Raw genomic sequence first — 229,077 nt, 5'->3', positions numbered from 1 at the left:
CCCAGGCCGCGCGGCACGCTCGCGAGTACATCAGGATGACGGTGCCGTAGGTGCTGCCGTCGGGCCACTCCACCGGTTCCCAGTCGAGCTGCTTGGCGTCGGCGCGGCAGCCGTCGTCGTAGGGGTCGGTGCCGTCCCGCGCGGGCGCCGCCGCTGCGGCCGTCCCGCCGGGTGACTCGGCCGGCGCGCCCGTCGCGGCCCCCGACGCCGCCCCTGACCTCGCGCCGTGGTCCGTTCCGATGCCCGGCACGAGCACCGCCGCGGCCGCCGCCAGGCAGACGGCGAGCACGGCCGCGACGAGCCAGCCGGCCTTTCGCCGGCCCGGCGCGGACCGGGGGCCCGCCGCGCCGGCTCTCGGAGCGCCTTCCGCCCCTGCCTCCGGTGCGGACGCGGACGCCGCGGACGTGGACGTGGACGCGGACCCGACCCCGGCCCCGGCTGCCGCTGATGCCGCCTCAGTTCCCTCTGCGGCCGCCCCTGGTGTGGCCGCCGCTGGCGTGCCGGTCTCTGGCGTGCCGGTCTCTGCCGTGCCGGTCTCTGCCGTGCCGGTCTCCGGCGTGGCCGAATCGGGTGCGTCGCTCTCTGCGGCGCTCTCCGCGGCGCTCTCCTGGCCGTCCGCCAGCTCCCACAACTGCCTCCAGTGCGCCGGGTCACCGCCGCACGCCTGGACGAACGCCTCGGTGACCACCCAGCTCGGCGCGGTACGGCCGCTCTCGGCGGCGCTGAGGGCGGAGGGCGAGTATCCGGTGCGCTCGGCGAGCCGCCGCAACGTCATGCCGCTGCCGTCCCTGAGCTCCCGCAGCCGCCGCGCCAGGTGGGCACGCGGCCCGTCGCCGGCCACCGGTGCCCTCTTCCGTCCCGCCATGCCGTCCCCCTTCGACCCGCACGCGCCGGCGTGGTCTGAGATGTCCGGGCGTGTGCCTCACAGTGTCCTGACGTGCGGGCGTCAGGGTAAACGGGTCGTTCGGCCAGCCGGCAGGGGGCGTTCGGCGGTCGTCCGCGTGAGATCGCCGAGGGCTCTCTGGCCAGGCCCTGGAGTGGCTGAGGCAGAGGCCGCAGACGAGGTCGAGGGCCGGCCGGTCAGCCCTGCGGCGGTGGCAGGAGATCGGCGTGGTGGACCGTGTACCCGCCTCTGGTGACGGGGGCGTACGGGGCCGGGGCCATGCAGGTGCCGACCTCTGCCTCCGGGGTCTCGTCCGTGCCCTTGCCGGGCAACAGGTTCACACCGTTCCAGGAGAACCCGACGCGGTCCTTGCTCCTGCCCGCGTCCGCGCCGCCGTCGAGGACACTGAACCCGATCCGCTTACCGAGGTCGGGCGGACCGCCCGGGCTGACCTTGGTGATGACGGCTGTGAGGATCGCCGTGCGCGGCCCTGTGACCAGGCAGTCCACCTGCCCCTCCGAGGTGTAGGTGATGTCCCGCTCGGCTGAGTAGTGCGACACCTTGACGGTGCCGCGGGCGTCGGTGGGCAGGCCGGTGGGGGCGTCGGGCAGGGGCCTGCTGTAGGGGGCGGCGTGGGCGTCGAAGGTGAACGAGCGGATGTCGTTGTCCGTGACGTACGGGAGAACGAACTCCGCCGCGCCGGTCACACTCGCGTACCGCGGTCTGTCCTTCTGAGGGGCTGACGCGGCGGATCGACCGGCTGACGCGGCGGAGACCGAGGTCAGGGCGGCGCCCAGGACGATGGTGGTAACCAGCGCGGCGGTGGTGCGCAGAACCGTGGATGTCACCGTGCACTCCTGGGGATCGGGGAAGAGGTTGATGCGTTGTCTGGACGCATGACCCGATCCTGTACGGCCGGCGCCGTCAGCTCGTCGGCCGCGAGCCGCAAGTGGTGAGCTCTTCCTCCGTTCGCGGGGGGAGTTGGAGTCGTCCCCAGGTCTCACACCAGCGCGGCACTGGGCTTCGGCCGCTGGGCCTCGGCCACTGGGCTTCGGCCGCGCCGGTGTGAGCAGGGGGGTCGGTGGTCGCCGCGCGCGCCTACGCCCCGACGGTGGGGCCCTGGGGGTCGACGTCCGTGCTGCCGGCCTGGGGGTCGGCGCCGGTGGTGGCGGCTTGGGAGTCCGCGCCGGTGCTGCCGGCCTGGGAGTCCGCGCCGGCGGTGGCGGCCTCGGGTTCGGCGGTGTCCGCGGTGGCGCCCCCTGGGCCGGCACCACCCGTGCGAGGTACCCGGGCGCGCGGCATGAGCAGCAGCGCGGCCATGGCGGCGACGCAGCAGCCCAGGATGTACCAGCTGATGCCGATGCTGGAGTTGGTGTCCTCCAGGATGGCGGCGGCGATGAGCGGTGCGGGGCCGCCCGCGATGACGGAGGCCAGCTGGTAGCCGAGGCCGGCGCCGCTGTAGCGGAGGTTCGCGTCGAAGCCCTCGGCGATCAGCGCCGCCTGCGGCCCGTACTGCATGTCGTGGAAGAACAGCGAGAGGACGATGGCCAGCAGGACGAGCCCGGAGTTCTTGGTGTCGAGCAGCGAGAAGTAGGGGAACGCGAACGCCCCGACGCAGACGATGCCGATGCCGTACGTCAGCCGGCGGCCGATGAGGTCCGAGACGTACCCCCACAGCGGGACGGTGACCAGTCCGATCGCCGCCGCCACCATGGTGTCGTCGAGCAGGTCCTGGCGGGCCAGGCCGAGGTGCTCGGTGCCGTAGCTGAGGACGAACGTGATGAAGAGGTAGAACGGCGCCTGCTCGGAGAGCCGGACGAACGCGGAGGTCAGCACCTCGCGGGGCTGCTCGCGCAGCACCTTGATGACCGGCAGGCGCTCCACCGTGCGGGTCCGCTTGATCTCGTCGAAGACCGGGCTCTCCAGCACGCGCAGACGCACGTAGAGGCCGATCCCCACGAGGACGAGGCTGGCGAGGAAGGGAACCCGCCAGCCCCAGCTGTCGAAGTCCTCGCCGGCCGCGGAGTCCATCAGGTTGACCATGCCGGTGGAGGCGAGCAGGCCGAGCGGCACGCCGAGTTGCGGCCAGCTCGTCATGAAGCCGCGCCGGCGCGGCGAGCCCCACTCCATGGAGAGCAGCACGGAGCCGCCCCACTCGCCGCCCACGCCGATGCCCTGGACGATGCGGAGCAGCACGAGGAGGAGCGGGGCGGCGAAGCCGATCGACGCGTAGCCGGGGAGCACGCCCATGAGGGCGGTGCTCAGGCCCATCAGGAGCAGGGTGATCACCAGGGTCGCCTTGCGGCCGACGCGGTCACCGATGTGCCCGAAGATCGCCGCGCCCACGGGCCGGGCCGCGAACCCCACGGCCTGGGTGCCGAAGGAGGCGAGGGCGCCGACGTACGGGGAGGAGCCCGGGAAGAAGAGGTGCGGGAAGACGAGGGCGGCCGCCGTGCCGTAGAGGAAGAAGTCGTACCACTCGATGGCGGTTCCCACCGTGCTGGCGACCACCGCTCGGTAGCGCTGGCCGCGTAGCGACGGGTCGGAGAGGTTGGTTGGGGCGTGCGTGGTCATGACGGCTCCTCCGCTCAGCAGGCGGACCATTGATCCACAGACAGATGCCGAGAGGCTGATGGCGCGAAGGCCGGCTGTCAAGACAGTTCACACGACGGAGCGGATCCGGTGCCCGGGGCGGCCGTGGTTGCCGGGGTGCCCACGGCGCCCGGGGTGTCCGGGTGGCCACGTGCACGGGGTGTCCGGGTGGCCACGGTGCCCGAGGTGCCCGCAGCGCCCGTCGCCGCCCATCGCCGCCGATCGCACGTCCTGGCCCCTCTCGCCTTCCCTCGGACGGGGAAGGGGTTGCCGTCCGCCGGCCGGCGTCAGCCGCCGCAGCCGCAACCGGCGGCCACCGGCACGGCTTCGGCGCCGGAAACGGCCGCATCGCTCGGCGCATCGCTCGGCACGGTGCTGGAGCAGCAGGCATCTCCGCCCGGGACCGAACTCCTGCCGAGCTGGTCGGCATCGGCCTTGACGACGTAGACCTCCCAGGGCTCCTTGCCGGGTGCGTGCACCCAGACCTTGTCCTGGAGGGCGTAGCAGCACGAGGTGTCGTTCTCCTCGAACGTGGCGAGTCCGGCGTCCTTGAGCCGGTTGGTGGCCGCGTCGACCAGGTCGGTGGACTCGACCTCCACCCCGAGGTGGTCGAGACGGGTCTCCTGCCCCGGCTCGCCCTCGATCAGGACGAGCTTGAGCGGGGGGTCGGCGATGGCGAAGTTCGCGTATCCCTCGCGGCGCTTGGCCGGCTCGGTGCCGAACAACTTGGAGTAGAAGGTGATCGACGCCTCAAGATCACTGACGCGCAGCGCGAGCTGTGCACGCGACATGACGTGACTCCCGTCTGGTTGTATTGATGCCTGTCGATTCAACCTTGCGACCTGCATAGAAGGATGTCAACATAGAAGCATGTCGAATCAGGGACTCGTGGTGCTCGACCAGACCGGGGAGGCGGGCGCCTGCTGCCCGGCACTGCTGACCGCCCCTCTCGACGAGGGGCAGGCGGTGGAGCTGGCCAAGGTGTTCAAGGCGCTCGGTGACCCGGTACGGCTTCGGCTGCTGTCGATGATCGCCTCGCAGGCAGGCGGCGAGGTCTGCGTCTGCGACCTCACGGCCCCCTTCGACCTGTCGCAGCCGACGATCTCGCACCACCTCAAGCTGCTGCGGCAGGCAGGCCTGATCGACTGCGAGCGGCGCGGCACGTGGGTCTACTACTGGCTGCGGCCCGAGACGGTCGACAGGCTCGCCGGCTTCCTGACGCGCCCTGCCGGCGATCGCTGATCGGCCTCATCCAGGTCGCGCGGTACGCCCGCCGCTTCTTCACGCCACACACCGCGCCCCAGAAAGCCCCCGCGCATGCCTGACACCGCCTCCGGCACCACGGTGCCGTCCGTGCTGTTCGTCTGCGTCCACAACGCGGGCCGCTCCCAGATGGCCGCCGCGTTCCTCACCCACCTCGCGGGCGACCGCGTGCAGGTCCGCTCCGCCGGATCCACCCCCGCCGAAGCCGTGAACCCGTCCGTCGTGGCAGCCATGGCCGAGGTCGGCATCGACATCTCGGCAGAGGCACCGAAGGCGCTCACCACCGACGCCGTTCAGGCGTCCGACGTAGTGATCACGATGGGCTGCGGCGACGCCTGCCCCGTCTTCCCCGGCAAGCGCTACCTGGACTGGCAGCTCGACGACCCGGCAGGCCAGGACGTGGAGGCCGTCAGGCCCATCCGCGACGAGATCGGGAAGCGGATCCGCACCCTGATCGACGAGATCGCCCCTGCGGGGCGGGGCGACCGCTGACGTTCACAACGGCGTTGAGGCAGCGCCCCACCGGGGCTGTCGTCAGCCTTGATGCCTTGCAACGGTGACGCATAACGACCTCAGGGCAGGCCAGAGCCGTATGCTGCGGTCAGCGGAGGGCATCGATCGCCTTCACCACGAGGGCTCGTGCCTCTGCGCCGTACACCGCCATCCGGCGCAGGCGATCGAACGCCTTCAAGTACAGGGCGATCTCACTTGGCTGGGTGATGTTCACCTGTGCTGACAGCAGTTCCACGGACACGAACGTGTCGTCATAGACGTGGAAGACTTCCTGTGGCCACATGGGGCGCTCGCGAGTTGCCGCGGGGATGATGCCGAGAGACACCGATGGCAGCGCGCCAGCCGTCAGCAGGTAGCCAAGCTGTGCGGCCATCGCATCCGTATCACCGAGCTGGTAGTGGAGAGCAGCCTCCTCCATGAGGATCGCGAACCGGTGCCCAGGCTCGGTGATGACGCGCGACCGCTGGACACGGGCGATGGCCGCTTCGGCGCCGTCGTTCACCGGGATCTCCCGGAAGTCGCCGATGGAGGAGAGCAGCGCGGCTGCGTACCCCTCCGTCTGTAGAAGGCCCGGGACCAATGTGGGCGAGTAGACGCGGAACAACCTGGTCTCGCGGTAGAACTCCACCCAACTCTCTTGTAACTGCTTCAGCCCGGCCCGTACCTGGTGCCGCCACTCCTGATACATCGACTCAGCGTTGAGAGACTGCGCCACCAGGTCGGCTGTCTGGTCCGAGGTCCCGCACGCATCACACCAGCGGCCGATGTCCCTGGCAGAGGGGGCGGTGCGTGCGTTCTCTATCCGGGACGTCTTGGCGTGGTGCCAGCCGCACCGGTCGGCCAGCTCAACGACCGTGAGACCCGCCGCCTTGCGAAGGTCGCGAAGCCGCCGGGCGACGGACGCGCGCGCGGCTTGGGCGGACGAGGACGGAGAGATGGGCATGGCCGGCCGGTGCTCCTGCTCAGCGGATCGCGTACTGGTCGTGCGGTGTGGCACGCTGCCAGACCGCCTCGAAGGCTTCGCTGCACAGCTTGGCAGCAGCAGGGTCGTCTGTGATCTCCTCGCCGGTCCAGGACCCGTCACCGGCGAAGTGGTTCCAGTGGACCCACTGATCGTCGAACAGCCAGAAGTCGTTTCCGGGTAGAGCGAGGTTCGAAGCTTGGCGACGAGACAGCCAGCGGACCTGCTCACCGGCGGCCACGTTGGTGAACGTGCCGTCGTACAGGAACTTCGCGTACTCGCTGACGGGTTCGGACACGATGCGAGCCCTGTGCACGGTCGCGCCTCGGCTGATGGTCCCTTGGATGACATCGAGCCACGGACGCCACCAAGAGTCGCGATCTGCCGGGTCATGACGGAAGCCGGCACGCCACTCGGCAAACGGGCCCTCCTCATAGTCGACCGCGTAGGAATCTCGCATCTCCAGGTGGACAGCGGTCCGACAGTGGGCGATCAGGTCATCGAATGTCGGCACGCTCGACGACATCGCACGCCTCCCTGATCATGTGCACCATCCTGGCGGGGATCCGGACCACAGTCTCGCTCTCGGGGATGCCAACGGCGTGGCCGGGCGCCTCAAACGCCGCGCATTCCGCTTCAAGCTGAGGGCTCGGCTTCCAGCCCTGGAAGACGAGTTCCTGCTTTTCCTGGTCAACCCAGACGGTGGGGCTCTGCTTGTCCCCAGTATTCGGGTCGATTCCGATGAACAGTAACGACACAGTGGCCTCCAACGGCTAGATGTGCAGTTCTGTGCGTAACCGTCCTTCAAGCGAGTCAGCGGGTCAAGAGGCGAAAGTGGCCAGCCACCTGGCTAGACCTATCTAAATGCACACTTCTGCACATCACTCGCAGCAGTGCCTACCTCACTCATAACTTCGGTGGCCCAGCATGGAGCCCCGCGGCCGGCAGCCCGGGGTCACGGCCGACTGGCTGGAGTCGACATGGCCAACCTGGGCACCCCACGCGCGACACCCGATGATCCCCCGCCAGACCTTGTCTCGATGCGCACGGCGGCGGCCGAACTGCTTGACGAAGGCACGCCGCTGCCCCGGTTCGATGACCTCGACGAGACGACGGCCCGGCTGCGGGGCCATCTCCAGGTGCTGATCCGTCCGGTGGAGGACGCCGCCCGGGCTCTCCCGGAGCACGACGGTGGACGGATCCGCGCCCAGTTGTCGGTCGAGAGCGCCCGCGTGCGCCTGGCGACGTCACCGGGCACCGGACTCGTATCCGCGACCCGGCACGCCCAGAGCCTCGCCCGCGAGCTGACATGGCTGTGCGACCACTACGAGACGCTGACCGGTACCCCCACCGTGGAGCCGTCATGAGCGCGCCGCGCGAGCCGGTGTCCTGCGGGTGGCTCTCCGAGCCGGGAGACGAGGACGAGCCCGCGCATGCCGCTGCCTCGGACACGACCTGGTGCCACTGGCACAAAGGCGAGACGACCACCGGCCAGTTGATCACCGTGATCGAGCAGGCATCGGGGCCCGGCGCCGCCGTCTACGCCTGTGCCGAGTGCCGGGAGTGGTTCCGGTTGGAGCCTGCCTGATGCTGCCCTACCCGGTGGCCGACGGATCGGACCGTGCACAAGCACAGGCCCTCGTTCCCGGCTACCGGATCACGCAACGGATCCCCGGTCGGAACGGGGCACAGCTTCACACCACGAGAGAAAGGGAGAAGCAATGACAACGAGCACGGACCTATTAGCGGAGCACTCCACGACTCGGCTTCTTTGGCTGGACCTGACCCACAAGTGCCAACTCGAATGCACGCACTGCTACAACGCATCGGGGCCGGATGGGACCCACGGCACGATGACCCGAGACGACTGGACCAGGGTTCTGGATCAGGCCGCCTCCTGTGGCGTGCTCGATGTCCAGTTCATCGGTGGGGAACCGACCATGCACCCCCATGCGGCTGAGCTGGTCGACCACGCATTGGCCCTCGGCCTCGGGGTCGAGGTCTTCAGCAATTTGGTGCACGTCACGGCTGAGTGGTGGGGGCTGTTCCAACACGATGGCGTCACCGTCGCAACCTCCTACTACTCGGACCGGGCCGCCGAGCACAACGCAATGACACGCCGCCCGAGCCATGCCCGGACCCGGGCGAACATCGAAAAGGCCGTCCGGCTCGGCGTCCCACTCCGCGTCGGAATCGTCGCCGGTAGCGACGCCCAGCGCGTCGATGAGGCCCGTCGAGAGCTTGAGGCCCTGGGCGTCACGAGGATCAGAGGGGACCGCGTCCGCCCCTTCGGACGGGGTGCGGGGGTCCATGCTCCGGATCCGGCCGAGCTCTGTGGACAGTGTGGCGTAGGCACGGCTGCCGTCAGCCCTACCGGCGAGGTCTCCCCGTGCGTCTTCTCCGGCTGGATGGGTGTCGGGAACGTTCAGGACACCCCACTGGCCGGTATTCTCGGCGGCGCTGCCATGGCCGAGGCCAACATCTCTATTCGCAGCTCAATCCCCAACGGTGGCGGCGATGACGACGAGAACGGCGATCGCTGCGACCCCGGCTGCGACCCCAATGCGGAGTGCAGCCCGGGTTTCCCCAGCGGTGAATGCGATCCGAGGAGATGAAACTTCCGTGACATACGGCCCCGGAACTGAGTTTCACGCAATGATCCACCCGTATACCGGAGACACGACCGATATCCGGCCAACTGAACGCGGGAACATGTCGGATCTCACGGCGCTGGTCGAGTGTGAGAAAGGGCCCTTCTTCGTCAAGGCGATGCGCAACCGACCGGGCGGCCGCCGCGACTCCATCGTTCGGGAGAAACGGATCAACCCGTTCGTGCAGCCTGTGTCCCCGGCTCTGCGGTGGCATGCGGAGGACGAGGAGTGGATCGCTCTCGGATTCGACCTCGTTGACGCCAGACCGTCGAACTTCAAACCCGGCTCGCCCGATCTGCCGTCCGTCGTCGAACTACTCAACAGGGTCGGGGAACTGGACCTGCCTGACGTCGCGCGGGACTGGCCGGAGACCCGGTGGGACAGGTTCGCTTCCAACGAATCGGAAGCGGAGCTGTTTCAGGGGGATGCACTGCTCCACGCGGACATCAACCCGAGCAACCTGCTCGTCGGCGACCAGGAAGTGTGGGCCGTTGACTGGGCCTGGCCCACCCGTGGCGCGGCGTTCATCGACCCCGCCCAACTCATCGTGCAACTCATAGCGGCAGGGCACTGCGCCGAAGCTGCCGAATCATGGGCAGCCGAGTGCAAAGTGTGGGCCGACGCGGACCCGAAGGCCATCGACGCGTTCGCTACCGCCACCGTGCGCATGTGGCGCGCCATGGCCGACCGGCGACCCTCCGAACCATGGCTCGCTGCCGTGGCGGCGGCGGCTCAGGTATGGGCCGACCACCGAGCGGCGGTCCGGAGGCGAAGCGCGTCCACTGAGTGATCCACCGCCCCCAGGCCGGGCAGGATGGCGCCAGGCCGCGGGGCAAGTGCGAGGGCCGACTCTCCGGTGCCCCGGCTGCGGGACCCGGTCCGGAAGCTCCTGGTCGTTCGATGTGCCACTCGCGGAGAGACGGGACGCGGCGCGGAGCGGAAGCCCAGGCTGGGTGAGGTTCCGGCGAGACAGACCGCTGCCCACCGTGAACACCGGAACCGACTGGAGTGGGCGCTGAACAGCCCTGATCCGCACGTCGCGACAGATTGTCCGATTGAGGGTCTGCTGGATCTCCTGGGCGAACCCGAGCGCCAGCCTGCCAAGCTCAGAGATCAACCGTGCCGCCGATGGATACCCACAGGGCGTCAGCCTGGGCCGAGGAGAAGTCGCACCTCCGCGCCTGCTCCTCCAACTGCTCATACGTCAGGCCAAGCTCGCCTAACGCCCGCCGTGCCGCAGCCAGGAACTCTTCCTGAGACACGACGATCACGGTCTCGTCGTCGTGATCCGTTGACCACTGCTCGATCACTGTCACCGTCTGCCCCCAAGACGCCAACCAGCTAAGAAAATCCACTTCATAGGGCACACAGTGTGCCGAACAAACCGCGATCCGCACACGGAACGTACCTGGAACCGGCCACCGGCTACCCCCTGCTTCGCGTAACCGGCGCGCATGGGCAGCGACCCGGCCCCGGCCCCGCCCACCGGCGTGAGGGGCCGATCAGCTGACCCTGTTCACCAGGGACGCCAGCTCGTCGAGGTCGTGCAGCGTCTCGGGCTCCGGCTGCGTCGGCAGCAGGAAGCAGACCTCCTCGACCTGGGCTTCGGCATACTCGGCCAGCTTCGGCTCCTCGCGTCCGGCTCCGAAAATCGTGAACGGCACGTTCGCCCGGCCGTTGTCGGCCAACCACCGGCGTACCCGGCGCAGTTCCTCGACGGGAGTGGCCGCTTGGGGGAGCCAGCCGTCGCCGAGAGTGAGCAGGCGTTGCAGGGCTGCGCGGCTCTCGCCGCCGACGTAGAGCGGTGGGTGAGGCCGCTGTACCGGCTTGGGCCAGGACAGGGCCGGGCCGAAATCGATGAACCTGCCGTGGAACTCGGCCTCGTCCTCCGTCCAGATCCGCTTGAGCGCGGCCAGTTGCTCGTTCATCTTGGCGCCTCGGGTGGCCGGATCCGTGCCGTGGTCGCGCATCTCCTCACGGCTCCAGCCGCCCGCACCGACGCCCACCGCGAGCCGGCCGTCGGAGATGAGGTCCAGGCTGGCGATCTCCTTGGCCGTGTAGAACACATCCCGTTGCGGGAGCGGGAGGACGCCCGTGACGAGGGCGAGGTCACGCGTGACCGCCGCCACCGAGGACAGCGTGACGAAGGGGTCGAGGGTGCGCAGGTACGTACGGGGCAGGGTCCTGCCGAGGGGGCTGGAGGGGCCTGTGTAGAGAGCCGGTATGTGCGAGTGCTCGGGCACCATGAGGCAGGAGAACCCGCGCTCCTCCACCGCGGTGCCCAGCGCGGCCGGGCTGATGCCCTCGTCCGTGACGAACGCCGTGATACCGAATTTCATGGTGCGCCATCCTGCCGTCGGATCGTTGGCCGCCTTGATGTCTTCCTTGATGTCCTCCTTGATGTGTCCGTTGATGTGTTCCCCAGTTCACCGCGCACGCGCGGAGCCACCTCGGTGCCCAGGAGCTCGATGGACGAGAGCACGTCGCGGTGTGGCATGCCGCCGATGTCCATCTGGAGGAACTGGCGACGGTGGCCGAGGTGCCGGTGCAGGTCGACGATCCGCTCGGCGATCTCGTCGGGGGCGCCGGCGAAGACCATTCCGCCGGGCGAGTAGTTCGCCTCGACCTCCTCCCAGCGGTCCGGCAGGGAACGGCCGGCCATCGCGAACGACGCGACTTCGTGCTGGTGGTAGCGCCGTTTGGTGGCGAGTCCGGCGCGGCCGACGAAGCCGTGGCCGGCGACCGAGATCTCCAGTGCCCCCGGATCGACGCCGGCCTCGCGCGCGCTCCGTCTGTAGAGGTCGCCGAGCCGGCCCCAGTGGGCCGGGCTGCCGCTGAGGGCGCCGTAGGAGACCGGTAGACCGGCGGTGCCCGCGCGGACGGTGGAACCGGGGTTGCCTCCGGTGCCGAGCCAGATCTTGAGGGGCTCCTCGGGGCGGGGCACGACGGGCGCGTCCTCCAGCGGCGGCCTGAACGGGCTCTCCCAGCTCACCCGGTCGTGGGCGTTGATCTCCAGCAGCAGGCCGAGCTTGTCGGCGTAGAGGCGGTCGTAGTCGTCGAGGTCGTAGCCGAACAGCGGGAACGGCTCGGTGGAGGAACCGCGGCCGGCGATGATCTCCATCCGGCCGTCGCTGACGATCGCGGCGGTGGCCGCCTGCTGGTAGAGCCGTATCGGGTCGTCGGTCGAGAGCACGCTCACCGCCGTCGAGAGCGTGATCCTGGAGGTCATCGCCGCCGCCGCGTTGAGGAGCGAGGTCGGGGAGGACACCGGCACCTGCTGGTGGTGGTGCTCGCCGACTCCGAAGAAGTCGAGACCGACCTCCTCGGTGAGGCGAATCTGCTCCAGGATGTTGCGCACCGCCTGTGCTGTCGTGACGACGTTGCCCTCGGAGTCGCGTCCCGCGACACCGAAGCTGTAGACGCCGAGCTCGAACGTCATGCCGTCCTCACCTCCCGGCCGGCGCGCTGGGGCACAGCGGGTACGCCAACGGAGAGCCACACCTGGTCAAGGGGGGTGCGACGCGGGGACGGATCCGGGAACGAGTCCCGGTGGTGAAAGTGGCCATGTGCATGCTCTCTTGTGCGGTGCCTGTGCGCTGCCTGTGACGTGGGGTGTGCGGTGCCTGTGACGTGGGGTGTGCGGTGCCTGTGTGGCGCTCGTGCGTGCCGGCTGGCGCTACGGCGGGGGCCGGGTAGGGGCGCCGAGGTGAGGGACCCGGTCGCGCCGTGACGTACCGGTGGCAGCACGCCCGGTAAGCGGGTTCCCCGGAAGATCTCGTTATGCCTGGCATCTGGTGGTTACTGGTCGTTCCCCAGTACCCTTGTGGAACCGAGTACTCGGGTCAAGCAGGCACTTTTCCGTGACTCGGTTCACCGGAGGTAACCATGAGCGAGGCGTCCACGGCCTCCACCGCTTCTTCGTCCGCCCCGTTCGCCGGCCCTGACGCGTGCCGGGCGCGCGAGGTCCTGGATCTCGTCGGCAACAAGTGGTCCCTGGGCGTGGTCGACACGCTCGGCGCGGGTCCGAAGAGATTCGGGGAGCTCAAGCGCTCCGTCGCCGGTATCAGCCAGCGCATGCTCACCGTCACCCTGCGCGGGCTGGAGCGGGACGGGATCCTCAGCCGCACCGTGTACGCCGTCATGCCGCCCAACGTCACCTACGCGCTCACCCCCATGGGGAGGACGCTCCTGGAGGCGACGCGTCCGCTCGTCCACTGGAGCGTGAGGAACATCGCGGCGATCGACGCGGCGCGCACCGAGTTCGACACCCGGTCGGCCTCCCAGTAGGGAGCATCGTCCAGCGGCTCCCGCCGGCCAGGACGGTGTCTCACCTGGCGAGGCGGGTGCCGGTTCGGTTCGAGGAAGCGGTGCCGCCGGGCCACGACCCGCCCGGCGGCACCGTCACCTGACCCGCGCACCGCCGTCAGCGGCGGCCGCCGGCGAAGTAGTCCGGCTGCGTCTGGACGTTCAGCTCGTCCACGTGCACCCGCTGTGCCGGAGCCGTTCGGGCGTCGTCGAGTTTCAGGACGTCGAAGCCCTTCACGATGTCGTTGGAGTAGATGTAGCCGTTGTAGTAGTACGCCGACCACGCGCCGCCGAGCGTGAGGGCGTCCGTCGAGAGCGGGCCCCGCTCGAAGTAGCCGATCTCCCTCGGCTTGCTGGAGTCGGTGAAGTCCCAGACCGAGACGCCGCCCTGGTACCAGGCCTGCACCATGATGTCGCGGCCCTTGACCGGGATCAGCGAGCCGTTGTGCGCGACGCAGTTCTCGGTGTCCGCCTGGGGGCGGGGGATCTTGTAGTAGCTGCGGAAGACGAGCTTGCGCGCGTCGCCCTTGCCGACGATGTCGTAGATGCCGTCCGCACCGCGGTCCGGGCCGACCGCCGCGTTGCAGGTCGCCGCCGCGCCACCGCCCAGCTCGTCGGTGAACACCACCTTGTCGGCCTTCTGGTTGAAGGTCGCCGAGTGCCAGAACGAGAAGTTGACGTTGTCCTCGACCCGGTCGATCACCCTGGGCCGCGCCGGGTCCTTGATGTCGAACAGGATGCCGTCGCCCATGCAGGCCCCGGCCGCGAGGTCCTTGGAGGGCAGCGTCGTGATGTCGTGGCAGCCCGTGGTCCTGGAGACGCCCGGGTTGGTGGGGGCACCGGGGTTGCCGCCGTCCGGGAAGAGGACGGGGAAGTCGACGACCGCCGCCTGGGACGGTGCCTTGCGGGGCACCTTGACGACGGAGATCCCGTCGTGGGGCGGCCGGCAGTCGGGGAACGTGTCGCTGGGGCCGTACGAGGACACGTAGATGTAGACCTCGTCCCGCTCGGGGACCAGCGTGTGGGTGTGGGAGCCGCAGGACGTCTCGACGGCGGCGACGTACCGCGGATTGCGCTTGTCGCTGATGTCGAAGACCTTCATGCCCTCCCAGGAGGACTTCTGCGTCGCCGGCTGGGAGGTGCTGCTGCACGAGCTGTCGGTGCGCGACGAGTCCGTGGACAGGAACAGCAGGTCGCCCGAGACGGAGACGTCGTTCTGCGAGCCGGGGCAGAGCACCTGGGCGACGGTCTTCGGGGACTTCGGGTGGCTGATGTCGAAGATCCTGAAGCCGCTGTAGTTCCCGGCGAACGCGTACTTCCCCTGGAACGCCAGGTCGGTGTTGTAGTCGGTCAGCGCGTCCTTCGGGACGTTGACCAGGGGCGTGATGTTGGGGCTGTGCACGGCCTGGTCGACGCCCGGTATCTCGCCGCTCTCGACGGCCTTTTGGGCCTCGGCGGACTGCTCCGAGGAGACGTCCTGCCGGGTGGGGACGTCACCGGGGTCGGGTATGGCGAGTGCGGGCCCGGCCGCCAGCAGCGTCACCAGGAGTCCGGCGACGGCCGAGGCGGCTCCCAGGCGTCTGTGGCGCCTGCGAGTGGAGTGCGGGATCACTTTTGTCCTCCTTGTATCCGTTCAGGACTGAAGGGGGTCTTGTTTCCGGCAGTATCGTCCTTACATGTACATCTCAATAGATGGCATGAGAGCCACGTTGGAGGGCTTCGACCCGTCCGGCGGTGAACCGTCCTGCTCCGCCCCGCGCCACGCCACCCGTCCCAGGAGGCAGCCGTGATCCCAGGCAGACGTCCGCTCGCCACCGGTGCCGTTCTCGCCACCGCCCTCGCCGCCGCCCTGCTCCTCACCGCCGGCTGCGACTCGGGATCCGGCGGGGCCGGCACGCGCGGGCACGGCACGGGCGACGTCGTGGTGGCGCCGGGAAAGCCAGGCGAACCTGCGAGAACGCTCTCGCCCGAGGACGCGGCCAAGGCCGTCCCGGACGAGAAGCCCGACGCCGCCGACATCGCCTATGCGCAGATGATGATCACGCACCACGGCCAGGCACTGGAGATGACCCGCCTCGCGGAGACGCGCGCCCACGCGGACCCGGTCAAACGCATCGCCCGGCACATCTCCGCGACCCAGAAGCCCGAGATCGAGGCGATGCGGGGGTGGCTGGAAAGGAACGGTCTGGCCGGCGACGCGGGGCCCCATGCGCACATGCGCATGGCCGGCATGGCCACCGGCGAGCAGCTCGCCCGGCTCAAGGACGCCCGGGGTACGGCGTTCGACCGTCTCTTCCTCACGCTGATGATCACGCACCATCAGGGGGCGGTCACGATGGCCACCGACGTTCTGGCGCGCAGCACGAACACGCAGATCGGGGAGATGGCGACGGATCTGATCGCGCAGCAGACGCGTGAGGTGGACCTCATGCGCGCGATGTGACGCCCCCGCGGTGGGGTGCGGTCCCATCGCGCCGTTCCCCGCGCCCCTTCAAAGCGGGGCTACGCCCCGGCAGCGGCAGAGACCGGCCCATCAGGACCGTGACTACACGCGGGCATCGCTCCAATTGCTCGCGCAGTTCCCCGCGCCCCTGCGTGGGCCGGGGGGCCTGCACCGCGAAGGGTCCGGCTCTTGAGATCTCTTTGAGATCTGGCCGCTAGCCTCGCGCCCGCGAGCCATCTGAACCGTCCCCACAGCGCTCATGGAGGCCGCGTTGACGCGAGAACCGCTGGACTACCTCGTCATCGGAGCCGGTCCGGCCGGTGTGCAACTGGGTTACTACCTCAAGCGCGCCGGACACGACCACCTCGTCCTGGAGGCCGGCCCCACGCCGGGGACGTTCTACCGGAAGTTCCCGCGGCACCGGCAGATGATCTCGATCAACAAGCCCTACTCGGGCTGGGACGATCCGGACCTCAGACTCCGCGTGGACTGGAACTCGCTGCTCGACGACGAGACCGCCGGCACCCACGGCACCGCGGCGCGGTTCACCGAGTACACCGACCGGTACTTCCCGCACGCCGACGACTACATCCGGTACCTCACGGACTTCGCCGCCCACCACGACCTGCGCATCCGGTACGACACCGCCGTCGTGCGGGTGGCCCGGGACGGCGAGCGCGGCCTCTTCGAGGTGACCGACGAGCACGGCACCGTCCACCGGGCGCGGCGGGTGGTGGCCGCGATCGGGTTCGGGCGCGGCAACGTCCCGGACATCCCCGGTATCGAGACCGCCGAGACGTACCAGGACGTCTCCGTGGACCGCGACGACTTCACCAACCAGCGGGTGCTGATCATCGGCAAGGGGAACTCCGCGTTCGAGACCGCGGACCACCTCACCGAGCGCGCCGCCGTCATCCACATCGTGGGTCCCAGCTCCATCAAGTTCGCGTGGAAGACGCACTTCATCGGCCACCTGCGGGCGGTCAACAACAACTTCCTCGACACCTACCAGCTCAAGGCGCAGAACTCCGTGCTGGACGGCACCGTCGAGAGCATCGAGCGCCTGGGCGACGGCTATGCGGTGGCGGTGTCCTACGGCCGCCGCGACGAGGTCGCGCACTTCACCTACGACCGGGTGATCTGCTGTACCGGCTTCGCCATGGACGGCTCGATGTTCGCGCCGGAGTGCGCGCCGCAGCTCGCGATCCGGGACCGCTTCCCGGCCCTGACCTCCGCGTGGGAGTCGGTGAACGTGCCCGACCTCTACTTCGCCGGGACCCTCACCCAGGTCCGCGACTTCAAGAAGTACACCAGCGCCTTCATCCACGGATTCCGCTACGGGGTGCGGGCGCTCGGCCGGGTGCTGGAGCGGCGCTACGAGGGCGTCGAGTGGCCGCACCGCGTGGTCCCGGCCGACCCCGCCGTGCTGGCCCAGGCCATCCTGGACCGGCTGGCCACCACCTCGGCGCTGTGGCAGCAGTTCACGTTCCTGTGCGACCTGTTCGTCGTGGCCGGCGGCGAGGTGCGGCACTACGAGGAGATGCCGGTCGACTACCTGCACGACACCGAGTTCGGCGAGTCGGGCCTGTACTTCACCGTCACCCTGGAGTACGCCCCCGGCCACGACGAGCTCGACCCGTTCGACGTGCCCGCGGGCCGCGCCTGGGAGGACGAGCACAAGCACGACGACCGGTACCTGCATCCGGTGGTGCGCTGCTTCAACGGCGCCGAGGTGGTCCTCGAACACCGCGTCAAGGAGAACCTCGACAACGACTGGACCGATCCCGTGATCCACGTCAAACCGCTGGTGGACCACCTCGCCACCGCGTTGTCCGGGCCCGCACGCGCGGGCCGGTGAGGGAGCAGCCGTGGACGAGTCGGTGAAGGGAGCAGCCGTGGACGAGTCGCCGAGCACACGAGAGTTCCTGAGCACGCGGGAGTTCGAGCCCGTCGCGCGAGAACTGCTGGACCCGGTGCACTACGACTACTTCGCCGGGGGCGCCCAGGACGAGATCACGCTGCGCGCCAACGAGGCGGCGTTCGCGCGGTTGCGCCTGGTGCAGCGGATCCTGCGCGGCCGGTCCGCGCTGGACCTGACCACCACCCTGCTGGGCCACCGCACCACCGCGCCCATCATGCTCGCGCCGACCGCCTTCCACCGCCTCGCGCACCCCGACGCGGAACGGGCCACCGCGCGTGCCGCCGCCGCGGCCGGGATGATCATGATCGCGGCGATGCTGTCGACGGTGGCCATCGAGGACATGGCGGCGGAGGCCCGCAAGACCGCCGACGACCCGCACCTGTGGTTCCAGCTCTACATCCAGCGCGACATGGGGTTCACCAGGGCGCTGGTCGAGCGGGCCCAGGACGCCGGGTGCAGCGCGCTGGTCGTCACCGGCGACTCCCCGGCGCTCGGCCGCCACGTGCGCAACGACCGCAACGGCTTCCACGATCTGCCGCCGGGCATCCGGTGCGAGAACCTGCGGTCGTTGCGCGCGGACGAGCCCGGACACGTCCGGCAGGTCGACCTCTCCCCCGAACTCTCCTGGGACCACCTGGAGAAGCTGCGGGAGATGACCGACCTGCCCCTCGTCGTCAAGGGCGTGCTGCACCCGGAGGACGCCCGGATCGCCGCCGACCTGGGCATGGCCGCGATCGTGGTCTCCAACCACGGCGGGCGCCAGCTCGACACGGCGCCCGCCACCATCGCGCAACTGCCGCGCGTGGTCGAGGCGGTGGAGGGCCGGCTGCCGGTGCTGCTGGACGGCGGGGTGCGCAGGGGCACCGACGTCGCCAAGGCGCTGGCGCTGGGCGCGGCGGCGGTCGCCGTGGGGCGCCCCGTGGTGTGGGGCCTCACGGTCGGCGGCGAGGAGGGCGTGGCCCGGGTCCTGGCCATGCTCCGCGACGAGTTCGCGCACACCCTCACGCTGTGCGGCTGCGCCACCCCGGCCGAGCTCGGCCGGGACATGGTGGTCACCGAGGAGGCGGCGTGAGCGCGCGGCGTCAGGGCCGGTCGGCGGCGCGCAGGGCGGCGTTCGGCCTCGGCTCGCTGCTGGTGGTGGCCGGTGTCGCGCTGCACGTGCCGTCCTACCTGATGGCCCGCGACGACCACTACATGATGGCGGGCATGGCGATGGGCACCGCCATGACGACCGGCATGGTGCTCATCGTGGCCGGCCTGGTGGCCGCCGCGTGGGGCCTGCTGCCGACCCGCCCGGAGATCGCCGCACGCGCCGCGGCGGCCCCCGCGGCGCGGTACGCCGCCCTGGACACCGCCGAGTTCACCGGCGCCCACCGGACGCTGGTGACCGTGCTGACCGTCGCCCTCGTGGTGGACACCATGAAGCCCGCCTCGCTCGGCTTCGTCGTGCCCGGGATGCGCGAGGAGTACGCGCTCACCCCCGACCAGGCGTCCCTGCTGCCGCTGGTCGCGATCGCGGGCACGGTGGCCGGCTCGCTGCTGTGGGGCTGGCTGGCCGACATCTACGGCAGGCGCTCGACGGTGCTGATGTCGGCGCTGATGTACGTCGCCACGTCCATCTGCGGGTTCATGCCGTCGTTCGAGTGGAACCTCGTGATGTGCTGCCTGATGGGGATGGCGGCCGGCGGGATGCTGCCGACGGTGTACTCGCTGATGTCGGAGACGGTGCCCGCGCGCCGCCGGGGCTGGATCGTCGTCGCGCAGAGCGGCCTCAGCGCGGCGGTGGGCTACCTGCTGGCGAGCGGCTGCTCGACGCTGTTCGTGCCGGACTACAGCTGGCGGGTGCTGTGGCTGCTGGGGCTGCCGACCGGGCTCCTGCTGCTGGTGCTGCGGCGCTGGATCCCCGAGTCGCCGCGGTTCCTCATCGCGTCGGGGCGCGAGGACGAGGCGGCGGAGGTCATGGCGCGCTTCGGCATCCGCGCGGTGCCCGAGGCGGGCACCCCCGCCGCTCCCGCGGCCGTCCCGCAGCCGGCGCCGAACCGGATCACCCCGCTGGTGTCGCCGGCCTTCCGGCGGCAGACCGGGGTGATCATGCTGTTCGGCGTGAGCTGGGGGATGGTCAACTGGGGCTTCATCACCTTCCTGCCGAGCTTCCTCACGTCCGCCGGGGCCGGCACGAACGCCAGCTCGCTGCTGTTCACCTCGTCCGTGTTCGCGGTGCCCGCCGCGGTGCTGGCCGCGGTCCTGTACGCGCGCTGGAGCAGCAAGAAGGCCATGGTCTGCTACGCGCTGGCGACCGCGGCGGTGCTGGCCGGCTTCGCGGTGGCCCGGCCCGAGCGGTCCGGCCACGGCGGCGTCCTGCTGGTGCTCACGACGCTGCTGCTGAGCGCGGCGGGCGGCATGATCGCGCTGCTCGCGCCGTACGCGACGGAGGTGTACCCGACGGCGCTGCGGGCCACCGGAAGCGGCGTGGCAGCCGCCGGCAGCAAGGCGGGCGGGCTTTTCGGACCGATGCTGCTCAGCTCGGCACCGCGCATCGAGAGCCTCTCGCTGGTCTGCGCCCTGCCGGTGGTCGCCGCGGGCCTCGCGCTGTGGCGCTACGGCAGGGAGACCACCGGCAGGCCACTCGTCGAGAGCGCCACCGGCGCCGCCCCGGCCGGCCTGGCCGAGGCGCCCGCCGAGACCTGAGCACGGCACCCGCGGCAGACACCCACGCCGGCGATTCCGGCGGGAAGGCGAACGCTGACATGGCGAGCACGGACAGCACGCACGGCACGCACGGCACGGACAGCACGCAGACCACGCACGGCACGCGGACGCCACACGGCACGGCGGACCGCGCCCCCGGCGCCCCCGGGATCCACGGCACCCACGGCACCCACGGCTCGGGCGACACGGAGCTGCCGACCGCCGCGGACGACGGCGACCCCATGAACGCCGACGCGGAGCTGATGGCCGAGGCCCGGCTCCGCCGCCCCGATGCCGCGCCGGGAGACCGCTTCCTGGCCGCCTACCGGGCCCGCATGGGCTACAAGGCGGAGCCGCTGCACCCCCCGGCGGTGCACGGGGTGGAGGGCGCCGTCGACATCCACTGCCACGCCCACGAGGGCCAGCAGGACGCGCTCGCCGTGGCGAAGCTCGCCGCGGCCAGCGGCATGGGCGGGCTGCTCTTCAAGAGCACCATGGGCCTGCGCCGCACGGACGTCGCGGGCCCCGCCGGCGTGGTGCGCGAGGTGGACGACGCGCTGCGCCGCTGGTGCGACGGGACGGGCGTGGCGCCGGTCAGCCTGTGGGCGGGCTGGATCACCAGCTTCAGCAGGGGGCTGCCCAAACCGGAGGCCGCCCGGCAGCAGTTGGAGGACGGGGCCAAGGCGGTGTGGATGCCGGTCTTCCGCAGCGCGAACACCATGAGCAAGGTCGGCGGCATGCCGATCTGGTGGGGCGGCAGCACCGACCCGAACGAGTGGAGCGACCCTCTCCCGTGGCCGCAGGCCCTCAAGGTCGGCGAGTACACCCTGGACGGGCACGGGAAGCTGAAGCCCGAGTACCGCGAGGTCTTCCGCATGGTCGCGGACCACGACGTGATGGTCTCGTTCGGGCACGCCACGCACGACGAGATCTTCGCCATGGCCGACCTGGTGCGCGACCTGGGCATCACCAAGGCGGTGGTGGACCACCCCTTCAGCCCGTTCATCGACCTGTCGCTCGACCAGATGCGGGAGCTGACCTCCGCGGGGATCCACATGAACTTCACCTACGACGAGATCTCGCCGCTGCTCGGCGTGAACCCGGCCGACATGTGCGCCACGATCCAGGCGCTGGGCACCGGGCACGTGACGCTGTCCAGCGACGCCGGGGAACCGCTCTTCCCCAACACCGTCGAGGCCATGCGCCTGGTCATCGCCCACATGCGGGCGTTCGGGCTGACCGAGGAGCAGACCCGCGAGATCAGCGTGGTCAATCCCGGCAGGCTCATGGGCGTCGGCTGACCCCGGCCCGGGAGCACGGTACGGGCCGGGAGCCCCGGCCGCCCATCCCTGACCACCCTCCGCCCCTCCGATGCCTGGAGGCCCCTCTCCTGTCTGGAGGACAACCGCCGTGCCCTTCCTCCCCTCCCTGCCCGACAACGCCACGGTCATGGACGTGCTGCGCGCCTTCCCCGAGCCCGCCGGCCCCCTGGTCGACTACCAGCAGGTGGTCCTGCGCGGCCCCTCCCCGCTGAGCGTCGGCGAGCGCGAGCTGATCGCCGCCTACGTGTCGGGACTGAACGCCTGCCGCTACTGCCACGGCGTGCACGGCGCGGTCGCCGAGGCGTTCGGGATCGAGGAGGGCGTGCTGGCCGCCCTGCTGGCCGACGTCGCCTCGGCCCCGGTCGACGACCGGCTCAAGCCGCTCTTCGCGTACGTGCGCAAGCTCACCGAGACCCCCGGCCGGATGGCCGCGGCCGACGCCGAGGCGGTGTTCGCGGCCGGATGGGAGGAGAAGGCCCTCTACGACGCGGTGTCGGTGTGCGCCCTGTTCAACTTCATGAACCGCATCGTGGAGGGCTTCGGCATCACGGCCCCCGACTCGTACTTCGCCGTGGCCGCCCGCCGCCTCTCCTCGGACGACGGGTTCACCGCCTACCGGGGGCCTGTTCCGCGGGACCCGGAGTGACGCGGGGTCGGGCGGCGTGACGTCAGCCTGATGTCGGGCCCCGGGGTCACCAGTGCGGGGTCGGGGGCATGGTGGGGGTGACGGCACGGGTGCGGGCCACCAGGAGGGCCACGTCGTCCTCCTGCGGTGACTGTGTCGTCGTCCTGTCGATGACGCGGGAGCACAGCTCGTCGAGGTCGGCGGGCGGGTTCCGCAGCGCGGCGAGCAGCCGGTCGAGCCCCGCGTCGATGTCCATGTGCCGGGACTCCACGAGGCCGTCGGTGTAGAGGACGAGCAGCGAGTCCACCGGAAGCTCCAGCTCGACGGACTCGTACTCTCCGGAGTCGGTCCCGATCGGCGGGCCCACCGGCGTGTCGACGACCCTCGCCCGGCCGTCGGGCGTCACCAGCATCGGCGGCGGGTGGCCGGCGCGCGCCAGGGTGCACACGCCGGCGGCCGGGTCGTAGACGGCGTAGAGGCAGCTCGCGCCGGTGATCGACGGGTAGTCCCGGGACCAGGTGCCCGACTCCGCGAGCCGGGCGGTGACCTCGTTGAGGTGGCCGAGCAGCTTCGCCGGGGGCTCGTCCAGGACGGCGAGCGTGTGGACCGCGGTGCGCAGCCGGCCCATGGTGGCGGCGGCGTGGATGCCGTGTCCCACGACATCGCCGATGACCAGCGCGATCCGGCCCCCCGGCAGTTCGATGGCGTCCATCCAGTCCCCGCCGACCCCCTCGTGCCGGTCGGAGGGCAGGTAGCGGCTGGCCAGGTCCACCGCGGCTCCGCCCGACAGGTTCTCGGGGAGCAGGCTGCGTTGCAGGGCGAGGGCGGCGGTGCGCTCGCGGGTGTAGCGGCGGGCGTTGTCCAGGCTCAGTGATGCCTGGACGCAGAGTTCCTCGGCCAGCAGCAGGTCGTCCCGCGAGAAGGGGACGACGTTCTCGGAGCGGCCGAACACCACGAGGCCGAGGATGGTGCCGCGCGCCCTGAGCGGGATCATCATCATCGAGTGCGTGCCCGTCTCCCGGACGATCCGCTGGCGGCGGGGGTCGCGCTCCAGCCAGGTCCCGGGACCCGTCTCCAGGACCGGTTCCAGATAGGACCGGTCCTCGCGCAGCACCGTGAGGAACGGCGAGTTGGACGGCGCGTACACCACCTCGCCCACCGCGAAGGCGGCCTCGGGCGATCCCCGGCGTACGGTGGCCAGACCCGCGCGGCGGAAGACCGGGACCCCCTGCTTGGCCGTCGACATGCGCTCCAGGGGCTCCCCTCCGAGCGGCACGGCCTCGGCCAGGTCCACGGCGGTGAAGTCGGCGAGGACGGGCACGGTCATGTCCGCGAGCTCCTGGGCCGTCGTCATCACGTCGAGCGTCGTGCCGATCCGGTGGGCCGCTCTGCCGAGCAGCGCCAGCCGCTCGCGCTCCCAGCTCTGGGTGATGTCCAGGGAGACGCTGCACACGCCCAGCGTGGCCCCGTCCCGGGGCGCGAGGGGGTACATCGAGGAGGAGAAGACGACCTCCCTGCCGTCCTCCGGCGACACCCACCGCACCACGTGGTCGGCGACCGGCTCCCCCGACGACAGCACCTCCCGGTACACCGGCTCGGTGGTGGTCCGGTCGAAGCCGCGCAGGACCCGCAGCGTCGTGGACCCCTCGGAGCCCGGGCCGGAGAGCCCCGTCACCTCCATGGAGGCGCGGTTCGCCCACACCAGCCGCATGTCGGTGTCCCACACCGCCACCGCCAGCGGCGAACGGTCGAGGAGCGCCGACTCCCCCTCGCAGGCATCCTCGCCCTCCGGCATCCGCGTGACGGCGACGGCCCAGCAGCGCAGGCCGTCCGGACCGGTCAGCCCGACGATCTCCACCACCAGCCGCAGGACCCTGCCGTCACGGTGCGTGACCGCGACCTCCCCGCCCACGGCCTGCTCGTTGCCCCGGTGCCCCACGGCCCCCGCGGCCCTCGACCACGGCACCGGCTCGTCAGGATCGGCCAGCAGCGCCCGCGCGGGCCGGCCGAGCACGTCCTCCGCACGCAGGCCGAGCAGCCGCTCGCAGCCGCCGCCCCAGGCCAGCACGGTTCCGTCGGAGTCGAGCAGGGCCACGGCGGGTGCGGGAACGTCGGGCGCGCTGTGCGCGAACCCGCCGGGCGTCCGCCCCATACGGGTAGCGACTCCGAGCCTGCGCGCCATCCCGATACCTCCGTGACCTCCGTGGTCACCTCTCGCCGCCGGCAGAAGCCCCCAGGATCGCCCAGCCCTACCAGCCTAACGAACGCACCGCACCGACCAGGCGCGACGCGGAGTGAGGGGTCCTCCACCCGGAGTCCCGCGCGCGGCACGGGCCCGAGGTCCCGCCGTCCGGCCCCGCCGGCTGCCGCCCGCCGGGCCCGCCCGCGGCGGTGGGCGCGGCTTAGACCGAACGTGGCCTTCCGGCCCTCAGCCGGGCACGCCCCTCAGGGAGCGGGCGCCGGCGCGGCGCGGTCGAGGACGGCGGGGCCTGCGGCGCTCTCCCCTGAGGTCGTTCCAGGGGCCGATCCGGTGGCCGTCGCGGGAGCCGCTTCGGAGATCGTTCCGGCCCCCGCTTCGGAGGCCGTAGCGGGAGCCGGCACGGAGATCGCTCCGGAGGCCGCTGCGGAGGACGTCCCGGAAGCCGTGCCGGATGCCGTCCCGGAGGTCTGTCCGGCGCTCTCCGCCTCCTCTATGAGCTTGACGACCCGGCCGCCGCGGCCCGGGGCCATGTCGAGCCGGCCGAGGACCGCCGGCCTGGTGACGGTCGACAGCACGGTCCTGAAGAGCACCGAGGCCCGCTCCTCCAGGTCCGTCAGGCCGGACACCACCTGGGACATCAGCTGGAGGCCGGTGAAGGAGCCCACCAGCAGCTCGGCGATCTCCTCCACGTCGGCGTGCGGAAGGAGCTCTCCGTGGTCGCGCGCCAGCCGCAGATCGTGCGCCGCCGCCTTCGTCCACTCGGCGTGGGGCCGCCACTCCTGTGCCCCGGGCCACTTCTGTATGTCGACGGCCAGGCGCGCGCTGCCGCGCACCAGCGGGTCGCGGGGCATCAGATGGGCGAGAATCATTCCCCGATCGATGACCGCCTGGAGGAACAGCCCGGTGTCGGGGGGCTCGGGAACGCACTCCACCTGCGTGTTGAGGAGCCCCTGCGCCAGGTCCTCCTTCGAGGAGAAGTGGAAGTAGAGCGCTCCCTTGGTCACCCCCGCCCGGGTGAGGATGTCGGAGATCGTGGTGGCCTCGTATCCGAGGTCGCCGAAGACCTCCCCGGCCGCCCGGAGGATCTCCCTGCGAGTCAGCACCGCTCGTTCCTGGCGCGCCATGGCCACCCTCTCTGCATGCACACTGCGCCCGCGCTCGAACGACCCTTCGGCGGCATGGCGGGGGCCCGGCGGGATCGCCCGGCACGCGCCCGTGTGGGGACCGCGCCGGTCCGGCCCTCGTCATGATCTCTGTCGTGAGCGAGGCGGTTCGCCCGATCGGGCTCCGCGCCATTGTGCGCACACGGCGCGAACCGAAACCAGCACGGCAGTCTGTTAAACCCCGAGTTCAAGCCACCCGAGCCGTCAGGGGCTCCGATACGGTGCCGTCATCGGGTGCATACCTCCCGGTCAACAGCCGTATGACAGGGGGATGTTCACGCGTGGTCACCCCGATACAAACCGGGTCGACGGTTTTTCATTCTCACCCTCCGCGGCAACGTTCGAATAGCCGCGCCCCCCCGCGCGTCAGGCCGTCCCCTCGCGCTCCGGGCGCCCTGCATACGCCGAGCTCAGCAGCTCGACGGCGGCGTCGAGGAGGTGCCGCCGCTTCTCCTCCGGCTCCCCCTCCAGGTGCTGGAGGGCGAACGTGCCGAAGTGCAGGGTCAGCAGCGCGCTCACGCAGCGGATCTGCTCGGACAGCGGGGCGTCCGCGTCGCGCAGCAGCAGGGAGAGGGCCTCGGTGCGGTCGCTGAACTCCCGGCCGATCGCCAGCTCGCTCATGGTGGCCTGGTTCTGCTGGAGGATGCTGAATACGGGACCCGCCTCGCCGAAGATCGCGCTGTACCGGGTGAGCAGTTCCCGTCCGGTCCCCAGCGTGCGCGGCGCCTGACGGCCCCAGGCGATCAGCTCGTCCAGCTCCCGGCCCACCCCCTCCAGCAGGCTGACGAGGATGTCCTCCTTGGTCTTGAAGTGGTAGTAGAGGGATGCCTTCGTGAGCCCGACGCCGTCCGCGATCTCGCGCAGCGACGTCTTCTCGTACCCGCGCTCCTGGAAGATCCGCGACGCCACGTCCTGGATGCTCTGACGCCGGGTGCTCCCGCGACGCGTCCGCCGTACGCCTTCCACTGCCGGCACCTCCTCGGCCGAGACAACTCGGCCTGAAATATCCCCACTTGACGCTCCGACGAGTCGAAGCCTAGGTTAAACTACCGGCCGGCAGGTAGAATAACGAAGCATTCCTTGCGCATTCAGATATCGGGTGCCGGCCTTGGCTATATGAGGAGATGTCATGCCGGACAGCCCGCTCAACCTTGCCGTCATCATCGGAAGCGTCCGCGAGGGCCGCTTCGGCCCGACCGTGGCGAACTGGTTCGTGCGCCAGACCGAGGGCCACGAGAACATCGAGGTCGACCTGATCGACCTGGCCGACGGGCCGCTGGGCACCTCGGCCCCGGCCATGAACCCCGATGACCGGATGATGGACGGAATCAAGCAGCTCACCCCGCGCCTCGCGGCGGCCGACGCCTTCGTCGTGGTCACCCCGGAGTACAACCACAGCTACCCGGGTTCGCTCAAGAACGTTCTGGACTGGCACAACCTCCAGTTCCAGGCGAAGCCGGTGGCCTTCGTGTCGTACGGCGGCATCTCGGGCGGCCTGCGGGCGGTGGAGCACCTGCGCCAGGTCTTCGCCGAGCTGCACGCCGTCACCACGCGCGACACCGTGAGCTTCCACAACGCCGGCGCCCAGTTCGGCCCGGACGGAGAGCCCCTGGACCCGGAGGCGACCAGCGCCGCCGCCAAGGTGCTGCTGGACCAGATCACGTGGTGGGGGCAGGCCCTCAAGGAGGCCAGGGCGAAGGCGCCGTACGGCTCCTGACGGGCGCGGTGCACGGCCCTTCGCGGGGGACCCTGGGGAGGCCGGGAAGCCCGGGAAGCCTCCCTGGAGCCCCTAGGAGCGCCCGAGGGCCGTGCAGACGCATGCCTTGTTGCCGTCGGGGTCGGCGAGGACGGTGAACGACGGTGCCTCGGAGTCGTCGACCACGGTGCCCCCGGCGGCGACGGCGGCCGCGATGCGCTCGCCGGCCGCCTCGGGGGCCAGCCACAGGTCGACGTGCCAGCGCTGGCGCGGGGCCTCGTGGGCGCCGGTCTTCTGGAACCACACGTTCGGCACGCGGCTCGTCGGGTCGAGCACTTCCCAGGACCGGTGGGGCGCGCCCGAGGTGAGCAGCGCCGCCCAGAACGGGGCCACCGCCGCGCTGTCCGCGGTGTCGAGCGCGAGCTCCACCTGCGCCACCTCGCCGGGGGCGGGGGCCAGGCCCTGGTTCCGCGCGAGTTCGCTGACGGTACGGGCCATGTCGACGTCCTGCGCCGTGACCCACCGCCCGCCGTCCTTGGCGGCGGTGCTCAGCGCCACGTCGACGAACCCGCGCCCCATGCGGATCTCCGGGTCACGGCCGGCGGCGACGGCCGCCTGGGCGACCGCGGACACGAAGGCGGCCCCGCGGACGGTGTCCGCGACGCGGTAGCGGGCGGCGAGGGGCTGGCCGAGCTTGCGCCAGTCGCCGAGGCCGTCCGCGATCGCCGCGAGGATCTCCGGGGTGCTGAGCTTCTCCATGGCCCGATGGTCCCATCGGGCCCGTGAGGAGTCATCGCACGGGCCGAATTCGGGAGTCGTCTGGCGGGCCCGGTTCGGGAGTCGTCGCGCGAGTCCGTGCGGGCCCCGTTCGGGAGTCATCGCGCGGATCCGTTGGCCGCTCCCCGGCCCCCTTCGCCGCTACCCCGTCCGCCCGGAAAGCACCATGGGTGCCGGCCGCAGGCTGCGACCGGCACCCATGAGAGCGTTCTGGCGGGCGAAGAGGCCCTCCCGCCTTACGCCTGCGACTTCTTGCGGCGGGTCATGTAGACCGCGCCGCCGCCCGCGACGACCAGGACGGCCGCCGCACCGGCGATGTAGGGCGTGGCGGAGCTGCCACCGGTCTCGGCGAGGTCGTGGCCGCCGCCGCTCTGCGGCTCGGTGCCGCCGCCCGACGTCGAACCGCCGCTCGTGCCGCCGTCCGACGAACCGCCGGTCGAGGAGCCGCCGGTCGAGGAGCCGCCGTCGCCGGCCGGCTTCTCGCAGCTCGCCTTGGCCAGGGTGACCTCACCGGTGACCTGGGCGACGTTGAGCTTGCCGGGGTTGACGTCGACCTTCAGGTCCAGGGCGCTGGACGCGGCCGTGGTGGACGTCTTGACCGACTTGGCCAGGTCGAGGGTGACCTCGCCGATGCCGGGGACGGTCACCTTGCTGCTGCCGCCCGCGCGGATGGAGACCTTCTTGCCGAGGACGGTGACGTCGCCGACGAAGTTGGTGCCCGCGGTGGGGGCCGCGTCGGCGGCGCAGGTCGCCTTGGTGGTGACCTCGTCGACCTTCACGACACCGAGCACGCCCGGGACGAGCACGCTGGCGTTGACGACGTTCACGTAGCCCTCGGACTTCTCCTTGTCCGCGGTCGCCTTGGCGTTGGCGACGTCGGCACGGAGGACGCTGAAGGGCTTGCCGCTGTCGACACCGTCGAGCTTGGCGGTGAGCAGGGTCTTGTTCGCGTCGGCGGGGGCGTGCACCTCGTTGAGGGCCACCGACAGGGGGACGTCCGCCTTCTTGTTGGCGAGCGAGACGTCGAGGCCGGTCTTCAGGACGACCGCGTCGGCCGTCCCGGTGCCGTCGCTGGAGGCGGGGGCGGCGCCGGCCACTGACGCCGGCCCGAGGGCGAGCGCGCCCGCGGCGACGGCGACAGCGGCACCGATCACGGAGGCCCTGAACCGGGGGGCACGGGTGCTGAGGGTGTGCATGCTGTGCAAAATAGGAGAACCCCTTCTGACATAGAGCCGCCGGGTACCGTCAGCCGGGAAGAGCGCGATCGCCGGGGCCTTGACGCCGTCATATTTTCTCACTCGACGTCATCACTCCACTCCAGGTCGTTCTTTCACTCGAAAGAGTGGTTTCACGGACTGAAGTTGACGTGCTTTCTTGCACGGCGCGGGCGCATACGGTAATGGCCCGGTGGGGTTCAGGGGCAGGGCCCGTAGCGGAGGGCATGCCTGGAACCGCCGACGCGTGTGTCGTCGTGAGACGACGATACGGCAGCGTTTCGGCGGCGGTGGAGGTGGGGGGTCTTCGGGGGTCTTCGGGACACAGGGCGCGGCACGACCGCGAGCCCTTCCGGACCCGCGGTGCGCCTGCCCGCCCGTCCTGACCGGCCGGTGGGCCGGCCAGGACGGTGTGGCGGTGTCGCGGTGTCGCGGTTGTGATCGACCCGGTCGGACGGAGTCGAACCGATCAGACGAGGTCGTACCGGTCGAGGTCCATGACCTTGGCCCAGGCGGCGACGAAGTCGTTCACGAACTTCTCCTTCGCGTCGTCGCTCGCGTAGACCTCCGCGACGGCGCGCAGCTCGGAGTTCGAGCCGAAGACCAGGTCGGCACGCGTGCCGGTGTACCTGGGCTCGCCCGTGACGGCGTCGCGGGCCTCGAACATGTCCGCGTTCTCGGAGGTCGACTTCCAGACCGTGGCCATGTCGAGCAGGTTCACGAAGAAGTCGTTGGTCAGGACGCCCGGGGTGGCGGTGAGGACACCGTGCGCGGACTGCTGGGAGTTGGCGCCCAGGACGCGCAGGCCGCCGACGAGGACCGTCATCTCCGGGGTGCTCAGGGTCAGCAGGTTCGCCCGGTCGATCAGCAGGTACTCGGCCGGCAGGCGGGTGCCCTTGCCGACGTAGTTGCGGAACCCGTCCGCGGCCGGCTCCAGCGCGGCGAACGACTCCGCGTCGGTGTGCTCCTCGCCCGCGTCCACACGGCCCGGCGTGAAGGGGACCTCCACGTCGTGGCCGGCGTCCTTGGCGGCCTTCTCGACGGCCGCGGAGCCGCCGAGCACGATCAGGTCGGCCAGGGAGACCTTCTTGGCACCGGAGTTGAACTCCCGCTGGATGCCTTCGAGGGTGGTCAGCACCGTGCCGAGCTGCTCGGGGTCGTTGACCTCCCACTGGCGCTGCGGCTCCAGGCGGATGCGGGCGCCGTTGGCGCCGCCGCGCTTGTCGCTGCCGCGGAACGTCGAGGCCGACGCCCACGCGGTGGAGACGAGCTGCGAGACGGTGAGGCCCGAACCGAGGATCTTGGCCTTGAGGGCCGTGATGTCCGCGGCGTCGACGGCCTCGCCCTCGGCCTCGGGCAGCGGGTCCTGCCAGAGCAGGGTCTCCTGCGGGACCTCGGGGCCGAGGAGGAGCGACTTCGGTCCCATGTCGCGGTGGGTCAGCTTGTACCAGGCCCGCGCGAAGGCGTCCGCGAACTCCTCCGGGTTGGCGTGGAAGCGCCGCGAGATCTGCTCGTAGACCGGGTCGAAGCGGAGCGCCAGGTCCGTGGTGAGCATGTTCGGGGCGATCTTCTTCGTCGCGTCGTGGGCGTGCGGCACCGTGCCCTCGCCCGCGCCGTCCTTCGGCTTCCACTGGTTGGCGCCGGCGGGGCTCTTGGTCAGCTCCCACTCGTAGCCGAAGAGGTTGTCGAAGAAGCCGTTGCTCCACTGGGTGGGCGTGGAGGTCCAGGTGACCTCCAGGCCGGAGGTGATGGCGTCCGCGCCCTTGCCGGTGCCGTGGGCGTTCTGCCAGCCGAGGCCGAGGGCCTCGATGGGGGCGCCCTCGGGCTCCGGGCCGACGTTGCTGTCGGGGGCCGCGCCGTGGGTCTTGCCGAAGGTGTGGCCGCCGGCGATCAGGGCGACCGTCTCCTCGTCGTTCATCGCCATCCGGCGGAACGTCTCACGGATGTCGCGGGCCGCGGCCAGCGGGTCGGGGTTGCCGTTCGGGCCCTCGGGGTTGACGTAGATGAGGCCCATCTGGACGGCGCCGAGCGGCTCCTCCAGCTGGCGGTCGCCGGAGTAGCGCGCGTCGCCGAGCCAGGTGCTCTCGGGGCCCCAGTAGACGTCCTCCTCCGACTCCCAGACGTCCTCGCGGCCGCCGGCGAAGCCGAAGGTCTCAAGGCCCATCGTCTCCAGGGCGACGTTGCCGGTGAGGACCATGAGGTCGGCCCACGACAGGCTCTTGCCGTACTTCTTCTTGACCGGCCACAGCAGGCGGCGGGCCTTGTCGAGGTTGCCGTTGTCGGGCCAGCTGTTGAGCGGGGCGAAGCGCTGCTGGCCGGCACCGGCGCCGCCGCGGCCGTCGCTGATCCGGTAGGTGCCCGCGCTGTGCCAGGCCATCCGGATCATGAACGGGCCGTAGTTGCCGAAGTCGGCGGGCCACCAGTCCTGCGAGGTGGTCAGCACCTCCGCGATGTCCTGCTTCACGGTGGCCAGGTCGAGGGACTGGAACGCCTCGGCGTAGTCGAACTCCTCACCCATCGGGTTGGCCACCGGCGGGTTCTTGGCAAGGACCTTCAGGTTGAGACGCTCCGGCCACCACTGGCGGTTTCCACCGCCCTGGGTCGGGTGCGGGGCCCGATCGTGCGCTACGGGGCAGCCGCCTGCGGGCGCTTCGTTGTTCTCAGACATGCGAATCCTTCCGGACTTAACGGGTCACGCTGCTAGGAAACCGCGGGTGGTGGAACAGCCGGAACACGGGCCCCGGTGGACGGCCCCGGCGGTGGGTCGGGCCGCCGGCCGGTTCGAGGCGGGAGACGGGCTCGAGGGAGACAGGGTCCACGCGATCGCGCACGCCGCAGCGGGCCGTCCCCGGATCGGGGCGGCCGGCGTCCCGGACGCTTTCGGGTGGCACGGCGCGCGTGGCTGTCACCTGGAGGCCTGGACGGCGCAGTGCCACGGTGATGGGCCCGACACGTCACTGTCTCCTGCCATACTGGAGTCTTCCTGTCCCTTGGCTATCGCCGGAAGCGATCTTACAATGGACAGAGTCCAGGTCAAGAAGAGCGCAAAGCCATATCTGAATTGGAACCCGGACGTCCACAAGTAAACTTCGGGTGTCCCGCCGACCCTGAATAGGTGAACCGATATGAGTGACCTGCTGGAGCGACTGCGAGGGCGCGGCTGGCGGATGACCTCCCAGCGCCGCGTCGTCGCCGAGGTCCTCGACGGCGACCACGTGCACCTGACGGCCGACGAGGTGCACTCCCGGGCGGCGCGGCGACTCCCCGAGATCTCCCGGGCGACGGTCTACAACACCCTGGGCGAGCTGGTCCTGCTCGGCGAGGTCATAGAGGTCGCCACCGACGGCCGCGCCAAGCGCTACGACCCCAACGCGCACCACCCGCACCACCACCTGGTCTGCTCGAACTGCGGCACGGTCCGCGACGTCCACCCGGCCGGCGATCCCCTCGCGGACCTTCCCGCGCAGGAACGCTTCGGCTTCACGGTGTCCCAGGTCGAGGTCACCTACCGCGGGCTCTGCCCGTCCTGCTCGTAACGGGCCGTCCTGCGCGCAACGGGCCGCAGGGCCCGCGGCGGCCGGTAAGGGCGCGCGGGGCTCCGGCCCTCGGAACCGCCTCTAAGGGCGCGCGGGGCTCCGGCCCTCGGAACCACCTGTAAGGGCGCGTGGGCCCTGGCCCTCGGAACCGCCCGCTTCGGGGGTCCTCGGAACCCCCCGCTTCGGAGGGCCTCAGAACCGTCCGGTCCTCAGAACCGCCCCGGGTGTGCCGCCAGCCACTGCTCGGCAGCGTGCTGGAGTTCGGGGGCGGCGGCCGGGGCCTCGTCGGGGTGGCGCTCCGCCCAGCGCGTGACGTAGGGGCAGAGCGGGACCACGGCGTCGCCCTCGCGGGCCGCGATGCCGTACAGCTCGCGGACCAGGGAGCCGGCGATGCCCTTCCCCTCGTGGGCAGGTTCCACGATCGTGTGGACGGGGACGAGCGCACGCTCCGGCGGCTCCAGCGCGAAGTACGCGATGTGGCCCACCACTTCCCCGTCCTGGACCGCCTCCAGCCGCCCTGCGTCCCGGTCGTCGCGGATCTCGACGTCGCTCACGTGCGCACTCCTGATCCTGCCGTCGGTGGGGCGGGCCGCCACGGCCTGCGGTGGGTACTCCCGCCCGGGCCTGCCACCCTACTCGGCGGACGCCGCCGGGTCCGGCGGCTCGTCGAGCCCGGCCACCAGCGCGAGGCCCCGCTCGGCCCAGGCGACCTCCGTGCGGGCGCGCTCGATGAGCCCCTGGTAGGCGTGGACCTTGAAGGCAACGATCTTCTCGTGGTCCTCCCGGGCCGCGCCCGCCAGGCGGCGGCTCAGCAGCTCCGTGCGCCGCGCGCGCAACTGCTCGACGTGCCGCTCCCAGCGCTGCTGCTGCTCGTGGAAGTGGGCGCGGTGCGCCTCGAACTGCTCGCGTACGGTCTCCGGCTCGGCGTACTCGTAGTACGTGGCCTTCAGGTAGGCCACGTCCCTGACCCGCTGGGGCGCCTCGACCTGAGCCACCCAGCGCCGCAGCTCGGCGCCGCCCTCCTCCGTCAGCGCGTACGCCCGCTTCACGGCCTTCGCCTTCGGGCCGCGGGGCATCTCGCGGGCGGTCACGAGGCCAGCGCCCTCCAGGCGGCGCAGCTCCGTGTAGATCTGCGGGTGCGTCGCGTGCCAGACCCGGTCGGCCGACTGGTCGAACTGCTTCGTGAGCTCGTACCCCGTCATCGGGCCCGCGTCGAGCAGGGCGAGCAGGGCGTGGGGCAGGGACACCGGATCCCCCTCTTCGTCGTGTCTCGTGTCGACTCGCGCCGACTGGCGTCTCGGTGCTGTGGGTGCTGGTGGGTGCCGTGGGTGCGGACGGCCAATTTATGTAATGAGTTACGTAAGCATTGACACACATTTCGAGATCGGCCTAGCGTACCGCGCGCTGCCCCGTGTCCCTCGTCATCTCCCGTCGCCCCTCGTCATCCCTCGTCATCCCTCGTCCCCCCTCGCCAGATCGGTTGACGCGTGTGACCTCCCCTTCCCGCAACGGCCGTGCCGCCGTCGTCGCCCTGACCTACCTGGGCTTCGCCCTCCAGATGGTGCAGGTCGGCCTGCTGCCGCTGCTCCCCAAGATCGGCGCCGACGTGGGCGCCTCGCCCGCCGGAACGTCCTGGATCCTCACCTCGGGGCTGCTGTCGGGCGCCGTCTTCCTCGCCGTCCTCACCCGGCTCGGCGACCTCATCGGCAAACGCCCCGTCATCCTCCTGGCGATGAGCCTGGTCGTGGTCGGCTGCCTCATCGGCACCTTCGCCGAGAGCCTGCCCATGGTGCTGCTCGCCAGGGTCCTGATCGGCGCCCAGCTCCCCATGCTGGCGCTGCCCGTGGCCATCGCCAACGACACGATGGAACCCCGGCGGGCGCACGGCGCGATCAGCGCCATCCACGTGACCACCGGACTCGGCATCGCGGGGGGCCTGCTGCTCGGTGCCTTCGTCGGCTCGTCCTGGCACCTGTACTTCGCGGTCAGCGCCGTCGCCGCCCTGCTCGCGCTGGTGGCGACCGTCCTACTGGTGCACGACTCCCCGCAGCGCGCCACCGGCGGCCTCGACCTGCCGGGCGCCGCCCTGCTCACGCTGGCCCTGGTCGCCGTGCTGCTCGGGCTGAGCGAGGGCAAGCCGTGGGGCTGGGGCTCGGCACGGGTGCTGTCGCTGCTGGCGGGCGGGATCGTGCTGTTCGGCCTGTGGTGGCTGCGCGAGCGCACCGCGCGGACGCCGCTCATCAACGTCGGCTATCTGACCCAGGCGCGCATCGGCATCCCGTACGCCATGACCTTCCTGGTCGCGTTCGGCATCTACGGTTCGCTCTCCGCCGTGACGCGCCTCGCGCAGACGCCCACCGGGGCGGGCTTCGGCTTCGGGTGGAGCGAGCACACCACCGCGTGGTTCGCCGTGCCGCAGACCGTGGGTCCGGCGCTCGGCACCCTGGTGCTGCGCTGGGGGCGGCAGCGCGGCCTGGTGATGACCGCGGCCATCTCCTTCTGCCTCATCATCGTGGGCTTCGCGGGCTACGCGCTCGGCCACTCCACGCCGATCGCCGAGCTGGCCTCCCTCGCCCCGGACTCGATGGGCCTCGCCATCGCGCTGGCGGCCACGCAGCTGCTGGTGCTCAGCGTGGTGCCCGCCGAGGAGTCCGGCATCGCCCTGGGGCTCTCGGTCGTGATGTACGCGGTGGGGCAGTCGATGGGCAGCGCCGTCGTCGGTGCCTTCTTCGCGGGCCTCACCACGCCGGCCGGCCTGCCGGCCCTCAGCTCCTACCTCGCGTCCTTCGCGACGTGCGGTGCCGCGGCGGTCGTCGCGCTCCTGCTGTGCGTGCCGCTGGTACGCAGCCGGGCGGCGCTTTCGGCGCTCGCGCCGGCGGCCCAGGGGCCCGGGGCGCTGCGGTCTGCCCCGGCGGGCGCTGAGGGGGAGTCCGGGTGAGGACTCGCTCGTAGGGTGGTGGACGTCGGGCTACTGGACGTGGGGCTGCCAGGCTGCCGGGCTCAGGAAGTGCCGCCGAGCAGGCGTTGCATCGACTCCATGTCGGCCGCGAAGGTGTCGCGCCGTTCGTGGCTCCCGCAGCCGTGGACCAGGCGGGCGTAGTCGGACGCGGCGGACTCGATGCGCCGGCCGAGGGCGGAGGCCTCCCCGGCGGGCCCCGTGGCCGCCGCGGTCCCCGTGGCCTCCGAGCCGAAGTCGTCGGTGGCCGCGTAGACGCCGCGCGGGGAGACGATGGCGTGCAGGTAGGAGAACATCGGGCGCATCGCGTGTTCGAGGACGAGGGAGTGCCGCTCGGTGCCGCCGGTGGCCGCGATGAGCACCGGCATGTCCGACAGCGCCTCCTCCGGCAGGACGTCGAAGAACGACTTGAACAGACCGCTGTAGGAGGCGTTGAACGCGGGCGTGACCGCGATGACCCCGTCGGCGTCGGCGACCGTCTCGAAGGCCTCCTCCAGGGCCTTGGTCGGGAACCCGGTGAGCATCGCGTCCATGATCGCGCGTCCCAGCGGCCGTAGCTCGACGAAGGACGACTCGACGCTGTGGCCCAGCTCCCCGAGCCCCGCGCGCACAGCGGTTTCGAGGCGGTCGGCGAGGAGCCGCGTGGAGGACGGCTCGCGCAGGCCGCCGGTGATGACCGTCAGCTTCGTCATGGCGCCGGCGTTCCCCGTTCCTCTGATCCGTGTCCGTCTCCGTGTCCGTGTCCGTTCGCCTGGTTGTCGCCGCGGGCGGCGTCCGGTGTCTGCGCGGCCCCCGCTGTCTGCGCCGATTGCGTTGATTTCTGAGATTGCCGTGATTTCTGAGATTGCCGTGATTGCTGTGATTTCTGAGATTTCTGGGATTTCTGGGATCGCGCCCTCTGAGCCGCCTCGGCGCGCAGCGACGCGTGGGTGGGCGCGTCGGGCACCTCGTCCGGACGGCCGGCGGCGAACTCCCTGCGGAGCACCGGGACGACCTCCTCCCCGAGGAGGTCGAGCTGCTCCAGGACGGTCTTCAGCGGCAGCCCCGCGTGGTCGACGAGGAACAGCTGCCGCTGGTAGTCGCCGGCGTAGTCGCGGAACCCGAGCGTCTTCTCGATCACCTCGGCCGGGGATCCGACCGTCAGCGGGGTCAGCGAGGTGAACTCCTCCAGGGAGGGACCGTGCCCGTAGACGGGCGCCTCGTCGAAGTACGGCCGGAACTCGGCCACGGCGTCCTGGCTCCTGCGGCGCATGAAGACCTGGCCGCCCAGGCCGACGATGGCCTGCGCCGCCGTACCGTGGCCGTAGTGCTCGAACCGCCGGCGGTACAGCTCGACCATGCTCCGGGTGTGGGAGGCGGGCCAGAAGATGTGGTTGGCGAAGAACCCGTCGCCGTAGTACGCGGCCAGCTCGGCGACCTCGGGGCTGCGGATGGAGCCGTGCCAGACGAACGGCGGGACCCCGTCCAGCGGCCGGGGCACGAGGGTGAAGCCCTGCAACGGCGTGCGCAGCTTCCCCTCCCAGTCCACGGCCTCCTCGCGCCACAGCCGGCGCAGCAGCCCGTAGTGCTCGACGGTCAGCGGTATCGCGTCGCGGATGTCCTGGCCGAACCACGGGTAGACGGGGCCGGTGTTCCCGCGCCCCAGCATCACGTCGGTGCGCCCGCCGGACAGGTGCTGGAGCACGCTGAAGTCCTCGGCGATCTTCACGGGGTCGTTGGTGGTGATCAGCGTGGTCGAGGTGGACAGCACGATCCGCTCGGTCAGTGCGGCGACGTAGCCGAGCAGGGTGGTGGGGGACGAGGGCACGAACGGCGGGTTGTGGTGCTCGCCGGTCGCGAAGACGTCGAGGCCGACCTCCTCGGCCTTCCTGGCGATCGTGACCGTCGCCTGGATGCGCTCCGCGTCGGTGGGGCTCCGGCCGGTGGTCGGGTCCGGGGTCACATCGCCGACGGAGAAGATGCCGAACTGCGTGGCGGCCGTGCCGGCCGTGCCAGCCCCCGTCGCTCGCGTCGTACCTGGCTGCACGCGGCGGCGGGTACCCGGGAGCTTGGCCCCGAAACGGTGCGGCCCTGTCGGGCCGCGTATAGCCCTTCCCTAGCGGGGCCTGCGGCCCCCCGCCACCGCAGCAATGGGGCCTTGGAGCCTCGCTCCGGACCACCTCCCGGTGGGTGGTTGCTCGCGCAGTTCCCCGCGCCCCTCACCTGGGGCTTCGCCCCCACCGCCCCAATGGGGCCTGCTCCCCTCTCTCCGGACCATCCGCCCTGGACGGTTGCTCGCGCAGTTCCCCGCGCCCCTTGAGGGCGGATGGGTGCCCCTCGCAACCAACGGCGCCCACCAAGGGGCGCGGGGAACTGCGCGAAGAACCACGACGAACCCGCACCACCACACACCCAGAAACCACCCACCCCCAGGGGCGCGGGGAACTGCGCAAAACACCACGACGAACCCGCACCCCCGCATGCCGACAAACCACCCGCGACAAGGGGCGCGGGGAACTGCGCAGAAAGGCACGGCGTACCCGCACCCCCGCACACCGGGAACGCACCCCCGACGGTGAGCGCCGCACGGCACCCCGCGCCGCACGGCACCCCGCGCTGTACGGTGATCGTGCGGCCGGACCCACCAGCCCGCGGAGGATGTGACCGTGCCCCTAGACCGTCTCCCCGCCGCCCCACCCACCCCCCTCGGCCTGGGCCTGGCCGCGCTCGGCCGCCCCGCCTACATCACTCTCGGCCGCGGCGCGGACCTGCCGGCCGAGCGGACCGTCGGCACCATGGAGACCCGCGCCCACGAGGTGCTCGACGCGGCCTACGCGCACGGAGTGCGCTACTTCGACGTCGCCCGCTCCTACGGCAGGGCGGAGGAGTTCCTCGCCGACTGGCTGCGCGCCCGCCCGGAGATCCACGATGCCGTTCTCGGCAGCAAGTGGGGTTACCGGTACACGGCCGGCTGGCGGATCGACGCGGAGGTGCAGGAGGTCAAGGAGCACAGCAGGGCGATGTTCGACCGGCAGCTCGCCGAGACACGGGGCTTCCTCGGGGACCGTCTCGACCTGTACCAGGTCCACTCCGTGACCCCCGACAGCCCCGTCCTCACGGACCGCGCGCTCCAGGAGGGGCTGGCCGCCCTGGCCGCCGAAGGCGTCACCGTGGGCGTGACGACGAGCGGCGCCGAGCAGCCGGCGGCCATCCGCGCCGCGCTGGAGGTCACGGTGGCGGGCGTCCCGCTGTTCTCGACCGTCCAGGCCACGTACAACCTGCTGGAGCCCTCGGCGGGTCCCGCCCTCGCGGAGGCCCACGCCGCCGGACGCACCGTCATCGTCAAGGAGGCACTGGCCAACGGCCGCCTCGTGCACGAGGCGGCGGGCTCCCCTCTCGGCCGCCTCGCGGCACGCACCGGAACCGCCCCCGACGCCCTTGCCCTGGCGGCCGTGCTCCGCGAGCCGTGGACCGGCATCGTCCTCTCCGGCGCCGCCACCCCGGCCCAGCTGGACGGCAACGTCTCGGCGCTGACCGTCTCCCTCACCGCCGAGGACACCGGGGACGCCGACGACCTCGAAGAACTGTCGACGATGGCGGAGCCGGCCCCCGCGTACTGGCGCCACAGGGCGGGCCTGCCCTGGGCCTAGGGCCGCCTGCCGCGACCGGCACGCCCCGACCCGCCGTACGCCCTCATCTGTGCCGACGTGCCGACCGGGCCCGGTGCGGACGCCGCCGACACGGGTCACGCCCGCTCAACGGCGGCAGACCAGGATGCCGCCCTTGCAGGTGATCTCGAACGCCCCGGTCCGGGCGATGTGGTCAGCGAGGATGGCGCGAGCCCGTTCGATGGTCGCTTCGAAGGGCACGTCGTGCTGGTCCGCCCACGCCTGGTAGGAAGCCATATGCGCGATGACAGGCCGGGGGTCGCGGACCGTGATGGTGCCCGGCAGCGCGATCGTCCGCACTCGACCGAACTCCTCCCCGAGGAAGCCCGGGGCCTTCTCCAGGGAGAAGCGGGTGCTGAGCGAGATGCGCGCCGGGCCGTGTCCGGTACCGAGGACGTCGCCAGCGGCCCGCTGCCACAAGTCGTCGAGTTCGATCTTGTCGTGGTCGCTGTTGGTCGAGGCGATCACCAGCCCGTCGCGGGTCACGACGCGGGAGAGTTCCCTGATCGCCTGGGGAATGTCGCGGACGTGGTAGAGCATGTGCAGCACCAGGGCCGCATCGGCGCCCGCCGTTGCGAGCGGCAGGCGGGTGGCGTCCGCCACGGCTACAGGGCCGGGGACATCCGCGAGGATGCCGGGGGCGATGTCCAGTCCCAGCAGCGCCAGGTCCGGCCGGTCCTGGCGGAGCCGACGGATGAACGTGCCGTTGCCGCAGCCGACATCCACCACACATCCGCGTACCTCGGCCACCTGCCCGGCAACGATGCCGGGCAGGTCGTACCGGGGCGTCTGCCACCGGTAGAGCGACTGGCGTGCCGCGAGGTCACGGTCACTGTTGTACGCGCGCCCGGCGAGGCGGCTCCGGTCGGTGACGGCGGCATCGTGTGCAGCGGACGGTTCGGTCACGTCGACAGCTCCGTGGGTTGTGAGACGGGCGTGGCCGCGAGGACAGCCGTGTGCTGGAGTCGTTCGCACAGGTGCGCCGCTTGCGCGACCCCACCGTATGGGGATTCGGTCAGCTCCCGGCCCAGGGCGGTGAGCCGTCGCACGATACTGGCCGACATCCGCTCGGGCGGGGAGTCGAGAACGAAGCCGAGCATCGCCTCGGTGCCATCGAGGTCGCCCAGCAGCAGATGGCCACGGGCGAGGTCGACGTGGGCGGCGAACAGATCACCCACCGACTGATCATCGTCCTCCGAGCTGCGGTAGAGCCGGATCGCGGTGTCCGCACTGGTGATGGCCCGCTTGACGTGCTCCCGGTCGCTCAGGGCCAGGTAGGTCGTTCCGGCATAGGCGAACTGCTTGGCGGCGGGGAAGGCGAAGATGCCCGGCACCTCGTCGTGGCCGGGCATCGCCTCGCGGGAGCGCTCGGCGTCCGTCAAGGCAGCCACCGCACCCGCCCGGTCTCCTGCTAGGGCCAGCGTCCGCGCCTCCAGGCTCGCCAACCGGAGTCCGATACTGCCGCCTGCTCGGTGCCGGCGGCCCGCCCGTGCCAACCGGGCCGCCTGCTCATACCGTCCGGTCCAGTAGGCGATCAGAGACTCCACGGCCCGTACCCAGGCCAGCATCCCCTCGTGCGCGGCCGCCCCGGCACACGCCCGGGCGGTACGGGCATGGGTGGCTGCGGAATCGTAGTCGCCCAAGTCCAGGCAGACGTGGGCGGAGAGTCCGCACAATCGGGAGGCCGTGACATACAGATCGGCGGTCTGCCGGGGGTACTGCCGTCCACGTAGCAGCTCGAACACGCCGTCCCGCAACCGTTTGATCTCGACGTACAGCTCCAGCAGCGGATGGCTGACGTAGGCCCGGGCGAGCCGTGCGACATCAGCCTCCAACTGCTCGACGACGAACTCATCGGCATTGCGTTGCGCGATGAACCGGGCGAACTCGGCCGACACCACCGCGTCCGCCGACACGGCGCCCACCGCGGTGGGTGAACGCGCCGAAGACCGCGCGGACAGCTCTTGACCAACCCCTGCCGTGCCGTTGCCGCCCCGCCCACTCCTGCTGGCCGCGGCGGCCTGGTCGAGCACCGCGACATCGATGGCGAACACCTGCGCCAGGTACTTCCGCGTGTACGGGACCGGGATGCGGGCCTCTCGCTCATAGCGCCCGATCTCCTTGCCGGTCTTCGCGGCACGCCCCTCAAGGGCGTTGTACTCCTCGGCCACCCGTTGCTGAGTCCAGCCACGGGCTGTACGCAGCCCGACGAGCAACGCGCCGATTCCCGTATCCCCCATCCCTCTCCCCGTAGCACGCGAAGTCCGGCCCCCATAGTGGCCCCCGACATGGCCCCCAGGCTGGCTCCCGACCCGAACGAGCGACAGCGATTGGCTGAGGGGCATGCCCAACAGACCGGAAACCCTCGCACCGGACCACGCCTTCGACGGCACCATCGAGCACCGCGGGATGCTTCTCCCCCGGCGCCGGTCCACCCCAGCCGCCGCCCGTTCGTTCGTCGCCGAGACCCTCACCCGTTGGGGTCACACCGGACGCCTTGACGACATCCGGCTGTGCACCTCGGAACTCGCCACCAACGCCGTGCTGCATGGAGCTCCCGCAGGCCGACTGGTCCTGGTACGCGTCCTGCTCCACGACGCCCTCCTGCGAATCGACGTACAGGACAGCGGCGACGGCACGCCCAACAAGCAGCGGGTACCGGACACCGCCGACCACGGCCGCGGCCTGCTCCTCGTCTCTGCCATCGCCGACGACTGGGGGGTGGCGGCACGCCAGGGTCCCGGCAAGTGCGTCTGGGCTGTCTTCCACCACTGCGCGGCCGATCCGACTACACGGAGGGACATCCCATGACGACCCACCCCGTCTCGCCGAACACCGTCCTCGCCAACGCCCTCCTCCGGACCGAGGACGTCCTGGCCCCACGCATCCTGGCCACCCCGCCCGAACGACTCGTCCTGGTCGTCGGCACCCAGATCAACGGCGCCCCGCACATCGGCACCTCACTCGTGCACTCCCTGGCCTTCGCCATGGCCGCTCGCCTACGCGACCGCTTCGGCCTCCCCGCCGAGGTCCTCTTCAGCGCCCTCGACAACGCCCCGTACGAACTGGCCATCGACACTGCCAGCGGCCACCGCTACCAGCGCGCGTACGTCCATGCCCTCGGCCAGCAGGCCCTGGCCGACCTCGTCGCCGCTCTCTACGAGCCTCTTTTCAGCGCCCTCTCCGAATGCCTTGGCATCGCGTACCGCATCGAGACCTACAGCCGGCAGCAGGCCGGCGAGCACTTCCGCCGCACCTGGCTCCGACTCCTGCCCCGCCTCGACGCCGCCCGCTGGTGGCTCGCCCCCTCCACCGGCACCCCGCACGTACGCGTTCCCTGCCCATACTCCGGTTGCGGCTGGGCGGAGAAACACGCCGAACGCACTCGAGTCCGCCTCGCCGACCGCGAGACCGCGCAAGTGTCTGCCACCTGCCTGCACCATGGCCCCTACCAAGCCACCATCACAGCCGCCGACGGTGCCTATCTCGACCTGGCCACTCTGTACCGCAACCTCGTCAAGGAACTCGCCCTGACCAGTCCCCATGACACCCTCCATGTCATGGTGAAGGGCGGCGACTGGGTCTTCGGCTCGCTGCTGATCGATGACGCGCTCCAGGCCGTCGGCCTCACCCGCGCCCAGCTCCCCGCCCGCCTCTTCTGTCCCCAGGTCGTCACCGACACCGGTGCCAAACTGTCCAAATCCCTCATCCGCGAGGGCCGCGTCCACTTGCCCGAGGGCACCGCCAAGTGGATGCTCGACACCCGGGAGTGGCCCGGCACCATCGCCGAATACGCCGACCAGCTGGTAGCTGTGGCCCAGACGCTGTTGTCGGACCCCCGCCATTTCTTCCGCTCGTACTCGGCTGCCGAGATCGGCCGCATGATGACCGTACCCTCTCCCAGGAGCGTTTCTTCCCGATGACCGATGCCGGCGCCCGCGTGCGCGAGCTCAACCTCTACCGCCAGTACTTCGACCTCGTCGCCGCGGGCAGCAAGACCATCGAGGTGCGGGTGAGATACCCGCACCTCGCGGACCTCGCCGCAGGCGACACCATCCGCTTCCGGGTCAAAGGCACGGACGAGACCTGCGAGGTCGAGGTCACGCGGGTCACCGAGTACCGCGGCTTCGAGGATCTGCTCGACGGTGAGGGGCCGGCCAACGTCAACCCCACCGCGAACCGCGAACAGCAACTCGCGAACATCCGCGCCATCTATCCGCCGGAGAAGGAGGCCCTCGGCGCCCTCGCCATCGAAATCCGACTGCCCCGACTCGGCTTCTGACGCGAATACGCGGATCGTGGGAAGTGGAGTTCCGTCGACGGCCCTGTTTCGCGCCGCCGTAGGGGGGTTGTGGGGAACGACCGCGGCGGGGCAGGGCGCGTGCCAGGTGCCACCCGGTGTACGGGGACGGGGCCGAGGTGGGGACTCGCCTGGCCGCCGTGGGGTGGGCGCACCGGTCAGGCACGAGCAGGGACGCTCTCACCCCTCGACATGCCACCACGAGGCCGGGGCCGCCCACCAGGTGACTGGTCAGGGCGGCCCGTGCCGTCTGTGGTCCATTCAGGTGGCCCCTCGTGGACTTCTTGGCCCCTCGTGGATCCTTGTCAGTTCAGGAAGACGACGACGCCGTGACGCGACGTCGGACCGCGTACCAGCCGCCGACCAGCGCCGCCGCGATCACGGGCAGACACCACACCGTGGTCCGGGAGACCCCGCCGTCCAGCCACATCAGGACGACGACCGATCCGAGGAACAGGAGCGTCGCGATCTGCGTCCAAGGCGCCCAGGGCAGGTGGAAGTCGGGACGCGTGACCGTGCCGTCCTTGGAGCGCTGCCAGAAGAGCAGCGAGACCAGCATGATCATGACCCAGGTGCCCAGGATGCCGATGGAGGCGAAGTTGATCACGAGCTCGAAGGCGTCGCCCGGCATGACGTAGTTCAGGACCACACCGAGGATGCCGAAGCCGGCGGTCAGGAGGATGCCGCCGTAGGGGACGCCGCCCCGGTTCATCACGCCGGTGAACTTCGGTGCGGAGCCGGCGTGCGACATCGAGCGCAGGATGCGGCCGGTCGAGTACAGGCCCGAGTTGAGGCTCGACAGGGCGGCCGTGAGGACGACCAGGTTCATCACGCCTGCGGCGCCCGGGATGCCGATCTTGGAGTAGACGGTGACGAAGGGGCTCTCGCCGTCGGAGTAGGAGGTGTACGGCAGGAGGAGCGAGAGCAGGATGACCGAGCCGACGTAGAAGACGCCGACGCGCCACATGATGGAGTTGATGGCGCGCGGCATGATCTTCTCGGGGTTCTCCGTCTCGCCGGCCGCGACGCCGCACATCTCGACGCCCGCGTAGGCGAAGATCACACCCTGCATGAGCAGCAGCATCGGCCAGACACCGCCCGGGAAGATGCCGCCGTGGCCGGTGATGGTGTCCACGCCGGGGGCGTGGCCGCCGACGTCGTGCGAGGTGACGATGAGGAAGATGCCGATCCCCATGAAGACGACCAGGGCGGCCACCTTGATGATGGCGAACCAGAACTCCATCTCGCCGAAGTACTTCACGGATATGAGGTTCGCGGCGAGCACCACGGCGAGGGCGACGAGGGCGAGCACCCACTGCGGGATGCTGCTGAACATCGCCCAGTAGTGGGCGTAGGTCGCGGCGGCGGTGATGTCCGCCATGCCGGTGGTGGACCAGTTGAGGAAGTAGAGCCAGCCGGCGGCGTAGGCCCCTTTCTCCCCCATGAACTCGCGGGCGTACGAGACGAACGCTCCGGAGGTCGGCCGGTAGAGGACCAGCTCGCCGAGGGCGCGCACGACGAGGAAGGCGAAGACGCCGCAGACGGCGTAGGCGATGAACAGGGACGGGCCCACGGAGTTCAGCCGCCCGCCTGCTCCCAGGAACAGCCCCGTGCCGATCGCGCCGCCGACCGCGATCATGTTGATGTGCCGTGATTTGAGGTCTTTCTTGTACCCGTGGTCGCTGGTGTCCGCGGGGGGAAGGACCGGCCGGACCGCCTCGGAGACGCCGGCTTCGGTGGTGAGATCACTCATGAAGAAGATTCACCTTCATGGTAGGGGGACCCACTCCGGCCTCATTGCCGGAGTGGGAGGCTCCGATTCTGTCGACGCGATCCCGCGGGTGGATACAGATTTGAGGTAGATCAGAGGGAAGAAGAATTGCGAGTGAAAATTCGGATGCAAGGTGAAGATTCCCTGCACACCAGAGACCCGTACGGGCACGAACTCGTGAAGCCGATCCGCCCCAGCACCAGCCCATACGGCAGAAACCGCACGAGACCAACTGGGCTGCTCCCACTGGGGACAACTCGCCGATAATCGACAGTGAACGTTTTTTCACCACCGGAGAAGCCGGGAGAGGCGGAGCCGGAACCGTCCGCGGCATGAATGAGGCCGGGGTGGCCATTCCGTGCCTTTCCGGTGACTGATGTTGCAGTCGAAAAGCACGATAGGCGCGCGATCGGGGCGCCATTCCGGGCCGACCCGCACTCATGCAAATTCCTGGAACCTCAGAGAAACCTCAGAGAAACCTCAGAGGTACCTCAAATGTGCGGAACAATCGCGACCGGACAGGGCGCGTGCCGCAGCGCCGCCCGGTGCAGGGGGCCGAGGCGGCGTCCCGCATGGCCGCCGCGGCGGTGGGCGCCGACCACCAGCAGGGCTGCTCCGCCGGAGGCGGCGAGCAGGACGTCCGCGGCGCGTCCCTCGCCGAGGACGTGGGCCGCCTCGATGCCCGGTGCGGCTCCCCGCACGGTGGCCATCACCGCGTCCAGGCGCTCTCCGGCCTCCGCACGGCGCGCGTCCCTGATGGCGCCCGCCTGCTGTCCGGTGTGCGCGACGCCCTCCGCGAGGGGGGGGGCCGCCAGGCGTGCACCGCCCGCACGGCGCAGCCGCGCGCGACCGCCGACGCCAGCGCGAAGGCCGCCGCCGCGACCGCCTCGCCGTGCTCGCCGACGCCGAGGACGACCGGGCGGCCGGCGCCCGCGAGGGGCGGCACGTCGCGGACCACCACGACCGGGCACGGGGCCCTGCCCATCACCGGCAGGCTCACGGAACCCAGCAGCGCTCCGGCGACCGGCCCGAGCGCCCTGCTGCCCAGCACCAGCAGGGCCGCCGACTCGCCCTCGTCGAGCAGGGCGGGCACCGGATCGCGCAGCAGGACCTCTGTCACGACGGCCCCGGAGGGGCGACGGGACCGGGCCCGCACCCCCGCCTCCTGCGTGACGCGGTCCGCGAGCGGGCGCCCGGCGCTCTCGAAGTGCGCCCACACGGCCGCGTGCACGACGCGCAGCGGCAACCCGCGGGCCGCCGCCTCGTCGGCGGCCCAGTCGACCGCCGCGCACGCGGCCGGGGAACCGTCGGTCCCGACCACCACCGGCCTGTCGGACCGGTCAAGCCGGTCAGCCCTGCCAGGCTTGTCACCCATCCGCCCACCGGCCCGTCCGTCCCTCGCCGGCGACCGTCGCCCGCCGCGCGGCCAGGCGCCCGGCCCGGCAGAAGGCCCGGCGCACGGCCACTGCTGCGATCATCACCCCCACGCCCCGGCCGGGCGAGCCGGGCGGCCGTCCGAAGGGTGACGGTCCGGGGGGTTACGGTCCGGGGGGATGACGGTCCGGGGGGGGCGATGCGCGGGTGACGATCCGGGGGGGGGCGGTCCCTGGCCGGGTCCAGAGCCCTCAGGAGCCGGCCCCGCCCCCGTCCCGCTCGGACAGCGGAGTGTTGTACTGCCAGCCGCGCTCGGTGAGGACGACGCGGTAGCCGTCCGGGTCGGCGATGGTGACGCCGCCCAGGTCCCAGTAGGGGTTGTGCGAGGGCACCACGGTGCCGCCGTGCTCCGTCGCGCGTGCCACGGCCTCCTCGCGCACCGGCTCCGCCAGGTAGATCACCAGCAGGTCCTCGGGCGTGGGAGTGGGTGTGACGGTGTCGATCGTGCCGACGGTGAGTTCCAGGTGCCAGTTGCCTCCGGCCGGACCCACCATCAGCAGGTCGTGCGTGCCGTCCTCGGCCCGTCCCGCGACCCTGAACAGGACGCTCAGGCCCAGCCCCTGGACGTAGAAGCGCTCGGCGGCGGCCAGGTCCGCCGAGGGCCGGGCGATGCGGATGACGTGGCCCGCGTCGATCATGCTGCTTCTCTCCCTGTTCGTGGGTTCACCGGTTCCCCAACTGCCGACCGCCCGTCAGGCAGCCCCCTGCACCGCCTCCTCCCGTGCCTTCAGCGGAACGGTACGTGCCGCCGCACCCGCCACGACGAAGAACGCAGCCCACGCCAGCCACCCGGCCGTGCCGAGGCCGAGCGTGACGCTGATCAGCGTGGGACCGACGACGGTGGCGGCGCCGAAGCCCAGGTTGAACGTGGCCAGGTAGGTGGACCGGTGCTCCAGCGGCGTGTGCACCAGGGCGAGGCTCGTGGCGCCGGCCATCACGTAGATCTCCGCCGCCGTCATCAGCGCCGCCACCGGGAGCAGCGACAGCACGGCCACCCAGCCCGAGCCGACCGCGGACAGCGGTGCCAGGGCCGCGCCCGCCGCCGCCAGGAAGCCGCCCATCGTCATCATGCGCCGGGCGGTGCCCGGGGACTCCGAGCCGCGGCTCATCCGGGTCTGGAAGGCCACGATCAGGACGCTGTTGAGGACGTAGTTCATGGTCACGCACCACGCCGGGGCGTGCGTGCTCTGGGTGATCCACAGGGACATGCCCACCTCGAACAGGAGCGCGGACATCGTCAGCGCCCCGAAGAGGAGGGTGACCCCGAGGAACGCGCCGTTGCCGACGAGCCCCGGCCGGCCCGGCATCTTGGCGCGCCCGCGGTCGGTCGGCAGCGTCGTCGCCAGAACGGCGCAGACGGCGAAGAAGACCGCCGCCGCGCCCATGATCGCGCGGTACGCCCACACCTCGCCGAGCGCGATGGCGGCGCCCGCGGGCAGGGCGCCGATGGCCATCGCGGCGGTGCGCACGGAACGCATCCGGGCGAGCGGCACGACGGCCTCCTCCTGGCCGAGGCCCGTGATCAGCGCGGACTGCACGAGCGGGCCGATGCCGCGGTTGAGCAGCCCGCCGAACGCGGCGGCGAGCACGGCCGTCCACAGGTCCGCGGCCAGCGCGAGTCCCACGTACGACAGCGCGCGGGCGTAGAACAGGACGATCAGCGCGCGCCGGGGCCCCCGCCGGTCGGCGAACCGGCCGATCGGTATCGCGCCCACCACGGAGGCGACGCCGGCCACCCCCATCACGAGGCCGACGCTGTAGTTGGACATGCCGACGGCCTTGCTCAGGTAGACCGCCGAGAACGACAGGTACATCCCGAGGCCGAAGGCGTCCAGGAAGCCCATCGCGTAGATCCGCCGCCGGGGCGCCGCCGGGGAGGCGGGCGGTGACGGCTCGGCCCCGGTCCCGGTCCCGGTCCCGGCCTGTCGCTCAGTCATCGCCGGCCTCTCCCGCGGCACGTTCAGACATCGGTGGACTCCCCCGCGACACGTTCAGACATCGGCGGTCTCCCCCGCGACACGTTCAGACATCGGCGGTCTCCCCCGCGACACGTTCAGACATCGGCGGTCTCCCCCGCGACACGTTCAGACATCGGTGGACTCCCCCGCGACACGTTCAGACATCGGCGGTCTCTCCCACGGCCGGCTCACTCATCGGCGACCTCCGCCGCGGCTCGTTCGGGCCCCCGCGGGCCCCCGCGGGCAACTTGTCATCCGCCGCCTCCCCCACAACCGGCTCACTCATCGACGGCCTCCGCCACGGCGGCCTTCGGCGCCAGCTTGTCCGTCAGGACCAGGGCGTGGGCGCTGATCCGCACGTCGTCGCCGATGGTGATCGGGCCGAGTACGGACGCGCCGGTGCCGATCGTGACGCGGTTGCCGATCTTCGGGTGGCGCTGGGCGCGCGGCCCGCCGTCCTGCCACCAGCCGCGCGAGCCGAGGGTCACGCGGTGGTAGAGCGTCACGTCGTCGCCGATCACGCAGGACTCCCCGATCACCACGCCGAACCCGTGGTCGATGAAGGCGCGCCGCCCGAGGCGCGCCCCGGGATGGACCTCCATGCCGGAGACGATCCGGCCGACCCAGGTGATCACCCCGGGCCCGATGCGGTGCCCGCGCTCGTAGAGCCGGTGCGCCAACCGGTACAGCACGAGCCCCTGCCAGGGCGCGTGCAGCACCGCCTCCGCCACGCTGCCGCGGGACGGGTCGCGTTCCAGGACGGCGTTCAGGTCCTCCTTCACCAGGCGCAGCAGGCCCGACACCCGGCCGGTGCCGCCGCGCCCGGGGGCCGGCGAGTCGCAGCGGCAGACCGCGGGGCCGCCGTGGTCGTGCAGTGCGCTGCCGGTCAACGTCCGGGCCCCCCGTCGTCGGGCGGGTCCACGGGTTCGAGGGTGAAGGCGAGGAAGTCCTCCACGGCGGCGGCGGTGGCCCTGGCCTCGTCCACGGTGTCGCCGTGGACGGTGAACGACGCCAGGTGCTGGGTGTTCCTGCGTTCTGCCGTCTGGCCCGGTCTGAAGCGCAGCGAGAGCTGCTTCAGTTCGGGGAAGCGGTGCAGGGTCTCCTCCGCGGTCGCCTGCGAGGCGATCCGCCAGGTGCCCTCGGGGATCGGGATGAAACGGAACCACGCGACCCCGGTGAAGCGGGGCGGCGGGCCGGGGGGCAGCCCGAGGGCGACGCGGGCGATCTCCGCGGCGAAGGGGTAGTCCGCGGCGATCCGCAGCATGGGCGGGGTGGGGCCGCCCGCGCGGGCGTTGACCTCAAGGACCCGCGGGCCCTGCGGGGTGAGGGCGACCTCGGTGTGCACCGCGCCGCTGGTGAGCCCGACGGCCCGGATGGCACGCTCCGCGCAGTCCACGACGGCCGCGGCGCAGGTCCCGTCGAGGCGGCTGGGCACGACGAGGCCCTCCTCGACGTAGCCGTGGCGCAGCCGCAGCCGGTCGGAGACGGCCACGTGCTCGGCCCTGCCCTCGAAGAGCAGCGACTCGACGCTGACGTAGTCGGCGTAGGGCGACTCGCCGCTGCCCTCCACCGCCATGGCCTCCTCCAGCAGGAACGTGTCGTCCTGCTGGAGGAACGGGCCGCGCACGCTCCGGGCCTCGTGCAGGGCCTCGGCCAGCTCCTCGACGGTGGCCACGCGACGCACGTTCTGGCTGCCGGCGCCGAGGGACGGCTTGAAGACGGCCGGCAGGCCGATCGCCTCGACGGCGGCCGGGATGTCGTCCTCGCCGCGCAGCGCGGCGTGCCTCGGCGAGGGCACCCCGTGCGCGGCGAACGCGGCGCGTTGCGACGCCTTGGACTGGGCGATCGCGACGGACTCGGGGCTGTTGCCGGGCAGGCCGAGGCGGTGCGCGATCCGGGCGTGCGGCAGCAGCAGCACCTCCGAGTACGTCACCACGCCCTGCACGGGCAGCCGCTCGTGGAGTGCGACGCAGGCGTCCACGGCGCCGTCGAAGTCGGGCACCTCCAGGAACTCGCCGTCCGAGACGGCCTCCTGCTTGAACATCTCCCGCAACGGCGCCGGGTCGGCCCACGCCGTGACGAACAGGACGCTGACCCGGTCGGTGACGCCGCGCACGGCGCGCAGCGCCTCCGGGGGCCGCAGCCCTCCGACGCCGACGACGAGGACCAGGTGCCCCTGCGGATCCGAGGTGCCGTCCGTGCCGGGTGCCGCGTCAGGCATGGCGGCCCACCTCCTCCTGCCGCGTGCCGCTCTCGTCCCGCCGGGTGCCGTTCCCGTCCTGCTGGGCGTCGAGGCGGTTGATGCGGTACATCGTGCGCTGGAAGACCGCGTCGGCGGTCAGGGTCGGGAAGCGCTGCGGGGCGCCGTCGCGGATGCCGGGCAGCGTGAGCGGCGTCAGCACCGACCACGGGGTCGGGTGGCAGAACTGCACGATGGACAGGCGGCCCCCGGACTGCTGGGGGTCGGCGACGACGCGGTGCACCGCCGCGCGGGCCAGGCCGTCCGTGAGGCGTTCCAGCACCATGCCGACGTTGACGACGGCGTACCCCTCGGGAGCGTCCACGCTCAGCCACTCGCCGTCCTGGTGCAGCACCTGGAGGCCGGGCGCGGTGGCCCGGGGCAGCGCGGTGATCAGGTCGAAGTCCTTGTGCTCCACGGCCCAGATGTGCTGCTCGGACGGGGCGTTCTCCATGGGGATGTACCAGGCGGCGCGGTTGACGACCGGCCCGTCGTCGAGCATCTCGGCGAAGTACTCGGGGTGCACGTGGAGCGCCTCGCCGAGCACGCCGACGACGTGCACCTGGAAGGCCTTCATGCGGGTGTGCAGCTCGGTCAGCACCTTGCCGATGCCGGGCACGAGGTCGTCCGGCATCCGGGGGTCCGGGTACCGGGCGGGGTAGCGGACGCGCAGCGGGTGCGCGGCGGGCAGCGGCGCGCCCCAGTGGAAGAGCTCCTTCCAGTCCGGTGCCGTGCCCTTCTCGGCCGTCTCGACCAGCGGCGGCGTGTACCCGGACTGGCCGTTGCTGCCGGGCACCCGGCAGCGGAGCTTGTCCTCGGCGGGCAGCGTGAAGAACTCCTCCAGCAGGCCGTAGGCGTCGTCGAGGAGGCGTTCCGGGACGGTGTTGCGTACCAGGAAGAACCCGTCGCGCAGGGCCTGGAGCACGGCGCTGGTGCCGGCCTTGCCCTGGATGTCTATCTCCTGAAGCATGGGCTGCTGCTCACTCCTTACCGGGCCGGGCGGCGGCCTGCCGGGCGTTCGCGAACGACAGCAGGTCGGCCACGAGGGCGTCCATCCGGCTGCCTATGAACTCGCTGGGTCTGCCGTCGGTGTAGTCCGAGCCTGTGGTGGCGATGTGGCTGGGGGTGGCCCAGCCGCTGATGGCGCGCACGACGGTGCGCATCTGGTCGCAGGCGGTGCCGGCGCTGCGGGGGCCGCCGCCGTTGGCGAGGATCCCCACGGGCTTGCCGGCGAACGCGGTGCCGAGCAACTGGTCCAGGAAGTTCTTCAGCAGCCCGCTGTAGGAGCCGTGGTAGACGGGCGTCGCCAGGACGATGCCGTCGGCCTCGGCCACCCTCTCGCGCACCGCCGCCGTCTGCCCGCCCGGGTCGGGGTCGTCGTAGTCGGCCAGGTCGTGCGGCTCCCGGAACTCGGTGGCCAGGTCGATCAGGCGGAACTGCGCACCGGCCGCGCGCACCCGCTCGGCCACGCCTTCGAGCCCGGCGCGGGCGCCGGAGTTCTTGGAGGCGCTGCCGAGGATTCCGAGGATCAGCAAGGCTCCTGCCTTCCCTTGGTTCCGGTGGTCGGGTCCGCTGTGCCGGTGGTCCCCGTCGTCGGGTCCGGTGTGCCGGCCGGGTCGGACAGCGGCTTCATGACGATGCGGACGCCGCCCTCGGCCGCGGTGATGAGGCGGCCCACCTCGGCGGCGGAGGACTCCGCGAACACGTGGGTGCTCAGGCCCGTTCCCGAGAAGTTGGAACGGGGCACGGTGCCCCCGATCCCCGTCAGCAGCTCCCGGTGGTAGGCGCGGCCGGCCACGGCGGAGTCGTCGAACTCCGCCAGCACGCCGCCCGCCGAGTAGTGCACGACCCAGCCCGCGTGGGCGGCGACGGGTTCGCGCGCCAGCGTCCTGGGGTCCTCGCCCGCGTCGATGAGGACCTTGGCGTGCCGCAGGTCGATGCCCCGGGTCGCGACGAACGCGGGCACCACACCGGCGCCGCCGGGACGGCCCGCCACCTCGCAGAACACCAGCTCGTCGCCCTCCGCGAACGCCTCCAGGTGGAGGGTAGCGGAGCGCATCCGCCAGGCGCCGACGACACGTTCCAGCAGAGCGCCCGCCCGCTCCCGCAGCACGGGGTCGTCGACGGTCTCCGACGACAGCGGGCGGCCCCGGGTGAGCGCCAGGGTGTCGGTGCGGTAGAGGGAGACGTCCCACGCGACGACGGCGCCCTCGTGGACCAGCGCGTCGATGTGGCACATCGGTGCGGACACCCGGCGCTCCGCCAGGAAGCCGCCCGGCACGAAGCGCTCGTCGAGCCACCGCCGCAGCCCGGCGGGGTCGGCGCAGACCGACACGCCCTGCGAACCGGACAGTTCCCTGGGCTTGAGCACCACGGCACCGTACCGGTCGAGGAGTTGCCGCGCGTCGGCTTCCTCGTACACCACCCTGCCGTCGGCGTGCGGGATGCCGGCGCGGCGTGCGAGGCGCTTCATCTCGGCCTTGTCCACCAGGCTCCGGGTGAACGGGCTGGTGTCCCCGGGCAGCCCGAGGCTCTCGCGCAGCGCGGCGACGGGGGCGAGCAGCCGTTCCGAGGCGGCGGCGATGCGGTGCACCGGGTTGCTCCGGTGCAGGTGCCGCACGAGCCGCACCACCTCGGGCTCGTCGAAGACGTCGGTGCGCACGGCGAGGTCCGTGGGCGCGCTGCCCGGCCCGACGACCCGCGCCCCGCCGCTGAGGACGCTCACCCGGAAGCGCTCGGGCGGCAGCAGCGGCGAGCCGTCCTCCCGCGTCCAGGTGGCGGAGCCGATCCTGTCGACGATCACGACATGGGTGCGGTCCATCGGGGTGTGGCGGAACGTCAGGGACGCCTCCACCCGCCGGGCCGCCGCCTCGCAGGCCGCCGCGTCGGGGCCCGCCACGGCATAGCTGAGGCGGGCGGCCCGCTCGGGTCCCGCGTGCACGTCTCCGGCGGCCAGCGGGGCGTGCGCGTAGGCGACCTCGGGGTGGTCGCAGAGGTCGTCCGCGGTGCTGGCCGCCACCACGCGGAAGTCGCCGGGCGGGGCGGCCAGGACGCGCAGCAGGGCCGCGCGCCGGGCCGGCCCCGGTGACCGCACCGGGTTGCCGAGCGCGGCGGAGACCGCGCGGGCCACCGCGTCCCCGGCGTGCGCGGCGTCGTGCACCGCGCGGGTGGCCTCGTCGAGGCCGGGCGACACGGCGACGGGGACAGGGGCGGGGGCGGCCTCCTGAGAGCCGGGGATGTCGCCGGCCCCGGTGGCGAAGAAGCAGCGGACGGTGCCCGTGGTGACGCCCGCCGCGGTGACGGCGCGTTCGGCGGCGGCCCGCAGGCCCTCCCGCGCGGCGGCGGGCAGCGCGGAGGGGCACCGCAGGGTGCGGTGCCCGTCGGCGTCGCTGCCGAGGTCGTCGACGACGTCGAGGTGGTGGACGGTGCCGCCGGCGACCAGACAGAGCACGAGGTGGCCGGGACCGGGGGGTGCCGTGGCGGCTTCCCGGCCCGCCGTGGCGTGGACCGCCGCCGTGCCGGCCGGCGCGGAGGTCGTGGGAGCGGTGTGATCCGGGCCCGCGGCACCGCTCGCGTCCGCGGCGAGCCGGTCCCGCAGCGCCGCGAGGCCGGGTGCGAAGGCGACCACGGCCGCGACGGGGTGCTCCCGCCCCAGCTCGCGCAGCGCCTCCGCGGCGCCGGCGCCGCCGGGCGCGTGCCGCCACGCGCCCGCGTACCGGCGCTCCCAGCCGTCCCGCACGCCGGGCGGCGCCTGGTCGGCGCCGCACCAGAGCACGCTGACGTGGCCGGTGGCCGCTCCCGCGGCGGCGAGCACCCGGTCGGGGTGCGGCCCCCCGGCGCCGGCGTCGAGCAGCAGCACCACGTGCGGCCCGTACCGGTCCGTGCGGGCCGCGGGGTCGTCGGGGGCGGCCTCGGTCCGGGCGGACCCGGCGCCGGCCGGCTGCCCGGCGGGTGCGGGTGCCCCGGGCCCACCGGCTCCGTGCACCGCCCGCCCGCCGTGCGCCCCGTCCCCGTCCTCGCCGTGCGCCTCGTCGACCGCCAACCCCTCCTGGATACGGGCGAACGCCTCGTCCGCCGCGCGGGCCGCGGCCTCGCGGGTGAAGCCCTGGGCCAGGACGTAGCCGATCCTGTCGTGGTTCGCCCGCGCGGGCCGCACCCGGTCGCCCGGACGCACCGTGAGATGGCAGTCGGTGACCGCGTCCGGCAGGTCCGCGGGGACCCCGGCGGAGCGCACGGTGCCGTGGCGTGCGCTGGTGAGGTTCCGCAGGGCGACGTACGCGACGGGCTCCGCGGGCTCGTCCACCCTGTTCCCCGTGCACAGGGCGGCCAGGTCGAGCGGGAGCGAGCGGTCCAGCGCCAGGTTCATCTGGCGGGGGACCACGTAGCCCGGCGCGCGGCCGTTGACCTCGATCAGCTCGGGCCCGGTCGCGGTCAGCACCATCTCGATGTGCAGGGCGCTGTCGCGGATGCCCAGGGTGCGGACGATGTCGAAGGCGAACCGCCGGGCCGCGCCGCGCTGCTCGAACCTGGCTGGGAAGTAGCCGCCGAGCTCGACGGCGTTGTCCGCGCGGGACGGCAGCAGCTCGCCGAAGCCGAGCAGCATCGGCCGCCCGTGCTGCACCAGCAGTTGCGCGGCGACGGCGCGGCCGGCCACGTACTCCTCGACGAGCAGCCGCTTGACGTGCGCCCGCTGAAGGGCACCGGCGAGGACGCGGGCGGCCTGCTCCGCGTTCCAGACCACCGAGACGTCCACGGACATGCGGCCCGCGACGGGCTTGACGACGACGGGGTAGCCGATGGCGTCCGCGGCGCTCAGCCCCTCCTCGGGGGTGTGGACCGCTGCCCAGCGGAGCGACCCGAGGCCGGCCGCGGTGAGGCGCTCGCGCACCGCGGCCTTGTCGGTGAGCAGCCGCAGGGTGGCGACGGGCTCGTGCGGCAGGCCGAGGTCGCGGGCGAGGCACGCGGAGACGACGAGGTAGTGGTCGTGGACGCAGAGCACCCCGTCGGGCGGGTGGGGCCCGAGGCGGCCCCGGACGGCCGCCGCCAGGTCCTCGTTGTCGCGCATCCCGGGGATCTCGATGACGCGCGCCGCGAGCTTGTGCCGCTCGAAGCCCTGGGTGCCCGCGTAGTTCGCCAGGCTCTCGGTGAGGAAGGAGACCTCGTGCCCGGCCGCCACCAGGTCCTCGACGTAGTCGAAGCTGCGCGGCGCGCTGGCCTCCACCATCACGATATGCACGGCTCACCCCCCGAGGTCCGGGTGAAGGCGAGCGTCAGGTACTTCAGCCAGTGGCCCTCGTACTGGAAGTTGCGGTCGACCTCCTCGCTGCCGGAGAAGGCGAGGCCGCACGCCTCGAACAGCGCGGTGACCGCCTCCTCGGTCAGCCACCAGTTGTGGCGGCCGTCAGCGAGTTGCTTGGTGACCACGTCGCCGTCCGGACTGAGGAAGATGTTGACCGCCCAGACGCCGCCCGGGCGCAGCAGGCGCGCGCCGTGCCGCACCCAGGGCTCCCAGTCGTCGCGGCGCTGGTGGTGCAGGCAGCCGCCGTCCACGAGCAGGTCCATGGGCCCGTCGTGGAAGTCGAGGAAGTCGCCCTGCCGGAAGAGGAGCGAGCCGCGCTCGACGGCCGGCGGGTCCCACACGTCGAGCAGGTCGAGCCCGACGACGTCGGCGTCGAGGTCCTCGGCGAACTCGGCCGTCTGGTAGCCGCGCCCGCAGCCGATGTCCAGGACGCGCCGCCGCTTGCCGGGGGCGGCGGCGGGCGCCGACTCCACGATGAACTCGGTCACCCGGGACTTGACCCCGCCCTTGCTCCAGGAGTCGCGGCCCGAGGAGTACCACTGCTGGAAGGAGTCGGCCACCGTCTTCCGGTAGGACTCGTAGGCGTCGGGCCCGGCGGGTTCGCTGGGCTTGCCGGACTCGCTCGGCCTGCCGGGCTCGGTCGGCTTGCCGGACTCGCTCGGCCTTGCGGACTCGGTGGGCCCGTCGGGCTCCGTGGCTTCAGTGCTGTGCGAGGGCATCGGCCCACTCCTCCTTCGTTCCGCGGGAGGCGGCGACGGCCACCGCGCTGCGTCCTGCGCGCCCGCTGTCCACCACGTCGGACGCGGCCAGCCAGGCGCCCGCGCCGCTGCCGCAGACGGCGAGGCCGTGTTCCGACCTGAGCGCCCGCATGGCCTGCTGCGCGCGGGGCAGCGGGACGGTACGGAAGGTGAACTCCGCGTCCCACGGCGCCAGCAGCGGCTGCCGCAGGCCGTAGCCCAGGCCGCCGGTGCCCTTCATGCCGGGCTTGCCGGCCGGCGGCTTGAGGTCGCCGTACGGCCCCTCCTCGGGGAACACCGCGAGGACCTCGCAGTCGGGCCAGACGTCGCGCAGCGCCCAGGTGACGCCGAGCAGGGTGCCGCCGGTGCCGACGGACGACGCGAACGCCGCGGGTTCGGCGCCCGCCGCGGTGAGCTGGCGGACGATCTCGTGCCCGGTCAGCCGCCGGTGCATGGCCACGGCCTCGGCGGCGCAGTGCTGGAACAGCAGGTGGCGCCCCTCCTCCTCGGCCACCCGGACGGCCTTGTCCATGGCGCCGAGGAACCCGGTGCCGTCGTCGCCCTTGGAGACGGTGGCCCCGGCGCGGCGCAGCGCGTCGTTGACGCTGTCGGGCGAGAAGTGCCCGACCACGACGTGCAGGTCGAAGCCGAGCACCGCGCAGAACTCGGCGAGCGCGAACGCGAGGCTGCCGCTGGAGTACTCCACGAGCCGCAGGTCCTCCGCGCCGTACCGTGCGACGGCGCCGCACAGCAGCGCGTAGGCGGTGCGTGCCTTGACGCTCCCGGTGTCGTTGCCGGACTCCGCCTTGACCCACACGGTGCCGCGGCCCTGCGCGCTCGGCACGGGCACGAGCGGGGTGTCGCCGACGGCGGGCCGCAGCGCGGCCAGCTCCGGCAGGGCCGCGTGCGCCTTCTCCTCCAGTTCGGCGAAGGACAGCGAGGCGACGTCGTCCGGTGCGGGCGCGCGCCGGGACAGTGCCGCGGTGAGGGCGGGCGGCGCGGCGGGGGTGCCGGGGCCGGTCATGAGGGACGCTCGCTGGTCGCGAGGCGGAACCCCACCGGGTACAGCGGCCCGGGGAAGGCGCCGTGCCGGCGCCGGGTGCGGGCCAGGTCGCCGAAGCGCGAGAAGCTCCCGCCGCGCGCGACCCGGTAGCCGCCCATCGTCTCCACCAGGTGGTCGGCGACGAACGGCCCCGACGGGTAGGGGACGTAGTCGTCGGCGACGAACTCCTCGACGTTTCCGGCCATGTCATGGGCTCCGTACGGTGAGCGTCCGGCCGGGAAGGCGCCGACCGGGGACGTGGTGTGCACTCCGGACTCGCGGGTGTTGCAGGCGCCGGGGTCGAAGGTGTCGCCCCACGGGTAGGCGCGTCCGTCCCCGCCCTTGGCCGCGTGCTCCCACTCGGCCTCGGTGGGCAGCCGCCAGGGGTGCCCGGTCCGCTCGGTGAGCCACTGCGCGTACAGGTCGGCGTCGGCGGGCTGGATGCCCGCGACGGGGTGGTTGGCACGCTCCCAGGGGTAGGCGCCGAGGTACCAGGTGGTGGGGCGGGGCCCGTGCCCGGTGTCGGCGAGGAAGGCGCGGTACTCGGTGTTGGTGACGGGGTAGGTGCAGAGCCGGAAGTCGTCGAGGGTGACGGTGTGTTCCGGCGTCTCCTTCTCGATCCACTCCGCGACGACGCCGACGTGCTCCCAGTCCGCGACCACGGCGGCGACGTCCGCCGCCGCGAGCCCGAGGGTGACCTGCCCGCCGGGGACGTGGACGGTGGCGGGCACCGGGCGAAGCCGCGGGTCGCCGGTGAGCGCCAGCAGGGCGCCGGCGGCCAGCCGCTCGGGCAGCGCCGCGGCGGGGTCCTCGACGGTTCGCGCCAGCCGGGCCGGGTCCGCGGCGGCCTCACCGAGGAGGCGTCCGCGGTCTGCCTCGGGCAGGTGCACCAGCGCGGGCGAGGCCAGCTCCGCGTACTCCTTGAAGTGCGGTGACTCGGCGACCTCACTCAGCTTCATGCGTGCCCGCCCTTTCGGTGTCCAGCGTGTGGCCGCCGGACTCGGCCTTCGTCGACAGGTAGCGGATGTTCTCCGGGGTCATGTGGACGTGCGTGGGGATCACCTCCACGACCTCTATGCCGTGGGCCTGGAGCTGGCTGACCTTGTCGGGGTTGTTGGTCAGCAGCCTGATGCGGGTCTGCCCGAGCGCCTTCAGCATGGCGGCGGCCACGCCGTAGTCGCGCTCGTCGGAGCCGCGGCCCAGCATGCGGTTGGCCTCGAAGGTGTCGGCGCCCTGGTCCTGGAGGACGTAGGCGTCGAGCTTGTTGTAGAGGCCGATGCCGCGGCCTTCCTGGCGCAGGTAGAGGAGGGTGCCGCCCTCCTTGCCGATGAGTTCGAGGGCCTCGTCGAGCTGGGGGCCGCAGTCGCAGCGCTCGGAGCCGAAGAGGTCGCCGGTGAGGCACTCGCTGTGCAGGCGCACCAGCGGGGCGCGGCCCGCGGCGGGCGGCAGCGCGCACGCCACGTGCTCGCCGGGCTCGGGCAGGCCGCCGAAGGTGATCAGCTCGGCGCGGCGGCCGAGGACGCGGGCCATGGTGAAGGCGACGCGGGTGCGGACGGTCGCGGGGCTCTCGCCGACCTCGGAGGGCCGGGACGGTGTGACGGTCACTTGGCGGCTCCCGTCGTGGCGGTGGCATCCGCCGTGCCGGCGCCGGCCACGAGGTCCTGGATCCACCAGGAGCGGCCGACGTGCGGCAGCTCGTCTCCCGGGCGGTGCTCGACGAGGGTGATCCGGCCGTCCCAGCCGGCGACGGCCACCCGGGACCCGTCCACCTGGACCATGCACGACAGGCCCTGGCCGAACTCGTCCAGCACGTGCCCGGCCGCCAGCACGTCGCCGTCGGCGAAGTCCACGGGCCAGGCGTAGAGGGCGAAGTCGTAGGAGCCGGCCAGCACGAACGCCTCCTGTCCGGCGCCGAGCAGCGCCACGCACTTCACGGACTCGTCGGAGCCGAGCAGGGTCCGCACGGCGTCGGCGCGCAGGCCGCCGCCGGGTGCCCGCGAGAGCCTGCCCACCTTGACGGTGTGGTCGCGTGCCGCGCTCGCGGCGAGCGAGTCGCCGAGCGAGGCGACGGCGTTGACGAGGTTGCCGTGCTCCCAGAGCACGGTCCGCTCGTGGAGGCCGCCGGCGGCGACGGTGCGGTCGGTCGCGGCGGAGTAGAAGCCCGCATCAGCGGCCGGGGCCAGCGACTTGACCGAGCCGCCGTGCGCCTGGGTCCGCTCGCGCACGGCGAGGCCGTCCGGGTCGAGCGCGATGAGCTCGCCGTTGTAGGTGCCGGCGATCAGCCGGTCGCCGTCCAGACAGAGCGACGGTACGGGAGCGCCGAGCTGGTCGCTGACGAGGCGCCCGCCGTCGTGGCGCACCACGTGGCCGGAGTACGTGCCCGCGTAGACGACGCCGTCGTGCACGGCGAGGGAGAGGATCGGGCCGTCCGCGAGGTCGAGGAGGCGGTCCGCCGGGCCCCCGGCGGCGGTGAGCCGCAGGACGGCCACGGTGCCGGAGTCGCAGCCGACGAACAGCTCGTCGCCGGCGGCGGCCAGGGCGTTCGGGCCGTGCGTGGGCTCGCCCGGTGCGGCGAGCTCGTCCGCGGTGTCGAAGGCGAGGATGTGGGGACCGCTGTGGAAGCTGCCCGCGGCCACCAGCGGCCCGGCGGCGGCCACGGAACGCGGCCAGAGGCGGGCGTCGTCGACGCGGTGGAGGCGTTCGCCCCGGGTGGTGAAGAAGTGCAGCGAGCCGTCGTAGGCGCCGACCACGAAGCGGGTGTCGTCGGCGGACCAGCTCACGCACCGGGCGGCCGACGTGGACACCTGGACCGTGCGCAGCAGGTCGAGCTTGACGGTGAGCAGGTCCACGGAGCCGTCGTCGCGGGCGACGGCGAGGGTGTCGCCGCGGCCCGACCAGGCACACCCCTCGACGGAGGAGTCGTATCTGCGGAAGACCGGATCCCCGGAGGAGTCCGGGTCGTGGACCGCCACGAGGCCGTCCTCGCCGACGGTGGCGACGAGCCCGTCCTTGCTGACGGAGACCATCATGCAGTGCGCCTCGTGGGAGCCGACCTCCCCGAGGAAGCGGCTCTCGCGGGCCTCCCACAGGGTGGCCCGGCCGTCCTCGGAGACGCAGATCAGCCGGCGGCCGTCCGGCATCCACGCCACGGAGTTGATGTCGTCGGTGTGCCGGGCGAGCACGCTGACGATGGTGGCCGGGCCGTCGTCGGGGACGCTCCAGACCGTGACGGTCTTGTCCGCGGACGCGGTGGCGAGCAGGTCGGGCGCGGCCGGGTTCCAGGCCGACGCGTTGACGAGGCGGCGGTGCTTCAACCGCGCCGTGCGGGAGGGATGACGGGGATCCGAGGTGTCCCAGACGATGACGGTTCCGTCGTAGGAGCAGCTCGCGAGCCTCTTCGCGTCGTCGCGGAAACCGACATGGGTGATCGGTGCACTGTGACCGGAGGCGGTGTGGGGCATCGTTATCGGGCGCATCTGAGTGAACCCCTCAATGTCCTGGGAAGCGCCGGGGCGCAGATCGACTCGACGTTGGGTGCGTCGATTGGTCAGTCGATACGGTCGATTGTCAGTCGATTGATCTAGAAAATGCTGGGGGTGTTACGTATGCGTCTCATGTCATGCACGTAGACGGTGCTACTACGGCTCTGTAACTTCCCGTAGGCACAGCGGAATTGATCCTCTTGTGAGTGAGGTCACACCCTTGTGCTCCGGGGGCGCGTCGTATACAGGGGGACGCGTGGGGCCCCGTGGAAGCGACGGGACGGATATCCGTCCCCGACGGACATCCACCCGCAGGATCGGCCGTCCGCTACGATCAGGACATGTGCTGCTGTGCTCCCATGACCACGACCGCCGCTTAGCGGCGGTCCCGCGGTTTCCGTAACCGCGGCCATTGCCTGCCCCCCCGTGCGGGGCAGTGCGAGGACGTACCGCCGGATCAGTGTCCTGCCGGCAGTCACTCGTATTCCTGTGATGCCGGGCCATCCTGCCTGATCAGGGAAGTCATGTCTCAGTCACAGCATTTCGATGCCCAGCACCCGCATTCCGCCGGACCCGGCGCCACGCGGCACCCGCGTGCCGCCGCCACCCTGCTCCTGATGGTCGGGCTCCCCGGGGCCGGGAAGACCACCCGTGCCAAGGAGCTCGCCGCGACCCACCGGGCGCTGCGGCTGACCCCGGATCACTGGATGATCCCGCTGTTCGGCGATTCGATGGCCGACGGCAAGCGCTGGGTGCTCGAAGGGCGGCTCATCTCGGTCGCGCTACAGGCGCTGCGGCTGGGGACCAGCGTCGTACTCGACTTCGGGCTCTGGAGCCGCGACGAACGGTCGGCACTGCGCTGGCTGGCCGGCTCGGTCGGGGCGTCATGCCGGGTGGTCTACCTGCCCGTGGACAGGGACGTCCAGGTCGCCCGCATCGCGCACCGCCAGGAAACGACACCCCATCAGACGTTCCCGATGACCGAGGCCGACCTGGACGCCTGGCGGGAGCGGTTCGAGGTGCCCGACGCCGCCGAACTCGACGGCGGGGAGCTTCCCGCCCCGCCGGCGGGCTGGCCGGGCTGGCTGGAGTGGACGGTGGCCACCTGGCCCACGTGCACGGACATCTGACCCGGACGGCCCGCCGATCGGCCACCGGTCCTTCGGACAACAGGGCCGCTTCGCCCCCGGCCCACGTCCTACTCGTACATCACGTACTCCGGCTGCGGCCGCAGGGCCAGGACGTCCTTCGGGGACATCAGCCCCGTGCCGCCCCGCGTGTCCTCGTCGTAGAAGAGCTTGAAGCCGGTGTGCAGGCCGTCGGGCATGTTCCGCACCAGCCGGTGCCAGGTGGCGCGCTTCAGGCCCGGCGAACCTATGCCGTCCGCGCTCATGATCGGCACCACGCCGGGGTGGGGCCGCAGGGAACCCCTGTCGCCGACCACGGAGGTGGCCACCTCGTGGAAGACGAGGGGCTTCTCGGGGAGGTGGTGGTCGTCGATCAGGCCCGACAGGTAGTGCGCGACGGAGTTGAGCTCGCCGCCGTCGGTGTAGCCGTAGGTGTTGCCCGGCACCTGGCCGGGCCCCATCTCCCACTCCGGGTCGAGCGCCACGCCGACGTCGGGGTGCACGAGCCAGTCGTGCAGCGCCTTCACCTCGTCGAGGACGGAGGCCCGGCCCGGCTGGATGTTCAGCAGCAGCATCGCGCGGTGCTTGCGGGCGAGTTCGTGGAAGCGGCCTATGGTGTCGTCCGGCGTACGGGTCCGGTAGGTGCCGTCCGGGCCCGGGCTGGCGTCGGCGACGCACGCCAGCAGCTCGAACACCGGCAAGGCCGTGCGTCCGCCGCTGTAGGCGTGGGCCCGCTCCTCTATCTCGTCCGCCCGCTGCTCGGGGTCGCCCGTGCCGAGCCGGCCGAGGGCGGCGGCACCGGGCAGGCCGCAGTAGCCGAAGAGCCGGTGGGCGGGGAACAGCGTCCGGCCGCCGCGGGGCAGCTCGGGCGGTGGTTTCGGGGTCGGCGAGGGTGAGGGCGAGTGCGAGGGAGAGGGCGAACGACGCCCTGATGAGCTCGCCTTGGGGTCGGACGCGCCGTTCGCGACGCCCGTCTCGCCGCAGCCGGCGAGCAGGCCGACGGCGGCCAGTGCGCCCGGCACCGCGGCGGCGAGGATGCTCCGCCGGCTCGGCGCGGCGCCCGCGTCCCCCCGGGTTCGGTTTCGGTGGTCTTCCTGAAGTCCTGCGGGCCTGCTGGTCATCTGGTCCGCCACGTCGCCTCCATGCCCGTGGTCCGCGGGGGAGTCCGTGTCCCGTTGCGCTTCCGCGCCCCCGTTCCGGTTCCGTGCCGATGCGTCTGTCCCGTCATGCTCGCGCCAAACGCGGGTGCAGGCTACACACCTCGCTGTCCTGCGCTTTCGGCCGCGGTGGCACAGGGATCACCGCCTGCGGCCGATCGGTCCCGGATCCTCCGGATGCATGGTGGTCCGGACGCGGGGGCAGGCGACCGCCGCGTCCGGATGTTGTGGTCCTCCCCCGCCCGGAACGGTCAGCCGCCGCCCTGGAGGCGCCCGGTCAGCATCTGCTCGGCCCGCCGCACGCGGTCCCCGTCCTCGGCCTGGATGGACTGGAGGAACCCGGAGAGCTCGTCGTCACCGGCCTTGCGCGCGTCCTCGATGTACATCTCCAGCGTCGCCGACTCCTTCAGCGTGTGGTACAGCAGGCTGACCAGGTCGTACGTCCTGTGGGTCATCTGCGTCTCGGTGGTCATGGTCCACTCCCTCCGTCTCCTCGCTGGAGCCGTATCGAACGGTGCGATCGAACTTCCCCGCCCGCGTACCCGACCGCCCACCCCTGAATCAGGCGGCCAACGGTCAGCCCCAAAGGGGCGCGGGGTGGGGGCACCTCCCCCGCCCTCAAGGCAGTGGGGGAGCGACCAGCCGAAACGAACCGAACGTCGCAAACCAAGCCCGAGGGGCAGGACCCCTGGCCCGCCGCAGGCGAAGAAGCCGCCGCAGGCCAAGAGACGCTGCAAGCGAAGAGAGGCCACAAGCGAAAGGCCGCCGCAAGGCGAAGAGCCGCCGCAGGCGAAAGAACAGCGGGCGAAGGGCAAGGCAGCGGCCCACCGCAACCAGGCAGTCGGCGCCCCGGGCCCGAAAGGGCCCGTGGGCGCCCCGGGCCCAAAGGGGCTCCCTACCGCCGGTAGGCGGCCACCAGGAACATCCACACCTCGCTGACCGTGGGGAAGCACGCGACCGCGTGCCGAAGCCGCTTCAGCGGCACCTCTCCGGCCACCGCGACCGTCGCCGAGTGCAGCAGCTCGCTGACCCCGGGCCCCACGAACGTCACCCCGAGCAACACCTCCCGATCGGCGTCGACGACCATCCGGGCGTGCCCCTGGTACCCGTCGGCGTACAGGTTGGCCCCCTGGGCGGCGTTGAAGTCGAGGTCGACCGTCCTGACGCGGTGGCCCGCACGGGTCGCCTCCTGCTCCGTCAGCCCCACCGCACCCGCCTCGGGGTCGGTGAAGAAGACCTGCGGCACCGCGTGCTGGTCGGCGGTGGTGGCGTGGTCGCCCCACGCGGCGTCGTCCACCGGACGCCCCGCCGCACGCGCGCCGATCGCGTCGCCCGCCGTGCGGGCCTGGTACTTGCCCTGGTGGGTGAGGAGCGCGTGGTGGTTGACGTCGCCCACGGCGTAGAGCCAGCCGCCCTCGACGCCGTCCACCCGGCAGGTGGTGTCGACGTCCAGCCAGGAGCCGGGGGTGAGGCCGACCGTGTCGAGGCCTATGTCGTCGGTGAGCGGGGCGCGGCCGGTGGCGAAGAGCACCTCGTCGGCCTCCAGCTCGCCGCCGTCGTCCAGGGTGAGCGTGACGGGGCCCTTGGGCTCGGGCCGGCGCAGGGCACTGGCCTGCACTCCGATCCGCACGTCCACGCCCGCCTCGGTGAGGCCGCGCGCGACCATCTCCCCCGCGAAGGGCTCCATGCGGGGCAGCAGGGCGCGCCGGGCGAGGAGCGTGACGCGGGAGCCGAGCCCCTGCCAGAGGGTGGCCATCTCGACGCCGACCCCGCCGCCGCCGATGACGACGAGCCGGCCGGGCACGGTGCTGGAGTCGGTGCCGTGCCGGTTGGTCCACGCCCTGGCCTCGTCGACGCCGGGGATGTCGGGCAGCAGGGGCCGGCTGCCGGTGGCGATGCCTACGGCGTGCCGTGCGACGAGGGTCTGCCGGGTGCCGTCCGCGGTGGTGACGACGACCTGCCGGGGACCGTCGATCCGGCCGTGCCCGCGGAACAGGTCGACGCCGCCGGAGGTGAGGGAGGCGGCCTGCCCGGAGTCGTCCCAGCCGGTCACGTAGCGGTCGCGGCGGGCGAAGACGGCGGAGGTGTCGAGCGGGCCCGTGACGGCCTGCCGGGCGCCGTCCACGCGCCGGGCGTCGGCGACCGCGATGATCGGCCGCAGCAGCGCCTTGCTGGGTACGCAGGCCCAGTAGGAGCACTCGCCGCCCACCAGCTCGCGCTCCACGGCGGCCACGCTGAGGCCGGCGGCGCGTGCGCGGTCGGCGAGGTTCTGGCCGACCGGGCCCGTGCCCAGCACGACCACGTCGTAGGTGAGGGTTGCCTGGTTGTCTCGTGAGTCGGTCATCGTCTCTCGTATCGGAGTCGGGGCTGATAGCAGCGGGGCTGATGGTGCGGCCACTCGTCACAAGCCTGGAAAGAGCGCCCGCAGGTCGTCGACGGTGACCGGCCCCTCGGTGGTCACCGGGTCCGTGGGGCGGCCGCGGCCGTGCAGCAGGCGCAGCACCGCCTCGGCGGGACCGGCGAGCAGGCCGGTGGGGTCGACGGGTTCCACGGGGAAGAGGTGCAGTTCCTCGCCGATGTCGAGGAAGAGGGTGCGGCCGGTGTCGGTGAGCCGCACGCGGATCCGGTGCGGCGCGAGGCGCGCCCGGGTGTCCGCGTCGCAGTACCGTCCGGCCACGAGGTCGATCCGTTCCCACAGCAGGGCGGTCTCGGCCGGGGGCACGGTCGCCGACGCGTCCAGGGCCACCTCGATGTCCCAGGCGCGCAGGGCCTGCTCCGACAGCCGGTGGCCGAGGTAGCCGGCGACGTCGAGCAGGCCGGTCGGGTACGGCACCCGCGCCGTCCTCAGCTCCGCCTCGCCGAGGGAGCCCAGCAGCTCGCGGTGGCGCCGGTCCGCCTGGAGCCAGGCGTCACGCTGTGCCCAGGGGGACAGCGCGTCCCACCGCGCCCCCACCGCGAGCATGTCCCGCCGGTCGGGGCCGCGGGTGTCGCCGGCGAGGCCGCGTGCGACGAGGCCCGTGCAGACCTCGGTGCCGGAGCCCAGGTGGGACAGCACCCGGGCGATGCTCCAGCCCTCGGCGCCCGAGGGCGCGGCCAGCTCGGCGGGGCCGAGTGACGCGACGGTGCGCGCGAGCCGCAGAGAGGTGGCGCCCAGCGCCCGGAGCCGGCGGTTCGCCGGTGTCATGTGTCCTGGCCCTGGTGGGCCAGGTCCGCTGCGGTGAGGCCCTCCAGGGCCATGCCGAGCTGGGTGCCCTCGGCCATCCGGCGGCTGATCCGCTGCCGGAGGGTGATCGCCAGGTAGCGCGTCAGCAACCGCGGCCTGGCGGCCAGCTGCTCGGCGAGTTCCCGGGCCCGTGGCAGCACCTCGGCGAGCGGCAGCACCTCGGCGACGGCTCCCCAGCGCTCGGCCTGCTCGGCGGTGAACGAGCCCTGGGTGAGCGTCAGGTACCGGGTGCGGGCCGCCCCGATCGCCTCCTCCCAGGCGATCTGGACGCCGTCGCCGGGGACGATGCCGAACGTGAGGTGCGGGAAGTCGGAGAAGACGGCGGTGTCGGCGGCGACGACGATGTCCGCGAGCAGCGCGTACTCGCTGTGCACGGACGCGGGGCCGTTCACCGCGGCGATGATCGGCATCTCCAGGTCCACCAGGCGCTGCATCACGCGGCGGCCCTCGGCGATGGTGCGGTCCCACTCGGCGGGTTTGGTGATGTCGCCGAGGCTCGGGCCGTCGATGTCGGTCATGAAGCGGTCGCCGGTGCCGGTGAGCACCAGCACGCGGTTGTCCCGGTCGTCCCCGATCTCGAACAGGGCCCGGGGCAGGTCGGTGTGCAGCCGCCCGGTGAACGTCGCCGGGCCGCCGCCGGTGTGAAAGCGGACCGTGAGCACGCCCGCCTCGGAGCGCTCCATGGCGATGTTCTCGAAGGCGTGGAAATAGGCGGGTGCCTTTGCGGTGCTGGGCATCGTGACTCCTGGGGTTCGCCGGGGCCGTGCGGTGTCCGCAGGTCCCACGCAACCACCGCCGCGCGCCCGATGCAGCACCCGTCCCAGTCGCATCGCCTACAGCGGCCATGAGCCGTGCTTATGGCGCCGCCGCGAACCCCGCCGCGAGCCCTGACGGGGCGACGGCCACCGCACACCGCCATCGTCGAACGGATCACGCCACGCGCCGCCGGGAGATCAGGCCCGCGGCGGCCGTTCGGGTGAGAGGTCACCACGAATGGGCCCGGCCACGCGCCGCGTCACGTTCCGCATCCCGCGCCCCCGCGACCGGCCGCACCCCGCACCCCGTCGCCGGTCCCGGCCACCGCCCTCCGGGCCGTCACCGCCCCGCCGACCGTCACCGCCCCGACCGCAGCCACTCCCCGAACGCGGCCAGGCCCTCCTCCGGGTGGGCCCGTCCGACGCCGATGCGGAACCGGTCGGTGGGCGTCGGGGTGAGGTCGGAGCGGTAGACGCCCGCGGGCAGCAGCAGGACGCCGGCCTCCGCGACCAGGCGCGCGCAGAACTCCTCCACTCCCTCCGGGCCGAGGTAGCGGGGGAACGCCACGCAACCGCCGTCCGGCGCCCGCCACTCGAACAGGTCGGGGTGCTCCGCGAAGAACGCGTCGAAGAGGGGGAGGTTGCGGGCGATCAGCGCGCGGTTGCGCTCCAGGATCGCCGCCCGGGCCTCCAGCGCGATCCTGGCCAGGAACTCGCTGGGGGCGGCGTTGCAGATGGTGGTGTAGTGCTTGGCCCGTTCCAGCCGGGACAGCAGCTCCCGGTCGCGGCAGGCGATCCAGCCGATCCTGAGGCCCGGCAGGCCGAGCGCCTTGGACGTCACGTTCAGCGAGAGGGCGCGTTCGGACAGGTCCGCGGCCTGCGGCAGGGTGCGGTCCCGATCGCGCTCCAGGCCGCGGTAGACCTCGTCGCTGAACAGCCGGATCCCCCGCTCGTCGCAGAGCCGGGCCAGCGCGGCGAAGTCGGCGGCCCCGAGGACCTTGCCGGTGGGGTTGTGGGGGAAGTTCACCGACACCACGCGGGTGTTCGGGCGGAGTGCGGCACGCACCTCGTCGAGGTCCAGCGCCCAGTCGTCGCCCGGGTCGAGGGCGACGCCCGTGACCTCGCACAGCGAGCGCGGGACGGTCTCGGCGGCCTGGTAGTTGGGCGTGATGACGACCGCGTGGTCGCCGGCGTCCAGCAGCACCTGCATCGCCAGGTACAGGCCTTCCTCGGCGCCGGCGAAGCAGAGCACGTCGGCGGCGTCCGCCCGGTCGTACGTGGCGGCTATCGCCTCCCGCAGGTCCGGCGCGCCGAACGTCTCGGTGTAGCCCAGGGACAGGCTCTCGAACGCGGCGCGGTCCTCGTCGCCGGCGAGGTCGAGCAGCTCGCGCAGGGTCATGGTCTGCGCGTCCGAGGCGGTCATGTGGTACCGCGCGGTGAACTCCCAGCGGGAGAAGTAGCTCTCCAGGCGGAAGTCGGGCAGGCGTGTCACCGTGTGCGCTCCTTCGTGTCCGCCGCTCTGCGGGCGGATAGCAGGCCGTAGAGGGTGGACCGGGAGACCCGGAGGGCGGCGGCGACGGCGGGTGCCGCCCGGCGGACGGCGAACACCCCGGCCTCGTCGAGACGGCCGAGGACGGCCAGGCGGTCGGCGCGGGTCAGCCGCTCCACCGGGCGCCCGCACTCGCGCACGTACGCGCCGACGACCTGCTGGACACGCTCGTTCCAGTCCTGCTCGAACAGCGGCTCGGGCCGGCTCGCCACCGGGGCGGCGAACGCGGAGAGCACGGCCGCGGCCTGCTCAAGCGGCGTCCGGTCCAGGTTGACACAGAGCACCGCCGAGGGCGCGCCGTCGGCCGCCCGCAGCACCGCGCTCACCGACGTCAGGCGCCGGCCGTCGGCGAGCAGCTTCTCGTACGGCCCGAAGACGTCACGGGACGCCGGGTCGAGGGCGTCCAGCTCGCCCAGCAGCGACGGATCGCCCGGACCGCGCGCGGTCATCGGGTTCCAGATCGCGAGGACCCGGTCCGTGCCCGGGTCGTGGAGGACGACTTCGGCGTACGGGCTGAGCAGCAGCGCGACGGCCCGCCCCACGGGTGCCCACATCCGGACCCGGGGGTCGGCGCCCTCGCGGTCCTCGCCGCCACCGCCTCCGCCGCTCTCCCCCTCGCTCCCGTCGGGGTTCCGCTCCGCGCTCCTCATGACCTGGACCGTACGTCCATGTTGGATGAAACGTCCATCCGGGGTCAGGCAAACCGCACATGGGGGGGCGGCCGACCGGATCAGGCCACCGGGTGCACGTAGGGGAAGCCGGCGGTCGGGCGCACCGGGACCGCGGTCTGGTCGAGGCCGATGGTGCACGCCGTGTTGGTGGCGAGGGAGAACATCACCTCGGGTGCGTTGTCGGTGAGGGAGCGGCCGTTCCACCCGGCGAAGCCGAACTCGGCCGGGGTGCCGATGATGTACGGGAGCTGGTTGGGGCAGATCCGCTCGGCGACGGCGACGCCGTGCGCGCGCGGGTTCTGCGCGCTGCCGTGGGCGGCGACGACGGCTGCGACCATGTCGGCCACGGACTCGCCGTAGTGGTCCATGTCGTCGCCGGGCAGGGTGACGTTGAGCCGGTCGCCGAGGTCGTCGTCGTGCTGGGCGAAGAGCGGGTGGACCATCGGGATGCCGGCGCGGTTGACGGGGCGCCAGCCGCCGGCGTCGGTGGCGAGGCTGGCGAGGGCCCACACCTCGATGCGCAGCTCGTCCCCGGTGGCGTCGAGCAGCACGCGGTCGGGGATCTCCAGCACCGTCGCGTAGATCTCGTTGTCGGCGAACGCGTTCCGCGCGCGGGCCGGGTCCCAGCCGGACAGGTCCACCCGGGTGCCGTTCGCGAACGCCTCGCCGATGGCGCCCAGCACGGTGGGCTCGATCCAGAACGGGTCGTGCGCCCTGCCCGCCCACACCCGCAGGCCCCCCTCGCCGACCACGGGGGTGCCCGTGGCGCCCTTGACGAGCAGCGTGCCCTCGGCCGCGGGATCGGCGGCGTCGGCGCCGGTGAGCCGGTACAGGCGCACCTCCTGGCGGCCGGAGGCGTCCGGAGCGCCGTAGGCGAACCGGTAGGTCAGCTCCTCCACACCGTCGTCGTTGACGTCGATCCGGAACTCGTACCGCGCTTCCGGATGGAACCCCTTCGGGGCGTCCTCGCCGGCCGCGGACGGGCACACGTCCAGCACGAAGACGGTCCCGGTCTCGCCGCGGAAGACATACAGGTCCGTGATGTCCAGGCGAACGTCCTGGCGGGCGAGGGGCGAGTCGAGATGGTGTGACATGCGGAAAGTCAACCAGTATGTCCCGTCGCGCAGCCAGGGCACACGCCCCCGTGCCGCCGCGCTCACCCTTCCAGCCCCGGCGCCGCACGCCCGGTGGCACCGGGACGCGCCCGCCGGCGCCGTGCCGCGATCCCCTCCGAAGGTTCGTCCCGCACCTGGCTAACGAACCCTCACGTCACGCTATCCTCAGTGATGCACACCGGTTAGTGTGACGATGCGCACACACGGCGCAACCGGCTGCTGCGGCCCGTACGGGCGACCCGGAGGAAGTGCAGATCATGTACGGCATCGCCGGCGGGCGGAGGCCCGTCGCAAGCGAACCGAACTGGCTGCCGGGGTACAGCGGTTCGACCCCGTCGCGGGCCGGCGAGGACGCCATGGACCGCCGCGGAGCGCCCGCGTGCCGAGCGAGACCCAGGAGCCGGCCGGGCCCCGTCGAGGGCCGCGGCGACGCACCGGCGCCGAAGCCCGAGCCGAGACGCACGCCGATGCGGAAGCCGTGCCGAGCATGGAAGCGGAAGCCGGACCGGACGCCGGAGCGGAGCGCGGTACCCGCGCGGCAACCGTCGCCGGAACCGCCGGACCGCCCCACCGGGGCAGGCCCGGCCCTGGGCCGTGTCCGGCGGATCTTCGTGGGCCCGCGACGCCTGGTACCGCACCTCGCCGCGTTGTCGGAGTCATCCGAGTACGCCCAGTACGAGGACGATCCTCCGCCTTGCGATGCTCCCCCACAGCCTGAAAGGCGTGGGAGGTGCCCCCAGCACCAGACGCCGCAGGCTGATCCACGAAGATCCGCCGGACCCGACCTAGCCCCGTACGCGCCGCGCCGGGTCCACCGGCGCCGCATCCGGCGCCGTCCCCGCTCCTGAACCCCCACGCGCGGTCCCACCGCCGCGCCTGCCACATCTCCCCCTATGCCAGAGGATCCGATGACCTCCCTCATACAGGACGTGCTGCTGTGCGTACCCGCCGGCGGCATGGTCGCCGCCGGCACGGTCGCGGTGCGCTACTACCGCAAAGCGGCCGAACGCGGGCGCCGCCTGACGACACTCCACGCCTCCCTCGCCGACGCGGAGCGGCGCGCGGCCGAGGCCCGCAGGCAGGTGACCCTGCGGGACGAGGAGGCCGCGCACCTCGCCGAGGCCCGCCTGCCCGGCCTCGTGTACGCGTTGCAGCAGAGCATCGGCGACCTCGCCTCCTGCGGCGGCCCCCGCCACCAGATGCTCGCCGACACCGCCACCGGCAAGGCGTACCTGACCGTCCTCGAAGAGGTGAACTCCCTGACGGTCGCGGCCGCCGAGCGCGCGGAGGCGGCGTCCCGGGCCGCCGTGCAGGCCGTCACGCGCTCCGTCCAGGCGCTCGTCTACGAGCAGCAGGCGGCCATCACCAAGCTGCTCGACACCGAGCACGACGAGAGACTGCTGGAGCTGGTCCAGCCGATCGACCACACCGGCAACCAACTGGCCCGCCGCCTGCAGATCCTGGGCGTGCTCACCGACATGTGGCCCGGCCGGCAGCGCGACGACGTGCCGCTGCTGGACGCGGTGCGCGGCGGCGTCTCCCGGATCCGGGACTTCCAGCGGGTGAAGGTGCCCAGCGAGTCGCCGCACTGGGTCGCCAGCCGGTACGTCGAGCCGGTGGTGCTCGCTGTCGCCGAGCTGCTCGACAACGCCGCCCGGCACAGCGCCCCCACCACCCCGGTGGAGGTCAGCTTCCTGGAGGCGCACCACGGCGTCAGCATCGAGATCCACGACGCGGGCCCCGGCATGGCCCCCGAGGCCCGCGAGCTGGCCGGGCGCCGGCTCTCCGGGAAGGACCCGGTGATGCTCACCGAGCTGAAGGTGCCGCCGAGCTTCGGCCACCTCGGTGTCGGACGGCTCGCCGCCAAGTACGGCTTCCGCGTCTCGATCGACGAGGAGCACTCGGTGCACGGCGGCGTGCGCGCCGTGTTGCACCTGCCCCGCGCGCTGCTCACGACGCCCGGCTCCGGCGCCCGGCCCGAGGCCGAGCCCGCCGAACCGGCCGAGCCGGAGCGGAAGGCCCCGCAGGACGTCGTGGAGAGCAGCCCGGAGGCCCCGCCGGCCGCCGACGACTACCCGGTGGCGGACGACGGGCTGCCCCTGCGCCGCCGTTCCCGGAACCGCAAGCCCGTCCCCAGCCGTCCGGCGACCGTCCCGCCGACCCCAGGCTCCGGCCAGAACCTGGCGGCGTTCGTCCGCGCCACCGAGTCCGCCCGCACCACCCATGAGGAGACATCGTGACCAAGAACCCCGACGTGAGCTGGATCCTGGACGAACTGGTCAAGGCGCCGCACGCGCGGCACGCGGTGCTGCTGTCCGCCGACGGGCTGCAGCGGGCGGCGTCCTCGGAAGTGAAGCCGGACGTGGCCGACCGTGTCTCGGCGATCGCCTCGGGCATGCAGTCCCTCAGCCGCAACGGCGGCGACTTCGTCAGCGCGAAGCCGACGGCGTGGCAGCAGACGATGGTGCAGTTCCAGGACGGCTTCCTGTTCGTCATCGCCGCCGCCGACGGTGCCTACCTGGTGGCCTCCGCGGGACCCGACGTGGACGTCTCCGCGTTCTCCTACGACATGGCCAAGATGGTGGAGCGCCTCGGCGACGAGATGGCCGTGGCACCGCGTGAACCGCAAGCCGAGAGCGCATGAGTGCCGCACGGCGCGGGGGCGACCGGCTGGTGCGGACGTACGTGGTCACCGGCGGCAGGTCGCACGCCAGCCGCAACCACTTCGACCACGTCACGCTCGTCTCGCTGTCCGGCGCCGCCGCCCACCTCGGCCGCGCCCAGCTCACCCCCGAACACGTCCGGATCCTCGAAGTGCTGGCCGGCAGCGCCCAGTCGGTCGCCGAGCTGGCGGCACTGCTGTCGCTGCCGCTGAGCGTCATGCGCATCCTGCTGGCCGACCTGATGGACTCCGGGCACATCTCCACCGGGCCGCGCAGCACGCAGAGCCCTGAAACCGACCGCCGCACGCTGCTGGAGGATGTCCTTGCCGGCCTTCGCCGCCTCTGATGCCCCACCGATCCTGCGAGGCGACGAGCGGACCGCGAAGATCCTCGTCGCCGGCCACTTCGGTGCCGGGAAGACCACGCTGGTCCACTGCCTGTCGCAGATCGCGCCCGTCAGCACCGAGGAGGTGATGACGACCGCCGGCGCGGGGATCGACACCACCGACCTGCCGAACAAGGCGACCACCACGGTCGCCATGGACTTCGGCCGCCTCTCCCTGACGGACGACCTCGTCCTGTACCTGTTCGGCGCGCCGGGCCAGCCCCGCTTCTACCCCGTGCTCCAGGACCTGGCCGTGGGCGCGCTCGGCGCGCTGGTGCTCGCCGACACCAGACGCCTCGCCGAGACCTACCCGATCCTCCAGCTCGTCGAGGACCTGGGCCTGCCCTACACCGTCGCCATCAACCTCTTCGACGGCGCGCCCGTCGTCCCCGAGCAGCGCCTGCGGGAGGTCATGGACCTCGCGCCCGAGACGCCGCTGGTGACCTGCGACGCCCGGGACAAGGCCAGCTCGCGCGACGCGCTGATCGTCCTCATCAGCCATCTGCTCACCCTGACGCCGGAGCCGAGCCAGTGACCGCACCGACCGCACCGTTCACGCCTCCCGAGGCCGACGACCCGCTGCCGATCCACGGGGACGCCTTCAGCGCCGACCCGCACGCCACCTACGACCGGCTGCGCGCCCGCGGGCCGATCGCGCCGGTGGAGATCTCCCCCGGCGTCTACGGCTACCTGGCCGTCGGCTACCGGGCGGCCGTGTACCTGCTGCGGAACACGCCGGCCAGGTTCGCCAAGGACCCCGGCCAGTGGGAGGCGTTGAAGAAGGGCGAGGTGCCGGCGGACAGCCCGGCCGCGCTGATGATGCACCCGCGTGACAACGCGCTGTGGAAGGACGGCCCCGACCACGCCAGGCTGCGCAAGGCGATCACCACGAGCATGGCCCGCGTCGACACCCACGCGCTGGTCTCCTCGGTGAACGCCATCGCCGACCACCTCATCGACGTCTTCTCCACGGAGGGGAAGGCCGACCTGGTCGCGCAGTACGCCGAGCCGCTGGCGATGCTCACCGTGATCTACCTGTTCGGCTCGCCGCCGGAGCTCGGCGAGCAGATCGTGTACGCGGTGACGCGGCTGTTCGACGCGGGCGCCGACGCCGCGCAGGCCAACGCCGACCTGGAGAAGGCGTGCCTGGAGCTGACCCGGCTGAAGAGGGAGCGGCCGCGGCACGACGTCACCAGCCACCTGATCGAGGCGGGGCTCACCGACTCGGAGATGGCGCAGACGATCCTGCTGGTCTTCGGTGCCGCGGCGCCCCCCACCGCCAGCCACATCGGGCACGGCCTGCGGCGGGTGCTCACCGACGAGAGCTTCGCCGGCAGCGTGCACGACGGCGTCAGGCCGGTCTCGGACGCGCTGGAGGAGCTACTGTGGGAGAACCCGCCCATCCCCAACTACTCCCCCCTCTACGCGCTCGGCGAGCAGAGCTTCGAAGGCGTGCACCTGGCGCCGGGCTATCCGATCCTTGTCAGCTTCGCCGGCGCCAACGGCGATCCAGGGCTGAAGGTTCCGCCCGCCGCCCGGGCGGGCAATCGCGGCCATCTCGGCTTCTCGGCCGGAGTGCACGCCTGTCCGGCGCCCGACCTTGCACGTGTCATCGCGGAGACGGCGCTGGAGCGCGCCCTCGACCGGCTCCCCGGTCTCGACCTCGCCGTACCCGACAGTGAGCTGCGCAACAGGCCCGGCACCTTCCTCGCCGGGCTGACGGCGCTGCCCGTGATGTTCCACCCCGACACCAGAACGGCTATCGGAAGGTGAACCGTCATGACCGCCAACCCCCAGGTAACCGGATGTCCTTACGCACTTGACCCCTCAGCCGCCGATATCCATGCCGAGGCGTCCGCTCTGCGGGCCCTCGGCCCGGCGGCCCGTGTGACGCTCCCCGGCGGGATCGACGCATGGTCCGTGACCGACCCGCACCTGATACGCCGCCTGCTCGTCCACCCGCACATCTCGAAGGACGCGCACCAGCACTGGCCCGCCTACGTCCGCGGGGAGATACCCGCGGACTGGCCGCTGCGGATCTGGGTCGACGTCCGCAACGCCCTGACGGCCCACGGCGCCGAGCACCGCCGCCTGCGGCGCCCGCTGGCCGCGGCGTTCAGCACCCGCCGGGTGCGCGCGCTCGCGCCCCGCATCGAGGAGATCACCGCCGCTCTCCTCGACGAACTCGCCACCGCGGCCCCGGACGAGACCGTCGACCTGCGCGCCCGCTTCGCCTGGCGCCTGCCGCTCCTCGTCGTCAACAGCGTGCTGGGCGTGCCCGACCACCTGCACGACGCGTTCCGGGACGGCATCGGCGCCCTCTTCGCCACCGACCTCACGCCCGAGGAGGCGGCCGAGGCCCCGGTGCGGTTCTACGGGCTCTGCGGCGAGCTGATCGCCCACAAGCGGGAGAACCCGGGCGACGACGTGACGACCGCCCTCGTCGCCTCGCACGCCGAGGGCGAGCTGACGGACCAGGAGCTCGCCGACAGCCTGATGCTCCTCATCGGCGCCGGCCACGAGACCACGGTCAACCTCCTGGACCACTCGGTGGTCGACCTCCTCACCCACCCCGACCAGCTCGCCCTGGCCACCACCGGCCAGACGCCGTGGGAGCAGGTCGTCGAGGAGGCGCTGCGGCACGAGGCGCCGATCGCCACCATCCTCCTGCGGTTCGCCGTGCACGAGGTGGTGGACGATCCCACCGGCGTGGTCTTCGCCGAGGGCGACGCGATCGCCATCAACTATGCCGCCGCGGGCCGCGACCCGGGGGTGCACGGCGAGGACGCCGACCTGTTCGACATCGGCCGCGCGGCCTCCCACGAGCACCTGGCCTTCGGCCACGGCGTGCACCTGTGCGTGGGAGCCGAACTCGCCCGCATCGAGGTCTGCATCGCGCTGGCCGCGCTCTTCGCCCGCTTCCCCGGCCTGCGCCTGGCCGTCGACCCCGACCGGCTCCGGCCGCTGCCGAGCCTCATCTCCAACGGCCACCAGCAGCTTCCCGTCGTCCTCGGGGCGGCAGCAGCCGCCTGACGCCCACCGAAGGCCGCGGCCGGGCCTTGGGTCTTTCGATCGAGAGGCCCTCAGCCCGGACGGCCTGAACCGTGCCGCCCGGCCGCGCCCGCCGCCGGGCGGCACTTCTTCGCCACCCCAACTCCGTTGCCGTCAGGCGGGGTTGCGCGTTCGACGGCCGTCCTTCTACCGTTCCCGTGTACTGGGCCGCGGTTGAGGCCTGGGGCAGGTTCGACGCCGGTGGGGATCCGGGGCAGACCCGACGGCGGTGGGACCTGGGGGCAGCTTCGACGCCATCGTGGTCCGCACTTCCCACGATCCGGTGTGCACCGAGGGGCAGACGACTCCATGGCGGGCGAATCTCCATGCCGTCCGGCCGGGGCCGTTCCCGTCGCCTGCGCGCCCTCCCCCATGGAGGTCCCCAGAAATGCGCTTCCACCGCTATCGGCCCCGGGTGTGGGCAACCGCGGTCTTCGTGGCCGTGGCCGGCCTCCTGGCCGCCACCCCCGGCGCGGGGGCATTATCCGCCGGCGACCTGAGCGCCGCACCGCAGATCCGGGCCGGCGTCGAGGACGACGGCGCCGACTGCGCGGTCGCCACCCCCGGCACCGGGCCCTCGAACTCGAAGCTTCCCGACCCGTTCACCAGGCTCAACGGCACGCGCATCACCGCCAGGTCCGACTGGCGCTGCCGCCGCGAGGAGATCAAGAAGACGGCCGAGAAGTACGTCTACGGCGAGAAGCACGCCAAGCCGGCCTCCGTCACGGGCACGGTCTCCCGGACCGGCATCACCGTGAACGTCTCCGACCAGGGCAAGAGCGCCGGCTTCTCGGCGTCGGTGTCGCTGCCGAGCGGTTCCGGCCCCTTCCCGGCGGTCGTCGTCTTCGGCGGATTCGGCGCCGACACGGCCACCATCAGGGCCTCCGGCGCCGCCGTCATCAACTACGACCCGTACGCCGTCGGCAAGGAGGGCACGCCCCGGAACAACAAGCAGGGCGCCTACTACAGCATCTACGGCTCGTCGAGCAGCACGGGCCTGCTGATGGCCTGGGCCTGGGGCGTCAGCCGCATCATCGACGTCATCGAGCAGTCGGGCGGGAGCATCCTCCGCTCGGACGCGACCGGCGTGACGGGATGCTCCCGGTTCGGCAAGGGCGCCTTCGTCACCGGCGCGTTCGACCAGCGCATCGCCCTGACCATGCCCATCGAGTCGGGCACCGCCGGCGCCCCGATCTTCCGCGGGATCCCCGGGGAGAGCGGCTCCCAGCCGCTGAGCAGCGCCTACAGCGAGCAGCCGTGGTTCGGCGACGCCTTCAGCCCGTTCACGGGCAACCCGAACTCGCTGCCCGTGGACACCCACGAGATGGTCGGCATGATCGCGCCGCGGGGCCTGTTCATGATGGAGAACCCGCACGTGGACTGGCTGGGCGCCAGGTCCGGCAGCGTGGCGGCCCTGGGCGGGGCCGAGGTCTACAAGGCGCTCGGTGCCGGGAGCAACATCAGCTACTGGTCCGACGTCCAGGACGGCACGCACTGCGCCGTCAGGTCGGAGTGGAAGGCTCCGTTGCAGCAGAGCATCCAGAAGTTCCTGCTGGGCACGGGCAACCCGCCCAACGTCTTCCGGATCTCCGGCAGCAAGGCGGGCAACCTGTCGCAGTGGCGTGACTGGACGACTCCGACGCTGTCGTAGTCGCAGGGCCCGCCCGGTAGGCCGACTCGCCTCCCGGGCGGGCCGGCGTCAGCCCGCCGCCCCGCCGCCGTTCCGCTCGGCGAGGCAGCGGAGCGTCGTGAGCTGGCGCCGCATCATGAGCAGGTCGCCCCAGGCCATCGAGCGGATGTGGAGCGTCCCGAACGCTCCCGGCCGCCGGCCCACCACCATCTTCACCACGAGACGGGTGGTCCCCGGCGCCACCTCCAGCACCCGGTAGCTGAGCGCGAAGTCGCCGAAGGCCCGGCGCGCCCAGGGCACGTCCAGGATCATCGTCAGGTGGCCGTCCGGCTCGTAGTCGACCAGCTTGAAGATGGTCATGACCCGCTGGCCCACGTCGAGGCGGTCGGCGCCCTCGGTCAGCGTCCGCGGGCTCCTGCGGCCGAAGTTGTCCAGGTAGTCGTAGCTGTAGGGGGCGACCTTGAGCTGGCAGAGCCAGCGGAAGACGGTGCCGCGGTCCGCGCGCACGGTCACCGCCCGGAACCATTGCTCGGTGCGGCCCGGAAGCAGGTCGTCGCACGGGTACGCGGCTGCCTGCTCCTCCGGCAGCGCCCCCCAGATCGTCGGCACGGTCACGGCGGCTACCCCAGCGCCCGCTTCACGAAGTCCAGCACGCGCGAGCGGTACTCGTCCGGCGCCGACTTGATCCCCTGGAGGTGGTCCGTCCCCGGCAGCACGCAGACCTCGGCCTTCGGATACTCCGCCGCGACCGCGCGCACCCCCTCCAGCGGGATCACCCTGTCGTCCTCGCCGGCGACGAAGAGCAGCGGCGCCCGCAGGTACGCGTCCTCGGCGGGCGGGGGCCACTCGCCTTGCAGCATCGCCGTGCCGAGGAAGCCGAACACCCTGCTCAGCACGGACAGGGCGGGCTCGGTGCGCAGCGGCGCGGGAGCCGGAACCCCCTTCGCGTTCACGAAGTTGCGGAAGAGCGGCGGGATGCGCATGGCGGGGCCGCTGTCGCAGACGATGGCGTCCACGCGGCTCTCCGGGCGCTTCAGCACGAAGAGGGAGGGGAACGCGGAGAAGGAGAAGCCGAACACCGCGAACCGCGCGTCCGCGTACGGGCCGAGGGCCCGGACGTGCTCGACGACGAGGGCGACGTCGTCCGTGAAGCGCTCGGCCAGGCCCCAGAAGGCGCGGTCCGTGCTGCTCCTGCCATGGTTGCGGTGGTCGAACAGGGCGACCGTGTAGCCGGCGTCGTGCAGGAACTTCGCCTGGCCGAGCGTGGCGGACTTGCTCAGGCCGATGCCGTGGCCGACCACGACCACGCGGTCACTGTCGCCGGGGGCCAGCCAGACGTGCAGGCTGCGGCCCTTCCCGAAGGGGACCCATGCCTCCGTGACCGGGAGGTCGAAGTCGTCCGGGACGCGATGGTAGGGGCGGCGTGGGGGGTGGTAGATGAAGTAGGAGAGGAAGGCGCCGTAGAAGGGGACGAGGGGGACGGCGAGGACGGACAGGGTTCTCGTCAGCCACGAGGGGCGGCGCTTCTCGCGGCTCTGCGTGGGCGTCCGGCCGGTGGGCCGGTCCTCGGTCCCGCTCATCGGTTCTCCCCGTTCACTGCTGCCGGTCCCGGTCATTGTGCCCGCGCCTCCGGCCGCAGTGCGGTGCTTGTCAGCAAACTGCCAGGGGCGGCGGAGTTCGACAGTGCGGGTGCGTCGTGGTCTTTCTGCGCAGTTCCCCGCGCCCCTCATCAGGAACCGGCCCCTTGCGGTCGTTCGTTGACTACCTGTCCGTCGTGGTTCTTTGCGCAGTTCCCCGCGCCCCTTATCGGACCTGGCCCCTGCCATCATTCGTTGACTGCCGGCCCATCGTGGTTCTCTGCGTCCACCAGCCGCGCCCCGTAGGGGCGCGGGGAACTGCGCGAGCAACCCACCATCCGCAGGTGGTCCCAAGGCGGCGGAATCCGCCCCTTCGAGGGGTGGCGGACCGCAGGTCACGCGGCGGAGCCGCACATCGAGCACCGCCCCGCGTCAGCGGGAGAGCACCGCCACGCCCACGTTCCCCTCGCGGGCCGCCGTCACGATCACCACCGGGTCGGACAGGTCGGCCAGGGCGGCGGCCGTCTGGAGCATGGGTTCCAGGGAACCTGCTCCCGCCGCGACCCGCTCGGCGCGGTTTCCGAAAGCCCCCGCGACCGCCTGCCCGACCGGTGAGTCGTCGACGATCACGATGGTCCTGTGGTGGGGACGGCCGTCGGGGCTGAGCCGGGTGACCGTCGCCTCGATCCGGGCGCGGGCCCGGACCGCGCCGCCGGACGAGGACGCGGCCGCGGGCGGCACGAAGAACGTGCGGGCCCGGCAGCGCCCGTAACCGGACCCGCCGCGCGCCCTGACCGCCTCGGTCGGCTCCAGCACGAGGGCGACGGCGCCCCGTTCGGACGACTCGTGGCCGGCCTGCCCCTCGGGCAGCGCCTCCTCCGTCGCCCCGGCCAGCAGCCAGGACGCGCGGCCGGCCGTCACCGACCTGGTCCCCGCCTCCAGCGCCTCCATACCGGCGACCCGGGGCGAGGTGAAGGTGAGGTTGAACGCCTTGAGGGTGTGCTCGGTGGCCAGCCGGCTGCCGAACAGGTTGATCGAGAAGTAGGGCGCGGTGACCGGGCTGAGCCCGGCCGCGCTCTCCGTGAGGACGGTGCGGTCCATCGCGTCGTGCAGGGCCACCGCGGCGCTGTTGCAGCCGACGGCCGCGCCGCGCTGCTCCTCGTCGCCCGGGGTCCGCAGGTCGCCGGCGTCGGCGAGTGCCTGCCTGGTCGCGGCGAGGAAGTACTGCGTGGCGGTCGGCAGGTACTTGTAACCGCGCCGGCCGAGCCGCTCCCGGTGGTCGAACCAGCCGTCCGGCACCGGGCGGTCCGCCGCCGCACCGGTCTTCGGTTCGTCGCCCCAGGGCGTCACCACGCCGATCCCGGACACGGTCAGGTCGGCGCCGGGCGGCGGGCTGCCGGCGGTGGGGGCAGGGGCGTTCAGAGTGCGAACCGTCGTCATGCGCCGGCCTCCTGGAGTACGAGCGATACGTTGTTGCCGCCGAAGGCGTAGGCGTTGACCAGCGCGTACTTCCCGGCCAGCGGGGTGCTCACGGCCGGCAGGAAGACGTCGCAGTCCTCGTCCTGCTCCTGCTGCGCGGCGTTGGGCGGGACCGTCCCGCGGTGCAGGATGAGCGTCGCCGCCACCGTCGCGAGGGCCGCCGCGGCGCCGCCGGTGTGCCCGAGCAGCGCCTTGAGGCTGTAGAGGGGGATCCGTTCGGAGCGGGCGTCGAGCACCTGGTTCAGCACGCGGCTCTCCACGACGTCGTTCAGCTCGGTGCCCGTGCCGTGCGGGACGACGCAGCCGACCTGGTACGCCTCGGCGCCCGCCGCGTCCAGCGCCTGGAGCAGCGCCCGGCTGATCTGCTCGCCGGTCGGCTCGGGCGCCGTCGCGTGGTGGGCGTCGCAGCTCCAGCCGACGCCGGCGAGCGCGGCGTAGACGCGGGCGCCGCGCGCCGCCGCGTGCTCGGCGGACTCCAGGATCATGATCCCGGCGCCCTCGCCGAACAGCGTGCCCTTGCGGTGCCGGTCGAAGGGCCGGCACCGCTCGGGGTCGATCGCGCCCAGGCGGTTGAAGCAGGCGAGGGCGACCCGCGAGTAGCCCTCGGCGCCGCCCGCGATGACCACGTCCGCCTCGCCGGAGCGGATCAGGTCGGCGGCGGCCGAGAGCCCGAACCCGCTCGCCGCGCAGGCGTTGCTGACGCTGATGTTGGCCCCCTCCGCGCCGAACCTGGCGCCGAGGGCGGAGGCGACCGAGAAGACCGGGGACCAGTGGGCCTGGTCGGGGTGCCCGTCGGTGCGCCACCGCTCGTGCAGGCCCGAGTCGCCCATGCCGGTGCCGATCACCACGGCCGTGCGCTCCGGATCCCGGTCGCGCGCGTCCCCGAGTCCCGCGTCCGCCACGGCCTGGTCGGCGGCCTCGAAGGCGAGCAGGGAGGCGCGCCCCAGCGCCAGGTCCCCCTCCCGCTCGCCCTCCGGCAGCACCACCGAGCCGGGCACCTCGTACATCAGCGGCAGCTCCATCGCGGCGTGCGGGTCGGCGGCCACCGCCGGAGCGCTCCGCGCGGCGACGAGGCCGTCCCAGAAGGCACGCACACCGCTGCCCAGGTGGGAGACCACGCCGAGGCCGGTGATCACAACGTCGTTCATCGCGTCTCTTTCTCCGGGGTTCTCAGGGAGTTCGCGGGGGCGGGAGGGGGAGCCCTGGACCGGCTCAGCTCCCGGCGGGCCCCGGCTCGCCCTTCAGGGCGCCGATCACGTGGTCGTCGAAGCTGACCAGGCTCCAGTCGCTGCGGTCGTGGAAGACGGCGTAGCCGTGGGTGATGCGGCCGGTGGCGGTCTGCACGAGGCGCCCGTCGCGGACCACGTAGAAGTCGGTCCGCGCGGTGTACGTGAAGTCCTTGAAGACCTCCTCGACGGTGAAGACCGTGTACAGGTCCTCCTCCATCAGCGCCTCGTCGAGGACCTGCACCCGCGAGTGCGGCACGACGGGGATCCACTTGCGGTCGTCGAGCAGCGTCTTGATGGAGATGCCGCGGTCGGCGAGGAACAGGTCCACGACCTCCTCGACCTGGCGCAGGTAGCCCGACATCTGGAGGCGCTCGTTGAAGTGGCAGTACGGGTAGGGGATCCGCCACTTCCAGCCGAAGGCGTTCTCGCCCGCCAGCAGCTGCTGGAGGACCGGGTCGGCGCCGGTGGTGCCGCGTCCCGCGGACAGGGCGGTGGTGGCGGCCTCGGTGACCTGCCTGCCGTGCCACGGTCCCGCCTCCGCCGTCCCGCCCAGGCGGGGCGTGGCGAAGCGCGCCAGCTCGGCGGGGAACTCGACCGGCGGCAGGTAGGAGTCCGCGCGCAGCGACACCCTCACCTTGGAGGTGACGGCCTTCAGCTCCTCGCCGTCCCGCTCCACGTACAGTGTCACGGCGAGGGCGACCTGCCCGTCGGCGTCCTTCGTCCTCGGCACGACCACGGCACGGGCCAGGTCGTCCTGGTGGAAGGCGTGCAGGATCCGGGTGTCCAGGTCGACGATGTCCAGGCCGAGGCCGTGGTCCTCGAACAGCCTGCGCGAGGGCAGGCCCGCGGTGCGGAAGTGCTCCAGGACGGCCTCTTCGACGACGTAGTTGACGTGTTTGAAGCCGATCCACGTGTTGATGTTGGAGCCCTCGTAGCGGGGCCGCAGCGTCACCCGGGTCTCGGACTCCAGCAGTTCCTTGACCGCCTGGTCGGTGTCTGTGCTCATCGGGCGGTGACTCCTCTTTTCTCAGTTCGCTCGGTGCTACGTGTACGTGTGCGCGCGCCGGAGTGCGGCCGGGCCGCGGCGTGCGCCAGGAAGCCGTCGGTCAGTGCGGTGAAGCGGGCGGGCTGCTCGACCATGGCGAAGTGGCCGCAGTCCGGCAGCAGGTGGAGGTCGGCGTCGGGGAGCGCCTTGCTGAGGGCCTCGCTGTCGGTGGGGTGGGCGGCGAAGTCGCGCTCCCCGCCCACCACCAGGCAGGGGCCCAGCATCCGGTGCGTGCGCAGGTAGGGGGTGGCCAGGTAGGTGGAGAAGAAGTTCATCCAGCCGTGCGGGCCGATCCGCCCGCGGACCTTCAGCGCCATCTCGTGCTGGATGTCCCGCGGCAGCCGCCCTCCGGAGCGCACCCGCAGGCCCTCCGCGAGGATGGTGTCGAACTGGTTCAGGTAGTAGGCGATCGTGTCCCAGCCGAACTCCCCCGGGTCGGCGCGGTAGAACGGCGAGACGAGCACGACGCCGCGCAGCCCGTGCCGGGCGAACGCGTCCTCGTCGTCCGCGCCCGGCCCGCCGGCCGGTGCGTCGTACCCCCCGGCCGGTGTGCCGTACTCCCCGGCCGGTGCGTCCCGCTCCCCCGCCGGTGTCCCCTGCCCGTCGAGCAGTGCCAGCAGCGCGTTCGCCGCGAAGGAGTGGGCGACGACGACGTCCGGGCCGCCCGGCACCATCCGCAGCGCCTCGGCCGTCCAGCTCGCCGGCGACCTGCGGGTCCACTCGGCGGTGCCGTCGGCGCGCCAGGGCAGTTCGGCGGTCCACAGCTCGTGCCCGTGCGGGCCCGCCTGCTCCAGGTACGCGTCCCAGGTCCGGGCGCCGCCGGCGAGTCCGTGCATCAGCAGTACCCGCAGCGGGGAGTCCCCGGTGCCGGCCCTGCGCCGCTGCACGGTCACCGGTAACGCCTCGGCCGTCACGAGGCGCCCGCGGTGAGCACGAGGCCCGCGACCCCGTCGTCCTCGTCGGTCCCGGCCGTGACCAGGGCCGGCGCCCCGGCACCCGGGTCACGGGAGCCGAACCAGCCGACGGCCGCCGCGCACTGGAGCACGCCGTAGGCGCCGGATGCCCGGCCGAAGACGGTGCTGAGGTCGTTGCGGGGCACGCCGGCGGGCACGGCGGCGCTGCCCGGATGGCGCTCGGGCACGAACCAGACGCCGGGCTCCGCCCCCGGGATCGTCTCCAGGAGCCGGCCGAGGCATGCCTCGACCCCGTCCCGCCTGGTGTACGTGCCGAGCACCGCGGTCCCCCTGGCGCCGCGCGCGGTGGCCGCCGGGGAGCGCTCCAGGACCAGCGCCACGGCGCCGTCGAGGAGGTCCCCCGGGGCCCTGCCGAGCAGCCCGTCCACGTACGCGTTGCGGGACTCGACGCCGATCACGAGGGCGCGCTCGACCCGGCGGGCGGCGATCAGCGAGGCCCCCCAGTAGACCGCGTCCAGGCCGGAGGCGGCTCCGTTGCAGACCATCAGGTTGGGGCCGCGCAGGCCGTGGCGGATGGCGACGGTGGAGGCGACGACGTTGCTGGACGCGTTCGGCAGCCCCATCGGGCTGATGCCCTCGACGCCGTACTCCTTGATGCCGTCGGCGACCTCGCAGACGGTGTCGAGGTTGCCCAGGTTGGAGCTGGCCACCACGGCGACGGACCCGCCGGGCACCGCCAGGTCCGGCGTGAGGAGGCCAGCGTCCGCCAGGGCGTCCTGCGCTGCGCAGAGCGCGAGTTGCGTGGCGCGGTCCTTGTACCGCAGGCCGCGCTTTCCGATCAGCGCCGCGGGGTCCACCGACGCCTCGCCCGCGACGCTCCGAGTGCGCAGCAGGTCGCGCGGCTCGCTCACGCCGGGCAGCGCCGTGCCGACGCCGGTGACCAGGATCCTCGTAGCGGTCACCGTGCTGTCCTCTCCACGATGGCGACGGCGTTGACGCCGCCGAACCCGAACGCGTCCACCTGGGCGATGGCGAGCTCCGCGGTCGCCGCGGAGCCGCGCACGAAGCGGAACCCGGCCGCCTCGCTCACGGGCTCCCGCAGCCCGACGGTGGGCGGGATCCGTCCCGACTCCAGGGCCTTGAGGGCGACGATCAGGCTGAGCAGCCCGGAGCCGCCGGAGGTGTGGCCGGTCATCGCCTTCAGGGCGGTCATCAGCGGCGTGCCCGTGTCGGCGCCGAAGACCTGGCCGATCGCCGCGGCCTCCGCCTCGTCGTTCAGCAGGGTCCCGGTGCCGTGCAGCATCACCAGGTCGATGTCCCCGGGCTTCACGCCGGCCCGCTCGTGGGCGCCGCGGACCGCGCCGGCCACGCCCTCCGGATCGGGGGCCGTCACGTGGTAGGCGTCGCAGTCGACGTGCACGGCGCGGAGCAGGCCCCGCGGGACACCGGCGGCGCCCTCGCCCCGGCGCAGCACCACGGCCGCGGCGCCCTCGCCCATCAGCACGCCCTTGCGGTTCACGTCGAACGGGATGACGCGGTCCGGCGGTTCCATGTGGACGCGGTCGAGGAGGCCGTACATGCTCTCCGTGAGGGTGTCCACGCCGGCGACCACGACGGCGTCCGCCTGACCGGCCGCCAGCAGGTCCGAGCCCATGGCCAGCGCGTAGAGCGAGGCGGAGCAGGCGTTGGAGAGGGTGTACGTGCGGTGGGCGTTGAAGCGCCTGCGCAGCGCGGTGCCGAAGTGCAGCTCGGCCATGTCGAACCGCGCGCCGTCGCGCCAGCTCAGCTCGACGGAGCGCAGCTCGCGCAGGCCCGTGCCGACGAGCACGGGCACGTCGCGGAGGTCCTCGGCCAGCCCCGCGTCCTCGACCGCCTCCTCGACGGCCTTCAGCAGCCAGCGGGTGGCCCGGCCCGGCTCGTCGCCGCCCTCGTCGCCACGGTCGTCGATCTCGTACGCGTACTGGGCGCGGAACTTCCCGCGGTCGAACCCCCGCAGCTCGGCGCGGCCGGTGCGGCCCGCGCAGAGCGCCTCGAAGATGTCGTCCACGCAGCCGCCCACGCTGGCCACGGCTCCCATGCCGGTCACGTGGACGGGGGCTTCGGGCGCTTCGGGGACTTCTGGGGCTTCCGGGGCTTGGTCCTCGGCGGTGCGAGGCGGGAGGGCGGTCACGACGCGTCCGCCCGGCGCGCCTCGGGCGCCTCGTACCTGCCGAAGATGACCACGGAGTTGTTCCCCCCGAAGGCGAGGCCGTTGTTCTGCACGATCCGCAGGTCCGCCGGGATGGCCTCGTTGGGGACGCAGTCGACGTCGCACTCGGGGTCCGTCTGGACGTGGTTGATCGTCGGCGGGATGAACCCCTCGGTGAGGGCGAGCGAGCAGGCGATGGAGGCCAGCGCGCTCGCCGCGCCCATGCTGTGCCCGATCATGGACTTGATCGAGACGGTGCGGGGCGGCGCGTCGCCGAACACCTGCCGGATGGCGCGCGCCTCGGTCACGTCGTTGGCCTTGGTGCCGGTGCCGTGGGCGGAGATGAAGTCCACCTCCCCGGACTTGACCCCGGCGTTCTCCAGGGCGAGCCGCATGCACTGGGCGACGCTGTCCTGGTTGGGCGCGACCGGGTGGTACGCGTCGCAGTTCAGGCCGTAGCCCAGCACCTCCGCGTAGATGGCCGCGCCGCGGGAGCGCGCCGACTCCAGGCTCTCCAGGAGGAGCACCCCGGCGCCCTCGCCGGTGAGGATGCCCTTGCGGTCGACGTCGAAGGGCTGGCACCGCTCGGGCGCGATGGTGCCCAGGCGGTAGAAGCCGGTGAACGTCTTGCGGCACAGGGCGTCGGCCCCGCCGCACAGGGCGAAGTCCACCTCGCCCGTGCGGATCGCGTCGTATCCGTAGCCGATGGCGTAGTTGCCCGCGGCGCAGGCCGTCGGCAGCGTGACGGCCTCCACGCGGCTGAGCCGGAACTCGCGGGCGATGGCGGCGGACAGCCGGCCCGCGGGCACCCGGCCGGCGACCCCCGGGTCCATGTGCTCCGCGCCCTGGCGGACCTCGGTCTCCACCAGGTGGTCGAGGTCCCGGGACTCGCCGTCGGTCGTGCCGATCGAGACGAGGCTCTTGCCCGCACGGAGGTCGTCCTCGGGGAGGCCGGCGTCGGCCACCGCCATCCGTGCCGCGGCGACGGAGAACTGGCTCGCCCTTCCGAGCTCGTCGCCGCTGACCGAGCGGATCCACCGCTCCGGCTCGAAGTCGGTGATCTCGCATCCGTTGGCGTGCTCGTATCCGGTGGTGTCGAACGCGGTGATCGGCTTCGCCGCGCTGCGCCCGGACCGCAGCCCGGCCAGGAACTCGGCGGTGCCCATCCCGATGCTCGACACCGCGCCGAGGCCGGTGATGACGACCCGGTTCGCCGGTATCTCTGACATTTTCACCCCACTGTCTGGCGGACCGGCCACCCGGCCACCCTCGGACCCCCGCGCGGCGCCGTCCGGACCCCTCACGGGCTCCGAACGGGCGCCTGCGACTACCAGCCGGCCGACTCCGCGACGACCTCGTACACGCCCTTCAGATTCACCATGCGGGGCAGTTCGGACTGGTCGATGACGACGTTGAACTCCTTTTCGAGCGAGGCCAGGATCTCGATGGCGCGCAGCGAGTCGGCGTCGTGGTCCTCCTTGAAGAGGCTGGTCTCCGTGACCTCTTCGGGCTCGATCTCCAGGATGTCGCAGATAATCTCCTTGATGACGGCCTGGCGCTCCACCGTTGTCGCAGCCACAATCATTCTCGCTTTCCTTGAGGAGAGAATTCGGAAGTCCTCGGCAATGGCCGGGGAAACATGAGGTACGGTCATCAGCGCGGTGTCCGGGCAAAACTCACGGATTCCGCCGCACTGCCCACAAGCTATTCAAGGCGATCGCCGCCGCGCAACTGCCCGACAGCTAACTGCCAGGGCCTTTTACCGCTACCCGGTGCCGCACCCTGCTGGCAATGTGCTGCAAAAGCGCTGGTGGGCGGAGCGCGCCCGGCTCACTGCGGTGGATTGCCGTGTTTGCGGACGGGCAGATCGGCGTGCTTGGCGCTGAGCATGGCGAGGGAGTCGGCAAGCACCTGCCGGGTCTCGGCCGGATCGATGACATCGTCGACCAGGCCGCGCTCGGCGGCGTAGTAGGGGTGCATCAACTCCGCCTTGTATTCCTTGATCTTCTGTTCCCGCACCGCGTCGGGGTCGTCGGCGGCCGCGATCTCGCGGCGGAAGATGACGCCCGCGGCGCCCTCCGCGCCCATCACGGCGATCTCGTTGGCCGGCCAGGCGTACGACAGGTCGGCGCCGATGGAGCGGGAGTCCATCACGATGTAGGCGCCGCCGTACGCCTTGCGCAGGATCACCTGGATCCGCGGCACGGTGGCGTTGCAGTACGCGTACAGCAGCTTGGCGCCGTGCCGGATGATCCCGCCGTGCTCCTGGTCGACGCCGGGCAGGAACCCGGGCACGTCCAGCAGGGTGACCAGCGGGATGTTGAAGGCGTCGCACATCTGGACGAAGCGGGCCGCCTTCTCGGAGGCGCTGATGTCCAGGACGCCGGCGAGCGTGCGGGGCTGGTTGGCGACGATGCCGACGACCTGCCCGGCTATCCGGGCCAGGGTGCAGACGATGTTGCCGGCCCAGCCCTCGTGGACCTCCAGGTGCTCGCCGTGGTCGACGATCTCGGCGATGACCTCGCGCATGTCGTAGGGGCGGTTGCCGTCCACGGGCACGATGTCCCGCAGCGCCTCGCAGGTCCGGTCCGCCGGATCGTCCGGGGCCTCGGCGGGCGGTTGCTGCCGGTTGTTCGACGGCAGCAGCGAGACCAGGTAGCGGACCTCTTCGAGGCAGCTGCGCTCGTCGTCCCGGTCAGCTTTCCCTTGGCGTGTTGCGTCTCGGTGGCTTTTCCGCTCGGCCCGCTCCTGACCTGCTCCCGTAGTTCCCGGAATACCGCGAACGGCTCGGCGGCGACTCCGTTGTTCCGCAGGGCGCCCATGTGTTACGTCCCCTTACGATCGGTAGCTCGGTCAACCCTAATAACCGCCGCTCCGGTACGGGCCGGGGCTGTCAACAACATGCCGTGAATGGCAGCTACTTGTGATACCGGCCGGTCGCATCGCCCCGATTGCTCTACTGGAGTCCACCTCGTGCAGCCCGCACGGGAAATGATCCAGAAACCAGAAACCGGAAGAGGTCAGCGTGATCAAGACCAGCGGCGGGCCGACGGAGACTTCCACGCCGAAGCTCAGGGGACGGCCGGTCATCGGCAACACATGGGATTTCAAGCGGGATCGTCTCGAACTCTTTCAGCGTACCTTCGACACCTGCGGCGACCTCGGCATCTACTCGGTGGCGGGCCAGGACTTCCACTTCGCCAACTCCGTCGAGATGGTGCACGAGATCCTGGTGAGGAACGGGGGCCTGTTCGAGAAGACGGACCGTTTCCGGGCGTTCGCGCGACCGCTGCTCGGCGACGGCCTGCTGACCGCCGACAACCGGGACCACAAGCGGAACCGCAGGCTCATCCAGCCGCGGTTCCACTCGGCGGCGGTACGCACCTCGGCGGACGTCGCCGCGCGGGTCGCCGAGCGGGTGTCGGCGTCCTGGAGCGGGAACGGCGTGGTCGACGTGCGGCGCGAGATGGTCCGGGTGGTGCTCGGCATCGTCGGCCGCAACCTGTTCAGCCGGGACATCCTCGACGAGGCGGACGACCTCGGCAACGCGCTCACCGACGCCATCCACGGCTTCGACTCCCAGGCCAGCGCGATGATCCCGCTGACCATCGAGTGGCCCACCCCGGCCAACCTGCGCTACCGGCGTGCCATCGAGCGGCTGGAGAGCACCTTCTACGGCTTCCTGGCCGAGCGCCGCGCCATGGCCGACAAGCCCGACGACTGGCTGAACCTGCTGATGGAGTGCCGCTTCGAGGACGGCAGCCCGCTCACCGACAAGCAGATCCGGGACGAGGCACTGAACATGTTCATGCCCGGCCACGAGACCACCGCCACGGCCCTCACCTGGACCTTGCACCTGCTCGCGGAGCACCCCGCCGCGTACGAGAAGCTGCTGGCCGAGGTGGACGCGGTGCTCGGCGACCGGCTGCCGACCTCGGACGACCTGGCCCGGCTGCCCTACACGCTCCAGGTCTTCAAGGAGGCCATGCGCCTCTACCCGCCGGTCTACATGTTCTCGCGGCAGGCCACCGCGGACGTCGACGTGCTCGGCAACCGCATCCCGGCCGGCGCCGCGGTCATCTTCAGCCCCTACACGCTGCACCGCCGGGCGGACTACTTCCCCGACCCGGACCGCTTCGAGCCGGAGCGGTTCACCCCGGAGCGCGAGGCGAGGCTGCCCCGCCACGCCTACCTGCCGTTCGGCGCCGGGCACCGGGTGTGCATCGGCAACAACCACGCCGTGCTCAACGGCCACGTGGTCCTCGCCACGCTCGCCCGGCGGGTGCGGCTCGGCACCCTGCCCGGGACCGTGCCGGTCAAGGAGCCGATGGTGACCCTCCGCCCGCAGGGCGGCCTGCGGATGCACGTGAGCCCCCGCGAGCGGTCCGCGGCGCCGGCGGCGGACCACGCCCGGACCGCGGGGCAGGCGGCCGGAGCGCAGGCGGAGGCCCGCTGCCCGTACGGCCACGGCGGCGAAGCCGCCTAGGGTCCGGGCGGAAGCCGCCCGGGATCCGGGCGCCGGGGGACGGGGATCAGGCCGCCGCCTGATCCCCGCCGCCCGGCCGGGCCCCGTCAGCCGAGGGCCCGCTTGAGGAATTCGAGGACGATCCGCCGGTACTCCGGCTCCACCCGCAGCCCCGCCAGGTGCCCGCAGTTCGGCAGGACGTACGCCTCGGACCGCACGTAACCGGCGGCGAGCGTGTCGACGGACGGGGACGGGACCAGGCAGTCCTGCTCGCCGGTGAGGAACAGGATGGGCACGTCCGCGTAGCGGTCGCCGCCGGGCGGCGGCCAGGCGGCGTCGACCATGGCCGTCCCGAGGAAGGTGACGACGGACGTGATCACGCCGCGCGACGGCTGCTCCCGGAGCACCGGGGGGATGGACACCTGCCCCTTGTCGAGGAACCTCCGAAAGAGCGGGGAGATGTCGGCCCCGGGGCCGCTGTCGCAGATCACCGCGTCCACGAAGCGGTCGTCGTCCTGCGTGAGGGAGTACAGGACGGCGAAGCCGGAGAACGAGAACCCGTAGACCGCGAGGCGCGCGGAGGCGTACCCCCGCTCCGTGCGCAGGTACCTCACCACCGCCGTCACATCGTGGGTGAAGCGGTCGCTGAGGCGCCGGCAGGAGCCGTCGAAGCTGCTGCTGCCGTGGTTGCGGTGGTCGAACAGGCAGACGCTGTAGCCGGCCTCGTGCAGGAACTTCGCGTGGTCGAGGCTGGTGTCCTTGTTCATGCCGATCTCGTGCCCGACGACCACGAGATGGTCCAGGCGCCCGGGGCAGAGCCACGCGTGGACGAACTTGTGCCCGCCGACGGGGACCCGGAGCTCCACGCCCGGCAGCCCGACGTCACGCGGCTGCCTCAGCAGCGGCCTGCGCGGCGAGTGGAACACCCAGTACGCGAGGACGACCCCGTAGACCACCGAGATCGGCAGCGCCAGGACCGACAGCACCCGGACCAGGAGCGAGGCGGGCTCCCCGGTCGCCTCCTCGCCCCTGCGACCCCTCTCGACCCTCTCGCCCTCCTCACCCCCTCCTGCACCGGCGCCACGCATGTCTCGCCCTCCCCCTCCCCCTCCGCTGTCAGAACCGGGCCCGGAGCGCCGGAAAGATCCCCCGCTATCTCGCGCCCGGCGTCATCCGCATCCCCCCGCGTGCCCCTGGTCCCCGGCGCTCCAGGCGCTCCCGGCGCTCTCCCCGCCGGCGAGCACGGCGACCGGTCGCCGGTCCTCGCCGGCGGCCGTCCCCGCCTGGCGCCTGACCTTCTCCACGAACCCGGGCAGCCGGTCCACGCCCCAGAACTTGTCGAACCCCGAGACGAAGAACGGAACCCCGAAGACCCCGTCGTGGTACAGCTCCAGCAGGGCGTCCACGCCCGCGGCCCGCAGGTCAGGATCGTCGGCTGCCTCGGCGAGCCGGTCCCCGTCCAGGCCCGTCTCCGCGGCCAGCTCCCGCATCGTCCGCGGGTCGCAGATGTTCCGTCCCTCCTCCCACCGCGCCCGGTAGACGGCGGCGATGAACTCGGGCCCCCTGCCCTCCCGGACCGCGACCAGGTAGGCCAGGTGCGGGATCTCCCAGCAGGGGTCCCTGTCCACGGGCCAGCGGAAGGCCAGGTCCCGCTCGCGCGTGATCCTGCGGACGTCCTGGAGGACGTAGAGGTGCTTCTCCTTGGACATGGCCACGTACGCGAAGTGGCCGCCTGCCTCCGCGAGGCCCCGTTCGCTGCTCGCGTCCGGCTCCCAGAACGGCCGCCACTCGATCGCCCCGGCGACGTCCGGGTAGCGGTCCATCAGGTCCCGGTAGGCCACCCAGGAGTACGGGCTGCGGAACGAGAAGTAGAAGCGGCCGGTGGTGGAACGCCTCCGTTTCATGCTGATCCCCTGACTCAGATGACGATGCCGCCGTCGATCTGCAGGACGGCTCCGTTCACGTACCGGGCGGACGCCACGTACGACACCATGTCCGCGACCTCCTCCGGGCGCCCGAAGCGGCGCAGCGGAATGCGGCTCAGCGCCTGGTCGCGGACCTCCTCGGACAGGGCGCCGGTCATGTCCGTGTCGATGAAGCCGGGCGCGACGACGTTGGCGCGGATGCCGTACTGGCCGACCTCCTTGGCCAGGGCCCGGGTGAAGCCGATGATCCCGGACTTGGAGGCCGAGTAGTTGCTCTGCGTCGGGTTGCCGTAGACGCCGGCCACCGAGGCGATGTTGACGAGGCAGCCCGACTTGCGCTTCATCATGCTGAAGATGACGGACCGGCAGAGCCGGTAGGTCCCGCCGAGGTTGACGTCGACGACCTGGTCCCACTCCTCGTCCTGCATCAGCAGCAGGGGCTTGTCCCGGACGATGCCCGCCGAGGTGACGGCCACGTCGATGGGCCCGAGGGTGTCCTCGACGTGGGACACGAGCCCCTTGACCGAGGCCGCGTCGGCGACGTCCGCCTGCCTGCCGGCCACCCGCAGCCCCAGCTCGGCGGCCTCCTTCTCCAGCGTGTTCGCCGCTTCCGGGCTCGACTGGTAGCAGAACGCCACGTCGTAGCCGTCCTGGGCCAGGCGGAGCACGGTGGCGCGCCCGATGCCCCGCGAGCCGCCGGTGACCAGCGCCACGCGTTGTCCGCTGTGCGACATCTCTTCCCCTCTCTCCTTGCCGCGGATGGCGGGTGTCAGCCCGCGCTCATTGCCTGGACGGGGCCGCCCGCCGCGAGTTCCGACGCGGGGCGCGTGGCCATGACCACCCGGCCGATCTCGACGACGGTCCTGCCGTCGGCCAGCGTCTCGCCCTCGAAGATCACGGTGTCGGTGAGCGCCCTGATGAGCCGCACCCGGTGCTCCAGGACGTCGCCGGGGAGCACCTGGTCGTGGAAGCGGACCCCGGAGATGCCGCCGAAGAGCATCACCTGCCCGGACAGGACGTCGGGGTTCGGGGTGTCCCAGGCCGCCAGCACCCCGGCCGCCTGGCACCAGGACTCGACCAGCAGCACGGGCGGGTAGCCGTAGGCGTCCTCGGGCGCGCCGTCGGGCACGTCGCGGTACCAGGGCTCGTTGCAGGTGACCGCCTTGAGCGCGGTCAGCCGCTCCCCCGGCACGAGCTCGACCACGCGGTCGACCAGGAGCATCGGGAAGCGGTGCGGCAGTGTCGCCTTGATGGCGCTCGCGGTCATCATGTGGTCGGCTCCGTTTCGAAGCGAAGACGGACGTGCGCGGCCGGGCCGCGCTCGGTCGACGCCGTGGCGGTGCAGCGCCAGGACCCGGCCTGCCGCGACCACCTGAGCTCGGTGGTCAGCCGGTCGCCGGGGTACACGGGGCTGAGGAACCGCGTCGACTCGATGGCGGAGAGCCGCCAGGCGGCGCCCGCCACGGCGGGTGCCGTGGCCAGCGCGCTGCGGTGCACGCACTCGACGATGCACACGCCGGGGAAGATCGGGAAGCCGGGGTAGTGGCCGGGGAAGACCTGCTCGTCCACGTCGACGGTGACGACGGTCCTGGCGCCGTCCTCCGCGCGGTCAAGCACCCCCGGCGCCGCCCCGACCGGGCTGCACGGTGCGGCGGGCATCAGTTGACGCCCAGCTTGGCGGCGAGCAGCTCGTGGGCCCTGCGCAGGCAGGTGACCTCCTTGAGCTCCGACTCCTCCAGCTTGACGCCGTACTTCTTCTCCAGGACCACCATCACCTCCAGCGCCATCAGGGAGTCGACGCCCAGCGTCTCGACGAAGTGCGCGTCGTCGGTCAGCTCGGCCTCGTCGACGTCGAGGACGTCGGCGATCGTGCGGCGCAGTTCCTCGCGTTCCAGTACCACGGTCTCGGACATGTCGTGTCTCCTCGGTCTCTTGTGGGGGCCTCGGGTGGGAGGCCTCTTGTCGGACGTCTCTTCTCGGACGCCCTCTGTCGGACGTCTTCCGTCGGACGTCTTCCGTCGGACGCCACTTGTCGGAAAGGCGCCACTTTTCGGAAAGGGGCGGCACGGGGCCGGGCCGGCGGATCCGCGGGTCAGGGTCCGCGGATGCGCTCGATGAGGGTTTCCCGGTGCCCCGTGCCCGTCTCGGGTGGCGGCCCTCGGGCGGTCGTCGGCCGTCGCTCGGTCGTCGGCCGTCAGTCGGTCGTCGGCGGTCAGTCGGTCGTGTCGGGCCGTCAGGCGGTCATATCCGGCTCTCAGGCGGTCGTGTCGGGCCGTCAGGCCGTCATGCGGTACGCAGCAGTGCCGCGCCGATGACCCCGTCGCGGTCCACGGAGGTGACCAGCGCGACGCTTCCCGGCGCGCCGGTCCCCTGCTCCTCGGCGCGCGCCAGCACGGCGGCGATCTGGAACGCGGCGGAGGCGGCGCAGGTGTCGCCGATCAGCTCGGCGCACGGCACGGCGGCGGGTTCGTGCCCGGCGAGGGCGTCCCGCACCGCGAGCCGTTCCAGCAGGCCGCGGTGCTCCGCGGTCCCGGAGTACGCCACGCTCGCCACGTCCTGGGACGCGACCCCGCACCGCTGGAGCAGCCGGCGCACGCAGTCCGCGAGGACGGGGCGGATCTCGCCGGCCTCCCAGTGGAACCCGAACTCCAGGCCGAGCACTTCGGCCACGCCGGTCCGGCCGCCGCGGGCCGCGGCCTCGCCGGACTCCAGCAGGACGACGGCGGCGCCCTCACCGAGCGGTTCGGAGTCCTCCTCGCCGTCGCGGGAGTGCCAGTCGAGCCAGCTCCTGGCCGGCGAGAGCTCCTCGACGGCGCCGCACAGCATGGTCTGAACGCGCTTGGACTTCTGCAGGCGCAGCGCGTACTGGAGGGCGAGCAGCCCTGATGCGCGGCCTCCCGCGATGGTGGTGTTCGGGCCCTTCAGCCGGTGCCAGATGGCGCACTGGCCGGCGGCGCAGTTCATGACGGTGTTCGGGAACCGCGCCGGGTCGACGAAGAACGGCTTCTCGCCCACGAGCGAGTCGCGGGTGAAGTCCATGATGCTCTGGGCGCTTCCCGTGCTCGTGCCGAGGACCAGGCCGGTGTCCTCGCCGACGCCCTGGATGCGCTCCCCGCCGTCGCCGCCGAGCAGGCTCCGCACGGCGGTGACGGCGAGCCCGGTCGCGCGGTCCATCGACCGCGTTCCCTTGCGGCCCAGGACCTCCTTGATGGTGAAGCCGGGCACGAGGCACGCCTGCCCGGCGGGACCCGGCCATTCGCCGTCGAGCGCGGACACGGGGCGTCTCCCGGCGGACAGCCCGGCGGAGAAGTCCTCGCCGGACATCCCCATCGGGGATATGGCCGCCCAGGCGGAGATGACGGGTGCCTGGCTCGGCGTGGCGCTGCCCATGACGGGGCCTCCCCCTCGTGAAGCTGATTCGGTCGTCGGTACTCGGTCGCGGAGGCCGGTCACAGGTACAGCACCTCCGCGTACTGCGGCCACAGGAGCGCGGCACGGCTCCCGTCGATGAGCTCCGCGCCGGGCATCAGCCGGCTGCTGCCGGCGGGATCGAGCGCGGCGAGGTCGCGCGCGTCCACCCGCACGCCGACGCCCTCGTCGAGCAGGGTGGCCATCGAGCGGCGCGGATCGGGGAGCGTGTCGAGCTCGCCGCCGCCGACGCGGACCGCCGGCACCGGCGCCGCCTCGACGGCGTAGGTCACGGCGAGCCCGCGCAGCAGGAGGTCGAGGCCGCCGAGCTGGCGGTTGAGCTCGCGCACCAGGTAGAGGACGTCGGCGAACTGCGTCTCGATCGCGCCGCGGTAAGCCCGCTCGATGACGGCGAGGCGCCGGCCGGAGAGGTTCGGCATCGGATCGGGCATCGGATCGGGCATCCGGTCGGGCATCCGGTCGGGCATCAGATCACTCCCAAGAAGATGGTCTTGGTCGCGGCCGACACGTGATCCCCGAACTTGAACGGGGGGCGCCTTCTGACCTCGGGGATCTGCTCGGCGGTGCCCCGCTCCTCGCTGCAGAAGCGGCAGACGAACCAGCTCAGGCGGTCGGGGAACTCCTGGATCATGCCGCGGGCGACGGTCGCGGTGGACGGGTGGTCGCGCGCCCATTCGACGACGTTGCGCGGCTTGCTGCTGCCCAGTGACTCCTGGGTGAGCCCGGTGGCGTAGCCGCACGTCCAGACCTGGACCGTGCCGCCCCGCTCCAGCAGGGCCTGGGCGGTGCGCAGCGCCGTGCTGGCGGTGTCGCTGGTGTGCGGGGCGCCCATGAGGGCGAGCAGGACGTCGGAGGGTGGGACGACGAGTGCCATGTCAGTGCCACACCACCCTGACCGCCGGCTTCAGGATCTCGTCGGCGACCTCCGCCATGCCGACGAGCCGGCAGCCGGACGCGAGCGGGGCTCCGCCGAGGCCGCGGCGTCCGAGGGAGAACGCGTCGACCCAGAGCTGCCCGCCGCCGGCGAGGAGCCGTTCGGCCTCCGGCAGCGCGCCGGGCACGGCGGCGGTCACGCCGTCGTCGACGAGGAGCACCCGCACCTGCCGTCCCGCCTCGGCGAGCACGGCCGCGTCCTCGACGAACCGGGCGCAGGCGGGCCCGGCCCAGGGCCCCGAGGTCTCCACGAGGAGGTGCTCAGTCATGCGCGAGCACCCCTTTCCCGGGCTGCGAGGCCCCGTCCCCCCGTCGCGGGGCCTCGTGGAAGGCGTCCTTGAGGAACCGCAGCATCCGGTCCCGGTACTCGTCCTTGTCGAAGCGGATGCCGCTCATGTGCATGGCGTTGGGCGCTTCCCAGTACTCGGCGGAGGGGTACCGGCGGGCGACGCCGGCCACCTGCTCGGAGGCGACGACGTCGTCCTTCGCGCCGGATACGAACAGCAGCCGCGTCGTGACGCCGTCCAGCCGCGGCGGCCAGTCGCCGACCGCGAGCATGCGCATGCCGACGAACGCGAAGGCGCGGCGGTAGGTCCGGAAGCCGGCGCCCTGGCGCAGCGACCGGGGCAGGGTGCGGCGGGCCAGCTCGGCGAAGCTGCGGAAGCCGCCCGCGATGTCCTTCATCGGGCCGCTGTCGCACATCACGGCGCTGATCCCGGCATCCCGGTCGCGCAGCAGGTACAGCGACGGCCAGGTCGAGAAGGAGAAGCCGAGCACGGCGATGTGGCCCCGCCCGAGTTCGCCGTCGCCGCGGACGCCGCGCACGACGTCCCGCAGGTCGCTGGTGTGCCGGTCGGCGATGCGGGTGAGGGTGCGGCGCCGGCCGCTCTCCCCGTGGTTGCGCATGTCGTAGGCGACCACGTGGTAGCCGGCGCGGTGCAGCACCTCGATGTGCCCGATGGTGCTGGACCTGGTCCGGCTCATGCCGTGGCAGACCACCACGGTGTGGGGGCCCTCGCCCGGGACCACCCACGCCTTCAGGGAGAGCTTGTCCCTGGACGTGGTGATGCTCATGTGCCGCAGCGGGAGCCGCTTGTTCTCGGGCGTCCGGCCGCCGGGGGTCGTCCGCGGGTGGTAGACGCGGTACGCGCCCAGGGCCCCGAGGCAGGCGCCCGCGATGCTCAGGGCCGGGGCGCGGACGGCGGAGCCCACGGCCCGTATCGCCCGTTTCGCCCTGCCGTCCCGCTCGATCCTCTCCGTGGTCGTGTCCATCAGGCGGTCAGGACCTCGCCGCCGTCGACACCGATGACGTTGCCGGTGATCCAGGACGAGTCCGCCGCGGACAGCAGGGCCACCGCGTCGGCGACGTCCTCGGGCCGTGTCAGGCGCTTGTGCGGGTTGTTGGCGGCGGCCCGCTCGACGAGTTCCCCGTGCTCGGGGATGAGTTCGAGGGAGCGGGTGACGGTGACGCCGGCCCGCAGCGCGTTCACCGCGACGCCGTGCGGGGCGAGTTCCACGGCGAGCTGGCGCACGTGGGCTTCCAGCGCGCACTTGGCCGCGGACACGGCGCCGTAGTTCGAGGAGACCTTCACGTCGCCCGCGCTGGTCATGGCGTAGATCTTCGATCCGGCGCGGAGCAGCTTCGCGGCGTGCAGCTCCTGCGTCCAGTAGACGAGGGAGTGGGCCATGACGTCGAGGGTCATGTTCATCTGGCGGGGCATCATGCCCGGCTGGCCCTCGGCGGGCAGGAAGGGCACGAGCGTTCCGAACGCCAGCGAGTGGAGCAGCACGCGGATTCCGCGTTGGCCGGCCAGCTCGGCGATGCGGGGCACGAGGTCGGTGCGGGTGGTCTGGCTCGCGGCATTGGCGTTGAAGAAGTGGACCTGCACTCCGTGGGAGCGCAGCTCCTCGGCGGCCACGGCCGCCTTCTCCTGGCCCTGCGCGGTGTCGAAGTGGACGCCGATGACGTTGCCGCCCTCACGGGCCATCTTCTGGGCGACGGCCAGGCCCATCCCGCTGGAGACGCCGAGAACCAGGCTCCAGGAACCTTCTAGTGAGGTGGTCATTGGATATTCCTCAATCATCAGAATTCACCCGACATAATTCACGGCAGCCGACCCGTGGTGTGACGTCCGACCCGCGGCTAGAAGACTCGTCTCGCGCGGTTCCGAAGACCCGTCCGCGGCATTGCGGCCGACCGCGGCATTGCGGCCGACCGCGGCATTGCGGCCGACCGCGGCATTGCGGCCGACCGCGGTCTTACGTCGACCGGCGGTCCTACGGTCGGCCCGCGTTTTTGAAGACCGCACACCAGGGACGGCCATGAAGCTATTCGACCGTCATGACGGACCGCAAGGAACCGTCCACAACCTGACTCGCGGGCCGTGTCTGACGTCTTCCATCGGCGGGCGACGGCAGGTAATTGCAGGGATTTCCGGCTCGGTGCCGCATCGGTGCCGTATCCGGGGCGGCCGGGATTCATGAAGCTGCCAGGGTTCCGCGGCGGGCGGCCGAAATCGGCGGGAGAACGGGAACGGTCCGGCAGCGTCGTGCCGCGGACCGTCCATGGGCCGTACCGGGTCGTGCCGGTCCTGTCGGGTCATGCACGGTCGTGCCGGGTCATGCACGGTCGCACCCGGTCGTGCCGTGCGAGTGGCGCGGCCCGCCGCGGGCCGCGCCACTCGGGGGTCAGGGCTTGCGGTCGGCCGACTCGCCCTGCTTCGGGGCGGACTCGAACAGCCCCACCTCGGCGGCCCGGACACCGGCCTGGAACCGGGACTCCGCTTTGAGGATCTGGAGGATGTCGGCCACGTGGCGGCGGTAGGTGCGCACGGACAGGCCCATCTTCCGCGCCGCGACGTCGTCCTTGTAGCCCTTGCTCATCAGGGTCAGGGTCTCCTGGAGGACCCTGCGGCGCGATCCGCCCACGTGGGAGAGCGGGTCCGAGACCGGGCTCGCTTCGTCCCACGCGCCGCAGAGGATCTTCCGCATCACTCCGACGAGCCGGGACTCCTGGACCAGCATGACCCTGCCGCCGGTGGGAGCGCCGGTGATGTCCACGATCGCCGAGTCGTCGGCGACGACGAGTTCCTGGCTCATGGTCCGGGTGATCCGCACCTGGACCTTGGGCTGCAGTTCGCGCAGTAACTGCTTTCCGCTCTCGCTGCGGACGGCCTGCTGGGAGCAGAGCACCCGGACGAAGACCCCCTGGTCGACCAGTTGCATCAGGGCCCGGGACATGACCATCGAATGGGCACCGTAGACCACGTTTCCCAGGGACCAGAAGACCTCACGTTCGGCCTGCATGACGACCCGTGGCGTCCAGGTCGACATTCCGTCAGAACCGCTCGGGAGATCCGACAGCGCATCAGAGCGTATCCGGCACCGGTGCTGGAGCGCGGATTCCAGGAGTCTGATCGCGTTTCTCAGAGTCGCATCGAGTTCGTCGCCAGGACAGATCTCGCCACGCAGGGCTTCCAAGATGTTCGCACCGCCCTGCCTTTCCGCCAGGCCGCCCTCGGCTTCCTGCAGCCAGAAACCATTCACAGATTTTCCCCGTAACTCACCTGGAATATCCCGGCGCAGACGCATTCAGAAATCGATGCGCACGCGCCGCTACGCTCGCTCACACGCCGTCAAGACGCGAATGGCGCGAACAAGGCCACAGAAGCCGGACATGGCGAAACTGAATCAAACCCCAAGTCCCCCGTGTTGACCCGAGTCCGCGCTCAGCACATAACACCCCCTATTACCGAATGCTACATCGGCCACCGATCGCGACGGCCGAACAGCCCATGTCAGGAAACTGTCAATCCGGCGCGCCATTGAGCAGGATGACGGATCGCCGCGTAGCCAATGGAAGCGGGAATATAACCCGCAACCCGGGATCTCATAAGATCCACCGGGAATGTTCACAACACATCTATATGCGGACTTGACGATTTCGGGAGGCTCGGGGGCCGTCTCCCGGGGCCCGCCCCGGCCGACTCGCCCGGGAAATCCACGTAACCACAAGTAACCGGTCGGGCGGGCTACCGCAACCCCTCGGACCTTGGTTGAATAATCAATGTTCCAACGGGTGCCAAAATACGCCGGCTCTCCGGCCGGAGGGGTGAAACAGCCGCTTTCCCGCCCCCAACCGGAGCCCCGGGCATACGGCGGGGCGTCGCCCGGGTGCCCCGGGCCACGGCGGCCCGCCCGGCGCCGCGGGAAGAGCCGTCCCCGCAGGTGAAGCCCCTTCCAGCCGACGGGCCCTGACGGCCTCGGGGGCCGTGCGGCACCCCCGCTCGACGGCCGCGTGGCGCCCCCGGCAGGAACCTGTCACACCTCTCGCCACGCCGGAACTCCGCTCTCCCATGGGCGTTACCAATGGGTAGCCTTTCTCGGCGACGGCACCCGCCCGCCGTTGGGGGTTTGGGCGGCCCGCTTCAACCTTTAGGGAGATATTTTGGAGCATTACAAGTCGAACATACGCGATCTGGAGTTCAACCTGTTCGAGGTGCTCGGCCGCGAACGGCTCTACGGCACGGCCCCCTTCAAGGACATCGACACGGCCACGGCCCGCACCGTGCTCTCGGAGGTGGAGCGGCTCGCCGTTCACGAACTGTCCCCGTCCTCCATCACCGCGGACCGGAACCCTCCGGTCTTCCATCCGGAAACCTGCACCGCCGAGCTTCCCGGGGAATTCAAGAGGGCTTTCGCCTCCTTCATGGACGCGGAGTGGTGGCGGCTCGGCATGCCGGAGGCGCTGGGGGGCACCCCCTGCCCGCCGTCGCTGCACTGGGCCATGGCCGAGCTGGTGCTCGGCGCCAACCCGGCCATCTGGATGTACTCGGGCGTCGCGTACTTCGCCGCCGTCGTCGCCGAACTGGGCACGCCGGAGCAGCTGGCCATCGCGCGCAGCATGGTGGAGGGCCGGTGGGGCACGACCATGGTGCTGACGGAGCCCGACGCCGGCTCAGACGTGGGCGCCGGCCGCACGCGTGCCGTGCGGCAGGAGGACGGCTCCTGGCACATCGAGGGCGTCAAGCGGTTCATCACCAACGGCGAGCACGACCTCGCCGAGAACATCGTCCACTTCGTGCTCGCCCGCCCCGAGGGGCACGGCCCGGGCACCAAGGGGCTCAGCCTGTTCGTCGTGCCCAAGTTCGACTTCGACTGGGACACCGGCTCGCTGGGCGAGCGCAACGGCGTCCGCGCCACGAACGTCGAGCACAAGATGGGCCTGAAGGTCTCCACCACCTGCGAGCTGGCCTTCGGCGCGGACCGCCCGGCGAAGGGCTGGCTGCTCGGCGAGAAGCACGACGGCATCCGGCAGATGTTCCGGATCATCGAGTACGCGCGGATGATGGTCGGCACGAAGGCGATGTCCACGCTCTCCACGGGCTACCTCAACGCCCTCGCATACGCCAGGGAGCGCGTCCAGGGACCCGATCTCGCCGCCTTCACGGACAAGGCCGCCCCGCGCGTCCCCATCACCCACCACCCGGACGTGCGGGTCTCCCTGATGACGCAGAAGGCGTACGCCGAGGGCCTGCGCGCCCTGGTGCTGTACACCGCCGCGCTCCAGGACGACATCCGGGCCGCGGAGGACGCCGGCGAGGACGCGTCCGCCGCGCGGGGCCTCAACGACCTGCTCCTGCCACTCGTCAAGGGCCACGGCTCGGAGCGGTCGTACGAGCTGCTGGCGCGGTCCCTCCAGATCCTCGGGGGCTCCGGGTACCTCCAGGACTACCCGATCGAGCAGTACATCCGGGACGCCAAGATCGACACCCTCTACGAGGGGACGACCGGTATCCAGGGCATGGACTTCTTCTTCCGGAAGATCGTCCGTGACGGGGGCCGGGCCCTGACGGCGTTGAAGCAGGAGATCGGCGCCTTCCTCGGCGCCGCGCGGGGCGGCCCGGAGCTGGCGGCGGAGCGCGACCTGCTCGCCACGGCGCTCGCCGACGCCGAGGCCATGGCGGGGACGATGCTCACCCAGCTCACCGCCGCGCAGGAGGACCCCGCGAGCATCTACAAGGTGGGCCAGAACACCACCCGCCTGCTCCACACCAGCGGCGACCTGGTCATCGGCTACCTGCTGCTGCGGCACGCCGCGGTGGCCCTGGACAAGCTGCCGGGCGCGCACGAGAAGGACGTGCCCTTCTACCGCGGCAAGATCGCCGTGGCGCGGTTCTTCGCGCGGACGAGGCTGCCGCTGCTCACCGCGGAGCGCGCCGTCGCCGAGGGGGTCACCAACGACCTCATGGACCTGGAGGAGGCCGCGTTCTAGCCGTCGCGAGCGCCACTCGCCGGGGCCCGGTCCGGTCCGGCTCCGCCCGGCCTGGCGCGTTCAGGCCGAGGCGGTGCGGCGGTGGCGGTGCATCCGCGAGAAAGCCGCGGCCCGCGCAGAAGTGCTGCGCGCGGGCCGCGGCTCTCCCGCGGGTGAGGATGTCCGGACGGGGGGACGGCACCGGCACCGGCTCGGTGCCGCGCGGCCCCTACTCCCGTTCCAGCACGATCGTCCCGATGAAGTCCGCCACCGAGAGCCAGAAGCTCTTCGGGTCCCCGTACAGCTCGACGAGATCGGGCACCGTGAAGTTCTCCACGACCCGGAAGCTCTCGTCGGGCAGGAACGCGTCCAGCTCGTCGCGCCCGATGCCGAACGAGAACGGCTCGCCCCGCTTGGCCGCGAAGCGCCGTCCGCGCTGGGCGCCGGTGTGGTCGATCGTCCCGTCGATCACCCCCGGCACGACGTAGTCGAAGATCACCCTGCTGCCGGGGGCGCAGGCCCTGGACAGCTTCTCCAGGGTGTCCCGCACGGCGCTCCGCGGCAGGTAGTACGACACCCCGAGCCAGCTGACGAAGCTCGGCTCGGCGGGATCGAACCCCCGCGAGGTGAGGCGCTCCACCACGTCGTCGCCCGCGGCGAAGTCGCAGCCGATGTACTCGACCCTGGACCGCGGCCGGAGCTGCTTGCGCCGCATGATCTCCAGCTTGTTCTCCTGCGTGTCCGGCTTGTCGACCTCGTAGAAGACCACGTCGGCGTCGAACGCGCAGCGCAGGGCCGTCGAGTCGTAGCCGGCGCCGAGGATGACGACCTGCCGGCAGCCGCCGTCGACGGCGCGCTTCATGAGCTCGTCGCTGTGCCGGTAGCGCAGGATGATCTCCGCGGCCCAGCCCTCGAAGAGGGAGTTGTACAGGCGTGCCGCTGGCATGGCGGTGACGCTGCGCGCGAACAGGAACCGGTACAGCGGGTTCTGGATGAAGTGGTGGGCGTACGGGTCGTCCAGGAGCCGGTCGCCGGCGGGCCGCATGTGTTCCACGGACCGGACGGCAGCGCACATCTCGGCGGTCCCGCTGCTCTGCGCCTCGTTCTCACTCGCGCCCGGAACTGCGGTGCTGCTCACCGGGACCTTGGCATTCACGGGATCTCCTCAGTGCAATAGCGATATGCTGAAGCGATTTCGGTTTCGGGCGGCCGGGTGGATTCCGTGGGATCGCCGCCATTACGGGCACACCAGTTCAACGGGGACTCGCCGGACCGGTTTCCGTCTCACGGAGAGAATTGCCCCGGCGCCACCGCTTGCCGGGGCGTTCCCACTCTCAGCGGCAGTTCCGACTGCGAGTCTAGGGCGTTCCCTCCAGCCCCTCCGGGCTCAACCGCGATTTTTGCCCCGCATGACAGCAACCTGCCAGTAACTCCGGCTGGTTCCGGCCTGTATCGCACGGTCAGGGCGCCTCCGGGAAGCCCCGGAGGCGCCCCCATCAAGGGTCGGATGGTGCCGCTGTTCCTGTCGTGCCTTTCGGGACCGGAGTGATCCATGAACGCGTTCCCAGTGAGCGGACTCTTCAATTCCGATTGCCGTGTTGACATGCCCGGCGGCCGGTGACACGGCTTCGGGCACCCACACGTTCCCGAACGCACAGCTGTATACCCCTTGTTTATGAGGGCTTGCTACAACGGTCGAGGACGAAGTACCTCTGCGGCATCGGACAACGGTGGTGAGCATGGATGCCAGGAGCAACGGCCGAAGCCCGGGAAAGGCCTTAAGGGTCAGGAGCGCCCTGGGTGCCGCGTCCGCGGTGGCGGCCGCGGCGGGAATCGTGGGGGTCCTCGGAGCCGGGACAGCGGTCTCCGTTCCGGTCTCCCTCGACCTGAACTACACCTGCACGTACCCGGTGATCAACGATCACCCCTTGGGCGTGAAGATCAACACGAACCTGTCCAAGACCCACATCGTCGGCCGGCCCACCCCGGGCTACCCGATCAACGCGGTGGGAACGGTGGACGGGGGCACCACGCAGGCGCTCGGGCTGGTGAGCGTGAAGACCGTCGAGGGCACGGCGGACGCGAGGATCCACGTGGACGCGCCGGGGAGCGGCAGCAACCAGACCGTGTCCCTGAACGTGGCCAGGACCCCCGTCCCGGCGTCCGGCCCGTTCGACATCCGCACGAGCGGCATCGCGCCGTCCGTCACCTTCACCCGGCCGGGCAACGGGCGGATCATGGTCGACGACCTCACGCTGCACCTCATCGGGAGGAACGCGAACGGCGACCAGGTCAACCAGGGCAGTCTCAACGCCCCGTGCCGGCTGGACCCGGGACAGAACAACCAGCTCCTGTCGTTCGCCATCAAGGAGCCCCCGGCGCCGACGCATCCGACCGGCCCCACGACACCGGGTTCCGGCACCGCCCCCAGCGCCTCCGGGGCCGCGACGGGCAGCCCGTCCGGCTCGCTCCCGGGCACGTCGGCGTCCGCGAGTGCCGGCGCCGGCGCCCACGGCACCCACAGCACCCCGTCCCGGGCGCCCGGCGGCAGCACGGCATCGGCGGAACCGGAACCGGATCCCGCGGCGGGCGGCTCGGACCGGGCCCAGGCCAGCGGTGACGCGGTCGGCGGCTGGGACACCGCGGATCTGATCCTGGTGGTGGGAGGGGGCCTCGTCGCGGTCGCCGCGGCCCTCTACGCCGGCTCGCTGTTCCTGAAACGCCGGGGTGCCGGCGGTGGCTCCTGAGCTCTCCGCCAGGCCGTCGCGACAGCGGAGGCGCCCGGCCGGCAGCATCCACGCTGCCGGCCGCGCTCGTCACCCGCAGGGCGGCGTGAACGGCAGCTGGGGCACGTACTGCTTCCACTGCCGGGGCGTCAGGGGATTGGTGTACTTGCAGATCTGCCGGATGGCCTGATCGGCGCTCATCGACCACATCCACACCGTCCCGTCGTCACCGGCGCTGACGAGGGTCTGCTCGTCGGGGCTGAACGCCACCGCGTTCACGGGGCCGCTGTGGCCGGTCAGCGGTGGGTCGAGCGGGGTCGTGTCGGCCGGGTCGTCGAGGTCCCACAACCACACGTCGTGCGCACCGGCACTGGCCAGGGTGTGCCCGTCCGAACTGAACGCCACCGTGCGCACGGGGCCGTTGTTGCTGTTCAGGGGAGAGCCCAGCGCAGCGGCGTGGCGGGGATCCGCGACATCCCACAACCGCACCGTCCCGTCCGTGCCCGCGCTCGCCAGGGCGTGCCCGTCGGGGGCGAACGCCACCGCGTGCACGGGCCCGGTGCCGCTGTTCAGGGGGGAGCCCAGCGCAGCGGCGTGCCGGGGGTCGGCGACATCCCACAGCCGCACCGCGCCGAGCGTGTCCGCGCCGGCCAGGACGTGCCCGCTCGGGGCGAACGCCACCGCGTTCACGGGGTTGCCGTGGCCGGCCACGGGCCGGTCGAGCCGGGTGACGTGCCCGGGGTCGGTGACGTCCCACAACCGCACCGTCCCGTCGTCACCCGCACTGGCGAGGGTGTGCCCGTCCGGGCTGAACGCCACGGAGAGGACCGGGCCGGTGTGGCCGGTCAGCGTGCCCAGAGCGGTGGCGTGGGCGGGCCGGGTGACGTCCCACAACCGGACCGTGCCGTCCGATCCGGCGCTGGCGAGGACGTGCCCGTCCGGACTGAACGCCACCGCTTCGACGGGGTTGCTGTGACCCGTCAGGGGCCGCCCCGGCGACGGGTCATGGGCGCGATCGGCGAGGTTCCACAGCCGCACCGCCTGGTCCGCTCCGGCACTGGCCAGGGTGTGCCCGTCCGGGCTGAACGCCACCGCGTTCACGGCGTCGCCCCTGCCGCTCGTCAGGTCCGTCCCGAGGGGTGTGGAGCGGTTCCACAGCCGCACCGTGTGGTCCGCCCCGGCGGCGGCCAGGACGTGCCCGTCCGCGCTGAACGCCACAGAGAAGACCGGGCCGGTGCTGGTGCTCAGGGGCGACCCCAGCGGGACGGCGGTCGCGGGATGGGTGACGTCCCACAACCGCACCGTCCCGTCCTCACCCGCGCTGGCCAGCGTGTGCCGGCTCGGGCTGAACGCGAGCGAGTAGACGGTGCCGGTGTGGCCGGGCAGGGGCCGGCCCAGCGGGGCGGTGCGAGCGGGGTCGGTGACATCCCACAGCCGCACCGTGCCCTCCGCACCGGAGGTCGCCAGAACGTGCCCGTCCGCGCTGAACGCCACCGCCCAGACGGCGCCCGCGGAACGGGACGGGGCGGAGCCGAGCGGGGTGGCGCGGGAGGGATGGGTGAGATCCCACAGCCGCACCCGGCCGTCCGCTCCGGCGCCGGCCAGGAGATGCCCGTCGGGGCTGAACGCCACCGCGTTCACGACGCCGGTGTGGCCGGTCAGGGGCTTGCCCAGCGGGGCGGGGTAGGCGGGGTCGGTGAGGTTCCACAGGCGCACCGTGCCGTCCGACCCGGCGGCGGCCAGGGTCTGCCCGTCCGGGCTGAACGCCACCCAGCGGACGACACTGGTGTGTCCCGGCAGAGGCGAGCCGAGCGGGGTGGCGTGGGCGCGGTCGGCGAGGTCCCACAGCCGCACCTTGCCGTCCGTGCCGGCGCTGGCCAGGATGTGCCCGTCCGGGCTGAACGCCACCGAGTCGATGGCGCTGGAGCCTCTGAGGAGCGGTGCGCCCAGCGGCCTCGTGCGAGCCGGGTAGGGGACGTCCCACAGCCGCAGCGTGCCGTCGTAGCCCGCGCTGGCCAGGGTGTGCCCGTCCGGGCTGAGAGCCACGGTGTAGACGGGTCCCGTGTGCCCGGTCAGGGTGGTGGACAGCGGGTTGTTCGCGTCGGTGACCAGGTGGGTGTAGAGGCCTGATGTCTGCCTCATGCGGTACGCGGCGATGTCGAGCTGGGCCGCGAGCGAGGGCTGGTTGCCGCGGAGGGCCTCGGCCCTGGCGGTGAGCTGGCTGAAGATCGCCCTGTCGCGTTCCGTCTGCGCGGTGGTCCTCTGGTGCTGCGCGATGAAGGCGGCGGTACAGGCGGACAGGAAGAGGACGACCAGGGCGGCGATCACCGCGTTGCGGACGCCGAGGGCACGGCGCCGCCTGTGCACCGAGGCCGTGAGGAAGGCCGACGCGGTGGAGCTGAGGGCTCCCGAGGGTGCCGAACCGGCCCAGGCCTCGGCTGCCGCGAGCCGGCTGCCGCTGTGGAGCATGCCCGGGTCGCGGCCCGCGTGCTCCCAGTCAGCCGCGGCGGCTTCGAGCTCCTGGCGGACGAGGTTGCCGGGCCGGTCGGCCTCGATCCAGTCCCGCAGGCGTGGCCACGCGCGCAGCAGCACCTCGTGGGTGATCTCCACGCTGTCGCCTTCCCGGGTCAGCAGGCGGGCGCCGGTGAACGTCTCGACGACCGCCATGGCCGCGGCGGAATCCCCGCCGTGCCCCAGCAGGTCGCCGTACGGGACGCGCTGGCGGGTGTCCTCCCCGCCCGCGCCGATCTTGACCAGGCGGAGCAGCACGGCGCGGGCGGCCGCCCTGCCCGCCTCGTCGAGACGCGTGTAGTGCTCCTCGGCGGTGGTGCGCACGGCGCGGGCGATGCCGCCGGTGGCCTCGTACCCCTCCACCGTGAGGGCGCGGCCGTGCTGCTGCTGCCAGGTGGCCCGCAACGCGTGCGCCAGCAGGGGCAGTCGCCCTGCCTCGTATCCGGCCGGAACGGCGGTGGCGCCGTCGCCGGCCTCGCCGGAGTGCGCCGGTGCGCCGAGATCGCGCAGCAGCACCTCGACGAGACCCGGGTCGACTTCCAGGCCCACGTCCCTGGCCGGGAAGATGATCGCCTCCCGGACGCGGGTCGCGGACATGGACCCGACCAGCACCGGGCCGTCCTGGAGGACCGACCGGAGCCCCGGATACTCGGCACATCGGGTGTAGAAGTCCGACCTCAGCCCGTACACGACCAGCCCTGCCGGGCCCCTCCCCCCGGGCTCCGCCTCGGCGACGGCGCCCAGGACGGCGAGGAAGGCGGCGCGTTCACGCTCGTCGGTGCAGAGCGTGAACAGCTCTTCGAGCTGGTCGACGACGAGGATCCACCGCCGGTGCGCCGCGCCGGTCTGCCCGGCGCCGGACTGCCTGCCCAGTGCCTCGCGCAGCATCGAGACGGACTCCGCGGGCCCCTCGGCCAGGACGTCGGCCGCCTGCCGCGGGCTGGTTCCGGTGACCTCGGCCAGCCGGTCGGCCAGCTCCGTCAACGGGTGCTCGGTGGGGGTGAGCACGGCGCGCGGCCAGTCCCGCGATCCCTCGACGGGCAGCAGCCCGGCGGCGACGGCGGGCAGCAGGCCCGCTTCGAGGAGCGAGGACTTGCCGGCCCCGGACGGCGCTACCACCGCCAGCCCGCCACCGCCCCACAGGCGCCGGTCGAGCCCCACGAGCAGGTCGGAGACCAGTTCGTCCCGCCCGAAGAACCACCGGGCCTGGTCCGCGCCGAACGACGACAGGCCCGGATACGGGCAGTCCCCCGGCTCCCCACCGGACTTCGCACGGCGCACGGCCCGCACGCCGTCCAGGTAGTAGAAGTGCTGGTGCCGCTCGGAGACATGGAGGTCGCGGAGTGCCTGGTAGATCCTGGCGCGATCCGTGGCCTGGGCGTGGAGGCGGGTTCCCTCGGGGCGGTCGCCGCCTTCGTCGCCCACGCCGCGGGGTCCGCCCTCGGCGCCCTCGTCCTCGGGCGGTTCAGGGGTGCTCATGGGTGGGTGGCGTCCGTTCCGCGGCCGAGGGTGTGCACCACCAACGCTGCGTCCGCGGGCATGACGCGCCCGCTCGTCGCCGTGGCGCTCACGTCGGCCGTCATGGCGCTCGGCATTGCGGCCCCGGTCGCGGGCGCCGTCGGATCCATACCGTCCCCCTCAGCATGACCTGGTCTCCACCTACCCCGGAACGCCTTCGTGTTAGCCCTCGCCGGGGTGGAGTTCGGCGGGGGCGTGGCGGCGGGGAGTGCGACGGGGGGCACGCCGGGGGGGGTCGCGCTGGGGGTTCGCGCCGGGTTGGACTGGGTTGGACTGGGCTGGGTTGGGTCCCGGCGGTCGTCCGGTCTGTCCCCGGGTGTGGTCCGAGGTGCGGTCGCGGGCGCGGTTCCGGGTGTGGCCCCGGGTGCGGTTCACGGGTCGCAGCCGGGCTCGGGACCCTCGTAGCCCGCCATGGACGACTTGTCGATGCCCACCTCGCAGTCGATGGACGGGTCGAGCCTGTTGTCCTTCACGTGGGCGCCGGTCGCGTGGTTCTGGAGGCCGATGGCGTGGTCGGGGCCCGCCTCCCAGGTGTTGCCGGTGACGGTCAGGTGCTGCACGTCGTCGACCATCAGCGTCTGGGACGCCTGCTGCGTCTGGCAGTCGTTGTTCCGGAACGTCCAGTACTCCGAGACACCCTCGCCGCTGCCGTCGCCGGCCTCGGAGTCGGGGCCCTCGGCCATCAGGCACATGTTGTCGATCTTCCGGCAGGTGTTGCCGTCGATCACCACGTTCCGGCTCGCCACGTCCTCGTCGTCGGTGGTGAAGGTCTGCATGCAGTCGGCGTGCGCGCCGGTGCTGTTGTCGGTGCTGGAGATGGTGTTGTGCGCGACGGTGATGTCGTCGCCGAAGAAGCGCAGGCCGTCGCCGTCGCCGCCCTGCGGGGCCGTGACCGTGTTGTTCTGGACGGTGACGCCGTCGCCGTGGATCTCGATGCCCGGAGCGGACGGCCCCTCCATGGTGTAGCCGTCCACGATGACGTGGTCGGCGTCGATGTCGATGCCGCCGACCCGCTGCCCGTTGCCGGAGTAGGTGACGGGCTTGTCCGCGGTGCCGCCCTTGTCGATCTCCAGCCGGTGGCCACGGGAGAGGCCGTCGACGCAGACGACGTCGCCCGGCCTGACGGCGTCCAGCGCGGGCCGGCCGGTGACGTTCCGGTCCGTGACGTTCCGGGTGCAAGCGGGGGCGGCGCCGGGGTGGGCGCCTGGGGTGCGGGTGCGGGTGGGTTCGGCGTGGGTGGATGTCACGTGCGTGGATGCCGCGTGCGTGGATGTCACGTGCGTGGATGTCACGTGCGTGGATGCCGCGTGGGTGGATGCCGCGTGCGTGGCTGCCGCGTCCGACGGTGCGGCCATGAGTGCGGCGCCGGCCAGGGCGAGGGCCGCGGCGGTACCGCACAGGTTTCTGGTGAGTGACACGGTTGTTCCTCCTGGACGTCGGCCTGTACTTGCCGGTGCCTGGCACCGTTGGGGCCGGAAGCCAATCGGATTTCGCGGGGACGGCTCCCCGGCGGCGCCCCCCATGACGCGTTCGGCGTACGGCGCGTTGGTGCGTTCGGGGTGCGCGCGGAGGCCGGCGGTGTGGCGCCGGGGGTGCCCGGCGGGGCGGTCGTACCGTGGGCGCGCGCCGGTGGTGGGCCGGAAGGGCGCCCGGGGCTCCGAGCGTTCGGGGTCGCTCGGCCCCGGTCCGCCCGTACCGGTTCCGCCGGCCCGTCCGTAGCGGCTCTCAGCGAAGGGGCAGCGCATGGAACGCGACCCGGTTCCGGACCGCGCCCCCGCCGCGCCGGAGGCTCACGTGCCCGTGCCGGACGCCCACCCCTCCGTGGCGAGCGACCCCCGCCGCCGGCTGCCCCGCACGGACGTGCTGCTCGCCGATCCCCGGCTGGCCGCCGCGGTCGAACGGCTCGGGCGGGGGCTGGTGAAGGCGGTGCTGGCCGGGGTGCAGGAGCGGGCGCGTGCCGGGGAGGTGCCCGTCTCGGGGATCGTCGAACGTGCCGTGGCCGCGCTGCCCGCCACCGCGTCCGCGCTCCGGCCGGTCGTCAACGCGACCGGGGTGCTGCTCCACACCAACCTCGGCCGTGCCCCGCTCTCGGCCGCCGCCCGTGACGCGCTGCTCTCCGCGGCCGGCACCACGGACGTCGAACTCGACCTCGGTACGGGGCTACGGGCGCGGCGCGGCCGTTCCGCGATCGAGGCGCTGATGGAGCGGGTGCCGGCCGCGGAGGGCGCCCATGTGGTGGGCAACGGGGCGGCGGCCCTGGCGCTCGCGGCGACCGCGCTGGCCCGCGGCAGGCAGATCGTGGTCAGCCGGGGCGAACTGGTGGAGATCGGGGACGGTTTCCGGCTGCCCGACCTGCTGGAGTCCACCGGGGCACGGCTCCGCGAGGTCGGCACGACCAACCGCACCGCGTTCGCCGACTACGCCTCGGCCGTGGGACCGGAGACCGGGTTCGTGCTCAAGGTGCACCCGTCCAACTTCCGCGTCACCGGCTTCACCAGCGAGGTCGGGGTGGCCGACCTGGCCCGGCTGGGCGTTCCGGTCGTCGCGGACATCGGCTCCGGGCTGCTCGCCCCCGACCCCCTCCTGCCGGACGAGCCCGACGCGGCGACCTGGCTGCGCGCGGGCGCCGACCTCGTGACCGCCAGCGGTGACAAGCTGCTGGGCGGCCCGCAGTGCGGGCTCCTGCTCGGCCGCGGGGAGCTGGTGCGGCGGCTGGCCCGGCACCCGCTGGCCCGGGCCCTGCGCGTGGACAAGCTGACCCTCGCCGCCCTGGAGGCCACCCTGCGCGGCCCCGCCACCCCCGTCCACGCGGCGCTCCACGCCGGCCCCGGACGGCTCCGGGCACGCGCCGAACACCTGGCGGCCCGGCTGCGCGCGGCCGGAGTGGACAGCCGGGCGGTGGACAGCGAGGCGGTGATCGGTGGCGGCGGCGCCCCGGGGGTGACGCTGCCCAGCGCCGCCGTCTCCCTGCCCGCGTCCTGCGCGGCGCCCCTGCGGCGGGGGGTGCCCGCGGTCCTGGGGAGGGTGGAGCAGGGTCGGTGCCTGCTGGACCTGCGGGCGGTTCCGGAGGACGCTGACGTGGCACTGGCCGCCGCCGTCCGGAACGCGTGCGCCCCGGCGGCGGGCGGGACGGGTATCGGGACCGGGACCGGGCGGCACACGGTGACCCGGCAGGACGCGGTGACCGGACGGGACACGGCGACCGGGCAGGACCCCGTGGGCGCGACCCCACCCGACCGGACGGCCACCGCCCCTGCCGCCGTCACCACCCCCACCCCCGCCGCCCCCACCACCCCCGGCAGGTGAACCGTGCACGTCTTCGCCACCGCCGGACACGTCGACCACGGCAAGTCAGCCCTGCTGCGGGCCCTGACCGGGATGGAACCGGACCGGTGGGCGGAGGAGCGGCGCCGGGGCATGACGCTGGACCTGGGGTTCGTGTGGACGCGGCTGCCCGGCGCCGGGGAGACCGCGTTCGTCGACGTGCCGGGGCACGAGCGGCTGGTGGCGAACATGCTGGCGGGCGTGGGGCCGGTCCCCGCCGTGCTGTTCGTGGTCGCCGCGGACCAGGGCTGGCAGCCGCAGTCGGAGGAGCACCTGGCGGTCCTGGACGCGCTCGGCGCCCGGCACGGGCTGCTCGCCGTCTCGCGCTGCGACCTCGCCGATCCGGCGGCGGCGCGCAAGGAGGCGCTGGACCGGATCGCCGAGTCGTCGCTGGGCGAGGTGGCGTCCGTGGCCGTGAGCCCAATGAGCGGTGAGGGCCTCGACGAGTTGCGCGGGGCGCTGGTCCGCACCGCGAGCGCGCTGCCCGCGCCGGATCCGGAGGCGGACGTACGGCTCTGGATCGACCGTGCCTTCACGGTGCGCGGCCGGGGCACCGTCGTCACGGGGACCCTCGGCGCGGGCACGCTCCGGGTGGGCGACCAGTTGGTGGGCGTGGACGGCAGGCGGCCGTTGCGGGTGCGGGGCCTTGAGGCGCTCAAGGAGCCCAGGACCGAGGTGCCGGCGGTGGCCCGGGTCGCGGTCAACGTGCACGGCGCGGACGCCGCGGCACTGCGCCGCGGGGACGCGCTGCTCACGCCGGGGCGCTGGCTCGGCGCGGACACCGTGGACGTCCGGCTGACCGGCGCCCCGGCCCGCGACCTGCCCCGGCACCTGACGCTGCACGCCGGTTCCGCGGCGGTGCCGGTGACGGTCCGTCCGCTGGGCGGGGACACGGCCCGCCTGCGGCTGGCCACGGCGCTGCCGCTCAGGATCGGCGACCGGGCGCTGCTGCGGGACCCGGGCAGGCACCGCGTCCCGGCCGGGGTGACCGTCCTCGACGTCCGCCCGCCCGCGCTCGCCCGGCGGGGCGCCGCGGCGCAGCGGGCCCGGGACCTGCGGGCGGTCGCCGGCGCTCCGGACGGTGCCGCGGAGCTGCGCCGGCGCGGCCTGGTGCACCGCGTGGAACTACTCGCGATGGGGGCGAGCCCGCCTTCGGAGCCGGTGGCCGGCGAGTGGCTGGCGGACCCGGCCCACTGGTCCGCCCTGCGCGACCGGCTCCGCCGCGCGGTCGAGGAACACGCCGTCCGGCACCCGCTGGAGCCCGGCCTGCCGCTGGAGACGGCCCGTCAGACGCTGGACCTGCCCGAACGCCGCCTGGTCGAGGCACTGCTGGCGGCCGGCCCCGGCCTGCGGCAGCGCGACGGCCGCGTCTACGGCAGCCGGGCACGCCCCGCGCTGCCCCCCGAGGCGGAATCCGCCGTCGCGGCGGTCCGCACGGACCTGGCCCGCGCCCCCTTCCGCGCACCGGAGGCCGACCGCCTCGCCGGGCTGGGCCTCACCCCCCGCCTGCTGGCCGCGGCCGCCGCGGCGGGCTCCCTGCTGAGGATCGCGGACGGCATCGTCCTCCTGCCCGGCGCGGACGCCGAGGCCGCCACGATCCTCGCCGGCCTCCCCCAGCCGTTCTCGGCGAGCGAGGCCCGCCGCGCCCTGGACACCACCCGCCGCGTCGCCATCCCGCTGCTGGAGCACCTGGACCGGCGGGGGTGGACGGTCCGGGTGGAGGGGGCGTTGCGGCGGTGCGGGGCGGGGCCGGGGGGCCAGGTGCCGGGGGCGGTGGACTCGGTGGACGGCGGGAGCGATGGGGCGAGTCCGGGGGGAGGTTGCCGGTAGCCCGGTTCGATAGCGCGGTTCGATACCCCGGCCCCGGCGCGTACGTTGGCGCCATCGAGCGGGACCGCTTCCCGGTGGTGGCCACACACCTGACCGCGCGTACCGATCTCGTCCGTGCCGTGGGCGGCTGGCCCGCGCTGCCCGCCATGGAGACCATCGGGCTCGTGCTCACCCGCGCGTCCGTGGCCCCGGGACGCATGCTGGGCACGCCGGGAGGCGTGTACCGCAAGCACCCCCTGCAGACGACGGCGCAGCCCGACTACCGTCGCGAGGAGGAGTTCGCGACGCTGCGAGCGGCCATACTGACCCGTCTGGACGCCCTGCGCACCACCAGGCAGCGCTGGTCGCCGCACGCGCCCCCGGTGGCCGGCACGGCGCCGGCACGGTCGCCGAGGAGGCAGGGATGAAGCGCATCATCGCCCGGCTGTGGTGGATGATCCGTCCGGTGCAGTGGCGGCTGCTGTGGCTGACCCACGCGACGTTCATGGTGGGCGTGACCGGACTCGTCCGCGACGATCAGGGCCGCGTGCTGCTGCTGCGCCACCGCCTGTGGCCCGAGGGCCGCCAGTGGGGCCTGCCGAGCGGCTACGCGATCAGGGGCGAGGAGTTCTCGGCGACCGTCGCCCGGGAGGTGCGCGAGGAGACCGGCCTGGAGGTCGAGGCCGGCCGGCTGCTGTACCTCAGGAGCGGCTTCCGGCTGCGCGTCGAAGTCGCCTACGAGGCCCGGTTCCTCGGCGGCGACCTGGCGATCGACCCGTTCGAGATCCTGGAGGCCCGATGGTTCTCCCCCGCGGAACTCCCCGACGAGATGCAGGAGTCGCACCGGCTCCTCATCCGTGAGGAGACCGCCAACGACTGATGGGGCCGACCGGGCCGGTCCAGGACTTCACGGCGGGAACGAGCACCCGGACGGGCGGAGGTGGACGGTCCGGTCGGACGAGGCACGTGGACGGGGCGTTGCGGCAGTTCGCGACCGGCTTGAGGCGAGCTTCGCTGGGAACATGGTCCCGCAAGCGTTGACGAGTGCCGTCCGCTCCGCTACCCGCCTGGTCATCGCCCGCCGCCGGGCCGTCGGCGAGCGCATCCGCGCGGTACGCCTTCACTCGAACCCCACCCAGGAGCGCCTGGCCGAGCTGGCCGACCTTGACCGGCAGGCGTCAATAGGATCGAGCAGAGCCACGCCAGCCCCCTACTCGCCGGTCTCGTCCCCATCGCGGCGCCACTTGGCGTCCCGCTCGCCGCCCTCGTGGCGCGAGGGAAGGCGGCGCCCGGCTGTCAGACGCGTGCCTCGACCAGCAGCGTGCCCGTGCGCCGCTTCCCGAGCGGGGGCGGCAGGACCTGCGCGGCCACCTTGGTGAATCCGCTCTCGTAGAGCAGATGCGTCCACACAGTGGGCTCGTAGTCCCAGCGCCTCACGACGAACGGGTCTTCATCGTCCGCGTGGGGGATGTACGAGGCCTGGCAGCCGTAGCAGCCCTCCACGGGTGGCCGCTGCGAGAAGGCGAGGACACCGCCGGGCCGCAGTCGCGAGCGGATCACGGCGAGCAGGGTGGCAGGCTCGGTGAACCACATGGCGCCGTACACGGAGTAGACGGCGTCGAAGTCAGGGCCCGGCTCCTCCAGGTAGTCCAGGGCGTTGGCCTGGTGCAGGGTGAGCCGGCCGAGGTGGCCCCAGCGGGTTCGGGCGGCGTCGAGTTGGCGCGGTGAGATGTCGACGCCCGCAGTGTGGTGGCCGACGGTGGCCAGGTGCGCGGCATTGCCCCCCTTGCCGCAGCCGAGATCCAGCACGCTCCCACGGTCGGGGAGCGCGAGGAGTTCGGCGCCGGGCCCGTGGTCCGCGTGCTGTGTCCAGTTGAACCAGGTTGTCTCGCCGCGGCCGTTCACGGGCCGGCGCTCGGGTCGCTGTCCGGCGTAGGCGTCCCAGGCGAGGGTGTCTGTCACAGGTGCTCCGCTCGTTGGCCAGCCGCCCGGCCCCGGGGCCGGGCGGCTGGAGTCTCGCACGGTGGCGTTACTTCTTGCCCTTGCCGGAGTTCGGACTGTCACTGCACCCGGCGTGGCATTGGCTGCAATCCGCCAGTTCGGGCCACAGCTCGGTGTCGACCGTGTACCCGGCCGCGGTGATGGCGATCAGGGTCCGGCCGCGGGCCTCAGCGGGACCGCCGGGAATCTCCTTCGGCTCGTCGGTGGGAACGTGGTGGATGAAGCGTCCGGCGACACGCTGGCAGAAGTCGGCGTGGTCGACGGTGTGCAGGATGAAGGTGTGCCATCCGACGTCCACCAGCTTGCTGGGGGCGAGGGACTGGCCTGGCGCGTGTCCGGAGGCGGCGAGGAACGCGGCTGTCTGTGCGACGATGCGGCGGGCCATGGGCGTGTCGATGTCGGGGTGATCGGTGGTGATGCGCCGGGTGAGGCGCTCGACCACCTCAGGGGAGGGCAGGTCGGCCGGGTCGGCCGTCTGCACAGGATGTTCCATGGCGATGGTCACGGTGTCCTCCTGTCGTGGTGTTGTGGCCCCGTGAGCCGGGGCCGCCCGCAGGTGCAACGCGCCTGCGCGGTGCTGCGCCTGCGGGAGTCGTGGGGTTCCGGGCCCCGACTCGGGGGGTTGGCCGGGGCCCGTGGCTGCTGCCGGGGCCGGCAGCCGAGGGAGCCGGGCAGGGCGGTCTCAGGCGGGTTTCAGCCGGAGCCGCTGGCGGCAGGCCTCGCAGGCATAGAGGGCGGCACCGGGCCCGGACGCCTGCTCGATCACGTCGATGAACACGCCAGTGGTCGTGTCGCCCTTGTGCCAGTGGCACCAGGTCGTGTCCGCGGCGGGAGGGCGTGTGGGCTGACCCTCGTGCATGTCAGGCCCCCGCCAGGTGATGGGTGGCGAGCGGCCGTTGCGGGGCGATGATCTGCCCATCGGGCAGCAGTTCGCCGGTGTCGAAGAGCAGGACTCCGTTGCACAGGAGGCTCCAGCTCTGCTCGGGGTGGTGAGCCACCGGGTGGGCGGCCTCCCGGTCCGCGGCGCCCGCAGGCGGGCACGGCGGCAGGTGCGCGCAGGTCGTCGGCATCATGGCTTCCTCGGGCTACGGGGTGAGCAGAGCGCGGGCGAGTTGGAGCACGGCCCACGCGCCGACGGCGACTGATCAGAACCTGGGCGATGCCCAAGCTGGTGCGCTGCACCAACTCCTCGTCGGTGCGGTACAGCAGACGGACGGGGTGGTGAACCGCAGCGGATTCGAGCCGCCGCGTCCAGGTCCGGCGCCGCGGCTTCGCGTGCACGCTCACCGCGCCCATGCTGCGCGGCCACCGCCGGCACCAGGCCGCTCATGCCGGCATGCGGCGCCACGACGCCCTCCACGGTGCCCGCGCCGATCATGTCGAGGGCCCGCTGCCAACCGAGGCGCAGGGAGCGGTGCAGGACCGGGTCCTCGTCGTGCAGCTCGGCCAAGCGAGGGACCACCCAGTTTCGGGCGGTCGCGTAACGGCGTAGGGCGTCCATCGTCTGGGCGGGCCGTGCCTCCGCACCGCATGCGTACAGGAGGACTGCGGCCCGGCCGGGCGTAGCCCGGGGGCTAGGGGTGCAGCTCATGCCCGAAAGGCTGCCGACACTGCGTCAGTTCCGGGAGGTAGCAGGCGTATCACTTATGGAAGTTGCAGACCCCCTGAGTGATACGTGGCCTGTCACTCTCCACTTCGGCGGCCGGGCAGGTGATATGCCACGTATCACCTGCGCACCTCGGCAGGGCTCGAAGTGATACACCGCGTATCACCCGTGCGGAAGGGCTTGAACCCCGATCAGAGAGGCGATGTGCCGCAACTGGGCCGTGGACTCGGTTCCGACACGCTGGATGACGAGGCCCGGCACGGTCGCTGGAGAACCGCTCTCTACGCAATACCGTCCATGATCTGGTTCACCGTGGCACGACGTTCGCGCCGAGCATCCACGGTGACGGGGTCGCCGCTTCGGGCGGGCACTTCCGTGTTCTCCGGCTGGTCGTCCTCCCACATGAGCCGGTGCTGGTGCTGGCGCGGCGTGGGCTCGGCTTCGAGAGTCATGGCCCCACGGTACTCACCAACACGACGAATGGCCCCGTTACCGCCGCAGCTCAACGCCCCAGGAATCGCGGAGGCGGATGGGAATCGAACCCACCTGCCCGAGTTGCTCGGACACCTCGGTTTTGAAGACCGGGAGGGCCACCAGGCGCCCTTACGCCTCCTTGCCCGGTCCCGGGGCGGCGGGAGCGCCGGCCGGTCCGGACGAGCGTCCATCGAAGCCGGGGGGCCGACCGGAGTCAACGCGCCGCGCTGCGCGCTCGCCCGTCCGGCCCACCATGGGCGAACCACCGGGGCCGGCCGCCGGAACGGACCGTCGCCGGGATCGTTGGACCCGTCGCCAGTCCTACCCCCGAAGGGAAACCGCGATGGCGACCGCGAGCCCTACCGTGCCCCAGGACGACAGCGCCGGCCGGGTCCGGCTGACCCAGTACGCCCACGGCGGCGGGTGCGCCTGCAAGATCCCCCCGGGCGAGCTGGAGGAGATCGTCGCGGGGCTCACGCCCCGGCCCCCGGCCGCGGACGGCACGGCTCAGCCCCCAGCGGCGGGCGGCACCGCGGGGTCCACGGCGGCCACCAGGGCCGCCGACCTGCTCGTCGGCCTCGACAGCGGTGACGACGCCGCCGTCGTCCTGTTGCCGGGCGCGAACGGCACCCAGGCCGTCGTCGCCACCGCCGACTTCTTCACGCCGGTCGTGGACGACCCCTACGACTGGGGCAGGATCGCCGCCGCCAACGCGCTCTCGGACGTCTACGCCATGGGCGGCACCCCCCTCGTCGCGGTGAACCTGCTGGCGTGGCCCCGCGACGCGCTCCCCGTGGAGCTGGCCCGGGAGGTGCTGCGGGGCGGTCTGGACATCGCCACCCAGGCCGGGTGCCATGTCGCGGGCGGGCACAGCGTGGACGATCCCGAGCCCAAGTACGGAATGGCGGTCACCGGGGTCGCCGACCCCGCGCGGCTGCTGCGCAACGACACCGGCCGGCCCGGCGTGCCGCTGTCCCTGACGAAGCCGCTGGGCCTCGGTGTCCTCAACAACCGGCACAAGGCGACCGGCGAGGTCTTCCCGGCGGCCGTCGCCACCATGGCCGCGCTCAACCGCGACGCCGCGTCGGCCGCCCTGGCCGCCGCCGCGGTCTGCGCGACGGACGTCACCGGGTTCGGGCTGCTGGGGCACCTGTTCAAGCTGGCCCGCGCGTCGGGCGTGACCGCCGTGGTCGACGCCGCCGCCGTGCCGTACCTCGACGGCGCGCGGGAGGCCGTGCGGGACGGCTACGTCAGCGGCGGCACCCGCCGCAACCTCGCCTGGGTCGCCCCGGTCACCGACTTCGGCGCCGCGGACGAGCCGACCCGGCTGCTGCTGGCCGACGCCCAGACCTCCGGCGGGCTGCTGGTCGCCGGTGAGGTGCCCGGCGCCCCGGTCATCGGCGAGCTCGTGCCCGCGGGCGAGCACCGTCTCGTCATCCGTTGAGGCGCCACATCACCATCCGCTGAGGCGCCACATCACCATCCGCCGGCCCGGCTTCGTCGTCGTCCGCCGGCCCGCCTGGTCATCGTCCGCCGACCCGCCTGCGTCACCGTCCGCCGACCCGCCGTGTCATCGTCCGCCGGGCCACCGTCCGGGGGCTCCGCTCACGCGCGCCCGGGGGCTCCCCCGCGCCCTCTGCACAAGGCGCCCAGCGCGGGCCCGCCCCCGCCGACGCCGCAGGTCAGCAAGGTCTGACGAGCCGGACGAGAACCCTGGACGCGAGCACCCGAGGGCACCGAAGCGATGGATTCCGGATGAGGGGGTTCCCAAGCTGGAAGATGAATTGTAGCGTGCACCCAATTGAAATCGACCTTGCAAAGCTTGCGAGAGCAACAAGGGCTACGAGAGCAAAGGGAGCACCGTGCTGCCCGACCTGATCGAGGCGTGTGCCGGGGAGCTGTCGAGGACGGACCGGCGGATCGCTGACCACCTGCTGGAGCACATGGAGGACGTGCCGTTCCTGCGGGCCGCCGAGATCGCGGAGCGCCTCGGGGTCAGCGCGGCCAGCGTGACCCGGTTCGCGCAGCGGCTCGGCTTCGACGGGTATCCACGGCTCCAGGACGCCGTCCGTGCCGACCTGCGGTCCGTGCTCGCGCCGCCGCGGGTGCCGGCCGGCGAGGACGGCAGCCGGTACGCACGGGTGTGGGACCGGGAGATGCGGAACCTGGAGGCGCTGCGGGAGCTGCCCGACGACGTGCTCGACGGCGCGGCCAGGATGATCGCGGAGGCCGGCACGGTCTGGGTGCTCGGCGGCAGGGCCTCGGAGTCGGCCGCGGCGGCGCTGGCGTTCTCGCTGGCCCGGGTGCGGGACGGGGTGCGGTCGGTCGACTCGTCCGCCCTCCACGACTACCAGCCGCTGCTGGACCTCGGCCCGAGCGACCTGCTGGTGGCCCTCACCTTCCGCAGGTACACCCGCAGCACCGCCCAGATCGGCAGGATGTTCGCCACCCGCGGCGTCCCCATCCTGCTGATCACGGACGACGGCAGCCCCTCCCTCGCCCATGACGCCAAGCTCGTCCTGCGCGTGTCCGGGCGCGCCCCGGGCGGGCTCCCCTCGATGACCGCGGCCACGAGCCTCGGCCTCGCACTCACCCTCGGCGTCGTCGGCCACGTCGGCTCCGAGCGGCTGGACGCCGGCGAGCGCCTCAGCCGGGACATGGAGATCTTCGAAGGCTGAGCCCGAGCAAGTTCGAAGCCTGAGCCGGAGCAAGGCTGAGCCCGAGCCGAGGGCCAAGCCAGGCCCGAGCGCCGACCCGAGCCAAGCCTGAAGCACGACCGAGCCGAACCCGAAGCACAGCCGATGGGAGCACACCATGGCAGACGATCACCCCGGATCAGCCGCGCCCACGGCCGCGGCCGAGCCCTGGCAGTGGGGCGAGGAGGTCTGGCGCGGCCACGTCGAGCGGGTACGGGCCGGGCGCTCGCTACGGCCCGCCGCCTGGCCCGGCGGCGCGCGGGCGGCCGTCGCGCTGTCCTTCGACTCCGACCACGAGACGCCCGCCCTGCGGGACGGCGAGACGCGGCCCGGCAAGCTGTCGCAGGGCGAGTACGGGTCGCGCGTGGCGGCCCCGAAGATCCTCGACCTGCTGCGCAGGCACTCCGCGCCGGCCACCTTCTTCATGCCCGCCGTCTCCGCGCTGCTGCACCCGGAGGAGGCACGGTCGTACGCGGCGGAGGGCCACGAGGTCGGCATCCACGGCTGGATCCACGAGCGGAACATGCAGGTGCCGCCGGAGGCCGAGCGCGAGTTGCAGATGCGCAGCGCCGACACCCTGGAGCGCGTCACCGGCGTGCGTCCCGTCGGCATCCGCACGCCCTCGTGGGACTTCTCCGACCGGACCCTGGACATCACGCGGGAGATGGGCCTGCTGTACGACTCGTCACTGATGGCCGACGACGACCCGTACGAGCTGCTGGCCGGCGGCGAGCCGACCTCGGTGGTGGAGATCCCCGTCGAGTGGATCAGGGACGACGCGCCGTACTTCATGATGGAGCGCTACGCGGGGCTGCGCCCGTACACGCCGCCGCGTTCCGTGCTGGGCATCTGGCGGGACGAGTTCGACCTGGCCTACCGCGAGGGCGGCGTCTTCCAGCTCACCATGCACCCCCACATCATCGGCCACCGCTCACGCCTGGCGGTCCTCGCCGAGTTGCTGGACCACATCGCCGCGCACCCCGGCGTCTGGTACGCCACGCACGCCGAACTCGCACGGTACGTGGCCGAGCAGGCGGGCCTGGCGGCACCGGGGCTCCCCGCGCCCGGGAGCCCCGCACCGGAGGGGAGCGGACGATGACACGGCCCACACCGGCGACCGGTGCGACCGGAGCCGCGTCGGAATCCGGCCACGGCACCGGCTCCGTACCGGCACCCGAACCTCAAGCCGTCCCCGAGCAGACCGTCCCCGGACAGGCCGTCCCCGGACAGGCCGTCCCCGAGCAGGCCCTCCCCGGACAGACCGTCCCGGGACAGGCCGGAGACGACCCGTCCCGCCGGCGCCGCCGCGCCATCTGGGCCGGATCCATAGGCAACACCGTCGAGTGGGTCGACTGGGCCGTCTACTCCACCTTCGCCTCCGTCTTCAGCGGCCAGTTCTTCCCCTCCGACGTGCCCGAGGCGGCCCTGCTCTCCACGATGGCGGTGTTCGCCGTCGGCTTCCTGATGCGCCCGATCGGCGGCGCGGTGCTCGGCAGCTACGGCGACCGGCACGGCCGCAAGAAGGCCATGACCCTCACCATCTCGATGATGGCCGGGGCCTCGCTCGTCATCGCGGTCTGTCCCGGATTCGGCTCGATCGGCGTCGCCGCGCCGATCGTGCTGGTGGTGGCCCGGCTGGTGCAGGGTTTCTCGGCGGGTGGCGAGTTCGGCACCTCCTCGGCGTTCCTGGTGGAGTCGGCGGCGCCCGCGCGACGGGCGTTCGCCGGGTCGTGGCAGCAGGTCTCGGTCGGCGCGGGCACGCTCATCGCGTCGCTGACGGGCACGATCCTCACCAGCACCCTCACCGACGACGCGCTGACGTCCTGGGGCTGGCGGCTGGCCTTCGCCGTGTCCGGCCTGCTGGGTCTCGTCGGGCTGTGGCTGCGGGTGTCGGTCGCGGAGACGGACTCGTTCCGCCGGATCGACGCCGCCGAACGGGTGCGCGCCAACCCGCTCCGCACGATGCTGGTGGAGCACCCGAGGGCGGCGCTGCGCGTGGTGGGCGTGACCATCGCCGGAACGCTGATCTACTACCTCTGGGTCAGCTACATGCCCGCGTACGTGCACGTCACCACGGGCATGCCGCTGAACAAGGCGCTGCTGGCCAACACCATCTCGCTCGCCGTGTTCATCGTGCTGCTGCCGTTCGGCGGCATGCTCTCGGACCGCGTGGGCCGCAAGCCGACCATGCTGGCGTTCGCGGTCGGCTTCCTGGTGCTGGCGTGGCCGATGTTCCGGCTGGTCGACGGCGAGGGCGGCTTCTGGACGCTGCTCGCGGTCGAACTGGTCGGCCTCGTCCTCATCGTGGGCTACTCGGCGAACTGCGCCGTCGTCATGGCCGAGCAGTTCCCGGCGCGGGTGCGCACCACCGGCATCGCCCTGCCGTACGCGCTGGCCGTCGCCGTCTTCGGCGGTACCGCCCCGTACATCACGACCTGGATGAGCGCGAACGGCCTGCGCGGCCTGGTCTGGGTCTACCTCTCCGTCGCGGCGCTGATCGGCGTGGTCGTGTACGCCACCATGCCCGAGACGAAGGGAAAGGAGATCGAATGAGCCCGGCCCCTTCGCAACCAGTCCCGTCGCACGCGGGCGAGCGCTCGCCCCGGCATGTGCTGGTCACCGGTGCCGGCGGCGGGATCGGCGCAGCGATCTGCGGCGCGTTCGCTGCGGACGGCTGCACCGTGACGGCCTCCGACATCCGCGCCGAGGCGCTGGCCGAGCAGGCGAAACGGTTCCGGGGCACACCCGGCACCTCTGACACCTCCGGCATCTCCGGCACCTCCCTGGGCACCCTCGTCGCCGACCTCTCGGACGCCGAGGCCGCCGCCGGTCTCGTCGAGCGTGCCCGCGACCTCGCGGGACGCGAGCCGGACGTGCTCGTCAACGCCGGGGGCATCTACCCGGCGACGCCGCTGACCGAGATGACCGCCGCCGCCTGGGACCGCGTCATGGACGTCAACGTGCGCGCCGCCATGCTGACCAGCGTCGCCTTCGCGCGGCTGCTGACGGCCGCCGGCCGGCCCGGCACCATCGTCAACATCACCTCGGGCGCGGCCCTGCGGGCCCGGTACGGCGCCGCGCACTACAGCGCCTCGAAGGCCGCCCTGGAGATGCTGACCCGTTCGTGCGCGGTGGAGTTCGGCCCGCTCGGCATCCGCGTCAACGCCGTGTCGCCGGGCTTCGTCACCGTCGGCAGCGCCGTGAACCCGGTGACGGACGAGTACGCGGCGGCCGTCTCGGTCAACCCGCTGGGCCGCCCCGGCACCCCCGAGGACATCGCCCGCGCGGTGCGCTGGCTGGCGGGTCCCGAGGCCGCGTGGATGAACGGTTCCGTGGTCCGCCTGGACGGCGGCGCCTCGGCGGGCACGACGGCGCTTCCGCGGCACTGGCCGGGGGTGTCACAGGTGCAGTCGGGTCCGCCGGGCGGGCACGGGTCCGCGGGCGCGGCGGCCGATCCCGACGGGACGGAGCCCGCGTCTGTTCCCGACGGGCGGGCACCCACGTCTGACCCCGACGGGACGGCACCCGCGTCTGACCCCGACGGGACGGCACCCGAGGCGCGGCGGGAGGCCGGCCGATGAGCGCGCCCGCACCCGGATCGGCCCGCCCCCGGGACCCGTACACCGTGGTCGGCGGCGGCGCCATCGGCGGCACGCTCGCCTTCCACCTGGCGCGTGCCGGCCACCCGGTGGAGATCGTCGACGCCGACGCGGCGCACGTGGCGGCCATCCGGGAGCGCGGCCTCACGCTGACCGGCCCGGACGGCGAGCGGACGGTCCGCGTGGACGCCACCACCCCGGACGAGGCCGAGGGGGCGCCGCGCCGGGTGCTGCTGTGCGTCAAGGCGGGCGCCACCGAGGCCGCCGCGAGCTGGCTGGCCGGGCGGCTCGCGCCCGACGGCTACGTGGTCTCCCTCCAGAACGGCCTGAACGAGTCGCTGATCGCCGAACTCGCCGGCGCCGACCGCACCGTGGGCGCCTTCGTCAACCTCTTCGCCGACGTCGTCGCGCCCGGTGCCGTACGCGACGGGGGCGGCGGCGCACTGGTGGTGGGCGAGCTGGACGGCCGCCCCAGCGAACGGGTCCGGCGGCTCGTCGCCGACCTCCAGGCGTGGGGGCCGGCCCGCGAGACCGGCAACGTGCACGGATACCTCTGGGCCAAGCTCGCGTTCGGCGCGATGCTCACCGCCACCGCGCTCGTCGACGCCCCGATGGCGGGGCTCATCGACGGCCACCGGCCGCTGATGCACGCCCTCGCCGCCGAGGTCGAGGGGGTCGCGACGGCCGCGGGGCTCGTGCTGGAGCCGTTCGACGCATTCACCCCGGCCGCCTACCTGCCCGGTGCCGATCCGGCGGAGCGCGAGCGGGCCACCGACCGGCTCGTCGGCTGGCTGGGCGGCCAGTCCAAGGACCGCAGCGGCATCTGGCGCGACATCGCGGTACGCCACCGGCCCGTCGAGGTCCACCATCACTACCGGCCGGTGCTGCGCCGGGCGACCGAACTGGGCGTGCCCGCACCGCTGCTCCCGGAGCTGCTCGGCATGCTCGCCGAGGTCGAGTCCGGCGCCCGGCCCATGGACCCGCGCAACCTGACCGACCTGGCCCACCTGACCGACCTGAACGCACCCATCCCGAGGGAAGGATTCCGTTGAACGACCGATCCGGCCACGACACCGGGGCGCCCGGCGACTGTGCCGCGCTGCGCGCCTGGGTGGCCGACCACCGCACCGACATGCTGGACGACCTGCGCCGCTACGTGGACACCGACACCCCGAGCGACGACAAGGGCTGCCTGGACGCCATGCTGGCCCGGCTGGAGCGCTGGCTGACGGCCTCGCTGGGCGAGCCCGCCGCCCGGCGCCGCGTCGACGGGGGCGAGCACGGGGACGTCCTCGTGCTCGACTGGCCGGGCAGCGGCGGCGCCGCGGCCGGGGACGGCCCCGAGGTGCCGCCGGTCCTGCTGCTCTGCCACTACGACACCGTGTGGGAGAAGGGCACCGTGGCGGCGCGGCCGTTCGCCATCGAGGGCGACCGGGCGTCCGGGCCGGGTATCTTCGACATGAAGGCCGGGCTCGTCCAGGCGGTGTGGGCGCTGCGCGGGCTGGCCGCCCTCGGCCTGCCCAGGCCGCCGCTGCGGCTCGTCCTCAACGGCGACGAGGAGACGGGCAGCCCGGCGTCCCGGCCCGTCATCGAGGCCGCGGCGCGGGGTGTGTCCGCGGCGCTGGTCTTCGAGGCGTCGGCGGATGCCGCGGTGAAGACCGCGCGCAAGGGCGTCGGCCTGTTCCGGGTGACCGCGACCGGCGTCGAGGCGCACGCCGGCCTCGACCCCGCGAAGGGCGTCAGCGCGGTGGACGAGATAGCCCGCGTGGTGCTGTCCCTGCACGCCCTCGCCGATCCGGCCACCGGCACCAGCGTCAACGTCGGCGTGCTGGCCGGCGGCACGCGCAGGAACGTCACCGCGGGCCGGGCGGTCGCCGACATCGACGTGCGCGTCGCGAACCAGGCCGAGGCCGACCGCGTCGACGAGGCGCTCGCCGCACTGCACCCCCACCATCCGGGCGCCTCGCTGGAGGTGACCGGGGAGTGGAATCGGCCGGTCATGGAGCGCACCCCCGGCATCGCCCGGCTGTACGGGCTGGCCCGGGACCTGGCCGCCGAGCAGGGCTGGGAGCTGCGGGAGTGCGCGGTGGGCGGGGCGAGCGACGGCAACTTCGTGGCGACGCTGGGCGTTCCGGTGCTCGACGGGCTCGGCGCGGTCGGTGAGGGGGCGCATGCGCGGCACGAGTACGTCAGCGTGGCGGGGATGGTCGAGCGGGCAGCCCTTGCGGGCTGGTTGTGCCGGGCGCTTGCCTTGCCGGACACCGTGGCGTCCCTCCGGGCGGCCTGACGGCCGGGGGGCGGCCTGACGGCCGGGGGCGGCCGGCGGTTGGTTGCACCCGGTGCCTCGGTGTGCGGTGACCTGCGGTCGGCTGGCGGGTCGTCGGGGGTGGCTCGGTCGTGTTCGGGCCACGGGTGCGTCGTGGCTTGTCGCGCAGTTCCCCGCGCCCCTTTCCGGGAACCCGGGCCCGTCAGGATGCCGTGCGGCTCCGCCGCGTCTGTGCGGCGACCTGCGGTCGGCCACCTGCCCGTCGCGGGTGGCTCGGTTGTGTCAGGGCCATCGGTGAGTCGTAGTTGCTCGCGCAGTTCCCCGCGCCCCTTTCCGGGGACCCGGGCCCGTCAGGATGCCGTGCGGCTCCGCCGCGTCTGTGCGGCGACCTGCGGTCGGCCACCTGCCCGTCGTGGGTGGCTCGGTTGTGTCAGGGCCATCGGTGAGTCGTAGTTGCTCGCGCAGTTCCCCGCGCCCCATTCCGGGGCGCCGCTATCCCTGAGAGGTACGGGCGTCAGCCCTGGGTATCACGTCGCGAGTGCAACGGATGCTGCCGCAGGGTGACGCCCTGTGATCGGTCCCAGCCCTAGCCTCGTGACTGCCAGCAGGGCGAACGTCCTGGAAGCGGTCGGAACGAACAGCGGGTGAACCTCATGCACAGCGGTCTCAGTATCTTTGCAGCCGTCCTCCTGATCGCCGTGATGGTGGCGTACGTCCTCTTCATCATCGGCGCCTTCGTGAGCATCCTCAGGTCCCGCTTCTCGGCCGGGATGAAGTTCGTGTGGTGCGTGTTCGTGGTCATCGCGCCGTTCCTCGGGAGCCTGTTGTGGTTCCTCATAGGGAAGGGCTACTCGGAGCGGCAGGTCCGCGCGTACTGATCGGGGCGCAGCCCCGCCTCAAGGGGCGCGGGGAACTGCGCAAGCAACCACGACGCACCCGCACACCGTCACCGGGCCGAAGGGGCGCCCCCTCACCGCCCCCGCGAAGCGAGCCCCTCCCGCTGGGGGACCACCACGTACTTCGGGTCCCGAGTGGAGGCAACCCCCGCCGCGAAGACCCCGAAGCGCTGGAGGACGCTTCCGGCGAGCAGGGCGAGGCCGGCGGACGCGGCGGCCGGGCGGTTGCGGCGGGCCACGGTGACCGCTGCCGCCGCGCCACCCAGCGTCAGGAACTCCGCGGCGCGGCGCAGGCGGTGGGCGCGGCCGGTGGTGTAGGCCGTGGGGACCAGCCCTGGCCTGCGTTCGATCAGCCGGGACGCGACCGACTCCGCGACCGCCCCGGCCGCGCCGAGCGCCCGTGCGGGGCCGGCCTCGGCCACCGGTGCCAGCAGCATCCCGAGGCCGCCGCCGCTGGCCGCCGCGGAGCCGGTGAAGACGAACGGCAGCTCCTTGCGGACGTCGTGCCAGGCGGGGGCCGCCGTCTGGGAGAGCAGCACCGCGGTGTAGGAGGCCAGGGCGGGGGCGATGGCCGCCGCCGACATACCCGCCGGGCGGGCGGCCCACCGCAGCACGCGGCCCGGCCAGGTGGCGCGGACGGACCCGGGCAGCAGCTCGGCCGCGGCGGCGAGCGCGCTGCCCGGCCCGTAGGCGACCAGGATCCAGGTGCCGACGGACATCGGCGACGTGGGCTTCGCCACCCGCAGCATGTGGTGGAAACGCTCCGGCCTGCCGAGGTCCGCGATCAGCAGGTAGCTGCTGACGAGCAGCGCGCCGAAGCCGCCCACGCGGCACACCCGGCACAGCTCCGGACGCCCCGTCAGGTCCGCGCCGGCCGCGAGCAGGGCCGCGCCGGCCGACAGGCCGCCGGTGAAGAAGTAGGCCGGGACCTTCCACTCCCACACCGGGGGTTTCAGCACGGGCCTGCCGTAGTACGAGCGGAACTCCGCGGGCGGCACCACGGCGCGCTCCCGGCTCCCGTCGCCGTCGGACCTTCCGGGACCGGACCCGCCGGAACCCCGGCCCGCGCGCCCGTCCCCGTGACCGCCCCGGCGGCCCGTGAACGAGACGTCCGGCCGGTGGCCCGCCCCGCCCGGGTGTCCGTCGCTCCCCCGTGGAATCCCCTCGTCCCGCGCCATCATCGCTCTCCCCTCGCGAACACCGCGGCCGACGCGGCCAGCAGGGCCGTGGCAGCGATGCCCGCGTACCGCCACATCTGCCCCAGGTCCCGCGTGGGCACCACCGGGTCGGGCGGCAGGCCGTACACCTCCGGGTCGTCCAGGAGCAGGAAGAACGCGCCGTCGCCGCCCACGCCGTCCTCGGGGTCGTGGCCGTACAGCCGGGCCTCGGGCACGCCGGCCTCGTGCAGCTCGTCCACGCGCCGGGCGGCGCGCTCGCGCAGCTCGTCCAGCGGGCCGAACTGGATGGAGTCCGTCGGGCATGCCTGCGCGCACGCGGGCTCCAGGTTGCCGCGCAGGCGGTCGTAGCAGAGGGTGCACTTCCAGGCGCGGCCGTCGCCGGGCCGCCGGTCGATGACGCCGTAGGGGCAGCCGGAGACGCAGTAGCCGCAGCCGTTGCAGATGTCGTCCTGGACGACGACCGTGCTGAACTCGGTGCGGAACAGCGCCCCGGTGGGGCAGACGTCGAGGCAGCCTGCGTGGGTGCAGTGCTTGCAGACGTCGGACGACATCAGCCAGCGGAACTCGCTGCGGCTCTCCGCGCCGGTCGCGGCGCCGGGCAGTTCGAAGGACGGGAAGCCGAGGTGCACGGGCGCGGTGCCCAGGTCGCCTCCGCCGCGTTCGGCGCCGGGCAGCGCGCGGGACACCGCCTCCTCGGCGGCCCGGGTGCCGGAGGGGCCGGTTGGCAGGTCGGACAGGCCCGCGTCCTGGTGGCCCAGCGTGCGTTCCTGCTCGATGAAGGCGACGTGCCGCCAGGAGCTGGCGCCGAGCATGCCGGTGTTGTCGAAGGACATGCCGAGCAGTTCGATGCCGTCCTCGGGCACGCCGTTCCACTCCTTGCACGCCACCTCGCAGGCCTTGCAGCCGATGCAGACGGAGGTGTCCGTGAAGAAGCCCATCCGCGGCGGGTGGTCGAGGTGGCCGGCGTCCGCGGCGGGATCCGCGAGCGGCCCGTAGAAGCTGCTCTGCCCGTGCTGGCTCATGAGGGTTCCTCCGGGTTCGCCGGCCGTCCGTCTCGTTTCGGGCGCTGTTCCCCGTCCTCCCGCTCCGAGGGCGCTCCCCCGTCCTCCCGCTTCGAGGGCGGCGCCTCCCAGGGCTGGGCCTCGGTGTGCGCCGGGCCGCCGGCCGTCACGATCCGGACGCCGGTCCAGGGGGTGACGCCCGCGCGTCGCCGGTAGTCCTGCACGTAGTCGATCAGCTCGGGGCCCCTGGGCCGGCCGCCCGGCCGGATGTCGCAGGTCAGCACCTTGCTCTCCTGGATGAACACGTTCGGGTCGACCACCACGCCGATCAGGTCGTTGACCACGTCACCGGTGGTCAGCCCGGTCTGGCCCCAGTGGTAGGGCATCCACACCTGGTGGACGACGCGGCCGTCCACGCGCAGCGGCGCCAGCCGGTCGGTGACGACGACGCGGGCGTCCACCGCGGTCCTGCTGGTGATCACATGTGCCCGCCCGAGGTGCGTGAGGCCGCGCTCGGCCGCCAGTTCCGGGGAGACCTCCACGAACAGCTCCGGCTGGAGCTCGGCCAGGTAGGGCAGTTGCCGGCTCATGCCGCCCGCGGTGTGGTGCTCGGTGAGCCGGGCGGCGGTGAACACGTACGGGAACACCTCGCCGTGGGCCTCGGGCGGGGCGGGGTTGGACGGGTTGTCGGGCCGCCCGTACACCTTCCGCACCGGGCTGGACTGCTGCCCGTACAGGAGGTTGCGCATGGGGGACTCGTGCGGCTCGTAGTGGGTGGGCAGCGGGCCGTCGGCCATGCCGGCCGGCGCGAACAGCCACCCCTTGCCGTCGGACATCATGATGAACGCGTCGTCGCCGCGCAGCGCCGCGGGTCCTGAACAGCCCGTGGGCGGCACGTAGCCGGGCGGTTTGGTCCGCTCGAAGTCCGGGGTGTCGTGGCCGGTCCACTCGCCGTGCTCCTCGTCCCACCAGATCAGCGCCTTGCGCTCGCTCCAGGGCCGGCCCTCGGGGTCGGCGGAGGCGCGGTTGTAGAGGGTGCGGCGGTTCATCGGCCAGGTCCAGCCCCACTCGGCGTCGTACGGGCCGGTGTCGAAGCGGGACTTGCGGCGCCGGGCCTGGTTGACCTCGTCGGCGTAGACGCCGCTGTAGATCCAGCAGCCGCAGGCGGTGGTGCCGTCGGGCTTGAGGTCGGTGTAGCCGCTGACGGTGCGTCCGGTGGTCAGGTCGATGCCGTTGATGTGGCGCAGCACGTCCGCGGCGGACGGCTCGCCGTTCTCGGTGGCGTAGTCCCAGGCGAGGTCGAGCAGCGGGAGGTCGCGCTCGTCGGTGGAGCCGGCCAGCTTCTGCTTCAGGATCACCCCGAGCCGGTGGAAGAACCACAGCTCGGAGCGCTGGTCGCCGGCGGGTTCGACGGCCTGGTCGCGCCACTGGAGCATGCGCTGGGTCTGGGTGAACGTGCCGGACTTCTCCACGTGCGAGGCGGCGGGGAAGAAGAACACCTCGGTGCGGCACTGCTGGGTGACGATCTCCCCGGTCTCGGTCTCGGGCGCGTCCTTCCAGAACGTGGCGCTCTCGATCATGGTGAGGTCGCGGACGACGAGCCAGTCCAGGTTGGCCATGCCGAGGCGTTGCAGGCGGCCGTGCGCGGAGCCGACGGCGGGGTTCTGGCCGAGCAGGAAGTAGCCGAACACCTTCCCGTCGACCATGTCCATCGCGGTGCGGTAGGTGCCGTGGTCGCCGTTGATCCGCGGCATGTAGTCGAAGCAGTAGTCGTTCTCGGCGGTCGCCTTCTCGCCCCAGTACTCCTTGAGCAGCGAGACGGTGTACGACTCCGCGTTGCCCCAGAACCCCTTCTGGTTCCGGCCGCGGATGGCGTTCACGTAGCCGGCCAGGTCCTCGTGGGTGACGTCCGGCATCGGCAGGTAGCCGGGCAGCAGGTTGAACAGCGTGGGGACGTCCGTGGAGCCCTGGATGCTGGCGTGCCCGCGCAGTGCGAAGACCCCGCCGCCGGGGCGGCCGATGTTGCCCAGCAGCAACTGGACGATGGCTCCGGCGCGGATGTACTGGGCGCCGACGGAGTGCTGCGTCCAGCCGACGCTGTAGACCAGCGCGGCGGTGCGCTCCCGGCCCGAGTTGCCCGTCCAGGCCCGGCACACGTCGAGGAAGACGTGCTGGGGCACCCCGCAGATCCGCTCCACCATCTCCGGCGTGTAGCGGGAGAAGTGCCGCTTGACGACCTGGTAGACGGACCTCGGGTGCTCCATCGAGAAGTCGCAGGTGAGGCCCTCCGAGCAGCCGTCGACGACGGGGCCGCGGGCGCCGTGCTGGTCGGGGGCGGCCTGCTCCTTCGCCCGGTGGCCCGGCACCGGCTCCACCGGCGCGCTCTCGTACGCCCAGCTGGAGGCGTCGTACGCGGCGGTGGCCGGGTCGTAGCCGCTGAACAGGCCGTCCAGGTCCTCGGTGTCCTGGAAGCTCTCGCTCAGCAGGTGGGGCCCGTTGGTGTAGGCCTCCACGTACTCCCGGAAGCACAGGTCGTGCTCCATGATGTAGTTGATCACTCCGCCGAGGAACGCGATGTCGGTGCCCGCGCGCAGCGTGACGTGCTGGTCGGCGAGCGCGCTGGTACGCGTGAACCGCGGGTCGATGTGGACGACCCGGGCGCCGCGCGCCTTGGCCTCCATCACCCACTGGAACCCGACCGGGTGGGCCTCGGCCATGTTCGAGCCCATGATGACGATGAAGTCGGAGTTGATCAGGTCCTGCTGGTAGTCCGTGGCTCCGCCGCGGCCGAACGAGGTTCCCAGACCGGGAACCGTGGCGGAGTGTCAAATGCGCGCCTGGTTCTCCACCTGGAGCGCGCCCAGCGCCGTGAACAGCTTCTTGATGAGGTAGTTCTCCTCGTTGTCCAGCGTGGCGCCGCCGAGGCTCGCGATGCCCATGGTGCGCCGCAGGGTGTTCCCGTTCTCGTCGGCGTCCTGCCAGCCCCGGCGCCGCGCCTTGAGCACCCGGTCGGCCACCATGTCCATGGCGGTGTCCAGGTCGAGGTCCTGCCACTCGGTGGCGCCCGGCGCCCGGTAGCGCACCTTCGTCTCCCGCTGCGGCCCGGTGACGAGCTGCTTGCTCGCGGAGCCCTTGGGGCAGAGCCGGCCGCGGGAGACGGGGCTGTTCGGGTTGCCCTCGATCTGCACGACCCGCTCGTCCCGCACGTAGACGCGCTGCGCGCAGCCCACGGCGCAGTACGGGCAGACGGAGTCGGCCACCCGGTCGGCGCCCTCGGTCCTGGGCGCGAGGGCGGCTGAACGGGGCGACTCGGTCGCCTTGCCGCGGCCCAGCGGGTCCGGCCCGGTGAGCTGCCGGTACACGGGCCATGCGCGCATCCATCGTCTGACGCCCATCCGCCTGCTCCTCGGTGCGGTGGCACTTGCCTGATCCGACGGTATCCGGAGGGGATGGTTCCGCAACTGCGGCCCGGCCGGGACCGCGGACGCCTCCGACCGGCATGCATAAGCCGAAAAACGTAGCATATGGGTCGTACAACTCCATCCGCCTCAGCGAACCGCCGGGTGACCGGCCCGCCGCTTCGAAGGAACGGCGCTTCGAAGGAGATGAGACGACGTGGACATAACCTTCTCCCCCTCGGTCTTCCCCCCGATCGCCCTCGGCTTCTTCGGCCTCGGCACCGGCTACCTGATCTGGGGCCCCGGGGAACTGGCCGGGTGGCCCAGGCGGAGCGAGGGGGTGGACCGGGCGCTCGGCGTGTGGGGCATCTGGATGGCCGGGTTCTGCCAGTTCCTCGCCGGCGTCATCCTCTTCGTGGGGCTGTCGTGGTTCCGGGTCTTCAGAGAACCCGCGTTCTACATGACCGCCCTCGCCTTCACGGTGTACGGCGTCCACTGGTTCGCGATCGGCTGGAACCGCTACCGCGGCAACGACCCGCGCCTGGGTGCCGGGATGTCGGTGGCGTTCATGCTGGTCTCGGCGATCGGCATGACGGTGTTCTTCAAGATCGGGGACTGGCCCGTCGGCCTGGTCTTCGTCGGCCTGTTCGCCGTCTACTTCTTCGAGTTCTTCGTCAGCGTCGGCGTCCCCTTCGCGCAGCGCGCACTCGGACTGGTCAGGACCGCCACCGGGATGTGGCTGATGTACCTGACCTACGCCGTCGTCGTGGACTTCGCCCTCGGGTACCACTGGCGCACCTGACGCCCCGGCCGGGCACACCGGTGTTCCGAAGGCGAACACCCGAACGGCCCACCGGTGGCAGGCTCACCGTATGCGGACACCCATCGGTGCGGCGGCGGAGCAGGCGGCGAAGGAGCAGGCGGCTGAGGGTGCCGGGCTGCGCGTGACGGCTCACGGCCTCACCGTGCGGGCGCGCTCCGGGCGCCCGCTCCTGCGCGGCATCTCCCTGCGGGCCGGGCCCGGCGAGCTGACGGTGATAGCGGGCAGCAGCGGCGCGGGCAAGACGGTCCTGCTGGAGACGCTGGCGGGCATCCGCGCCCCGGCCGAGGGGCGCGTGCGGTACGGGGGCGTGGCCGGGCCCCAGGTCGCGGAGCCGGCGGGGCCCGGGGCGGCCCTCGGCTACGTGCCGCAGGACGACATCATCCACCGGCAGCTCCCGGTGGACCGGACGCTCCGGTACGCGGCCCGCCTGCGCATGCCGGCCGGCACGCCGCCCGCCGAGGTGGACGCCGCCGTGGCGCGGGCGCTCGCCACCCTCGGCCTGACGGGGCGGGCGCGGCAGCCTGTTGCCGTGCTCAGCGGCGGGGAGCGCAAACGGGTGAGCGTCGCCGTCGAACTGCTCACCAGGCCGGGCGTCCTCTTCCTGGACGAGCCGACCTCGGGCCTGGACCCGGCGGCGGGCGCCGAGCTGATGGCGGTGCTGCGCGAGGTGGCCGCGGCGGGCACGACCGTCGTCCTGACCACCCACACCCCCTCCGACCTGCTCCGCTGCGACCAGGTCCTGTTCCTCTCCCCCGGCGGCACTCCCGCCTACACCGGCTCGCCCGGGGAACTGCGCGCGGCGCTGGGGGTGCGCACGGTCGAGGAGGCGTACGGGGCGGTCGCCCGGGCGGAGGGCGGGGCGGCGGGGGACGGCCGCGGGATCGTGGAGGGTGACCGCGGGACCCTGGAGGACGACGCCGGTACCGCCGCGGACAGCGGGAACGCCCGGCCCGGCTCCCCCACGGCCACGGCCCCGACGCCGGCCCCGGCCCCCAGCCCCGCCCGCCGTCTCGGCCCCGTTGGCCAGTGGGCGCTGCTCACCCGCCGCAACGCGGAGATCATGGTCAGGGACCGGCTGGGCCTCGCCGTGCTCGCCGGGTCGCCGGTGATGATCGTGGCGATGTTCGCCGTGCTGTTCCGGCCGGGCGCCTTCGACCCCGCCTCGCCCAACCCGGGCTCGTCCGCGATGATCCTGTTCTGGATAGCCTTCGGCGGCTTCTTCTTCGGCCTGACCTACGGCCTGCTCCAGATCTGCCCCGAACTGCCGGTGGTGCGCCGGGAGCGGCTGACCGTGCTGCGGGTCGGCCCCTACGTCCTGTCCAAGCTCACCGTGCTGCTGCCGGTGCTGGCGGCGGCCGACGCGCTGCTGCTCGCGGTGCTGCGGTCCCTGGACAGGCTGCCCGCGGCCGGCTGGGGCGTGTACGGCTCGCTGTTCACCACCACCCTGCTCTCCTCGGCGGCGGCGCTGGCGCTGGGGCTGCTCTGTTCCGCGGCAGTGTCCGCAGCCGGCCAGGCGACGCTTCTGCTGCCGCTGCTGTGCTTCCCGCAGGTGCTGTTCTCGGGGGCGTTCGTGCCCGTTCCGCAGATGGCGTGGCCGGGCGCGGCGATCAGCTACGCCATGACGAACCGCTGGGCGTACGAGGCCCTGGGCAGCGGTATCGGCCTCGCGGACCTGTGGGCGCACGGCGGCGCACCGCTCGGCCCGCCGCTGCTGGCCTCCTACGCCGACAGCTTCGACCGCCCGGCCGGGCTCGGCTGGCTGATCCTCGCCGGATTCACGGTGGTGCTGCTGGCCGGGACCTGGGCGGTGCTGGTGCGCAGGTGCGGCAGGGCGGAGCGCGCCTGACCCCGCCCGGCACGGCCGGGCCCGGCGCCGTGAGGCCACCGGCGGGAACGGAGCGGTCTCCCGGTCCCCCACGAACGGGGGGCCGCCTCTCAGCAGCGCAGCCGCGGCGCCAGCCCGGACGCCTCCGGGGCCCTGTCCCGGTAGGTGTCCGCGGCGAACTCCACGAACGCGTCCACGTCCGCCTCGTTGGACGGCAGCCCCAGCGACACCCGTACCGCGCCGCCGGACGGCAGGCCCAGCGCCGTCAGGTACTCGTCGATGGAGCCGTGCCCACCGCCCGCCACGCGGTGCAGCAGGGGCGTGCCGAGGGCGAACGCCGCCTCGCCGGCACCCGGGTTGCAGAAGCAGCCGGTCCGCAGCGAGATGGTGCGGGCGGCGCTGTCGCGGGCCACGATCCGCTCCTCGACGACGCCGCCGTCCGCGTCGAGGAAGTTGAGGGCGACGGTGCCGCCGCGCCGCTCGGTGGCGTCCGGACCGTAGAGCCTGACCACCGGCGCACCCGACCGGTGCCTGAGGCCCCGCAGCCCGTCCAGCAGGCGGGCGGTGAGAGCGGAGACGTGGTCGTGCACGGTGTCGATGCCGATGCCGCCGATCCAGTCGAGACCGACTTCCACGTCGGGGATGCTGAGGAAGTTGATGGTGCCGTCCTCGAAGGCGGTCTCGTCGTCGGCCATCCGGTGCCACTGCCCCTGCGCGCTGGCGACGTGGATGGTGCCGCCCGCGAACCACGGCCTGCTCAGCCGCGCCAGCGCCGGCCTGCGCGCGATGAGGCAGCCCACGCCGGTGGGGAATCCGAACACCTTGTACCAGCTCACGGCCACGAAGTCGGGGCGCACGGCGCCGAGGTCGAGCCGGTTGGCGGGCGCGAACGCGGCAGCGTCCAGCAGCACGTCGTAGCCGAGGGCCTGGGCCTCGGCCGTCCACTCCAAGGGGTGCTGCACGCCGGTGAAGTTGCTCTGCGCCGGGTAGGCGAACAGCCCCCGGGCCGCGGCCGGGCGGCCGGAGAGGGCGCCGCGCACGGCGGCGCCGGATATCCGCAGGCCGGGGCTGTCCACCGGTATGTACAGGCCCCGGGCGCCCCTGGCCCGCGCGAACTCCCGCAGCCCGTTGACGGAGTTGTGGTTGTCCGCGGTCAGCACCAGGCCGCAGTCCGGCCCGAACGGGTAGGCCTCGCCGACGAGCCGCAGCGCACCGGTGGCGTTGGCCGTGAAGATGACGGCGTACTCGCCGGGGTCGGCGTTGAAGTGCCGCAGCACCGCCCGCCTGGTACGGGCGAGGAGCTCGTCGGACGCGGCCGAACTGGGGTTGTCGGAGTGCGGGTTGCCGTAGCAGCCCGAGGTCAGCCGCTCGGCCTGGCGCGCGAGCTGGAACCGCGCGGGAAGGCCAGCGCCGGTGTGGTCGAGATAGACGTGGCGGTTCTCGTCCAGGTAGCCGTACTCGGTGGCCCGGAGACGAGTCAGAGTCATATCGTCGTACATATACCTACGATATGACCGTTAATGACGGTTGATAACGGTCATAGAGAAAACCCGCCACTCCGCCCACGGCCCCCACTCGGAGCCGGCGACGGCACCTCGGCGGCCTGCCTGCCCAGCGGGCCTGGTCCACGGCGGTCACGCGCCCGTCGCCCAGGACGGGCAGCGTGCGGGCCGCGCAGGTCGGCTGAATGTCGCCGGTGCTGCGCCGGCTGTTGCCGATGTCTGGGCGGCCCACGTCCGCACGCTCTCCCGGCCCCGGCTGAGCAAGGATGGCCGGCCGGTGGCGGCGAGGGCGGGGTGCGCACCGGCCCGCACCCCGGCCCGGCGGATCGGTTTCCGTTCCCCGCACCCCCCGTGTACGTTCAGTATTCCGAACGAAAAAAGCCAGCGGATCGTACGCTGAACCGAACAGCCCCGGCGGGTGAAGGAGTCCCGAGTGAAGTCCCCCAGCAGTTCCATCCGGGACATTCTCGCTGCCAATCTCAAGCGGGAGAGGGCGCGCCGCGGGCTGTCGCTCTCCAAGCTCTCGCAGCTCTCCAAGATCGGCAAGGCCACGCTCTCGCAGCTGGAGTCGGCGACCGGGAACCCCACCATCGAGACGGTGTTCAGCCTCTCCCGCGCGCTGGAGGTGCCCATCTCCGACCTGATGGACGCCCAGTACCCGAGCGCCGTGACGGTGGTGCGCGCCGCGGAGACCGAGGTGCTCAGCGGGGAGGGCGTCGACCTGCGCGCGCTCAACCGGATCGAGTCGGGCGGCGTCATCATGGAGGTCTACGACCAGCAGGTTCGTGCCGGATGCGAGCAGCACTCGCTCGGCCACGCGGGCACCGAGCACACCGTCGTGCAGTCCGGCACGCTGGTCGCGGAGGTGGACGGGCGGCGGGTCGAGCTCGGCCCCGGCGACTACATCGCCTTCGACGGGTGGCTGCCGCACAGCTACGCCGCGCCCGAGGGCACGGTCCGCTCGGTCCTGGTGCTGCACTACCGCTCCGCGCGCAGCGAGCACCAGGAACCGCCGAACCCGCCGCACTAGAGCGCACGGACCCTCCCGCCCCAGGCACGGCCGACCCCGTGCGGGCACCCTCCGGGGCACTCCCACGGCCCCGTTCGAGCGCCGCCCGTTGACACCCCGCGCCCGCGGTCCCTAGCCTGCAATCGTTCGCTATACAGAACGGAGGCGGGCGGGTGCACCGAACGAGGGTCGTGGTGCTCGGCGCGGGCATCGTCGGCGCCGCCTGTGCCCGCGAACTCGCCCTGGCCGGGCTGGACGTCCTCGTCCTCGACCGGGGCGGCGCCGCGGCGGCCACCACCGCGCACGGCGAGGGCAACATCCTCGTCTCCGACAAGGGCCCGGGCCCCGAGCTGGACCTCGCCCTGCTGTCCCGGCGGCTCTGGCCCGAGGTACTGGCGGAGATCGCCGACCGCGCCCCCGCCCCCTCGGACGGCCCGGGCGCCTCCCTCTCCTCCGCGCACCCCTCGACGCACGCCGCCGAGTGGGACCCCAAGGGCGGGATCGTCGTGGCCACCACCGAGGAGGGCGCGGCCGGGCTCACCCGGTTCGCCGCGGAGCAGCGCGCCGCCGGTGTCCGCGCCGAGCCGATTCAGGCGCGCGAGGTGCGCGCCGCGGAGCCCTTCCTGACCGAGCGCCACACCGCCGCGGTGCACTACCCCGACGACGCGCAGGTGCAGCCTGCGGGCGCGGCCACGGTGCTGCTCGGCGACGCCCTGGCGCATGGCGCCGAACTGCGCACCGGGCACGAGGTGCTGGGCGCGGTGACCCGCGGCGGGCGACTCGTCGCGGTGCGCACCGGCCGGGGGACGGTGGACGGCGACGTCTTCGTGAACGCCACCGGGCCCTGGTCGGGCGAGGTGTCCGCGCGGTTGGGCGCACCGGTGGACGTCCGGCCGCGGCGCGGCGAGATCCTGGTGACCGCGCCACTGCCGCCCACCGTCTTCCACAAGGTGTACGACGCCGACTACGTGAGCGCCGTCGGCAGCGACGACACCGGGCTCCAGACGTCCGCCGTGGTCGAGGCGACCCGCGGCGGCAGCGTCCTGCTGGGCTCGTCCCGGCGGCACGCCGGCTTCGACGACCGGCTGCGCCCCGAGGTGCTGTCCGCCGTCGGAGCCAAAGCGCTCCGGCTCTTCCCCTCCCTCGCGGACGTTCCGGTGATGCGGGCCTACGGCGGCTTCCGGCCCTACGTGCCCGACCACCTGCCCCTCATCGGCGCCGACCCGCGGCTCGCCGGGCTGTGGCACGCGGGCGGGCACGAGGGCGCCGGCATCGGCCTGTCCGTGGGCACCGCCCGGCTGCTGCGCGAACTGCTCCTGGGCGAGCGGCCAAGCCTCGATCCGGCGCCGTTCCGGGTGGACCGGCCGGCGGTGCTGGGCACGGCGGAGGGCGTTCAGGACGGCGTTCAGGACTTTTCCGCGCCCGCCGCGCCGGAACGCATTCCGGACTGCTCCACGTCCACCGCGCCGGACGGCCGCGCGGAGGGTGCGGCACTTGACGCCACTTCGCCGGGCTCCACCGCGGCCCCCGGCACCGCTGCCCCGACCCCCGCCCCCGAGGAGGGAGCATGAGCCCGAGGCTCGTCCCCGCGCGGGACGACTCCGTGCGCCGCACGGACCGCCCGCTGACGGTCACCGTGGACGGCACGCCGGTGCCAGGCGTGGCGGGGCAGACCCTGGCCGGGGTGCTGCTCGCCGCGGGCCGCACGGCGTGGCGCACCGGACGCGGGGGCGCGCCGCGCGGCGTGTTCTGCGGGATCGGCGTCTGCTTCGACTGCCTGGTCACGGTGAACGGCGAGCGGGATGTGCGGGCCTGCATGCGGCGGGCCCGGGACGGCGACGCGGTGACCACGCAGTCCCGCGCGTCCGCCGCCCCGGACGCACCCGGTTCCGCCCCGGACGCACCCGGTTCCGCCCCGGCACCGACCCCTGCGCCGGCCCCGGCCCCGGAGCAGCCGTGAAGCGCCGCACCGTGGTCGTGGTGGGCGCCGGGCCGGCGGGGCTCGCGGCGGCGGACGGCGCGCTGGCGGCGGGCGCCGACGTCGTGCTGATCGACTCCGCGGACCGGCCCGGCGGCCAGTACCACCGGATGCTGCCTCAGGCGTACGAGGCCCGTGCGCCCGAGGCCGTCCAGCACGGATACTCCGCGTTCGAGAAGCGCGTCAGGCGGGTGCTCGGGCATCCGCGCTGCTCATGGTGGGCGGGCGCCGAGGTGTGGGCGCTGGAGCGCACGGACGGCGCTGAGGCGGAGGCCGGTACGCGACCGCTGGCGACCGCCCACCCGGAACCGGCCACGACCGCGCACCCGGAACCGCCCGCGACCGCCCCCGCGGAACCGGCCGGAGCCCGCCGCACCGGACCACCCACCGCACCCCCGCGCCCGGAGCACGCCCCGCCCCTCAAGGTGCATGTACTCACCCCGGCCCCGGAGCCGGGCGCGCCCCGGCGCCGCCATGTCCTGGAACCGGACGCGCTGGTCATCGCCACCGGCGCGCACGACCGCGTCCTGCCCTTCCCCGGCTGGGAGTTGCCCGGCGTGGTCACCGCGGGCGCCGCGCAGGCCCTCGCGAAGGGCGAGCGGCTGGCCATCGGGGACCGGGTGGTCGTCGCGGGCACCGGACCGTTCCTGCTGCCGGTCGCCGTGTCCCTGCTGGAGGCCGGATCCACGGTGACCGAGGTCGTCGAGGCGGCCGGGCGCGCCCGGGCCGCGCGCGGCTGGCTGGACCGGCCGTGGGAGCTGGCCGCGCAGGGCGGCAAGGGCGGCGAACTCGCCGGCCTGACCGGCGCGCTCGCCCGCCACCGGGTCCCGTACCGCTTCGGCAGGGCGGTCGTGGCGGCGCGCGGCGACGGGCGCGTGGAGGAAGTGGTGACGGCGGCGGTGCGCGCCGACTGGTCCGTGGTGCCGGGCACCGGGCGGACCACGGCCGTGGACGCGCTGTGCGTCGGGCACGGCTTCACGCCCCGTCTGGAACTCGCCGTCGCCGCCGGCTGCGCCCTGCGCCCCGGCCCGAGCGGCGCGCCCGCGGACGTCTTCGTGGACGTGGACGACGAGCAGGCCACCAGCGTCCCCGGGGTGTTCGCGTGCGGCGAGATCACCGGCATCGCCGGGGCGCCCGCCGCCCGCACCGAGGGCGCGCTCGCGGGCTGGCTCGCCGGGGGCGGCAGCCCGTACGCGCGCCCGGTGGCCGCGCTGCGCAGGTCCCGGGACCAGGGCCGCGCGTTCGCCCGCCGGCTCGCCCGCGCACACCCCGTCGGGGCGGAGTGGCACGGCTGGCTCCGCCCGGACACCGTCGTCTGCCGCTGCGAGGAGACGGACTTCGCGAGCGTGTGCGCGGCGGCCGGGGACCCGGCGTCCGGCGAGGCGCGGGTCGCGAAGCTGGCGACCCGCGCGGGCCTCGGCCCCTGCCAGGGGCGCGTCTGCGGGCCCACCGTCGCCGAACTCCGCCACCGCCTGGGCGCCGGAGAGCACCCCGTGGATCCGGCCGGGCACCCCGTGGATCCGGCCGGACCCGGCCCCCACCACCGTCCCGTCGCCGTGCCCATCAGGCTCGGGGAGCTGGCCCGGCCGCCGGAGCCGCCGGCCGGGGAGCACCCCGAGCAGCCCCACCGTCCCGCACAGTCGTACCTTCCCGTTGAGGAGAGCGGTCCATGACCACGAGCACACCCAAGGATCAGGCCCTGACCGGCGTCGTCGTCGCCACGGCGCTGCCCTACCGTCAGGATCCGAAGGCGCCGGCCGGCCTGGCCGTCGACTACGACCGGTACGCCGACCACTGCCGCTGGCTGGTGGAGAACGGCTGCGACGGCGTCGGCCCGAACGGCTCGCTCGGCGAGTACTCGTCGCTCACCGACGAGGAGCGCCGCCGGGTGGCCCGCACCGCCATCGAGGCGGTCGCCGGGCGCGGCAAGGTCATCGTCGGCGTGCACGGCGTCGGCTCGCACCACGCCGTGCGCTGGGCACAGGCCGCCGCGGAGGACGGCGCCGACGGGGTGCTGTGCCTGCCCCCGACGATGTACCGCGCCAACAAGGGCGAGGTCATAGCGCACTTCGAGGCGGTGGCCGCGGTCGGCCTGCCCGTCATGGTCTACAACAACCCGTTCGACACCAAGGTCGACCTCACGCCCGACCTGCTCGCCGAGATCGCCGCCATCGGGAACGTCCGGGCGGTCAAGGAGTTCTCCGGTGACGTGCGCCGGGTGCTGGAGATCAAGGAGCAGGCGCCGTCGCTGGACGTGATCGGCGGCGCCGACGACGTCGTTCTGGAGAGCCTGATCATGGGCGCGACGGGCTGGTTCGCCGGCTTCCCGAACGTCTTCCCCGCCGAGTCGGCCGAACTGTACCGGCTCGCCCTCGAAGGCCGCGTCGCCGAGGCGCGCGCCCTGTACGAGCCGCTGGTGGCCGCGTTCCGCTGGGACTCGCGCACCGAGTTCGTGCAGGCGATCAAGCTGGGCATGGAGATGGTGGGCCGGTTCGGCGGACCCTGCCGGCCGCCGCGGGGCCCGCTGGTCCCCGAGCACCGCGCACAGGTGACGGCGGACATGCGGCGCGCGATCGAGTCCATCGAGGCACGCGGCGCGGGCAAGGCCGCCTGATGCGCAGCGTCCGGGCGATCAGCGCCGTCGACTCGCACACCGAGGGCATGCCCACCCGGGTCGTCACCGGCGGCGTGCCGAAGATCCCCGGTGACACGATGGCGGAGCGCCGCGCGTACGCCATCGAGCACCTGGACGGGCTCCGGCGGTTCCTCATGGACGAGCCGCGCGGGCACCCGGCGATGAGCGGCGCGCTGCTCCAGCCGCCGGCCCGCCCGGACGCGGACTGGGGCGTCGTCTACGTCGAGGTCAGCGGCTTCCTGCCGATGTGCGGGCACGGCACCGTGGGCGTGGCGACCGTCCTGGTGGAGACCGGGATGGTCGAGGTGGTGGAGCCGGAGACGGTGGTCCGCCTCGACACGCCAGCAGGTCTCGTGGAGGCCAGGGTCGCGGTGCGGGACGGGGTCGCCGAGCAGGTGACGCTGCGCAACGTGGACGCCTTCGCGCTGGAGCTCGGCGCGAAGGTCGACGTCCCCGGCCTCGGCCAGGTCACGTACGACATGGCGTACGGCGGCAACTTCTACGCCATCGTGGACCTGGCGAGCGTGGGGCTGCCGTTCGACCGGGCCCGCAAGGACGACATCCTCGCGGCGGGGCTCGCGATCTCGCGGGCGGTGGACGAGCAGAACCTGCCGCGGCACCCCGCCGACCCCGGCATCCAGGGCTGCAAGCACGTGCAGTTCCTGGCGCCGGGCTCGAACGCGCGGCACTCGCGCAACGCGATGGCGATCAGGCCCGGCTGGTTCGACCGCTCGCCGTGCGGCACCGGCACGTGTGCGCGCATGGCTCAGCTGCATGCGCGCGGGGAGTTGGAGATCGGGGCGGAGTTCGTGAACGAGTCGTTCATCGGGACGCGGTTCACGGGGCGGTTGCTGCGGGCCGCTGACGTGGCCGGGGTGCCGGCGGTGGTGCCGGAGTTCTCCGGCCGCGCGTGGGTGACGGGTACGGCGACGTACCTTCTCGATCCTGCGGATCCCTTTCCGGAGGGGTTCGTCCTGTGAGCGGCGGGGCCGCCCGGGTGGCCCCTTCGGTTCCGTCTGCCCCTTCGGGCGAGTGACGACCTGCGGCTTCGTCGTGGCTGGTCGCGCAGTTCCCCGCGCCCCTTGAATTCGGGGCTGCGCCCCGATATGGGCGCGGGGCTGTGTTTGATGTGCGGCTCCGCCGCGTGGGCGCGAGAAGCCCCACCGGCGGGTGGTCCGGACACGACGGAGACGCCCGCTCTGGCCGGTGACGGGGCGAAGCCCCGTCTTTGAACCTGCTCACCCGTCACACGGGTTTCATGATGTCGTCGAAGTGCTCCACACGCGGCGCACCGGCGAGAGTCGGGCCCAGGGCCGCAGCGTACTTCGCGTAGCGGTCGGTTCCGCGGAAGTTCTCGACATGCGCTTCCACGGACTCCCACCGGGTCACCCCGACGAACCGGGTCGGGGTCTCGCGGCTCTGCTCCATGCGCGTCTCCAGGCAGCCGGGAGTGCCTGCGAGCAGATCGTGGCCGACGGCCCGGAACGCATCGACGAACGCCTGCTCGGACCCTGCTTTGACATCAATGATGGCGATTTCAGTGATCACATTCCGATTATGCAACAGGCAGTAATGCGGTGGGCTGGGCCCCGCGTTCAGGCGCCGGCCCGGCCCGGGGCGCGGCGCCCCGCGAAGGGCCCGTCGGAGGCGAAGGCCCGCTTGGCGAAGCGCTCGCCCATGCGCCGGTGCGTGGCCGCATCCGGGTGCAGATCGTCGGGCAGCGGCAGCTCCGCCGCATCCGCCTCGCCGTAGAGTTCGAGGCCGTCCAGGTAGTGCAGGTTCGGGTCGTCGGCGCCGCGCTGCGCCACGATCCGGGAGAGCTCGTCCCGGATGACGGTGAGGGTCAGTTTCCCGGCCGCCCGTTCCGCCGGATCGCCCGCGGCCCTGAACCGCAGCCGTCCCCCTTCGACGGCGCTGAAGTCCGGCACGCACGGCCCGGGGGTGTCCTCGTGGATGGGGCACAGGATCGGCGAGACGACCAGCAGCGGCGTCGTGGGGTGCCCCTCGCGGATGGTGTCGAGGAAGCCGTGCACCGCCGGGGTGAAGGCACGCAGCCGCATCACGTCGGCGTTGACCAGGTTGATGCCGAGCTTGAGGCTGATCAGGTCGGCGGAGGCGTCGCGCAGGGTGCGTGCGGTGAACGGGTCCAGCAGGGCGCTGCCGCCCAGGCCCAGGTTGACCAGGTCCACCCCGCCGAGCGAGGCGGCCACCGCCGGCCACGTGCCGGTGGGGCTCGCGGCGTTGGATCCGTGGCTGATCGAGCTGCCGTGGTGCAGCCACACGCGCCGGCCCGCCTGCGGCACCGGTTCCACGGGGGCGTCGGTGCGCAGCGCGATCAGCTCGGTGGTCTCGTCGTGCGGCAGCCAGATCTCGACGTCCTTCGTGCCGCCGGGCAGGTCCGTGAAGCGGGCGGTGCCGGCCGGGCCGGGCTTCCTCTCGGTGGTTCCCGCGGCCATGTCGATGGTGAGGGTGCCGCCTGCGGGCACCCGGGCCTGTGCCGTCAGGCGGCCGTCGACGAGCAGGTCGTACACGCCGTCCGGGAGCGGCGGAACGCCCACGTAGACCCGCTTGGTGGGCAGCGTGTCCAGCTCGATGGCGGTGGCCTCGGTACGGAAGGCCAGCCGTACGCCCGAGGGCTGGGACTCCACCATGGTGAGCTGGGGGTCCGCGTACTGCGCGCGGGCCCATGCGGGCAGCCGGTGCGGCAGCACGCCGTGCTCCGTGTGCTCCAGGTCGAGGGCGCCGCGCAGGAGGGCGGGGGTGATGGGGGTGGTGATCCAGTCGTGCGGGGTCGGAGTGTGCATCGTGCGTGCCAGCCTGTTCGGTCGGTGGTGAGGTGGGCGGGGCGCGGGTCCCCGGGCGCGGGGCACGGGGAGTCCGGCTGTCAGGGCGCGGGCCAGTTCCGTAGCAGCGCGTCGAGGGCGTCGACGATCCGTACCCAGCTCTCCTGCGAGCCGGGCCGGCTGTGGCTGAACCCTCCGGCGCTCTCCAGGCTGACGTAGCCGTGGAAGACACTGCCGAGCAGCCGGACGGCGTGTGTCTGGTCCGGCTCGGCCAGGTTGTAGCCGCGCAGGATCGCCCGCGTCATCTGCGCGTGCCTGACGCCGGCGCTGGCGGCGGCGGTCTCGGGGTCGAGCCGGAACCGCGCCGCGGCGTAGCGCCCCGGGTGCTCGCGCGCGTAGTCGCGGTAGACGTTGGCGAAGGCGCCGAGCGCGTCCTTGCCGGCCCTCCCGGCCAGGGCCTCGGCGGCCCGGTCGGCGAGTTCCTCCAGGGCGAGCAGGGCGATCCTGGTCTTCAGGTCCGCCGAGCCCTTGAGGTGGGAGTAGACGCTGGCCACCTTGACGTCGAACCGCCTGGCCAGCGCCGAGACGGTCACCTGGTCGAAGCCGACCTCGTCGGCCAGCTCGGCCCCGGCCAGGGTCAGGCGTTCCGCGGTCAGCCCTGCGCGCGCCATGCGCCACTCCTCCGTTCCCCGGTTCGTTCCCTGGTCCGTCGCCCGCCGGAAGCGTTCCGGCACGCTTTAAGCAACTTCCTAATACCCTTAGGAAGCTACCATACACCTATCGGGCCACTGGATGGGCGGGAGAGCCGTTCCGGCGTTAGTGGAGTGTGTGCGAACGGCTGCAAATGGCTGCGAACGGCGGAGTGCGCCCATGGCGGAATGTGCGCATGGCGAAGTGCGTGTGCATGGCGGAGTGTGCGCCCATGACGGGCCTGGGGGCGGCCGAAGCGCCCGGCGACCCTAGGAGCGGGAGTCGCGGTCCCGCAGCGCGCTGACACCGCCGGCATCGTTGAAATGCTGCCGGGCATGGGCCAGGCGGCGCGCGTCGCGCAGGCCCCTCCTGGCCGCCGCTTCGATGCGCAGCGCCTCCGGGCTGGAGTCCATCCGGCGCCGCTCGCGGCGCACCAGCACCGTCAGAGCGGCCGCCAGGACGGACACGGCCGCCACCGCGGCCAGCACCAGGTAGACCATCGTCGCCCCGCTTCCCCCAGGCCGTTCACCACGGCCGGTCCCCCTCCAGCCCCCCGGCCCCCAGCCGGGAAGGCTGCTCCAACAGCCCCACTCATTGTGCGACTTGTCCGACCGAAGGTGAACAGGCACGCCGGGGCCCCGGCGATCCGGCGCATCCCGCCGCACCCCCGGCGCCCCATCACCCCCATCACCCCCAGCGCCCCATCGCTCCCGGCACCCGCACGAAACCGGGCTCATCCGCGGGATCAGCCCGCGCGTACGCCTTCGATGAACCTGCCCGCCAGATCGATCCGCTCCTCCACCGTGGCCGGGGTCTGCCCGAAGTCCATGAAGAGCTCGTGCACGCCCGCCTCGGCCGCGGCCCGGGCGTAGTCGACGTACTGCTCGAAGGTTCCGGAGACGGGGACCTGCTCGGCGTCCGCCGCCGTGTCGGTGAGGTCGGGGTTCACCCGCAGCGCCATGTGCAGCAAGGCCGGGTCGCGCTCCGCCTCCTCGGCCTCCTTCTCGATCTCCGCCCACATGCCCATGAGACGGGGCAGCGGCATCCCCGCGGGGAGCCAGCCGTCGGCCTTCCGGGCCACCCTTCGCATACCGGTGGGGTTGAACGCCGCGAGGAGGACGGGGGGCCGGGGGCCCTGGACCGGCTTGAGGCCGACGACGGTCTCCGGGACGGTGAACAGCGGGCCCTCGTGGGCGAAACGGTCACTGGTCCAGTACTTGTCCAGCACGTCCAGCGTCTCGTCGATCCGCGCGCCCCTCGCCTCCCACGGCACGTTCGCCGCGGTGTACTCCTCGGGCATCCACCCGAGGCCGAGCCCGACGTCGAGGCGCCCGCCGCTGAGGACGTCGAGGGTGGTCAGCGCCCGGGCCAGCATCACGGGGGACTGCCACAGACCGTTCAGCGTGCTCGTCCCGAGGCGGACGCGGCTCGTGCGGGCGGCGACGAACGTGAGGGCCGTGAGCGGGTCCATGTGGTTCTCGTACTCCCGCGGCATCACCCCGCGGACGCTCGGATAGGGCCTGCTCGGCGAGAGCGGGGCGAGGAGCCGGTCTCCCGTCCAGAGCGAGTCGTAGCCCATCTCCTCGGCGGAACGGCTCACTTCGACGATGCTCTCCATCCCTGCGTCCGGACCGAAGGTGGGTAGCGTCAGGCCTATGCGCATGTGAGCTCTCTCCGTCTCGTGATGTGGGGGGCGCCGTCCGTGTGGGGACGCCCGGAAACGGAGCTTGCCACTGCGCCGCCGGACGAGAATCACCGCCTCCGGATATCCGTCCGGAACCGGGTCCGGGTCCCGGACGGAACACCGGGCAGACGTGCTTCGGGCGCGGCCCCGGGCTTCTGCCGGTGGCCGCGCCCGTGGCACGCCGAGGTGGATCGTCGTGGATCGTCACTTGGAGCGGAGACCGCGCTATGACCGTTACGACCATCACGACCGTTACGGCACGAGAGGCGCCCGGCCGGCCGTCACGACGTGACGAGAACCGTGCGGATGTTGGCCTTGCTCTGGTTCTGGTACGCCTTCTCGGCCTCCTCCAGCGGATACGTCTCGATGATCGGGCGGACGCCCTTCAGCACCGCGAAGTTCAGCGTGTCCTCGCTGTCCTGCGCGACGCCGCTGTACCAGCCGGACACGCTCAGCCGGTCGTCCGCGAGGGCGTGGCCCGTGACCTGGACGGGGTCCTGCCCCTCCAGCACGATCAGCCGGCCGTTCGGGCGGAGCCCGGGAACCAGGTCGGACTGGAGGCTGCCGCGGGAGACGGTGGCCAGGATGACCGCCGCGCCGCCCAGCGCGCGCAGCGCCTCGCCGACGTTGCCCTCGTTGCTGTCGATGTACTCGTTCGCGCCGAGCCGGCGGGCCAGCTCCTCCTTGGCGCGCCCGCGGTTGATGGCGACCGTGCGGAAGCCCATCTTGTCGGCGAACTGGACGGCCAGGTGGCCGACCCCGCCGACGCCCTGGACCGCGACCGTGTCGCCCGGGCCCGCGCCGGAGTGCCGCAGCGCGTTGAACGCGGTGATGCCGGCGCACATCAGCGGAGCGGCCTCCTCGAACGACAGGCCCTCCGGTATGCGGGCCACCGCGTCCTGCGGCGCCACCATGTACTCGGCGTAACCGCCGTCGTACGAGGTGCCGACGATGGTGCGGTTCACGCAGTTGGTGAAGTCGCCGCGCCGGCAGAACTCGCAGGTGAAGTCGCTGCCGCCGGACCAGCCGACGCCCACCCGGTCGCCGACCCGCCAGGTCCGCACGCCCTCGCCGACCGCGTCGACGACGCCCGCGATCTCGTGGCCGGGCACCCGCGGCAGCACTGTGCCGAACAGCGCGTGCCGGGGTATGTCGTCGCCGCCGCAGATGCCGCACGCGTGCACCTTCACGCGCACCTGCCCGGGCCTCGGCTCCGGCACCGGGATGTCCGCCAGCACGAACGGGCCGCCGGCGGCCTGGACCTGGGCCGCGCGCATTGTCGCTGTCATGTTCTTCCCGCTCTCTCTCGGTCCCTCTTGCTCGCTCAGCGCGTTCGCTCAGCGCGTTCGCTCAGCGCTCAGTGCGTTCCGCTCAGCGCCCTTGCCCTGCTCGCTCAGTGCATTCCGCCGTCAGCGACGAGCTGCTGCCCGGTGATCAGCGCGGCCTCGTCTCCGGCGAGGAACGCCGTGACGGCCGCCACGTCCTGCGGCGTGCCGAGGCGCCCGATCGGCACCATCGCGACCAGGCTCTGCTTGTACGCGTCGTTGGCCGGGTCGCTGAAGATGCCCGCCCCGTCGATCGGGCCCGGCACCACGGTGTTGACGGTGATGCCCCGCGGCCCGAGTTCCAGCGCCAGCACGCGGGCGAGGTAGCCCGTGGCGACCTTGCTGGTGCCGTAGAGCCCGACGCCGACCTGGGGAACCGTCGTCGTGTTGGACGAGATGGTGATGATCCGGCCGTCGTCGGCGACCCGCCGGGCGGCCTCGCGCAGGACGAAGTACGGGCCCTTGGTGTTGACCCGGAACAGCAGGTCGAAGTCCTCTTCGGTGACCTCGGCCACCGGCACGTTCACCTTCTCCATGCCGGCGTTGGCCACCACGATGTCGATCCGGCCGAACTCGCCGGTCGCCGCGTCGAACAGCCGCTGTATCCCGTCGACCCGGGAGACGTCGGCGCGCACGGTGACGGCCCGGACACCCTCGGCCTCCGCGGCCTTTCGAACCTCGTCGGCGGCGGTCTCGTCCCTTGAGTAGTTGACGACGACGTTCGCGCCCCGCGCCGCCAGCCGCAGCAGGATCGCGCGGCCCAGACCCTTGGAGGACCCGGTGACCAGCGCGGTCTTCCCCTTCAGTGACATACCACTCCCAACAGCTCCCACGAGCTCCAACCGGATCGGTGGACTTATGGTCAGACGGAACTCGCGAGTAGGGGAAACAGAGTCTCGTTGGGAGGCCACAACGGACCGTTGTGGGAGAATCGGACGGGTGGACCTGAACCTGCGGCTGCTGGAAGCCCTCGCGGCGGTCGCCGGCGAGGGCAGCATGACGCGTGCCGCGGCGCTGCTGAACATGACCCAGCAGGCGGTCAGCGGGCAGATCCGGCAGCTTGAGCGGGTCGTCGGGACACCACTGGTGCACCGGCTGCCGTCGGGTGTCGAGCTCACCGCGGCCGGACAGATCGTTCTGAAACAGGGCAGCGCGCTGCTGACGGCCGCCGAGGCGATGGTCGGCGAGGCGCGGTCGGCGGGCTCGGGCCGCTCGGGCCCGCTGCGGATCGCGTTCAAGGCGCAGAGCACCGCGCACTTCATGCCGGAGGTCGAGGCCGCGCTCCGCCGCGACGCGCCGGACCTGGAGGTCAGGCCGATCGCCGTGCACACGCTGCCGGACGAGATCGAGGCGCTGACCGAGGGCGCCGCCGACGCCGCGTTCCTGTGGCTGCCGATCGGCGAGGACCCGCGCTTCGCGGTCCACCCGCTGATCGACGAGCCGCGCTGGGTCGCGCTGCCGCCCGGTCACCCGCTCGCCACCCGCTCGTCGCTGACGGTCGCCGACCTCGCCGCGGAACCCGTCGTCGGCCCGCGCGACGGCATGCCGGAGGCGGTCGTCCGCTTCTGGTTCATCGACCCGCGCCCCGACGGCACCCGCGCGGTGTTCGGTCCCCAGGGCCGCACCCCCGAGGAGTGCCTGCACCTCGTCGCCGCCGGCCACGGCTGCTGGATCGCGCCCGCGTCGACCGCCGCTTACTTCCCGTACCCCCGGCTGACCTGGCTCCCGCTTCAGGACGCGGAACCGCTCACGCTGGCGCTCATCTGGCCCCGGCACCGCACGAACCCGCTGCTGCACCTGCTGCTCCAGGAGAGCCGACGGGTGGTGCGGCCCTCGCTGCCGGTGCGGTCGTGACGCCCGGGGCGGCCGATGCGGTCGTGACGCCCGGGGCGGCCGGGCGCCGGCGGCTCGTCCCATCGCCGCCGCCGGCCGCCTCCCGGCCTCGCTCATGTCACGGGGGTGGCTGCGAGCCGCCCACCATCGTGATGCAGGCCCAGAACATCGTCAGGATCCCCCGCGACCGCGAGACGTCCATCGGCCGTCAACTCGTCGAGCAGCCGGGTCCCGACGCACAGGTGCCGCGTCCGTCTGGGCGGGCGCAGAAGACGGCGGGACTCGTGCACGGACGAGCCTGCGTCCGGCACGAGCCAGATCCAGTCCGGTGCCGGCGTCCCCATCTCCCCTGCCAGCTCAGCGACGATCTTCCACAGCCGCTGGGCCCGGTCCGGTGGCATCGGGACCGCGGTCGGCGGAATCCCGCCGCGGCGGCGCACGTGGCGTACGGCGTTCACATCCGCCGAGACGATGGGGAGGAAGGCGGCCACGACGACGATGGTCCCGGGCAGAGCGGCCAGCAGGGTGACGGCCAGCGCCGCCACCAGGGAGTACCAGAGGAAGCCGAGGGTGGCCGTCAGCACCATCAGCCCCGCCACGAGCAGCGCGGCGAGCACGAGCGCCAGCGCCGCGGCGAGTGTTTCCCGCAGCGCGTTCACCGGTGGCCCGCCTCATGCCGTCGGGCCCTGCCGCGCGTCGCCATCGCGGTCACGGCGCTTCTCCCCCGTCGGTGGTGCCCGCCTCGGACCTTGCCATGGTGTCCGCCTCGGGCCCGTCAGTGGGGCCCGCCCCGGCCGTTGCCGCGGTGTCTGCATCGGCCCCGTCCGTGGTGCCCGCCTCGACCTCGGCCGGCTGGGGCGCTTCCGCCCGCCCGCGCAGGATCGCGAGCAGCCGCTCCTGCTCATGCTGGTCCGGTGCCCAGGACGAGGCGAGCCGGTCCGCCGTCCGGCGGACCACGCTCATCAGCGGGTCGGCCGGTGCCTCGGTGAGGCGCGGGCGGTAGAGGGCGGTGATGCGCACGGGCATCAGCTCGTTGCCGTGTGTTTACCGCCGGCGCGGACTTTTCTCGGCTGCCCGCCACCACCCGACCTGGCGGACGGCCCCTGCGCATCGTGCATGGCCGCGAGGGGCGCCCGCCGGGCGCCTCGGACGGGTTCCGCACGAACGGATGACACCGCAGAGTCGCGGGGAGGGGTCCCGGGAGCCGCGGAGGAGCCACGGTCCGCCGGACGAGGGGCCGGGGGGGGCGGAAGCCACCGTCCGCCGGGGGGGGAGTGCCGGGGGAAAGCCAGCGTCCGCCGGACGAGAGTGCCGGGAGCAAGCCACCGTCCGCCGGACGAGGGCGCGCCGTCAGCGGCAGGGCGTGCCCGCTCGGTGGTGCGGCACGTCAGCCTTCGTGCGCCTTGGACAGGGCGTCGGCGATCATGCGCGTGGCGAAGTCGCGGTCGTCGGTCAGGCGGTTGATGTGCTCCGCGAGCAGGAAGGCGGTGGCTTCCAGGGGAGTCATCTCGTCGTCGGTCCAGTATCCGTACTGCTTGCGCCACAGGTTGGGGCTCAGGTCGGTGCCCGCGGCGACGAGCAGCCCGGCCATGGTGGGGATGGCCTCGGGGCGAATGCTCTTGGGCATCATGCGCATCGAGGCCACGAGGTTGGGCACCACGTACTCGATGACGTCCTTGTCGTGGTCCTCGTAGGCCGCCCGAAGCCACTGCATGAACATGAAGATGAGCGTGCACGTGCCGTCCAGCACGTCATCGGCTCCGTCGGGGCCCAGGGAGTCGATGAACTGGTCCATGAACGCCTGTTGTTCGGAGTCGGTCTCCGTCTTGCCGTCGTAGATGGCCTTGAGGCGGGAGTCGATGATCATGAGCGCCGCGCCCACATCGCCGGCCGGTGCGTGCTCGGGAGCACAGGGCGATGACACAGGTTCCTCCTTATGCGACCGCGGTGGGTAGCGCGGCGCATCCGTACAGTAACCTCCAAGGAGGCGGGGAGGAGGGGAATCCCGTCGATTGCTCCCCCGATGCCCGGCCATGGACGGCGCGTCCGGCGCCAGGGCGGCATCCCCGGGTGCGTATGCGGCAGCGGGCCCCGCCGGATGTCCGGCGGGGCCCGGTCAGGCATGAGCGAGGGCTACCTGCAGTTGTTGACCCAGTGGACCCAGTCCCACGGAGCGTCCTCATCCCAGCTGCGGGCTCCGGGCGAGGACCAGCCGATCGTCCCGTTGTTGTCCTTGAAGTACGCCACCGTTCCGGTGGTCTGGTTGTTGTCCCAGGACCCCGTGCCAACCCAGGGGATCACGTAGTCCTTGCAGGTGTACATGTCGATGACGTCGCCGGTCTCGTACATGAGCTGGTACGCGCACATGTGGCCGTAGTTGCATACGTAGGCGGCACCCTGCGTGCCGGCCGGCGAGGACGCCGCGTCGAGGTCACGGGCGTACTTCTCTCCGGGCAGCGCCATGACCACCTCGGCCCCGGAGCCCAGGCGGATCTTGTTGACGCCCACTTGGGTCCCGCCCATCTCGTCCAGGTAGCGGTCGGCCCTGGATTGGAGGGCAGTGGCCTCGGAGTTGCTGAGGCCGAGGCGTTGCGCCTGTGCCGCGAAGCCCGCGCCGGAGCCGGAGGCGGCGCCGGCGGTCCCCGCGATCGCCGGCAGCGTGAAGAGGGCCGCGGCAAGCACGACGAGGGACCGGCGTAGTGCGGTCAGTCCGGAGGTTCGATGTTCTGTCACTGGATGCCTCTCTGCGTGTATGAGAGCGGCCCGTTGCTCTCGACCATCTACTGACGTGTGTCACAGACCGCTGGAGCCGTCCTCGGCATCTGCCGCCGCGGCCCCGAGCAGGGCGATGCTCGCAGAACGAGGGTGCGGAGAACCGTGCGAGGAACCTGCGAGGAACCTAAAACCCGCAGCTCAGGGACGTACGGGCGGGGTTCGAACCGTCTCCCGTAAGGCCCCGGAAAGCGTTCGAGGGCAGTGATCCGGCGGCAGAGAAGCAGGGGCCCGTCCTACAGTGAGGCGATCGAGAGGGGAGCGGTGATGGCGGTCGAGTTCCGATTATTCGGTGGCATCGAGGCCCGGGTCGGCGGTGTGGCGGTCGATCTGGGCCATGGCAAGCAGCGCTCGGTACTCGGGGCGCTGCTGATGGAGGCCAACCGTCCCGTCTCCACCGATCAGTTGCTCGACCGTGTGTGGGGGGAGCGCGGTCCCCGACGTGGGCGGGAGACCCTGTACAACTATCTGTCGCGATTACGCAGGGCACTGAGCGCAGCCGGTGACGAGGTCCGGCTGGACCGCTGCTCCGGTGGGTACCTTGTCGCCGTCGACGAACAGGCCGTCGACGTCTGCCGGTTCCTCGACCTGGTCACCCGGGCCCGGGTCGCTCACGACGATCAGCAAGCCCTTGAGCTGTTGGAGCAGGGCCTGCGCCTGTGGCGGAGCGAACCGCTGTCCGGCCTGGACACGCCGTGGGCGTCCGGCGTCCGCGTCGCCCTGGGCAACGAACGCCTGGCTGCCGAACTCGACCACGCTGACGTCGCGTTACGCTGCGGTCGGCACGCCGAGCTGCTGCCGAAACTGTCCGGGCGCGTCCTGCGGTACCCGTTGGACGAGCGCGTGGCCGGGCAGCTGATGCTCGCTCTCTACAGCTGCGGCCGGCAGGTCGAGGCCCTGGAGCACTATCAGGGGTTGCGCCGCCGCCTCGTCGAGGAGTTGGGCACCGACCCGGGTCCCGTGGTGCAGCGCATCCATCAGCAGTTGCTCACCGCCGACCCGTCCCTGGCCGCGTCGAGCGCTCGATCGATCCCGAGGCCCGAAGCCGCGGTGAGGCCCGAGGCCGCGGTGAGGCCCGAGGCCGCGGTGAGGCCCGAGGGCGCGGTGAGGCCCGAGGGCGCGGTGGTTCCGCACCAGCTTCCCGCCGCGGTCGCCCGCCTCGCGGGTCGGGGCCGGGAGTCGGCCGCACTCACCGCGCAGGTGGATGCCGCAGCCGGTGCGGGAACCACGGTGATCGTTTCGATCGGCGGACCTGCGGGGATCGGCAAGACCGCATTGGCCGTGTACTGGGCACACGCGGTTCGGGACCGGTTTCCCCATGGCCAGCTGTATGTGAACCTTCGGGGGTTCGATCCGCGGGCGCGGGCGATGGATCCGGCCGAGGCGTTGGGCGGCTTCCTCGAAGCCCTTGGCGCTGCCCCGCAGCACCTTCCGGTGAGCCCGGAGGGGAAGACCGCGCTGTACCGGAGCCTGCTGGACGGCAAGAAGGTCCTCGTGGTGCTGGACAACGCCCGAGACGCCGAGCAGGTCAGACCGCTGCTCCCCGGCACCCCGGGGGCGGTGACGGTGGTGACCAGCCGCGACCGGCTCTCCGGTCTGGTGGCCCTGGACGCGGCGCACCCGATCCACCTGGACCTGCTCGGCGAGGAGGAAGCGCGGGAGGTGCTGGTCTGCCGGCTCGGCGCCGAGCGCGTGGCCGCCGAACCCGAGGCGGTGCGGCAGATCATCGCTCAGTGCACCCGCCTCCCGCTCGCACTGACCATCGCCGCGGCGCACGCCTCCCAGACCGGTTTCTCCCTCAGCACCCTGGCCTCGGAGCTGGCCGAGGCCGGCCACCGGTTGGACGTCCTGTCCGTCGATGACCCGGCCAGCGAGGTGCGGGCGGTCTTCGGCTGCTCCTACACCGCGCTCGCTCCGGCGGCGGCCAGGCTCTTCAGGCTGCTGGGGCTGCACCCCGGCCCGGACGTCTCCGCTGTCGCGGCGGCCAGCCTGGCCGCCCAGCCCCTGCCCCAGGTGCGGAAACTGCTGACGGAACTGACCAGGGTCAGCCTGCTGACCGAGCACGCTCCTGGCCGGTACACCTGCCATGACCTGCTGCGCGACTACGCCAGGGAGCAGGTCGCCGCCACCGACTCCGGCGAGGACGGTCGCGCCGCGGAGCAGCGGATGCTGGACCATTACCTGCATACCGCGCATACCGCCGCCCGCGTGCTGGAACCGGTGCGGTACTCACTGGCTCTGCCCTCGCCGTCACCCGGGGTCCTCCCCGAGCACCCGGCCGACCACGGGAATGCGCTGGCCTGGTTCACCGGCGAGCACGCCGTGCTGCTGGGGGTGGTGGCCCACGCCGCCGGGCGCGGTTTCGACGGGCACACATGGCGGCTGGCCCAGACCCTCGCGACCTACCTCGATCGGCGTGGCCACTGGCACGACCTGGCCGCCGTCGGCCATGCCGCGGTGGATGCCGCGCGCCGGCTGGCCGACCCTCTCGGGCAACCGGTCGCCCACCGTATCGTCGCTCGGGCCTACCACCGCCACGGCAGGCTGGACGAAGCACACGCCCACCTGCGCCGCGCGATGGATCTGTTCGTCCGGGCCGGGAACCTGCCCGGCCAGGCCGACACGCTGGTGGACCAGGTCAGGGCGCTGGGGAAGCAGGGCTACCGCGCCACCCCCCAGATGCTTCCGAAAGTGGGCCAGGCCCACGCCGTGTACCAGTCCACCGGCGACCGGCTGGGGCAGGCCCAGACCCTGACCGCCCTCGGCTGGTCCCACGCCTACCTCGGCAACTCCGGACAGGCCCTGCTGTGCTGCCGGCAGGCCCTGCCTGTGCTCAAGGAGTTCGACGACCGCGAAGGCCAGGCCTACGCCTGGGAGAGCATCGGCCACGCCCACCACCACCTGGGTGACCACACCGAGGCCGCGGCGTGCTACCGGCGCGCGCTCGACCTCTGCCGCAGCCTCGGCGACCGCTACCTGGAAGCGCACATCCTCAACCACCTCGGCGACACGCACCGCGCCGCGCAGGACCGCGTCGCAGCCGGCATGACCTGGCGCAAGGCCCTGGACGTCTTCACCGAACTCGACCACCACCAAGCCGCCCAGATCCGCACCAAGCTGGCGGCCCTCACCCCGCCCGTCCACGCCCCCGAAGCCGACGCGGTGACGGAGCGCGGAGAGGCGAACCGCTGACCCCGGCTCCCGCCGGATGCCGGTCGCGCTCGACGGGGCCGGCCTGGCGACGATTGGCTGCCCGGGGTTGTCCTTGCCGGGGGGGTGCCTCTATGTCCTTGGTCAAGCGGGGCGTGGGGTTCGGTGTTCGTAGAAGGTGCCGTCGCGGAGCATCGCGAAGAGCACGCTGATGCGCTGGCGGGCCAGGCGGAGGAGAGCCTGGGTATGAGTCTTTCCTCTGGCTCGGCAGCGGTCGTAGTAGGTGCGGGAGACGGGATCGTGCAAGGCGGCGAAAGCGGACAGGAACATCGCCCGTTTGAGCTGGCGGTTTCCGCCTCGTGGCGCGTGTTCGCCGTGGATCGATGTGCCCGACGACTTGGTGGTCGGGGCCAGGCCGGCGTAGGAGGCGAGATGGGCGGCGGTGGGGAAGCTGGTGCCGTCGCCGACGGTGACCAGCAGGGTGGCAGCGGTCCTGACCGCGATCCCCGGCATCGAGATCAGGACCTGGGAAAGAGGGTGCTCCTCCAGCAGGGCCTCGATCTGCGCTTGAAGAGCGCGGCGCTGTTCGTGGACAGCCGCGAGCGAGCGGGCCAGCGAGGGGATCACGATGTCGAGCGTGCCGGTCCCCGGGACCACGACGGTCTGTTCGTCGAGTGCGTCGAAGACGTCGTCGATCAGCCGCTGGGCCATGCGCGGGGCTTTGGGTCGGATGGTTTCGACGAGTTTGCGGCGGCCGGCTTTCCTGAGGGCGGATGGGGATCCGTAGCGCTCCAGCAGCCAGGTGACTGCTTGGTGATCCAGCCGCGGGCCCAGGACGCGTTCGAGGCTGGGGTGGAACTGTGTGAGCAGGCCGCGTATGCGGTTGCTGGTGCGTGTGGCCTCGGTGGCAAGATCCTGGTCGAAGCCGACCAGCACGGTGAGTTCGGCGGTGATCTCATCGGTCAGTTCCAGGGACCGCAGGGTGTGGGGCATGGTGCGGGCGGCGTCCGCGATGACCGCGGCGTCCTTGGCGTCGGTCTTGGCCTCGCCCGGGTAGAGGTCGGCGATCCTGCGCATCGCAAGTCCGGGCAGGTAGGCGACCTTGCAGCCTGCGTCCCGGGCCACGGTCAGTGGCAGAGCGCCGATCGAGGCGGGCTGGTCCACGATCAGCAGGACGGTGCCGAATTTGGCGGCCAGCTTGTCGAAGACGGCTCGCAGTTTCGGTTCGCTGTTGGGCAGGGGCTTGTCGAAGACCTTCTTGCCGGCTGGGGTGAGTCCGTGGCCGTGGTGGGCGGTCTTGCCGACGTCCAGGCCGAGGAAGACGCCCACGTCGCCGGTGTCGAACATCGTGCTGTCAGCTCCTTTGGTGCGGCTGGCCTGGGCTTCGGTGTCGTACGCGCGCATCCACGTTATGCAGACCTGCCGCCCGTGAACTGTCCGGCGTTGCGCCGGACCGGACGGTGGCCGGACCTCTCATCAGCGGCTCCGACGGCACCTCTCGGGCCCGGTGAACACCACCCCCCACGTCATCTCGGACAGGGGGACACAGTCATGCCGGGCCCGGAGGCCAGCGGCCCTCTTGCAGGACCGCGAAAAAGATAACGGGGGGAGCGGAAGTCGCGGATGTGGACGGCGGTGGGGTTTACCGCGGCCTCTGTGCAGTCGCCGTCGCCGCCGCTCTCATGATTCGCATTGCCCATCACACTCGTGATCACCGGAACATCCGGGGGCGTTCGCATGCGTCACCGGAGCAACCTCACCCCGGTCGACCACGACCACCCCGCGCAGGGCGAAGGCGATCAACAGCGCGACAAGAATCAGAAACCCACTTGCCCACAGCGGCCCGAGGCCCCCGGCCGACGTGCCGAGGGTGGTCGCGCCGATGAGCGGCCCGACGGCGGCCCCGACATTCAGTGCTGCCGTCGCATAGGACCCGGCCATGGTGGGGGCCTCTGCGGCCTCGTAGAGAACACGCGTGATCAACGTGCTCCCCAGCGCGAACGACAGCGCGCCCTGCACGAACACGAGGACGAGCAGAGCAACGGGCTCGCCGGCCAGCAGGGCCAAGCCCGGCCAGCCGATGAGCAGCAGCGGACCGCCGACTGCGATGACCATCCCGGGACGCTGGTCGGACAAGCGCCCGGCAACGGTGACTCCGGCGAAGGAACCGGCACCGAAGAGCACCAGGACGACCGGGACCCACAGCTTGTCCAGCCCGGCGGTGTCGATCACGACAGGGGCGAGGAAGGTGAAGCCGGCGAAGGTCGCGGCGTTGACCAGTGCGGCGAGCAGCATCACCAGGATCAGCCGCGGACTCCTCAGCCTTGCGAGTTCCGAGCGCAGGGCCGGCGGGTCAGCAGCGTCTCCCGGTGAGTCAGCAGCGTCTCCCTCCTTCACGGATTTCTTCGCGGAACGCGTCGGGATCCCCTTGAGGATGCCGGCGGCCGCCGGCAGGCAGACGGCGGCAACGGCCCAGAACGTGGCCCGCCAGCCGAGCACCGTGCCGAGTACCGATCCGCCGGGGACGCCGGCGATCGTGGCCACCGTCGTCCCGGACAGCAGCACGGCGAGCGCGCGTCCCTTCTGGCCGGACGGGACCAGCGCGGCGGCGGCCGTCAGAGCCACGGCGAGGAAACCCGCGTTCGCGAGCGCGGCGAGGACCCGGGTGGCGAACAGGACCGGGAAGCTCGTGCAGGCGGCACCCACGGCGTGGGCCGCGGAGAACGCGAGGACGAACCCGAGGAGACTCGACCGCCGTGGCCAGTTGCGTGCGAGCCCAGCCATGAGCGGGGCACCGACGATCATTCCGGCCGCGAAGGCCGACGTGAGCGTGCCCGCCGTCCCGACGGACACGTGGAGGCCGGAGGCGATATCGGGCAGGAGGCCGGCGAGCATGAATTCGGAGGTACCCATGGCGAACACCGCCAGGGCAAGGAGGTAGAGCGGGAGAGGCATCGAGTGGCTCCGGGGCGAGGAGAGGCGTGGGGAGGCGTCTCGTCACCACGGTCAGCACCCGGGGACACGCTCGTCCGACTACGGAACCAGCGGTACCGCGGGACCGCGAACTCAGTGATTCAAGGGGCGGGGGCTGACGGGGTGACCGAAAGCCCCCGACTCGTCCGACTCGGGGCTCACCATGCCGGGCACGCTACCCGAGCGAGGCGTGCTGGTGCACTTGCTCTTGCGGACGGACGGGCAGCGTGACCGACATCAGGAGGACGGGTCACCCAGAGGCCTGTACTGGGCCAGGAAGTCTCTCGCCCATAGCGTCCACGGGTGTCCGGGGCCCAGTACTCGCGTCCGCCCTTCGAGGAGCATCTCTCCTTGTTCGATCGCCTCAGCGTGCCGACCAAGCGTGGAGAGGACAGTACAGAGCGTTTGTCGCGCATTGAGCAGGGCCGGATAATGTGAGTCATAAAGCGTCTCGTACCCGGCTACAACCTTTCGAGCGTGAGATAGCGCCTCACTGGCCCTCCCCGCCGCAGCAAGCGCGTAAGCGTAGTTGAGCCGGGCTCCGAGCGCAGTTGGATGATTCTCTCCGACCGTCTTGCGAAAATCTCCCATCAAAACAGGACCCGCCGCGAGTATCGCATCCCTCTCGGAGAGTTCAGCAGCCTCTGGGGCCGCAGCCATTTCCAGGAGCATTCCTCTTGCAATTAGGGTCAGCAAGTGCAAGTTGCCGAGAGTCTCCTCCCGGCCGCTCACTGCCCGCCGCGCCATTGGAATGGCATCCCGGACTCGACCGAGGTTGAAGAGTGGGCTTGTCAGTCGTAAGCAAGTTTCCAGCGTATCGGGAGCGGCAGGCCCGAGCACTCGCTCGCACCTCTCAAGCACCTCTCGGTACACGGTCTCGGACTCATCGAATCGACCGAGCCGCAACAGGGCGCGGCCAACGCGTTGCTGAAGCCTCAGAATAGGAACACTATCCGTACCCAAAATGGGCGTGGCGAGGTCGATAACTTCGTTCGCCAGCGTGAGCGCCGAGGCGTAGTCGCCCGATCTGTGGACGACTATAACGAGCCGTAGGGCGCAGTCGGCTGCGTTCTCCACAAGAGGTTGGTCAACTTTCCATCCCACTACTCGCCGCAAAAATGCAAGAACGTGCGGCCCGAGCAGAATCACCGCAGGATCTTGCATACCCCGCTCCGGCACCTCTGGCAACACGGCTTTGAGTAGCCCAGTGGCCGTCGCGGCGAGCTGTTCTCGTTGGTCGCTCGGAGTCGCTTGAGCAACGCTGTCGAGAAGAATTCCATGAGCGCGCAGACAGCGCACCTGGCCTGGTACCAGCTCGGCGAGGGAGTGGTCGAGCAATCCTCGTAGGGCTGATTCGACGCGGGACGGCCGGAGTTCCGGTTCGAGTTCCGCGCCGGTGAGGAGTTTGAGCGGGAGCGGGTCGCCGGCCCAGCAGGCGAGCAGGCGCAACAGAGAGGTGGCCTCGGGAAGGCCTTGGGCCGTCAGGCCGTCAAGCGAGAGCTGCCAGGTGTGCCCGAGCAGGTGGCGGGAGTCGGCGCCAGCTTCAGCACCTCGATCGATCAGCTCGATGGGAGCGAAACCGGCACTCCCATCGAGTCGGTGCCGGTAATCGGCAAGGGTCCAGGGATCGATGACCTGGTGGGCGAGGAATCCGCCGGCCAGGGTCAGCGCCAACGGGAGGTGCCCGAGACGGTCGGCGACCTCTGCCGCGTCCTCGATGCTTCCCGCGTGGGGCGCGAGGTCCTGGAGGACACGTGCGGCCTCATCGCGTGGGAGCACCCCGAACTGGAGGAGTTCGGCACCCGGCCACCAATGGGCCGCCGCCTGGCGAGTGGTGACGACGACGGTTCCTACCGGGCTGGTACGTAACCAGCCGCCGTCACGGAGGATGGCAGGGGTGTCGGCGTTGTCGAGGACGAGCAGCCAGGGTCGGTCGGACTGGTCGAGGTAGTGCCAGACGAGGTCGGCGGCAGGGCGTAAGCCGCTTCGCGCGCCGGTGAGTTCGGCGTCGGTGGCGCCGCGGTCGGCGGCAACAGCGAGCATGCCCGCGCGTAGGGAGGCCGGGTCGGAGGCGTTGACCCAGAGTCCGATGCGGTCGGCTTCGCGGGTGGCGTGGCGGAAGAGGGCGTAGGCGACGGCGGTCTTGCCGCAACCGCCCAGGCCGTGCAGGACGTAGACGCGGTTGCCGACGCCGGGCTCGACGGCGGCTCGCAGTCGGTCCATCTCCCCTGTGCGGTCGCGAAGCACCACGGGAGCCCGGCCCACGGCCGGATGACGTACCGTGTCGGGGCCCGACCAGTCGGGGACGTGGTGATGGTGCTCGACGATGTGCTGGTCGCCCGAAGCCTGGTAGACGCGCCCGTGCCCGTCGGAGCGCGCGTCATTGCGGCCTGCCATCTCCAGCACCCACCCTCCGGTCAGTGACTACCCGATCCCCCAGAGTAGCCAGCAGACCGCGCTACCGCACGTGAGCGGTGAACGCCGACCAGGCGGCGGGGGTGACGGTGAGGGGGCGGCGGGCGGTGTTCTTGGAGTCGCGGATGTGGACGGTGGTGGGGCGTATCGCGATCTCTACGCAGTTGTCGCCGTCGCCGCCGCTGTAGGTGCTCTTGAACCAGCTCAGGGCGACCTCTATGCAGTTGTCGCCCTCACTACCGCTGTAGCTGCTCTTGAACCAGCTCAGCTCAGGGGTGGTGGTCATAGCGCTCCTCGCATCTGTTCCAGCAGCTTCACAGTAGCCCGCCAGTCCAGGGCCTGGGAACGCAGTTTGCTGTAACGCTGTTGGAGCACACTCACATCCCTGAGAGCCGTGATCAGAGCACTCGACCGGTGGCCTTCGATGTAACCGAACCACTCGTGTTCCGGAGTCTCAGCCAGATACAACTGACCGTCGGCCCCGGTGTGGTCCTCCTGCCTGAGAGGCATGATCTGGATCTCAACGTTGGTTCGCTGACCGGTGACCAGCAAGTGGTCGATAACTTCTGCCGTCACGGAAGGCCCTCCGAGGCCCCGTAGCAGCACCGACTCCTCGATGACGAAACTGAACGCCGCGTTCGGCTTCTGCGCGATGAGTTGCTGGCGTTCCAGCCGTGCGGCAATCTCGCGTTCAAGCTTCTGTTCCGTCACGGGCGGCAGCCTCTGCTCGAAGATCGCGCGGATATACCCCTCCGGCTGCAACAACCCCGGCACCGCCCTGCACTCGTACGCGTACAAGGAGATGGCTTCTTCCTCGATACCGGCCCACTGGAGGAACCAGGAAGCAAGGCCCGGCTTCCGCCGCAGGCTCCGCACCGCCGCCCCCAGCACCTTCCCCGCCGTCCGCCCGAGGACCGGCTCCACGCGCACCGGAAGATCCTCCGGAGGAAACCGCTTGCCCTGCTCGAACTTCGCGACGTACGCCGTCGAGTACCGCAGCCTCGGGGCCAGTTCCTCCTGAGTGAGGCCCGCGTCCTCCCTCAGCGCTTTCAGGACCGCCCCGAACGTCTTGAGCGAGTCCGAGAGTTCGGGTTCGCTGGTCGTCGTCCCGTCCCCGGAGTTCTCCGCCGGCATCGTCGCCCCCATTCAGTGCGTAGCGCCACATCGTTACGCGCTGTCACCCGGCCAGTCCAGAGCGTGCACCGATACAACGTGATCTGTATGGGCGTCGTTCCTGTTGGGACCGTATGCGCCCCGGAACGCTGAGGGCATGTCAGTCTCGGGGCCCCAGGGGGCCGTTACCGTAAGTGTGTTCGCCCAGCGGTTCTCGTCGACGCGCCGGGGCGCACGGCTCGCGCGCCGGCTGGCCGTGCACCGGCTCGACCAGTGGGGCCTGCCGTACGGCTCCGACGCGTCCGACGCCGTAGCGGTGGTCGTCGCCGAACTGTGCGCGAACGCTGTGCTGCACGGGCGCGTCCCCGGGCGGGACTTCGAGTTGAAGCTGAGCCATGACCGGGCCGCGGGCGTGGTCCGCGTGGAGGTGTCCGACACGCATCCGGGGCGGCCGGAGGAGCCGCCGCAAGCGGTCGCGCCGGCCGAGGGCGGCCGGGGGCTGCTGGTCGTCGCGGCGCTCGCACGGCGCTGGGGCGTGCGCGAGCGGGTGGGTCCGGGCAAGACGGTGTGGGCGGAGTGCGCCACGGAAGCGCCTTGATGCGTTCCCGGCCGAGTCGGAAGGAGCAGCTCCGCTGCCACCTCGCCGACGGCCCACGTCACACGGGCGTGCGGCGGCGGCCGGGAGGCCGAACCCGGCTAGCTGGTGACGGTTCGGTTCCAGAAGTGGTGGGTGAGGCCGCTTGCCGAGGTCGCCGACTCGATGGTGAAGCGGTCCTGGACTTCGGCCAGCCCGTCCCACATCGAGACCCCGGTGCCGAGGGTGATGGGCACGGTGACCAGATGCAGGAAGTCGATGAGGTCGGCCGTCAGGAACTGCCGGACGGTGGAGGGGCCACCGCCGATGCGCACGTCCCGGCCGCCTGCGAGGTCCTGGGCGTATTCGAGCGCGTCCCCGGGCGTGGCGTCGAGGAAGTGGAAGCTCGTCCCGTTGTCGAAGTGGATGGGATCACGTCGGTGGTGGGTGAGCACCACCACGGGCGTGCGGAAGGGAGGTGCGTCGCCCCACCAGCCCTGCCAGTCGTCGTCGGTCCACTCGCCGGTCTGCGGACCGAACTTGCCCCGGCCCATGATCTCGGCCCCGATGCCCTGACCCCAGGTGCTCGTGAGAGCGCGATCGAGGGTGATCGGGTCGTCCACGGCCTCCACGCCGTGGATGACCCGCCCGTCGAAGCGCGCGAACAGCCGCTCGGCGCCCCCGATGGGTGCGTCCAACGTGATCGTCTCGCCTGCGCTGTAGCCGTCGAGGGAGACGAGGAAGTTGTGCACTCGGACCTTGGCCATGGATCTGCCTCCAACAAGTGATTGCGATCTGCAACCGGTTGATGAACCCTACAATGGAGCAGTTGCGAGTCGCAATCACTCAGGAGGTGCGCGATGCGTAAGGAGCCGCGTTCGGGTTGTGCGATCAACGCCGCGGTTGAGGTCCTGGGCGACGCATGGACGTTGATCGTGCTTCGTGACGTGATCTTCGGTGGACGTCGTCACTTCCGCGATCTGCTGACCCGGAACGACGAGGGCATCGCCTCCAACGTCCTCGCCAGCCGCCTGCGCAAGCTCGTCGAGGCGGGCCTGCTCAGCCGCGACGACGCCACTCGCGGCCAGAAAGCGACTTACTCCCTCACCGAAGCCGGCATCCAGACTCTCCCCGTGATGGTCGCCCTCGGTGCATGGGGGGTACAGCACCGTCCCACAACCCCGGAGCTCGCGGTGCGTGCCCGCATTCTCGCGGAGGGTTCCCCGCACCTCGCGAGCGAGCTCATGGACGAGCTGCGCGAGATCCACCTCGGCGTCACGCGCGAGAACCCGAAGAGCCCAACTGCCTCAGAGCGGTTGCAACAAGCCTACGAAGCCGTTCGGTCGCAGTCTCTCTGACGTGCCGTTGTACACCTACGCCGCCCGCAGAGCCCGCAATGAACAACTCCGCGGGTCACCGCACCCAGGGCCTGTCCGGCGGAGCTTGCCGGACAGGCCCCGGGCCCGGAGACGTCTCAGCGCTTCAGCGTGAAGGTGAAGTCGCCGGAGAGCTTGCCGCTCAGCCGGACCGCCGAAACGAGTCTCCCTTCCGTGATCAGTCTCTCGACATCGGCCCGTGAGAGGTCGCAGCCTTCGGCGATCAACCGCACCGGCCGGACGGGGACCCGTGCGGCAAAGCGGACCGAGACGTCGATCACCTCGCGGTCGAGGTGATCCGTTCCGCCGGTGTCGAGGCACCAGGCACCGTCCCAGTCGAGGGCTATGCGGTTACGGCTCCGTACGACCGGATCCTGGAGCAGCTGGGCCGCCAGGCCGGGGTCGTTGTCGTGCAGCCGGTCCAGCAGCTCGGGCCGGACGGAGCGCACGTTCACCCGCTCCAGGACCGTGAGCTTCGCGGTCTCCCCGCACGTGGTGCAGAGCGCGAGGAGCCAGGCGTCGATGAGTTTGCGGTGTGCGTTGACGCGAAACTTGCCGTTCGGGCGCAGGCGCTCGGACGCGCACGCGTGGCAACGGCGGAGAACGAGCGGCAGGCAGGTGGGCATGACCACCCAGTCCGTGAGCACAGAAGTACACCGGTCTCTGTGAGAAATCCGCAGCAGAAAGAAGCGCGGCGCACATGCGCGACGCGCGACAGATCAGCACTCGGGAGGTCTCACACGGTGTACAACGGCACGTCCTTTCCTGGACGACTCGGTTCGGCAGCACCGTAAGGGCCCACGGCGGTCCCGCTCCACTGGATTTCGGGCACCTCGCCACGCACGAGGGGACTGCAACGCCGCTGCGGCCCATCCGCCGCTCCCCCGTCCGCCGGAAGACCACTCCCCGTCCCCCGGAAGTACGACCCCCAAGATGGGCCCTGAGTGCGTTCCGGAGCACCGGCCCCCGTTCCTACGCTCGCCGCATCCGTTTCCGCACAAGGAGAAGCACATGCGCATGCGCAAGCTGCTGGTGGCGCTGCTCGCGTCGGGGGCCGCGCTCGGGCTCGCCGCGGGGCCCGCGTCGGCGATCATCGGCGGGCAGACCGCGACCGAGTCGTACCCGTGGATCGCCGACCTCGGTCACGACGACGGTGGCGACGGGTGCGGCGGGGGGCTGATCGCGCCGCAGTGGGTCGTCACCGCGGGGCACTGCGTGGCGGACGTGGCGCCGGGCGATCCGGTGCGCGTCGGCTCCAACGACCGTACGGCCGGGGGCGAGGTGATCGGTGTCGCCGCCGCCGTGCAGGCGCCCGACGGCGACCTCGGGCTGGTCAAGCTGGCCCGCCCCGCCGCCGAGGAGCCGATGAGGATCGGGTCCATGCCCACCGGTGGCCCGATCCGGCTGCTGGGCTGGGGCATGGACAGCTCCACGAACCCGACGTCCCCGCGGCTGCTGAAGCAGCTCGACACCGAGGTGCAGGGGCAGTGCGGCGCGGACGACGAGCTGTGCGTGGCGCAGACGGCCACCGCGACCGCCTGCAACGGCGACTCCGGCACGCCCGCGCTCGTGGACGGCGCGGTCGTGGCGGTGACCAGCCGGGGGCCCATCGGGGACTGCGGCGCCGCCGGGTTCACCGTCTACACCGCCATCGCACCGCACCTGGACTGGATCGAGCAGACGGTCGGCGCGAACTGAGGCGGATCACCGCGAGCTGAGGCGGATCGCAGGCGCCCGCGGCCCGCGCCCCAGCCGGGACGCGGGCCGTGCGTGTGGCTGCGGGCGTGGCCGCGGTGTCGGCAGCGGCCACGCCCACGTTCAGGGGGCGCCTGCCCGTCAGCCGGCCGACTGGAGGGACGGCAGGCCGAGTTGCCGCGTGGCCAGGCGGCGGTACAGCTCGTCGCTCTCCATGAGGTCGTCGTGCGTGCCCACCGCCCGTACCCGGCCGCCGTCGAGGACGATGATGTGGTCGGCCGCCATGACGGTGGAGATGCGGTGCCCGATCATGAGCACCGCGCAGTCCTTGGCGACACCGGTGACGGTGTCGATGAGCCGGGCCTCGGCGTCGCTGTCCAGATGCGCGGTGGCCTCGTCGAGCAGGATGACCTGGGGGTGCTGGAGCAGCGTGCGGGCGATGGCCAGGCGCTGCTGCTGGCCCCCGGACAGGCCGGCGCCCTGCTCGCCGAGCTGGGTGCGCAGGCCGTCGGGCAGCCCGTCCACGACGTCGGTGAGGGCGGACATCTCCACGGCCTCGGTGACGGCGGCGGGCGCGGCGCCCGGGGCGGCGTAGGTGAGGTTGTCGTGGACCGTGCCGCGGAGCAGCGGGTTGTTCTGCTCGACGTAGCCGACCACGGAACGTATCTGGTCCAGCGGCATGTCCGCCACGTCGGCCCCGCTCAGGCGCACGGCGCCGTACTGCGGGCGGTAGAAGCGCTCGACCAGCTTGAAGACGGTGGTCTTGCCGGCCCCGGACGGTCCCACGATGGCCGTCAGACCGCGCCTCGGCACCTCGAAGGAGACCTGGTCGAGAGCGGGCTCGGCGGCCGGATCGGCGTAGCGGAACGTGACGTTCTCGAACGTGATGGCGGGTCCCTCGCCGAGGGGCGCCGGGTCGAGTGCCCGGGTCTCCTCCTGCTCGATCCCGGCGAGCTCCTCGACCCGGTCGATCGCCGCGCGGCCCTGCTGGAACTGGCCGATGGACATGAACACCAGGGCCAGCGGGGCGACCAGGTAGAAGAGGTACATCACGAAGGCCGTCAGGTCCGCGAGGGACAGGGCCCCGCCCGCCACCCGCGACACGCCCCAGCCGATGACCGCGGCGAGCGACGCCTGCGTCCCGACGTTCATGGCGGGCGACATCATCGCGGTCAGGGCGCCCACCCGGATGCCGGAGCGGCGGGCCAGGTCCGCGGCGGCGCTGACCTCCTCGGTCTCCCGCTGCTCGGCACGTGAGGCCTTCACCGTGCTCATGGCGCCCATGACCCGCTGGACGCGGGAGCCGAAGGCGCTGGTGTCCGTGCGGTTCAGCACGGCGGCACGGCGCACCTGGCGGGCCACCAGCAGGGAGAGCGCGCTGGCGGTGCCGAGGCACCCGACGGTCAGCAGCAGCAGGTGCCAGTCGAGCGTGGCCATCAGTGACAGTCCGCCGACGACGGTGAACAGCGAGGTGACGATCTGCGCGACCGACTGCGTCAGCGAGATGCGGGCCACGGACGTGTCGGTGACGAGGCGGGTGAAGACGTCGCCGTGCTCCATGCCGGCGAACGCCGAGGTGTCGGAGCGCAGGATGCGCATCGTCAGCGCACGGCGCATTCCGTAGACGACGTTCTCGCCGACCCGTCCGATCAGGTAGATGTGCGACGCGCCGAGCACGGCGTCGAGGCAGAAGAGGCCGATGATCGACAGCAGCGGCCAGACGAGCGAGTGGTGCGCCGACACCGCCTTGATGAGTTCCCCGATGAGCATGGGCTGCGAGAGGGCCGCGGCAGCCCCCAGCAGACCAAGGAATATGGCGGTGATCAGCATGCCGAGGTGCTGTCTGACGATGCCACGCACAACCATGGCGTGCCCCCCTAGCCGTGGTTCCGGAAAGCGCAAGAATTAACTGGTCACGACGGCTGGCGTTTTGCGCCTACGCATTTGCCGTTCGCCGCACAGTAGACCGGCGCACGGCGTGGTGTCCACGCTCGACTTCGGGGCGCGGCGCTCACGGAGGAGTTCTCGTATGCGGTCCCGGTCGGCATCGGAATAGGCCGGGATATGAGAGCGCGTCGCGTTGTACGCGGTGCATGCCGCCGCGAAAGTGCAGATCGCCGCTCTTCGGCTCCGGGAGAACGTGAGGGGGGCCGGGGATCGGACGCGGGGACGCGTACGGCACGGGGTGAGGGATTCGATGCCATCCGCGCCGTTTTATTCTCCGCTGAATGTGGCAACTCCCTGCCAGGCAGGTTCCTGGCGTTGTCGGATGCGGACAGGCTGGATACCGGGATGGTTGCCTCTGACTCAGCGGTCGCACGCGGCAGCGGAGTAACGCGAAGCGGACGGGGGAGCCGCCGGCACCACTGGCTCCATGCGCACCGCAGCAACGGTCGTCGTTCACGCATGGAATGGAGCCCAGCCATGTCGCCAGTGCTCGCACGCAAGGTGGCCGCCGCGTTGACCGCGTCCGCCCCCGCCCTCGCCGGGTTCGCCACCCCAGCACGGGGCGCTTAGGCCCGCCGGGGGGCCGATTCCGACGCGGGGCGCCACCGGGCCAGCGGACTTCACCTGGCCCTTTGCTTCCCGGGCGGCCCGGCGGGCCCGCCGCCGGCGACCGTCCGGCGGCCCCGGCGACTCGCCATCTCGGCCGGCTCGGACGCCGGTTCGCACCTCGGACACCGGTCGGCGGGCCCGGCCGTGACGTCCGTCGTCGCTTCGTCGCGCCGTCACACCATGGCGCCCGGACGCTCACCGGCCCCGGCCCCGATCACTCGCCGAAACGCGCCGTCCGCCCGTGCCGGTCCGCGCCCCGGCAGGTCCGGTGCCAGGACGCCGCGGGGCCCTGCCCTTCCACGTCGTCACAGCCGTGGGCGAGCCGCCCAGACCATCGAGAACAGGCATTACCAAGGGGGAATTGTGATTGCGACCAGCTCTGCCATCAGACGCCCGAACGTCGTACGTACGGCACGCCGGAACTCGGTGTTCACATGTTCGCGCTGTCCCCTCGTCTGAGGGGTGTGCACGACGATGCTGTTCAGAATTCTGGGTCCGCTCCGCGTGGTGGAAGACATCGAAGTGAGTTCACCTGTCCGGCGCGCCATTCTCACGGCCCTGCTGCTGCGGACGGGACAGCCGGTCGGAATGACGGAACTGAGCGATCTGTTGTGGGACAGCCCGCCGGAATCGGCCAAGGCGAACATCCGCAGCCATCTCACCGGACTGCGCCGCCATCTCGAAATGGCCACGCCGGGACTGAGCCGCAGGATCAAGACGTGCCGCGGCGCTCAGAGCGGTTATGAAATCGACGCGTCACCCGATGAGGTCGATCTGCCGAAGTTCGCTCTGGCCTCACGGCAGGGGCGGAGTTGCCTCGCGCGCGGTGACATCGACGGGAGCGTCACTGTTCTTGAGGGCGCCCTCGCGCTGTGGCGCGGCTCCTTCGGCCAGGACCTGCCGATGACACGCTGGTTCGACGCCCATTCGACGGGGCTGCGCAACGCACGTCTCGACACGTACGAGGACCTTTTCACCGCTCTGGTCCTCGCCCGCCGCACCGAGATGCTCTCCTACCGGATCGAGACCGTCATCGCGGAGACGCCGTACCGGCAGCGCCTGTGGGAGCTGCTGGCCGCGGTGTACTGCGTGCAGGGCGACTCGGCGGGTGCCCTGAGCATCATCAAGCGCTGCCGGACGGTCTTCGTGAACGATCTCGGGCTCGATGTCCCGCCGAGCGTCGAGGCGATGCGGAACGCCGCGCTCACCTGGGACGGGGACGAGGCCCTCCGGCTGGTCGCGCGGTACGCCTCGCATCCCGGGGTCCTGGGGTCCCGGGCGTCCTGAGGCCTCCTTGGGTCCCGGGCGTCCTCAGGCGTCCTGGAGGCCCAGGCATCCTGAGGCGTCCTGGAGTCCCAGGCGTCCGAAAGGGCGGTGTCGGGGGGACGCGAAACGTGGGGGCAGCCGGAAGATCCGGCTGCCCCCAGCGTCACTTCAGTCCGATGTCCGCGGCGGACACGCCCGTCGCGCTGCCCAGGATCTCCAGGAGATCCTGGGCCGCCGCCTTCGGGCCGTGCACCTGGGCCACACCGATGGTGTTCAGGACCACCTCGTCCACGCCGGCCGCGCGGAACTCCTCAAGGCGGTCGTGGATCTGCTCGACGGTGCCGTACTGGAACACGCCCGCCTCCAGCAGCCGGGCCGCGTCCTGCCCGCCGCCCTGCCCGGACACCGTGATGCCGGCCTTGTGCAGCGCGTCCTGGTAGTGGGGTGCCTTCAGGTGTGATCCGCAGGCCGCCTCCACCAGGGCGGTGACGTCGCGGCCCTCGCGCGCGAGGGCCAGCGGCACGATGGCCGTCGTGCGCACCGGCTGTTCGAGCTTGCGGTCGGCTGCCCGCATCGCCGGGATCAGACTCTCGCCGAGGTGGTCGGCCGAGCACATCCAGGTGATGGCCTGGTCGGCCAGCTCGCCCGCGAGCGCCGCCATTTTTGGGCGCAGCACGCCGAGGCCCACGGACACCGGCGGGGCGGGCCGCGGTACCAGCCGGGCGGACACCGAGAAGTACTCCCCGTCCACCATGGCGTCCTCGCCCGACACCAGCGCGCGCACGATCCTCACGTACTCCCGCGAGGCGAGCAGCGGGCTGGCGTAGGGCCGGCCGAGGAGCGCCTTCTGGAACACCTCGGGTCCCGGACCGAAACCGGCCACGACGGAGTGCCCGGTGGCCAGCGCGACGGAGCGCGCCTCGAAGGCGGCCTGGTAGGGAGACCGCATCGGCATCAGGGACACCCCGAACCCGGTCGGGACGCGGATGCCGATGCCGGCGAGCCACTGGGCGGTGTGGTGGGAGTCCAGCACCAGCGACTGCCCCTGCCACAGGCGTTCGGCGCCCGTCCACTGCACGATGTTCGCGAAGAGCACCGCCTGCTCGGGGCGGACCGGCACCACGGGCAGGAGGACGGAGTACTTCATCCCCGTCACCTCTTCCGGCGGCGCGCCATCATCGACAGCACGAGGGATATGACGACGCCGGCCACCAGACCGAGCACGGCGCCGCCCCAGTTGTCCTGCGTGATGGCGGCGGCCGCGACGACGACGCCGATGATGAGCGGAAACGAGGCTGCAACGCTGGTCGACTTGCTCTTGCTCATGACGGTGATCCTTTTCCGTGGGGGGTCGTCATCGAGGGCCTCCGGGTACGGCGGCCTCGCTCGGTGCCTGCGGTACGTGCGGGTTCTGCGTGCCCGGAGCCGTCAGGGCGACCGGTATGAACGCGCTACCGGTGCCGTCGAGCGCCTCGCTCAGCAGGAGATCGGTGTGGCCGATGCCCGACCAGCCGAACATGTAGCCCAGCAGCGAGGTCCTTCCCGGGCAGCCGGTGTGGAAACCGCTGCCGCGGGCGGCCACCGACACCTTCCGCCGGTAGTCGGCCGCCCGTTCGAGCAGGGACCGGTCCGCCAGCAGGCGGCTCGTCGCGATCAGCGACTGGATCACCCCGCTCGCGCCGTGGCAGACCGACAGGTCCAAGGGGCCCTGCTCCGGCAGCCGCGTCGCCCGTTCCACCAGATCCGCCAGGCGGCCGTCCGTCAGCGTCTCCGGCCGGCCGGCCGCCGTCAGGACGTCCGCGGCGACCAGCACCAGCCCCGCGCTGCCGTTGCACCAGCCGGGAACCGGCGGCACCGTGCCCTCGGCCAGGCGTTCCGCCAGCCAGTCCGCGGCCCCGTCGACCAGAGCCTGATCGCCCAGGTGGCGTCCGATGCGGGACACGGCCCACCGCATCCCGAGGTCGCCGTGGGCCACGTCGAACCAGGCGCGGTCCCGTGCCGCCTTCGCGTGGTCGAGCACCCGGTGGCACAGGCCGGTGAGGCGGTCCTGGTCGACGAGTGCTCCGTGGCCGGCTTCGAGGCGCGCGAGCAGGGCCGTGACGAGCCCGGCGAGGCCGTTGGCGAGGTCGGTCTCCAGGGTGCCGGCCTCGATCCGCTCCTCGATGCGCTCCAGCAACCGCGCCACCCAGTCGCGGTCCTGCTCGAACGGCCGCGTGAGCAGCATCGAGGCCGCACCGGTGAACACGCTCTCCGGGGCGCGCAGCAGCGCCTCCCCGTACACCGGCAGCAGCGCGCTGAGGCCGCGGTCCGCGCTGAGGTACGCCTCCCGCAGGCCCGGGTCGCGGCGTGCCGCGTCCTGGAGGAAGGTGACGATGCCTCCGGTGTCGTGGAACGAGGCGTAGTTCCCCGGGACGATGGTGGGCACCCCGCGGTCCGGTCCCACTCCGCCGATCCAGCCGGCCTCCAGGCCCCGCTCGCCCTCGTGGGTCACCCGCGTGTCCTGGAGGATGCGGACCACGCGCGGCCACCAGGCGCCGCCGGCGTCGGCGTCGCCGTCGCCGTCGAAGACGGGTGCGAAGACGCTCTGGGCGGGCATCACGCCGGGTGTGGCCGCGGCGACCTCGCCGAAGCACTCCTCCAGCACGAAGCGGTGGTACACGTCGCTCTGCCCTGCGTTGAGCGCGAGGCCCGTCCGGGCGTAGTCCGCCGGGGACGACCTGTGCACGCCCGGGTGCCGGGTGCCGCCCGTGGACAGTTCGGTGGAGTCGGCCCGGGCCGTGAAGTAGGGCACGTTGCCGGTGTCCAGTGCGGCGCGCTCCGCCTCGCCGACGAAGCGGCAGGCCTCGGGCGACAGGTGCTGGGGGTACTGCTTCAGCAGGCCCAGGAAGCGGTTCGTCTCGGCGGTGTCGCGGAGGTACTTGGGCTGTGTCGTCGCGTCGAGGAAGCGCCCGTACACCATCGTCGAGCGGATCAGCACGCGCACCGGCAGGTCCGCGTACCGGTCGAGGACCCGCTCGATCGCCTCGCGCTGCCGCACGGCCCGGAGCGCGTCGGTGTACCCGGCGGTGATGTGGCGGAAGTACCGGACCGACGCCAGCTTCTCGTCGCCGAGCCGCGGCACGTTGTCCTTGTGCCGGTACACGATGGGTTCCCAGCGCAGCCGGATGGCGTCCGTGCCGGGGTCCTGGATCACGGTCTTCTTCAGCTTGCCGGACACCTGCTCGTTGCCGACGCCCACACCCGCCATGATCACGTCGATCGGCGAGTCGGGTCTGACGTGCGGGACGAGCATCGTGGACGCCACGGAGAGTTCCACGTGGTTGATGAGCCGCTTCTCCAGCGAGACGTTCCCCGCGCTCACGTCGGGGCGCAGCACCATCTCCGTGTCGATGACGCACGGGTGCTCGCCGCAGGCCAGCAGGTTCTCGTCGTGCAGGTCGGACGAACCGAGCGCGCTGAACAGCGCGCACAGCGCGCCGAACCGGTAGAAGTACCGCTCCGGCTGGTCCTTCTCGGTCATCGCCGACGGGGTGACGAACTGCTGCCACCCGTGGCCGCCGACGGTCAGCGACAGCGGTACGCACGCGTCGAGGGAGTGGATGAGATACGGCTGGGCCGCCGCGTAGAGGTCGCGCACGAACGTGTCGGTGACCAGCGTGCGCGGCTTGAAGACCAGCCGTCCGCCCCCGGCGAGGCGTACCCCGATCACGCGCCGGTTGTCGTTGTGGGGGTCGCCTCCGGTGGCGAACAGGCCCGCCGGCGACTCGTCCGCGCTGTCCAGCAGGCCGCACGCGACGAGCGCCGGACGGTCCTCGCGGTAGGCGGCGAAGAGCTCGTCGTAGGCGTCGAGGAAGTGGTCGAGGATCACCGTCAGGCGGCGGTCCAGCACCTCGTAGCGGGCGAGGAGGTCGCGTCCGCTGTCCGGGTCCGCCAGATGCCGGCGGAACTTCTGGAGCGCTTCGTCGCTCTCGCCGGACATGGGCAGCCCCAGCCGGCCCCGGAACTCGTGGAACTCGCCGATCAGCACGCGCAGGGAGTGCCCCTCCACGCTGAGCACGAGGTCTTCCCAGATCTGGTCGACCAGTGCCTCGGCGTGCTCGGCCGAGGCGACCCGGGAGATGGGGCCGAGCAGCCGCTCGGCCACCGCCCGGCGCGGGATCCGGTTCTCGTAGAACGGCAGGAACTCGGCCACCGCCACTTCGGGTTCGGTCATGCCCGCTCTCCTCCCACCAGCACGTCCCCCATCGGGTCCTCGCCGTACAGGTTCGCGTAGACGGCGCCCTCGCCCAGGAGTTCCTCGTGCGTGCCGACCTCGACGATCGAGCCGTTGTCGAGCACGTAGATCCGGTCGGCCGACTGGACGGTGGCCAGGCGGTGCGCGATCACGACCTGCGTGGCGCCGAGGTCCTCGATGATCTGCATGACGCGGCGTTCGTTGATGGTGTCGAGCGCCGCCGTGGCCTCGTCCATGACGAGGATCTGCGGATTTCCCAGCAGGGCCCGCACGATCGCGATGCGCTGCCGCTGCCCGCCCGAGAAGTTGGCCCCCATCTCGGAGACCAGGGTGTTGAACCCCATGGGCAGGTCGTTGATGAAGTCCAGGATGCCCACGCTGTCGCAGTACTCGCGGACGCGTTCCTCGGAGATGTCCTTGCCCAGCGTCAGGTTCTCCAGGATGGTGCGGTTGTGCATGTGCACTTCCTGGGGGATGTACCCGATGGTGCGGCGCAGGGAGCTCCTGTCGTACTCCCCCATGTCGTGGCCGCCGAAGTCGATCGTGCCGCTGGTGGCCTCGTAGAGCCCGCAGATGATCCGGCCGAGGGTGCTCTTGCCCGATCCCGAGGAGCCGACGAGGGCGACGCGCTCCCCCGGGCCGACGGACATGGTGACATTCCGGACCACGAGGTCGCTGTGCCTGGTGTACTGGAAGCTGACGTTCTTCAGGCTGATGGACGGGGAGTCGAGCCGGGTACGGCTGCCGCCCGGTGACTCCGGTTCCTCGTCGGAGATCTCCGAGAGCCGGGCCACGTACCGGGAGACCTCGTTGAACGAGGTGTACGTCTGGAACACCGAGCTCGCCAGGGCGAAGTAGGTCGCCGAGATCGCCTGCACCGACACGCCGGCCCCGAGCGAGATGCGGCCGTGGTTGACCAGGTAGAGGCTCAGCAGGAGCAGGACGAGCGGCCCGAACATCTGGGTGGTGCTCGTCAGGCCCGCGATGCGCCCCTGCTGGAGGCGCATGCGGGTCTTCATCGCCTTCAGCGAGTTGCTGTAGGTCTCGTTCCACCCGGCGAGGAACTCGTTGGCGTAGCCGCCCATCTTGATCGCGGGGATCGACACGATGGCGTCGAGCTGGGTGCCCTGGGCCTTGGTGAGGTACGCGATCTCGGAGTCGACGACCTCGGTCACCCGGACCCGGGTCTTCACCAGGTACAGGGCGTTGAGCAGGAAGATGCCGACCGCGGCCGAGCCCAGATGCCACTCGGTGACCAGCAGGTACACCGTGACGCAGATCAGCGTGCCCACGTCGAGCACGCCCTGCGCGACCCGGGAGGAGATCAGGTCCCGTACCGACGTGACGCTGTTGAGCCGGTACAGCAGCTCACCCGGTGGTCGCGTGGTGAAGAACCGGAACGGCAGGTTGAGGAGCCTGGCGAACGTCTGGCTCATCAGGTCCTTGCCGAGCACGGCGATCAGCGAGGACAGCAGGATGACCCTGACCAGGTGCAGGGCGAAGTACGCGACGGCCGCGCCGAGCACCGCGAACAGCAGGGTGGCGAGATCGCCGAACCCGTGCCAGTGGGCGTACTTGTCGACCGCCCAGCGGGTGAGCACGGGAATGCCGAGCACCGCCCCGTACCCGCTCAGGGACAGCAGTGCCACCAGCCCGATGCGCTTCTTGGTCTCCGACGTGAGCAGCAGGAACTTGCGCCACTCGGCGAACGGCTTGGCCCGGGTCTTCTCGAAGTCCTCGGCCGGCTCGGCGGACAGGGCGATGTGGCTGAAGCTCTTCTCCAGCTCGGCGCGGCTGACCCGGCGGCGTCCGACCGCGGGGTCCATGAGGACCGCGGACTGGCCGTCGAAGCTCTCCAGGACGACGAAATGGTAGTTCTCCCAGTAGAGGATCACCGGCGAGGTGAACTTCTCCAGGGCCGCGATGTTCCTGACGCGGTACGGCTTGACCCGCATGCCGCGCGATTCGAGGTACTTCGCCAGCTGGCTGGCCGACAGGCCGTCGCGCCCGGCCTCCATGACCTCGCGGGCGCTGGTCATCTCCTCCGCGCGCCCGTAGTAGCGCAGCACGGCGATGCACGAGCAGAGCCCGCACTCCGTCTGCGCGACCTGCGTGACGGTCGGCACCCGGCGCCCGGTGGACTTGCGGCGGGGCATCCTCATGGCCGGCCACCTCCGACGGTGAGCGTGACCGGGCAGACCCGCAGGTCCGGGTCGATCCGGTTGACCAGGTGCAGCGCCATGCCGGCACTGCCGACCATGAGGCTGTTGGTGTGCGCGTAGCGGCTGCGCGGGTCCGCCATCTTGTGGCGGAACACCTCCGGTTGGAGCCATCTGCGCTCCTGCTCGTCCACCTCCGCGTCGAGCGGTGTCCCGGCGGAGCCGGCGAGGGAACGCAGGGCGGCGTGGTTGCCGAGGTCGCCGTGGCACCACGTCAGGTTGCGTCCGAAGCCGAGGCGCAGGGTCTGCGCGATCGCCTGGTCCCGGGTGGCCGTGACGTCCTCGGCACCCGGCAGCTTCGCGTACGCGGACAGGCCCAGCGCGATGCCCGTCGCGCCGTGGCACCAGCCCGTCGAGAAGCTGGGCTCCCCGGTCAGCCGGGACAGCCAGTTCCGCTCCCCCGGGTCGAAGAACGCGTCGAGCCGCCTCACCAGCGAGGCCAGCACCTTCTCCACCAGCGGGCCCTGGTCGGCCGGCAGGTGCGGGCGTGCCTCGCTGAGGACGTGCAGGGCGCCACTGACACCGTGCGCGAACCCCGACTGGGCCAGCAGCGCCTGGGCGTTGGCGCCGCCCTGGTGGAGGGCCTCGGTGAGCAGGGTCGCCACCTCGGTGGCGGCGTCCCGCGCGTGCGGACCGCCGATCGCCCGCACGCAGCCCAGCACCCCCGCGAGGCCGCTGATGACGTCGAGCGGAAGCCGGTCGATCCGCTCGGAGCGGATCTGCTCCAGGACCAGCGGCACCGCTCCCTGGGCCGCGTGCACCCAGTCCTGCTCGCCGAGCAGGCGGCCCGTCACGGACAGGCCGAACAGGATGCCCGCCATGCCGGTGTACCCGCTGTAGCCGGCCTGCTGGAGGCTGCGGGCCTCGTAGCGTTCCGCGGCGAGGATGTCGGCGGTCGCCGAGAAGATCTGCCGGGACACCCGCAGGTAGCGCTCGTCGTCCAGGACCCGCCCGGCGGCGCCGAGCGTGAGGGCGAGCCCGGTGCGCCCGGTGTACAGGTCGTAGCCCAGCACGCCTGGGGGCCAGGGCCGGTCCGCCTCCGCGGACGCCAGCGGGCCGATCCAGGTGCGCGGCAGGTGGGCGAAGCGGTCGGGCAGGCAGGTCGCGACCAGGGCGTCGCAGATCTCGCGCGCGAGCGAGACGAGGCCCTGGCGCTCCCCGGGCGCGGCACGGCCGGCGGCGGGGGCGTCCGCGCCGTCCGCGGAGGGCAGGTGGTTGTCGGGGAACTGGGCGGTGAACGCCGAGCGGATCAGCCGCAGTTGCTGCGCGAGGTCCAGCTCGCTGAGGTGCGCGGCCTTGTCGAGGGTGAGGTCCAGGGGCGAGCCGGCGAGGTCCGCGCCGACCGGCACGCCGTCCCCGTCGCGCACGTCCCTGCCGGTGGCGCTGACCGTGAAGTAGGGCACGTCGCGCTCGGCGAGCTGGCGCAGCTCCGAGACGATCATGCGCAGGTCGGAGGTCTTGCTGGCGATGGCGATCCGCTTGAGCAGCGCGAGGTAGGTGGCCGGGTCGTCGAGCGCGCTCGGCCCGAACGTCATGCGCAGCGTCTGCGCGTACAGCGCGGTGGGGTTGTGGATGTAGCGGATCCGCACGCCCTCGGTGACCGTGCGCAGCAGGGCGGTCCACTCATCGCGCCGCGCGAGGACGGCGCGGTACACCCGGGTGAAGCCGTCCGCCATCTCCTGGCCGAGGCGGAGTATCTCCTCCTCGGTCCGCTCGCCCACCACGGTCTGCCGCCCGCTCGCCGCCTGCGACCTGAGGGACAGCTTCATCCGGTCGGTGTACGGCTCCTCGAAGCTCATCTGCTTGAACGGGGAGGTGCCGCGTCCCGGGCCGCCGAGGAATCCGAGGTCGACGTGGCCGGAGTGCCTCTCCTTGCCGGGCATCACCAGCGGCAGGATGCCGACGCCGTAGACCGAGTGGCTGATGACGGTGTAGGCGTTCGACTCGGCCTCCGGGACCGGGCCGACATGGATCCGCTCGGGATGCATGATCGTTTCCAGGTCCACCGGAACGGGGCCGCGCCGGGTCGGCACGATGTTCTCGAAGTGCATGTCGCGCGCGTTCAGCAGGAAGAGGACGGCGGCCAGTTCGCCGCTGTCGCGCATGAAGCGGTCGGAGACGTCGGAGACGTCCTCCGCCTCGATGAACTCGACGTATCCGTAGCCTTCGCGGGCGAGCACCTTCGCGGTCACCAGACGGGTGCCGATGGTGGCGTTGAGCTCGTCCGCGAGCGTCGCGAACGCCGCCTCGCAGGACACGTCCCTGGGCTTGTAGACCAGGCGCTTGCCGGAGGCGAAGGTGAGCACGCAGACGGCCCGCCCGTGGTGGTGGGTGTCGCCCTCGGGCGCACCGAACGAGGCGAGCCGGTCGGTCGGGGCGAGGCCGAAGGCGTCGTGGAGCGCCTGGCGGTCGGCCACCACCCTGGAGCAGAGTTCGACCACGCTGCCGACCGCGCCGGCGAGCACCACCGGGGTGAGGTCCCGCAGCACGGGGAAGCTGAGGCCGCTGGCGTCGGTGAACGAGGTGCGGACCGCCTCGTGCACGAAGAACCGGTAGCGCTCCTCGGACGTGTCGCCCTGGAGGAGTCCCTTCTCCCGGGCGTGGTTGACCGCCGCCACCTGCGGGCGGGTGTACATCTCGCGGACGCGCACCTCGGCCCTGCTGAGCAGTTCGACCAGCGCGTCGTCCGCGTCGGCGAACAGGTCCGGGAAGGCGGCCAGCGGGTCGCCGTCCGCGACACCCGCCGCCACCGTCCGGACCACGTGCTGGAACGGGTACTCCTCCGGTGCCGCCAGCCAGTCCTTGACGACGGCGGGCCGGAGCGGTGCCGGAGCGGGATCCGGGCCGGGCCGCTCGGGTCTCTGGCTGACGACGGCGAGAACCTCGTCGTCGAAGGGTGCGAGCGGCGTTACCGTCTCTTCGATCTCAGTGCTGTCGAACTCCGGATAGAAGTTTATTGCAGTTTTCATGCCTGTCCTTCTGCACGCGATGAAAAGTGACCCCCAAACGACGGGGCGGAATGGGATCCTTGGGGGTTTTCCGGATCCATTCCGCCCCGCCCGCTTTTACACCGACCTACAGAGAACTCAGCACTGGCTGGTGCACTTGGTGGTCGGGCAGAACGCGACGCTGGCCGCGACGGACACCGCGATGGAGACCGGCGTGGTGCCACCGCTGACGTCGGCCTCGCTCAGCTCGATGAGCTCGACCTCGTCGTACATTCCGAGGATGTCCTTCTCGTCCTGCATGATGGTTCCTTCCTTCGGGTTGAACAGGGTCAGTTACAGTTGGCTTCGCACTCGACGGTGAGCGTGCACCAGCCGCCGGTGTTGGACAGCGCGTCCGACAGGGAGAAGGTGTTCGTGGTGCAGGCGCCGTACGCCACACCCTCGAAGTCCTGCTCCTCGATCTCCTCAAGAAGCGAGAGGTCGCCCTCGTACATGGGATCTCCTCATGTGATGGATTCGGGCGCCGTTCTGCCGTTCGTCGCCGGCGCCTGTCGCCATCCTCGAAGGCCGACATTCGCCCCCCGCATCCCCGAGAAGGGGGCGCGCGCACCCCTCGCGCATACCGGCCGCACACGCGTCGCATCCGGAGCCTGCTCGGCGCCGGCTTCCGACCGCGCCCGCGTCAGCCGCGTCCACCGGGACCGCGGGCACGTCCTGCCAGGTCGAGCAGCCGTTCCGACCCCGCCCCGTCAGGCGTCCCGGCGCCGCACCGCCAGGTAGCCGGCGACCCCGGCGGCCGCGGTCCACACGGCGAGGACCGCCATCCCGCTCCACGCGTCGAGCACGTATCCGTCGGGCGCGTGCCGGTAGAGGACCATCCCGCCGGCCACGTCGGGCAGGAACTGCGCGACCTTCCCGACCCCGGGGATGTTGGTGAGGATCGTCGAGACCGTGAAGAAGAGCGGCACGAGGATGCCCATGGTCAGCGCGGTGGAGCGCAGCAGGGCTGCGAGCCCCATGGAGAACAGGCACAGCAGCGTCGTGTACAGCACGGCCCCGATCAGCGCGGGCAGCACGCCGTCGTCGGCGAGGGACACCCGCTCCGCGTCGCCCATGGTGGCCTGGGTGACGAAGAAGCTGGTGAGCACCGCGACGACCGAGACGACGAGCGCCGCGAGCCCGCCGGTGAGCATCTTCGCCGCGTAGAAGACCCCGCGCCGGGGCACCGCGGCCAGCGAGCCCCGGATCGTCCCCGAGGAGTACTCGCTGGTGACGATCATCACCCCGAAGATCACGAGCGCGATCAGCCCGAGGCGCAGCCCGCTGAACCCGGTGGAGATCGGGTCGAAGGACGACGGGGCCGGCTTGTGCGCGTACTGGTGCTGTACGACGGCTCCGGTGAGCACCGCGAGGGCGAGACTGGCGACGACGTAGAGCACGAGGCTCCACAGCATGGGGCGCAGGGTGCGCATCTTGGACCACTCGAAGGCGACGGCCCCGTTCACAGGACTGCTCATCGGGCCACCTCCTGCTGCGCGTGGTACTCGACGGCGTCCGCGGTGAACTTCATGAAGGCGTCCTCCAGAGAGGCTGTCCGGGTGGTGATCTCGTAGACGGGCACCCGGTTCTCGGCCGCCAGGGCGCCCACCGTCCTGGTGTCGGCGCCCACCGCCTCGATGGATCCGTCGGCTCCGCGGTCCACGTGGATCCCCTCGGCCGCCAGCAGGTCGCACATGCGCTCGGGCTCCGGGGTGCGGATGAGGACGTAGGAGCGGGAGTTGCCCGTGATGAAATCGTCGACGGAGGTGTCGGCGAGGAGCCGGCCGCGGCCGATCACGACCAGGTGCCCGGCCGTCAGCGCCATCTCGCTCATGAGATGGCTGGAGACCAGGACGGCACGGCCCTCGTCGGCCATGCGCTTCATCAGGTCGCGGATCCACTTCACGCCCTCCGGATCGAGGCCGTTCACCGGCTCGTCGAGCAGCAGCGCCTGCGGGTCGCCGAGCAGCGCGGCGGCGATGCCCAGGCGCTGCGCCATGCCGAGGGAGAGTCCCTTGGCCCGCTTGTTCGCCACGCTCGCGAGCCCGACGGTCTCCAGCAACTCGTCGACGCGCCGCATCGGCAGGCCGTTGCTGAGGGCCAGGCCCACCAGGTGTCCCCGCACGCTCCGCCCGCCGTGCACCGCACGGGCGTCCAGCAGCGCGCCCACGGTGGTCAGGGGGCGGGGCAGGTCCTCGTACCGCTTGCCGTTGATGAGGACCTCGCCCGAGGTGGGGCGGTCCAGGCCGATCATCGCGCGGATCGTCGTGGACTTCCCGGCGCCGTTGGGCCCGAGGAATCCGGTCACCCGCCCGGGTTCGACCCGGAAGGTGAGTCCGTCGACGGCGCGGGTCGTTCCGTACTCTTTCGTCAGCTCTCTTACGTCAATCATGCCTCTATGCCTCTGGTCGGTTACGTTGCGTGAACACCACAGGTCATGAACGTCACTGCTCGTGGAACACCACGGGACGGAGGAGGGGAGGGGGCGCCGGATCGCGCGCCCGTGCGGGATGGCAGGGCAGGGCCGAGCACGGCAGGGCACCGAAGTGCACTGCAATGGACAGCACTGCACTGCCTGCACTGCACTGCACTGCACTGCACTGCACTGCACTGGTCTGGACTGGACTGGACTGGACTGCGGCAGGGTGGACGTGTCCGCGAGCACCGACGGCTCACGCGCACACGGCACCGCTCGGAGGGGTCACACCTCCTCGGAGTGGCCCGCCCGCGCACCGCGCGCCGCGGCCGCGATCCGTTCCAGCGCGGAGGCGTGCCGCACGAACGCCCCCCGCCCCCACGGCGTGAGCCGTACGAGCGTGCGCCGGCCACCGGTGCCCGCCTGCTTGCGTACGTCGACGTACCCCTCGGCGGCGAGCGCCGACACCTGCTTGGACAGCGCCGAGTCACTCGTCCCGATCGAATCCCGGAGGAATCCGAACTCCGCCCACTCCGCGGGGGCCAGCAGGGCGACGATCGTCAGCCGCGCGGGCGCGTGCAGGAACTCATCGAAGTCGCTGTCCATCAGCTCCACCGCTCCTCCGACGCCGCACCCGTGCCTCCGCGGCCCGGCGGGCCGGGGGTGCCACCAGCAGGCAGGCCCCCACCACGACCACCCCCGCGATCAGGTGCGGCACAGGCACCCCACCCGCCCCGAACGCCGCCGCCAGGCCGCGGAAGGCCCCCACCACGACGAGCCCGCAGACGACCGCCACCAGCCAGGCCGCGGTCCCCGGCCTGCCCCGGACGGGCGCGCGGAACACGTAGGTGAACGCCATCAGCGCCAGCAGCACGACACCCGGGAACAGCACCGCGCCGCCCCAGGGATTGGGCAGGTCGTAGGAGGCGAAGGCGGCGAACAGCAGCACCGCCGCCAGCAGCAGGTAGAAGCGGGACAGGCCGTACTCCAGCTCGGCCATGCCGGACTGCTCCTGCCGCTTGCGGATGTCGTCGAGCGCGGCCAGCGCGTCATCGGGTTTCACGGTCCGTGCGCCAGGGAGGCTTCCCCCCTGCGCGTCGCCAGGCTCCATGGATCCCCTCACCCCTCCCGGAGAGTCCCGTACTTTCCTACTTGGAAAGTAGCACGTTCTTTCCCGACAGGAAAGTAGGTGGACGACCACACGGCCGAGGAGCGCCCGGCCGTCGACCACCCGGCCGAGGGCCGCCCGGCCGACGGCCAACCGGCCAACCGGCCGCGCGGCGCACCGCCGCAATAGCACACGAGGGCACCCGGCGGGGGCAGTTCGGGTGCCACACCCCCGCAGGAGACAGGAATGTGACAGCGGGAACGGGACGGGAGAGCCCAGAGGGGGTAGTGTGACGAATATATGAGCGACTTACGGGGGTGGTCCGCTCATGCATGCGATGCCGCCCCTATGAGGCTGCCCGGATACACGGGCACCGGATCGCTTCGGGGGAGGATCACGTGCCAGAGGTATCTCCGCTTGACCAGCAGACACTCAACGTCTATCGCGCAGTCCTGTTCCACAAGGAACACGATCCGCACAAGCTCGCCCGACTGGTCCGCAGCGACAGCGACGCGGTGAAGGCGGCCATCGCCCGGCTCACCGAGCTGTCACTGCTCGCCCCGTCCCGGGACACCCCCGGGGCGCTGCGCGCGGTGGACCCGTCGCTCGGCATGAAGGTCCTGTTCCAGCGGGAGCAGGACGAACTGGCCTGGCGCAAGCACCGCATCGAGCAGAACCGCGTGGCGCTCGCCGCCCTGGCCGCCGAGTACATGGCGGAGAGCAGGACGGGCTCCGCGGACGGCACCGAGCAACTCGACGGCATCGACGACATCCGCAACTGCCTGGAGTCCCTGACCGAGTCCTGCCAGCGGGAGTTGCTGGCCTTCCACACCGCGGGCGGGCCGGCCGAGAAGTCGATCGAGGCCACCCGGCCGCTGAACGAGCGGGCCCTGGCGCGGGCGGTACGGTCCCGTTCGATCTTCATCCACAGCATCACCCGGGACCGGGCCACCAGGGCGCACGCCCAGTGGATGGCCGCGCACGACTGCGAGATCCGTACCGCGCCCTCGCTGCCGATGCGGCTGCTGATCGCGGACACGACCGCGGCACTGGTCTCCGGACTGCCCGGCCAGAAGGCCACCTCCGCACTGCTCTTCCGCAGCAGACCGGTGGTGCTGGCCATGCGGGCGCTGTTCGACGCCTACTGGGATCATGCGAGCCCGTTCGACCAGGCCGCCTCCTCGCGCGAGGCGGAGCCCGGGGAACTCACGCCGCAGGAACGCAAGCTGCTCCAGCTGCTCGCCACCGGTCTCACCGACGACGCCGTGGCGCGGGCACTCGGCATCGGGGTGCGCACGGAACGGCGGATGGTCGCGGAGCTGATGGAGCGGCTACGCGCGTCAAGCCGTTTCGAGGCCGGCGTGCGGGCGTCACGCCGGCAGTGGATCTGACGAACGCGGCTGGTGCGCCGGCCTCCTGGCACGGTGGCGCTCCTCACGCAGGAGCGTCCGACCGTGCCGAGGACCGGAACAGGGGACACACCACCATCGGCTCGTGAGCCGATGAGACAACGGAGGAGCCATGGAAAAGACGCGAGAACTCTCGCACGCGGTCGACGACTTCGTCTCCACACTGCTGGCAGGCGACTTCCTCGCACGGACCTACCACCACGAACACCGCGTGTTTCCCGGTGCCGCGGAGAAGATCAGGGACCTCTTCGGCTGGGACGACCTGAACGAGATCCTCCAGACGCATCCGCTCAGATCCCCGCAGATGCGGTTGTCGCGGGACGGCAAGCAACTCCCCGAGGCCGCCTACATGGACGCGCGCGTGGCCCGCCGCGGACGCCAGCGCATCCGCATCGACCCGGTGCGGCTGCGGGCGGCGCTGGCCTCCGGGCACACCCTCGCGATGCGGTACGCGGACGAGATCCACCCCGGCCTCTCGGAGCTCTCCCTCGCCTTCGAGGGCAGGCTCCTCAGCGACTTCGAGTTCAACCTCTACGCGTCCTGGACGGCCACCGGCGGCTTCAACGCCCACTGGGACAACCACGACGTGTTCGCCATCCAGCTCCAGGGCAGGAAGCGGTGGCGCATCTTCGGGCGCAACGAGCACTCCATGCACCCCCGGGACTCGGCGATGGGCACGCCGCCCGCGGAGCCGGTCGCCGACCTGGTGCTCTCCCCCGGCGACGTGCTCTTCCTGCCGCGCGGCTTCTGGCACGACCCGGTGACGGAGGAGGGCCCCTCCCTGCACGTCACCGGCTCGATCCCCTGCACCACCGGCCTGGACCTGGCCCGGTGGGTGCTGGACCAGCTCCGCGAGGACGAGGCCATGTGCGCCGAACTGCTCCGCTTCGGGGGCCCGGAGGGCCCGCGGGAGGTGCTGAAGAAGCTCCGGGAGCGGATGGACGAGGCGTTCGACCAGGAGGACCTGATGCAGCGGTTCTTCGCCGCCCGGGACTCCGCGCAGTTCGGACGGTTCCAGCTCGGCCTGCCGGAGGTCGGCCCGGCACCCGCGGCCGGCGCGCCCAAGGCCGGCGCAAGGCGGTAGCGCCGCGCCACCCGGCCGTCCGGCGGCGCCCGGCGCCCGCCCCGGACGGCCGGGCACCTCGGCAGGTCCGCCGACGCTCCTCCGGTACCGTCCGGGCACGCGGCGCCGCGCAGGCAGCAGCCTGCCACTGCAGTTACCTGCCTCGGCCAGGGGCGGACACCGGTCGGCTGCTGGTGTTTCCTGTTGGCGCCGCGCCGGCCCGACCCGAGGGGCCGGTGCCCTCACGACCCACCCGTATGCGAGGGAGACTTCCATGCCCCGTCCCCCCGCCCTTCCCGCGGAGGAGAAGGTCACGCTCGTCCTGGCGATCCTCGCCGGCGAGATGACGGCCGCTCAGGCAGCACGCACGGCGGGCGTGTCCGACCAGGCCATCTGCAACTGGAAGCGGCGCTTCATCACCGCGGGACGCCTCGGCCTCGAATCCGCCCCCGACCACTCCAGCCACCGCGAGCAGCAGTTGCTGGCGGAGGTGGCGGAACTCAAGAGCGCGCTCGGGGAGTCGTACCTCCAGCTGAAGCGCCTCACGGAGATCGCGCGTGCGGCGTGCCCGCGGCCCGTCCGCGCCGCCCAGGAACAGCAGAACCTGCCGGACGCCGGCCGGCGCCGCCCCGCCCCGCGCGGTCCTCAGCCTTCCGGGACCGGTTCCTACGCCTGATTCTCCGCCCGCTCCCCCGCCCGTGGGGCGGCACGGCTCCGTGCCGGCACGGGCGCCCCGCGGCCCTGAGGAGGTGCGCGGACGGCCACCGCACGGCAGCCGGCGCCGGGTACGGGCGTTGGCCCGCACGCGGCGCCGGCAGGGGGAGGGCAGAACCCGCAAGAGCCCATGAAGCGCCCTCGGGCCCTCGGGCACTCGGGCACCCGGGAAGATGCGAGCTCGGGAAGGTGCGTGCTCAGGCCCCGACGGCCTCCGCACGCCCCGCCCCGGGCCCGGCCGCCTCGGGTCCGGCCGCCCCGGGCCGCTCGGCCGCGCCCTCGCCTCCCGCCGCGCTCGCGGCGGTCTGCTCGTCCCACTCCTGGAGGACGTCCTCCACGTCCTCGACGCCCATCGGGTCGAAGTTCACGACGTCCGCGATGGCGCCCACGCCGGAGATCATCGAGATGAACCCGACGCGGGAGCTCGACGTGACCATCTTCTGGATCTCCTGGGCGCGCTCCATGTACTCCTCGCGCAGCCGGGTCGGGTCCATGAAGAAGCGCACGTAGCCCAGGATGTCCTTGAACAGCTGGCGGTAGAGCTCATCGAACCTCTCCAGCGCGCGCTGCTCCTGCTCCGGGTCCTCCAGTGCCGCCCCGATCGCCCGCGCCGCGAGCCACGCGCCGGAGGTGCCGAGCCACACGCCGGACGAGAACAGGGGGTCGATGAACGCCGCGGCGTCGCCGACCGCGACCCAGCCCGGACCGTGGAACGTGTCGCTCACGTGGGACCAGTCCCGTGCCGTGCGCAGCTCGCCGACGGCCGCCGGGTCGATCATGGTCTTGGCCACGTGGCTGGCCTCAAGGCACTCGATGAAGACGTCCCGATGGCTGCGGCCCCCGCGGGTGGCTTCGGACAGCTTCTCCGCGGACAGCACGTAGCCGACGCTCAGCGTGGTCTCGGAGAGCGGGATGCCCCACACCCAGCCACCTCCCTGGATGGCCTCGACGAGGATGTCGTCCTTGTACTCGATGGGGTGGTACGAGTCGACGTAGCTCCACACCGCGACGTTGCGCAGGTCCTCCTGCCAGGTGGTCTGCGTCAGCTCGCGGGTCAGCAGGCGGTTCTGCCCGCTGGCGTCGACCACGAAGCGGCTGCTGACACGGTGCGACTCACCGCCGTGCTTGTACACCACGCCGGTCACCGCCCCGGCGTCGTCACGCAGGATCTCGGTGACCTGAGCCTCCTGGCGCGCTTCGGCGCCCAGCTTCTGCGCGTTGTCCAGCATCAGCTCGTCGAACTCGCCGCGCCTGACGTGCCAGGCGTGCGTGAAGTGGCTGCCCGTCGAGGAGAAGGCCGCGGAGAAGTCACTGCGCCACGGTTCCGGGTCCCTGCCCCACCGCAGGGAGATGCCGCTCTTGTGCTGGAAGCGCACGTCCAGCTCTTCTATGAGGCCCAGTTCCTCCATGAGCGGTGCCATGCCGGACACCATCGACTCTCCGATGTGGTAGCGGGGAAAGCGCTCCCGCTCCAGGATGAGCACCGAATGGCCGGCCTTGGCGAGCAGGGCCCCGATCGTGGAACCGGCCGGGCCGCCGCCCACCACGACGACATCGACGTTCTCGGTACGGGACATGTGCGAGTCCTCTCTGCTGACGAACGGACAGGGGTTTCACACATTGCCTTTCCGACTCGAACTCCGATGACGGCAACCCTGTCGACAGGGCCCGGATCGAGTCCCGGAGCAATGCGCCCGGACGAGCGGAGCCTTGAGGAAATCCGCCGGCGGAAACCGGAATGATTCCTTCTGGCTCGGCTCGTCGCCTCCATGCCGGGACACTAGGGATGCACCCCTGCCACCTGCAACGTTCAACTTTCGAGGAAAATTGAAACGGCGTCACGGATCTCGGCCATCGGCCGGGAGAACAGCGCCGGGCCTTGTAAATAATCACCCTGCCGGATCGGCGATGAGCGCCGACCACGCACTGCCGTCATGAGGCGCATGAGCCGACCGGCGAATGCGTGAACGGAAAGTTCCCCGGTAAGCAAGAAACCGGTATTCCGCATTCCGTTCGCGGACCGCCGCGGTTTTGCGAAAGGCGCCGTGCGGCCCGCGTCCGGGGGGGATGGACGCGGGCCGCACCGTGGCTACCGCCGGCTCACTTGACCGTCGTCGTACCCGTGACGCTCAGGTCCGGCCCCTGGCCGTCCCTCGGCTTCGCCGTCAGCTCCCACGTGTACGTGCCAGGGACCCGCGACGCGTTGTCCCAGGCGCCGTTCCACGAGGGCTCGACCGCGGCGGCCGTCGAGGCGCCCGTGAGGGTGCGGACGATCGTGCCCCTGCCGTCGAACAGGTTCAGGGTCCACGTCGACGGCTTGCTGAGCTGCCAGATCGGGCGCCACGGGTCGCCGGTGGTGGCGGTGGCCGCGTCGGTCTGCGCCTCCATCTGTGCCAGCGGTGTGGTGGGCACGCCCGCCGTGACGAGGGCGACCTTGCCGCCGTCTGTCAGGTAGGCCACGTTGCCGCCGAAGCGGTCGGCCGTCCAACGGCCCGTGTCGCCACCGGTGTTCTGGTCCTGGGCGGGCAGCACCGCCAGGGTCCGGGTGGCGGCCGTGCCGGTGTGGAAGTCCGTCAGGGACAGGACGTGGGTCGTGCGGTCCTCGCGGACGAGGTAGCCGTCGGCGAGGGCGGCCGGTCCCGACGGGACCGAGATGGCACGGCCCGCGGCGCGGTCGTACACGCCCGCCGGTCCAGTGGCGCCGCACGTCCAGTACAGCCACGTGTCCACGGCCTGGATCTCGCTGGGCGTGCACGGCGCACCGGTGTTGACCGTCGCCACGTTCCGCTTCGCCTTCAGGTCATAGGCCACGACCGAGCCCTTGGTGCTGCCCGGCGTCCACAGGCGCTGTCCCCAGACTGCCGCGGCGGTGCGGGGGCGGTCCAGGGTGATCGTGCCGTCCATGCCTCCGGGGCCGGCGAAGTCCGCGACCTTCTGCACGCCTGCGGAGCCGCCGTTGTAGAGCACGTACCGGCCGGAGCCCGAGGGGAGGCGGCCGCCCAAGTCGCCGGTGGCCACGGTGTCGATCGCGTCGACGTTCGTGCTGTGCCCGACGACCTCCAGGGACTGCTTGCCGTCCGAGTCCGTGTACAGCACGGCGTAGCGGCCGTTGCCGAGCGGTCGGAGCTGGGGGCAGGCGGCGTCGCCGGACAGGCAGGACGTCCAGTCGAGGTACGGGCCGCGCCTGGCCTGCTCGCCGGTGGGCCTGCCGTCCTTGTCGAGCGGGACGGCGAACGCGGCGTATGCGTTCGCGGTGTTCGTGGCGTTGCCGTACATCAGCAGCTCGCCGCCGGCCAGCATCAGGCCGTCCACTATGGCCCTTTGCGGGGGGACGGTGAAGACCACCTCGGGTGCCGACACGTCCCCGTCCGCGGTGGGCAGGACGCGGTACACATGCCAGTCGGTGGGCGAGGTCCCGGCCGTGGCGAGCATGCCGCCGTCGAGGGTGGGCCCGAAGGTGCCGTCCGAGTCCTTGAGGACCGTGCGCTGTGCGCCGGTGGTGAGGGAGACGGCGGTGAGCTTGTCGTCGTCGGGTCCGGAGACGAAGTCCGGGTCGCCGGCCATGAGCTGGTCGCCGACCACGGCGAGGGACTTGGCGGGGTACTGGACCGGCGCCGGCTCGGTGCCGGGCGCCGCGTCCACGCGGATCGCCTCGCGGCCCACCACCAGCCACCGGTCGTTGAACACCATGCGGGGACCGACGGGGGCGACGTTCGTCATGTACGTGTGGACGCTGCCGTCGGCCAGGTCGACGAGGCCCGCCGACGTGGTGCCGTCCAGGGTGTAGACGATGCCGACATGGGTCACGGAGCCGCTGGTCGGGTACGCGTCGATCCGGGCGCCGGCCGGGATGCCGGTGAGGGGGATGTCCTTGGTGCCGCCGTCCGCGGTGGGACGCAGGATGTGCACGCCGCCGCTGGTCTTGTCGCTGACCAGGACGTTCCAGCCGATGGCGTCGTAGAACGACTGCCCCTCCGAGTAGGTGACCGAAGCGGTCACACCCGTGGAGCGGTGCTCCAGCGTGACCCCGCCGTCCGGCCGCCCGGAGACGACCACGTCCGCTCCGGTGGCCAGGTCATCCGGGCCCGCGTGCTCCGGCGGGGTGACGCCCGGGTAGTCCAGCCAGTGCGAGCGGCCGTCGCCCGCCGAGTACTCCAAGCCGGAGGTGCCCGCCCAGAAGTACGCGATGCCGGACGGCTGGACGCGGTTGAGCTGGGTCGTGGCCACCGGCGTGTCCACGTCCGGCGCTGCGGCCGGCGCGGCCTGGGCCGGCCCCGGTGCGGTCAGCACGGCGAGCGACAGGGCCAGGGCTCCGGCGACGCCCACAGCCATGGGTCTTCGTATGCGGTTCACTGAGCTCCTCAGATGATGAACGCACCCGCGTGCGCGCGGTGCGCTGCGGCAGTCAACACGGTCGCGCGACGGGTATCGCGACGGGTATGCCGTGGGAACCGGAGAACGTCCGATGACAAACCGGGACAGGGGCGCCGGATCCTCACGGCGTGCGCGCCACGGCCCCCGCGCCGTACGCGCCACGGCCCCCCACGCCGGGCGCCCCACGGCTCTCATGCCGGGCGCAGGCGCTCCGCCTGTGCCTTCATGGCGCGCCGCATCCTCGGCCCGATCGGTTTCTCCACGAACTTGTTGAGGAGCCAGGCGAGTACGAGCATCGCGGCGATCGTGGCGACGAGCGTGAGCCGCGCGTCGAGGCCGAACTTGCGGTGCAGGATGGTGATCCCGAACCAGCCGAGGTGCTCGTGCACCAGGTAGAACGGGTACGTCAGGGCTCCGGCGAACGTCAGCCAGTTCCAGTTCGCCCAGCGCAGCCAGCCGAGGGCCACCGCCGCGACGGACGCGAAGGCGAAGGTCACGATCAGCAGGATCACGTACGGCGAGCGGTGCGGGAACTCCGCCGTCGAACCGGGGTGCCAGAGCGCGACCGTCGAGTAGTGCTGGCCGAGCAGCCAGCTCGTGACGACGATGCCCCAGGTCAGCAGGTCGCTGCCGTACCGGTGGATGAGGTACAGCGCGAGACCGCCGATGAAGAACGGGGCGCTGTCCTGCATGACGATCTCGTTCATGAGCGGGTTGTCGGCGACCTGGGCGAGGGCGGTCGCGATGGTCCACAGGCAGCAGAAGACGACGACCCTGCGGTAGGTGGTGCCCTTCCAGATCACGAAGAGGGCGAACAGGATGTAGAACCTGGCCTCGTTCCACAGGGTCCAGTCGACGCCGATCACCCGGGGGACGCCGGTCGGCTGCTGGAGCATGGTGAGGTTGACGAGGATCTCGTGCGGCCGCAGCGGCTTGGCGACCGCCGGCAGGACGAGGCAGGCCGCGGTCACCAGGACGATGGCGACCCAGTAGGCCGGGTAGAGCCGCGAGACGCGGGAGCGGAAGAAGTCGCCGACGCCCCGGCCCCAGCTGCTCATGCAGATGACGAAGCCGCTGATGACGAAGAACACCTGCACGCCGAGGCACCCGTAGGTGGCGAACCGCGACAGATGCGGGAACAGGTGCCACGCCTGGCCGTGCCAGGCCCGGGTCACATCGCCTCCCCGGCCGGCGTAGTGGTAGACGCAGACCATCAGCGCCGCCACGAGCCGGAGCCCGTCGAGGGCGCGCAACCGGCTGCCCCCGGGCCCCGGTCTCGGGGCGGGGGCCGTGAGCGACGGCGCGGCGGGTCGCGCCTCCCGCTCGAAGAGGCCAAGGGACATCGATCGCTCCATAGGACTGGGTGCGGTGGTTCGCCGGTACCGCCGCGGAGACGTGCCGCCGCGGGGGGCGTCGCCGCCACCGCGGAGGACGTGCCGCTGCCACGGAGGACAGGGCGGCCGCCCGGCGTCGGCGATCGGCTTTTTCCCGACACCCATCAGATGTTCGGCGCGAACGTACGGTTGTATGACTTCTCCGCGATCATCCGCGGATTCACCCGGCGTTCCCCCTCGCGCACCTGTGGTTCACCTGGCGTTCGGGGCGATTTCGCGTGCCGTGACGGGGCTCGAACGTGAGCGGGCCCGCCCCGGACCGGGGAGAGGTTTGGTCCAGGGCGGGCCCTTCCGGCCCCGAGGGGGGGGAGACGGGGCCGGACGTCCTGCTGCTACCCGAACCTCGGGAGCTGACCCTCGTCCCGCAGCATCCCGAGCAAATGGGTGAAGACGTCCGGACCCTCGTGGAGGCCGTCGTGCTCGTAGGCGTTCGTGACCCACGTGCGGACGTTCCCCACGGCCGCGGCCGTCTCGTGCTGGAGGCCGGCGTCCACGTACATGTCGTCGTGGTAGACGACCGCCGCGACCGGCACCTCGTTGGCGGCGAGGCGGTCGGGGGCGTACAGCTCCGTCCACTCCGTGCGGGCCGCCAGCTCCTCGGCCGCCGGGGCGAACGGCCGCAGCGGGCCGATCTCCTCGAACATCCAGGGGTAGATCATCTCGCCGGTGAACAGCAGCGGCCTCGCGTCGGGGGCGAAGCCCGGGTGCCGGGCGCGCTCCCGTTCGGCGGCCCACGCCGTGGCGGCGCCGGGACCGCTGCCGTACAGGCTCTCCTGGAGGACGGTGAACAGGGGGCGGTCGGCGAACGAGGTGGTGCGCCACACCGCCGAGAGGAAGGTGTCCGTGAGGCGCTCCTGCTTCTCGTCGGCGAAGGCCTCGTCGAAGATCCAGTGCACCCGCTCGAAGCCGGGCTTCATGCCGAAGTCGAGGCCGAGGGTCTGCAGGCGGCGGACGGTGAGCAGGTCGCCGTCGGGGAGCCGGACCTCCCCGGCCGCCAGCAGGTCGGCGACGCGGTGCACCACCTCGGCGTCCGCCGGGTAGCGCCGCTGGTAGACGCGGTTCTTGGCCTCGACGCGCGGGTACGTGCGGCGGTACACCTCGTCCGCCGACGGCCGGATCGCCGCGAGCCCGCCGGCGACCAGGCAGGCGGCGACGCCCTCGGGCGCCTGGGAGAGGTACGTCAGCGTGAGGAAGCCGCCGTAGCTGGTGCCGAGCGTGATCCAGGGCCGGCCGCCGAAGACGGTGCGGCGCAGGTGCTCCGCGTCGGCCACGATGGAGTCGGCGCGGAAGCAGGCCAGGAACCCGGCGCCCGCCGCCCCCGTGCCGAACGCCTTCATCGTCTCGCCGTCGACCGGTGAGCTGCGGCCCGTGCCGCGCTGGTCGAGCAGCACCACCCGGAACTCCTTCAGCGCGGGGCCGAGCCAGCCGACGTCCGTGGCGCTGACCGGGCGGGGCGACTTGCCGCCGGGACCGCCCTGGAGGTAGAGCAGGCACGGCAGGTCCTCGTCGCGGCGGGAGGCGTCGACCAGCTCCCGGGCGAAGAGGGAGATGGACGGGCCGGTGCCGGCCGCCGACCAGTCCAGCGGCGCGGGCACCCGGTGGTCGCGGACGTGGATGCCGGGGAGGGTGTACTCGGCGACGATCATTTGAGGTTCACCTTCCCACCGCGTAGCCCTGGTTGCCGCGGGGGTTGGCCGCGGCGCGCAGCCAGCCGTCCTCGCGGGCCACCGCGCTGACGTGGCCGAGCGACCAGGCGTCGCCGGTCTCCACGCGGTGTCCGCGGCGGCGCAGCTCGGCGACCACGCCCTGATCGAAGCGGTCCTCCAGGAGGAGGTGCCCCGGGTGCGTGTCGCGGGGGTAGAAGGAGTTGGGCACGGCCTTCGTCAGGAACTCGGGCGCGTCGATGGCTTCCTGGAGGTTCATCCCGCCGTGCACCGCGTTCAGGAAGAAGTGCAGCGACCACTGGTCCTGGAAGTCCCCGCCGGGCGTGCCGAACGCCAGCCACGGCTTGCCGTCGCGCAGCGCGAAGGACGGGGTGAGGGTGGTGCGGGGGCGGGCGCCGGGGCGGATGGAGTTCGGCAGGCCCTGCTCCACCCAGAACATCTGGCCGCGGGTGCTCAGGCAGAAGCCGAGGCCGGGCACCGTCGGCGAGGACTGGAACCAGCCGCCGCTGGGCGTCGCGGAGATCATCATGCCGTTCGAGTCGGCGACGTCGAGGTGGCAGGTGTCGCCGCGCACCTCTCCGGAGGCGGCGACGGTCGGCTCGCCTGCGCCGATGGTGCTGTCGACGATGCCGTCGCCGGCGCCCGGCGCGTCGGGGGCATCCGGGTAGCGGGGCAGCCGGGGCTTCAGGCCGCCCGGGGAGCCGGGGCGCAGGTCCAGGGAGGCCGTGTCGCCGATCAGGCGGCGGCGCTCGGCCGTGTAGGCGGGGTCGAGCAGGCCGTCGAGCGGGACGTGCGTGTGGTTCGGGTCGCCGTACCATGCCTCGCGGTCCGCGAAGGCGAGCTTGCCCGCCTCGATGACGGTGTGCACCCAGTCCGCGGAGCCGGGGCCCATCTCCGCCAGGTCGAAGCCCTCCAGCAGGGCGAGCTGCTGGAGGAACACCGGGCCCTGGCCCCAGGGTCCGGTCTTGCAGACGGTGTGCCCGTGGTAGTCGTAGGTGACCGGGTCCTCGACGGTCGGATGCCAGGCGGCGAGGTCGTCCGCGGTGAGCAGTCCGCCGTGCGCCTCGCCCGAGGTGTCCATGACCTTCGCGGTGGCGCAGTAGTCGCCGATGGCCTCGGCGACGAAGCCCCGGTACCAGGCGTCCCGGGCGGCCGCTATCCGGCGTTCCCGGGAGCCGCCCGCGGCCTCGCCCTCCGCGACGAGGCGGCGCCAGGTGCCGGCCAGCACGGGGTTGGTGAAGTGGCTGTCCGCCGCGGGCACCGCACCGCCGGGCAGCCAGGTGGCCGCCGAGGTGGGCCAGTGCGTCCGGAACATGTCGGCGACGGTCTCCAGCGCCGTGGAGACCCGGCCGAGCAGCGGGTGGCCCTTGTCCGCGTAGTGGATGGCGGGCGCCAGCACGTCCGCGAGGGACCAGGTGCCCCAGCGCTCCAGCAGCAGGAGCCAGGCGCCGAACGAGCCCGGGACCACGGTCGGCAGCAGGCCGGTGCCCGGCATCAGGTCGAGGCCGAGGCCGGACAGCCGCTCGCCGGTGGCCGCGGACGCCGCCACGCCCTGGCCGCACAGCACGGACACCTTCTCCTCGGCCGGGTCCCACAGCAGCAGGGGCACCTCGCCGCCGGGGCCGTTGAGGTGCGGTTCGACGACCTGGAGGACGAAGCCGGCGGCCACGGCGGCGTCGGCCGCGTTGCCGCCGCGCTCCAGCACGCTCATTCCGGTCGCCGAGGCCAGCCAGTGGGTGCTGGCGACCATGCCGAAGTCGCCGGTCAGCTCAGGACGCGTGGTGAACAATGCCGCCTTCTCCCTGGGTGATGTCGGGGCCGCCGGCCTCGGGGGTGACGAGGTGGCAGGCAACCGGGTGGTCGGGTGCGGTGATGCCGGTGAGGACGGGTTCGTCGGTGCGGCAGCGGTCGATCGCGACCGGGCAGCGGGTGTGGAACGCGCACCCGGGCACCCGGCTCGTCTGGCTCGGCAGCTCGCCGCGGAGCACCACCCGCTGCCTGGTCCGGGTCGTGGCCGGGTCCGGCACGGGCGCCGCGGACAGCAGGGCCTGGGTGTACGGGTGCTGGGGGTTGGCGAACAGCTCCTCGCGGGTCGCCGTCTCCACGATCCTGCCGAGGTACATCACGGCGACCCGGTCGCCGACGAACTCCACCACGGACAGGTCGTGCGTGATGAACAGGCACGAGAAGCCCAGGTCGGTGCGGAGGTCGAGGAGGAGGTTGAGGATCGACGCCTGCACGGAGACGTCCAGCGCGGAGACCGGCTCGTCGGCCACCACCAGGCGGGGCCGCATGATCAGCGCGCGGGCGAGCGCGACGCGCTGGCGCTGGCCGCCGGAGAGCTCGTGCGGGTAGCGGGCGGCCGTGTGCGCGGCCAGGCCCACCCGCTCCAGCATCTCGGCGGCACGGCCCCGGCGCTCCCGGGCGTCGCCCTCGCCGTGCTGGTGCAGCGGGCCCGCCACGATGTCGCCGATCTTGACGCGCGGGTTCAGGGACGAGTAGGCGTCCTGGAACACCACGTGCACGTCGCGGCGGAGCGGGCGCAGTTCGCGGCGGCTCATGGTGGAGATGTCCCGGCCGAGCAGGCGTATGCGGCCCTCGGTGGGGGTGGTCAGCCGCGCCACGCAGTGGCCGATGGTGGACTTGCCGCTGCCGGACTCGCCGACGAGGCCGAGGATCTCGCCCCGTCCGATGGTGAGGTCGACGCCGTTGACGGCACGGACGGCGCCGGGGGCGCCTGGGCCGGCGCCGGGTCGGCCGCGGTAGTGCTTGACGAGGCCCTCTACTTCCAGGACCGGGGTGTCGTCGTCACTCATGTGTCCCTCCTGGGGCCGGTGTAGTCGGGAACGGGACGGCCCCGGTCGGGCCGTGCCCCGTAAGGGGCGCGGGGAGCTGCGCGAGCAACCACCAACCGGCCGGTGGTCCGGATGCGACCGCGTCTGCCCCCTCGGGACGGTGACGACCTGACGGTCTCGTCGTGGCTGGTCGCGCGGTTCCCCGCGCCCCTATAAAGCGGGGCTACGCCCCGATAAGGGGCGCGGGGAACCGCGCGAGCAACCACCAACCCGCCGGTGGTCCGGATGCGACCGCGTCTGCCCCCTTCGGACGGTGGCGACGTGCGGGCATCGCTCCCCTTGCTCGCGCAGTTCCCCGCGCCCCTGGGCAGGCCGGGGCAGCCCCTCACGACTCCCTCCCCGGCCCCGGGTGGTAGCACGCCACCAAGTGGTCCGTGCCGCCCGCCGCCGCGTCCAGGTCGGGTCGGGCGGCCGTGCAGGCCGAAGTCACCCGGGCGCACCGCGGCGCGAACTGGCAGGCGTCAGGGTCGGACGCGGGTGACGGGACGAGCCCGGGGATCTCGGTGAGCCGGCGCCGGCCGCCGCGCAGCGCGGCCCTCGCGGGCAGCGCCTCCAGCAGGCCGATGGTGTACGGGTGCTGGGGGCTGTCGAAGACCGCGGCGGTCGGCGAGTGCTCCACGTGCCGGCCGGAGTACATCACCACGACCCGGTCGGCGATCTCGGCTACCACACCCAGGTCGTGGGTGATCAGGATGACGGCCGTGCCGAGCTGCTCGCGCAGGTCCCGGATGACGTCGAGCACGCCGGCCTGGATGGTGACGTCGAGTGCGGTGGTGGGCTCGTCGGCGATCAGCACCTTGGGGTCGCAGGCGACGGCTGTCGCGATCATGACGCGCTGCCGCAGGCCGCCGGAGAGCTCGTGCGGGTAGGACCCGGCGCGGCGCCGGGCGTCGGGGACGCCGACGAGGTCGAGCAGTTCCACGACCCGCTCGCGCACCTGGCGGCGGGTGAGGGACGTGTGCCGCCGGACCACCTCGCCGATCTGCCACCCGACCGTGAACGCCGGGTTGAGCGACGTCATCGGCTCCTGGAAGACGACGGAGATGTCCTTGCCGCGCACCTGCTGCATGCGCTTCTCGGAGAGCCCGGTGAGCTCCACGCCGTCGAGCAGCACGGAGCCGCCGATGGTGGTCCTCGCCTCGTCGAGCAGCCGGGGTATCGCCATGGCGGTCGCGGTCTTGCCGCAGCCGGACTCGCCGACCAGCGCCAGGATCTCGCCCCGGCCGAGGGTGAACGAGACGTCCTTGGCCGCGTACACGGGACCGTCCTCGGTCTGGTACGTGACGCGCAGGCCGGAGACCTGAAGGATGGGGCGGGTGGAAGGGCTCACATCAGCTCCCTGGGGTCGAGCACGTCGCGCAGCCCGTCGCCGAGCAGGTTGAAGCCGAGCGTGGTGAGGGCGATGGCGACGCCGGGGAAGACCGCGAGCAGCGGGTCCTGGGCCAGGAACTGCTGGGCGCTGGTGAGCATCACGCCCCAGGACGCCTGCGGCGGCTGGACGCCGAGCCCGAGGAAGCTGAGCGCGGCCTCGCCGAGGATGCCGGCCGGGATGGCCACGGTGGCCTTCACGATGAGCGTGTTGGTCATGTTCGGCAGGATCGCCCGCCACATGATGGCGGCGTCCCGCGCACCGTCGGCGACCGCGGCGGCCACGAAGTCCTGGCCGCGCAGCACCAGCGTCTCACCGCGCACGATCCGTACGACGGAGGGCACCTCCGCCACCGCGAGCGCGATGATCACGTTGCGCAGCGAGGGGCCGAGAATGGCCGCCATGCCGACCGCGAAGACCAGGTAGGGGAAGGAGAGCACCAGGTCGGTGATCCGCATCAGGACGGAGTCCGTCCAGCCGCGGTAGTAGCCGGCGGCGAGCCCGAGCGGGATGCCGACGGCCAGCGCGAGGGCCGTGGAGACGACGCCGGCGAGCAGCGACACCCGGGCGCCGCCGGTGAGCCGGGCCAGGACGTCGCGCCCGAGGTCGTCGGTGCCGAGCGGGTGGGCGCCCGAGGGGCCCGCGAGGATGTCCGTCAGGCCGAGCCGGGTCTGGCTGCCGGTGATCAGCGGACCGATCAGGGCGACCAGCAGGAACAGCACCACGAGCACCGCGCCCGCGACCGCCATCTTCCGGCGCAGCAGCCGCCGCAGGGTGCGCCGCCACTGCGTGACGGCCGGCGGCGCCTGGCCGCCCGGGTCCGCCGCGGTGGCCGGGCCGCCGGTCAGGACCGCGCCCCCCGATGGGACGGCGGCGTTGTCCATGTTGCTCATTCCGCTGCTCCAGCCGTGCGCAGTCGGGGATCGAGATAGGCGTAGGCGACGTCCACCAGCAGGTTCACCACGACGTATCCGGTGACGGCGACGAGGACCGCGCCCTGGATCACGGGGTAGTTGCGGGAGGAGACGCCGTCCACGATGAGCTTGCCGAAGCCCGGGATGACGAAGATCTGCTCGGTGATCACGGCACCGCTGATCAGCCCGGCGAGCTGGAGGCCGACCACGGTGGTGACGGTGGTGAGGCTGTTGCGCAGCGCGTGCCCGAGCTGCCGGGTGCCGCTGACGCCCTTGGAGCGGGCGGTGCGCACGTAGTCGGCGGAGAGCTGGCCGAGCAGCGACGAGCGGGTCTGCCGCATGATCACCGCGGCGAGCCCGAGGCCGAGCACCAGCACCGGCATCACCATCCGCTGCACGTTGCCGGCCGGGTCGTCGGCGAACCCGACGAAGCCGGAGGCCGGCAGCACGTGCCAGTGGACGGAGAAGACGACGATGCCGAGCAGCCCCAGCCAGAAGTGCGGGATGGACAGGCCGAACAGGCCGAAGGCGTTGGCCGCGTAGTCCAGGGCGGTGCCGCGGCGCACGGCGGCGACGATGCCGGCGAGCATCCCGACGACGATGCCGACGAGCATCGCGAGCACCGTCAGCTCCAGCGTCACGGGAATCCGCTCGGCGAGGATGTGCGTGACGGGCGCCTTGTCCTGCGTGGACACGCCGAGGTTGCCCTGGAGCGCCTGGGTGACGTAGTGGACGTACTGGACGGGAAGCGGCTGATCGAGCCCGAACTGCTGCTTGATCGCCGCCACCGCCTCGGGCGTGGGGCTCTCGCCGGCCAGCACCGTGGCCGGGTCCCCGGGCAGTGCGCGCACCCCCAGGAACACGGCGATGCTGGCGAGGAAGAGCGTCACCAGCGCGGTGCCCGTGCGGCGGAGTAGGAACCAGATCATGAAACCTGCCGGATCTTCCGGGGACGGGTCGGCCGGCCGGCCCGGCCGGTGGCCGGGGCGGGTGCGTGGGGACCGGGCGACGGGGCGGGGTGTGCGCGCGGCACGTCGGGGAGCGCGGGCGGCGGCTGGGTCATCTCACTCACCGCGAGAGGTAGGCCGTCTTGAACCGGGGCAGGGAGTCCGACTGGTAGACGATGCCGTGCACCTTGGTGCTGGTCCCGAGGAACCAGCGGTTGTGGTACAGGTACAGCAGCGGCCGTGCCTCGCCGACCCGCTCGACCGCCTGGGCGTAGTACTTCGACCTCAGCCGGGTGTCGTTGGTGCTGGCGGCCTGCTTGATCAGGGCGTCGACCTTTTTGTCGGAGTAGCCGGAGAAGTTGTTCGAGCCTCCGGTGGTGACGATGTCGTTGGTGTCGCCGTCCGGGTCGACCCGGCCCGACCAGCCTTCGAGGAACGCGTCGTACTTGCCGGTGCGGGCGAGGTCGAGGCCGGAGACGAGGTCGATGGGCCGCACGGAGACCTTGAACCCGACGTCCTGCGCCATCGACTGGACGACCTGCGCCTCGCGCTGGGTGGCGGCCCCGGTGGGCACCATCAGCTCGATGGACGGGTGCGGGATGCCGGACTTCTTCACCAGCGCGCGGGCGGCGTCGGGGTCGAACGGCGTGCAGTGCGGCTTGATCCGCAGCGGGCTCTGCGCGGGCAGCGGGCCGCAGTCGGTGAGGTTCTGCCCCTTCCACACGGCGGTGTTGAGGGCATCCCGGTCGATGCTCATCTCGAACGCCTTGCGCAGGTCGGAGGAGCGGCTGAGCGCGGTTCCGGCGTTCTTGCGGACGTTGATGGAGAGCGACTGGTAGGCGATCGTGTCGGAGTGCAGCACCCGGGTGCCGGACTCCCCCTTGAGGGTGATGGCGTCGTTGGCGTCGATGTGCTCGGCGGCGTCGACGTCCCCGGACTCCAGGTTCGCCGTGGCGACGCTGGAGTTGGTGATGAACTTGTAGCGGATGCCGTCGAGTCGCACCTTGTCGGCGTCGTAGTAGACGGGCGACTTGACGAAGTCCATCTCGTTGCCGGACACCCGGTCCTGGTACTTGAACGGCCCCACGCACACCGGCGCCGTGCCGAAGTCGTCGCCCAGCTTCTTCAGCGCCGCCGGGGACATCACGAGGCCGGACCGGTCGGCGAGCTGGGCGACGAGCGGTGCCGAGGGGTGCTTCAGCTTCAGGCGCACCGTGTAGGGGTCCAGCACCTCCACCTTGGAGACCGCCTCCAGCTCCCCGGCGCGCGCGGAGGCCTTCATGGTGAGGTCGCGGTCGAGGGTGGTCTTGACGGCGGCGGCGTTCAGCGGGGTGCCGTCGTTGAACCGCACGCCCTTGCGGACGGCGATGTCCATCGTCCTGCCGTCCTTGGACACCTTCGGCAGGGCGGCGGCCAGTTGGGGGACGACGCGGAGCTTGGCGTCGACGTCATAGAGCTTCTCGCAGAAGCTGGTGAAGACGAGCCGGGCGGCGAAGGTGTTGGCCAGCGTCGGGTCGAGGCTGTCGGGCTCCGTGGGCGTCGACACGACCAGCGTGTTCGGGGACGTCTCGGAGGAGGAGCCGGACCCCGGCGTGGAGCAGGAGGCGAGGAGCAGCGCCGCGGCGGCGGCAGCTCCCGCACCCGTCGCGCGCCCGCGCAGGCGCCCGGTCGTGCGTGCCGGCCGCGCCGCCGGATGGGTGGTGTCCCCAGGTATCGCGAACCGGTCCCCGGCTCGTCGTTCGGCCATACGGAATCAGCCTCTCAGTGCGGTACACGGAAACGAACCATCCGTTCCGTAGATCGAACACGGCGAGGCTAGGACTGCACCAGAGGCGTGTCAATGGTCACGCCATCAGGAGTTTGCCGCGCGCTCGCCGCGAGGTCTTCCATGCAGTGCCCGTGCAGTGAAGGTCGAGCAGAAAGCCTGGTGGGATCCTGTTACCTGGGTGGGTCTCAGAGGTTACGGGCGCGGGAGCCGGCGGGCGTGGCGGCACGGGCGCCAGTGCCCCGTGCGCGGTCGGTAGCGTTTCCCATACCGTATGGAATCGTTCGCTGGGACGAACGCTCTGCTGAGACACCCGCGATGATGAGCCATCAGTTCCGGTCCCATTGACACCCCAGAAACGGGCCACATACTGTCACTCAGCATCTCGAACGTGTGACGAAATATCGAACGATAGGCCCCCGTTCCCCGGGGGGACGCACGGCGGCACGGCGGGCACCCGCCCGGCCCCGTCCGTGTCTGCCGGCGTCCATCCGCACCTGCCCCGCACGCACTCGCCGGAACCGCCACGGCTGCCACCACCCCGGCCGGCCGGCCCGGGTGGGCCGCAGCGCGCCGCGCGCAGCGCTCAGCGCTCAGCTCTCCCGGCGCCGGACGGTCCTGGCCTCCCGCCGTCACGGATCCGCCGTCACGGATTCCGCCGTTACCGATCCACCGTCACAGAGGAGAGCACCATGCCCGATCCTTCAGGGTTCTCGCGCCGCGACGCACTGCGGCTGACCGCGCTGGCCACCGCGATCCCGGCGTTCCAGTCGATGTTCCCGACGGCGGCCGGCGCGGCGACGCCCGCGGCGGCGGGCGGGGGCGCCGCATCCGCCCCGGCGCCCGGAGCCGCCCCCGTCCCCGCGTCCTGGGTGGTCAAGCCCTTCGACAACACCCAAGTGACCCTGGATTCCAGCCTGTTCACGGCCAACCGCGACCGGGTGCTGAACTTCCTGAGCGCCTACCCGGCCGACCGGATGCTCGCCGTCTTCCGCACCAACGCCGGACTCGACACGCACGGCGCGCAGCCGCCCGGCGGCTGGGAGACGGCGGACGGCAACCTCCGCGGCCACTACGCCGGCCACTTCCTCAGCGCCCTGTGCCTCGCGTACGCCGGCACCGGCGAGCGGAAGTACAAGGACAAGGCCGACTACATGGTCACCGCGCTCGGCCAGTGCCAGGACGCGCTGGCCGCCCTGGTCGGCACGGACGACCCCGGGGCGCCGAGCCATGCCGGCTACCTCGCCGCGTACCCGGAGACGCAGTACGTCAAGCTGGAGCAGTACGCCACCTACCCGACGATCTGGGCACCCTGGTACACCTGCCACATGATCATGCGGGGGCTGCTCGACGCCCACCAGCACGCGGGCAACGCCCAGGCGTTCGCGATCGTGCGCGGCATGGGCGACTGGGCGTACAGCAGACTGGGCCGCCTGCCCAGGACCCAGCTCGACCGCATGTGGAAGATCTACATCGCCGGCGAGTACAACGCGATGCCGGTGGTCATGGCCGACCTGTACGCGCTCACCGGCGACGAGAAGTACCTGACGACGGCCAAGTGCTTCGACAACACGTACCTGTTCGAGGCGGCCGTGGCCGACCAGGACACGCTGGACGGCGAGCACGCCAACCAGCACATCCCGCAGTACCAGGGCTACCTGGAGATATTCGAGCAGACCGGCGACGAGAGGTACTTCACGGCCGCGAAGAACTTCTGGGACATGGTGGTGCCGCACCGCACCTACCTGGACGGCGGCATGGCGGGGTCCGGCGAGATCTTCGGCGCGCGGGACGTGATCGCCAGGACCATCCAGAAGGACAACGCGGAGACCTGCTGCGTCTACAACATGCTCAAGCTGAGCCGGAGCCTGTTCTTCCACACCGCGGACCCGAAGTACATGCAGTACTACGAGCGGGCCCTGTACGGCCAGATCCTCGCCTCACGGCGGAACACGTCCAGCGACACGGACCCGTTGCTGACGTACTTCGTGCCGGCGAACCCGGGCGCGCACCGCAGCTACGGCAACCTGGGCACCTGCTGCGGCGGCACGGGACTGGAGTCGCACGCGAAGTTCCAGGACTCGGTCTACTTCAGTTCGGCGGACGGCTCCACGCTGTACGTGAACCTCTACCTGCCGTCCACCCTGCACTGGCCCGAGCGCGGCCTGACGGTCAGCCAGTCCACCGCGTACCCGACCGACCCGGCCGGTACCAGCACGCTGGCGGTGGACGGCTCCGGGCGCCTCGACCTGCGGCTGCGGGTCCCGTACTGGACCGAGGGGGGCTTCACCGTCCGCGTCAACGGCGTCCCGCAGCACCTCGGCGCCAGGCCCGGTGGGTACGTGTCGGTGGACCGGACGTGGCGGAGCGGGGACCGGGTGGAGATCGCGGCGCCGTTCACGCTGCGGATCGAGCGGGCGCTCGACGACCCGGCGACCCAGGGGGTGGCCTACGGCCCGGTGCCGCTGGTGATCCGCAGCTCGGCGACGGAGTACCAGAACCTCACCCTGTACAAGGACTATCCGCTCAGCCGGGACCTGAGCCGCGTCTTCCGGCCGGCCGGGGCGCCGATGACGTTCACCGCGGGCGGGCTGACCCTGGCGCCGTTCTACGTCGACACCACCGACCCGTACCACATGTACTTCAAGCGGGCCGAGCCGGAGATCGTCTTCGGTGCGACCGGTACGGGGGTGGAGAACCGTCCGGGCGCGGACGGGCGCACGTTCCTCGACGAGGTGTGGGACGCGGGGCCGTTCCGGAACTGGGGCGGGCTCGTCTCCTCCGTGAGTCGGGTCGCTGACGCTCGGGTGGCCGCGGGTGGGATGACGGGGGCCGAGCGGGGTGCGGTGGTCAGGGCTGCCGCCCGGGCGGACCTGCCGTCCTGATCACCTGATCCGTGGCGCACCCCCAGCACGGGGACGGGGGCGGGGCGCGGGGTACGGCCGTATGGCACGTTCCCCGCGCTCCTGACCGGGCGCCCCGGGCGCGGGCGTGCGCCTTGCCCGGGGCGGTGGGTCCGTGAGCCGTGCGTGCGGTGCACGGACACCGCCCGCGGGCGCCCTCCCCCACCTTCACCAAGCAGGGCGTACGCCTGGGCGCATCACACTTGGCCGTACCTCAATCACCCATATGAGGTAGGGCCTTTACTATGCCTTGACCTCCGACCGTGAGGTAATCTCCAGGCAAAGAGATGTTCGCGGTAGCACCAAGTGGACCGGCGCCTCACGCGGATGCGGTGGCCCACGTCCGGTCCAGCCAGGAGACACACGTACTCGGGGGTGATGTGCTGATGGAGCGGTGGCGGATTCCGCTCGGCTCCGGACACCGGCCCGCGCGGCCACTCCCCGGCCGGGGGTCGGCACGGTCACTTCCCGGCCTCAGACATCGGCACCGCTACCGCCGTGCCGTGGTGGCGCACTCCGCACGGTAGGCGCGTGCGCCGTCGCGCCCCGGATCACCTCTTCGCGTGGGCGACGGCGCACCACTGCGGCTGCCACGCCCTTCTGGCACACCGTCACACGTACCCCCACCACCGATGACCTCACCCATACGCGCCCTGAAGCATGCCCGCGGGCGCGGAGAAAGGCCTGTGCCGTGAACGATCGTGCGTTGCCCACCGGTGACCTCACGCCCGGGGACCTGCGGCGCGATGTCCTCGCCTCACTCGTCGTCTTCCTCGTCGCCCTGCCCTTGTGCGTGGGAGTGGCCGTCGCCTCGGGGGTACCCGCGGAACTCGGCCTGATCACCGGCATAGTCGGCGGCCTGGTGGTCGGCTTCCTGCCCGGCAGCAGCCTCCAGGTCAGCGGCCCGGCCGCCGGCCTGACCGTGCTGGTCTTCGAGGCGGTCCAGGAGTTCGGCCTCAGCGCTCTCGGCGCCATCGTCGTGATCGCCGGCCTGGTGCAACTCCTCCTGGGCCTGCTGCGTTTCGGGCGGCTCTTCCGCGCGATCACGGTGGCCGTCGTGCACGGCATGCTCGCCGGCATCGGACTCCTCCTGGTCTTCGGCCAGCTCTACACCATGGCCGGCGTCGAGCAGCCGCGCTCCGGGCTCGACAAGATCGTGAAGGTGCCCGGCCTGGTCACCGAGATCGCCACCGCACGAGAGACCCTCGGCGCGTTCGCCGTCGGGGCGGCCACCATCGCCGTCCTCGTCCTGTGGAAGAAGCTCCCGTCCGGGGCCCGGGCGGTGCCCGCACCGCTCGCCGCCGTCGCCCTGGCCACCGCCGCCACCGCGCTGTTCGGCTGGTCCGTTCCCCGCGTCGAAGTCCAGGGGCTCCTCTCCGCCGTCCAGCCGCCCGGGGTGGCGGACTTCACCGCGCTGGGCAGCCTCGCCGCGCTCGGCACGGTCCTCGCCTTCGCCCTCATCGCCTCGGCCGAGAGCCTCTTCAGCGCCGCCGCCGTCGACCGCATGCACGACGGCCCGCGCACCGACTACAACAAGGAACTGATGGCCCAGGGCGTGGGCAACACCGTCTGCGGGGTGCTCGGCGCCCTGCCCCTGACCGCCGTCATCGTGCGCAGCTCCGCCAACGTGCAGGCCGGAGCGAGGACGAAGCTCTCCCGCATCCTGCACGGACTATGGCTCGTACTCTTCGCCGCCCTCCTCCCGGACGCGATCGGCGCCATCCCCCTCGCGGCGCTCGCCGGGGTGCTCATCCACGCGGGCTGCAAACTCGTCCCCGTCCGGGAACTGGTGCCCCTGTGGCGCGCGCACCGCGGCGAGGCCCTCGTGCTCGCCGCCACCGCGATCGCCATCACCACCACCAACATGTTCGAGGGGGTCCTCATCGGCCTCGTCCTCGCCGTGGTCAAGTCCGCCTGGGAGACGTCCCACGTCCACGTCGACGTCCACGAGACGACCGGTGGCAGGCTCATCGTGGCCATCTCCGGTTCGGCCACCTTCCTCCGCCTGCCCCGGATGCTCGAAACCCTCGAAGCGCTCCCCCACGACCACCCGGTCGAGCTCGACCTCACCGAGCTGCGCCACCTCGACCACGCCTGCCGCACCACGCTGGAGAGCTGGGCGGAGCGGCGCGGCACCACGATCGGGTCACTCGCTCCGTCCTGAGCGCCCGCTCCCCGCGGACCACACGCCCGGACGGGCGCGGCGCACGACGCACCCCCCACCCGGGAGGGCCGGCACCTACCCCGGCGTCCCTCCGGGACGTGGGATCCCAAGAAGGAGGCACCAGTGTTCGATCTCAGGGCAGAGGCGGAGATGCGGTTGTACTCGGAGCGGAGGGCCAGGGAGATCGCCCGGGAAAGGCGCCGGGCAGCGGACGGCGAGAACACCGCCGGTGCCGGCGCGACGCCGCCTCCGGCCGACGAGGAGCCCCCCGGGCCCGGGACGGCCGCGCAGGAACGCCCGGCCGCCGGGACGGCAATCGAGGATCACCCGGCGGCAGGGACGGCAGCCGAGGAGGCCCCGGTCGCCGGCTGAGGGCGAGAACCGGCCCGAGGGCGACGCCCCCTGGTCATGGCCCTGGGCCGTCGCACGGTCCCCGGCGCGCGTCTGCCGGTCGGCCGGCACAACAGAGGGGCCCCGGCTCCCTCGGGTGAGTGACGACGTGCGGGTCCCGTCAGGGCCACGGCCCCGCGCCCCTGGGTGGGCCGGGGCGCAGCCCCGCCTGACAGGGGCGCGGGGAACTGCGCGAGAACCACGGCCCACCGTGGGCCGGAAGACGACCGGAACCACCCCACCGGCCACAGCCGACCGCAGGTCTCAGCAGGGACCCTCGTCCTGCCAGGCCCCCCACTCCCCGGTGCTGCCGGGCACCTCCCCCTGGCTCCACCACTTCGCCTTCCAGTCGTGCCCCTGGTAGGACACCTCCTGGCCCCCGGTGTACGCCTTCGTGCTGTCCCACGCCGCAGCCGTGCACGTACCGCTGCCGGGCGGGTCGGTGGGCGGCGGGTTGTCGGGCGGGGTCGCTCCGGCGAACTCGACGGAGTACTTGGCGAAGTCCCACGCCCCCTGCGGCACGCTGCTGCACGTGCCCGAGGTGCGGCCGCCGTTGTCCGGCGGGTTGCACTGGCGGTCGCGGTTGAGCGACCAGAAGGTGAAGCGGTCCATGCCGTGCGACGTGGCGTAGTCGAGCACGGTGCGGAAGGCGTCCTGCGGGAACATCTCGCCGGCGTCGCTGCGCCCGTTCATCCCGGAGAAGCCCTCGTGCGCGTAGGCGGTGGCCTCGCTCCAGCCGAACGTGGAGCGCAGGATGCCGTTGAACGCGGTGAGCGCCGCCGTCTGCGACGACGCGCCGTTGAAGCCGCCGTCGAAGGGCATGATGGAGAAGTTGTTCGGGGTGAAGCCCTGCGCCTTGGCCTCGTTCAGCATCTGCTGGCCGAACCAGCCCGTGCCCGCGGCGGTGCCCGCCGTGGTGACGGAGACGTACAGGCCCGGGTTGCTGCCCTGGAGGATCTTCGCCGCGCCGATCTCGTTGTGGATCGCCGCGGTGTTCTCGTACTCCGGCTCCTCCAGGTCGAAGTCGATCGCGTGCAGGCCGTACTTGGTGATGACCTGCTGGTACGCGGCGGCGGTGGCCTCGGGCGTGCCGCACGCCTGGCCGAGCTTGGTGCCGTTGTAGCCGCCGATGGAGATGGAGACGTCACCGCCCTTGGCGCGGATGGCGTTGATGACCGAGCCGACGGCGGTGTCGTTCGAGACGGGCGCGGTGCCGTCCCATGTGGGCGTGCAGCCCCCGCCGTTCGGGGCGAGGACGAACGCCAGCTGGAACGCCTTGAGCCCGGTGGCGTCCATGATGGCGGTGGCGCTGGGCGGGTCGTTGTCGAGCGGCATCAGATACGGCGCCGCCGCGTACCACCGGTTGGACAGCTGGTCGGCCGCGGCCGGCGCGCCGTCTGCCTGAGCGGTCGTCAGGCCGACGAGTCCGGCGGCGGCCAGCGCGGCCGTGGCGGTACCGCTGAGGAGAGCACGAAGACGTCTCATGTCCAGGTCTCCTGGTTCGGTGAAGGGGGCATCAGCATCCGGTCGTTGTCAGGATCAAGTCAATGGCTTGGACTAGACCAATTCCTTTCCTTGACCTGACCGCCTCACCCGATACCCCTGACGCCCCCCACAGAGGCCCCGGGAGGCAACCGCACCCCCCGGGGCCCCGGCGCCTCAGCCCAGCCCCAGCACGCCGATCACCTGCTCGGCCATCCGCCGCTCGCCGAGGGCGTTCGGGTGCACCGGCACGTAGTTGGTGCCGCCGAGGACGGGCTCGATCCAGCGGGTGCCGATCGGTGCGCAGGCGTCGTGCCCCTCCGAGGCGCCGGAGAAGTCGACGAAGACGGCGCCGGTCTCCTGGGCGGCGCGCCGGACGGCGTCGTTGAGGTGGGTCTGCAGGTCCCGGATGTACGGCACGTCACCCGAGGCGATCGGCAGCTTGAGGAAGCAGGACGGGTCGAAGGAGGACGGCAGGATCCAGGGGTAGCCGAGCACGGCGACGCGCGCGCCCGGCGCGCGGTCGCGCACCGCCTGGACCGCGGCGCGCACGGCGGGATACGTCCTGGTGTCGACCGTGTCGGTGAAGGAGCTGCCGTACGTGTCCTTGCACGGGCTGCCGTGCCCGCCGGTGAGCACACCGGCCGAACCGCAGGCCAGCACGGCGTCGATGAAGGTGTCGCTGTCGTTGCCGCCGATCGTCAGCGTCACGAGGTCGGTGCCGGGACCGAGCGCGTCGAGCTGGGGCGCGACGCCCGGGTACTGCGCTCCGGCGAAGTCCTTGGTCTCGGCGCCGCCGCAGGTCACATCGGTGAGGCGGGCACCGGTGCGGGCGGCGAGCACGTGCGGGTAGTCGGCCGCGGAGCGCGCGCACGGCAGGGGGGCGCCCAGGTCGAGCGGCAGGACTCCGGAGCCGGCGCTGTAACTGTCGCCGAGGGCGGCGTAGTCCAGCGGATCGGCCTGGGCGGCGGGGGCGAGGGTGAGGGCGGCAAGGGTGGCGGTGACGGTGGCGAGGCCGGCGGTGAGAGCGCGCAACGACATCTGATTCTCCTTCGACGTCAGACGCGAGGGGGTCACCCGGGGCGGACGCCGCCGGGTGTGGCGCGACACACCCCTTGAAGTTACTGACAAGTAGATACCGAGGCAACGGTTTGCACACGAACGGCTACTCATGCGGGTCTGGACGGGAGTGGCACGGCAGGCCTAGCTTCTAGACATGCCTGGACAGGTTCACAAACACCACCGCATCGCCGAGGTGCTCGCCGCCGAGATCCGTTCCGGAATGCACTCGGACGGCAGCAGACTCCCCGGAGAGCACGCGCTCACCAAGCGTTTCGGCGTGAGCAGGACCACCCTCCGCAACGCGCTTCAGGTGCTCGGCGAGGAGGGGCTGATCCGCACGCACGCCGGCATCGGCTCCATCGTCACGTTCGACGGGACCCCCCTGAACAGCCGGCTCGGCTGGGCGCAGGCCCTCGCCGGGCAGCACACCCCGCTCACCACGGACGTGCTGGGATTCCAGGTACTCGACGACCCGGCGCTCGCCGCGGAGCTGGGCCTGGGGAGCGAGGCCTTCGTGGCGCTCGACCGCGTGCGCCGCCTGCCGGACGGCACCGGCGTCTCGCTGGAGCGCAGCCGGGTGCCCGCCGTCGGCGAGGCGGCGGCCCTGCCGGAGCGCGGCCTCGTGGACGGCTCGCTGAACCGGACGCTGATATCGCTGGGCCGGATCGGCACGGCCGGCGAGGGCCGGGTGGCGGTGCGCGGCCTCGACGGCGCGGACGCGGAGGTGCTGCACCGCTCGGCGGGCGCGTCGTTCCTGTACCTGTCCCAGGTGTACCGGGCCGCGGACGGATCGGTGGTCGAGCAGATCACCAGCCTCCTCGACCCCGCCCACTTCGAGCTGCGCATCCGCTCCGGCCTCGGGGAGCGGTCATGACGGCGGCCCATGACTCCGGGTACTCCGGGGCCCGCGACCCCCGGCCCGACCGCGAGCCCCGCCTCGACCGCGACCCCCGCCTCGACCGCGCCCTCGGCGCGTACTACGGCCTCGCGCTCGGCGACGCGCTCGGCATGCCCACCCAGGTGATGTCGCGCGCCGACGTGGCCCGGGTCTACGGCACCGTCACCGGCTTCGAGCCGGCCCGCCCGGACAACCCGGTGAGCGCCGGGATGCCCGCCGGATCGGTCACCGACGACACCGACCAGGCCGTCATCGTGGGCCGGCTCCTCGACGAGGGCCGCGGGCGGATCGACCCCATGCGGCTCGCCGACGAACTGCTCCGCTGGGAGAAGGACATGCGGGCCAAGGGGTCGCTCGACCTGCTCGGCCCCTCCACCAAGGCGGCGCTCGACGCGGTGGCGCGCGGCGTGCCGCCCGAGGAGGCCGGCCGGCACGGCAGCACCAACGGCGCCGCCATGCGCGTCACCCCCGTCGGCATCGCCACCCGCCCCGAGCCGCTCGCCGCGCTGGTCGACCGGGTCGTGCAGTCGTGCCAGGTGACGCATGACACCACCGTCGGGATCGCCGGTGCGTGCGCGGTCGCCGCGGCCGTCAGCGCGGGCATCGAGGGCGCCGGGCTCGACGACGCCATCGCCGCGGCCGTCGCCGCCGCACGCGCGGGCGCCCGGCGGGGCCACTGGATCGCGGGCGCCGACATCGCGGCCCGCATCGAGTGGGCCTGCGGCCTGGTGCGCGGGCGCGCGCCGGGCGAGGCGCTCGACCTGATCAGCGACCTGGTCGGCACCAGCGTCGCCTCCCAGGAGTCGGTCCCCGCCGCCTTCGCGGTGCTCGCCCTCACCGGCGGCGACCCCTGGGAGGCCGCCCTGACCGGGGCGAACCTCGGCGGCGACAGCGACACCATCGCCGCCATGGCCGGCGCCGTCGCGGGCGCGGTGCACGGCCTGGCCGCGCTGCCCGCCGACGCCGTCCGCACCCTGCGCGACGTCAACTCCCTCGACCTGGAACCCCTCACCGTCCGGCTGCTCACCCTGCGGTGACGCCCGCCCGGCCGCATACCCGTGCGGCCGGCCGTCCCCCTCCCGCCACACCGTCCGTCACCCCGTCCGTCACCCCGTCACCTCGCGACAAGGCCCCCAGCAGTCCCCCTGCCACCCCCCGCACCACCCGCCCACCGCACCACGCAAGGAGGTCCCGTCATGACCGCTACGACGACGAGCGATCGCGTCGGCACCGTCGAGACCCGGGGCATCGAGCCCGTACCCGACAGCGAGCGGCACGGCCACGCCTTCCAGATGTTCTGGACGTGGTTCGCCGCCAACATCAGCATCCTCGGCCTGCCGCTCGGCGCCACCCTGGTGGCCTTCCGCGGGCTCAACATCTGGCAGGCGATCGCGGTCGCCCTCATCGGCTCCTTCGGCTCGTTCGCACTGGTCGGCGTGTTGAGCCTGGCGGGCAAGAAGGGCGGCGCCCCCGCGCTCACCCTCTCCCGGGCCGTCTTCGGGCAGCGGGGCAACGCCGGGCCGACGCTGGTGAGCTGGCTGAGCCGGGTCGGCTGGGAGACGATCAGCACGACCACCGCGGCGTACGCGCTGCTCGCGCTCTTCAACCACCTCTTCGGCGCGGGGCGGAGCACCTGGCTCACCCTGCTCTGCCTGCTGATCTTCATCGCGTGCACCCTCCTGATCAGCGGCCTCGGGCACGCCACGATCATGTGGATCAACAAGTGGGCCACCGTGGTCTTCGGGCTGCTCAACCTGGTCGTGATCGGGTTCCTGGTCGACACGGTGGACTGGAGCAAGGTGGTGCACGCGCACACCGGGCCGCTGAGCGCGGTGATCGGCGGGATCGGCTTCATCGCGGCCGGCACCGGCATCGGCTGGGCCAACGCGGGCGCCGACTACGCGCGCTACCTGCCCCGGCGGATCCCCGGCGGGCGGCTCGTGGTGGCCTCCGCGTTCGGCGCCGGCATCCCGCTGCTCGTGCTGATCTCCCTCGGGTCCCTGCTGTCCGCCGGCGACAGCACGCTCGCCGGCGACGCCGACCCGGTCGCCGCCATCAACGGCATGCTGCCGTCCTGGATGGCCGTGCCGTACCTGATCGCCGCCTTCGGCGGGCTGCTGATGTCCAACCACCTCTCCACCTACTCCGCGGGCCTCACCATGATCACCCTCGGCGTGCGGGTGCCCCGGCCGCTCGCGGTCGGCCTGGACGTCGTGCTGATGTTCCTCGGCGGCATCTACTTCATGCTGATCTCGAAGGATTTCTACGGCCCGTTCTCGACCTTCCTGACGCTGCTGGCCGTGCCCATCTCCGCGTGGATCGGGATCGTGCTGGTGGACTCCGGGCGCGGCAGGACGTTCGACCCGGCAGGGCTCATGGACACCCGGCGCACCAGCCGCTACTGGTACACGGCGGGATTCCGGGTGCCGGCGGTGCTCGCCTGGGCCGTCGCGATCGTCGGCGGGCTGCTGTTCACGGAGGCGTCCACGAGCGCCGACGACGTGTGGTTCTCCGGTCCGTTCGCGCACAGCTGGCTGGGCACCAACGGGCTCGGCTGGGCCGTCTCGATGGCTGTCGGTGCCTTGCTGTACGGGGTGTTCGCGCGGCCGGTACCGGGTGAGGGAGCGGTGGAGGGGAGCGACGGGGAGGGGTCTGCGGCGGCGGTGCCGGGGCCTTCGGGTTCTTCCCGTTCCTCAGCGTCCTCCTCCTCAACGTCGCCGGCCTCGGCCGCCGGGTCCGCCGAGGCCCGGTGATGGGGCGCCGCTTCGTCCTCGCCGGCAACGTCATCGTCGACCTGGTGCTCGACGTGCCGGCGCTGCCCGAGCGCGGCGGCGACATGGCCGCCACCCGGACCGAACGCACCGTCGGCGGCGGCTTCAACACGCTCGTCGCGGTGCGCAGGCTCGGCGGCGAGGCGGCGTACGCGGGGCTGCACGGCACCGGGCCCAACGGCGACCTGGCGCGGGCCGCGCTGGCCGCCGAGGGCATCACGGTGCTGCTGCCCGCGCGGGGCGACGGTGACACCGGGTTCACCGTCGCGCTGGTGGACCCCGGGGAGCGGACCTTCGTGACCGGCTTCGGGGTCGAGGCCACCGTCACCGACGCGGACACCGCGGCGGTGGCCGGCCGGCTCCGTCCCGACGACATCGTGGACGTCTCCGGCTACAGCCTCGCACAGCCGGCCGGAGGGCCGCCGCTCGCACGGTTCACGGCGGGCCTGCCGGCCGGGGTCACCGTCTGCGTCGACCCCGGGCCGCTCGTCGCGGACATCCCCCGTTCGGTGCTGGATCCCGTGCTGGCGCGGGCGGACTGGCTGAGCTGCAACGACCGCGAGGCCGCTCTGCTGTCCGGCATCCAGGACGGGCCCGCGGCGGCGGCCTCGGCACTCCGGGAACGGCTCGGGGACGGCACCGGTGTCCTCGTGCGAGCCGGCCGCGACGGCTGCTTCGTGGCCCCGCCCGGGGGTGAGGCCGTGCACGTGCCGGGGGTCCCGGTCGAGGCGGTCGACAGCAGCGGGGCGGGGGACGCGCATACCGGGGTCTTCCTCACCCTCCTCGGGGAGGGGATGGCGGTGCGGGACGCGGCCTGGGCCGCCAATGCCGCGGCGGCCTGGGCGGTTGGCCGGCACGGGCCCGCGACGGCGCCCACGCGGGCGGAACTCGTGGGGTTCCTCGGGGTGTCCCGGGTGCCGCGGGGGTTGTGACCACTCGCGCCCTCGCCACGCCCTCCGCACCGCACCGCACCGCACCGCACCGCACCGCACCGCACCGCACCGCACCGCACCCCAGGGATACCGCCCCGCCACGCTCGGTGTTGTGGCGAGCCCGTTGCCGACCTGAGCTTGTGGCGGTCGGGGACGAGACCCGAGGATGAAGCGCGTGACACAGTTCAAGATCGAAACGAAGGCATGGGCCGGCCCCGGCGGAGCGGCGGCGATCGGATGCGCGGCGACGGTATGAGTGAGCCGCTCTCCGACAGCGATCCGCGGGCCATCGGCGCGTACCGGCTGGTCGGCCGGCTCGGGGCCGGGGGCATGGGGCAGGTCTACCTGGGCGAGTCGGGGTCCGGACGGCAGGTCGCGGTCAAGCTGGTGCGCCCCGAGGTCGCCGAGGACCCCGGGTTCCGGCGCAGGTTCCGCCGCGAGGTCGAACTGGCCATGCGGGCGGGCGGGTTCTGGTCCGCACCCGTCGTGGACGCCGACGCGGAGGCGGAACGGCCCTGGGTGGCCAGCCAGTACGTACCGGGACCGTCCCTCGCGGAGCTGGTGTCGCGGCAGGGGCCGCTGGACGCCGCCAGGGTGCGCAGACTGGGAGCCGGGCTCGCGGAGGCGCTCGCGGCCTTCCACCGGGTCGGACTGGTCCACCGGGACCTCAAGCCGTCGAACGTCCTCATCCTCGACGACGGCCCCCGCGTCATCGACTTCGGCATCTCCAAGGCACTGGAGAGCGACGGCGGGACCGAGCTCACGAAGACGGGCTGGCTGGTCGGCACCCCCGGGTTCATGTCGCCGGAACAGGCCATGGGCGGTCCGGTCGACACGCCGTCCGACGTCTTCTCGCTCGGGTCGGTGCTCATCCACGCCGCCACCGGGCGCGGTCCCTTCGGCCACGGTGCCACCCCCGTCCTGCTCTTCCGGGTCGTGCACGAGCCGCCCGACATGAGCGGGGTCCCCGAGGAACTGCGGCCCGTGGTGACGGCCTGCCTGGCGAAGGACGCGGGCGATCGTCCCACGGCCGCGGAGGTCGCCGAGCGCCTGGCGGCCCGCCCCGTCGATGCCGCGGGCGGGCAGCTCCAGGACCGGGCCGCCACGGTGGTGGACCCGTCCGCCGGCAGCACGCCGCCGGGCGCCGGCAGGCCGCCCACCGTGCTCGACCCGCCCGAGGACGTGACGCGGACGGCGGAGGCACCGCCCCAGGGCGGCATGCCCGACACCGTGCCCGTGGGATCCCTGAGGCCCACCGTGGCCACCCCGGACGGCGCCGCCTCGGGCCGGCCCGCGTCCGTGCCCCAGGGGCCCGCCGCCGGGCGACCCGCCGCGGGCGACGGCGGCTCGCCCGCGGACCTCCGGCAGCCCGCCCTCGGCGCCCTGTCCCCCGCCGCCACGGCGCTGCTGGCGGAGCCCTTCGACGCGCGGGAGGGCGGGGCCCGGGTGGTCTGGCGGCGGATGTGGGGCCCCGTACTGGGGGCCGCCGCGGGATTCGCCTCCATCTACGGCGGTTCGAGCGCCAACGGCGCCGGAACCCTCGGCTTGGCCACCGGCGGCGCCCTCGCCGGGCTCGTCCTGCTCATCGCCGGTGTGCCCGAGCTGCCCTTCCTCATCAGGGCCGATCTGCGCGCCGACGCCGAGGGGTTGTCGATCCGGCACGGCAAACGGTCGTTCACGCTCCCCTGGGGTGCCCTGGCCGCCGTCTCGTTCACCGAGGGCCGCGGGAAGGACCGCACGATCAGGGTGCGGGCCCTCGTCGACGACCCCGGCAGGACCCCGGTCCCCGCCTGGCTGCAACGCCCCGGCGGGCGGGGTGCGCAGGAGCTGGAGTACCGGATCATCTGCCGGGGCGACAAGGAGCGCATGGACTGGGCGAAGGGCCTGCGCCTGGCCCTTCTCTCGTATGCGGGAGGCCGGTACCAGCCGCTGAGCTGAGCCTTCGCCCCGGCACGACGGCGTGCGGCCCGTCTCCGGGACGGGAGGGGGCCGCCGGGGAGGGCGCCGCCTCCGCCGGCCGGGGCGGACGCCCCGGTGGGCGGGTCCCGCGGTGGGCGGGTCCCGCGGTCCCGGGTGCGGACGCCGCGCCCGGTGGGGTCCGGCGCTCTCAGCCGCCCGCGGGCTTGACGGCCAGGGCGTAGAGGCGGGTGATCTGGCTGGCGCTGTCGTTGTCGTCGGAGATCATCAGGAGCAGGCGGCGGCCGCGGTAGGGGCCGGAGTCCAGCGTGGGGCCCAGGGCCATGCCCTCGACGTTCTCCAGGAGCGGGTTGGCCTGGGGTCCCGTCGAGCGGACCGAACCCGGGTCGCCGGACGGGCAGTCGGCGAGGTCGAAGACGGGGACGCTCGGGGCCTGGAGGTCGGACGGCTGGCTGAACAGCGACGGCTCGCGGGAGACGTCGGGGGCCTCGCTCAGGTCGATCTGGCGGACCCGGATCGCGTTGCCGAGACCCACCGTGTACTGCCGCTCCAGCGCGAGCAGCCGGTGGTCGTCGAGGGCGGCGAGCTCCACCAGGTACATGCCCTCGTCGGCCACGAACTCGTACTGCCGGTCCGGCCGGTACGTCTTGCCGGGAGCGCCGGTGTAGCGCTGGATGCGGATCAGTCCCTGGCCGTGCCAGTCGCCGTCCTGTGCGAGGGGGGCCTCCATGCCGGCGTACAGGTGGTCCCCCTTCGGGGAGGCGGCGAGCGACTCGAAGGAGCGGCCGGCGAGTGCCGTTCCGGCAGGGGCGACGTGCAGGCCCGGGGGCACCTTGAAGGAGGCGGTCTGCCGCCGCGTGCCCAGGTCGAATCGGCGGATCCCCGGGCCGTCCTCCGACGCCACCAGTACCGTGCCGCCGCCCTTCTCCATCACCAGTGCCTCGGCGTCCAGCCAGGCGCCGATGGGCTTGTCGTCGGCGCCGCGCAGGGTCCACGGTTCGCCGGCCACCGGGTCGAGGTGGCCGGGCGCCCCGATCCGCACGGGCACGATCAGGCCCGTGGCGTTGTCCGAGACGGCGTACACGCGGTCGCTGCGCTGGGGGTCGAAGGCCAGGCCGGACAGGCCGCTGACCCGGTCGTTGGCCTTGCGGACCTTGTCGAGGGCGTCGGAGTACCCGAGGAGCGCGGCGTCCGGCGAGCAGTCCCCCGTCGACGGCGCGTGGTGCAGGTGCGGCCACAGGGCGGGCCCGCCGACCGCCAGGGCCGCGCCGACCGCGGCGCCGAGCAGGGCGGCGGGCCAGCGGCGGCGCGGCGCGGGCGGCGGTCCCGAGGGGGCCCACGGGGGCAGCCGGAGCGCGGCGTTCCGCACGAAGCCGAGGCCGCCGAGGTTGTTGTCGTCGTGGCACTGGGGCCGCTGCGCCTCGGGCACGCCCTTCATGACGGTCCGCAACCGCTCGTAGACCATGTCGAGGGTGAGCATGGGCGGGCCGTCCGGCTTGCCCTCCTTGAGGACCTTGACCAGCGCGCCGGTGAAGACCGAGCAGCGGTCGGGGTCCGGGGCGTGGCCGACGCGGTCGCGCGGCGCCGAGGTCAGGGTGAACGACTTGCTGTCCTCGGTCAGGGACTGCACGGCCGTCTCCACCGCACCGGCGGACATCACGCCCTGGGGGATGTACCGGCCGCTGAAGCAGCAGTCGAGTATGACGACGGAGCGCTGCGCGCCGGCCCGCTCGACGGCGGCGCGGACATCGCGGGCGTCCACCCAGCTCTCGTGCCGGCCGGGCAGGGACGTCGGCAGGGTGAGGTAGAGCTCCCCGTCGCGGCCCACGAGGCCGTGGCCCGCGTAGTAGACGAGCAGGGTGTCCTCGGCCAGCGCGCCGGCCTCGCCTATGGCCTCGGTGACGGCGAGCGCGCTGGCCGGGTTCGGCAGGGCGGTGACGCGGTTGCCGCCGAAGGCACCGATGTTCTCGTCCCGCAGGGCCCGGGTCAGCTCGGTCAGGTTGTGCTCGACGCTGCGGAGCCGCTCCAGCGACTCGTACGCGTCGACCCCGATGAGGAGGCAGGCCGAGCGCGCGGGGTCGATGTGCCCCAGCGGGGCGGAGGCGGGCGTGCTCACGCCTCCTCCCGGCCCGTGTCGCCGCCGGCGGGCCCTGGCTCGGTGCGGACGTCCACGGCGCCGCCGAGGGCCTGTGCCATCCGTGCCGCCTGCTCGGGGCCGCTGACGACGATGACCACGCGGGGCGTGCCGTGCCGGGCCCGTAGCCAGGAGCGGATGGAGTGGGCCAGTTCGAGGCCGAAGGCGGCGGCGCCGAGGATCACCTGGATCTCGTCGGACCCGATCCCCATCCGGCCGCCGGTCGCCCGGGGCGCCTCGACGGTGGCCCGGCCGCCGCCGAGGGCCGAGTCGGTGAGCAGCCAGTCCTGCAACGCCTGGAGATCCTCTGCACGGCCGTCACCCTCGGCCGAGATCACAACCCTCATGGCATGTCCCCCACGGGCAACGCCCCCACGGCGCGGCACATGGCACCCTCGAACAACTCTACGGGAGATCGCGGGGAGTTCGGGAGCGAGTTCCGCCCGATGCCCCGTCAGCCGCCGGCGAAGTCCGGTGCGAGCCTGGCGGTGCGGCGTGCCAGGCCGGTGATGCGGGAGCCGTCGAAGCCGAACACGGCGGAGCGCACGCGGTCGTGCAGCGGTGCGGTCCAGTGCGCGGGGATGCGTGCCGCGCCGGACAGGGCGCCGGCGACGGAGCCCGCGGTGGCGCCGTTGGAGTCGGTGTCCAGGCCGCCCTGCACGGTCAGCCCGATGGTCCGGGTGAAGTCGCCGTCGCCGTGCAGCAGTCCGGCGGCGATGACGGCGGCGTTGTTGACGGTGTGGATCCAGGAGTAGTGCCCGTACCGCGTGCCGATCAGCGCGATCGTCTCCTCCCAGGTGGCGCCGGAGTCGAACGACGCGACGGTCGCCCTCAGCGCCTCGGCCAGCCGGCTGCGCCGCGGCACGTAGGCGAGCGAGCGGTCAACGGCGGCGCGCGCCGTGCCTGCCGTGAACGCGGAGGCGACCAGGGCCGCGGCCCACACCTCCCCGTAGACGCCGTTGCCGGTGTGCGACAGCGACGCGTCCCGGAACGCCAGCCGGGCCGCCCGCGCCGGGGCGCCCGGGCAGACGTAGCCGAAGACGTCGCCGCGGATGAGGGCGCCGATCCACTCCCGGTACGGATTGCGGTGGGCCGCGCAGCGCTCCGAGGGCAGGCCGGCGACGAGGTTGCGGATGGCGACCCGTTCGGCGGTGAAGGTCTGGAGGTACGGCAGCAGCGCCAGCCACTCGGCGGCGATGTCCGCGGTGCTGAAGTCCGGGCCGTACTTCTGGAGGACGTGCAGGTTGAGGATGGTGTAGTCGACGTCGTCGTCCCGGGAGGAGCCGTCGATGTTGCCCCTGGTCGTCTCCGGCCGGCACTCCCTGAGCCGGTACTGGGGCGTGGAGGCGGCCTTCGTCAGCGGGACGTAGTCGGCGAGCGGGTAGGCGCCGGCCCCCCGCAGGTACGCGGCGATCTTCGCGGGCGTCCAGTAGTCGCCCAGTTCGACGGGCTTGCCGAGCATGTTGCCGACGACGCGCCCCGTCCAGGCGCCGAGCAGCCGCTCCGGGTAGCCGGTGGGCGGGCCGGGCCGCGCCGCGGGGACGCCGTCCTCGGGCAGGGCCGCGAGGATGCCGGGCAGGTCGCCGGGTTCCTCGTACCGCCAGCCGGGCGCGCGGGGCGTACCGGCGAGCTGGTCGAGGGCGCGCCCCGCCTCGGCGGCGTCGTGGACGGCGGCACGGTCCGGGCCGGTGACCGCGTGGCCGGACTCGGTGAGCTGGGCGAGTTCGTGGGTGAGCAGATCGATCGGGTCGGTGGCGTCGTACACGGCGGGTCCCTTCCTGTCCGGGCCGTCCGGACGTGGTCCGGCCCGTCCGGGACGTGGGACGATCCCGCGCGCTCCCGCGCCGCCACGCGCGGCGGGCGCGTGCGGTCAGAAGTCGGGCAGCGAGATGAGCGGGCTCTCGCCGGCCTGGAGGGGCTGTTCCGTCCAGATGGTCTTGCCCCGGCTGCCGTAGCGGCATCCCCAGCGGGTGGTGCACTGCGCCACGATGAACAGTCCCCGGCCGCCCTCGTCGGTGCCGCCGGCCCGCATCAGGCGCGGCTGGGTGTTGCTGGGGTCGCTGACCTCGCAGATGAGGACCTGGTCGCGCAGGAGGCGGACGCGGATGGGGGCCCAGGCGTAGCGGACGGCGTTGGTGACGAGCTCGCTGACGACCAGTTCGGTGGTGAAGACCAGGTGGGTGAGGTCCCAGGCCTCCAGCTGCCCGATGACGGCGGTCCGGGCCTCGGCGACCGAGCCGGCCTCGGCGGGGAACTCCCAGACGGCGACGGAGCCGGGGTCGACGGCGTTGACCCTGGCCAGCAGGACGGCGATGTCGTCACGGGGCTCGGAGCGGACGGCGCCGGCGAGCAGGTCGTCGCCCATCGCCTCCAGCGAGCGCCCCTCCCGGTACAGCTCCGCGAGGCGCCGTTCCACGCTCCGCTGCCCGTCCCCGTCCCCGTCCGCGTAGGGCGCGAGTGCCAGCAGGCCGTCGGTGAAGAGCGCCAGGAGCGTGTCCGGTTCCAGGGTGACGGTGGTGGACTCGTAGGGGACCCCGCCCACGCCCAGCGGCGGGCCCGGGGGGACGTCGACGGGGGCGGTGCTGCCGTCCGGCCTGACCAGCACGGGCGGCGGCTGTCCCGCGTTGGCGAAGGTGCACTGCCGGGTGGTGGGGTCGTAGACGGCGAACAGGCAGGTGGCGCCGATCGTTTCGCTGCCGGGAGTCGGCCTCTCGGCGGCCAGGCGCTGCACCAGGTCCTCCATGTGGCCGAGGAGTTCGGCCGGTTCGAGCTCCAGGATGGCGAAGTTCTGCACGGAGGTGCGCAGGCGGCCCATGCCCGCCGCGGCTTGGATGCCGTGTCCGACGACGTCGCCGACGACGAACGCGACCCGTAGCGAGGGCAGCTCGATGACGTCGAACCAGTCCCCGCCGACACCCGCGCCGCCACCTGCCGGCGCGTAGGCCCCCACCGTGTGCGCCGCCGTCACATCGGTGACCGGACGCGGCAGCAGCCGCTCCTGGAGCCCCACGGCCGCCTGGTGCTCGTGGGCGTAGCGGCGGGCGTTGTCGATGCCGAGGGCCGCCCGTGAGCAGATCTCGCCGAGGAGCTGCACCTCGTCGTCCTCGAACGCGGGCGAGTCCGCGGTCTGCCAGGCGGCGACGGTGCCGAGCATCAGCCCCCGCGCGAACAGCGGCGCGACCACCAGCGATCCCCCGTCCGGCGGGATCAGCTGCGCGATCAAGTCCTCGTCCTCCCTCAGGGATCTGACGGCCTCCTCCTTGCTGAGGACGACGGAACGCCCCTGAAGGACCTCCCTGAGCTGGACGCTGTCCGGAATCCGCGGCTGCTGCCGCCCGACGCTGAGGAATTCCTCGGGCAGCTCGCGGGCTGCCGAGACCGCCGCGGTCACCAGGGGGGTGCTCGCCCGCACGGTCGGCACCAGCTCGCGCCCCGCGAGCACGGACGGGGCGAGGGCGACGGTCACCACGTCGGCGATCTCGTGGACCACGTCGGCGAGCGCCTGGGCGGTGCGGCGGACGTCCAGCGAGAAGCCGATCCGGGTCGCCGCGCTGTGCAGCAGCTCCCGCTGCCTTCGGATGCGCTCCTGCTCGGTGACGTCCTCCACGATGACGGCGACCCCGGACGGCTCGCCCCGGGCGTCCTCCATGCGGAACGCGGACACCGAGACCGTGTGCTCCTGCGGCGGGGTCCGGAGGGATCGCCACTGGTGCTGCCGCGAGATCGCGGGTACGCCGGTCTCCACCACCTGCCCGAGGATCGACTCCGCCTCGGCCGCGTCCCGGGACCACACCACGTCGTCGAACCGGTCGCCCGGCTTGAGGGCCGGGGCTCCGAACATTCCCGAGGTGATGTTGGTGCGTTCGAGGGTGAGGTCCGGCCTGCGCAGGGAGATGCCGATCTCGTGCTGGCCGAGCAGGGCGCGCAGCAGGCCGATCCCCTGCCCCCACTCGACGGCCACGTCGACCGGTACGAAGTGGACCAGCATGGCCCCCGCCGTGCCGCCCATCACCGCCGCCCAGAAGGCGACCTCCACGCCCTCGCCGTCCGCTGTCCGCAGCACGGTCCGGCCGGGGCCCGGAGGGGGCAGCGGCCCCTTCTCGCCCGGTTTCCACCGCGCACCGTCCGCGAGGAGTTCCCCGGCCGGGCGGCCGGTCACGTCCTCGGCCGATCGGGCGAGGAGGCGCGCTGCCTCCGCGGACCAGCCGACGATCGTTCCCGTGCCGTCCACGATCGCCGTCGCGAGCGCAGGGAGGCAGAACCCCTGGTCGTCCGGCGGTCCAGCGGGCGCGGTCATCGCCTGCTCCTGAAGGGGGACGTAGCGACACGGTTCGACGTATCAGTGTAACCCGGACAAATCGAACAGAATCCCGACCGTGTTCGACACGGGGCCGCCTGACGGTGGCGGTACGCCGGGGTTCGTCGGCCGGCCGGTACGCGCCTGCGGCGGGGGGCGAAGCCCCACCCAGCGGCACCGGCCCCGGCCGCCCGCAGGGCTACGCCGCGGCCCGCTCCGGCTCCGACGGCGCCCCCTGGGCCACAAGGCGGGCCCTGCGCGTGCTCGGCCCGAAGAGGGCGAGTACCGCGGCCCCCAGCAACCACGTACCGGCGATGAAATAGAAGACGCTGCGGTAGCCGCTGCCGTTGTAGAGCGTGGCGATGATCAGCGGACCGGCCGCGTTCGACAGGCGGCCGAGGCCGTAGGAGAAGCCCGTGCCCAGGGAGCGGCCCCGCATGTCGTACAGCTCCGGGGAGTAGGCGTACCCCAGCGCCGTGTAGCCGCGCTCGAACATGTTGACCAGGAAGCCGAAGGCGACGATCAGCAGCGGGTTGAAGGTCAGCCCGTAGAGCAGGCCGCAGACCGCGATGACGGCGCCGAACCCCACCAGGCACCACTTGCGCTCGAACCGGTCGGTGACCAGCGCCGCCAGATAGGACCCGAGCGGGGCGCCGACCGTGGTGAGGGCCACGTAGAAGATCGAGTTGCCGACGCTGAAGCCGTGCTTCGCGAGCAGGGTCGGCGCCCACGTCGAGTAGCCGAAGAACCCGATGGTCTGGGTGACCCACAGGACCGTGAGCAGCAGGGTCGGCGCGAGGTACCTCTTCTGGAGCAGCATGCGCAGCGGCGCCCTGCCCGGCTCCTCCGGCTCGGGGGCCGGCGGCGCGGGCTCGGCCAGCGCGCCCTTCTCGGCGCTGACCTGGCCCTCTATCTCCCGCAGCACCGCTTCCGCCTCCTGGTGGCGGCCCTTGCTCTCGAACCAGCGCGGCGACTCCTTCAGCTTCCTGGCGAAGAAGACGTAGAGCAGGCCGAGCGCGCCCCACAGGTACACCAGCCGCCAGGACCAGTCGGTGAGCGGCACGGTCCCGCTGGCGATCAGGTTGGTCGCCGGGGTGCCGCAGATGCCGATGACGATGGCGTAGGCCTGGTACTTGCCGCGGAAGGCGGCGGGGTACATCTCATTGACGTAGATGACCGCCACGACCGTCATCGCGGACAGGCCCGCGGACGTCAGCACGCGGAAGACGCCCAGCGACAGGACGTCCCAGGAGAAGACCGACGCCAGGGAGAAGAGGCCGAAGAAGACGGTGGTCAGCGTCAGCGCCTTCTTGCGGCCCCACCGGTCGGCGATCCAGCTCGCGACCATCGACCCGATGAACATCCCGACGAACGAGAGCGAGGTCACGTAGGCGACCTGATTGACGGTGATGCCCCACAGCTTGATCAGCCGCGGCGCGGTGATCGAGAAGCTGTTGATGTCCGCGAACTCGAAGAAGTAGGCGAACGCCACGATGGCGATGGTGACCTTGTGGAACCGGGCGGCGGGCAGCCGGTTCAATCTGTTTGCCGCGTTGACGAGCTGTATCGGAGCGCCTTTGTCGTGCATCGGAACGCCTTCGTTTCGAGGGAACGGGGAGCGGGTGCGGGGGGCGGGACTGGGAAGTGGGGAGTGGGGCCTGGCGCCTGGGGGTCAGCCGGCTTCGCCGGGCCAGTAGAGCCGCATCGGGTTGTCGACCAGCAGCTTCTGCCGCTGCTCGGCGGTGACGGCCACCTGCGGGACGAAGTCGACGAGCAGCCCGTCGTCCGGCATGTGGCTCTTCAGGTTCGGGTGCGGCCAGTCGGTGCCCCAGATCACGGCGTCCGGGAACTCCTCGATCATCCGGCGGGCGAACGGCACGACGTCCCGGTAGGGGTGCGGCTCGCCGTCGAGCGCCGCGGGGCCCGTGGCGGTGAGCCGCTCGGGGCAGGTCACCTTCACCCAGACGTCACCGCGCTCGACGAACCGCAGGAAGCGGCCGAACTCGGGTCCGTCCGCGGGCAGGCCCACGTCGGGGCGGCCCATGTGGTCGATCACCAGCGGGGTGGGCAGCGCGGTGAAGAAGTCCTCCAGGTCCCCCAGGTCCGCCGCCTCGAAGTAGAGGACGACGTGCCAGCCCAGCGGGGCGATCCTCGCCGCGATGGTGGCCAGGTCCTCGGTGGGCGCGGTGTCCACCAGGCGCTTGAGGAAGTTGAACCGCACCCCGCGCACCCCGGCCGCGTCCAGCCGCCGCAGCTCCGCGTCGCTGATGTCGGGCCGCACCGTGGCGATGCCCCGCGCCCGGCCGCCGGACGCCTGGACGGCGTCCAGCATGGCGCTGTTGTCGGCGCCGTGGCAGGTGGCCTGGACGATGACGTTGCGGCTGACGCCGAGGTGGTCGCGGAGCGCGAAGAGCTGGGCGGCGCTCGCGTCGCAGGGCGTGTACTTGCGCTCGGGCGCGTACGGGAAGGTGTCGCCGGGCCCGAAGACGTGGCAGTGGGTGTCCACCGTGCCGGCCGGCAGCCGGAAGGCCGGCCGGGACGGGTTCCGGTACCAGTCCAGCCACCCGGGCGTCTTGGTGAATGCTGCGCTCATGGTTCTCCTCGAAGGCGATGCTCCCGGGGCGTCCCCGGGAGCGGTGGCGAGCCCCCCTCTCGTCTCGCTGCGGTGCGCGGCGCCGTCGGTCGGGCGGCGCCGCCCCGTGCCGGGTCTGCCCGGCTCACTCAGTCGACGTAGCGCAGGCCCGCCTTCTGGAGCGGTTCCCGCATGCCGTACATGTCGAGGCCGAGCTCGCCCGCGGAGAACCTGTCCCGCTTGCCGGCCTCGTTCTCCTCGCGCCGGCGGGCCGCCTCGGCGACCTCGGCGGCGCGCGCGGACGGTACGACCACCACGCCGTCCAGGTCGGCGACGACCACGTCTCCGGGGTGGACGAGCGCGTTGGCACAGACGACGGGGACGTTGACGGAGCCGAGGGTGGCCTTGACGGTGCCCTTGGCGCTGATGGCGCGGCTGAAGACGGGGAAGTCCATCTCCTCAAGATCGGCGACGTCGCGGCAGCCGCCGTCGATGACCAGGCCGGTGCCGCCGCGGGCGCGCGCCGAGGTGGCCAGCAGCTCGCCGAAGAAGCCGTCCTCGGACTCGGTGGTGCAGGCCGCCACGAGGACGTCGCCGGGCTGCAGCTGCTCGACGGCGACGTGCAGCATCCAGTTGTCGCCGGGCTGCAGGAGCACGGTGACGGCGGGACCGCAGATCCGGGCGCCCCGGTACACCGGCCGGATGTAGGGGCGCATCAGGCCGGTGCGGCCCATCGCCTCGTGGACGGTGGCGACGCCGAAC

General features: G+C 72.3%; 198 protein-coding genes, 1 tRNA gene and 1 pseudogene (2 of these 200 only partly in view). 68 read left to right on the top strand and 132 right to left on the bottom strand.

The features are described 5' to 3' along the window. The 4 genes from Sm713_RS12215 to Sm713_RS12200 all read right to left on the bottom strand — a co-directional run. Positions 1–865, bottom strand: the 5' portion of a protein-coding gene (locus Sm713_RS12215; protein WP_212909650.1) for a helix-turn-helix transcriptional regulator. Its footprint begins 233 nt before the window's first position; 865 of the gene's 1,098 nt are visible here — the first part of the coding sequence; it begins with the start codon at positions 863–865; the stop codon falls past the left edge of the window. A gap of 215 nt (positions 866–1,080) precedes the next feature. Beyond that, complete coding sequence (locus Sm713_RS12210) at positions 1,081–1,731, bottom strand: hypothetical protein (protein ID WP_249416250.1); 651 nt, start codon at positions 1,729–1,731, stop codon at positions 1,081–1,083. A gap of 250 nt (positions 1,732–1,981) precedes the next feature. Continuing rightward, positions 1,982–3,457, bottom strand: a complete 1,476-nt coding sequence (locus Sm713_RS12205) for an MFS transporter (protein WP_212909649.1) — start codon at positions 3,455–3,457, stop codon at positions 1,982–1,984. Positions 3,458–3,762: 305 nt separating this feature from the next. Next, positions 3,763–4,266 carry an ArsI/CadI family heavy metal resistance metalloenzyme gene (locus Sm713_RS12200; protein ID WP_212909648.1) on the bottom strand — a complete coding sequence of 168 codons (504 nt, stop codon included), beginning with the start codon at positions 4,264–4,266 and terminating at the stop codon, positions 3,763–3,765. 79 nt (positions 4,267–4,345) lie between these two features. Between Sm713_RS12200 and Sm713_RS12195 the strand changes: the two genes are divergently transcribed. Next, positions 4,346–4,717, top strand: a complete 372-nt coding sequence (locus Sm713_RS12195) for a helix-turn-helix transcriptional regulator (protein ID WP_212909647.1) — start codon at positions 4,346–4,348, stop codon at positions 4,715–4,717. 75 nt (positions 4,718–4,792) lie between these two features. Beyond that, entirely contained in the window at positions 4,793–5,230 is a 438-nt protein-coding gene (locus Sm713_RS12190) for an arsenate reductase ArsC (RefSeq protein ID WP_212909646.1), read from the top strand. Positions 5,231–5,339: 109 nt separating this feature from the next. Here the strand turns inward: Sm713_RS12190 and Sm713_RS12185 are convergent, their stop codons facing one another. The 3 genes from Sm713_RS12185 to Sm713_RS12175 are packed head-to-tail and all read right to left on the bottom strand — an operon-like array spanning position 5,340 to position 6,970. Then, positions 5,340–6,194, bottom strand: coding sequence for a helix-turn-helix transcriptional regulator (locus Sm713_RS12185; RefSeq protein ID WP_212909645.1), 855 nt, complete (start codon positions 6,192–6,194; stop codon positions 5,340–5,342). Positions 6,195–6,213: 19 nt separating this feature from the next. Then, positions 6,214–6,738, bottom strand: coding sequence for a DUF6879 family protein (locus Sm713_RS12180; protein WP_212909644.1), 525 nt, complete (start codon positions 6,736–6,738; stop codon positions 6,214–6,216). Continuing rightward, positions 6,710–6,970 carry a hypothetical protein gene (locus Sm713_RS12175; RefSeq protein ID WP_212909643.1) on the bottom strand — a complete coding sequence of 87 codons (261 nt, stop codon included), beginning with the start codon at positions 6,968–6,970 and terminating at the stop codon, positions 6,710–6,712. Before Sm713_RS12175 ends, Sm713_RS12180 begins: the two co-directional genes overlap by 29 nt. Before the next feature lie 282 nt (positions 6,971–7,252). On the opposite strand from Sm713_RS12175, the gene Sm713_RS12170 reads away from it, so the two are divergent. The 4 genes from Sm713_RS12170 (at position 7,253) to Sm713_RS12155 (ending at position 9,653) form a co-directional block, all read left to right on the top strand. After that, positions 7,253–7,579: a DUF6415 family natural product biosynthesis protein gene (locus Sm713_RS12170; protein ID WP_212909642.1), complete on the top strand. Its 327-nt coding sequence runs from the start codon at positions 7,253–7,255 to the stop codon at positions 7,577–7,579. Beyond that, positions 7,576–7,800 (top strand): hypothetical protein, encoded by a 225-nt coding sequence (locus tag Sm713_RS12165; RefSeq protein WP_212909641.1) that lies wholly within the window; start codon positions 7,576–7,578, stop codon positions 7,798–7,800. The genes Sm713_RS12170 and Sm713_RS12165 overlap by 4 nt, the downstream gene beginning before the upstream one ends. A 133-nt stretch (positions 7,801–7,933) precedes the next feature. Beyond that, the gene (locus Sm713_RS12160) at positions 7,934–8,827 is read left to right on the top strand and encodes a radical SAM/SPASM domain-containing protein (RefSeq protein ID WP_212909640.1); all 894 of its coding nucleotides are present in this window, start codon (positions 7,934–7,936) and stop codon (positions 8,825–8,827) included. Positions 8,828–8,867: 40 nt separating this feature from the next. Continuing rightward, positions 8,868–9,653, top strand: a complete 786-nt coding sequence (locus Sm713_RS12155; protein WP_212909639.1) for a hypothetical protein — start codon at positions 8,868–8,870, stop codon at positions 9,651–9,653. 316 nt (positions 9,654–9,969) lie between these two features. On the opposite strand, the gene Sm713_RS12150 is transcribed toward Sm713_RS12155, so the two are convergent. The 3 genes from Sm713_RS12150 to Sm713_RS12140 form a co-directional block, all read right to left on the bottom strand. Continuing rightward, positions 9,970–10,179, bottom strand: coding sequence for a hypothetical protein (locus Sm713_RS12150; protein WP_212909638.1), 210 nt, complete (start codon positions 10,177–10,179; stop codon positions 9,970–9,972). Between the two features lie 186 nt (positions 10,180–10,365). After that, positions 10,366–11,202, bottom strand: a complete 837-nt coding sequence (locus Sm713_RS12145; protein WP_212909637.1) for an LLM class F420-dependent oxidoreductase — start codon at positions 11,200–11,202, stop codon at positions 10,366–10,368. After that, positions 11,199–12,302, bottom strand: a complete 1,104-nt coding sequence (locus Sm713_RS12140) for an LLM class flavin-dependent oxidoreductase (RefSeq protein ID WP_212909636.1) — start codon at positions 12,300–12,302, stop codon at positions 11,199–11,201. The genes Sm713_RS12145 and Sm713_RS12140 overlap by 4 nt, the downstream gene beginning before the upstream one ends. Positions 12,303–12,748: 446 nt before the next feature. Here Sm713_RS12140 and Sm713_RS12135 point away from each other — a divergent pair, with 446 nt between their 5' ends. Next, complete coding sequence (locus tag Sm713_RS12135; protein WP_212909635.1) at positions 12,749–13,150, top strand: helix-turn-helix domain-containing protein; 402 nt, start codon at positions 12,749–12,751, stop codon at positions 13,148–13,150. 136 nt (positions 13,151–13,286) lie between these two features. On the opposite strand, the gene Sm713_RS12130 is transcribed toward Sm713_RS12135, so the two are convergent. Beyond that, positions 13,287–14,780: an LVIVD repeat-containing protein gene (locus Sm713_RS12130; RefSeq protein ID WP_212909634.1), complete on the bottom strand. Its 1,494-nt coding sequence runs from the start codon at positions 14,778–14,780 to the stop codon at positions 13,287–13,289. Positions 14,781–14,957: 177 nt separating this feature from the next. On the opposite strand from Sm713_RS12130, the gene Sm713_RS12125 reads away from it, so the two are divergent. From Sm713_RS12125 to Sm713_RS12100, 6 genes are all read left to right on the top strand, one after another. Continuing rightward, positions 14,958–15,611, top strand: a complete 654-nt coding sequence (locus Sm713_RS12125) for a DUF305 domain-containing protein (RefSeq protein WP_374196043.1) — start codon at positions 14,958–14,960, stop codon at positions 15,609–15,611. Between the two features lie 271 nt (positions 15,612–15,882). Further along, complete coding sequence (locus tag Sm713_RS12120) at positions 15,883–17,469, top strand: NAD(P)-binding domain-containing protein (RefSeq protein ID WP_249416249.1); 1,587 nt, start codon at positions 15,883–15,885, stop codon at positions 17,467–17,469. Between the two features lie 10 nt (positions 17,470–17,479). Next, positions 17,480–18,604 (top strand): alpha-hydroxy acid oxidase, encoded by a 1,125-nt coding sequence (locus Sm713_RS12115; protein WP_249416248.1) that lies wholly within the window; start codon positions 17,480–17,482, stop codon positions 18,602–18,604. Then, positions 18,601–20,220 (top strand): MFS transporter, encoded by a 1,620-nt coding sequence (locus Sm713_RS12110; RefSeq protein ID WP_212909631.1) that lies wholly within the window; start codon positions 18,601–18,603, stop codon positions 20,218–20,220. The genes Sm713_RS12115 and Sm713_RS12110 overlap by 4 nt, the downstream gene beginning before the upstream one ends. Positions 20,221–20,279: 59 nt before the next feature. Next, a complete protein-coding gene (locus Sm713_RS12105) occupies positions 20,280–21,521 on the top strand; it encodes a DUF6282 family protein (protein WP_212909630.1) in 1,242 nt (413 codons plus the stop codon). 109 nt (positions 21,522–21,630) lie between these two features. Further along, the gene (locus Sm713_RS12100) at positions 21,631–22,188 is read left to right on the top strand and encodes a carboxymuconolactone decarboxylase family protein (RefSeq protein WP_212909629.1); all 558 of its coding nucleotides are present in this window, start codon (positions 21,631–21,633) and stop codon (positions 22,186–22,188) included. 46 nt (positions 22,189–22,234) lie between these two features. On the opposite strand, the gene Sm713_RS12095 is transcribed toward Sm713_RS12100, so the two are convergent. The 3 genes from Sm713_RS12095 to Sm713_RS12085 all read right to left on the bottom strand — a co-directional run bounded on the left by Sm713_RS12095 (position 22,235) and on the right by Sm713_RS12085 (position 26,439). Further along, positions 22,235–24,349 (bottom strand): SpoIIE family protein phosphatase, encoded by a 2,115-nt coding sequence (locus Sm713_RS12095; RefSeq protein WP_212909628.1) that lies wholly within the window; start codon positions 24,347–24,349, stop codon positions 22,235–22,237. 263 nt (positions 24,350–24,612) lie between these two features. Further along, positions 24,613–25,470 carry a ScbR family autoregulator-binding transcription factor gene (locus Sm713_RS12090; protein WP_249416247.1) on the bottom strand — a complete coding sequence of 286 codons (858 nt, stop codon included), beginning with the start codon at positions 25,468–25,470 and terminating at the stop codon, positions 24,613–24,615. A gap of 426 nt (positions 25,471–25,896) precedes the next feature. Beyond that, complete coding sequence (locus Sm713_RS12085; RefSeq protein ID WP_249416246.1) at positions 25,897–26,439, bottom strand: TetR/AcrR family transcriptional regulator; 543 nt, start codon at positions 26,437–26,439, stop codon at positions 25,897–25,899. A gap of 220 nt (positions 26,440–26,659) precedes the next feature. Here Sm713_RS12085 and Sm713_RS12080 point away from each other — a divergent pair, with 220 nt between their 5' ends. Then, on the top strand, positions 26,660–27,247 hold the full coding sequence (locus Sm713_RS12080) for an NADPH-dependent FMN reductase (protein WP_212909625.1): 588 nt from the start codon (positions 26,660–26,662) through the stop codon (positions 27,245–27,247). 72 nt (positions 27,248–27,319) lie between these two features. On the opposite strand, the gene Sm713_RS12075 is transcribed toward Sm713_RS12080, so the two are convergent. The 3 genes from Sm713_RS12075 to katG all read right to left on the bottom strand — a co-directional run bounded on the left by Sm713_RS12075 (position 27,320) and on the right by katG (position 31,885). After that, positions 27,320–27,985: a VOC family protein gene (locus Sm713_RS12075; RefSeq protein WP_212909624.1), complete on the bottom strand. Its 666-nt coding sequence runs from the start codon at positions 27,983–27,985 to the stop codon at positions 27,320–27,322. Between the two features lie 254 nt (positions 27,986–28,239). After that, positions 28,240–29,199 carry an SCO1860 family LAETG-anchored protein gene (locus Sm713_RS12070; protein WP_212909623.1) on the bottom strand — a complete coding sequence of 320 codons (960 nt, stop codon included), beginning with the start codon at positions 29,197–29,199 and terminating at the stop codon, positions 28,240–28,242. 487 nt (positions 29,200–29,686) lie between these two features. Further along, positions 29,687–31,885: a catalase/peroxidase HPI gene (katG, locus tag Sm713_RS12065; RefSeq protein WP_212909622.1), complete on the bottom strand. Its 2,199-nt coding sequence runs from the start codon at positions 31,883–31,885 to the stop codon at positions 29,687–29,689. A 457-nt stretch (positions 31,886–32,342) separates the two neighbouring features. Between katG and Sm713_RS12060 the strand changes: the two genes are divergently transcribed. Continuing rightward, positions 32,343–32,753: a Fur family transcriptional regulator gene (locus Sm713_RS12060; protein WP_212909621.1), complete on the top strand. Its 411-nt coding sequence runs from the start codon at positions 32,343–32,345 to the stop codon at positions 32,751–32,753. Positions 32,754–32,962: 209 nt separating this feature from the next. Here Sm713_RS12060 and Sm713_RS12055 read toward each other — a convergent pair whose 3' ends face one another. Both Sm713_RS12055 and Sm713_RS12050 read right to left on the bottom strand, forming a co-directional pair. Continuing rightward, on the bottom strand, positions 32,963–33,307 hold the full coding sequence (locus tag Sm713_RS12055; RefSeq protein WP_212909620.1) for a GNAT family N-acetyltransferase: 345 nt from the start codon (positions 33,305–33,307) through the stop codon (positions 32,963–32,965). A gap of 78 nt (positions 33,308–33,385) precedes the next feature. After that, on the bottom strand, positions 33,386–34,000 hold the full coding sequence (locus tag Sm713_RS12050) for a PadR family transcriptional regulator (RefSeq protein WP_212909619.1): 615 nt from the start codon (positions 33,998–34,000) through the stop codon (positions 33,386–33,388). 242 nt (positions 34,001–34,242) lie between these two features. Here Sm713_RS12050 and Sm713_RS12045 point away from each other — a divergent pair, with 242 nt between their 5' ends. Further along, positions 34,243–35,691 (top strand): MFS transporter, encoded by a 1,449-nt coding sequence (locus Sm713_RS12045; protein ID WP_212909618.1) that lies wholly within the window; start codon positions 34,243–34,245, stop codon positions 35,689–35,691. A gap of 62 nt (positions 35,692–35,753) precedes the next feature. Here Sm713_RS12045 and Sm713_RS12040 read toward each other — a convergent pair whose 3' ends face one another. Together Sm713_RS12040 and Sm713_RS12035 are read right to left on the bottom strand one after the other, a co-directional pair. Continuing rightward, positions 35,754–36,401, bottom strand: a complete 648-nt coding sequence (locus Sm713_RS12040) for a CE1759 family FMN reductase (protein WP_212909617.1) — start codon at positions 36,399–36,401, stop codon at positions 35,754–35,756. Further along, positions 36,398–37,735 carry an LLM class flavin-dependent oxidoreductase gene (locus tag Sm713_RS12035; protein ID WP_212909616.1) on the bottom strand — a complete coding sequence of 446 codons (1,338 nt, stop codon included), beginning with the start codon at positions 37,733–37,735 and terminating at the stop codon, positions 36,398–36,400. Before Sm713_RS12035 ends, Sm713_RS12040 begins: the two co-directional genes overlap by 4 nt. Before the next feature lie 619 nt (positions 37,736–38,354). Between Sm713_RS12035 and Sm713_RS12030 the strand changes: the two genes are divergently transcribed. Next, complete coding sequence (locus Sm713_RS12030; protein ID WP_249416245.1) at positions 38,355–39,338, top strand: aldo/keto reductase; 984 nt, start codon at positions 38,355–38,357, stop codon at positions 39,336–39,338. A 105-nt stretch (positions 39,339–39,443) separates the two neighbouring features. Here the strand turns inward: Sm713_RS12030 and Sm713_RS12025 are convergent, their stop codons facing one another. Both Sm713_RS12025 and Sm713_RS12020 read right to left on the bottom strand, forming a co-directional pair. Further along, on the bottom strand, positions 39,444–40,262 hold the full coding sequence (locus Sm713_RS12025; protein WP_212909615.1) for a class I SAM-dependent methyltransferase: 819 nt from the start codon (positions 40,260–40,262) through the stop codon (positions 39,444–39,446). After that, a complete protein-coding gene (locus tag Sm713_RS12020; protein ID WP_249416244.1) occupies positions 40,259–41,527 on the bottom strand; it encodes an XRE family transcriptional regulator in 1,269 nt (422 codons plus the stop codon). Before Sm713_RS12020 ends, Sm713_RS12025 begins: the two co-directional genes overlap by 4 nt. A 172-nt stretch (positions 41,528–41,699) precedes the next feature. Here Sm713_RS12020 and Sm713_RS12015 point away from each other — a divergent pair, with 172 nt between their 5' ends. Genes Sm713_RS12015 through Sm713_RS12005 form a run of 3 tightly spaced genes read left to right on the top strand, consistent with a single transcriptional unit; the run spans position 41,700 to position 43,638 of the window. Next, positions 41,700–42,167: an ATP-binding protein gene (locus Sm713_RS12015; protein WP_212909613.1), complete on the top strand. Its 468-nt coding sequence runs from the start codon at positions 41,700–41,702 to the stop codon at positions 42,165–42,167. Next, positions 42,164–43,279 carry a hypothetical protein gene (locus tag Sm713_RS12010; RefSeq protein ID WP_212909612.1) on the top strand — a complete coding sequence of 372 codons (1,116 nt, stop codon included), beginning with the start codon at positions 42,164–42,166 and terminating at the stop codon, positions 43,277–43,279. Before Sm713_RS12015 ends, Sm713_RS12010 begins: the two co-directional genes overlap by 4 nt. After that, positions 43,276–43,638, top strand: a complete 363-nt coding sequence (locus Sm713_RS12005) for an ASCH domain-containing protein (RefSeq protein WP_212909611.1) — start codon at positions 43,276–43,278, stop codon at positions 43,636–43,638. The genes Sm713_RS12010 and Sm713_RS12005 overlap by 4 nt, the downstream gene beginning before the upstream one ends. Positions 43,639–43,966: 328 nt before the next feature. On the opposite strand, the gene Sm713_RS12000 is transcribed toward Sm713_RS12005, so the two are convergent. The 15 genes from Sm713_RS12000 to Sm713_RS11935 form a co-directional block, all read right to left on the bottom strand. Further along, complete coding sequence (locus Sm713_RS12000; RefSeq protein WP_212909610.1) at positions 43,967–45,409, bottom strand: amino acid permease; 1,443 nt, start codon at positions 45,407–45,409, stop codon at positions 43,967–43,969. A gap of 509 nt (positions 45,410–45,918) precedes the next feature. After that, on the bottom strand, positions 45,919–46,149 hold the full coding sequence (locus tag Sm713_RS40315) for a universal stress protein (RefSeq protein WP_374196042.1): 231 nt from the start codon (positions 46,147–46,149) through the stop codon (positions 45,919–45,921). Continuing rightward, positions 46,137–46,802, bottom strand: a complete 666-nt coding sequence (locus Sm713_RS11995) for a universal stress protein (protein ID WP_249416243.1) — start codon at positions 46,800–46,802, stop codon at positions 46,137–46,139. Before Sm713_RS11995 ends, Sm713_RS40315 begins: the two co-directional genes overlap by 13 nt. Before the next feature lie 250 nt (positions 46,803–47,052). Further along, positions 47,053–47,499, bottom strand: a complete 447-nt coding sequence (locus tag Sm713_RS11990; RefSeq protein ID WP_212909609.1) for a VOC family protein — start codon at positions 47,497–47,499, stop codon at positions 47,053–47,055. Between the two features lie 54 nt (positions 47,500–47,553). Continuing rightward, positions 47,554–48,798 (bottom strand): MFS transporter, encoded by a 1,245-nt coding sequence (locus tag Sm713_RS11985; RefSeq protein ID WP_212909608.1) that lies wholly within the window; start codon positions 48,796–48,798, stop codon positions 47,554–47,556. A 299-nt stretch (positions 48,799–49,097) separates the two neighbouring features. Then, complete coding sequence (locus Sm713_RS11980) at positions 49,098–49,709, bottom strand: serine O-acetyltransferase (RefSeq protein ID WP_249416242.1); 612 nt, start codon at positions 49,707–49,709, stop codon at positions 49,098–49,100. Further along, positions 49,706–51,040, bottom strand: a complete 1,335-nt coding sequence (locus Sm713_RS11975) for an acetyl-CoA carboxylase biotin carboxylase subunit family protein (protein WP_212909607.1) — start codon at positions 51,038–51,040, stop codon at positions 49,706–49,708. Before Sm713_RS11975 ends, Sm713_RS11980 begins: the two co-directional genes overlap by 4 nt. Then, positions 51,033–52,028 (bottom strand): isopenicillin N synthase family oxygenase, encoded by a 996-nt coding sequence (locus Sm713_RS11970; protein ID WP_212909606.1) that lies wholly within the window; start codon positions 52,026–52,028, stop codon positions 51,033–51,035. The genes Sm713_RS11975 and Sm713_RS11970 overlap by 8 nt, the downstream gene beginning before the upstream one ends. A gap of 10 nt (positions 52,029–52,038) precedes the next feature. Beyond that, a complete protein-coding gene (locus tag Sm713_RS11965; RefSeq protein ID WP_283249772.1) occupies positions 52,039–52,593 on the bottom strand; it encodes an NADPH-dependent FMN reductase in 555 nt (184 codons plus the stop codon). Further along, positions 52,587–56,294, bottom strand: a complete 3,708-nt coding sequence (locus Sm713_RS11960; protein WP_212909605.1) for an ATP-grasp domain-containing protein — start codon at positions 56,292–56,294, stop codon at positions 52,587–52,589. The genes Sm713_RS11965 and Sm713_RS11960 overlap by 7 nt, the downstream gene beginning before the upstream one ends. After that, complete coding sequence (locus tag Sm713_RS11955; RefSeq protein WP_212909604.1) at positions 56,282–57,076, bottom strand: class I SAM-dependent methyltransferase; 795 nt, start codon at positions 57,074–57,076, stop codon at positions 56,282–56,284. The genes Sm713_RS11960 and Sm713_RS11955 overlap by 13 nt, the downstream gene beginning before the upstream one ends. Beyond that, a complete protein-coding gene (locus Sm713_RS11950; protein WP_212909603.1) occupies positions 57,057–58,118 on the bottom strand; it encodes a pyridoxal-phosphate dependent enzyme in 1,062 nt (353 codons plus the stop codon). The genes Sm713_RS11955 and Sm713_RS11950 overlap by 20 nt, the downstream gene beginning before the upstream one ends. After that, on the bottom strand, positions 58,115–59,095 hold the full coding sequence (locus Sm713_RS11945) for an SUMF1/EgtB/PvdO family nonheme iron enzyme (protein WP_212909602.1): 981 nt from the start codon (positions 59,093–59,095) through the stop codon (positions 58,115–58,117). The genes Sm713_RS11950 and Sm713_RS11945 overlap by 4 nt, the downstream gene beginning before the upstream one ends. Next, entirely contained in the window at positions 59,082–59,666 is a 585-nt protein-coding gene (gene ribA / locus Sm713_RS11940; protein ID WP_212911956.1) for a GTP cyclohydrolase II, read from the bottom strand. The genes Sm713_RS11945 and ribA overlap by 14 nt, the downstream gene beginning before the upstream one ends. Before the next feature lie 71 nt (positions 59,667–59,737). Next, positions 59,738–61,612 carry a WD40 repeat domain-containing protein gene (locus Sm713_RS11935; RefSeq protein ID WP_212909601.1) on the bottom strand — a complete coding sequence of 625 codons (1,875 nt, stop codon included), beginning with the start codon at positions 61,610–61,612 and terminating at the stop codon, positions 59,738–59,740. Positions 61,613–62,235: 623 nt separating this feature from the next. Here Sm713_RS11935 and Sm713_RS11930 point away from each other — a divergent pair. Continuing rightward, complete coding sequence (locus tag Sm713_RS11930; RefSeq protein WP_249416572.1) at positions 62,236–62,748, top strand: ATP-binding protein; 513 nt, start codon at positions 62,236–62,238, stop codon at positions 62,746–62,748. 68 nt (positions 62,749–62,816) lie between these two features. Here Sm713_RS11930 and Sm713_RS11925 read toward each other — a convergent pair whose 3' ends face one another. From Sm713_RS11925 to Sm713_RS11890, 8 genes are all read right to left on the bottom strand, one after another. Beyond that, the gene (locus Sm713_RS11925) at positions 62,817–63,878 is read right to left on the bottom strand and encodes a hypothetical protein (protein WP_249416241.1); all 1,062 of its coding nucleotides are present in this window, start codon (positions 63,876–63,878) and stop codon (positions 62,817–62,819) included. Between the two features lie 275 nt (positions 63,879–64,153). Further along, entirely contained in the window at positions 64,154–64,375 is a 222-nt protein-coding gene (locus Sm713_RS11920) for an acyl carrier protein (RefSeq protein WP_212909599.1), read from the bottom strand. A gap of 422 nt (positions 64,376–64,797) precedes the next feature. Beyond that, positions 64,798–66,246 carry an NAD(P)/FAD-dependent oxidoreductase gene (locus Sm713_RS11915; protein ID WP_212909598.1) on the bottom strand — a complete coding sequence of 483 codons (1,449 nt, stop codon included), beginning with the start codon at positions 66,244–66,246 and terminating at the stop codon, positions 64,798–64,800. Positions 66,247–66,303: 57 nt separating this feature from the next. Next, the gene (locus tag Sm713_RS11910; RefSeq protein WP_212909597.1) at positions 66,304–67,086 is read right to left on the bottom strand and encodes a maleylpyruvate isomerase N-terminal domain-containing protein; all 783 of its coding nucleotides are present in this window, start codon (positions 67,084–67,086) and stop codon (positions 66,304–66,306) included. Beyond that, positions 67,083–67,862 (bottom strand): enoyl-CoA hydratase/isomerase family protein, encoded by a 780-nt coding sequence (locus Sm713_RS11905; RefSeq protein WP_212909596.1) that lies wholly within the window; start codon positions 67,860–67,862, stop codon positions 67,083–67,085. Before Sm713_RS11905 ends, Sm713_RS11910 begins: the two co-directional genes overlap by 4 nt. 376 nt (positions 67,863–68,238) lie before the next feature. Next, a complete protein-coding gene (locus Sm713_RS11900; RefSeq protein WP_212909595.1) occupies positions 68,239–69,372 on the bottom strand; it encodes an aminotransferase class I/II-fold pyridoxal phosphate-dependent enzyme in 1,134 nt (377 codons plus the stop codon). Continuing rightward, positions 69,369–70,079: a PAS domain-containing protein gene (locus Sm713_RS11895; protein WP_212909594.1), complete on the bottom strand. Its 711-nt coding sequence runs from the start codon at positions 70,077–70,079 to the stop codon at positions 69,369–69,371. Before Sm713_RS11895 ends, Sm713_RS11900 begins: the two co-directional genes overlap by 4 nt. A gap of 80 nt (positions 70,080–70,159) precedes the next feature. Next, on the bottom strand, positions 70,160–71,194 hold the full coding sequence (locus Sm713_RS11890; RefSeq protein ID WP_212909593.1) for a DUF4331 family protein: 1,035 nt from the start codon (positions 71,192–71,194) through the stop codon (positions 70,160–70,162). Positions 71,195–72,123: 929 nt separating this feature from the next. On the opposite strand from Sm713_RS11890, the gene Sm713_RS11885 reads away from it, so the two are divergent. From Sm713_RS11885 to Sm713_RS11855, 7 genes are all read left to right on the top strand, one after another. Next, entirely contained in the window at positions 72,124–73,455 is a 1,332-nt protein-coding gene (locus Sm713_RS11885; RefSeq protein ID WP_212909592.1) for a sensor histidine kinase, read from the top strand. Further along, the gene (locus tag Sm713_RS11880) at positions 73,452–73,859 is read left to right on the top strand and encodes a roadblock/LC7 domain-containing protein (protein ID WP_212909591.1); all 408 of its coding nucleotides are present in this window, start codon (positions 73,452–73,454) and stop codon (positions 73,857–73,859) included. The genes Sm713_RS11885 and Sm713_RS11880 overlap by 4 nt, the downstream gene beginning before the upstream one ends. Next, positions 73,856–74,224, top strand: a complete 369-nt coding sequence (locus Sm713_RS11875; protein WP_212909590.1) for a DUF742 domain-containing protein — start codon at positions 73,856–73,858, stop codon at positions 74,222–74,224. The genes Sm713_RS11880 and Sm713_RS11875 overlap by 4 nt, the downstream gene beginning before the upstream one ends. Next, on the top strand, positions 74,196–74,798 hold the full coding sequence (locus Sm713_RS11870; RefSeq protein WP_212909589.1) for an ATP/GTP-binding protein: 603 nt from the start codon (positions 74,196–74,198) through the stop codon (positions 74,796–74,798). The genes Sm713_RS11875 and Sm713_RS11870 overlap by 29 nt, the downstream gene beginning before the upstream one ends. Beyond that, positions 74,795–76,036 (top strand): cytochrome P450, encoded by a 1,242-nt coding sequence (locus tag Sm713_RS11865; RefSeq protein WP_212909588.1) that lies wholly within the window; start codon positions 74,795–74,797, stop codon positions 76,034–76,036. The genes Sm713_RS11870 and Sm713_RS11865 overlap by 4 nt, the downstream gene beginning before the upstream one ends. A gap of 6 nt (positions 76,037–76,042) precedes the next feature. Then, positions 76,043–77,296: a cytochrome P450 gene (locus tag Sm713_RS11860; protein ID WP_212909587.1), complete on the top strand. Its 1,254-nt coding sequence runs from the start codon at positions 76,043–76,045 to the stop codon at positions 77,294–77,296. 406 nt (positions 77,297–77,702) lie between these two features. Further along, positions 77,703–78,965 (top strand): cellulose-binding protein, encoded by a 1,263-nt coding sequence (locus tag Sm713_RS11855; protein WP_212909586.1) that lies wholly within the window; start codon positions 77,703–77,705, stop codon positions 78,963–78,965. Positions 78,966–79,013: 48 nt separating this feature from the next. On the opposite strand, the gene Sm713_RS11850 is transcribed toward Sm713_RS11855, so the two are convergent. The 11 genes and pseudogenes from Sm713_RS11850 to Sm713_RS11800 form a co-directional block, all read right to left on the bottom strand. Beyond that, a complete protein-coding gene (locus tag Sm713_RS11850) occupies positions 79,014–79,559 on the bottom strand; it encodes a hypothetical protein (protein ID WP_212909585.1) in 546 nt (181 codons plus the stop codon). Between the two features lie 5 nt (positions 79,560–79,564). Continuing rightward, positions 79,565–80,524 (bottom strand): alpha/beta hydrolase, encoded by a 960-nt coding sequence (locus Sm713_RS11845; protein ID WP_212909584.1) that lies wholly within the window; start codon positions 80,522–80,524, stop codon positions 79,565–79,567. 429 nt (positions 80,525–80,953) lie between these two features. Then, on the bottom strand, positions 80,954–81,961 hold the full coding sequence (locus tag Sm713_RS11840; protein ID WP_212909583.1) for a beta-ketoacyl synthase N-terminal-like domain-containing protein: 1,008 nt from the start codon (positions 81,959–81,961) through the stop codon (positions 80,954–80,956). Further along, positions 81,958–83,148: a beta-ketoacyl synthase gene (locus Sm713_RS11835; RefSeq protein WP_212909582.1), complete on the bottom strand. Its 1,191-nt coding sequence runs from the start codon at positions 83,146–83,148 to the stop codon at positions 81,958–81,960. The genes Sm713_RS11840 and Sm713_RS11835 overlap by 4 nt, the downstream gene beginning before the upstream one ends. A gap of 64 nt (positions 83,149–83,212) precedes the next feature. After that, entirely contained in the window at positions 83,213–84,235 is a 1,023-nt protein-coding gene (locus Sm713_RS11830) for a thioesterase family protein (protein ID WP_212909581.1), read from the bottom strand. Further along, positions 84,232–85,167 (bottom strand): alpha/beta fold hydrolase, encoded by a 936-nt coding sequence (locus Sm713_RS11825; RefSeq protein WP_212909580.1) that lies wholly within the window; start codon positions 85,165–85,167, stop codon positions 84,232–84,234. The genes Sm713_RS11830 and Sm713_RS11825 overlap by 4 nt, the downstream gene beginning before the upstream one ends. Positions 85,168–85,184: 17 nt before the next feature. Next, entirely contained in the window at positions 85,185–86,150 is a 966-nt protein-coding gene (locus tag Sm713_RS11820) for a beta-ketoacyl synthase N-terminal-like domain-containing protein (protein ID WP_212909579.1), read from the bottom strand. Further along, a complete protein-coding gene (locus Sm713_RS11815) occupies positions 86,147–87,274 on the bottom strand; it encodes a beta-ketoacyl synthase N-terminal-like domain-containing protein (RefSeq protein WP_283249771.1) in 1,128 nt (375 codons plus the stop codon). The genes Sm713_RS11820 and Sm713_RS11815 overlap by 4 nt, the downstream gene beginning before the upstream one ends. A gap of 80 nt (positions 87,275–87,354) precedes the next feature. After that, on the bottom strand, positions 87,355–88,605 hold the full coding sequence (locus Sm713_RS11810) for a beta-ketoacyl synthase (protein ID WP_212909578.1): 1,251 nt from the start codon (positions 88,603–88,605) through the stop codon (positions 87,355–87,357). A 98-nt stretch (positions 88,606–88,703) separates the two neighbouring features. Then, the gene (locus Sm713_RS11805; RefSeq protein WP_212909577.1) at positions 88,704–88,961 is read right to left on the bottom strand and encodes an acyl carrier protein; all 258 of its coding nucleotides are present in this window, start codon (positions 88,959–88,961) and stop codon (positions 88,704–88,706) included. A 245-nt stretch (positions 88,962–89,206) separates the two neighbouring features. Further along, positions 89,207–90,067: pseudogene (locus tag Sm713_RS11800) on the bottom strand (acyl-CoA carboxylase subunit beta); the annotation flags it as partial. Between the two features lie 334 nt (positions 90,068–90,401). Here Sm713_RS11800 and Sm713_RS11795 point away from each other — a divergent pair. After that, positions 90,402–91,862, top strand: a complete 1,461-nt coding sequence (locus tag Sm713_RS11795; RefSeq protein WP_212909576.1) for a cytochrome P450 — start codon at positions 90,402–90,404, stop codon at positions 91,860–91,862. Positions 91,863–91,948: 86 nt separating this feature from the next. Here the strand turns inward: Sm713_RS11795 and Sm713_RS11790 are convergent, their stop codons facing one another. The 13 genes from Sm713_RS11790 to Sm713_RS11730 form a co-directional block, all read right to left on the bottom strand. Then, entirely contained in the window at positions 91,949–92,929 is a 981-nt protein-coding gene (locus tag Sm713_RS11790) for an alpha/beta hydrolase (RefSeq protein WP_212909575.1), read from the bottom strand. 81 nt (positions 92,930–93,010) lie between these two features. Continuing rightward, positions 93,011–93,745 (bottom strand): 2-hydroxychromene-2-carboxylate isomerase, encoded by a 735-nt coding sequence (locus tag Sm713_RS11785; protein ID WP_212909574.1) that lies wholly within the window; start codon positions 93,743–93,745, stop codon positions 93,011–93,013. A 14-nt stretch (positions 93,746–93,759) separates the two neighbouring features. Beyond that, on the bottom strand, positions 93,760–94,500 hold the full coding sequence (gene fabG, locus Sm713_RS11780) for a 3-oxoacyl-[acyl-carrier-protein] reductase (RefSeq protein WP_212909573.1): 741 nt from the start codon (positions 94,498–94,500) through the stop codon (positions 93,760–93,762). 35 nt (positions 94,501–94,535) lie between these two features. After that, the gene (locus Sm713_RS11775; protein ID WP_212909572.1) at positions 94,536–95,036 is read right to left on the bottom strand and encodes a 3-hydroxyacyl-ACP dehydratase FabZ family protein; all 501 of its coding nucleotides are present in this window, start codon (positions 95,034–95,036) and stop codon (positions 94,536–94,538) included. Beyond that, a complete protein-coding gene (locus tag Sm713_RS11770; RefSeq protein ID WP_212909571.1) occupies positions 95,033–95,425 on the bottom strand; it encodes a 3-hydroxyacyl-ACP dehydratase FabZ family protein in 393 nt (130 codons plus the stop codon). Before Sm713_RS11770 ends, Sm713_RS11775 begins: the two co-directional genes overlap by 4 nt. Next, the gene (locus tag Sm713_RS11765; protein ID WP_212909570.1) at positions 95,425–95,679 is read right to left on the bottom strand and encodes an acyl carrier protein; all 255 of its coding nucleotides are present in this window, start codon (positions 95,677–95,679) and stop codon (positions 95,425–95,427) included. The genes Sm713_RS11770 and Sm713_RS11765 overlap by 1 nt, the downstream gene beginning before the upstream one ends. Positions 95,680–96,049: 370 nt before the next feature. Then, positions 96,050–97,156: a beta-ketoacyl synthase N-terminal-like domain-containing protein gene (locus Sm713_RS11760; RefSeq protein ID WP_212909569.1), complete on the bottom strand. Its 1,107-nt coding sequence runs from the start codon at positions 97,154–97,156 to the stop codon at positions 96,050–96,052. Positions 97,157–97,215: 59 nt separating this feature from the next. After that, the gene (locus Sm713_RS11755) at positions 97,216–97,662 is read right to left on the bottom strand and encodes a hypothetical protein (RefSeq protein ID WP_249416240.1); all 447 of its coding nucleotides are present in this window, start codon (positions 97,660–97,662) and stop codon (positions 97,216–97,218) included. After that, the gene (locus tag Sm713_RS11750; RefSeq protein WP_212909568.1) at positions 97,662–98,069 is read right to left on the bottom strand and encodes a hypothetical protein; all 408 of its coding nucleotides are present in this window, start codon (positions 98,067–98,069) and stop codon (positions 97,662–97,664) included. Before Sm713_RS11750 ends, Sm713_RS11755 begins: the two co-directional genes overlap by 1 nt. A gap of 1 nt (position 98,070) precedes the next feature. Further along, positions 98,071–98,397 (bottom strand): DsrE family protein, encoded by a 327-nt coding sequence (locus tag Sm713_RS11745; RefSeq protein ID WP_212909567.1) that lies wholly within the window; start codon positions 98,395–98,397, stop codon positions 98,071–98,073. Further along, on the bottom strand, positions 98,390–99,400 hold the full coding sequence (locus Sm713_RS11740; RefSeq protein ID WP_212909566.1) for an alpha/beta hydrolase: 1,011 nt from the start codon (positions 99,398–99,400) through the stop codon (positions 98,390–98,392). Before Sm713_RS11740 ends, Sm713_RS11745 begins: the two co-directional genes overlap by 8 nt. After that, the gene (locus tag Sm713_RS11735) at positions 99,400–100,194 is read right to left on the bottom strand and encodes an SDR family oxidoreductase (protein ID WP_212909565.1); all 795 of its coding nucleotides are present in this window, start codon (positions 100,192–100,194) and stop codon (positions 99,400–99,402) included. Before Sm713_RS11735 ends, Sm713_RS11740 begins: the two co-directional genes overlap by 1 nt. Before the next feature lie 622 nt (positions 100,195–100,816). Next, on the bottom strand, positions 100,817–101,461 hold the full coding sequence (locus Sm713_RS11730; RefSeq protein WP_212909564.1) for a DNA-binding response regulator: 645 nt from the start codon (positions 101,459–101,461) through the stop codon (positions 100,817–100,819). Positions 101,462–102,575: 1,114 nt separating this feature from the next. Here Sm713_RS11730 and Sm713_RS11725 point away from each other — a divergent pair. Beyond that, a complete protein-coding gene (locus Sm713_RS11725) occupies positions 102,576–104,402 on the top strand; it encodes an acyl-CoA dehydrogenase (RefSeq protein WP_212909563.1) in 1,827 nt (608 codons plus the stop codon). A gap of 208 nt (positions 104,403–104,610) precedes the next feature. Here Sm713_RS11725 and Sm713_RS11720 read toward each other — a convergent pair whose 3' ends face one another. After that, positions 104,611–105,537: an SAM-dependent methyltransferase gene (locus Sm713_RS11720; RefSeq protein WP_212909562.1), complete on the bottom strand. Its 927-nt coding sequence runs from the start codon at positions 105,535–105,537 to the stop codon at positions 104,611–104,613. Positions 105,538–106,216: 679 nt separating this feature from the next. Here Sm713_RS11720 and Sm713_RS11715 point away from each other — a divergent pair. Further along, positions 106,217–107,128, top strand: a complete 912-nt coding sequence (locus Sm713_RS11715) for a DUF6801 domain-containing protein (RefSeq protein ID WP_212909561.1) — start codon at positions 106,217–106,219, stop codon at positions 107,126–107,128. A gap of 69 nt (positions 107,129–107,197) precedes the next feature. On the opposite strand, the gene Sm713_RS11710 is transcribed toward Sm713_RS11715, so the two are convergent. Then, positions 107,198–111,097: a WD40 repeat domain-containing protein gene (locus tag Sm713_RS11710; RefSeq protein WP_212909560.1), complete on the bottom strand. Its 3,900-nt coding sequence runs from the start codon at positions 111,095–111,097 to the stop codon at positions 107,198–107,200. Positions 111,098–111,507: 410 nt separating this feature from the next. Then, positions 111,508–112,554, bottom strand: coding sequence for a right-handed parallel beta-helix repeat-containing protein (locus tag Sm713_RS11705; RefSeq protein WP_212909559.1), 1,047 nt, complete (start codon positions 112,552–112,554; stop codon positions 111,508–111,510). 325 nt (positions 112,555–112,879) lie between these two features. Here Sm713_RS11705 and selA point away from each other — a divergent pair, with 325 nt between their 5' ends. The 4 genes from selA to Sm713_RS11685 all read left to right on the top strand — a co-directional run bounded on the left by selA (position 112,880) and on the right by Sm713_RS11685 (position 117,149). Beyond that, positions 112,880–114,442 (top strand): L-seryl-tRNA(Sec) selenium transferase, encoded by a 1,563-nt coding sequence (gene selA, locus Sm713_RS11700; RefSeq protein WP_212909558.1) that lies wholly within the window; start codon positions 112,880–112,882, stop codon positions 114,440–114,442. A 3-nt stretch (positions 114,443–114,445) separates the two neighbouring features. Continuing rightward, entirely contained in the window at positions 114,446–116,290 is a 1,845-nt protein-coding gene (locus Sm713_RS11695; protein WP_212909557.1) for a SelB C-terminal domain-containing protein, read from the top strand. A 74-nt stretch (positions 116,291–116,364) separates the two neighbouring features. Beyond that, positions 116,365–116,697, top strand: a complete 333-nt coding sequence (locus tag Sm713_RS11690; protein WP_212909556.1) for a hypothetical protein — start codon at positions 116,365–116,367, stop codon at positions 116,695–116,697. Then, a complete protein-coding gene (locus tag Sm713_RS11685; RefSeq protein WP_212909555.1) occupies positions 116,694–117,149 on the top strand; it encodes an NUDIX domain-containing protein in 456 nt (151 codons plus the stop codon). The genes Sm713_RS11690 and Sm713_RS11685 overlap by 4 nt, the downstream gene beginning before the upstream one ends. 416 nt (positions 117,150–117,565) lie before the next feature. Here the strand turns inward: Sm713_RS11685 and Sm713_RS11680 are convergent, their stop codons facing one another. From Sm713_RS11680 to Sm713_RS11655, 6 genes are all read right to left on the bottom strand, one after another. Further along, positions 117,566–118,231 (bottom strand): bifunctional 2-polyprenyl-6-hydroxyphenol methylase/3-demethylubiquinol 3-O-methyltransferase UbiG, encoded by a 666-nt coding sequence (locus Sm713_RS11680; RefSeq protein ID WP_212909554.1) that lies wholly within the window; start codon positions 118,229–118,231, stop codon positions 117,566–117,568. 67 nt (positions 118,232–118,298) lie between these two features. Then, complete coding sequence (locus tag Sm713_RS11675; protein ID WP_212909553.1) at positions 118,299–118,775, bottom strand: hypothetical protein; 477 nt, start codon at positions 118,773–118,775, stop codon at positions 118,299–118,301. A 177-nt stretch (positions 118,776–118,952) separates the two neighbouring features. Further along, the gene (locus Sm713_RS11670; protein WP_212909552.1) at positions 118,953–119,129 is read right to left on the bottom strand and encodes a hypothetical protein; all 177 of its coding nucleotides are present in this window, start codon (positions 119,127–119,129) and stop codon (positions 118,953–118,955) included. A 1-nt stretch (position 119,130) separates the two neighbouring features. Next, entirely contained in the window at positions 119,131–119,343 is a 213-nt protein-coding gene (locus Sm713_RS11665) for a DUF5999 family protein (protein WP_249416239.1), read from the bottom strand. Between the two features lie 814 nt (positions 119,344–120,157). Further along, a complete protein-coding gene (locus tag Sm713_RS11660) occupies positions 120,158–120,328 on the bottom strand; it encodes a hypothetical protein (RefSeq protein WP_212909551.1) in 171 nt (56 codons plus the stop codon). A 68-nt stretch (positions 120,329–120,396) separates the two neighbouring features. Then, positions 120,397–120,489, bottom strand: a tRNA-Sec gene (locus tag Sm713_RS11655). 204 nt (positions 120,490–120,693) lie between these two features. Here Sm713_RS11655 and selD point away from each other — a divergent pair. From selD to Sm713_RS11620, 8 genes are all read left to right on the top strand, one after another. Further along, positions 120,694–121,794: a selenide, water dikinase SelD gene (selD, locus tag Sm713_RS11650; RefSeq protein ID WP_212909550.1), complete on the top strand. Its 1,101-nt coding sequence runs from the start codon at positions 120,694–120,696 to the stop codon at positions 121,792–121,794. A 418-nt stretch (positions 121,795–122,212) separates the two neighbouring features. Beyond that, complete coding sequence (locus tag Sm713_RS11645) at positions 122,213–123,028, top strand: MurR/RpiR family transcriptional regulator (RefSeq protein WP_212909549.1); 816 nt, start codon at positions 122,213–122,215, stop codon at positions 123,026–123,028. 136 nt (positions 123,029–123,164) lie between these two features. Then, entirely contained in the window at positions 123,165–124,145 is a 981-nt protein-coding gene (locus tag Sm713_RS11640; protein ID WP_212909548.1) for a polysaccharide deacetylase, read from the top strand. Continuing rightward, positions 124,142–125,599, top strand: coding sequence for an MFS transporter (locus Sm713_RS11635; protein ID WP_212909547.1), 1,458 nt, complete (start codon positions 124,142–124,144; stop codon positions 125,597–125,599). The genes Sm713_RS11640 and Sm713_RS11635 overlap by 4 nt, the downstream gene beginning before the upstream one ends. Beyond that, positions 125,596–126,627, top strand: a complete 1,032-nt coding sequence (locus tag Sm713_RS11630) for an SDR family NAD(P)-dependent oxidoreductase (protein ID WP_212909546.1) — start codon at positions 125,596–125,598, stop codon at positions 126,625–126,627. The genes Sm713_RS11635 and Sm713_RS11630 overlap by 4 nt, the downstream gene beginning before the upstream one ends. Then, entirely contained in the window at positions 126,624–127,697 is a 1,074-nt protein-coding gene (locus Sm713_RS40310) for a ketopantoate reductase family protein (protein WP_249416238.1), read from the top strand. The genes Sm713_RS11630 and Sm713_RS40310 overlap by 4 nt, the downstream gene beginning before the upstream one ends. After that, positions 127,694–128,932 (top strand): M20 family metallopeptidase, encoded by a 1,239-nt coding sequence (locus Sm713_RS40305; RefSeq protein WP_249416237.1) that lies wholly within the window; start codon positions 127,694–127,696, stop codon positions 128,930–128,932. Before Sm713_RS40310 ends, Sm713_RS40305 begins: the two co-directional genes overlap by 4 nt. Before the next feature lie 632 nt (positions 128,933–129,564). Continuing rightward, complete coding sequence (locus Sm713_RS11620; RefSeq protein ID WP_212909545.1) at positions 129,565–129,789, top strand: PLDc N-terminal domain-containing protein; 225 nt, start codon at positions 129,565–129,567, stop codon at positions 129,787–129,789. 92 nt (positions 129,790–129,881) lie between these two features. Here the strand turns inward: Sm713_RS11620 and nrfD are convergent, their stop codons facing one another. The 3 genes from nrfD to fdh form a co-directional block, all read right to left on the bottom strand. Next, on the bottom strand, positions 129,882–130,808 hold the full coding sequence (nrfD, locus tag Sm713_RS11615) for an NrfD/PsrC family molybdoenzyme membrane anchor subunit (RefSeq protein ID WP_249416236.1): 927 nt from the start codon (positions 130,806–130,808) through the stop codon (positions 129,882–129,884). A gap of 176 nt (positions 130,809–130,984) precedes the next feature. Continuing rightward, on the bottom strand, positions 130,985–132,007 hold the full coding sequence (locus Sm713_RS11610) for a 4Fe-4S dicluster domain-containing protein (protein ID WP_212909544.1): 1,023 nt from the start codon (positions 132,005–132,007) through the stop codon (positions 130,985–130,987). Continuing rightward, positions 132,004–135,381, bottom strand: coding sequence for a formate dehydrogenase (fdh, locus tag Sm713_RS11605; RefSeq protein WP_374195978.1), 3,378 nt, complete (start codon positions 135,379–135,381; stop codon positions 132,004–132,006). The genes Sm713_RS11610 and fdh overlap by 4 nt, the downstream gene beginning before the upstream one ends. Before the next feature lie 220 nt (positions 135,382–135,601). Here fdh and Sm713_RS11595 point away from each other — a divergent pair, with 220 nt between their 5' ends. Both Sm713_RS11595 and Sm713_RS11590 read left to right on the top strand, forming a co-directional pair. Further along, positions 135,602–136,186: a hypothetical protein gene (locus tag Sm713_RS11595; RefSeq protein WP_212909541.1), complete on the top strand. Its 585-nt coding sequence runs from the start codon at positions 135,602–135,604 to the stop codon at positions 136,184–136,186. A gap of 70 nt (positions 136,187–136,256) precedes the next feature. Then, positions 136,257–138,053, top strand: a complete 1,797-nt coding sequence (locus Sm713_RS11590; protein ID WP_212909540.1) for an ATP-binding cassette domain-containing protein — start codon at positions 136,257–136,259, stop codon at positions 138,051–138,053. Between the two features lie 89 nt (positions 138,054–138,142). Here Sm713_RS11590 and Sm713_RS11585 read toward each other — a convergent pair whose 3' ends face one another. Further along, the gene (locus Sm713_RS11585) at positions 138,143–139,519 is read right to left on the bottom strand and encodes an aminotransferase class V-fold PLP-dependent enzyme (protein WP_249416235.1); all 1,377 of its coding nucleotides are present in this window, start codon (positions 139,517–139,519) and stop codon (positions 138,143–138,145) included. A gap of 448 nt (positions 139,520–139,967) precedes the next feature. Here Sm713_RS11585 and Sm713_RS11580 point away from each other — a divergent pair, with 448 nt between their 5' ends. The 6 genes from Sm713_RS11580 to Sm713_RS11555 all read left to right on the top strand — a co-directional run bounded on the left by Sm713_RS11580 (position 139,968) and on the right by Sm713_RS11555 (position 146,136). Continuing rightward, positions 139,968–140,564 carry a helix-turn-helix domain-containing protein gene (locus tag Sm713_RS11580; protein WP_212909538.1) on the top strand — a complete coding sequence of 199 codons (597 nt, stop codon included), beginning with the start codon at positions 139,968–139,970 and terminating at the stop codon, positions 140,562–140,564. Between the two features lie 152 nt (positions 140,565–140,716). After that, a complete protein-coding gene (locus Sm713_RS11575) occupies positions 140,717–142,114 on the top strand; it encodes an FAD-binding oxidoreductase (RefSeq protein WP_212909537.1) in 1,398 nt (465 codons plus the stop codon). After that, on the top strand, positions 142,111–142,503 hold the full coding sequence (locus Sm713_RS11570; RefSeq protein ID WP_212909536.1) for a (2Fe-2S)-binding protein: 393 nt from the start codon (positions 142,111–142,113) through the stop codon (positions 142,501–142,503). Before Sm713_RS11575 ends, Sm713_RS11570 begins: the two co-directional genes overlap by 4 nt. Continuing rightward, entirely contained in the window at positions 142,500–144,194 is a 1,695-nt protein-coding gene (locus Sm713_RS11565; RefSeq protein WP_212909535.1) for an FAD-dependent oxidoreductase, read from the top strand. The genes Sm713_RS11570 and Sm713_RS11565 overlap by 4 nt, the downstream gene beginning before the upstream one ends. Next, a complete protein-coding gene (locus Sm713_RS11560) occupies positions 144,191–145,135 on the top strand; it encodes a dihydrodipicolinate synthase family protein (RefSeq protein WP_212909534.1) in 945 nt (314 codons plus the stop codon). Before Sm713_RS11565 ends, Sm713_RS11560 begins: the two co-directional genes overlap by 4 nt. Further along, positions 145,135–146,136: a proline racemase family protein gene (locus Sm713_RS11555; RefSeq protein ID WP_212909533.1), complete on the top strand. Its 1,002-nt coding sequence runs from the start codon at positions 145,135–145,137 to the stop codon at positions 146,134–146,136. The genes Sm713_RS11560 and Sm713_RS11555 overlap by 1 nt, the downstream gene beginning before the upstream one ends. Before the next feature lie 265 nt (positions 146,137–146,401). Here the strand turns inward: Sm713_RS11555 and Sm713_RS11550 are convergent, their stop codons facing one another. The 7 genes from Sm713_RS11550 to Sm713_RS11520 form a co-directional block, all read right to left on the bottom strand. Beyond that, positions 146,402–146,704: an antibiotic biosynthesis monooxygenase gene (locus Sm713_RS11550; protein ID WP_212909532.1), complete on the bottom strand. Its 303-nt coding sequence runs from the start codon at positions 146,702–146,704 to the stop codon at positions 146,402–146,404. A 47-nt stretch (positions 146,705–146,751) separates the two neighbouring features. After that, positions 146,752–147,960: a GDSL-type esterase/lipase family protein gene (locus Sm713_RS11545; RefSeq protein ID WP_212909531.1), complete on the bottom strand. Its 1,209-nt coding sequence runs from the start codon at positions 147,958–147,960 to the stop codon at positions 146,752–146,754. 80 nt (positions 147,961–148,040) lie between these two features. Continuing rightward, entirely contained in the window at positions 148,041–148,610 is a 570-nt protein-coding gene (locus Sm713_RS11540; protein WP_212909530.1) for a TetR/AcrR family transcriptional regulator, read from the bottom strand. A gap of 288 nt (positions 148,611–148,898) precedes the next feature. Next, on the bottom strand, positions 148,899–149,129 hold the full coding sequence (locus Sm713_RS11535) for a hypothetical protein (RefSeq protein ID WP_212909529.1): 231 nt from the start codon (positions 149,127–149,129) through the stop codon (positions 148,899–148,901). 245 nt (positions 149,130–149,374) lie between these two features. Then, the gene (locus Sm713_RS11530; RefSeq protein WP_212909528.1) at positions 149,375–150,292 is read right to left on the bottom strand and encodes a TIGR03619 family F420-dependent LLM class oxidoreductase; all 918 of its coding nucleotides are present in this window, start codon (positions 150,290–150,292) and stop codon (positions 149,375–149,377) included. A 302-nt stretch (positions 150,293–150,594) separates the two neighbouring features. Next, the gene (locus Sm713_RS11525; RefSeq protein WP_249416234.1) at positions 150,595–151,602 is read right to left on the bottom strand and encodes an alcohol dehydrogenase catalytic domain-containing protein; all 1,008 of its coding nucleotides are present in this window, start codon (positions 151,600–151,602) and stop codon (positions 150,595–150,597) included. Positions 151,603–151,706: 104 nt separating this feature from the next. Next, on the bottom strand, positions 151,707–152,450 hold the full coding sequence (locus tag Sm713_RS11520; protein WP_212909527.1) for an SDR family oxidoreductase: 744 nt from the start codon (positions 152,448–152,450) through the stop codon (positions 151,707–151,709). A gap of 127 nt (positions 152,451–152,577) precedes the next feature. On the opposite strand from Sm713_RS11520, the gene Sm713_RS11515 reads away from it, so the two are divergent. Further along, entirely contained in the window at positions 152,578–153,492 is a 915-nt protein-coding gene (locus Sm713_RS11515) for a LysR family transcriptional regulator (protein ID WP_212909526.1), read from the top strand. Between the two features lie 92 nt (positions 153,493–153,584). Here Sm713_RS11515 and Sm713_RS11510 read toward each other — a convergent pair whose 3' ends face one another. The 4 genes from Sm713_RS11510 to Sm713_RS11495 all read right to left on the bottom strand — a co-directional run bounded on the left by Sm713_RS11510 (position 153,585) and on the right by Sm713_RS11495 (position 156,204). Then, positions 153,585–154,130, bottom strand: a complete 546-nt coding sequence (locus tag Sm713_RS11510) for a hypothetical protein (protein ID WP_212909525.1) — start codon at positions 154,128–154,130, stop codon at positions 153,585–153,587. 49 nt (positions 154,131–154,179) lie between these two features. After that, on the bottom strand, positions 154,180–154,497 hold the full coding sequence (locus tag Sm713_RS11505; protein WP_212909524.1) for a hypothetical protein: 318 nt from the start codon (positions 154,495–154,497) through the stop codon (positions 154,180–154,182). A 361-nt stretch (positions 154,498–154,858) separates the two neighbouring features. Continuing rightward, complete coding sequence (locus Sm713_RS11500) at positions 154,859–155,395, bottom strand: hypothetical protein (protein WP_212909523.1); 537 nt, start codon at positions 155,393–155,395, stop codon at positions 154,859–154,861. Positions 155,396–155,604: 209 nt separating this feature from the next. Further along, entirely contained in the window at positions 155,605–156,204 is a 600-nt protein-coding gene (locus Sm713_RS11495) for a hypothetical protein (protein ID WP_212909522.1), read from the bottom strand. 306 nt (positions 156,205–156,510) lie between these two features. Between Sm713_RS11495 and Sm713_RS11490 the strand changes: the two genes are divergently transcribed. Further along, positions 156,511–159,435, top strand: coding sequence for an AfsR/SARP family transcriptional regulator (locus Sm713_RS11490; RefSeq protein ID WP_212909521.1), 2,925 nt, complete (start codon positions 156,511–156,513; stop codon positions 159,433–159,435). Positions 159,436–159,537: 102 nt separating this feature from the next. Here Sm713_RS11490 and Sm713_RS11485 read toward each other — a convergent pair whose 3' ends face one another. From Sm713_RS11485 to Sm713_RS11465, 5 genes are all read right to left on the bottom strand, one after another. Further along, positions 159,538–160,740, bottom strand: coding sequence for an IS110 family transposase (locus Sm713_RS11485; protein WP_212911734.1), 1,203 nt, complete (start codon positions 160,738–160,740; stop codon positions 159,538–159,540). A 333-nt stretch (positions 160,741–161,073) separates the two neighbouring features. Beyond that, positions 161,074–162,348: a Cmx/CmrA family chloramphenicol efflux MFS transporter gene (locus Sm713_RS11480; RefSeq protein WP_212909520.1), complete on the bottom strand. Its 1,275-nt coding sequence runs from the start codon at positions 162,346–162,348 to the stop codon at positions 161,074–161,076. Between the two features lie 255 nt (positions 162,349–162,603). Continuing rightward, positions 162,604–164,763, bottom strand: a complete 2,160-nt coding sequence (locus Sm713_RS11475) for a tetratricopeptide repeat protein (protein ID WP_212911949.1) — start codon at positions 164,761–164,763, stop codon at positions 162,604–162,606. 61 nt (positions 164,764–164,824) lie between these two features. Further along, positions 164,825–165,067 carry a DUF397 domain-containing protein gene (locus Sm713_RS11470; protein ID WP_212909519.1) on the bottom strand — a complete coding sequence of 81 codons (243 nt, stop codon included), beginning with the start codon at positions 165,065–165,067 and terminating at the stop codon, positions 164,825–164,827. Continuing rightward, positions 165,064–165,915: a helix-turn-helix transcriptional regulator gene (locus tag Sm713_RS11465; protein ID WP_212909518.1), complete on the bottom strand. Its 852-nt coding sequence runs from the start codon at positions 165,913–165,915 to the stop codon at positions 165,064–165,066. The genes Sm713_RS11470 and Sm713_RS11465 overlap by 4 nt, the downstream gene beginning before the upstream one ends. Positions 165,916–166,090: 175 nt before the next feature. On the opposite strand from Sm713_RS11465, the gene Sm713_RS11460 reads away from it, so the two are divergent. Then, the gene (locus Sm713_RS11460; RefSeq protein WP_249416233.1) at positions 166,091–166,492 is read left to right on the top strand and encodes an ATP-binding protein; all 402 of its coding nucleotides are present in this window, start codon (positions 166,091–166,093) and stop codon (positions 166,490–166,492) included. A 98-nt stretch (positions 166,493–166,590) separates the two neighbouring features. Here Sm713_RS11460 and Sm713_RS11455 read toward each other — a convergent pair whose 3' ends face one another. Further along, complete coding sequence (locus Sm713_RS11455) at positions 166,591–167,235, bottom strand: dihydrofolate reductase family protein (protein ID WP_212909516.1); 645 nt, start codon at positions 167,233–167,235, stop codon at positions 166,591–166,593. Positions 167,236–167,328: 93 nt separating this feature from the next. Here Sm713_RS11455 and Sm713_RS11450 point away from each other — a divergent pair, with 93 nt between their 5' ends. Further along, the gene (locus Sm713_RS11450; RefSeq protein ID WP_212909515.1) at positions 167,329–167,826 is read left to right on the top strand and encodes a helix-turn-helix domain-containing protein; all 498 of its coding nucleotides are present in this window, start codon (positions 167,329–167,331) and stop codon (positions 167,824–167,826) included. A gap of 116 nt (positions 167,827–167,942) precedes the next feature. Here the strand turns inward: Sm713_RS11450 and Sm713_RS11445 are convergent, their stop codons facing one another. Next, a complete protein-coding gene (locus Sm713_RS11445; protein WP_212909514.1) occupies positions 167,943–168,491 on the bottom strand; it encodes a DUF1062 domain-containing protein in 549 nt (182 codons plus the stop codon). A gap of 364 nt (positions 168,492–168,855) precedes the next feature. Here Sm713_RS11445 and Sm713_RS11440 point away from each other — a divergent pair, with 364 nt between their 5' ends. Next, positions 168,856–169,542, top strand: coding sequence for a trypsin-like serine protease (locus Sm713_RS11440; RefSeq protein WP_212909513.1), 687 nt, complete (start codon positions 168,856–168,858; stop codon positions 169,540–169,542). A gap of 138 nt (positions 169,543–169,680) precedes the next feature. On the opposite strand, the gene Sm713_RS11435 is transcribed toward Sm713_RS11440, so the two are convergent. Next, positions 169,681–171,405 (bottom strand): ABC transporter ATP-binding protein, encoded by a 1,725-nt coding sequence (locus tag Sm713_RS11435; RefSeq protein WP_212909512.1) that lies wholly within the window; start codon positions 171,403–171,405, stop codon positions 169,681–169,683. Positions 171,406–172,617: 1,212 nt separating this feature from the next. Here Sm713_RS11435 and Sm713_RS11430 point away from each other — a divergent pair. After that, positions 172,618–173,382, top strand: coding sequence for a BTAD domain-containing putative transcriptional regulator (locus Sm713_RS11430; protein ID WP_249416232.1), 765 nt, complete (start codon positions 172,618–172,620; stop codon positions 173,380–173,382). 142 nt (positions 173,383–173,524) lie between these two features. Here the strand turns inward: Sm713_RS11430 and Sm713_RS11425 are convergent, their stop codons facing one another. The 11 genes from Sm713_RS11425 to Sm713_RS11375 all read right to left on the bottom strand — a co-directional run bounded on the left by Sm713_RS11425 (position 173,525) and on the right by Sm713_RS11375 (position 186,280). Further along, positions 173,525–174,508 (bottom strand): LLM class flavin-dependent oxidoreductase, encoded by a 984-nt coding sequence (locus tag Sm713_RS11425; protein WP_212909510.1) that lies wholly within the window; start codon positions 174,506–174,508, stop codon positions 173,525–173,527. 5 nt (positions 174,509–174,513) lie between these two features. Then, on the bottom strand, positions 174,514–174,687 hold the full coding sequence (locus tag Sm713_RS11420; protein ID WP_212909509.1) for a hypothetical protein: 174 nt from the start codon (positions 174,685–174,687) through the stop codon (positions 174,514–174,516). Positions 174,688–174,715: 28 nt separating this feature from the next. Further along, a complete protein-coding gene (lanM, locus tag Sm713_RS11415) occupies positions 174,716–177,574 on the bottom strand; it encodes a type 2 lanthipeptide synthetase LanM (RefSeq protein ID WP_212909508.1) in 2,859 nt (952 codons plus the stop codon). Beyond that, the gene (locus Sm713_RS11410) at positions 177,571–179,757 is read right to left on the bottom strand and encodes a peptidase domain-containing ABC transporter (protein WP_249416231.1); all 2,187 of its coding nucleotides are present in this window, start codon (positions 179,755–179,757) and stop codon (positions 177,571–177,573) included. Before Sm713_RS11410 ends, lanM begins: the two co-directional genes overlap by 4 nt. Further along, a complete protein-coding gene (locus Sm713_RS11405; RefSeq protein WP_212909507.1) occupies positions 179,754–182,783 on the bottom strand; it encodes a type 2 lanthipeptide synthetase LanM family protein in 3,030 nt (1,009 codons plus the stop codon). The genes Sm713_RS11410 and Sm713_RS11405 overlap by 4 nt, the downstream gene beginning before the upstream one ends. 117 nt (positions 182,784–182,900) lie before the next feature. Further along, positions 182,901–183,062 carry a class II lanthipeptide, LchA2/BrtA2 family gene (locus Sm713_RS11400; protein ID WP_212909506.1) on the bottom strand — a complete coding sequence of 54 codons (162 nt, stop codon included), beginning with the start codon at positions 183,060–183,062 and terminating at the stop codon, positions 182,901–182,903. Between the two features lie 29 nt (positions 183,063–183,091). Further along, positions 183,092–183,256: a plantaricin C family lantibiotic gene (locus Sm713_RS11395; protein ID WP_212909505.1), complete on the bottom strand. Its 165-nt coding sequence runs from the start codon at positions 183,254–183,256 to the stop codon at positions 183,092–183,094. Positions 183,257–183,511: 255 nt separating this feature from the next. Further along, on the bottom strand, positions 183,512–184,279 hold the full coding sequence (locus Sm713_RS11390) for an ABC transporter permease (RefSeq protein WP_212909504.1): 768 nt from the start codon (positions 184,277–184,279) through the stop codon (positions 183,512–183,514). Beyond that, entirely contained in the window at positions 184,276–185,193 is a 918-nt protein-coding gene (locus Sm713_RS11385) for an ATP-binding cassette domain-containing protein (protein ID WP_212909503.1), read from the bottom strand. The genes Sm713_RS11390 and Sm713_RS11385 overlap by 4 nt, the downstream gene beginning before the upstream one ends. 309 nt (positions 185,194–185,502) lie before the next feature. Then, positions 185,503–185,823 carry a transcriptional regulator gene (locus tag Sm713_RS11380; RefSeq protein ID WP_212909502.1) on the bottom strand — a complete coding sequence of 107 codons (321 nt, stop codon included), beginning with the start codon at positions 185,821–185,823 and terminating at the stop codon, positions 185,503–185,505. Continuing rightward, positions 185,804–186,280 carry a hypothetical protein gene (locus Sm713_RS11375; protein WP_212909501.1) on the bottom strand — a complete coding sequence of 159 codons (477 nt, stop codon included), beginning with the start codon at positions 186,278–186,280 and terminating at the stop codon, positions 185,804–185,806. Before Sm713_RS11375 ends, Sm713_RS11380 begins: the two co-directional genes overlap by 20 nt. A 443-nt stretch (positions 186,281–186,723) precedes the next feature. On the opposite strand from Sm713_RS11375, the gene Sm713_RS11370 reads away from it, so the two are divergent. From Sm713_RS11370 to Sm713_RS11360, 3 genes are all read left to right on the top strand, one after another. After that, entirely contained in the window at positions 186,724–187,716 is a 993-nt protein-coding gene (locus tag Sm713_RS11370; protein WP_212909500.1) for a LuxR C-terminal-related transcriptional regulator, read from the top strand. A gap of 130 nt (positions 187,717–187,846) precedes the next feature. Continuing rightward, the gene (locus Sm713_RS11365) at positions 187,847–188,818 is read left to right on the top strand and encodes a cupin domain-containing protein (protein WP_212909499.1); all 972 of its coding nucleotides are present in this window, start codon (positions 187,847–187,849) and stop codon (positions 188,816–188,818) included. Positions 188,819–189,071: 253 nt separating this feature from the next. Beyond that, positions 189,072–189,473, top strand: coding sequence for a helix-turn-helix domain-containing protein (locus tag Sm713_RS11360; RefSeq protein WP_212909498.1), 402 nt, complete (start codon positions 189,072–189,074; stop codon positions 189,471–189,473). A gap of 235 nt (positions 189,474–189,708) precedes the next feature. Here Sm713_RS11360 and Sm713_RS11355 read toward each other — a convergent pair whose 3' ends face one another. From Sm713_RS11355 to Sm713_RS11310, 10 genes are all read right to left on the bottom strand, one after another. Next, positions 189,709–191,088, bottom strand: a complete 1,380-nt coding sequence (locus tag Sm713_RS11355; protein ID WP_212909497.1) for an NAD(P)/FAD-dependent oxidoreductase — start codon at positions 191,086–191,088, stop codon at positions 189,709–189,711. Between the two features lie 523 nt (positions 191,089–191,611). Beyond that, positions 191,612–193,843, bottom strand: a complete 2,232-nt coding sequence (locus Sm713_RS11350; RefSeq protein WP_212909496.1) for a hypothetical protein — start codon at positions 193,841–193,843, stop codon at positions 191,612–191,614. Between the two features lie 233 nt (positions 193,844–194,076). Further along, entirely contained in the window at positions 194,077–195,228 is a 1,152-nt protein-coding gene (locus tag Sm713_RS11345; RefSeq protein WP_212909495.1) for an acyltransferase, read from the bottom strand. Positions 195,229–195,611: 383 nt separating this feature from the next. Further along, positions 195,612–196,925 (bottom strand): alpha/beta fold hydrolase, encoded by a 1,314-nt coding sequence (locus Sm713_RS11340; protein ID WP_212909494.1) that lies wholly within the window; start codon positions 196,923–196,925, stop codon positions 195,612–195,614. Positions 196,926–196,932: 7 nt separating this feature from the next. Next, positions 196,933–198,732, bottom strand: coding sequence for a gamma-glutamyltransferase family protein (locus Sm713_RS11335; RefSeq protein WP_212909493.1), 1,800 nt, complete (start codon positions 198,730–198,732; stop codon positions 196,933–196,935). Then, positions 198,713–199,759 (bottom strand): ABC transporter ATP-binding protein, encoded by a 1,047-nt coding sequence (locus Sm713_RS11330; protein WP_212909492.1) that lies wholly within the window; start codon positions 199,757–199,759, stop codon positions 198,713–198,715. Before Sm713_RS11330 ends, Sm713_RS11335 begins: the two co-directional genes overlap by 20 nt. A 364-nt stretch (positions 199,760–200,123) precedes the next feature. Continuing rightward, entirely contained in the window at positions 200,124–201,128 is a 1,005-nt protein-coding gene (locus tag Sm713_RS11325; protein ID WP_212909491.1) for an ABC transporter ATP-binding protein, read from the bottom strand. Further along, a complete protein-coding gene (locus Sm713_RS11320) occupies positions 201,125–202,060 on the bottom strand; it encodes an ABC transporter permease (protein ID WP_249416230.1) in 936 nt (311 codons plus the stop codon). Before Sm713_RS11320 ends, Sm713_RS11325 begins: the two co-directional genes overlap by 4 nt. Continuing rightward, positions 202,057–203,010 carry an ABC transporter permease gene (locus Sm713_RS11315; RefSeq protein WP_212909490.1) on the bottom strand — a complete coding sequence of 318 codons (954 nt, stop codon included), beginning with the start codon at positions 203,008–203,010 and terminating at the stop codon, positions 202,057–202,059. Before Sm713_RS11315 ends, Sm713_RS11320 begins: the two co-directional genes overlap by 4 nt. 139 nt (positions 203,011–203,149) lie before the next feature. Beyond that, complete coding sequence (locus Sm713_RS11310) at positions 203,150–204,775, bottom strand: ABC transporter substrate-binding protein (protein ID WP_212909489.1); 1,626 nt, start codon at positions 204,773–204,775, stop codon at positions 203,150–203,152. A gap of 710 nt (positions 204,776–205,485) precedes the next feature. On the opposite strand from Sm713_RS11310, the gene Sm713_RS11305 reads away from it, so the two are divergent. From Sm713_RS11305 to Sm713_RS11295, 3 genes are all read left to right on the top strand, one after another. Then, positions 205,486–207,678 carry a glycoside hydrolase family 127 protein gene (locus Sm713_RS11305; protein WP_212909488.1) on the top strand — a complete coding sequence of 731 codons (2,193 nt, stop codon included), beginning with the start codon at positions 205,486–205,488 and terminating at the stop codon, positions 207,676–207,678. Positions 207,679–208,402: 724 nt separating this feature from the next. Next, positions 208,403–209,860 carry a SulP family inorganic anion transporter gene (locus Sm713_RS11300; protein WP_212909487.1) on the top strand — a complete coding sequence of 486 codons (1,458 nt, stop codon included), beginning with the start codon at positions 208,403–208,405 and terminating at the stop codon, positions 209,858–209,860. 123 nt (positions 209,861–209,983) lie between these two features. Next, positions 209,984–210,232 carry a hypothetical protein gene (locus tag Sm713_RS11295; protein WP_212909486.1) on the top strand — a complete coding sequence of 83 codons (249 nt, stop codon included), beginning with the start codon at positions 209,984–209,986 and terminating at the stop codon, positions 210,230–210,232. 282 nt (positions 210,233–210,514) lie between these two features. On the opposite strand, the gene Sm713_RS11290 is transcribed toward Sm713_RS11295, so the two are convergent. Continuing rightward, the gene (locus tag Sm713_RS11290) at positions 210,515–211,735 is read right to left on the bottom strand and encodes a carbohydrate-binding protein (protein ID WP_212909485.1); all 1,221 of its coding nucleotides are present in this window, start codon (positions 211,733–211,735) and stop codon (positions 210,515–210,517) included. A 174-nt stretch (positions 211,736–211,909) separates the two neighbouring features. Continuing rightward, a complete protein-coding gene (locus tag Sm713_RS11285; protein ID WP_212909484.1) occupies positions 211,910–212,773 on the bottom strand; it encodes an SGNH/GDSL hydrolase family protein in 864 nt (287 codons plus the stop codon). Between the two features lie 175 nt (positions 212,774–212,948). Between Sm713_RS11285 and Sm713_RS11280 the strand changes: the two genes are divergently transcribed. The 5 genes from Sm713_RS11280 to Sm713_RS11260 all read left to right on the top strand — a co-directional run bounded on the left by Sm713_RS11280 (position 212,949) and on the right by Sm713_RS11260 (position 219,333). Beyond that, positions 212,949–213,668 (top strand): GntR family transcriptional regulator, encoded by a 720-nt coding sequence (locus Sm713_RS11280; protein WP_212909483.1) that lies wholly within the window; start codon positions 212,949–212,951, stop codon positions 213,666–213,668. Then, positions 213,665–214,729, top strand: a complete 1,065-nt coding sequence (locus Sm713_RS11275; RefSeq protein WP_212909482.1) for an ADP-ribosylglycohydrolase family protein — start codon at positions 213,665–213,667, stop codon at positions 214,727–214,729. Before Sm713_RS11280 ends, Sm713_RS11275 begins: the two co-directional genes overlap by 4 nt. 159 nt (positions 214,730–214,888) lie before the next feature. After that, positions 214,889–216,445 (top strand): cytosine permease, encoded by a 1,557-nt coding sequence (locus tag Sm713_RS11270; protein ID WP_212909481.1) that lies wholly within the window; start codon positions 214,889–214,891, stop codon positions 216,443–216,445. Then, the gene (locus Sm713_RS11265) at positions 216,445–217,395 is read left to right on the top strand and encodes a PfkB family carbohydrate kinase (protein ID WP_212909480.1); all 951 of its coding nucleotides are present in this window, start codon (positions 216,445–216,447) and stop codon (positions 217,393–217,395) included. The genes Sm713_RS11270 and Sm713_RS11265 overlap by 1 nt, the downstream gene beginning before the upstream one ends. A 252-nt stretch (positions 217,396–217,647) precedes the next feature. After that, a complete protein-coding gene (locus Sm713_RS11260; protein WP_212909479.1) occupies positions 217,648–219,333 on the top strand; it encodes a serine/threonine-protein kinase in 1,686 nt (561 codons plus the stop codon). 169 nt (positions 219,334–219,502) lie between these two features. On the opposite strand, the gene Sm713_RS11255 is transcribed toward Sm713_RS11260, so the two are convergent. From Sm713_RS11255 to ligK, 7 genes are all read right to left on the bottom strand, one after another. After that, entirely contained in the window at positions 219,503–221,428 is a 1,926-nt protein-coding gene (locus Sm713_RS11255; protein WP_212909478.1) for an esterase-like activity of phytase family protein, read from the bottom strand. After that, positions 221,425–221,793, bottom strand: coding sequence for a hypothetical protein (locus Sm713_RS11250; protein ID WP_212909477.1), 369 nt, complete (start codon positions 221,791–221,793; stop codon positions 221,425–221,427). The genes Sm713_RS11255 and Sm713_RS11250 overlap by 4 nt, the downstream gene beginning before the upstream one ends. 107 nt (positions 221,794–221,900) lie before the next feature. Further along, the gene (locus tag Sm713_RS11245; RefSeq protein ID WP_249416570.1) at positions 221,901–223,004 is read right to left on the bottom strand and encodes an ADP-ribosylglycohydrolase family protein; all 1,104 of its coding nucleotides are present in this window, start codon (positions 223,002–223,004) and stop codon (positions 221,901–221,903) included. 312 nt (positions 223,005–223,316) lie between these two features. Then, complete coding sequence (locus Sm713_RS11240; protein ID WP_212909476.1) at positions 223,317–225,743, bottom strand: SpoIIE family protein phosphatase; 2,427 nt, start codon at positions 225,741–225,743, stop codon at positions 223,317–223,319. 199 nt (positions 225,744–225,942) lie between these two features. After that, positions 225,943–227,331, bottom strand: coding sequence for an MFS transporter (locus Sm713_RS11235; RefSeq protein ID WP_374195977.1), 1,389 nt, complete (start codon positions 227,329–227,331; stop codon positions 225,943–225,945). 84 nt (positions 227,332–227,415) lie between these two features. Further along, positions 227,416–228,336 (bottom strand): amidohydrolase family protein, encoded by a 921-nt coding sequence (locus Sm713_RS11230; RefSeq protein WP_212909475.1) that lies wholly within the window; start codon positions 228,334–228,336, stop codon positions 227,416–227,418. A gap of 128 nt (positions 228,337–228,464) precedes the next feature. Continuing rightward, positions 228,465–229,077: the 3' portion of a 4-carboxy-4-hydroxy-2-oxoadipate aldolase/oxaloacetate decarboxylase gene (gene ligK / locus Sm713_RS11225; protein WP_283249802.1), read on the bottom strand. 71 nt of this gene lie beyond the right edge of the window; the window shows 613 of its 684 coding nt (coding positions 72–684); its start codon lies beyond the right edge, outside the window; the stop codon is at positions 228,465–228,467.

The organism is Streptomyces sp. TS71-3 (assembly GCF_018327685.1).
Taxonomy (GTDB): domain Bacteria; phylum Actinomycetota; class Actinomycetes; order Streptomycetales; family Streptomycetaceae; genus Streptomyces.
Note: the sequence above shows the minus strand (reverse complement) of the source record. Positions and strands in the feature narration are given on the sequence as shown.

Coding starts and splice junctions, on each gene's coding strand:
- Sm713_RS12205 (WP_212909649.1), bottom strand. CDS start 3,457: ATGACCACGCACGCCCCAACCAACCTCTCCGACCCGTCGCTACGCGGC.
- Sm713_RS12200 (WP_212909648.1), bottom strand. CDS start 4,266: ATGTCGCGTGCACAGCTCGCGCTGCGCGTCAGTGATCTTGAGGCGTCG.
- Sm713_RS12195 (WP_212909647.1), top strand. CDS start 4,346: ATGTCGAATCAGGGACTCGTGGTGCTCGACCAGACCGGGGAGGCGGGC.
- Sm713_RS12190 (WP_212909646.1), top strand. CDS start 4,793: ATGCCTGACACCGCCTCCGGCACCACGGTGCCGTCCGTGCTGTTCGTC.
- Sm713_RS12185 (WP_212909645.1), bottom strand. CDS start 6,194: ATGCCCATCTCTCCGTCCTCGTCCGCCCAAGCCGCGCGCGCGTCCGTC.
- Sm713_RS12180 (WP_212909644.1), bottom strand. CDS start 6,738: ATGTCGTCGAGCGTGCCGACATTCGATGACCTGATCGCCCACTGTCGG.
- Sm713_RS12170 (WP_212909642.1), top strand. CDS start 7,253: ATGCGCACGGCGGCGGCCGAACTGCTTGACGAAGGCACGCCGCTGCCC.
- Sm713_RS12165 (WP_212909641.1), top strand. CDS start 7,576: ATGAGCGCGCCGCGCGAGCCGGTGTCCTGCGGGTGGCTCTCCGAGCCG.
- Sm713_RS12160 (WP_212909640.1), top strand. CDS start 7,934: ATGACAACGAGCACGGACCTATTAGCGGAGCACTCCACGACTCGGCTT.
- Sm713_RS12155 (WP_212909639.1), top strand. CDS start 8,868: ATGATCCACCCGTATACCGGAGACACGACCGATATCCGGCCAACTGAA.
- Sm713_RS12145 (WP_212909637.1), bottom strand. CDS start 11,202: ATGAAATTCGGTATCACGGCGTTCGTCACGGACGAGGGCATCAGCCCG.
- Sm713_RS12140 (WP_212909636.1), bottom strand. CDS start 12,302: ATGACGTTCGAGCTCGGCGTCTACAGCTTCGGTGTCGCGGGACGCGAC.
- Sm713_RS12135 (WP_212909635.1), top strand. CDS start 12,749: ATGAGCGAGGCGTCCACGGCCTCCACCGCTTCTTCGTCCGCCCCGTTC.
- Sm713_RS12105 (WP_212909630.1), top strand. CDS start 20,280: ATGGCGAGCACGGACAGCACGCACGGCACGCACGGCACGGACAGCACG.
- Sm713_RS12095 (WP_212909628.1), bottom strand. CDS start 24,349: ATGGCGCGCAGGCTCGGAGTCGCTACCCGTATGGGGCGGACGCCCGGC.
- Sm713_RS12080 (WP_212909625.1), top strand. CDS start 26,660: ATGCCGGACAGCCCGCTCAACCTTGCCGTCATCATCGGAAGCGTCCGC.
- Sm713_RS12075 (WP_212909624.1), bottom strand. CDS start 27,985: ATGGAGAAGCTCAGCACCCCGGAGATCCTCGCGGCGATCGCGGACGGC.
- Sm713_RS12070 (WP_212909623.1), bottom strand. CDS start 29,199: ATGCACACCCTCAGCACCCGTGCCCCCCGGTTCAGGGCCTCCGTGATC.
- katG (WP_212909622.1), bottom strand. CDS start 31,885: ATGTCTGAGAACAACGAAGCGCCCGCAGGCGGCTGCCCCGTAGCGCAC.
- Sm713_RS12060 (WP_212909621.1), top strand. CDS start 32,343: ATGAGTGACCTGCTGGAGCGACTGCGAGGGCGCGGCTGGCGGATGACC.
- Sm713_RS12040 (WP_212909617.1), bottom strand. CDS start 36,401: ATGACGAAGCTGACGGTCATCACCGGCGGCCTGCGCGAGCCGTCCTCC.
- Sm713_RS12015 (WP_212909613.1), top strand. CDS start 41,700: ATGCCCAACAGACCGGAAACCCTCGCACCGGACCACGCCTTCGACGGC.
- Sm713_RS12010 (WP_212909612.1), top strand. CDS start 42,164: ATGACGACCCACCCCGTCTCGCCGAACACCGTCCTCGCCAACGCCCTC.
- Sm713_RS12005 (WP_212909611.1), top strand. CDS start 43,276: ATGACCGATGCCGGCGCCCGCGTGCGCGAGCTCAACCTCTACCGCCAG.
- Sm713_RS12000 (WP_212909610.1), bottom strand. CDS start 45,409: ATGAGTGATCTCACCACCGAAGCCGGCGTCTCCGAGGCGGTCCGGCCG.
- Sm713_RS11995 (WP_249416243.1), bottom strand. CDS start 46,802: ATGGGTGACAAGCCTGGCAGGGCTGACCGGCTTGACCGGTCCGACAGG.
- Sm713_RS11990 (WP_212909609.1), bottom strand. CDS start 47,499: ATGATCGACGCGGGCCACGTCATCCGCATCGCCCGGCCCTCGGCGGAC.
- Sm713_RS11985 (WP_212909608.1), bottom strand. CDS start 48,798: ATGACTGAGCGACAGGCCGGGACCGGGACCGGGACCGGGGCCGAGCCG.
- Sm713_RS11975 (WP_212909607.1), bottom strand. CDS start 51,040: ATGCCTGACGCGGCACCCGGCACGGACGGCACCTCGGATCCGCAGGGG.
- Sm713_RS11970 (WP_212909606.1), bottom strand. CDS start 52,028: ATGCTTCAGGAGATAGACATCCAGGGCAAGGCCGGCACCAGCGCCGTG.
- Sm713_RS11955 (WP_212909604.1), bottom strand. CDS start 57,076: ATGCCCTCGCACAGCACTGAAGCCACGGAGCCCGACGGGCCCACCGAG.
- Sm713_RS11950 (WP_212909603.1), bottom strand. CDS start 58,118: ATGACCGGCCCCGGCACCCCCGCCGCGCCGCCCGCCCTCACCGCGGCA.
- Sm713_RS11945 (WP_212909602.1), bottom strand. CDS start 59,095: ATGAAGCTGAGTGAGGTCGCCGAGTCACCGCACTTCAAGGAGTACGCG.
- ribA (WP_212911956.1), bottom strand. CDS start 59,666: ATGGCCCGCGTCCTCGGCCGCCGCGCCGAGCTGATCACCTTCGGCGGC.
- Sm713_RS11935 (WP_212909601.1), bottom strand. CDS start 61,612: ATGCGCCCGATAACGATGCCCCACACCGCCTCCGGTCACAGTGCACCG.
- Sm713_RS11930 (WP_249416572.1), top strand. CDS start 62,236: ATGGTCGGGCTCCCCGGGGCCGGGAAGACCACCCGTGCCAAGGAGCTC.
- Sm713_RS11920 (WP_212909599.1), bottom strand. CDS start 64,375: ATGACCACCGAGACGCAGATGACCCACAGGACGTACGACCTGGTCAGC.
- Sm713_RS11915 (WP_212909598.1), bottom strand. CDS start 66,246: ATGACCGACTCACGAGACAACCAGGCAACCCTCACCTACGACGTGGTC.
- Sm713_RS11910 (WP_212909597.1), bottom strand. CDS start 67,086: ATGACACCGGCGAACCGCCGGCTCCGGGCGCTGGGCGCCACCTCTCTG.
- Sm713_RS11905 (WP_212909596.1), bottom strand. CDS start 67,862: ATGCCCAGCACCGCAAAGGCACCCGCCTATTTCCACGCCTTCGAGAAC.
- Sm713_RS11895 (WP_212909594.1), bottom strand. CDS start 70,079: ATGAGGAGCGCGGAGCGGAACCCCGACGGGAGCGAGGGGGAGAGCGGC.
- Sm713_RS11890 (WP_212909593.1), bottom strand. CDS start 71,194: ATGTCACACCATCTCGACTCGCCCCTCGCCCGCCAGGACGTTCGCCTG.
- Sm713_RS11885 (WP_212909592.1), top strand. CDS start 72,124: ATGACCTCCCTCATACAGGACGTGCTGCTGTGCGTACCCGCCGGCGGC.
- Sm713_RS11875 (WP_212909590.1), top strand. CDS start 73,856: ATGAGTGCCGCACGGCGCGGGGGCGACCGGCTGGTGCGGACGTACGTG.
- Sm713_RS11870 (WP_212909589.1), top strand. CDS start 74,196: ATGTCCTTGCCGGCCTTCGCCGCCTCTGATGCCCCACCGATCCTGCGA.
- Sm713_RS11860 (WP_212909587.1), top strand. CDS start 76,043: ATGACCGCCAACCCCCAGGTAACCGGATGTCCTTACGCACTTGACCCC.
- Sm713_RS11855 (WP_212909586.1), top strand. CDS start 77,703: ATGCGCTTCCACCGCTATCGGCCCCGGGTGTGGGCAACCGCGGTCTTC.
- Sm713_RS11845 (WP_212909584.1), bottom strand. CDS start 80,524: ATGAGCGGGACCGAGGACCGGCCCACCGGCCGGACGCCCACGCAGAGC.
- Sm713_RS11840 (WP_212909583.1), bottom strand. CDS start 81,961: ATGACGACGGTTCGCACTCTGAACGCCCCTGCCCCCACCGCCGGCAGC.
- Sm713_RS11835 (WP_212909582.1), bottom strand. CDS start 83,148: ATGAACGACGTTGTGATCACCGGCCTCGGCGTGGTCTCCCACCTGGGC.
- Sm713_RS11830 (WP_212909581.1), bottom strand. CDS start 84,235: ATGAGCACAGACACCGACCAGGCGGTCAAGGAACTGCTGGAGTCCGAG.
- Sm713_RS11810 (WP_212909578.1), bottom strand. CDS start 88,605: ATGTCAGAGATACCGGCGAACCGGGTCGTCATCACCGGCCTCGGCGCG.
- Sm713_RS11805 (WP_212909577.1), bottom strand. CDS start 88,961: ATGATTGTGGCTGCGACAACGGTGGAGCGCCAGGCCGTCATCAAGGAG.
- Sm713_RS11790 (WP_212909575.1), bottom strand. CDS start 92,929: ATGCGTGGCGCCGGTGCAGGAGGGGGTGAGGAGGGCGAGAGGGTCGAG.
- Sm713_RS11785 (WP_212909574.1), bottom strand. CDS start 93,745: ATGAAACGGAGGCGTTCCACCACCGGCCGCTTCTACTTCTCGTTCCGC.
- fabG (WP_212909573.1), bottom strand. CDS start 94,500: ATGTCGCACAGCGGACAACGCGTGGCGCTGGTCACCGGCGGCTCGCGG.
- Sm713_RS11775 (WP_212909572.1), bottom strand. CDS start 95,036: ATGATGACCGCGAGCGCCATCAAGGCGACACTGCCGCACCGCTTCCCG.
- Sm713_RS11770 (WP_212909571.1), bottom strand. CDS start 95,425: ATGCCCGCCGCACCGTGCAGCCCGGTCGGGGCGGCGCCGGGGGTGCTT.
- Sm713_RS11765 (WP_212909570.1), bottom strand. CDS start 95,679: ATGTCCGAGACCGTGGTACTGGAACGCGAGGAACTGCGCCGCACGATC.
- Sm713_RS11760 (WP_212909569.1), bottom strand. CDS start 97,156: ATGGGCAGCGCCACGCCGAGCCAGGCACCCGTCATCTCCGCCTGGGCG.
- Sm713_RS11755 (WP_249416240.1), bottom strand. CDS start 97,662: ATGCCCGACCGGATGCCCGACCGGATGCCCGATCCGATGCCCGATCCG.
- Sm713_RS11750 (WP_212909568.1), bottom strand. CDS start 98,069: ATGGCACTCGTCGTCCCACCCTCCGACGTCCTGCTCGCCCTCATGGGC.
- Sm713_RS11745 (WP_212909567.1), bottom strand. CDS start 98,397: ATGACTGAGCACCTCCTCGTGGAGACCTCGGGGCCCTGGGCCGGGCCC.
- Sm713_RS11740 (WP_212909566.1), bottom strand. CDS start 99,400: ATGGACACGACCACGGAGAGGATCGAGCGGGACGGCAGGGCGAAACGG.
- Sm713_RS11735 (WP_212909565.1), bottom strand. CDS start 100,194: ATGACCACCTCACTAGAAGGTTCCTGGAGCCTGGTTCTCGGCGTCTCC.
- Sm713_RS11730 (WP_212909564.1), bottom strand. CDS start 101,461: ATGTCGACCTGGACGCCACGGGTCGTCATGCAGGCCGAACGTGAGGTC.
- Sm713_RS11710 (WP_212909560.1), bottom strand. CDS start 111,097: ATGAGCACCCCTGAACCGCCCGAGGACGAGGGCGCCGAGGGCGGACCC.
- selA (WP_212909558.1), top strand. CDS start 112,880: ATGGAACGCGACCCGGTTCCGGACCGCGCCCCCGCCGCGCCGGAGGCT.
- Sm713_RS11685 (WP_212909555.1), top strand. CDS start 116,694: ATGAAGCGCATCATCGCCCGGCTGTGGTGGATGATCCGTCCGGTGCAG.
- Sm713_RS11670 (WP_212909552.1), bottom strand. CDS start 119,129: ATGCACGAGGGTCAGCCCACACGCCCTCCCGCCGCGGACACGACCTGG.
- Sm713_RS11665 (WP_249416239.1), bottom strand. CDS start 119,343: ATGATGCCGACGACCTGCGCGCACCTGCCGCCGTGCCCGCCTGCGGGC.
- Sm713_RS11660 (WP_212909551.1), bottom strand. CDS start 120,328: ATGACTCTCGAAGCCGAGCCCACGCCGCGCCAGCACCAGCACCGGCTC.
- selD (WP_212909550.1), top strand. CDS start 120,694: ATGGCGACCGCGAGCCCTACCGTGCCCCAGGACGACAGCGCCGGCCGG.
- Sm713_RS11640 (WP_212909548.1), top strand. CDS start 123,165: ATGGCAGACGATCACCCCGGATCAGCCGCGCCCACGGCCGCGGCCGAG.
- Sm713_RS11635 (WP_212909547.1), top strand. CDS start 124,142: ATGACACGGCCCACACCGGCGACCGGTGCGACCGGAGCCGCGTCGGAA.
- Sm713_RS11630 (WP_212909546.1), top strand. CDS start 125,596: ATGAGCCCGGCCCCTTCGCAACCAGTCCCGTCGCACGCGGGCGAGCGC.
- Sm713_RS40310 (WP_249416238.1), top strand. CDS start 126,624: ATGAGCGCGCCCGCACCCGGATCGGCCCGCCCCCGGGACCCGTACACC.
- Sm713_RS11620 (WP_212909545.1), top strand. CDS start 129,565: ATGCACAGCGGTCTCAGTATCTTTGCAGCCGTCCTCCTGATCGCCGTG.
- Sm713_RS11610 (WP_212909544.1), bottom strand. CDS start 132,007: ATGAGCCAGCACGGGCAGAGCAGCTTCTACGGGCCGCTCGCGGATCCC.
- Sm713_RS11590 (WP_212909540.1), top strand. CDS start 136,257: ATGCGGACACCCATCGGTGCGGCGGCGGAGCAGGCGGCGAAGGAGCAG.
- Sm713_RS11585 (WP_249416235.1), bottom strand. CDS start 139,519: ATGACTCTGACTCGTCTCCGGGCCACCGAGTACGGCTACCTGGACGAG.
- Sm713_RS11570 (WP_212909536.1), top strand. CDS start 142,111: ATGAGCCCGAGGCTCGTCCCCGCGCGGGACGACTCCGTGCGCCGCACG.
- Sm713_RS11560 (WP_212909534.1), top strand. CDS start 144,191: ATGACCACGAGCACACCCAAGGATCAGGCCCTGACCGGCGTCGTCGTC.
- Sm713_RS11555 (WP_212909533.1), top strand. CDS start 145,135: ATGCGCAGCGTCCGGGCGATCAGCGCCGTCGACTCGCACACCGAGGGC.
- Sm713_RS11545 (WP_212909531.1), bottom strand. CDS start 147,960: ATGCACACTCCGACCCCGCACGACTGGATCACCACCCCCATCACCCCC.
- Sm713_RS11540 (WP_212909530.1), bottom strand. CDS start 148,610: ATGGCGCGCGCAGGGCTGACCGCGGAACGCCTGACCCTGGCCGGGGCC.
- Sm713_RS11535 (WP_212909529.1), bottom strand. CDS start 149,129: ATGGTCTACCTGGTGCTGGCCGCGGTGGCGGCCGTGTCCGTCCTGGCG.
- Sm713_RS11530 (WP_212909528.1), bottom strand. CDS start 150,292: ATGCGCATAGGCCTGACGCTACCCACCTTCGGTCCGGACGCAGGGATG.
- Sm713_RS11525 (WP_249416234.1), bottom strand. CDS start 151,602: ATGACAGCGACAATGCGCGCGGCCCAGGTCCAGGCCGCCGGCGGCCCG.
- Sm713_RS11520 (WP_212909527.1), bottom strand. CDS start 152,450: ATGTCACTGAAGGGGAAGACCGCGCTGGTCACCGGGTCCTCCAAGGGT.
- Sm713_RS11505 (WP_212909524.1), bottom strand. CDS start 154,497: ATGCCCGTGCGCATCACCGCCCTCTACCGCCCGCGCCTCACCGAGGCA.
- Sm713_RS11490 (WP_212909521.1), top strand. CDS start 156,511: ATGGCGGTCGAGTTCCGATTATTCGGTGGCATCGAGGCCCGGGTCGGC.
- Sm713_RS11485 (WP_212911734.1), bottom strand. CDS start 160,740: ATGTTCGACACCGGCGACGTGGGCGTCTTCCTCGGCCTGGACGTCGGC.
- Sm713_RS11480 (WP_212909520.1), bottom strand. CDS start 162,348: ATGCCTCTCCCGCTCTACCTCCTTGCCCTGGCGGTGTTCGCCATGGGT.
- Sm713_RS11475 (WP_212911949.1), bottom strand. CDS start 164,763: ATGGCAGGCCGCAATGACGCGCGCTCCGACGGGCACGGGCGCGTCTAC.
- Sm713_RS11470 (WP_212909519.1), bottom strand. CDS start 165,067: ATGACCACCACCCCTGAGCTGAGCTGGTTCAAGAGCAGCTACAGCGGT.
- Sm713_RS11465 (WP_212909518.1), bottom strand. CDS start 165,915: ATGCCGGCGGAGAACTCCGGGGACGGGACGACGACCAGCGAACCCGAA.
- Sm713_RS11455 (WP_212909516.1), bottom strand. CDS start 167,235: ATGGCCAAGGTCCGAGTGCACAACTTCCTCGTCTCCCTCGACGGCTAC.
- Sm713_RS11450 (WP_212909515.1), top strand. CDS start 167,329: ATGCGTAAGGAGCCGCGTTCGGGTTGTGCGATCAACGCCGCGGTTGAG.
- Sm713_RS11440 (WP_212909513.1), top strand. CDS start 168,856: ATGCGCATGCGCAAGCTGCTGGTGGCGCTGCTCGCGTCGGGGGCCGCG.
- Sm713_RS11435 (WP_212909512.1), bottom strand. CDS start 171,405: ATGGTTGTGCGTGGCATCGTCAGACAGCACCTCGGCATGCTGATCACC.
- Sm713_RS11425 (WP_212909510.1), bottom strand. CDS start 174,508: ATGAAGTACTCCGTCCTCCTGCCCGTGGTGCCGGTCCGCCCCGAGCAG.
- Sm713_RS11420 (WP_212909509.1), bottom strand. CDS start 174,687: ATGAGCAAGAGCAAGTCGACCAGCGTTGCAGCCTCGTTTCCGCTCATC.
- lanM (WP_212909508.1), bottom strand. CDS start 177,574: ATGACCGAACCCGAAGTGGCGGTGGCCGAGTTCCTGCCGTTCTACGAG.
- Sm713_RS11410 (WP_249416231.1), bottom strand. CDS start 179,757: ATGAGGATGCCCCGCCGCAAGTCCACCGGGCGCCGGGTGCCGACCGTC.
- Sm713_RS11405 (WP_212909507.1), bottom strand. CDS start 182,783: ATGAAAACTGCAATAAACTTCTATCCGGAGTTCGACAGCACTGAGATC.
- Sm713_RS11400 (WP_212909506.1), bottom strand. CDS start 183,062: ATGCAGGACGAGAAGGACATCCTCGGAATGTACGACGAGGTCGAGCTC.
- Sm713_RS11395 (WP_212909505.1), bottom strand. CDS start 183,256: ATGTACGAGGGCGACCTCTCGCTTCTTGAGGAGATCGAGGAGCAGGAC.
- Sm713_RS11390 (WP_212909504.1), bottom strand. CDS start 184,279: ATGAGCAGTCCTGTGAACGGGGCCGTCGCCTTCGAGTGGTCCAAGATG.
- Sm713_RS11385 (WP_212909503.1), bottom strand. CDS start 185,193: ATGATTGACGTAAGAGAGCTGACGAAAGAGTACGGAACGACCCGCGCC.
- Sm713_RS11380 (WP_212909502.1), bottom strand. CDS start 185,823: ATGGACAGCGACTTCGATGAGTTCCTGCACGCGCCCGCGCGGCTGACG.
- Sm713_RS11365 (WP_212909499.1), top strand. CDS start 187,847: ATGGAAAAGACGCGAGAACTCTCGCACGCGGTCGACGACTTCGTCTCC.
- Sm713_RS11360 (WP_212909498.1), top strand. CDS start 189,072: ATGCCCCGTCCCCCCGCCCTTCCCGCGGAGGAGAAGGTCACGCTCGTC.
- Sm713_RS11355 (WP_212909497.1), bottom strand. CDS start 191,088: ATGTCCCGTACCGAGAACGTCGATGTCGTCGTGGTGGGCGGCGGCCCG.
- Sm713_RS11350 (WP_212909496.1), bottom strand. CDS start 193,843: ATGGCTGTGGGCGTCGCCGGAGCCCTGGCCCTGTCGCTCGCCGTGCTG.
- Sm713_RS11345 (WP_212909495.1), bottom strand. CDS start 195,228: ATGTCCCTTGGCCTCTTCGAGCGGGAGGCGCGACCCGCCGCGCCGTCG.
- Sm713_RS11340 (WP_212909494.1), bottom strand. CDS start 196,925: ATGATCGTCGCCGAGTACACCCTCCCCGGCATCCACGTCCGCGACCAC.
- Sm713_RS11330 (WP_212909492.1), bottom strand. CDS start 199,759: ATGAGTGACGACGACACCCCGGTCCTGGAAGTAGAGGGCCTCGTCAAG.
- Sm713_RS11320 (WP_249416230.1), bottom strand. CDS start 202,060: ATGAGCAACATGGACAACGCCGCCGTCCCATCGGGGGGCGCGGTCCTG.
- Sm713_RS11315 (WP_212909490.1), bottom strand. CDS start 203,010: ATGATCTGGTTCCTACTCCGCCGCACGGGCACCGCGCTGGTGACGCTC.
- Sm713_RS11310 (WP_212909489.1), bottom strand. CDS start 204,775: ATGGCCGAACGACGAGCCGGGGACCGGTTCGCGATACCTGGGGACACC.
- Sm713_RS11305 (WP_212909488.1), top strand. CDS start 205,486: ATGCCCGATCCTTCAGGGTTCTCGCGCCGCGACGCACTGCGGCTGACC.
- Sm713_RS11290 (WP_212909485.1), bottom strand. CDS start 211,735: ATGAGACGTCTTCGTGCTCTCCTCAGCGGTACCGCCACGGCCGCGCTG.
- Sm713_RS11285 (WP_212909484.1), bottom strand. CDS start 212,773: ATGTCGTTGCGCGCTCTCACCGCCGGCCTCGCCACCGTCACCGCCACC.
- Sm713_RS11280 (WP_212909483.1), top strand. CDS start 212,949: ATGCCTGGACAGGTTCACAAACACCACCGCATCGCCGAGGTGCTCGCC.
- Sm713_RS11275 (WP_212909482.1), top strand. CDS start 213,665: ATGACGGCGGCCCATGACTCCGGGTACTCCGGGGCCCGCGACCCCCGG.
- Sm713_RS11270 (WP_212909481.1), top strand. CDS start 214,889: ATGACCGCTACGACGACGAGCGATCGCGTCGGCACCGTCGAGACCCGG.
- Sm713_RS11265 (WP_212909480.1), top strand. CDS start 216,445: ATGGGGCGCCGCTTCGTCCTCGCCGGCAACGTCATCGTCGACCTGGTG.
- Sm713_RS11260 (WP_212909479.1), top strand. CDS start 217,648: ATGAGTGAGCCGCTCTCCGACAGCGATCCGCGGGCCATCGGCGCGTAC.
- Sm713_RS11250 (WP_212909477.1), bottom strand. CDS start 221,793: ATGAGGGTTGTGATCTCGGCCGAGGGTGACGGCCGTGCAGAGGATCTC.
- Sm713_RS11240 (WP_212909476.1), bottom strand. CDS start 225,743: ATGACCGCGCCCGCTGGACCGCCGGACGACCAGGGGTTCTGCCTCCCT.
- Sm713_RS11235 (WP_374195977.1), bottom strand. CDS start 227,331: ATGCACGACAAAGGCGCTCCGATACAGCTCGTCAACGCGGCAAACAGA.
- Sm713_RS11230 (WP_212909475.1), bottom strand. CDS start 228,336: ATGAGCGCAGCATTCACCAAGACGCCCGGGTGGCTGGACTGGTACCGG.